The organism is Leisingera sp. NJS201 (assembly GCF_004535885.1).
Classification (GTDB): Bacteria; Pseudomonadota; Alphaproteobacteria; order Rhodobacterales; family Rhodobacteraceae; genus Leisingera.
The window spans coordinates 3,314,315-3,505,000 of sequence record NZ_CP038234.1; the positions used below are offsets into that span (position 1 = coordinate 3,314,315).

Below are 190,686 nucleotides of genomic sequence, written 5' to 3' on the forward strand. Positions count from 1 at the left end.
GCCACGATGACCTTTGCCGATCAGGCGGCCATGGATACCGCGATGCAGGCAGCAGGGCCGGCTCTGGACGACATTCCGAACTTTACGGACGTCCAGCCGCAGGTTCTGATAGGCGAAGTCCTGCGCTGATGCAGCCCGCCCGGCACCCGCCGGGCAAAAAATTCTTCAAAGAATTTTGCCAAGAAAATTCGAATTTTCTTGGCCCCGGCGGGCGTCCCGCTCCGGCTGGTCAGGCCCGTTGCTCAGCCGTGCCCGGGTCAAACCCGGCTTCCCGCATCAGATCATCCGACCGGCTTTCTACCCGCATTTCCAGCTGCGCCATAAATTCGTCGCGGCTGCTCCCCGGTTGCATCGGTTCCAGGAACTCCACCACTGCAAGGCCAGGCTTGCGGTAAATACCCTTGCGCGGCCAGAACACGCCGACATTGGTGGCGGCCGGCACGCAGGGCTGGCTCAGCCCCTCATAAAGCACTGCAGTACCTATCTTGTAAGGCTTGCGGGCACCGGGGGCCACGCGGGTGCCTTGGGAATAGATGATCAGCTGGCCCGGCTCGCGGCTTTGCGCGGCGACATCCTTGACCATCTTGGCAATGGCCGACCCGCGCCGGCCGCGGTTGACTGGCACACAGCCCAGACGCTTGGCATAAACACCGATCACCGGGGTCCACATCAATTCGCGCTTCATGATGAAGCGGGCCGAGGGTACAGCATTGAAGATGATCAGGATATCCAGGAAACTTTGATGTTTGGCGGCGACAATCACTTCCCCAGAGGGCACCTGGCCACGGACTTCGGTCTGAATGCCAACCATCCAGCGCGCGGTCCACAGGACCCAGCGCGCATAAGACTTACAGGCCGTGCGCGCACCCTTGGGGGATACTGCGGCCCAAGGAGCAAACAACAGCCCCAGCACCAGCATTGCCAGATACATCTGCAGCAGAAAGACCGCTGAACGCAGCCATTGAACCGGGTTTTTCACGACAGTGCTCCCAAACGTTTGGTGGCGGCACGGGTGGTGGCGGCAAAAGCCACCAGCGCGCCAAGTACCGGGATCACCAGCGGTACCAGCCAGCCCCAGCCCTGAAAGCCGAGACCGGTCAGGAAGCCGCCTTCATCCGAGGCTTCCGGCATCAGCCAGACGCCAATCATGCCAAGGGCCACCCCCGCTGCAGCGCCGCTTAAGGCGCGCAGAGTAAAGCGGCGTATAAAAGCCTGGGCGATATAGCTGTCCAGCGCCCCGACCAGCCGCAGAACCTCGATCACTTGCGCATTGGCGGCAAGGGCCGCATTGGCGGCAAGGGTGATCATTGCCGCCGTTGCGCTGCCGATCAGCAGGATCGACACCCAGGCCAGCCTGCGCAGCGACCTGGCGGCATCGACCAGCGGCGCGCGCCAGCGGGTATGGTCATCCAGAACCGCGCCCGGCACTTCGGCCTGCAGCCGCAGGCGCAGCCCGGCAGCGTCATATCCGGGATCCTCGCTTGTGACTTCGATCAGCTGCGGCAGCGGCAGGCTGCCAACCGGCAGGCTGGAGCCGAACCAGGGCGCCAGCAGCGCCGCCTGTTCCTCTCCCGACAGCGCGCGGGCGGTAGCCACACCCGGTGTCTGACGCAGGATTTCCAGCGCCGCCTCGGTCTGTGCCGCGCGCTGCTCTGCCGGCGCGTTGATGCGCAGGGTTGCAGCCCGCGCCAGCTCTGAGGCCCATTGGTCTGCCAGCCGCCCGGAGGCCATCGACAGCGCCAGCGCAAAGACAGCAAGAAAGGCCATCGCGGCGGAAACAAAAAGCGTCAGATGGGCGGTAAAGCCGCTTGGCGGCACCACCCGGTTGGCCTGGGTATCGCCCAGGATCAGCTTGCGCAGTTTGCCCTCGGTCATAGGTCCGCCCCCGCCAGCTGCAATTGCCGGTTGGAGATCCGCAGCACCCGGGCCTGCACCTGGTTCTTGGCCGCCCGGATCAGCGACAGATCATGGGTTGCCACCAGAATGGTCTTGCCCATCCGGTTCAGCTCAACCAGCAGTTGCAGCAGCCGCTGCGACATTTCCCAGTCCACGTTACCCGTCGGTTCATCCGCGATAATCACATCCGGCGACAGGATGACTGACCGGGCCAGCGCCGCCCGCTGCCGCTCACCGCCCGACAATTCCGGCGGCAGCGCATGGGCACGTTCGGACAGGCCGACCCAATTCAGCAGCTCGCGCAGGTTGGGTTCCTCATGCGTCAGCTCCCGCCCGGAGACCAGCAGCGGCAGGGCGATATTCTCAATCACCGGCAAATGGTCCAGGAACCGGCAATCCTGGTGCACGACCCCGACGCGGCGGCGCAGATGGGCCATCTGATCGCGGTCCAGCCCCTTTACATCCATATTGAAGGCGCGCACCCGGCCCGAGGTCGGCATCAGCGCGCCATAACACAGTTTCAAGAGCGTCGTCTTGCCTGCGCCGGACGGGCCGGTCAGGAAATGAAAAGAACCTGGCGCCAGCTGCACTGACACCGCATCCAGCAGCTCGCCGCCGCCGTAATTATAGCCCACGTTCTCCAGCTCGATCACCGCTGCCCCCGATTGCGCCGCAAAAATGGCGCTCCGGTGTTTTGCCCCAAGGGATCAGCAGTTTCAATGGGGCTCTGTTGCCGGGAAACCCCCGCCGCCGCCGCGCCGGGGCGGCAACGGCAATTGACTCTTTCACCGGACCGCCGGCCTGCATATAATCTCTTGAAAAACAACCTGCCGCCTGCTGGCCGGCAGGATGGTGCCGAGGAGAGCATGATGCGCCTGACCTGCCCGAATTGTGCAGCCCAGTACGAAGTTCCCGAGGACGTGATCCCCGACGAAGGCCGGGATGTGCAGTGTTCCAATTGCGGCCAGACCTGGTTTCAGGCGGCAGCGGGGCTGTTGCAGCACGCACCGCTGGGCAAGACGCGCCGGACACGGGCGCAAACGGCGAAGCACTTTCGCAAGCAGCAGAAGAACACCCTGAGCCGGACATGCCCAGGGACGTCCCAAGCGAATCCCCGGACCAATCCACAGGTGAAATCCCGGACGCCGCCCCTGCACCTGTTCCGGAGCCGCAGGATCCGGCGGAGCCAGCAGCCGGCGCACCGGAGACCCGCCTAGAGGATGATCCGGACGGCCAGCCGGGTGCGGATGAAACGGAGGCCGCGGACGAGGAGCCCGCGGCGGCACCAGCACCGCAACGGACCCGTGCTCTGGATCCTGCCTTGTCCGATATCCTGCGCGAGGAGGCCGAGCGCGAAGCCTCGCTGCGCGCGGCAGAGGGTCACAGCCTGGAAACGCAGCCTGATCTGGGCCTCGAAGAAGCCACAACGCCGGAAGACGAGGCCGCCCGCCGCAGCCGCCAGGCCCGCGACCGGATGGCCCGTATCCGCGGTGAAGACCCGCGCCAGCTGGCCGCAGCTGAAACCGGCTCGCGCAAGGAATTGCTGCCGGATATCGAAGAAATCAATTCAACTTTGCGCTCTGCAGGCAGTGCGGCCCCTGCACCGCAGGCCGCCTCGGAAGAACCGCCGGTGCGGCGCAAAAGCAGCTTTGCCCGCGGGTTTTCACTGTCGGTGATTGCCGCATTGATGCTGGTCATGGTCTATGACAACGCGCCGCTGATCTCGGAAAAACTGCCGCAAGCGGATCCGGCACTCAGCAGTTATGTCGGCTGGGTGGATCAGATGCGGCTGTGGCTGGATGACCAGGTCAGATCCCTGACCAGCACCCAGTAGCGCCGCCTCAGTAACACCGCCCCAGTAACACCATCCGGTCAGCATTCTTTTCCTGGCGTTTAAGACATCCGGTTGCCGCTGGCGGCCGGGTTTCAGAACCTGTCCAGCAGCCGTTGCAGGTAATTGCGCTCCCGCTCGCTGCGCTCACGCTCTCCTGCCCGGCGGCGGATGTCCTCCAGCAGGTTCCAGGCGCGGCGATAGGCGTTGCCCTCTCCCACCTTGCCGCCATCGTCCACCGATCCATTGCTGCGGCCCAGCGGGTCCAGCCGCTCACCCTCAGCCGTGGCCGAAGGCTGCCCCTGGCCATTGCGCTGGCCGTCTTCGCGCTGCGCCAGTGCTTCGCCTAGGTTGCGCATGCCTTCGCGCAGCGCTTCCATCGCCTCGGACTGCTGGTCAATCGCTTCGGCCATATCACCGCCGCGCAGCGCGTCCTCAGCGCCCTCCATCGCCCGGCCCGCCCGGTCCAGGGCTTCGCGGGCGGCGTCGCCGGCCTCACCGTCCAGATAGGGCAATCCCTCCTGCTGCCGCTGCAATTGCCGGCGCAGGGCCTGCTGGCGGTCAGCAAGCGAGCCGCCCGCGCCCGGCTGCTCGCGGCCATCAGGGCCGGAACCTTCGGGATTGCGGCTGTCGGCGCCGTCGCTGCCCCGCCCGTCCAGGCCGCTGTCACCGCCCTGCCCGCCCTGATGGCTCTGGCCGCGGCCCAGACCGCCGTCACGGCCTTCGTTACCCTGGCTCTCGCCGCTGCGGGCGCCGGGGTTGAACTGTTCCTGCAGGTCGCGGAAGGCCTGATCGGAAAGCCCCTGCTGCTCCCGCAGGGTTTCGCCAAGCCCCTCCATCGCCTGGCGGCCCTCGTCGCCCTGGCCCTGCCCCTGCTGCGCGCGGGTCATCCGCATGTTTTCCATCATTTCCTGAAACTCGCGCAGCGCCTGCTCGGCTTCGGCCATGCGGCCCTGCTCCATCAGCTCCTGGATGCGGTCCATCATCGCTTGCAGGTCATCCTGGCTGAGGGTCATCATGTCCTCGGGCATCTCGCCCGGCTCCATCACCTCGCCGTTCGCTTCTGCCTGCCGGCTCAGTTGGCGCATATAGTCCTGGGTCGCCTCGCGCAGCTCCTGCATCAATTGGGCGATCTCCTGATCGCTGGCACCATCGCGCATGGCCTGGCTCAGCCGTTCCTGCGCCCGCTGCATCCGTTCCAGCGCATCGCCCACGTCGCCCTCTTCCAGCTGGATCGCAAGATCCCACAGCGCCGCGGTTATTTCCGCCTGTTGCGGCTCGGGAATGCTGCCCTGCACGGTATAGCTTTCAAGCCGCCGCAGGATGGTGCGCAGCCGCAGGTAACCGCCATAGTCGCGGAACAGGTCTTCGGGGCGGTGCGACAGGGTGCGCAGGATCTGCGCCACCCGCGGCGCATTTGCGCGCGACCACAGCAGATCCCGGCGCTGCTCGATCACCGCAGCCGCCAGCGGATCAAAGAAACGGCGGGTGACAAGCTCGGTGCCAAAGCCCGCCGCTGCGGCCGATTGCCCGGCCTCATCAACCGCCGAAAAGGTAAAGACCACCGGCAGGTTGGCCCAAGCGTGCCGGGCGAAATCCTCGATCAGTTTTTCGGTGAATTCCTTGCGCGAGCCCGACAGCGGCAGCGGCAGATCCAGCACCAGCACCTCGCGCGGGTCGGGTTCTGCGGCCAGGCCGTGGCGCCGCTCCACCGCAGCCAGATCCAGTGCAATCCGGACCTGACCCGCGGCGACGCCATAGTCATCGCGCGCCGCAAAGGCCAGCGTTGTGTAGCCGTCGTTTTCCAGCTCCGGCTGGCCCGCAACCGCGACTTTGGGCGGATGATCCGGGATCACCTCCACCTGCCAGCTGCGTCCGCCGGAGCCATCAATTGAAACTGAGCCGCTGCGGATGACGTCGAATTCGATCGCACCGTCCAAGTCCGGCGGCTGTTCTGTGCTTTGGCCTGTGACGCTCTGCGTCAGGTTTAGCGCCCCCGCCTCGCCATAGAACCGCAGGGTGACGCGGCTGCCTTCCGGCAGTTTCAAGATGCCTCCGGCTTGATCGTTCAAATACAGAACCGGCAGGCGGGTATAGGCGGGCGGCTCTGCCCAGCCTTCCCAGGCCGGTCCGCTGAGGACGGTTGCGCTCTCCGCTCCCAGCTCCTTGATCGACACTGCTTGCCAGATCGAGCCGAACAGCAGCGCCACCGCCAGAAACAGCCCCGCAACGTATCGCAACGCGTAAGGGTCCGCTGCGGCAACGTTCAGATCCGGTGCAGGCGCCCGTGCCTGTGCCGCGGCCTCAGCCATCCGGCGCTGATGCGCGTTCCACAAGGCGATCGATGCGGCATCCTCTGCCCCGGCAGCCTGGGTGTCCAGCACCGCTGCAACCGGTCGCCCCGGCAGGGTTTCGTCCAGACGCGCCAAAGCCTCGCCCCGGGCTGGCCAGCTGAACCTCCAGGCGCCCCAGCCCGCGGCAGCTGCGGCGCTCACAACAATAACAATTGAACCGGCCCAAACCACTGTTTCCGGCAGCAGCAAATGCAAGCCCAGCATCAGCGCCGCCAGCCCCGTCATCAGCACCGAGGCCAGCGGCCAGAAGGCCCGCATCGCACGTTCGGCCACAAGTGAGGCCTGCGTCAGCAGCATAGGCCAGCGCAGGCGTTTCAGGACCGGATCGGCCTGCCGGTCATCTCGGCGGAACAAGGACATACGGGCCTCACGTTCTGATGGCCCGCGCCGGATCGCGTCAGAGCCACTCCGGAATGGTATCGCGGTTTATCATCTCTTCATAGTCCGGCCGCCGGCGAATAACCGCAAATTGATCCTCATGCACAAGCACTTCGGGGATCAGCGGGCGCGAATTGTACTCGCTCGCCATCACCGCGCCGTAAGCACCGGCACTGCGGAAAGAAACCAGATCGCCCGCCGCCAGGGGCGGCAGATCGCGCTGCTTGGCAAAGGTATCGCCGGTTTCGCAAACAGGGCCGACAATATCATAAGGCTGGCTCTCGACACCTGGCGCAGGCTCCTGCACCGGCACGATATCGTGATGCGCCTCATACATCGCCGGGCGGATCAGATCATTCATCGCAGCATCCAGGATCAGGAAATCACGGCCTTCGCCCGATTTCACATAGATCACCTTGGACACCAGCTGGCCCGCGTTGCCGGCAATCAGCCGCCCTGGCTCAATCTCGATTTCGCAGCCCAGATGGCCCAGCGTCTCCTTGACCATCTTGCCGTATTCCACCGGCAGCGGCGGCGCGGAATTGGAGCGCTCGTAAGGAATGCCCAGACCGCCGCCAAGATCCAGACGGCGGATATCGTGGCCTTCGCTGCGCAGGATCTCCGTTAGCTCCGCCACCTTTTGATAGGCAAGCCGGAACGGTTCCAGATCGGTCAGCTGCGAACCGATGTGAACGTCAATCCCGACCACGTCCAACCCCGGCAAGGCGGCGGCGCGGGCATAGACGTCCCGCGCCCGGGCAATCGGGATGCCGAATTTATTCTCGGATTTGCCGGTGGCGATTTTGGCATGGGTCTTGGCGTCCACATCCGGGTTGACCCGGATGGTGATGGGGGCAACAAGGCCCAGCTCCAGCGCCACGGCACTGATCACTTCCATTTCCGGTTCTGATTCGACGTTGAACTGGCGGATGCCGCCGGTCAGGGCCACCCGGATTTCCTCTGCCGTCTTGCCGACGCCGGAAAAAACAATCCTGTCCCCCGGAACCCCTGCGGCCTTAGCCCGCAGGTATTCGCCCTGGCTGACCACATCCATGCCCGCCCCGGCCCCGGCCAAAGTTTTAAGGATCGCCTGATTGCTGGCGGCCTTCATCGCATAGCAGACCAAGTGCTCAGTGCCCTCCAGCGCCTCGTCAAACAGGCGGAAGTGGCGCAGCAGAGTTGCGGTGGAATAGACATAGAACGGAGTGCCCACCGCCGCGGCGATCTCGGAGATGGGAACGTCTTCGGCGAAAAGCGCGCCGTCGCGGTAGAGAAAATGATCCATGGCTCCGCGTTTAGGGCAAAAGGGGCAGACGGATCAAATGATTCCGCTCCGCGCGCCCTGGCAGACACAAAGCGGCCCTCCCGCCCGCCGCAGACGCATCAAAGATGCGCCCGCGCCCGTTGGGCCTGGCGCCGCGCTGGTGCGCGGCGGGCTGCGTCATAACCTGCATGCGATTCATTCCGCACGTGCGCCGGGAATTGAGTATTTGCGGAAAGATGAAAACACCGAAAGCCAGCCTTCATCTTTCCCGAAATACTCACTGCGAAACGGCTGCGGCAAACGCAGCATTCGCGGCGTTGCGCGGCCGGCGCACCCCGTCCTCATGTGATTTCAAACGGCGGATGCCATCATGCATTCTGATCGCGGTCACCGATGGGCCTGACACCCCCGGCACATTGGAACCGGGCCCTTTGGCAAGGGCAAGCAGAGACAACGTTCAGCGTGCGGGCGGAACCTCCCGTCCCGCCTCCATGGCGGCGGCGCCATTCCTTACTGCTGAAGCTCAGCACTTTATTGCAGAACGGGTAGCAGAAAACAGCAACCGGACGGACCGAAGGGCCAAACGGCAATAAGGCTTGCGCCTAAAACGTATGAGAAACCCCGACCCGGCCATATCCGGAAACCGACACCCCGGTCGCTGCGGGTTCTTGCTTTTGCAGCGGTTTGGATGCCTGCGGTCCGGTATCGCAGGCTGCAAGCCCAATCAGGCACAGAAATACAACTGCAGATTTCATCACAAAATCCCCAAATGAAAACCGTCCCAGCGGCCGGCAGGGACGGTTCAGAGGTGGTGTGTCAAGGGCACCGCGTCAAGTGCGCGGGCCGCTAGAACCCCAGGAAAATACTGACCGGCCCCTTGTGCAGCCCGACCGCGCCGCCCACGTGGACACCACTGTCCCCGACGCCGACACCGGCGTTCAGTGTCGGCTGCACCGGTTCGCCATCGACACCGCAGGCGGCCAGAACCGCCAGACCAAGCAATGCAAAGATTATGTTGCGCATTATCTGCCTCCTTGCCGCGGGCCGCGCCTCGCGGCCTCAGCTTGCCAGCATCTCTGTCCAGCGGGCGATCTGCGCGCGCACTTGCGCCGGCGCGGTGCCGCCATAAGACATGCGCGAGTTTACCGAATTCTCAACGCCAAGCACAGAGAAGATGTCATCGGTGATCTCTGCATGGACACCCTGCATGTCTGCAAGCGAAAGGTCCGGCAGGTCGCAGCCGCGGCTTTCGGCCATCGCAACCAGCGTGCCGGTCACATGATGGGCGTCGCGGAACGGCACCTTCAGCACCCGCACCATCCAGTCGGCCAGATCGGTGGCAGTGGAGAAGCCGGAGCCGGCCGCCGCCGCCAGACTTTCGCGGTTGCCGGTCATGTCTTTTACCATGCCTTCCATCGCCGCCAGCGCCAGCATCCAGTTGTCGGCAGCATCAAAGACCTGTTCCTTATCTTCCTGCATGTCCTTGGAATAGGCCAAGGGCAGCCCCTTCATCACCATCATCAGCGCGGTATTGGCACCGAAAATGCGGCCCACCTTGGCGCGGATCAGCTCAGCAGCATCCGGGTTCTTCTTTTGCGGCATGATCGACGAGCCGGTGGAGAAGCGATCCGACAGGGTCACGAACCGGAACTGGGCCGAGGACCAGATCACCAGCTCCTCGGCAAAGCGGCTGAGATGCACTGCGCTGATCGAGGCCACAGACAGGAATTCCAGCGCAAAATCGCGGTCGCTGACCGCATCCAGCGAGTTGGCTGCCGGGCGGTCAAAGCCCAGCGCCTTTGCTGTCATGTCGCGGTCGATCGGGAAAGACGTGCCTGCCAGCGCCGCAGCCCCCAGAGGCGATTCATTCATCCGTGCGCGGGCGTCGCGCACGCGCGACAGATCACGGCCGAACATTTCCACATAGGCCATCATATGGTGGCCCCAGGTGACGGGCTGCGCAGTCTGCAGATGGGTGAAGCCCGGCATCACCCAGTCAGCGCCCGCCTCAGCCTGCGACAGAAGCGCCCGGATCAGCGCCAGCAGACCCGATTCCGCCGCATCCAGCTGGTCCCGCACCCAAAGTTTGAAATCGGTTGCCACCTGGTCATTGCGCGAGCGGCCCGTGTGCAGACGGCCTGCAGGTTCACCGATGATTTCTTTCAGGCGGGCCTCCACATTCATGTGGATGTCTTCCAGTGCGGTGGAAAACTGAAAAGTTCCGCCCTCGATCTCTGACAAAACGGTGAGCAGCCCTTCCCGAATGGCCTCAGCATCATTATCCGTAATAACGCCTGCTGCGGCCAACATTGCCGCATGGGCCCTTGAGCCTGCGATGTCCTGTGCTGCCATCCGCTTGTCGAACCCGATCGAGGCATTGATCGCCTCCATGATCGCGTCGGGACCTGCGGCAAAGCGGCCGCCCCACATCTGGTTCGAGGATTGATCTGTCATGGTGTGGAACCCCGGAGATAATATGCGTCTGTTTCGTCAGCTTTCCCTTTATATGGCCCTCGCCTTGGGTGCAAATGCCGCGGTTGCCGCGGATCAGGCGCAACTGGAGGGCTTGCGTGAAGACAGCCTCCGCCGCCTGGTCGTGCATTCCGAGCCGCGGGATGTATCCGCCGCCGCATTTGAACTGGCCAACGGTGCCGGCACAGCCAGCCTGGAGGATTACCAGGGCAAGGTGGTGCTGTTGAACTTCTGGGCCACCTGGTGCGCCCCCTGCCGCAAGGAAATGCCGCAGCTGGCCGAACTGCAGGAGGAATTCGGCGGCGAGGATTTCGAAGTGGTGACCATTGCCACCGGGCGCAACTCTCCCGCGGGCATCCAGAAATTCTTTGACGAGAACGGCATCACCAACCTGCCCCGCCACCAGGACCCGAAACAGGCACTGGCACGCGAGATGGCGGTGATCGGCCTGCCGATCACGGTGCTTCTGGACCGCGACGGCAAGGAAGTGGCGCGGCTGCTGGGTGATGCCGAGTGGAACTCGGACAGCGCCAAGGAGATCGTGAAGGCGATGATCGCGTCAGAGTAGCTTGCGATTGACAGTCAAATGAGTAGCTTGGGGCCGGACTACCGGCTCCAGGAGACTACTTTGACTAGATTCATTGCAGGCATCGCGGCGATTGCAACTGTGCTATTTACAAACACGGCTTCCCTTCAAGCAGAAGAAGTCCTGCTCGAAGGATATCGTTCCAAGGTGACGGTTCACTCTTCTTTCCGCTTAAAAGGGGATGCCAAGAAGAAATTCTCCTCCTTCAAAAAACACGCTGATTTCTATGCTGCGATGTTTGTCAACCTCGAGGAGGATCTAGTAGGCAGCATTGCAGAAACTACAAGCCTTGAGCTTGCAGTTTACTATGCAAGAAAGTCTTGCCGGTTGAAATCACAACAGCCGTCGCAGTGCAAACTCCATGCAACGATCACCCCAAAGAAGCCAGCGGCCGACGACGGCACAACCCTAAGCCAGCACGGAAACATCGCCTTCCGGAAATACCAACAAAGGCAAGTCAAAGGGAAATACGGCGCCTTTGCGATGACAGAGAACGGCGACACGGGCCATGTTTGGAACCGAGATACGGAAATCGAGGCAACCGCTGGTGCCCTGAAATTCTGTCGGCAGGGCGTCTCAAATACAGCACGGGATAACACAGCGTTCTTTGTTCAGAATGTTATTGAACAAAAACGCGACAATTGCCGTGTTATCCATATAACCCAGCCGTAGCCGCCCCCTGACCCGGCAGGATTTTGTGCTACTTCCTCCTTGAGGGACGCCCCTAAAAGGCGCCCGCCTATAGGGTGGAGAGTAAAATGAAACCTGTTGTGTTACTGATCGGCAAGCTGCCGCATGTGATTGGCAATGTGGCTGAGGAGCTGGACCATCTGCCGATCCACTGGCTGGGCGCGCATGACCAGCCCGAGGTGGTGCGCCAGCTGGAAACCGAACCGCGTATCGAATGCGTGATCATGGGCGCGGGCCTGGACGACCAGATCCGCGGCGACCTCATCGGCATCATTGCGGCGCTGCGCCCGGACGTCTGCATCCATTTGAAGGACCGGTCTTCAGGACCCGAAGGGCTGGTGCCCTTTGTTGAACAAGTGGTGCAGATGCAGGTTCTGGCAAAGCCGCAGCGCACGGCTGCCACGGTTTAATCCAGAAGCGCCGGCGCGCGGTTTACCCGCCCTTCTCTGCAGGCGGGACAGGATCCGCTTGACCCCACGCCACCTTTGACAGGGGCCTGCCCTCCCGCCAGTCTGCCCTGCGGGAGGACAAAATGCCGCTTGAACTGCTGCTGGCCCTGGTTGCGGGCGGGATATCCGCAATTGCCGTAATCCTGCATCTGTCGGGACGGTCTGAACGCGCTGTGCTGACCACGGAGACTGCGCGCAAAGCCTGGCTGCGGCATTGCCCCGGCGACAGCATCCGCGATGTGCTGCCCGCGGCAGGCGGCCATGCCGCGCTGATTGCGGCCCAAAGCGGCCCGGGCCTGGTCTGGGCTTTTGGCGCTGACACCGTGGCCCGGCATCTGCACGCTGCCGCCGTGTCCCCAAGCCCGGCCGGTTTGCGCTTTGACTTCAAAGACTTCAGCGCCCCGGCCCTGTCTTTGGCACTGACGGGCACCGAGCGCGCCCACTGGCAGGCGCTGATCGCCGCCGCCGCTCAGGAGGCCGTATGACCGGAACAATCTCTTACCCCGATGCCACCCAGCTGGCAGTGCCGTTCTTCATCGCCGCCATTCTGGCCGAACTGTTGTGGATCGCCTTGAAACGGCGCGGCGGGCGGTATGAGACGCGCGATGCGGTCACCTCGCTGATCATGGGCGCGGGCAGCGTCGCCGAAGGGCTGCTGCTGGGCTTTGCTGCCTGGGGTTTTCTGATGCTGCTGTGGCGGATCACGCCGCTGGACATGGGCACGTCCCTTTGGGCAGTGCTGGTATGTTTTGTGCTGGACGATCTGCGCTACTACTGGGTGCACCGCTTCGGCCACAGGATCCGCTGGGTCTGGGCGTCCCACGTGAATCATCACTCCAGCCAGCACTACAACCTGACAACCGCCCTGCGGCAGACCTGGACCGGGACCTTCACCTTCATGATGGTGGTAAAGGCGCCGATGGTTCTGCTGGGGTTCCATCCGGCGCTGGTGCTGTTTTGCGGCGGGTTGAACCTGATCTACCAGTTCTGGATTCATACCGAGACGATAAACCGCCTGCCGCGCTGGTTCGAAGCGGTGATGAACACCCCCAGCCACCACCGCGCCCATCACGGTCGCAATGCCCGCTATCTGGATTGCAACTATGCCGGCGTTTTCATTATCTGGGACAGGATTTTCGGCACATTTGTGCCCGAGCAGGATCACGACCGCCCCGATTTCGGCCTGGTCCACAACATCGCCACTTTCAATCCGCTGCGCGTCGCCTTTCATGAATGGGCGGGCATTTTCAAAGACATGGCCCAGCCCGGCCTCAGCTGGAAACAGCGGTTTCTCTATGCTTTTGCACCGCCGGGTTACAGCCACGATGGCAGCCGCAGCACCTCAGCAGGGATCAAGGCAGACCACCTCGCCCGCCACCCCGAAGATGCAGGCACCCCCGGCTTTGACGGCTAAGCTTACCGCGGCGGCATCAGGCAGATCATTCAAATTCGAACTTTAATTCCGCTTCAACCCTTTTGCGTGAAACTGCCGGGAGCACCATACTGTGCCACACCTTTGCCGGAACAGGGCCCCAGCAGCACATGACCAAACTCAACGCCAATGCAGAATTACCCGAAGGCTCTGAAAACCCGCTGAATGCAGCGGTGACCGGCCGCGACCGATCCACCCTGGACATGGTTGCAGATGCGGTGCGCCACAATCAGACCGTGCTGGCCTATCAGCCCGTCATGCAGGCAATGGCACCGCATGGAGTGGCGTTTTACGAGGGGTACATCCGGGTGCTGGATCCGACTGGCCGGGTGATTCCCGCCCGGGAATTCATGCATGTGGTCGAAGAAAAGGAAATCGGCCGCGAGATGGACTGCCTGGCCCTGCAGCATGGATTGCGGGCGTTGGATAAATACCCGCGGATCCGCCTGTCTGTGAACATGTCGGCCCGCTCCATCGGCTATCAGCGCTGGGTAAACGTGTTGGACCGGTTCCTGAAACGCGACGCAACACTGGGCGAGCGGCTGGTGCTGGAGATATCCGAGGCTTCGGCGATGGCGGCACCGGAACTGGTGACGGATTTCATGGGGCGGATGCAACAGCACGGGATTGCCTTTGCGCTGGACAATTTCGGCGCCAGCACCACCGCGATCGGCCATTTCCGCCAGTTCTTCTTTGATGCGGTCAAGATCGACGGCCAATTCGTGCGCGGTATTCACACCAGCCATGACAACCAGTCCGTTGTCCGCGCCCTGGTCGGCATTGCCAAGCAATTTGACATGTTCACCGTCGCGGAATCGGTGGAAAGCCAGGAGGATGCGGAATTCCTGGTCGAAAACGGCGTTGATTGCTTGCAAGGCTACCTGTTTGGCGCGCCTTCCGTCTCGCCGCCTTGGATTGAAGACATGAAGCAGCGCCGGGAGGCAAGCTGAGCACGCCCAGGGAGCTGACACCGCGGACGGTCGCGGAAACCTCCCTGATCAGCAGGTTCACATGGCCCCCATTCACGGTGCGAGGATGTTCAGGACGCAGTTGAGGGCAGAAAAGCTGCTTGCCCGGCCCAGCCCCAACCCGACCGAGGCGCCGCAAAAGCGCCCTGAGAAGGGCAAGGTTTCCGTGCGCTGCCTCTATCGTATTCACATCAGAGTCCCTGACCTGCCAGCCCTGCTATTCCAGCGCATTCAAAGACCAGGGTGCTGACGCAGTTTGCGTGTTGTTTCGCTGCTTTGCGGAAGGTTCTCCTCCGGCTGACGGGAATCCTGTGCCGCGAGGCGTTTCTGGCGGTTGACTCTGCGGCCCCCCCTGAGACACCCTGTCAATTGCTGCACATGCAGCAATAGATTATGTCGGCACCCGGAGGATACGGGAAAGATTGTTGCGCGCCCGATTTCGCATCCCGCGCGCAAAGATCCCCGGAAGACCTGAATTGATGGCAGAGGACCAGAAATCAATGACCAATGTTGTAATTGCATCCGCCGCGCGCACCGCCGTCGGCTCCTTTGGCGGCTCGTTCGCCAACACCCCTGCCCACGATCTGGGCGCAGCCGTGCTGGAAGCCGTGGTGGAGCGGGCCGGCGTGGACAAATCCGAAGTCTCGGAAACCATCCTTGGCCAGGTTCTGACCGCCGCACAGGGCCAGAACCCGGCCCGTCAGGCACATATCAACGCCGGTCTGCCGCAGGAAAGCGCCGCCTGGGGCCTTAACCAGGTGTGCGGTTCGGGCCTGCGCGCCGTGGCACTGGGCGCACAGCACATCATGCTGGGCGATGCCTCGATCGTCGCCGCCGGCGGCCAGGAGAACATGACCCTCAGCCCCCATGCAGCACATCTGCGGGCCGGCCAGAAGATGGGCGATATGAAATATATCGACACCATGATCCGCGACGGTCTGTGGGACGCTTTCAACGGCTACCACATGGGCCAGACCGCCGAGAACGTGGCCGAGCAGTGGCAGATCTCCCGCGAGATGCAGGACGAGTTTGCCGTGGCTTCGCAGAACAAAGCGGAAGCGGCGCAGAAAGCCGGCAAATTCGCCGATGAGATCGCCGCCTTCACCGTCAAGCACCGCAAGGGCGACATTGTTGTGGACCAGGACGAATACATCCGTCACGGCGCCACCATGGAAGCGATGCAGAAACTGCGTCCGGCCTTTGCCAAGGACGGGTCTGTCACCGCTGCCAATGCCTCGGGCCTGAACGACGGCGCCGCCGCCACCCTGCTGATGAGCGCCGATGAAGCCGAAAAGCGCGGCATCGAGCCGCTGGCCCGCATCGCGTCTTATGCCACGGCCGGCCTGGACCCGTCGATCATGGGCGTTGGCCCGATCTATGCCTCGCGCAAGGCGCTGGAAAAGGCCGGCTGGTCGGTTGGCGACCTGGATCTGGTCGAAGCCAACGAGGCCTTTGCCGCGCAGGCCTGTGCCGTGAACAAGGACATGGGCTGGGATCCGTCGATTGTGAACGTGAACGGCGGCGCCATTGCCATCGGCCACCCGATCGGCGCCTCGGGCTGCCGGGTGCTGAACACGCTGCTGTTCGAAATGAAACGCCGCGGTGCCAAAAAAGGCCTGGCCACCCTGTGCATCGGCGGCGGCATGGGCGTTGCCTTGTGCGTTGAACGCCCGTAACCGGCACAAAACCGCAAAAAGTGAAGGACGCCCCTGCGGCGTCCTTTTTCTTTTACAAAACAAGTATATACTGTGGGTGCGACAATTTTCTTGCGGCACCGCAGAAAAATCATCACGCAATATTGTTGCGCCCGCAAAATGAAAACTGTAGCAAGATTACCAAGAGACTAATACTGGAGGATTCTTGAATGGCACGTACTGCACTCGTCACCGGCGGCTCCCGCGGCATCGGCGCAGCAATTTCCCAAGCGCTGAAGGCGCAGGGCTGCAATGTCGCCGCCACTTATGCCGGCAATGACGAAGCCGCGGCAAAATTCACCGACGAAACCGGCATCAAGACCTATAAGTGGAATGTTGGCAACTACGAAGACAGCGCCGCCGGCATTGCCAAGGTCGAAGCGGATTTGGGTCCGATCGACATCGTGGTCGCCAATGCCGGCATCACCCGCGACGCGCCTTTCCACAAGATGACGCCGCAGCAGTGGCAGGAAGTGATCGACACCAACCTGACCGGCGTTTTCAACACCATTCATCCGGTCTGGCCCGGCATGCGCGAGCGTAAGTTCGGCCGCGTCGTCGTGATCTCCTCGATCAACGGCCAGAAGGGCCAGTTCGCCCAGGTGAACTACGCCGCGACCAAGGCGGGCGATCTGGGCATCGTAAAATCACTGGCCCAGGAAGGTGCGCGCGCAGGCATCACCGCCAACGCCATCTGCCCCGGCTATATCGCGACCGAAATGGTGATGGCGGTGCCGGAAAAGGTACGCGAGTCGATCATTGGCCAGATCCCTGCCGGCCGTCTGGGCGAGCCGGAAGAGATTGCCCGCTGCGTCGCCTTCCTGGCGTCTGACGACTCGGGCTTCATCAACGGCTCGACCATCTCCGCCAACGGCGCGCAGTTCTTCGTCTGATCTTTCACATCAGAAGAAACGGCAAGGGCCGGTCCATTTGGACCGGCCCTTTTCCTATCCCGTAAGTGCCTTTTCTCGAAACAGAGCGCGCTCAGGCCCAGCGGGAAATCTTGGGGCGGAGGGCTGGCACAGACCGTGCGCCAAACAGCCGGGTCCAGGCCAGTTTCAGCGCATTTTTCAGCACCTTACCGCGCTCGGCATGGGCACGGGCCATGGCAGACTTCACGGCGGCATCAGCAGAGTATTCCAGCATCTTCGGCCTCCTTTTCGGATCAGTATCCTTTACCTGCAGCCAATATGAAGACGTTCCGTCAAACACACAAACGAGACTTTGCACAGGTTCAGTTAAGCTGTACTTGTGTGAGATGTCTGACCGTCTGCCCCCCCTCACCGCCCTGCGCGCTTTTGATGCCGCGGCCCGTCACATGTCCTTTGCCAAGGCGGCGGAGGAGCTGAATGTGACCCCTGCGGCGCTGTCGTTTCAGATCAAATCACTGGAAGAGCATCTGGGCCAGCCCCTGTTCCGCCGCCTGAACCGCGCGGTAGAGCTGACTGAGGCGGGAAAGACACTGGCCCCCGGAGCGGCGGAAGGGTTCGAGGCGCTGACCGCTGCCTGGCGCACCGTGCGCCGCCTGCAGGACAACACCACGCTGACAGTAACCGCCGGGCCGGGGCTGACGGCAAAATGGCTGGCGCCGCGGCTGTATGAATTTGCCCGTGCACATCCCGAGATCGACCTGCGGTTTTCGGCCACGTTGCGGATGCTGGATTTTGTCCGCGATGACGTCGATGTGGCAATCCGGTTCGGCTATGGCCCGGATGAGGGTTACTATGTGCTGCGGGTACCGCCGGAATGGGTGACGCCAGTGATGTCGCCGGAGCTGGCGGAGCGCTATACCACGCCGGAAAGCCTGATGGAGGCGCCGCTGATCTTTGACGAATCCATCGATTTTCTGGACCCGCCCTGCGATTGGCCGGCCTGGTTCCGCACCCAAGGCATCGACTTCAAACCGACCCATGGCTCGCATTTCTCGCAAGCCGACCATGCAATCGACGCCGCTGTCACGGGGGCCGGCGTGGCTCTGGGCCGGCGCGGCATGGCGGTCACCGATCTGCATGCCGGCCGGCTGGTGGCGCCGTTTAAGACCGCAATTGAGACCAAGGCGCATTTCCGGTTTCTTTGCGCGCCCGGCACCGAAACGCGGCCGCCGATCGCGGCGTTCCGGGACTGGTTTGTTACCGAGATTGAAAAAACCGCCTACGTCTCGGAGGCTTTTGACATCATCCCGGTTGAGGACATCCCGCCGCCATGACCAAATCCCGTGCGACCGCCATCGGCTTCATCGCTGTTTTATTGTGGTCGCTTCTGGCGTTGCTGACCGTCGGAACCGCGCCCGTCCCGCCCTTGCTGCTGAATGCGCTGTACTTCACCATCGGCACTGGCTTAGGTTTTGCCGGGGCGGCGACCATCATTGCGAGCGGCGGCGGGTTTGAGGCGCAGTATCTTCCCACCTACGGGCTGGCGCTGTTGTGCGCGCTGACCTGGTCCGGCTATTCGGTGCTGTCGCGGCTGATGGGCGGGGCGCTGATTGCGGCCGGGGCCGGTTCGGCAAGCTGATCCCGCCAAGTAAAAAGAGGGCCGCCGCGCCGGGCAGACCCTCCGATGTGCAGTGCCGGGATGCGTTCCGGCGGAAACTCTTCAGACCAGTTCAGTCGTCAGACGCTCAATCTCTTCTTTCAGCTTGAGCTTTTGCTTTTTCATTGATGCGATTTCCAGACCGTCGGTACTGGGCGATCGCTGGGCCTGTTCCACTTCCATGCTCAGATGCTCGTGCTTCTTCTTAAGTTCGGTCAGATGCGAGCTAAGGCTCATGGCAACCCTCCTTCGTTGAGCTAGATGTGTTTGACACCAAAGAGTGGACCACAAGTTTTTACGTCTGTCACGCCGCAGCCGCAGTATTTTTGTCATGAAATTTTCGTATCGGCCATGCGCCGCGCATTTTGCCGCAGGTAAAAGCGCATTATGGCAGAAACCCGCCGGACAACAGTCCGCATAAGTTGAATGCAGATAGCTTGACCCCTATATTCGCGGCGCTGGAAAACCCCCGTTAAACCGGCCAAGGCAAGGCCGCCGCCTCGCGCAGAACAGCCCGGATTTTCGGGTGGTAGCTGTCTCCGTCCCGCTGATGCCGGGCACCCTCATGCAGAATCAGCGGCGCATGCAGCCGGAAATCCGCCCGGCCGCCCTTGCGCGCGCGCAAGATCACCAGCTCGGCCCCCCGTCCCTGGCGCGGGGCCAGCGGCAGCACCTCGACCGAGCCAAGGCCGCCGCTGCAGGCCGCCAGCATGTCCGGCAGCCGGTCAGCGCGCTGGATCATGTGCAGGTATCCTTTCGGCGCCAGACGGCGGGCGGCGGTTGTGATCCAGTCTGCCAGCGGCGTGCCCTCTCCCAGTGCGACCTGCCTGCCGGCATCGCGCGCCAGACTATGGGCACCCGGTTTGTAATAAGGCGGATTGGCAAAGACGTGATGGAACTGGCGCTGTTTCAGAACCTCCGGCAACGCTGATAAATCAGCCTCGAACACCTCGATCTCCTGACCGTTTTCCGCAGCATTGCACCGGGCCAGCTCCGCGTAAGGCGACTGCAGCTCAACCCCCGCCAGCTGCAGATCCGGCACCCGCGCTGCAAGACACAGCAAAGCCTGGCCGGCACCGCAGCCCAGTTCCAGAACCGCCTCGCCTGGCCTTGCCGGGACCGCTGCGGCCAGCAGCACAGGATCCACCCCCGCACGGTATCCCTTTACGGGCTGCCACAGCCGCACCCTGCCGCCAAGAAAGCCGTTGCAGCTCAGCGCGTCTTCCGCAAATGCGGTCATCGGCCCAGCGGGATTTCATTGTCGCGCATCACCACCAGCGCATCGTCGTAATCATCCGCGCGCACCATCAGGCGGCGCGGGAAAATCCCGATCCCGCCTTCCAGGATGCTCATATTTACGTCCATTTGAAAGCAGTCTATATCCTCACCCTCAAGAAGGGCGGAGGCAAAGGCCATGATCGTCGGATCGGTGCTGCGCAAAAGCTCTTTCATAGGATTGGATCTAAGGGCAAGGCCCCGGCCTTGTCGAGCCTTGCGAGCGGGAAAGTGATGGACGAAGTGATGACCAGGAAGCCGCATGAAATGCTGGCCGCCACGCTGAGCCAGGAACTGGACGCAGTGAATGTGCTGATCCGCAAGCGGATGGCCTCGCAACATGCGCCGCGCATCCCCGAGGTGACCGCGCATCTGGTTGAGGCCGGCGGCAAGCGCCTGCGGCCGATGCTGACACTGGCGGCAGCAAAGATGTGCGGCTATCAGGGCGATCACCATCTGAAACTGGCCGCCACGGTGGAATTCATCCACACCGCGACCCTGCTGCATGACGATGTGGTTGATGAAAGCGCCCAACGGCGCGGGCGGCCTACAGCGAACCTGCTCTGGGACAACAAAAGCTCGGTTCTGGTCGGCGACTACCTGTTTGCCCGCAGCTTCCAGCTGATGGTTGAGACCGGCTCCTTGCGGGTACTGGATATCCTGGCCAATGCTTCGGCCACCATTGCCGAGGGCGAAGTGCTGCAGATGACGGCAGCCTCGAACCTGAAAACCGGTGAGGACATCTATTTGCAGGTGGTGCGCGGCAAGACCGCTGCGCTGTTCTCGGCGGCGACGGAAGTGGGCGGCGTGATCGCCGGCGCCTCCGAGGCACAGGTGAAGGCGCTGTTTGACTATGGCGACGCGCTGGGGATTGCCTTCCAGATCGCGGATGACCTTTTGGACTATCAGGGCGACAGCAAGGCCACCGGCAAGAATGTCGGTGACGACTTCCGCGAACGCAAGCTGACACTGCCGGTGATCAAAGCGGTGGCGCAGGCGACAGACGAAGAGCGCGCGTTCTGGACCCGCACCATCGAGAAGGGCAAGCAGGAAGACGGCGACCTGGAGCAAGCGCTGGCACTGATGGCAAAGTACGGCACGCTGGAGGCCACCCGCGAAGACGCCAATGGCTGGGCGGCAAAGGCGAAGGCGGCACTTGACGTCCTGCCCGATCACGAGATCCGCAGCATGCTGCGCGATCTGGCCGGCTATGTGGTTTCGCGGCTGAACTGACCGGGTAAAGGGGGCGCTGCCCCCTCGGCCATTCCGGCCTCACCCCCGGAGGTATTTAGGACCAGAAAGAAGCAGCAGGACGGTACCGCGCCGTGCGTGAGCGCGGCGCCCGGCCCAACGGCGGACAAGCATCTTTGATGCGCCGGGCCGCAGGCGGGAGTGCCCGTGTTCCGCCGCGCGCAGTGCTTCAGGTCAAAGTGACTGCACTGCACCACCACTCGGGATGCTCCGCCCCGATTTCATAGGCTGCAAAATGCGCGGCTTTCCTTGATGGGTAGAGCGCAAAACAGGTGGCGCCGGAACCGGACATGCGGGCCAGCAGCGCGTTGCGGGAGCAGCGCAGGTCCGCGAGCACCCGTTCAATTTCCGGCGCTACACTGGTGGCCGGAGCCTCCAGGTCGTTGCGCTGTTCGCCAAGCCACGCGGCGCAGTCTTCAGCGGAGGCGAAAGCCGGAATGTCCTGCGGCATCGGCGAATTGTTACGGGAGGCAAGTTCGCAAAACACTTGCCCGGTCGGGACATGTGCGCCGGTATTAACAAGCAGCGCATGCAGCTCTGGCAGCTCCACCGGCGCGACCTGCTCGCCGATCCCCTGCATCCGGGACCCACGGGCCGCCATGCAGACCGGCACATCAGCGCCAAGCGACAGCGGCAAATCATCGGGAATACCGCAGCCCTGCCCGGAAAGTGCCCGCAGAACCGCAGCGGCGTCCGAGGAGCCGCCACCGATGCCTGCGCCATGGGGCAGATGTTTGTCGAGACCGATCCGGCCGGTCCAGCCTGCCCCCGCGGCGGCTTTCCAAACCAGGTTGCGCTCATCCGCCGGCACGCCGCCCGCAAACAGGCCGGAGACATCCAACGCCAGCTCAGGTCCTGGATCAAGCTGCAGCAGATCCCCCGAATCGGCAAAGACCACCAGCGAATCCAGCAGGTGATAGCCGTCGTCGCGGCGGCCGGTCACATGCAGGGTCAGGTTGATCTTGGCAGGTGCAAAGACCTCAGCCGCCATTGGCGACCTTCAGGGGCTCAGCGCCCTCCTCGGCCAGAACTGCGTCCAGGCCCACTTCCAGTTTGCGGCGGATGCGTTCGGGTCGGCTTCGCCATCGGTGTCTTCCGGATCGATAAAAGACAGCGCCCGCTTCCACTGGAATTCTGCTTCACGCTCCCGGCCCACGGCCCAGTAGACGTCGCCCAGGTGGTCATTGACCACCGGGTCCACCGGCATCAGCTCAACCGCGCGTTCCATATGGGCAACCGCATCGTCAAACTGGCCCATGCGATAAAGCACCCAGCCCAGGGAATCGACGATGAAGCCGGAATCAGGACGTGCCGCGACGGCGCGTTCGATCATTTCCAGCGCCTCGTCCAGCTTGCTGCTTTTTTCAACCAGCGAATAACCCAGGTAATTCAGCACCTGCGGCCGGTTCGGGTCCAGTTCCAGCGAGGCGCGGAAATCGGCCTCGGCCTGGTCCCATTGGTCCAGCCGTTCATGGCAGATACCGCGGGCATAGTAGAGGAACCAGCGGGTGCCGGAGTCTTCGGATGTATTGGCCAGCGCCTTGTCATAAGCGTCGGCAGCACCCGCGTAGTCTTCCTGCTGGCGCAGCAGATCGCCGAGGCTGACATAGACGCTGGGCTGTTCCGGGAAGTCCCGCGCCAGCTGTTCCAGAACTTCGATTGCCGCGTCCGGTTTGGCAGCGCGGCGCAGCGCCTCGGCGCGGCCCATTTCAGCGGCGTGATAGTCGGGATGGCCGCTGGGCACCTGCTTGTAGGTCGCAACCGACAGCTCGTAGCGGCCCAGCTGGTCCAGCAGCCCGGCGCTCAGCAGGATTGCGTCCACATGATCGGGGCGCAGTGAAGCCGCCATGCGGGCGTACATCAGCACGTAATCGTTGGCGGTGTCGCCATTCAGCGCCGCTCCAAGAGTATAGAACACCTCAGCCACCCCCTCCCGCGGGCTGGGGGCAATGGTGTAGGCAAGCGTTTCCCCGGCGGCGAGCTGCGCATCCATGGCTTCCAGCCCGGGATCCAGGCGGCTGCCGAAGGCTGCATTCAGCGCTTCACGGGCGTCATCGCTGCGGCCCAGCTGCGACAGGATCTGCACCCTTGCAACTGCCGCCCGGCGGCTGAGTGTGGCCAGGCGGCCATCTTCGGCGGCAAACAGCGCCTCGGCCCCGCCGTAGTCACCGGCCGAGGCCAGTGCAAGTGCCCGGTGGTAGAGCACAAAGGGCCGCAGGCTGCCATCTTCGGCCAGCCGTTCAAAGGTCTTGAGCGCGCTGGAAACGGAGCCGTTGCCGATATGCGCCCAGCCTTCCAGCAAACCGTCCACCAGCGGATGGATTGCTTCCTGTTCGGCGTCGCGGTCCAGGATTGCCTGGAAATCACCATCTGCGGCATGGCCGCCTGCAATAATGATATTGGCCACCTGGCTGCGGGCACCGGCCTGTAGCAGCCTTGCGGCGACCGGCACCGCCAGTTCAGCCTTGCCCATGGCGAGCTGCGCAAAGACCACGTTTTCCATCAGCAGCGGGTTCTGCGGATCGCGGGCCAGGGCCTGCGTGTAATACAGAGCCGCGGCAGCAAAATCGCTGTCATAGGTTGCGGCCCGTCCGGCCAGATATGAGCCGGCCAGCCCTTCCGCCTGCGCGGCAGGCACGGAAGCGGCCACCAGGGCCGCACAGGACAGGGTGCGAAGAATGGATACGGGCACGCGGGACCCCTTTACGATTTACTGCTCTTTGCTCTTCTAAGAAAGCGTAGTGCGCCGCCCGTCAACACGCAATGGGGCGGCCCGAGGGCCGCCCCATAAATTCCGGCAAAACCGCGCCGAAAAGCTGAAATTCCGATCACATGTTCGGGTAGTTCGGCCCGTCGCCGCCCTGCGGCGTGGTCCAGGTGATGTTCTGGGACGGGTCCTTGATGTCGCAGGTCTTGCAGTGGACGCAGTTCTGGAAGTTGACCACGAACTCCGGCTGGCCGTCTTTTTCCACCACCTCGTATACACCGGCGGGGCAGTAGCGCTGCGCTGGTTCGGCGAATTTCGGCAGGTTGACCTGGATCGGAGTGTCAGCATTGCCCAGCTGCAGGTGGCAGGGCTGGCTTTCCTCGTGGTTGGTCATCGCAAAAGACACGTTGGTCAGCCGGTCGAAGGACAGCACACCATCGGGTTTGGGGTAGTCGATGGGCTTGTGCTTGGAGGCTTCCTCGGTTGCTTCGGCGTCGTTCTTGCCGTGGCCCAGGGTGCCGAAGAAGGAGAAGCCCAGCAGGTTGTTGGTCCACATGTCCAGGCCGCCAAAAGCGAGCGAGGCGGTGAGACCCCATTTGGACCACATCGGCTTGACGTTGCGGACCATCTTCAGGTCCTTGCCGATGGCGCCGTCGCGCACGTCGGTCTCATAGGCGGCCAGTTCGTCGCCGGAACGTTCTGCCTTGATCGCATCAAAAGCAGCTTCGGCCGCAGCCTTGCCCGACAGCATCGCGTTATGGTTGCCCTTGATGCGCGGCACGTTGACCATGCCGGCAGAACAGCCCAGCAGCGCCACGCCGGGGGCAACCAGTTTCGGCATTGACTGCCAGCCGCCTTCGGTGATTGCGCGGGCGCCATAAGCCACGCGCTTGCCGCCCTTCAGCAGCTCGGCCACCACCGGGTGATGTTTGAAACGCTGGAATTCCATATAGGGGAACAGATGCGGGTTCTTGTAGTTCAGGTGCACCACAAAACCGACGTATACCTGATTGTTGTCCAGGTGATAGATGAACGACCCGCCGCCTGCGTTCTTGCCCAGCGGCCAGCCCATGGTGTGGGTGACGGTGCCTTCGCTATGCTTGGCCGGGTCGATCTCCCAGATCTCTTTCATGCCGACGCCGTATTTCTGCACTTCCTTGCCGGCGGCGAGATCGTATTTATTGATCACTTCCTTAGCCAGCGAGCCGCGCACGCCTTCGCAGATGAAAACATATTTGCCGTGCAGCTCCATGCCCGGCTCATAAGACGGGCCGGGAGTGCCGTCGGCGTTCTTGCCGAACTCGCCCGCAACAACGCCCTTCACTTCGCCGTTTTCGCCGTAAACCAGTTCCGAGCACGCCATGCCCGGGAAGATCTCAACGCCCATTTCCTCGGCCTGTTCCGCCATCCAGCGGCAGACGTTGCCCATCGAGACAATATAGTTGCCGTGGTTGTTCATCAGCGGCGGCATCGGGAAGTTGGGAATGCGGACATGGCCGGCTTCACCCAGCATCAGGAAGTTGTCTTCCTTCACCTCAACGTTCAGCGGCGCGCCTTTTTCCTTCCAATCAGGGATCAGCGCGTTCAGGCCGCAGGGGTCCAGCACCGCGCCCGACAGGATATGCGCGCCCACTTCCGAGCCTTTTTCCAGGACCACGACCTCAAGGTCGGCGTCCAGCTGTTTCAGGCGGATGGCCGCAGACAGACCGGCAGGGCCGGCCCCGACGATCACCACGTCGTATTCCATCGCTTCGCGTTCAATCTCGGCCATTTTGCGGCGCTCCTTGGCTTTTGTTCGCTACCGGCCCCACAATGGTGCGTGGGCGCAATATTATTTCGCGGTTGCTTAGCGTTTGGCAGACCTGCCGGTCAATCCAAACTCCGCGTCAAACACCTGTAAAACAGGCAACTGAGACAAAAAGTGCGTCCATTTTCGTCATTCAAGGATCATTTTCCGCCGCAGCTCATGTCTCGGGCCGGTCTCCCATCAGGTATCGGGGTCCCTGCCCCTTCTGTGCAGCCTTGTCTTCGGGGTTGTACAGTTTGCAATTCGGAAGCGAAAGGCAGCCGCAGCCTATGCAGCCGTCCAAATTGTCGCGCAACCGCATCAAGGTTTCGATTCGCTGGTCCAGATGGCTGCGGAAGCTGTCCGAAATCCGCGCCCAGTCTTCTTTGGTGGGGGTGCGGCTGCCCGGCAGGCTTTGCAGGAATCCGCGGATCTCCGGCAGCGAAAAGCCGAACTGCTGGGCAATCATGATAAAGCTCATCCGCCGGATGTCGGCGCGGTGGAACCGCCGCTGCCCGCCCGCATTGCGCCAGGGTTCCACCAGCCCCTGCGCCTCGTAATAGCGGATCGCGGACACGGCAAGACCTGTGCGGCCGGCCAGATAGCCAATGGAAATCCCGGCGGATGACGGCATGGCGCACTCCCTGAAAAACTGCTTGAGCTAAAGTTAGGTTTAGGAATTAGAGTGAGTCGTATCAACAGATTTGCTCAGGCGAGAAGGAGATTTCCAATGAGCGCAGTTCTTGAACATGCAAACGTCACCGTGGCCGACCCCAATGCCACTGCGAAATGGATGAAAGAGGTTTTCGGCTGGCATGTGCGCTGGGAGGGTGAGGCCAAGAATGGCGGCTACACCGTGCATACCGGCGGGGAAGACAGCTATCTTGCGCTTTACACGCCGCGCACCCCGGCGGGCAAAGCGCCGGAGAGCTATGGCATTGTCGGCGGGCTGAATCATTTGGCAGTGATCGTCGAGGATTTGGACGCGACCGAAGCTGCAGTAAAGGCTGCGGGTTTCACTCCGATCAACCACGGCGACTATGAACCGGGCCGCCGGTTTTACTTTCATGACGAGAACGGCATCGAATACGAGGCGGTGCAATATGATTGATATTCCATGGCAGGCGGGGTTTGCGAAGCGGCCCCTGCGCGGCATTTTTTCGCGCAATTCTGTGGAAAAGTCCCGCAAACCGCCCGCTTAGGCGGAATTGCGTGCCGGCAAGCCCCGCGCGCACTTGAAATCAGGTGCAGGATTGGGTCAGGTAATTGTCAACCGGACCGGAGGCCCCGCGGCTTATGCTGCGGGGCTGCGGTTTTCATACTGACAAGAAAAACCATAATAGCGACCTGGACCAATCTCATGGAAAAGATCCCGATGACCCCCACGGGTCACGCCGCGCTGGAAAGCGAACTGAAGAACCTGAAATCCGTCGAACGCCCGGCGATCATTCAGGCAATTGCCGAAGCGCGTGAGCTCGGCGATTTGTCGGAGAACGCCGAATATCATTCGGCGCGCGAGAAACAGTCCTTCATCGAGGGCCGCATCAAGGAGCTGGAAGGCATCCTGTCGCTGGCCGACGTGATCAACCCGGCCAAGCTGACTGGCGCCATCAAATTCGGCGCCAAGGTGACCGTGGTGGACGAGGACACCGACGAAGAAAAGACCTGGCAGATCGTTGGCGAACACGAGGCCAACATCGAAGCGGGTCTGTTGAACATCAAATCACCGATTGCGCGTGCCTTGATCGGCAAGGACGAAAGCGACAGTGTGGAAGTGCGCACCCCCGGCGGCATCCGCGCATATGAAATTCTCAAGATCGTCTATTCCTGATCCGCAAAGCAGCGAGTGTTCATGACAGGCTCCAGCAGCAGTCCCGGCTCCACCCCGAACCCCGGCGGCAATCGCCCGTTGCGGCGCCTTGACGGGCCTGCGGGCAACGGGCTGGGCGGTGCCGAGCTGGCGGCCATTGCCTTGGGTGCTCTGTGGCTTCTGGCGGCGGTCGGGTTCTTTGTCTTTGCACCGCCGGATTCCGGGCTTTCGCAATGGGCTGACCTGATCACCGGCGTTCTGGCACTGGTGCTGCCGCTGGCGATGCTGTGGGTTGCCGCCTCTGCCGCGCGCTCGGCCCGGGTGATGCGGGAGGAAAGCGAACAGCTGCAGGCCGCCATTGACGGCTTGCGCCAGACCTATCTGGCACAGTCGCAGCAGCATGCCGCGGTGGCTGAGCCGTCGATGGCCAAGCGGTTGGAGGAGATCGCCGAGGCGACCCGCAAGACCGAAACCGCGCTGGCCACCTTCCACACCAGCCGCCGCGATCCGGTGCGCCCGGCAATTCCTGCCGAAGCGGCCGAGCTGGCGGCGGCCGAACAAGGATCATTGGCTTTGGGCACCCAGGCCGAAGATGCCGCGCCGCCGCTGCCGGCCGAACATTTCATCCGGGCCCTGAACTTCCCGGAGACGGCGGAGGATCAGGACGGTTTCGCCGCCCTGCGCGCAGCCCTGCAGGACCGCAAGGCCGCCCAGGTGATTCAGGCAGCGCAGGATGTGCTGACCCTGCTCAGCCAAGACGGCATCTATATGGATGACCTGCGCCCTGATATGGCCCGCCCTGAGATTTGGCGCCAATTTGCCCAAGGCGCGCGCGGCCGTGCCGTGGCCCCTCTTGGCGGCGTGCGCGACCGCACCTCGCTGGCGCTGACGGCGGCGCGGATGAAACAGGACCCGATTTTCCGCGACGCCGCGCATCATTTCCTGCGCCGGTTTGATCAGATGTTCGCTGAGTTTGAGGCTGAAGCGACCGACGGCGAGATTTCCGCTCTCGGCAACACCCGAACTTCCCGCGCCTTCATGCTGCTGGGCCGGGTGGCCGGGACGTTCGACTGAGAAGGCGGCCCTTCGGGCCACTGCCTGCGGCGCGGGTATTTTTGACCAGAAAGAAGCGGCGGGGCGGTAGCGCGCCGGGCGCAGCACGGCGCCATGCCCAACGGCGGGCAAGCATCTTTGATGCGCCGGGCCGCGGGCGGGAGCGCCCTGTCTACATGGCGAAGCTGCTGTAAGGGATAAAGCGGACCGGGTCGCCAAGCTTGATCTCTGCGGCGCCGTCGCCAAGCTCCACCAGCCCCTCCGCCCAGCTGAGGCCGCTGATGCGGCCGGAGCCTTCGGATTTGAACACCTCAATGCTGCCGTTCCGCATCCGTGCCCGCAGGTATTCGCGGCGGCCCGGTTTCTTGCGCTTTTCAAAGGCCGCCGGTATTTCAAATGCCTGCGGCACCTGCCAGCCCGCGCCCGCCATCAGCCCCATCGCCGGGCGGGCAAAAATCAGGGTACAGACCAGAGCCGCCACCGGGTTGCCCGGCAGGCCGAAGACCGGCGTGCCCTGCCACATGCCCAGCGCCAGAGGGCGGCCGGGTTTCAGCGCGATGCGCCATTCCTGCATCGCGCCCGCTTCGCGCAGCAATGCCGACATATGGTCCTCGTCCCCGGCGGAAGCACCGCCCGAGGTCAGGATAACGTCAGCCTGTTTGGCGGCGCCGTCCAGATCCGCCCGCAAGGCTTCGCGGTCATCCGCAGCTTTTCCCAGATCAACCGGTACAAACCCCAGCTGGCGGATCAGCGCCAGCAGCATCGGACGATTGGCGTCAAAGATCTGCCCATTGCCTGCGGGTTCTCCTGCCTCGACCAGCTCATCGCCGGTGGAGAGCACACCGACCCGCAATGGCAGACGGACCGCGAGCTCCGCCAGACCTGTGGCCGAGACCAGAGCCAGATCGGCGGGTGAGATAACCCGGCCTGCTGGCAAGATGACGTCACCCGCGCAGACGTCTTCACCAGCCTTGCGGGTGTTTGTTCCCTGTTTCAGCGGGCCGTTGAAAGCGATCCCGGTGCCGTCGGTGTTGACGTCTTCCTCCAGGATCACCGTGTCCACGCCATCCGGCAGCGCGGCACCGGTCAGAACGCGGATGGCGCTGCCTGCGGGCACGGTGCCATCAAAGGGCACGCCTGCCGCCGCCCTTCCCTGCACCAGCGGCAGCACATGCGGGCCTTCCGACTTGCCGCCGGCAAAGCCGTAGCCATCCACCGCCGTGTTCGGCAGCGGCGGGTTGGAGCGTTTGGCCACTGCACTCTCTGCCAGCACCCGGCCAAGGGCGTCTGCCAGCGGCAGGGTTTCCACTCCGGTGACCGGCCCCAGCCTGTCCCGCAGCAGGGTCAGCGCGTCATCCACCGGGGTCCAATCCACGCCTGCAGGCAGGGCAAAGCAATCATTGCTGAGCGGCGGCGGTGTCAGCCTGCCCAGTTCATCCGCTGCCAGCGCGTTCAAGCGGTCTTCGTATCCCGTGCCCAATATCCAAGCTTCCTCTTGTGCTTCCTCAGGTACAGCAGCCAGCATTCCGGCAAGCTCACCGGCCGGCAGACGGCTGAGCGCCTGCGACAATAGCCGCATTTGCACCCGGTCGCGTATTTCGTCCCGGCCCGCAACAGCCATTGCGGCCTTAACGGCCGACTCGATCAAACCTGGCCATATTTCTGCAAAAACAGTTTGCGCTGTCTCAACCTTTTCGAAAGGCCAGACAGCGGCCCTGTGCCGGCGCCGCAACCGCTGCAGAACCGGTACCCCCATGAGGATCTGGCTGCCAACAGTCGGATTGAAAAACAGCTGGAAACAGGAGGAGGCCGCCTTGGCCGCCAGATCCGCGTTGCGCCGTTCTGCCACGTCTTTATAGACTATACCGGCTTTGCGGTAGGGAATGTCCGGCCAGGTCTTCTCATCAGGTTTGCCCCAGAACGGGCCGGGGCCGGTAAACAGCCGGTTCATACCAGAGGCTATTTCAAACCGGTTGTTGGTTCCGTCCTCAGAGTCTTCGATCCGCTCTTCCAGCCAGGCCCATAAAGCAAATGGGTCATCGGATCCGGTGATCCGGCGCGCAAATCCGCGCGGATAGCCAAAGGGAAAATCAAAAGCGGCTAGAACCCGCCGCCCCGCGGCCTGTTCCGCGTCGAGGAAGCTGCTGATCCAAACTTCTGCCTCCTGCCGGCTGCGGCAGTAGATTTGCCGTTCCGCGGTTCCGCCGCGCGCCACACCAAGCCAGATCGCATCCTTGCTTTGGCGCCGGGGCCTGCGCTTGGCAGCAGACCAATCGACGGTGAGAACAGTATCAAAACGGGTCACAGCCCCAGTTCTATCTGGATGAAATCCGCAATCGCTGCCGTATCGTTCAGATCAAAAACCGGGCGGTCCAGCGCCATCCCGGTGTTGCTGGCAACGGCCCGGATGTTCGGGTCTTCCGGGGCGATCAGTTCGGTGCCTGCTTCCTGCCGGAAAGCCTCGATCTTGGGGTGGGGTTCGCGCTTGTAGCCCTCGACCAGCACCAGATCGACGGGACGCAGGCGGTCCAGCAGCTCTGCCAGCGGCGGTTCTGCCGCATCGCGCAGCTCTTGCATGATTGCAACGCGGCCAGCCGAGGCCAGCACCACCTCCGACGCACCGGCCTGCCGGTGGCGGTGGCTATCGGTGCCGGGCTGGTCCACGTCCGTTGCATGATGGGCGTGCTTGATGGTGGAAACGGTGAGGCCGCGCTCACAGAATTCAGCCACCAGCCGCTCCATCAGCCCGGTCTTGCCGTTGTTCTTCCAGCCGGTGACGCCGTAGATCTTCATTTCAGCAACGCCTCTGCCTTGGCCAGATCTTCCGGCGTGTTGATGTTGAAGAACGGGTCGAAGGGATCGGCCTCGAACAGCGCCTCGCGGCCGCCGTGCTGGTCGGTCCACAGCACCACCTTGCGCAAACCGCCCTCAAGCGCCGCGCGCAGGTCATCGCGCAGAGCAACAGGCCAGAGGCCGAAGGCCGGGTGCCGGTTCACGCGCTTGCCGCCGCCGGATTTCAGTGCCTCGTCCCCGGTGCGCGGGGTGGTGGCCATAACCAGCGGCTGGTCCATCCCTTTTGCCGCGGCGGTCAGCCGGGTCACAAGATCCAGCGGGAAGAAAGGGGTATCGGCGGCAGCGGTGACGATGGTGTCCGCGCCCTGCTCTGCTGCCCAGTCGAGACCGGCCAGAACGCCCGCCAGCGGACCAGCAAAGCCTTCAATCGAGTCGGCTATGACCGGCAGGTCCAGATCGCTGAACCGTTCCGGGTCGCCATTGGCATTCATTGCCAGGCCCGCGACCTGCGGCGACAGCCGGTCTACAACACGGGACAGGAGGCTTTGGCCGCCGACTAGCAGCCGCCCCTTGTCGCCGCCGCCCATCCGGGTGGCAAGGCCGCCTGCGAGGATTACACCGAGGGGTTGGGTCATTCCGGCACCTCCTGAACGGAAAAGCTTCCGCCTGGCTGGAAGGCCAGGCAGCGCCCGTCCCGCCTCCCACGGGGCGGGCGCTTCGCTTCCACCCCGCCGGGCCGGGCGCTGCCTTTAGTGTTAACAAGCCAGTTTCTCATTCCGCGCTCTTCCTGCGATGCTTTTCCTCCTCAACCGGCGCGTCTTTTGGATCCATGTCGCGCAGCAGCCGCTCCTCGCCCGCTAGACAGATGAACCGCTGGCCGCGCATCCGGCCAATGAGCGTCAGGCCGACCTCGCGCGCAATCTCCACACCCCAGGCGGTGAAGCCGGAACGTGAGGCCAGCACCGGGATACCCATCATCGCGGTCTTGATTACCATCTCCGAGGTCAGCCGCCCGGTGGTGTAGAGGATCTTGTCCGCCGCCGCGGCCTGTTCGGACAGCATCCAGCCGGCGATCTTGTCCACTGCGTTGTGGCGGCCGACGTCCTCCATATAGACCAGCGGGCGGTCCTGCTGGCACAGAACAGTGCCATGGATAGCGCCGGCCTCAAGATAAAGCGAGGGCGTGCGGTTGATCTTGTGGGCCAGCGTGTAAAGCCAGGAAGTGCGGACCTCGGCCTGCGGCAGTTGCACGTCCTCCAGCCCCTCCATCATGTCGCCAAAGACGGTGCCGACTGCGCAGCCGGAGGTGCGGGTCTTTTTCTTCAGCTTTTCCTCGTGACTGGTTTCCACCGCAGTACGGACCACCACGGCTTCCAGATCCTCGTCATAATCGACGCGGGTGACTTCATCCCCATCCAGCAGCATGCGCTGATTGCGCAGAAAGCCAAGCGCCAGGTATTCCGGGTAGTCGCCGATGGTCATTGCGGTGACGATTTCCTGGGAATTCAGGAAGATGGTCAGCGGGCGCTCCTCAACCACCGAGATGTCGCTGGCTTCGCCGTTCTGGTCCACCCCGGTGACAGCGCGGGTCAGCCGCGGGTCGGCGACGCCGGGCGCGATCAGATATTCTGACGTGATATCCATACTCACCAATTGCATTCCTTCTGCCATCCCCGTAGGCCGGATGCACGCAATCTAGGACGCGCTGATGGCAATCACCACCACCAAATCGGCCTTCTGGAAGGGGTTTCGCGACAGCGCGCCATTCATCTTCATGGCATCGCCCTTTGGCTTTCTGTTCGGAGTGCTAGCCGCAGAGGCCGGGCTGATCGTGCCCGAGGCGTTTGCATTTTCATTGGCGGTCTTTGCCGGGGCGGCCCAGTTCACTGCGCTGCAGCTGATGCAGGAGAACGCGCCGCTGATTATCATCCTGATTTCGGCGCTGGCGGTGATCCTTCGGATGGCGATGTATTCGGCCTCGCTGACGCCCTACCTTGGCGGTGCGCCGATGTGGCAGCGCGCACTGGCGGCCTATTTCATGGTGGATCAGTCTTATGCGCTGTCCATCGTCAAGTTCGAGAGCGAGACGGAAATGCCGCTGCCGCAGCGCATGGCATACTTCTTTGGCACCAATGGTATCATTGCCCCGGTTTGGGTGGTTGCCACCGCGGTCGGGGCGCTGGTCGGCACCCGCATCCCGAAAGCTGGGGGGTGGATTTTGTGCTGCCGCTGGCGTTTCTGGCGATGATCGGCCCGATGCTGCGCACGCCTGCCCATGTGGCCGCCTGTTTCGTGGCGGTGGCCACCTCGCTGCCGGCTGCGGCCCTGCCCTATAACCTCGGCCTGATCGTGGCCGGGATTGCGGGCATGATCGCAGGTGCCCAGGCGGAGCTTTGGCTGGAGCGGCAAAAGGCCAAGGCGGAGGGCGCAAAATGATCAGTATTCCTGCACCAATCCTGTGGACGGTGATCATCGGGCTGGCGGCTGGCAGCTATGCCCTGCGGTTTGCCTTTATCGGGTTCATGGGCGGCAAGCCCATTCCGGAATGGCTGATGCGGCATCTGCGCTATACCGCCGTGGCGATCATCCCGGCACTGGTGGCGCCGTTGGTGGTCTGGCCGGCGCCCACGGGCGGCGATCCCAGCGTGATGCATTTTGCTGCCGCTGCCGCGACTTTTGCCGTCGGCTACCTGACAAGGAACGTGCTTTGGGGCCTGGGCACCGGGGGGCTGTGCCTGCTGCTGTTGTACCTCGCCGCTTAGCGCCCGCCCGGCGCCTGCGGCTTTATCCGGGCGGAAGTGCTATTCAGCAGTGCTCAGCGCGGCGTCGCCTTTGGCAAGGCCTGCCTGCAGATCGGCGCTGTCGGTCTCATAGTAGCGGTCCGTCACCACGCCGGGCAGCTGGCCGAACTGGGCCGACAGTTTTTCCGGGTAGAAGGTGCGGTTCAGGCTTTCGAACCCGGGGATCTGCTGCAGGATGCCGATGGTGGCCTGGGCGCAATAGGCGCCCGGCACACGGCCATTGGCCACCGCCAGCTGATAGGCTTTCTGGGCCTGCTCGGGCGTTACCTCGACCCGCTGCACCACCACATGGAAGGTGCTGCGGGCATGGGCGCCGCGATAGGCCTGCTCCACGGCGGGAGTAATGCCATACAGAACGTCATTCCGCTCTGGCACCACTGAGGCATAGAACGAACCTGCGGGGTCGAAAATCACCCGCTCGGAGGCGTTGATCATCAGCGACGCATGGCCGCCCCGCCCGGTGCGGTTGTTGATCATCGTGTAAAGGGTCAGGGTCGCCGGGCCGGGCTGGCGGTAGGCCACCCGCGCCAGCGTTTCAGCATCCGCATTGGGTTGCTGAGGCGCCGCGCAGCCCGCAAGCGCCAGCAGGACCGCGCCAAGACACAGCAGATTACGCAAGGCGCGCGCTCCTTGAACCGGAAATCAGGTGGCGAAAACCGCCAGGAACAGAGCAAAGAAGACCAGGGCAATGCAGGAGCGGGTGATAAAGGTCAGAAAGCCGTTATAGACTTTTTCCTGAACCGCGGTGTCCATGGTGCCGTGCTGATGTTCAGCCATGTGAGTTTTCCCTCGAATTCACGTGCATTTTCCCTGTGATTACTGGATTTGCTGCCCTCTGTCACCACGTCATTCGGGCGCATCTGTCAGAAAAACGAGGCGAATTCCACAACACCACCCGCATCCATGGCGTCCGGCCGGCCCCGGCACGGCGCCCGGGCGAATCGCCCAGGCCCTTCCCCTGAGCTTATTCCTGCTCCAGATCCGAAGCGAGGCGGAATCCGATTCGGTTGGCCGGGGCTTCTTCCCGCGCTTTGGGCACCGCCCGCAGCATCACATTCAGCTGGCTGACATGCTGCACCAGCTGGGTGCGCGCGCCGGGGCCTTCGCTGCCGTAAAAGGTGATGATATCGGGATCGTAATAGCCCATGCCTTCGATCCGCAGCACCCCGGCATTGCCGCCGGCAAAGCCCATCGCAACCTCGTGCTCGCTGTCCAGCTGCTGTTCGAAATTCTGGATATAAAGGATCAGCCGCTCATAGGCCCAGCGTGCCGGGCTTTTGGCGGCATCCTGCTTTTGCAGTTTTTCCGGAACCTTGCGCAGGCCCGCACAGGCCTCGGGGTCGGCATGGACTTCGTGCACGCAGGGCAGCACCGCCGCCTCTGCCGCCTCGGCGCTGGTCGAAATCTCGTCGCTCATGGTGTCTCTCCCCGAATGCGGGGTGCGTCACCCCTTGCGCTGATAAAGCCAGGCGCCGTCACCGCGTTTCCAGCGGTCCACCTGGCCGGTGTGGTACAGATGATTTACATGGGCCACCGCCTCGACCAGCGCAAGCCCGTACTCGCCTTCGCCGATTGTGCGCTTGAACAGCGGCGCAAAGCAATCGGCGGCAGTCTGCGGCACGGAAAGATGATCCATAAGCCGCTCCAGCGCGCCGTGGTGATTGCCGATCAGTTGCTGCATCCGCAGCGGCAGCCGGGTGAACGGCAGCTTGTGCCCGCCCAAGGCCAGATGATCGGGACGCGCCAGTTTCGACAGGCGCTCGCAGGCTTCCAGCCATTCGCCCAGAGGATCTGCCATCGGTTCGGTCGCGTAGACGCCGATGTTGGGGCTGATGGTTGACAGGATCTGATCGCCGGTGATCACCAGATTGTCATCGCGGCTCCAGAAAGTGGCGTGTTCAGGCGCGTGGCCGTTGCCGATATGCACGTCCCAGTCGCGCCCGCCCATGCAGATCGCATCCCCCTGTTTGATGCGGGTGAAGCCCAGCGGCATCGGGTACACGGTGTCGGCAAAATTGAAGGGCCGGTCGCTGGCGCGTTTGTCATAAAACGCCTGATCCATGCCCGCACTGCGGTAATAGGCCAGCGTTTCCTCGGGCCAGGTGTCCTGCACGTCCAGGGTCAGCATCCGGGCAAACAGCCAAGCCGTGCGGGTGGTGATCAGTTCGGCGCCGTGTTCGGACTGGAACCAGCCGGCCAGGCCAATGTGATCCGGGTGATGATGGGTGCCGACAACGCGGGTAACCGGCTTGCCCTTCAGCGGGCCGGCCATCAGGCTTTCCCAAATCGCGCGGCTTTTGCGGGTGTTGAACCCGGTGTCGATCACCGTCCAGCCATCGCCGTCATCCAGCGCGTAGATGTTGACGTGATCCAGCTTCATCGGCAGCGGCTGACGCATCCAAAGGACGCCCTCGGCCACCTCTATAGCTTCACCCTGCGCAGGCGGTTCTTCCCACGGGGTGCGCGGCGAGACGTCGGGGATATCAGTCACAGATCAACCTGCCAGTTCTTCAAGGCTGAGGGCAAAGGTGCCCGCAGCGCCGGCCTGCGCATGGGCCAGCAGGCTGGCATGTTCGGGCAGCATCCGGGTGATGTAGAACCGCGCCAGTTTTTCGCGCGGGCCGCCCTGGTCCGCCATCGCTGCCGCCAGATGGTAATGGCCGCCCAGCACCCGGGCAAAGGCCCGCAGGTAGGGAACCGAGCCGGCAAAGCGGTCCTGCATATCCTGCTGGGCGACCAGCCATTCGGTGGCCTCACGCAAGGACTCGCAAGCCTGCCAGACAGATTCCGCCATGTTCGGATGGGTGGCGCGGGCCCGTTCGGCCTGCTCTTCGATCTCGTCGATCAGGGCAAAACCCATGTCGCCGCCATCCATCATCTTGCGCGCGACCAGGTCCATCGACTGGATGCCGTTAGTGCCCTCGTAGATCGCTGTCACCCGCACGTCGCGGTAATATTGCGCGGCACCGGATTCCTCAATAAAGCCCATACCGCCATGCACCTGCACCCCGGTCTCAGACACCCGGATTCCGGTGTCGGTGCCAAACGCCTTGGCAATCGGCGTCAGGAACGCCGCGCGCGCCGCCCAGCCGCTTTCACCCGTGGCGGTCTGCATGTCGATCGACTGCGCGCAGGCCAAAAGGATCGCACGGGCGGCAAACAGGTCTGCCTTCATTTCCATCAGCATCCGGCGCACATCGGCGTGGTCGGCAATGAAACCGCTGGCGGTGCGGCCCTGCTTGCGCTCCAGCGCATAGGCCAGCGCGTGCTGATAGGCGCCCTCACCGGCGCCAACGCCCTGCCCGCCCACGCCAAGACGGGCATTGTTCATCATGGTGAACATCGCCGCCATGCCTCCATGCTCCGCGCCGACCAGCCAGCCGGTGGCGCCGTCATATTGCATCACGCAAGTGGGAGAGCCGTGCAAGCCCATCTTGTGCTCAAGGCTGACGACCTTGAGATCATTTGCCGTGCCCGGGCTGCCGTCGGCATCCGGCAGGTATTTCGGCACCAGGAACAGCGAAATGCCTTTGGTCCCCGGCGCGCCGTCCGGCAGCCGCGCCAGCACCAGATGGCAAATATTGCCGCAGAAATCATTATCGCCCCAAGAGATAAAGATCTTCTGGCCGCTGACCGCATAGGTGCCATCGCCATTCGGCACCGCCTTGGAGCTGAGCGCGCCCACGTCCGAACCGGCCTGCGGTTCGGTCAGGTTCATAGTGCCGGACCATTCGCCGGAGATCAGCTTGGGCAGGTACAATTCCTTTATCGCATCCGAGGCATGATGCTCCAGCGCCTCGATCTGGCCCTGGCTCATCAAGGGGGCCAGCTGCAGCGACAGGCAGGCGCCTGCCATCATCTCGTTCACCGCAGTGGCCACGGTCAGCGGCAGCCCCATGCCGCCGTGTTCCTCCGGCGCGCTCATGCCGATCCAGCCGCCCTCGGCGATGGCTTTGAACCCGTCACCGAAACCGGGCGAGGTCCGCAGGACGCCGTTTTCCAAAAAGGCCGGGGTCAGATCGCCGTTGCGCTGCAAAGGGGCCATCACCTCGCCGCACATTTTGCCAGCCTCGTTAAGGATGGCGCTCACTATATCTGACGTTGCCTCGGCAAATCGGTCTGTGGCCGGGATGGCATCATAGCCGACAACATGGTTCAACAGAAACTCATACTCGGAAACGGGGGCACGGAAGGTCATGGGCGTCCTCTGGCGGTCATTTAAGGGGCGTCCTGGCACGGGCAGCCTTGGCTTCCCGGCACGGGCCTATTATGGTCATTGGCTTGACCGATTACCTAATCGGACGCTCATTTCAATCAACCAAAACGCCGCGTCACCCGGAATGCCCCTGCAAAGCACAGAAATCCTTGCCGCCACGGCAACCGGTATTGCCCGGGCCGCCCAACTGCTTCGGGAGGGTAAACTTGTCTCCTTTCCCACCGAAACAGTCTATGGTCTCGGCGCCGATGCCCGGCAGGGCGAGGCTGTGGCCGCAATCTATGAGGCCAAGGGGCGGCCCTCCTTCAACCCATTGATCGCGCATGTGCATTCGGCCGAGGCGGCGCAGCGCTATGTTCAGTGGAATGAGGCGGCAGAGCAGCTGGCCCAGGCTTTCTGGCCTGGCCCGCTGACCCTGGTGCTGCCGCTGCGTGCTGGCCACGGGATTTCACCGCTGGTCACTGCCGGGCTGGAAACATTGGGAGTGCGCGTTCCGGCCCACCCTGCTGGCCAGGCCTTGCTGCAGGCATTGGACGGCCCGGTTGCCGCCCCATCCGCCAACCCGTCCGGCAAGATCAGCCCCACCACGGCGGCCCATGTGCAGGCAGGCCTGGACGGGCGCATTGCCGCGATCCTTGATGATGGCGCCTGCGAGGTCGGGCTGGAATCGACCATTGCCGGACTTGCAGGCCCCGCGCCGATGCTGCTGCGTCCCGGCGGGCTGGCAGCAGAAGAGATCGAAGCGGTGCTAGGCCGCAAACTGGCGGTACGCGATGTGCACGACCCGCTGACCGCCCCCGGCCAGTTGCTGTCGCATTACGCCCCCGGCGCGCCTGTCCGGCTGAACGCCAGCGCGCCAGACGAAGGCGGGCTTTTTCTCGGCTTCGGACCGGGGGTGTGCGACCTGAACCTTTCTGAAAGCCGGGATCTGGCTGAGGCCGCCGCCAATCTCTTTGGCCATCTGCACCGGCTGGACTCCCTTGGCAAACCCATCGCGGTGGCGCCGGTTCCGGATCACGGGTTGGGTGAAGCCATCAACGACCGTCTCCGCCGCGCCGCCGCGCCAAGGGATTGAGCCGTCCCAGCACCTGACCAACAGGGCAGAACACTCCCGCCTGTTTGAAACCCATCAAAGATGGGTGCCAAACTGTTGGTCATGGCGCCGCGCAAGCGCGGCGCGGCCCAGCCATGCACCCAAGCCGCTGATTTACTTCCGCCAAGGAAGCACAACCACCGCCACTGCAGCGTTTCCAATTGATGAAAGCCTCCGCCCTTCCGGCCTGGAAACCAGCCCCGGCAGGAAATCCGGGACGGGCCCCGCCTCAGCGGGAGGCGCGCCGTGCTTGCGCGGCGCCACGCCCAACCTTTTTCCGGTCATCTATGATGAATGGAACAAAGGGCGGGAGCACCCGGTTGAGACGGCGCAGCGCATCTTACCTGCCGCTCAGGCGTGGCCAGCGCTGGCTGACAGTGTCAGCGGATCGACGCCAAGGGTTTTCAGCGATGCTTCCCATTTGCTGTCGTCCGCCAGGCTGAAAACAAGATCCGGTCTGGCGTCGGCCGTCAGCCAGCCGTTCATGGCAATCTCGGATTCCAGCTGCCCCGGCCCCCAGCCCGCATAGCCCAGCAGCACCAGCAGTTGTTCCGGACCCTGCCCCAATGCGATGTCTTCCAGAATATCCAGCGTCGCGGTCATCGAGAACCCGCCCGGCACTTTCAGCGAGCTCACGTCCGATTCGTAATCCGGTGTGTGCAGCACAAAGCCGCGCTGGGTCTCCACCGGGCCGCCGAACCGCACCGGCAATGCCGCGGCCGCGCTGCCGTCTTCGCCCAGGTCCAGCTGCTCCAGAAGATCCCCAGCGCCACCCCTTCCGCGCGCTTGTTGACGATGAGACCCATCGCCCCTTCCTCGCCGTAGGAGCACAGGAAAACCACCGAATGCTCAAACCTTGGGTCGCCGATTCCGGGCATTGCAATCAAGAGCTTGCCAGTCAGATCCATGAAATTCCATCTTTCCTGCTGCCTGCCTCCACCATGACGTCCCCCTGCCTGTCACGCAAGAGGTGCAAAGGCCATGTCCGGTGAAGCCTCCGGCAAAATTGCCGCAAACCTGCCCTTACTCCAAGACAATGACCCGAACGTGACTTGGCAAACCCTGCCGCCAAGCGCATCTATCAAGGCATGAAACCGATGCAAAACAGACACGCTGCCGCCCTGGCGGCCTTGCTTGCCGTGACAGCGGGCGCCCCGGCCTTTGCTGGCGCCGCTGACAACGGGATTGTGCAGATTGAGGTGCTGGACGGCGGCATCACCCGCGCGGCACCTATATGGGAGCGCTGCGGATCAAGCTGCAGCCGGGTTGGAAGACCTATTGGCGCGCGCCCGGCGACGCCGGCATTCCGCCCAGTTTTTCGTGGCGCGGTGCGCGCAATGTGGGCGGGCTGTCGATCACCTGGCCCGCACCCGAGATTTTTGAAACCTCCGGCTACCGCACCATCGGCTATCACGATCAGCTGGTGCTGCCGGTGGAAATCACCCCGGAGAAGCCCGGCAAGCCGGTGCGGCTGAAAGGCCGGATGCAGCTGGGTGTCTGCAAGGATGTCTGCGTGCCGGCCGAGCTGAGCTTTGACCAGCAGCTGGACAGTGCCGCAGGCCGTAACCCGGCAATTGCCGCTGCGATGGCCAGCCGTCCCTGGTCGGCCAAAGAAGCCGGTGTGCGCCATGCCGCCTGCAGCCTGCGCCCGTCTGAATACGGGATGAAAGTCACCGCCCGCATCTCGATGCCGTCCGCCGGCGGCGAAGAGGTTGCGGTGATCGAGCCCGGCAATCCAAAACTCTACGCCGGCGAGACAACCACCCGCCGCGAGGGCGGTTTGCTGGTGGCTGAGACTGAATTCCTGCCCGCTGACGGCAAAGCCTATGCCATTGACCGCTCGCAGTTGCGGATCACGGTGCTGGGGCAGAACCACGCGGTGGACATCCAGGGCTGCAGCGCCGGATGAGCACCGCCAGCAGCCCTCAGCGTCCGGTCCTGGGCACCATTGCCGTGGTCTGCCGCCATTTCGGCGGGCGGGACCAGGTCATCCTGGTGCAGCGCGGCAAGGACCCGAATGCGGGCTGGTGGGGGTTTCCCGGCGGCCATGTCGAGATGGGAGAGACCGCCCTGCAGGCCGCCGCGCGCGAGTTGCAGGAGGAAACCGGAGTTATTGCCAAGCCGCTGGAATACCTCACCAATGTGGATGTGATTTCCCGCGATGCGGCAGGCACGGCACAGCGCCAGTATCTGCTTACCGTGGTCCTGTGCGGCTATATCAGCGGCGAGCCGGTGCCGGATGATGATGCCGAACAGGCCGAATGGATCCCGATTTCTGAAATCGAAAGCCGCGGCCTGCAATTGCTGGAACAGGTGGCGGATGTGGCCCGGCTGGCTCAGACCCGCTGGCGGGCGCTGAACCGGTAGGCAATGCCTCCGGCCAGATAGGCCAGCAGCGCCAGAACCAGCGCCCCCGCAATGCAGGCCAGCAGTCCGGCGCGCACCGGCTCCATTGCTGCCAGCGCAGTAAACGCCCGCAGCGCCGGATGCAGCGCGCCGGTGGCCATGGCCCAGCCCAGCGTCAGCACCAGCCAGCCAAGCTGTGCCAGCGCGGTGCCCAGCACCAGCCAGCGCAGCCCCCGGCGCCGCGCCGCAACGCCCGGCGCAGCGAGGTCATCGGGCGTGAAAGGTCCCGCTGCATGGCCACCAGTGCCGGCACCACCAGCAGGACCAGGAACATGCCAAAGCCAAGGCCATAGACCAATGTGATCACCGTCGGCTTCAGGAACTGAGCCTGCTGCGAGCGCTCAAACAGCAGGGGCGCCAGCCCCAGAACAGTTGTCATAGTGGTCAGCATCACCGGCCGCAGCCGGTCAGCCGCCGCGTCGATGATCGACGGCACCAGACCGCGGTCCTGCGCATATTGGTCGATGGTCGTCACCAGCACGATCGAATCATTGATAATGATCCCGGTCATTCCCAGCAGCCCCACCACGGTGAACATGCTCAGCGGCACCTCCCACATGTAGTGGCCCCAAATCGTACCAACCAGGCCAAAGGGAATGATCGCCATCACCACCAGGGGCCGGGTCCAGCTGGCAAAGATCCAGGACAGCACCAGGTAAATGCCGGTGAGGCACAGGATCAGCCCGGTGCCTGCCTCCTGCAGGAAGGTTTGCTCCTGCTCGGCGAGGCCCGACAGGGTCCATTCCACCTGCCGCTCGCTGGCGATCTTCGGCAGGATTTCCTGCTGCAACGCTTGCATCACGGCTTCAGCCCGGGCGGGGTCGTCCTCTGAGATGTCGCCCGAGACACTGATCACCCGGATACCGTTTTCCCGCCGCACGGTGGAGAACCCGGTGCGCTGGGTGACCGAGACAATATCGGCCAGCGGAACGTAGATCCCGCTTGGCGCCCGCATCAGCGTGCGCTCCAGAAAATCGGCAGTCAGCTCATTTTCAGGCAGCTCCACCCGGATCTTGGCGCTGCGCGGCCCATCCGGGTATGTCGCGGCCTCAATACCATTCAGCCGCGCCCGCAACGCCTGTCCCAGGCTGCCAATGGTGAAATTCAACGCCTGGCCTTGCGGGGTGAGGTCGAGGATCACCTCCTCTTTGTCGTAGGCCAGATTGTCCTCGACGGCTGAAACCTCAGGAAACCGCAGCAGCGCGGTTTTCAGGTCTTCCGCGGCATCCTTCAGCACTTGCACGCCGGGGCCGGAAAATTGCACGTCCAGCGCGTCGCCGCCCGGACCAGACCGCCAGCCGCGGAAAGAGACCGTCTCGACCAGCGGATGCCGCGCCACCCGTTCCTGCAGCTCGGCGACAAAGGCAAAGCTGGAGTAAGGGCGCAGGTCGGCATCGATCAATTCAATCGCGATACCACCCAGCAGATCTGTATCCTTGGCCTCAACCCCGCCAAGGCCGCGGCCCGCATTGCCGCCTACCTCGGCTATGACAAAATCCAGCGGGTTGCGGCCATAGCGGGCGGCATATTCCGCGCCCAGTGCCTCGGTGGTTCGCTGCACTTCCTGCATCATCGCCAGGGTATCACTGCGGCTGGCGCCCTCAACCATGGCGAAATTGCCGGTCACGGAGCCGCGTTCAGGCGCGTTGAAAAAGCGCCACTTCACGTCTCCGTTGATGAACAGCGCCGCCTGGCTGGCCAGAACCACCAGCGCCCCGGCCAGCACCACATAGCGGGCCTGAACCACAAGCCCCATGAACGGGCGGAACGCATTGTCGCGCAGCCAGCGGAAGCCGCGATTCACCATCCGGTTAGGCCAGTCATACCAATGCCGCGCCTGGGCATGGGTCAGGGCATGGGCCAGATGGTTGGGCAGGATCAGAAAACATTCCACCAGCGAGGCCGCCAGCACCGCGATCACGGTGAAAGGAATATCGCGGATCAGCTCGCCAAAGCGCCCGCCTACCAAGGTCAGGCCAAAGAAGGCGATGATAGTGGTCAGCGTTGCCGCAAAAACCGGCATCGCCATCCGCCGGGCCGCATTTTCGGCGGCCTGCACCGGGTTTTCCCCCAGCCGCCGCACACGGAAATCGGCGTGTTCACCCACCACGATTGCATCGTCCACCACGATCCCCAGGGTGATGATCAGACCGAACAGGCTGACCATATTGATGGTGATACCGGCAGCATACATCAGCGCCACGGCGGCAAACATCGAGGCGGGGATGCCCATGGCCACCCAGAAGGCAATGCGGGTGTTGAGGAACAGGAACAACAGGCACAGCACCAGGGCAAGCCCCATCAGGCCATTGTCGATCAGAATATCCAGACGGTCGGTGATGCGGCCCGCGCGGGTGCGGATCAGCTGCGCCGTCACGCCCTGCGGCAGGCTGGCCTGCATTTCGGCCACCACCTCCTGCACCTGGCCCTGCAAGCGGATGGCATTGCCCTGGTCCGAGCGGTCCACCCGGATCGACATTGCCGGATTGCCGTCCACAAAATACGAGCGGTTGCGGTCCACACCCTCGACCCGCACCTGTGCCACGTCGGCAATGGTCAGCACCGAGCCATCGGCATTGGTGCGCAGGACAATGGCTTCCAGCTCGTCGGGTTTGCGTTTCTCGCTGCCGGTGCGCACCCGCGCGTTGGCGCCGCTGACATCGCCTGCCGGATCTGCATCAACCTCTGCCGCTATGACCTCGGCGACTTCGCGCATGGTGATGTCATGGGTCATCAGCATGGCGGTGGGCACCTCGACGATGGTCTCGGGTGCAGCCACGCCGCGGATGGTGGTGCGGGTGACGCCGGCCTCAAACAGGCGGGTCACCAGCTCATCCGCAAACAGACCCAGCTGGCCGGCGGCCACAGGCCCGGATATCACCACATCGGTCACCCGGTCGCGCCAGGCGCCACGGCGCACTTCCGGCTCCTCCGCCTCTTCCGGCAGGGTGGTAATGCCGTCGACCGCGGCCTGCACATCGTCGGTGGCCTGCCCCATGTCCGTGCCAGGCTCAAACTCCAGCGTCAGCGTTGCCCGCCCTTCGCGCGAGCTGGAGGATGTCTCCTCCACCCCGTCCACGGCCAGCAGTGCCGGTTCCAGAATCTGCACGATGGCGCTGTCCACGTCCTCGGGACCGGCGCCTTCCCATTCGACGGTGACGGTGACGCGTTCGACAATCACATCCGGGAAGAACTGCGTCCGCATGTTGGGCATCGCTGCGGCGCCCAGCACCAGCATGATCACCAGCAGCAGGTTTGCGGCGGTGCGGTGGCGGGTGAAGTAACTGAACAGCCCACGGGCCGGCCGGGGGAGCTTGCGGACCATGACCCTCAGCCCCCCATCCGGGATTCAATCCGGGTCACCAGCCTGACGGGCACCCTGGCCTCGGCCAGTTGCTGCAGCATCTGTTCTTTCATTGCGGAAGGCATCACGCTGCTGCCCTCGACAAACGCCACAAGCCTGGCCCGGCGTTCGTCGGTCAGCTCGATTAATTGCGGAAGCGCCTGCACCCCGGCCCCCTGGCGCAGCGGGCGCACTTTAATGCCAGCCCCCAAAAGCGGCGTGCGCCCGGTCACGATCTCGCGGCCTTCCAGTCCTGAACCGCGGATCAGCACGTCATCGCCCTGACGGCGCACCAGTTCGACGGCCAATGACTCCAGCCGGTCCTCAGCCCCCAGCACAAGGACCGAGCCATCCGCGCCCAGCGCCGAGGCCGGAACACGGGCCACCGCCGCGACCTCAGGCTCGGTCACTTTTACGGTGACAAAATCGCCAGGTTCAAACCCCGGCGCAGCCTGCAGCCGGGCATAAACCAAGCGCCCGGTCTGCCCGTCACCGGCAGCCCCGCTGGCGCGGGAAATCTGCCCGGCTGCACTTAACCCTGCGCCGGCGGCATCCAGCGACACCCGCACCGGCGCGCGCAGCAGATCGCCCCCGGCATCAAGCAGCCGGGCGTATTGCGCAGTGGAAACCCGGAACGCTGCCTCCAGCAGATCCGGATCAACCAAATCCGCCAGTTTTTCATTGGCCGAAACCAGCCGCCCCTGCACCAGGTTAACCGCCTGCAAAGTCCCGTCAAAACCCGCCATGATCGTTGTATCGTCCAGCTCGCGCTGCGCTTCGTCCAACGCGATCTGCGCCCGGGCCACGCGGGTGGCAGCCTGATCCACACGCGCCTCTGCCTGGCTGACGGCCTGGCGGCGCGAGATTACCGCCTGGCGTGCCTGCACAGCCGCAAGCTCCGCCGTTTCCACCGTTGCGGCGGTGCCAACTCCGCGCTGCCGCAGATCCACTTGCCGCTGAAAGGCCCGTTCGCGCAGCTGCGCCTGGTCCTGGGTGGCCTGCAATTCGTCCTGTGCCAGGATCAGCGCCCGGCCGGCATCGCGTTCCTCGGCGCGGGCATCCATCATGTCGGCCTCGGCCCGGTCCAGCGCCGCCTGCGCATCCGCCGGATCGATTTGCACCAGCACTTCACCTGCGCGGACCGCGCCGCCGTCTTCGAAATCTTCAGAGAGGTGCACGACCCGGCCCGCCACCGCTGTGCGCAGCTCCAGTGCTCGGCGGCTTTCCACCCGGCCAAAGGCCGTCAGCTCCGGCGCCACGGTCTGCAGATCCGCCGTCACTACATTGACCGCAAACACCCGCTCACGCACTGGCGGTGTTTTTTTCTCCGCATTCAGCTGTGCGTCAATCGCACTGAAAACCAGCTGCCCGGCATAAAGCAGCAGCGCTGCCGTTAAGGCCGCCAGGAACACCCCAGTCACACTCTGACGCAAAAAGCGCATGTCTCTCCCTTCCGGTGGCGGATGCTGCCGGGACCGCCGATGCGGCCAGCCAAAGCGCAAATGCCTTGTGCCCGCTTGGAAATATACGATTTTCCGCACAGGTTTACGAGGTTACACGCCGCGCGGGGTTACTTCCGGCGCAGATGTTCCTCCAATCTGGGCATGATTTCCACGAAATTGCAGGGCCGGTGGCGGTAATCAAGCTGTTTTGACAGGATTTCATCCCAGCCGTCCTTGCAGGCGCCGGGGCTGCCGGGCAGTGCAAACAGATAGGTGCCGCCCGCAACGCCGCCGGTGGCGCGCGATTGCACCGCGCTGGTGCCGATCTTCTGCATCGAGACATGGGTGAAGACGGTGCCAAAGGCCTCGATCTCCTTTTCATAGACATCCCGGTGCGCTTCCACCGTTACATCCCGCCCGGTCAGCCCGGTGCCGCCGGTTGAAATCACCACATCCACCTCCCGGTCGGCGATCCAGGCGCGCAGCTGCGCGGCGATTTCGGCGCGCTCGTCGGGAATGATCTTGCGCCCGGCAAGGGTGTGGCCCGCGTCCCGCAACCGGTCCACCAGCACCTGGCCGGAGCGGTCATCTTCCATTTTGCGGCTGTCCGACACCGTCAGCACCGCAATACGGACCGGGATGAATTCCATGCTTTCGTCAATCCGGGACATTTCACGCCCTCTCCATAATCGCCAGCCGTACGGCCAGCCCTGCAAAAATTCCGGCCGAAACCCGGCCCAGCCAGCGCGCGAACACCGGCGATCCGGTCAACCGCTGCCCGGCCTGACCGGCAAAAACACCAATCAGCCCGTTGATAAAGAAACCACCCACGGCCAGGATCAACCCGAAGACCAGGAACTGCACCAGCACCGGGCCGGCCTCGGGTTTCACAAATTGCGGCACAAAGGCCAGCACAAACAGGATCACCTTGGGATTGGCCAGATTGACCAGCAGCGCGCTGCGAAAAGCGCCGGCCCCGCGCCGCTGCGGCAGCCCCTCCGCCGCCAGCCCCCCGTGCAAGGCGCCCCAGGCCAGATACAGCAGATAGGCCACACCCGCCCAGCGGATCAGATCAAACAGCGCAGGCATCGCGGATACCACCGCCCCCAGCCCTAGCCCCGCCAAGGACACATGCACCATGCTGCCCGCGGAAATCCCGGCACTTGCCGCCACCGCCGCCCGGCGCCCCGAGCGCAACCCCTGGCCAAGACAGAACATCATGTCCGCGCCCGGTGTCAGGTTCAGCGCCAGCGCTGCCGGGATGAAGGCGAGCAAAGTTACCGCATCAATCAAGGCTGCACCTCAAACCAGCTCACCAAAGGGCCCAGATTGGCCACCTGCGTCCTGCCTATGCTGCCGCGAAAGCCCCAGCAATCATGCACATGGCCGCAGAGCAGCAATTGCGGCTGGATCCGCTCCGCCGCTGCCCGGACCGCCATGGAGCCGACGGACAGCCCGCCCGAGGTCACGTCCCCCAGCCCCTTGGGCGGTGAATGGGAGATCAGAATATCCGCATGATCACAGGCCGCCAGCATCGCTGCCGCCTGAACTTCGCTTAGGTCGCAAGACCAGCTGCCAAAAGGTGTTTCAGGCACGCCATAGCCCAGGCCGAACAGACGCAGCCCCTCAAAATCAACGCCCTCGCCATGCAGCACGGTTGTTCCGGGAAACTCTGCTGCACGCAACTCACCAGCGCTTTCACCATTGCCGGGCACCGCCACCATCGGCGCCTTCAACCCGGCCAGCATCGCCACGGCCCGGTCCAGTCCCTGGCGCATATTACAAAAATCACCTGCACCAATCACCAGATCAGCACCCGCGCTGGCCGCCACGATTTCCACCGCGTGGCTGCTTGAAAGATGCAGATCTGAAAACGCGAGAATCTTCATGCGGCTCCTCCTCCGTCAGGACAGGGCGCCCAGCCGTGCCTTCAGCTCAAGAAGATCACCCCAGGCCTGCCGCTTCTGCTGCGGCTGGCGCAACAGATAGGCGGGGTGGAACATCGGCAGCACCGGCTTGCCCCAGGCCTGATCCCATTGCCCGCGCAGCCGGGTAATGCCGCGTTTGCCCAGCACTGCCTGGCAGCTGAGATTGCCCATCAAGACCAGAATATCCGGCTCTGCCAGCGCCACATGCCGCTCCAGAAAAGGCGCCAGCATGGCGATCTCGGCCGGCAGCGGATCGCGGTTCTGCGGCGGCCGCCAGGGCAGCACATTGGTGATATAGACGCTCTCGGCACGTGAAAGACCGATGGCCTCCAGCATCTTGTCCAGAAGCTGACCGGCGCGGCCCGTAAACGGTTTGCCCTGCAGATCCTCATCCCGGCCCGGCGCCTCGCCGATGATCATCACCCGTGCGTCGGCCTGCCCGTCCGAGAACACCAGATTACGCGCGCCGCGTTTCAGGTCGCAATGGCTGAAACCCTCAAGGGCATCGCGCAAGGCCGGCAACGAAGCCGCCCCCTTGGCGGCCTTCTGTGCCACATCAACAGGGTCCGCTTCCTTAGGCTTGGGCGGCGGCGCAGGGGCGGCGCCCGGTTTCGGCTTCGGCGCAGCCTGCTCCAGCGCATAGCGGTCCACTGGCGCATCGCAAAGCGCCTCGGTTGCGCCAAGCTCCGCCTGCCACTCCAACAGCGCCCGGGCGCTCCAGTAATCCAATGCCGATTCCATTCGCTCAAGCTACTCCGCCCGCAGCCCAAGCGGAACACCTCTCCGCGGCCATCTTGCAAATTCAAGTCTTTCATCTTTTCAGAAATACTCCGGGGAGCGCGAGGGGCCGGCCCCTCGCCTGCGCAACGCCTGCCTGCCGCCGCAACGCCTTGCCGCACGCGTGCACCCCGCCTATAAGAACCCGCAAATCAAGCGGAGCTGCCCCATATGTCCTTCGAACACCGCCACCTGCTTGGCATCGAACCGCTGACACCGCATGAGATCACCGCGATTCTTGATCTTGCCGATGAATATGTTGCCCTGAACCGCCGGCCCGAGAAGCATTCCGACGTGCTGGCGGGGCTTACTCAGATCAACATGTTCTTCGAGAATTCCACCCGTACCCAAGCGAGTTTCGAGCTGGCAGGCAAGCGGCTGGGCGCTGATGTTATGAATATGGCGATGCAGGCCTCCTCGATCAAAAAGGGCGAGACCCTGATCGACACCGCGATGACGCTGAATGCGATGCACCCGGACCTTCTGGTGGTGCGGCATCCGCATTCCGGCGCGGTGGATCTCTTGGCGCAGAAGGTGAACTGCGCGGTGCTGAATGCCGGCGACGGCAAGCATGAGCATCCAACCCAGGCGCTGCTGGACGCGCTCACTATCCGCCGCTCCAAAGGCCGGCTGCACCGGCTGAACATCGCGATCTGCGGCGACATTGCCCATTCCCGCGTGGCCCGCTCCAACCTGATCTTGCTGGGCAAAATGGAAAACCGCATCCGCCTCATTGGCCCGCCGACGCTGGTTCCCGGCCAGTTCGCCGAATTCGGCGCCGAGATCTATGACGACATGCGCGAAGGCCTTAAGGACGTTGATGTGGTGATGATGCTGCGGCTGCAGAAAGAGCGCATGGACGGCGGCTTCATCCCGTCCGAACGTGAATACTACCATCGTTACGGGCTCGACGCCGACAAGCTGTCGCAGGCCAAACCCGACGCCATCATCATGCATCCCGGCCCGATGAACCGCGGAGTTGAAATCGACGGAACGCTCGCCGACGACATCAACCGTTCAGTCATTCAGGAGCAGGTCGAGATGGGGGTCGCAGTGCGGATGGCGGCAATGGACCTGCTGGCCCGCAACCTGCGCGCCGAACGTCAGGCGAAAGCGGGCTGAACAGGTGGAGGGCGTAATCCATATCCCGGCAGGCGAACGCGGCGTGATCCGGCTGTTTGCACTCGACATGCGGCCAGAGCAGGCGGCATTCCTGAAGGAACCCGGCGCGCTGGCGCAGGTTCTGGGGATCAAGGTGCTGGATATGGATCAGGTGGAGATCTTTCCGGTCTCGGACCTGGAAGACATCGGCCTGACCGGTTACCTCAACGAAGGCTGCGGTGTGCCGCGGACGCAGGTCGAGGAAGACCGCGAGATGCTGGACGCGTTGGATGGCCATGTGCTGCTGATCCGCTCGCGCGCCTTTGACGGCGCCGAAACCCGGCTGACCCCGGCAGAGCAGATCATCCTGACGGGCACATACGGCGAGCGGCAGACCAATTGGAGCGCCCCGCCCGCAACCGCCGAAAGCGCCAAGCCCAATTCCGCCCAGAAACTTTCCCCGCGGCAGGCGCGCACCCAAGCCCGCCGTATCGGCGCTGCTTTGTTTGCTGTGGTGATGCTGCTGGCCGCACTGCTTGTCTGGGCATTGACGGTTTGATGGCTCAGACCGAATTCAAACCGGACCGCAGCGCCTATGTCCGCGCTCACGCCTGGATGGCGGCGATCGGCATGGGCGGCGCCATGGCGGTTCTGTGGTTCCTGGACAGCCCGCATATCTGGACTGGCGCTGTTGGCGGCCTGGCCGCCATCGCCCTGCGCGGCTGGTATATGGCCAGCGAGGAGCTGGCGGTGGTCTGGATCCTGACGGATACGGCCCTTACCGGCCCAGCGGAACGCAATATCATGCTATCCCAAATCGAGACCACCCGCACCATGGGCAGCTATGTGCAGGTGGTCACCAGGACCGGCGACAAACACCTGATCAAATACCAGGCCAACCCGGCTGCAACGCTTCACGCAATTGAAAGAGCCAAGGCATGACCACTCTCTTCACCAACGCCCGCCTGATTGATCCTGAGGCAGGCACCGATGCGCCTGGTGCGGTGCTGGTGCAGAACGGGCGGATCGCGGCAATTGAAAAGAATGCCGGCGATCCTGACCGGTTGCTGCGCGCGCACAACATCAGGCCGGAGGACGCGGTCCGTCAGGATTGCGGCGGCAAATGCCTGGCGCCAGGCATCGTCGACATCGGCGTCAAGGTCTGCGAGCCGGGCGAGCGGCACAAGGAAAGCTACAAATCCGCAGGACTTGCTGCGGCAGCGGGCGGCGTCACCACCATTGTCACCCGTCCTGACACGGCACCTGCCATCGACAGCCCGGAAACACTGGAATTCGTCACCCGCCGCGCCCAAGCGGATACGCCGGTGAATGTGCTGCCGATGGCGGCGCTGACCAAAGGGCGCGCAGGGCGTGAAATGACCGAGATCGGCTTCCTGATGGATGCCGGCGCGGTGGCGTTTTCCGATTGCGACCATGTGACCGGCAATACCAAGGTCTTTCAGCGTGCGCTGACCTATGCCCGCTCCTGCGGCGCCTTGGTCATTGCCCACCCGCAGGAACCAGTGCTGAGCGCCGGAGCGGCTGCAACCTCCGGCAAATTCGCCGCGCTTTATGGCCTGCCGGCCGTGTCGCCAATGGCCGAGCGGATGGGGTTGGACCGCGATATCGCGCTGCTGGAAATGACAGGTGCCAAGTATCATGCAGACCAGATCACCACAGCCCGCGCCCTGCCCGCGCTGGAACGTGCCAAGGGCAACGGGCTGGATATCACCGCGGGCACGTCAATCCACCACCTGACCCTGAATGAGCTGGACGTGGCCGGCTACCGCAGCTTTTTCAAGGTAAAGCCGCCGCTGCGGTCTGAGGACGACCGGCTGGCCGTTGTGGAAGCGGTGCGCACAGGCCTGATCGATATCATTTCCTCGATGCACACACCGCAGGACGAAGAAAGCAAACGGCTGCCGTTTGAAGAAGCCGCCGCCGGTGCTGTCGCACTGGAAACCCTGCTGCCCGCGGCGCTGCGGTTGTATCATGCCGAACTGCTGGACCTGCCCACTCTGTTCCGCGCTATGTCGCTGAACCCGGCTAAACGGCTGGGGCTGGACAGCGGCCGCCTGGCCAAGGGCGCGCCTGCGGACTTGGTGTTGTTCGATCCGGACGTGCCGTTTGTGCTGGACCGTTTCAAACTGCGCTCGAAATCGCAGAACACGCCATTTGACACCCAGCGGATGCAGGGGCGGGTTGAGGCCACATATGTCGCGGGTGAGCCCGTCTACCGGAGGGACTGATGCCTGTTCTGGAAAGCTCTGCTGCCGTTCTGATCCTGTGGGCGGTGATTGGCTACGGCCTGGGGTCGGTGCCCTTTGGCATGGTCGTCACCAAGGCGTTCGGGCTGGGCAACCTGCGTGAAATCGGCTCCGGCAATATCGGCACCACCAATGTCCTGCGCACTGGAAGCAAAGCCGCCGCGGCACTGACACTGATCCTGGATGGCGGCAAGGGCGCGGCGGCGGTGCTGCTGGCCCGCTCCCTGGCCGGCGAGGATGCGGCGCAAGCGGCTGGGCTGATGGCCTTTCTGGGCCATTGCTTCCCGGTCTGGCTGCGGTTCAAGGGCGGCAAAGGGGTTGCTACTTTCCTGGGCCTGATGCTGGCGCTGGCCTGGCCGGTTGGCATTGCCTGCTGCCTGACTTGGCTGGCAGCAGCGGCAGCCAGCCGGATATCCTCGATGGGAGCGCTGGTTTCGGCGGCCTCAGGCGCTGTTTGGGCATTGGTGCTGGGCTTTCAGCCTGTGGCGGTGCTGGCGGTGCTGCTGGCGGCAGTGGTTTTCATCCGCCACGCGGCCAATATCGCGCGATTGCGTGCAGGCACCGAACCGCGGATCGGCCAGAAGTGAGCCGTGGCTGGCCGGACGCGTTTCTGGCCGCCTTTGATACGCTGCCTTTGGGTGCCTTTTACGGTTCTGCGGATGGGCGGCACTACGCAGTAACCCGCCAGGATCTGGCCGGCGGCAAGGCTCAGAAGCTGGTAGCCTACGAACGCGGCGGCAGGGATTACATCAGCCTCAACCTGTACCGGCTGGCTTTTGGCGCGCAGCTGAAGCCCTGCGAAATGCCCAAGGAAAAAGTGATCCGCTTTGTGCTGGCGCTTCAGGTCACGGTATAAGCCGCTCCAGCGCACGGCCATTGCCCCAGGTGCCGTGCAGCTCGCCGCTGGGCATCCGCACATAGACCACCGGATGGGTCTGGCCCCAGTTCACCCAGATCACATCGCCATTGCGCGAACCGCTGCCGGAATAGGATTGCCCGGCAATCTGCCACTGCATGTCCACGGTCCCGCCATTGTCCTGAATCTGCACGGTTCCGGAATAAGCGCTGCCGTCGGGATTGCGCCCTTCGGCCCGGTAAACACCACTGACGTTTTGCGCGCTGGCCGGGGCTGCGAAAAGAGCAAAAGCCGTCAGCCCGCTCAGAACCGCGCGGCGGCTGGGTAATCCACGTGTCATTGTTGTCTCCATATTGTCTGCGGCAACTTTGCCTGCCGGCGGCGGTGCTGTCACCCGTTCTGCGCATGAATGCACAGAGGGCCAACGTCTGATGCACATTCAAATTGAGTTGTTTTGAACGTGATCGCCCGGCGTTCCACATCAGTGCCGTGACCCGCAGCATACCGCGGCACGTATTATGGAACACCAGCCGGGCGCAAATTCGCTGCAGTCCCGGCCGGCATTGAAAGGACGGGATCCATGAACAAAGTAAAAGCTCTGGTGAGCGGTGTGGCGCTTTCGGTTGCTCTGGCGACTTCTGCTATGGCTGCCGGTGTAGAACTCAACGCCTCCTCAACCGGCCTTGCGCTGCAGGGGTACGACCCGGTTGCGTATTTCACCGTTGGGGAACCGACCCCGGGCAACTGGAAAATCACCGCGCTCCACAATGACGCGATGTACCGGTTCGCCTCGGAAGAAAACAAAGCTGAATTTGAAAAGAATCCGGAAGCCTACCTGCCGGCCTACGGCGGCTACTGCGCCTTTGGCGCTGCCATGGGCTTTAAATTCGACGGCGATCCGACGCTTTGGAAAATCGTCGACGACAAGCTGTATTTGAACCTCGCCAAAGACATTCAGACCCGCTGGGAAGGCGACATCCCAGGTTTCATTGAGAAGGCCGATGTGAACTGGGAAGATATCGAAGACAAAGATCCGGCAGCATTGCAGCAGTAACCCATTATCCACTACTCACAAGCGAACAGCCGGCGGCGGGGCAACCTGCCGCCGGTATTTCTTTGACTTGACACGACTCAGGTTTTCTAATTTTCTGTCATTACAGAAATTTCAGGATACTGTGATGAAACTGACCCCCGCGATGCAGAACTTTATCCTTCACTGGGGCGAGATGGGCACCCGCTGGGGGGTGAACCGGTCGGTGGCGCAGATCCACGCGCTGCTGCATATCTCCACTGAACCAATGACCGCGGACGAGATTTGCGAGGTGCTGGGGCTGGCGCGTTCAAACGTGTCCAACGGGTTGAAGGAGCTGCAGGCGCAGGGGCTGGTCAAGGCCAGCCGCCAGCTGGGCGACCGGCGCGATCACTTCACCTCGATCCGCGACATGTTCGACCTGGTCGATGCGGTGATTGCCGCGCGGCGCGAGCGCGAGTTTGCCCCCACCCTTCGGGCGCTGGCCGGCGTGATGAAAGAGGCCGAGGCCGACAACACCCCAAAGGCGGTCAAAGACCGCATGGGCGAGACCCTGCGGGTGATGCGGATGTTTGACGACTGGTACGCGGATTTCTCCCGCCTGCCCCGGTCGGTGCATCTGGCTGTGCTGAAGCTGGGCGCCAAGGTGGCGCGTTTCCTGCCCGGTGTGAAGAAGCAGGAGTAAATGCGGGCTGGGAACGCCCCCCTGGTCAAAAAAAGATTTGCGAGGTGATTTCTCTAATGACAGGAATAACTGCAACTAACGGCGCCAAAGCTCTGTCCGCTGTGAACCCGCCTGACGCTCTGGACACCTTGTGCGCGGCATCTTTTGTTGCCGCGTCCCTCCACTATCGCACAGGCAAAGAAGGCTGCCATGCACCCGCCTGTTTCCCGTGAAGCCGCCCCGCGCACTGTCATCTGGCAGGATCTGCTGCCGGTCACCCGCCTCCAGCGCTGGGGAGAGCTGACCCTGCCGCTGCCCTGGCTGGCGCTGTCCTGGGGGCTGTATGCCTCCGCTCTTTGGCCATTGGGTGCCGGGGCCAGCTTCATGTTTTTCCTCTGTGCGCTGCGGCTTAATCATGAGGCGATCCACGGCAATCTTGGCCTGCAGCGGCGCGGAGACATTGCAGTTTTGCATATCCTCAGCGCGCTGATGTGCGGCTGCAACTGCTCGGTCGCCTGGAGCCATATGCAGCATCACCGCCACGCGATGGGCCCAAGTGATATCGAGGGGCATTGCGGGCATATGAGCGCCGGCGAAGTGCTGCGCTACGGGCCGCGCTTTCCGTTTGACCTGATCCGCGCCTGCTGGGCGCAGGGTGGCAAAAAATGGCGGCGGCGGATACTGCGGGACGGGATCTGCGTTGCGATGCTGGCCGGGCTGATCCTGTGGAGCGGCCAGCAGTTTCTGCTGCTGCATCTGGCCGCAATGGGCGCGGCCCAATGCATGACCGCGTTTTTTGCAGTGTGGATCACCCATCAAGGCACCGGAAACTCGGGCCTGGCAGCCCGTAGCCAGCGCGGGTTTCTCGCCAAGGCCGCCTATCTGATGCTTTTTCACCGTGAACACCACCTGTTCCCGAAAGTGCCCGTCAGCCGCCTGCCTGAACTGGCTGCACGGCTGGACACCCAAGTGCCCGGCTACGCCGCAAGCCGCCAGCCGGTGGTGCCCTGGCTGGACCCGTGCAGCCGTTAAAACCGGCCTGCCGACTTCACCTGATTCCGGCCGCCGTGCTTGGCTGCATAAAGCGCTTCATCCGCCTCGCGCAGCACTGCCTCCACCGTCCGGCTGCCGTCGTGATAGCCAAGCCCGATAGATACCGAGCACAGAAGGCGTTCCGCTCCAACAGACAGGGCCTGCGCACCAATGGCTTGGCGGATCTCCTCGGCCTTTTGCATTGCGGTCTTCAGAGAAACATCCGGCAAGCACGCAACAAATTCCTCGCCGCCAAAGCGGGCCGCGATTCCTCCGGGCTGAACTCCCTCTTTCAACACGCCCGCCACAAACCGGATAACCTCGTCGCCGGCCTGATGCCCATATGTGTCATTGACCAGTTTGAACCGGTCGATATCCGCCAGCAGAAAGCTGCCCTGAAAATCATTGCCCAGCCCGGCGATCAGCCGGAAGAAGTGATCGCGGCTGTACAGCGACGTCATCTGGTCATGCGCCGCCAGTTTCAGCAGCTTCTCATTCAGAATGTGGATTTCCAGCAGCCGGCACGACGCCCAATACGAGGCAACGGGTGCGATAAGCAACGGCGCCAGCGTCGAAGGCACCAAAGCAGCCCGGCTCAGCCCATCAGGCGCAGTCAGACCGGTCACTATCCAGGACACGGCCAGGGAAACAACAGTCACACAGGCAACAAAAAACCATTTCTGGCTGCTATTTCTGATTGCCAGCATGAAGTCCCCGAAACTATCCCCAAGGATCATCCTGGTGCAATTTTTTGCCGAAAGACAATATATCTAAAGTATAGGCGGCCCGCCGGGGCCGCCTGTGCAGATCAATAGGCAAACTCGCCGTAGATCCGGCTGAGGTCTTCGTCCCAGGCACCGTTGTAACGCGCCAGCAGCTCATCCGCCGGGACCTTGCCGGTGTCGAGGCTGTCCTTCAGAGCGTTCAGGAAGTGGGTCTCATCCGGCACCAGCCCGCCGGCGCCGGGCTTCTGCCGGGCTTTCAGACCGCTTTCCGAGATGGCGACTGCTTCGCGCGCCAGTTCATGCATGTCGATGCCGCCGACCTTGGCCTGCAGCCCCTGTTCTGAGGCCGCCACGCGCAGGGCATCACGGGTTTCCGCGTCCCAGCCCTTGACCAGGTCCCAAGCGGCGTCCAGCGCCGACTGGTCATAGGTGAGGCCGACCCAGAAAGCGGGCAGCGCACACAAACGCCGCCACGGGCCGCCATCGGCGCCGCGCATTTCGATGAATTTCTTTACCCGGGCCTCGGGGAAAACGGTGGTGAGGTGATCGGCCCAATCACTAAGCGTCGGTGTTTCACCGGGCAGCGCCGGCAGCTCCCCCTTCAGGAAGTCGCGGAACGACATGCCCAGCGCATTCACATATTCGCCGTTGCGGTACACAAAATACATCGGCACATCGAGCGCATATTGCACCCAGGCCTCGAACCCGAAGCCCTTATCAAACACAAACGGCAACATCCCGGTGCGGTCGGCGTCCAGATCGCGCCAGACGCGGGCGCGCCAGGATTTATGGCCGTTGGGTTTGCCGTCGAGGAACGGTGAATTGGCAAACAGCGCGGTTGCCACCGGCTGCAGCGCCAGTGCAACACGCATCTTCTGCACCATGTCAGCCTCGGATTCGAAATCGAGGTTCACCTGCACGGTGCAGGTGCGGCGCATCATGGTGGTGCCCATGGTGCCGACCTTTTGCATATAGCCGTCCATCAGCTTGTAACGGCCCTTGGGCATCAGCGGCATGTCTTCATGGCGCCACACAGGGGCGGCGCCCAGACCGATAAAGCCGACACCGATCTTGTCGGCGATATCCTTCACGTCGCGCAGGTGGGCGTTCACCTCGTCGCAGGTCTCGTGGATGGTTTCCAAAGGCGCACCGGAAAGTTCCAGCTGCCCGCCCGGCTCCAGCGAGATATTGGCGCCGTCCTTGGTCAGGCCGATGAGGTTACCGCCTTCGGTCAAGGGTGCCCAGCCGTGGCCGTCGCGCAGGCCTGTCAGCACCGCCAGGATCGAGCGTTCGCCCTCATAAGGCAGCGGCTTCAGCGTATCTTTGCAGAAGCCGAACTTCTCATGCTCGGTGCCGATGCGCCAGTCTTCCTTGGGCTTGCAGCCGTCGGCAAGATATTCGGCAAGCTGTTCGTGGCGTTCGATCGGTCCGCCGCCGGACTGGGGAATGGACATGCCTGGCACTCCGTCCTGTTAGGTCTGTCATGAAGGGTCAGTCGTGGGCGGAATCACCGCCGGTGTCAATGCAGGCGCTGATGTTCGGGCCGGCTGGAAGAGCGCTCCCAGATCACGACCTGGTGAGGGCCGCGGCGGCGCAGTTCGGTCAGCATCCGTTCGGTCTTAAGCCCCGGCAGAGCAGCAAAGACGTCAAACAGCGCCTCGTACCCTTCGGCATTCACCGGGATTGCCAGCGGCGGCTGGCCGGGTTGCTCCAGCAGCCAGTGCGGCGGTTTTGAGGATTGATCCAGCGCCAGCCGCTCCAGTTCGGAAGCCGCTACGGCACCACCGGTGAGCGGCCCGAAATAGGCGATCTGCCCTTCGTCGACCTGAACGACGCCGGGTCCACTGGTGCCGCGCCGGAAGCGCATCCGCTGCGCGCCGATAACAGCTGTCACCAGACCGGTGGCCACAAAGGCCCAGCCGGTGATCGCGGTGAAACCAGCTTCCGAGAAGGCCCATTTCAGCCCCAGCAGGAACATCAGTGCCGCAGCAAGGACCTCGCGCCATTGCCAAAGGGCGGCGCGGGCTTCGGGGCGGATGAAACTCATGTGTCTCGCCTCTAAAAAAACGTTCGGCAGGCGAAGCTGCCTGCCCTGCCCTTCTTATTTGTGGCGCCGGGACAACGGATGCAATGGCCGGCAGGCTGATTGCAGACCACTGTGTCCTTCCAGGTGTCACTGACACCAGCAGTTCAGCCGTTCGCCGGCTCGGACTCCCCACGCCGCCTTCCATGTTAACACGACCCAGTTTTGAGGGTCTAAGGGAGGACAAAGATGGTTAGCGCTTTGCCAGCCTGAACTTCTAGAAGTTACTCATCCTGGCACATCCAGAATATGGCGCTTGAATGGCCTCAAACTCCATAAGCGTACAATCCAGCAGCAGCTCCAGGCCTCCAGCAGTCTTGCGGAAAAGCTTGCCGCCTTCGCATTCGTACTGCTGCAGCAACTCAGGAATTTTCCCGCGTTTCACTTCGATAGTTCGGGCGAGTTCTTCCCGCTCATAACCGGTCAAACCAATTCCCCGCGGGCGGTATGCATGCGCCCAATTTTGGAATTGCCGGTTCAAGACCAGTCCACTTTCAAGCAAAATTTCATCGCGGTCATCGACAATATGCTTGAAAGTCACCACTCGCTTGTCGAGAAAGTATCCCCCTGTGTCGTACGCAGTCAGCTCAGGGAAAAACTCCAACGCTGTGAAATATGGAGGGCGGCTAACGGCAGAGAATAGATGCGGTGTGCCTTTTTGCATTGCGCTGTAAATGAAATATTCGCCATCAGGCGATAACGCACAATCAAATCCGTACACTCTTGTTTTGACCCACTGCCCTGGCACAATCTTGTCGCCATTTGTATCCCAGGAAATCAACCGGTGCAGGCTGCTGCTTGCCCGGTAAAGGATTACGGCTGTAGAGTTCTCCGCAGCAAAAAACAGGTGCAATTCGCGGTGCGGTTTGTCCATCACCAATCTCCCAGCACCTGCTGCCAAAGTGTCATCGCCGCAACTGCCGCCGTGTCGGCCCGCAGAATGCGGGGGCCAAGGCTGACCACATGGGACTGCGGATGATTGTGCAGCCGTTTTCGCTCAGTTTCCGAGAACCCGCCCTCAGGGCCTATCAGAATGGCCCAGGGCGCACCCTTTTGGGTCTCTGCCGCCAGTTGCAGCGCGTTGCCCACCTCGGCCTCATCGCAGAACATCAGTTGGCGCCCGGCGGGCCATTGGTCCAGCAGGCGCGAGAGCTTCTGCAGCTCAGCCACCTCCGGCACATAGGTGCCGCCGCATTGTTCCGCTGCCTCCACCGCATGGGCCTGCAGCCGGTCCCGGCGTATGCGCTCGGAATTGGTGAACTCGGTCTGCACCGGCAAGATACGGGCGGCGCCCATCTCAGCAGCCTTCTCAACAATGAAATCGGTGCGCGCCTTCTTGATCGGCGCAAACATCAGCCACAGGTCCGGCGGCATATGCAGCGGCTTGGTCTGCTGCTGGCACACAAGCGTGCCGCCGCGCTTTCCCGCCTCGGCGACCTCGGCCAGCCACTCGCCGTCCTGGCCGTTGAACAGCGCCACATGGGCGCCTGTGCCCTGCCGCATCACCCCGAACAGGTAATGCGCCTGATCACGATCCAAGGGAACCGATTGCCCTGCCCCCAAAGGGTGCTCTACATACAGTCTGATTTTTGCACTCATGGGGTCCTACATATGCAAGGCCAGAAGCCAGCGCCAGAGGGTCAGGTCGCGGATGCGGTCCGGGGAAACTGGGTCGACACCTATGCGCCGGAGTGGACGCGGCCCTATTTGCGCCTATCGCGCGCTGACCGTCCGATTGGCACCTGGCTGCTGCTGATCCCTTGCTGGTGGGGGCTGGCGCTGTCCATTCTGTCGGACCAGAGCCCGCGCTGGCAGGATCTGTGGATCGCCATCGGCTGCGCAGCGGGCGCCTGGCTGATGCGCGGCGCGGGCTGCACATGGAATGACATCACCGACCGCAATTTCGACGGCCAGGTAGAGCGCACCCGCTCGCGCCCCATCCCCTCGGGCCAGGTCACGGTCAAGGGTGCGTTGGCCTGGATGGGGCTGCAATGCCTGGCGGGCCTGTTGATCCTTTTGACCTTCAACCAGGCGGCCATTGCCATGGGCATCCTGTCACTGCTGCCTGTCGCGGTGTACCCCTTTGCCAAACGGTTCACCTGGTGGCCGCAGGTGTTTTTGGGACTGGCTTTCAACTGGGGCGCCATGCTGGCCTGGGTGGCGCATACCGGCACCCTCGGCTGGCCGCCGGTGCTGCTGTATCTGGCGGGCATCGCCTGGACGCTGTTTTATGATACCATCTATGCCCATCAGGACACCGAGGACGACGCGCTGATCGGGGTGAAATCCACCGCCCGGCTGTTCGGCACGCAATCCCCGATGTGGCTGCGCCGCTTTATCGTCGCCTTTGTCAGCCTGATGGCGCTGGCGGTGATCCTGGCAGTGCAGGACAGCGCCTCGGTGCTGGCGCTGGTGCTGGCGCTGGCGGCACCTTGGGCGATGGGCTGGCACCTGACCTGGCAACTGCGCGCCTTTGACGCGGAAAACACGCAAAGACTCTTGCAGTTGTTCCGTCTCAACCGTGATACCGGCCTGATTCCGCTGATCTTCTTTGTGCTGGCCATGTTCGTGTGATTGAACCGCAGCCGCGCGCAGGGTAAGAGCCTGTAACGCAAACTGGGAAAATGCTGCCATATGCGCCTGTCTAAGCTGTTGATCCCGGGTCTGGCCTTTGCCGCTGCTGCCGGGCTGAGTCTTGTTGCCGCCGGATTTGCCGTCACCGCGGTGGAACGGAGCACAGAAACAGGTGTGCGCCGGGCGCTGGATGATGGCGGTTACACTTGGGCTGAGGTGACTGCGGACGGTTTGCAGGTGCTGCTGGAAGGCACCGCCCCTGATGAGGCCACCCGGTTCTCGGTCAAATCACTGGCCGGCACGGTTGTCGATGCGGCGCGGATCGTTGATGGCATGGACGTGCCGCCCGCCGATGGCCTGGCACCGCCGCGGTTTTCTGCCGAAATTCTACGCAATGACAGCGGTATCTCGATTATCGGGCTGATCCCCGCAGGCTCCGGCCGCACCGCGCTGGTCAAGGAGCTTGAGACGCTGGCAGGCCCTGAGAACGTGGCAGATCTGCTGGAAACAGCGAAATACACGATCCCTGAAGGCTGGCAGGAGTCTATGCTGTTTGCGGTGGAAGCCCTGAAGCTGCTGCCGCGTGCCAAAATTTCGGTGGCGGCCGGGGATGTCTCGGTCACCGCCATTTCCGACAGCGCGGACGCCAAGGCACGGCTGGAGGAACAGCTTGGCCGCACGGCACCCCCGGGCATGCGGCTGGCACTTGATATCGCGGCACCGCGCCCGGTGATCACCCCCTTCACCCTGCGCTTTCTCTTGGGACCGGACGGCGCAGAATTCGATGCCTGCTCCGCCGAGAGCGAGGAAAGCCGCACCCGTATTCTGGCCGCAGCCCGCAAGGCCGGGCTGCAGGAGGAGGCGGATTGCGTGATTGGCATGGGCGTGCCCTCTCCCAATTGGGCCCGCGCGGCGGAACTGAGCATTGCAAGCCTGGCCGAACTTGGCGGCGGTACGGTGACCATTGCCAATGCGGATATCACCTTGGCCGCCGCAGAAGGTACCGAAAGCGCGCTGTTCGACCATGTGGCGGGCGAGCTGGAAAACGCCCTGCCCCGGGTCTTTGCGCTGCACGCGGTCCTGCCGGTGCCGGAAACCCGGGACGCCGGCGGCATCCCTGAATTCACCGCGACTCTCAGCCCTGAAGGCCAGGTGCAGCTGCGCGGCCGCCTTACCGATGCGGCGCAGCGCATGGTGGCCGACAGCTATGCCAAGGCGCGGTTCGGGTCGGACAACGTGCACACAGCAGCCCGTGTTGTCGCCGACCTGCCAGCCGATTGGCCGGTGCGGGTGCTGGCAGCGCTGGAAGCGCTCTCCTATTTGCAGCGCGGCGCAGTCACTGTAACGCCCGGCAATCTGGAGCTGCGCGGCATGAGCTACCGCAAGGACGCCCCGGCTGAGATCGCCCGTTTCCTGTCGGCCAAACTGGGCGCCGCCGACACTTACGGCCTCGACATCAGCTATGAAAAGCCGCCCGAACCCAAGGACAAGCCGCTGCCGCCGGAGCTGTGCGAAGCGCAACTCGCCAGCGCCCAAAGCGAGGCCAAGATTGCCTTTGAACCCGGCTCGGCCACCATCGCCGCGCAAAGCACTGGAACCATGGACCGGATCGCCGGCGTTCTTGGCCGCTGCGGACCGGTGCGGCTGGAAATCCAGGGCCATACCGACAGCCAGGGCCGCGAGGCGATGAACCAGAACCTGAGCCAGGCACGGGCCCAGTCGGTGCTGAACGAGCTGCGGGCGCGCCGGGTGGTCACCTCGACCTTTGCCGCCAAAGGCTATGGCGAAAGCGAGCCGATTGCCGACAACGCAACCGAAGACGGCCGCGAATCCAACCGCCGAATTGAATTCAAATTGATCCGCCCTGCGGCCGTGGAAGACGCCGCTGATACGGGCAACGGCGAAGAGGCCGCCGAAAGCGCAGAAGACGCACAGGAGACCACAGAGTAATGAACAGGACAGAGTTCATCATCACCACCGCGATCATCCTGTTCGCGGCCTTTGCCCTGGGCTGGTTCGCCAACTGGCTGGTGCACCGCTTCACCCGGGTGCGGCAAAGCGATGTGGCCGACCTCGATCGGATGAGCCAGGAGCTGCATGAGGCCGAAGAAACCCGCGACCAGGCGATCACCTATTTGCAGCAGCGCGAGGCGGAGCTGACCAACCAGCTGACCCAGACCGAGGCCGAGCTGCGGGCAACAATGGATGGCCTGCGCGAGGCCCGCCGCGAAGCCGAAGAGCTGCGCAACCAGATCCCGCATTGAGGCCGGGGCAGCCGGGCACTCCCGCGCCTGCAGCCCGCGCTGGCTGCGCCAGCACCGTCTGAACAGCCTTGGGCGTGGCGCCGTGCCGGCGCACGGCGGTTGCCTTACTGCTCACATATGGCCTGAACGGGCAAGTCTGCCCTCCAAGCCCTGTCTGATGTTATATGAAACCGGCGTATCCAGGCGAAGCCGTTCGGGATTCGCGGGGCATGCGGCCGCTGCGACCTGCCGCCATTTGCAACCGGGCTGCGCCGCGCAAGGCGCGGTGCCGGGCCCAAGAGGCGGAAATCATCTCCTGATGATTAAACACCTGGCGGGAGCCGCCCCCGTCCAGGTTCGCGGATCACCAGCGTTTCAGCGCATCCTCGTCGGCATCCTTGGCCGCCACCCAGTCCGAGCCGCCGCCGGTCAGGATTTCCCTTTTCCAGAACGGCGCGCGGGACTTCAAATAGTCCATCAGGTATTCCGCCGCCTCAAACGCATCCTTGCGGTGACGGGCGGCGGTTGCGACCATCATGATGCGCTCGCCAGGTTCAAGGCGGCCATGGCGATGGATGACCAGTGCATCCGCCAGCGACCAGCGTTTCACGGCCTCTTCCGCTATAGCCGTCAGCGCCTTTTCGGTCATGCCCGGATAATGTTCGATCTCCATTGCCTGCAACCCGCCCTGATCCGCATCGCGCACCACGCCGGTAAAGGTCACCACGGCGCCGGCGCCCTCGGCGCCGGCCGCAAAGGCGTCGCTTTCGGCACCCAGTTCAAACGGTGCGTCCTGAACCGAGATCCGCATAGCGTCAGCCCCCGGTCATCGGCGGGAAAAAGGCAACTTCGCGCACGCCAGTCAGCGGCGCATCGAAATCAGACAGCTCCTGATCCAAGGCTACGCGCAAGGCAGAGAGATCGGCAAAGGCAGCGGCATAGCGGTCTTCACGGGCGCGCAGCTCCTCAACCAGATCCGCAACGGTGGCTGCCGACGTCTCCACCCGCTCGCGCGGCAGGCCGATGCGTTCACGCACCCAGGCGAAATAGAGAATATCCATCAATGAGCCTCCTTCAGATGCGGCATCGCCTTGCGCAAGTAATCAGCGCCAGTGATCAGGGTGAGCGCTGCCGCAATCCACAGCAGCCACAAGCCCAGACGCCCCGTCCAGATCACACCGGCCTCTTTCCAGCGCAGCCCGAACAGATCTTCCAACTCGCCGGCGATGATCTGCGAGTAGATCTGATCATCCATGCCGAATGAGGACATCACCAGATAATGTTCGAAGATGCCTTGCGAAAACAGCGTAGCGATGGCGATCATCTGCGCAGTGGTCTTCCACTTTGCCAGCCTGGTCACTTTCAGCGTGCCGGCCGTGTCGCCCAGATATTCGCGCAAGCCCGAGACAAACACCTCACGGAACAGGATCACCGTGGCCGGCAGCACCAGCCAGGGGGTCCAGTGTTCAGCAGCATATCCCACCAGGATCATCAGCGCGATCACCACCATCGCCTTGTCGGCAATCGGGTCCAGCATCGCGCCTATCTTGGTTTCCTGCTTCCAGGCCCGTGCCAGGTAGCCGTCGAACCAGTCGGTCACCGCCGCCGTGACAAACAGCAGCAGCGCAAACCAGTCCGCATAGGGACGGGAGAAATACAGAAACATCACGGCCAGGCCAGGCGCTGCGACGAGCCGCATCAGGGTGAGGATATTCGGCAGGGTCCACTTCATGCCGCGCACATTATCCGGCTGTTTCGCAAGAGGAAAGCGGGCTTGATCAAAATTCGGCGATGGCCGGGCCGGGATAGGCCGCAACAGCCGGCGGCACCTGCCCTTTGACACACGCGGGCCATGCCCTGCTCACCCTATGGACGTATCCAGCAGCGCGCCCTTGGTTTCGCCGTGATGGGTGGAATGGTCAAACTTCCGGTGCACCTCGTTCAACCGGTCCCGGTCGATAAAGATATGATTGTTGATCTCCCGCATCAGGTCTTCCTTGGCCAGTTTCAGCGCCTCCGCCTCGGTATCTGCCAGCCCGGTTCCCTTCAGCTTGTTCAGCTCCTTGGCGATTTTCTCGCATTCCTTCTTGGCCTTATCCACATGCTGCGCTTCATGAACCAGACAGCACGCATAGAACCGGTACCATTCAATCAGCGCCCGCGGCGGCAGCCCGCTGACTGACCGTTTCGGGCAGCGAATAGTCGAATGCAGGACCAGCTTCAGCGCCGAGATTTTGGCCTTCACCTCGAACCAGCCCGTTTTCTTTTCGATCTTGGGCTTGCCGTCCGCGGCGTATTTGCCTTTGGCGGTCAGGCATTCCAGCTCAGTGGTGGTCAAAAACGCCACCTTTTTGTTGTCGTTCGGATCCTTCGGCCCTTTGCTTTTTATGCTCTTGGCAATGGCAGGCAGAGTTTTGCCGGACACGGAATAGGTGTCGTAGACAACGGATTTCATGGTCAGGGATACAGGCATAATTCCTCCGGGCAGTAAAAAGGCTGCCCTGCAGATTTAGCACGAAACCGGCCGGCCCCCAAATATCCGCCCTTACCCCTGCGCGTGGAAGTGGTCGTAGATCCGTTCGGCCAGAGCCTCGGATATCCCGTCCACTGCCCTGAGGTCGGCCAGATTGGCACGGCTTACCGCCTTGGCACTGCCAAAATGCGCCAGCAGCGCGCGCTTGCGGGAGGCGCCGACACCCGGCACCTCATCCAGCGGTGTCGCGCTCATCGTTTTGGCCCGTTTGGCGCGGTGGGTGCCGATTGCGAACCTGTGCGCCTCGTCCCGCATCCGCTGGACAAAATACAGCACCGGGTCGTTGCGCTGCAGGGCAAAGGCCCGTTCACCGGTGCGGTAGAATTCCTCCTTGCCGTGGTCGCGATCGACGCCTTTGGCCACCCCCACCATCGGGATGTCCTGCACGCCGTGTTCCGCCATGATCTCGGCCACCGCGGAAACCTGCCCCGCGCCGCCATCGATCAGCAGCAGATCCGGCCACAGGCCCTTGTCCCGGTCCGGGTCCTCTTTCAGCAAGCGCGAGAAACGGCGGTTCAGAACTTCCTTCATCATGCCGAAGTCATCGCCCGGCACCAGGTCATCGCCCTTGATGTTGAACTTTCGATAGGCGTTTTTCATGAAACCTTCCGGCCCCATAACGATCATGCCCCCACCGCATTGGTGCCCTGGATGTGGGAGTTGTCATAGACCTCGATCCGCTGCGGCGGGCCGTCCAGCCCGAACGCCTCGGCCAGCCCGCGCAGCAGCTTGGTCTGGGTGGCGCTTTCGGCCATGCGGCGGGCCAGGCTTTCACGGGCATTGCGCAGGGCAAAGGCCACCAGTTCGGTCTTTTCGCCGCGCTGAGGCACCAGCAGCTCGACCTTGCGCTCAGCCTTCCCACCCAACGCCGCCTCCATCAAGTCGGCGTTTTCAATCGCATCCGACAGGATCAGCTGCCGCGGCGGTTCCTTGTTGCCGTAGAACTGGCCCAGGAAGGCCTCCATAACCTCGGCCGGGCTGTTGTCGGCATCGACCCGCGGGTAGAAGTCCTGATTGCCCCAGTTCTGGTTGGCCCGGATGAAAAACACCTGCACACAGGCCTGGCCGCCATCCATATGCAGGCCGATCACATCCGCTTCGGCGACGCCGCGCGGGTTGATGCCCTGGCTGGACTGCACCTGGGTCAGCGCCTTGATCCGGTCGCGCAGCGCCGCGGCGCGCTCAAACTCCATTGCCTCGGAGGCCGCCATCATCTGTTCTGCCAGCTCCTCCTGAATCTTGGTCGAACGGCCCGACAGGAACCGTTCAGCGTCGCGCACGCTTTCGGCATACCCCGCCTCGGAAATCAGCCCGGTGCAGGGCGCCGAGCAACGCTTGATCTGATACTGCAGGCAGGGGCGCGTGCGGGCTTCGAACATCGAATCCGAGCAGTTGCGCAGCAGGAACGCCTTTTGCAACTGGTTCAAGGTCCGGTTTACTGCGCCCGCGCTGGCAAAGGGGCCGAAATAACTGCCCTTCTGCTTGCGCGCCCCGCGGTGTTTTTTGATCTGCGGAAACCCGTGATCCTTGGCGACCAGAATATTGGGGAAGCTTTTATCATCGCGCAGCAGGACGTTGTACTTGGGCTTCAGCTGCTTGATCAGGTTCTGCTCCAGCAGCAGCGCCTCGGTTTCCGTCCGCGTGGTCAGAAACATCATCGAGGTTGTAAGCGCAATCATCCGCTCGATCCGCGGGCTGTTGCCGGGGCGGCTGTAGTTCGACACCCGCGCCTTGAGGTTGCGCGCTTTGCCCACGTAAAGCACCCGGCTGTCGGCATCCAGCATCCGGTAAACCCCGGGCGATGCATCCAGTGTTCTGAGGTAATCCTGGATCACGGCATAGCCGGTTCTTGGCTTTTCGGCGGGCGAATCCACGGGGGGGCGGCGGGCTGGTCAGTCATGCGTCCAGACATATGATTCCCCGCCCCTGGCTGCAATGTTTGCCTGCCCGGATCAAGAGCAGGGAAATCCACCGAAGCTGTGGATAACTACGGAGATATCTTTGGGCTATCCCGCCTTTTCCCTTATTATTTGGTGATTTTGGGCGAATGATTAAAAATTAGGCAACTTGATAAGGCTTTGTTTTTATTAGAAACTTTCCGCAGCCCCTGTCAAGGTTTTGAAAACAAAGGCGTTTTTGTAACGCTTCCGTGACGGCAGGTGAACCGGTGCAAAACTTTCGGGGAAAGGGACATTTTGGTCCCTGTTTGCGTCACTCCAGCCCGTCGCTGTCCGGGGTTAGCCAGCCCAGATGCTGGCCGCCGTCGGTGCAGATCATCTGCCCGGTGACCGCCTTGGCCTGCAGCAAATAGGACAGGGCCGCGGTGACGTCTTCGGCATCCGCGCCCCGCTGCAGGATTGTGGCTGCGCGCTGGCGGGCAAACTGCTGCTGGCTTTGCCGCGGCCCCTGCAAGGTTGGCCCCGGTCCGATGGCATTGACCCGGATCTGCGGCGCCAGGGCCTGCGCGGCTGTCTGTGTCAGTGTCCACAGCGCAGACTTCGCCAGCGTGTAACTCATGAATTCAGGTGTCAGTTTGCGCACTCTTTGGTCGATCATGTTGACCGCCAGCCCCCAGGCACGCGGCTCGCCGCCTGCATCCCGCACCAGCGGCACCTGCTGCGCGGCCATTGCCTGCAGCAGCACGAAGGGCGCCCGCAGGTTGCTGTCCAAATGCCGGTCCCAGCTGTTCCGCGTGGCGGTGGGCAGCGTGTCATGCTCAAAAACCGAGGCATTGTTGACCAGGCAAGTGACCGGCCCGCCAAGGGCCTCAGCCGCGCGGGGCAGTAAGGCCTGCGTTTGTCCTTCGTCCAAAAGATCCGCCTGCAGCACCGCCGCATCCCGCCCCAGGGCGCGGATCTGCTGCGCTGTATCCGCAGCCTCCTGCGCCGAGGACGCAAAATGGACGGCAACGTCATACCCGCGCGCGGCCAGGTCCAGCGCCATCGCCCGGCCCAGCCGCCTGCCCGCTCCGGTCACCAATGCCCGCATCTGCGCCTCCCTGCTGCCGCTGCAGTGACAGAGTTAGAACAGCACGGCCATATAGGCCAGATAGAGCGCCGTAAGAATGACACCCCAGATGCGGGTGATGTCCTGTTTCAGGAAGACAAACGGGATCAGCAGCAGCGAGGCCGCCAGCATCACCCAAAGATCGAACCGCAGGAATTCCGGGTCCACACTGATCGGGCCGATGAAGGTGGCGATGCCAATGATGGCCAGCAGGTTGAACATGTTGGACCCGATCACATTGCCCAGCGCCACATCGGCCTGGCGGCGCATTGCTGCCATGACAGTGGTCGCCAGCTCAGGCAGCGAAGTGCCCACCGCCACCAGGCTCAGGCCGATCACGGTTTCGCTGATCCCGTAGGTGCGGGCAATGATGGTGGCATTGTCGACCAGCAGATCGGCACCCAGCGGCAGGCCGATCAGGCCCAGCAGCAGGTAGATGCAGACGCGCCAATAGGGCATGTCCGGATCCGCTTCCTCGATCTCTTCCAGGCCGGCGTCTGCGGCGCAGTTGTTGCCATTGCGCCGGTGATTGCGGGCTTCGTGAAACGCCACGCCCAGCACCCCGGACAGCGCTGCCAGCAGGATCAGGCCGGACCAGACCGTGAAAGTGCCGCAAAAGGCAAGACCGATGAACAGGACCGATGCGGCCAGCATGAAGACATAGTTTTTGCGGGTGTTGCATTCGCTGGTGTGCAAGGCCCGCATCAGCGCGGGAATGCCAAGAACCAGCAAAATGTTGGCAGTGTTGGAGCCGACCACATTGCCCATCGCAATTCCATCGGCGCCCTCATGCACCGCACTGATGGCAATCAGCAATTCCGGCGCCGAGGTGCCAAAGGCCACGATCGTCAGGCTGACAATCAGCGCAGGCACCCCAGCCGCAGGCTGAGGTTCACCGCCCCGCGCACCAGCGCATCGCCTGCCAGCAGCAGGATCACCAGGCCCAAAGCCGAATACAGCCATGGCATCATTTGCCACGATCTCCTTTTTTGCAGGCACAGGGGCCTTTGCCGATCCGGAAGCGGCCGCAGGAGGGGCAACGCCTGGAATTGATCTGTTTCTGGCCCGGGAAGCGCAACTTGCCGAACATGGCAAGCACCGCCATCACCACCAGAAAAAGTGCAACAATCTTGAACAGCACGTCAGAGGCCGAAACGCGCGTATTCCGCCCGCTCCTCGATCCCGGCCAGCGCATCCTGTGCGACCTGCATGCCCAAGCGGCTGAGCAGCGGCTTCTTGAGCCCGTAGCGGCGGAAGCGGACCTTGTCGCCGAAACGCTCCTGCATTTTGGGTTTCAGGTGGCCGATGCCGTCGATCAGCCCCAGGTCCAAGGCCCTGCGGGCCAGCCAGATCTCGCCGGTGAACAGGTTTTCCTCGCTGTGCAGCTTGGCGCCGCGGCGGTCTGTGACATGGTCGATGAAATTGGCGTGGATGTCGTTCAGGATCACCTTCAGACGCTGCACATCCTCGGGATCTTCCGGGCGGAACGGATCCAGCATGGATTTGCTCTCCCCGGCTGTATAGACCCGGCGCTCCACGCCCTGGCGGGCCAGCAGCACATGGGCGCCAAAGCCGGCGGAGATCACCCCGACCGAACCCAGCACCGAGCTGGCGTCAGCCCAGATTTCATCCGCGGCAGCGGCCAGCCAATAGCCGCCCGAGGCCGCAACATCCTCGACAAAGGCGTAGACCGGGATGTTCAGTTCTACTGCCAGGCGGCGGATGCGGGCGCCGATCAGCGAGCTTTGCACCGGCGAGCCGCCGGGCGAGTTGATTTCCAGCGCCACCGCGGCAGGTTTACCCTTGCGGAAGGCACGTTCCAGCACCGGTGCCAGGGCCGCATCGCTGAGCGAGCCGCGGCCGGGCATTCCAATGGCGCCATTCAGGCGCACCACTGCCACCAGGGGCTGTCTTTTCAGGAAAGGCAGGCGAAATCTCATGGCGCCGATGTAGAGAGCCGCCCGGGGTGAAACAAGGTGCGCGTCCCGGGGAATTGGCGTGAATTGCAAAATCCGCACAGCCGCGGGCATAAATGCAACGCTGGTTTGCAGCCGGCAAATAACCCAGGAGGCTCCCGCCCGTCAGGCCGGCTGCTTGCAGCAGCCGCCTTCCCGTTGGGCCGGGCGCCGCGCTGCCGCGCGGCGCAGCGTGCTCTACCGGTCAATGACGCAACACCCGGCACGCGCAGCGTGCCGGGCCCAACCGGGAGGGCGCCCCACGGGCACCCGCAGCGGGCGGGAGCCTCCCCCGCACCGCATCCAGCCGCCGGATCAGGCCCGGATGCGCCAGCCTGTTTTGAAGATCCACCAGATGACGCCCATACAGGCCAGGGTAAAGCCGCCGATTGCGCAGAGGCTCAGCAATACCGGCACATCCGCCTGGCCGAAGAACGCCCAGCGGAAACCCGATACCAGATAGACCACCGGGTTGAACAGGGTGATGGTCTGCCAGACCGGCGGCAGCATCGCGATTGAGTAGAAAGAGCCCCCAGGAACACCAGCGGCGTCACCACCAGCAGGGGCACCAGCTGCAACTGCTCAAAATTCCCGGCCCAGATGCCGATAATGAACCCCATCAGCGAGAAGCTGAGGCAGGTCAGCACCAAAAACGCCACCATTGCAATCGGGTGCTGGATGGAGAGATCCACAAACAACGACGCCGTGCACAGGATCACCACGCCGATAAACAGCGACTTGGTTGCCGCCGCCCCGACAAATCCCGCAACCACTTCCAGGAAATTGATCGGCGCCGACAGGATTTCGTAGATGTTGCCGATGAATTTCGGGAAATAGATCCCGAAAGACGCATTGGAGATGCTCTGGGTGATTACCGACAGCATGATCAGCCCCGGCACGATAAAGGCCCCGTAGTCGATCCCGTCAACCTCCTGGATCCGGCTGCCGATGGCGCTGCCGAAGACCACAAAGTAAAGCGATGTGGACAACACCGGCGAGATGAAACTTTGCAGAAAAGTGCGCCAGAACCGCGCCATTTCCGCTTTGTAGATGGTTGCGACCGCTGTCCAGTTCATGCTGCGTCCCCTGAACGTCGCCGGACGAAGCCCCATCCCCCGAAACAAGCCCGACAAAAATATCTTCCAGGCTGGATTCCCGTGTTTGCACATCCGCCAGCACCAGCCCGGCCTGCGCCACGTCATTCAGCAGCGTGGTGATGCCGGTCCGTTCCGCCCTTGTGTCATAGGTATAGAGCAGCGCACCGCCGCCGTTCACCAGCTGCAATTCATGCTGCGCCAGCGCTTCCGGAATGGTGTCAACCGGCGTGGTCAGCTGCACCTCCAGCTGTTTCTGCCCCATCCGGGCCATCAGCTGTTCCTTCGCCTCGACCAGCAGCAGCTCGCCACCGGTGATCACACCGACCCGGTCGGCAATCGCCTCGGCTTCCTCAATGTAATGTGTCGTCAGGATGATGGTGACGCCGCCGGCCTTCAGCTCATCCACGATCGCCCACATGTCCTTGCGCAGTTCCACATCCACGCCCGCCGTCGGCTCATCCAGGAACAGAATGCGCGGATCATGCGCCAGCGCTTTGGCAATCAGCACCCGGCGCTTCATGCCGCCGGACAGCTCCATGACCTTGGCATCCCGTTTTTCCCATAGCGACAGCTTGCGCAGAATATCCTCGATCCGCACCGGATCGGCAGGCTTGCCGAACAGGCCGCGCGAAAAACTGACCGTGTCATGCACCTTGGCAAAAGGCTCCAGGGTGATTTCCTGCGGCACCAGCCCGATCAGCGAGCGCGCAGCGCGGAATTCGGCCACATTGTCGAAACCTCCAACGCTGACGCTGCCAGATGTCGCGGTGGTGATGCCGCAAATGGTAGAAATCAGGGTCGTCTTGCCCGCACCATTGGGGCCGAGCAGAGCCAGAATCTCACCTTCTTCAATATCAAGCGAGACGCCTTTCAGCGCCTCGAACCCGCCGTCGTAAACTTTACGCAGGTCGCGGATCGACAGAATGGACGCCATGGTGCCTCCGGCATGTTCTCAAATCCCGGCCACCCTAACGGCGGCCTGCCGACACTGCCAGCCCCCGCCTTGCAGACGCGCCTGTGCGCCTGCGCAGAGCTGATAAGGGGATCAGCCGCGGCCCGTCACCTTGCTGAACCAGCCTTTCTTTTCGCCCTCTTCCTGGGTCTCTTCGCCGTCTTCAGTACCCTCTTGCGGCGCCAGATGCGCCTGCAGATTGGCAAAAAACTGATCCGCCATCTTTTTGGCAAAACCGTCGATAATGCGGCTGCCAAGCTGAGCCAGCTTGCCGCCGACCTTGGCCTCTACCTCATAAGACAACAGCGTGCCTGTGTCCGAAGGCGCCAGCGTCACAACCGCCCCGCCTTTGGCAAAGCCGGCCGCGCCGCCTTTGCCTTCACCGGAAATGGTCAGCGTTTCATTCTCTACCAGATCCGACAGGCTGACCTGGCCTTTGAAGGTGGCTTTGACCGGGCCGACTTTTTGCGTGACAGTGGCTTCGAACCCCTCTTGCGGCGTGCCGGTGACCTCTTGCGCGCCGGGCACACATGCCTTCAGCACCTCCGGCGTCAGCAGCGCCGAATAGACGGTTGCGGGATCGGCGGCGATCTCCTTCTGGTCACTCATCTGCATGGGCTTGGCCTCCCTGGCGTATGTTTCCGGTTCCTCTCAGACCTAGCCGCACCGCAGCCCCCTGCCAAGCCGGCATTGGCCCGTGCCCCTGATCTGCACCGCTCAGGTCAGATCAGTAGAGCGGTGCAACTGCCGCAGCGTCAACCTTTGCAATTTTATCTTTACGTCGAGATTTATCCGCTATATCTCGACGTAAAGATAAATCAAGGAGCATACAATGAAGATCATCATTTTCGGCGCCACCGGCGATGTGGGCAGTGCAGCCGTAAAGGCCGCAGCACAGCGCGGCCATCAGGTAACGGCCGTGTCGCGCACGCCTTCAGCCCTTGCCGCAATCAGCCCCTTGGTTACTCCGCGGCCGCTGGATCTGCTGACGGATCCGCAGGCCGCGGTCAACGCGGCAGCAGGCCATGATCTGGTCATCAGCGCCCTGCGCCCGCCTGCCGGACGTGAAGAGGACCTGATCCCGCTGACCCGCACCGCGGTGCAGGCCGCGCGCCACGCCGGCGTTCCGGCCCTGGTAACAGGCGGCGCGGCCTTGCTGAAGCTGGCGGATGGCAGCGGCCACACAGTGCTGAGCGCACCGGGTTTTCTGCCGGAGGCCTCCCGCCTGATTGCCGAAGCCTGCGCGGCGCAAGACGCCATGCTGGAGCTGGAAACCGGGGTGGAATGGACTTGCCTGCGTCCGCCCGCGCTGCTGACAGAGGGCCCGCTGACCGGCCAATACCAGCTCGGCACTGATACGATGCTGACAGACGCAGCGGGTGTGTCGCAGATCTCCTTTGCGGATTTCGGCGCCGCGCTGCTGGATCTGGCTGAAAACCCGCGCCCTGCCAGCCAAAGACTGACTGTTGCCTGGGGCGCTCCCGCCCCCGCCCTGGCGGCCGGCTGACGCCGGACCTTGGGCAGCGTTGGGCCGGGCAGCGTGCTGCGCACGCCGCGGTAGCGCAATAGCGGCAACGGCATCCGTGCTTGTCAGACAGTCAGGCCAGGTTTGAATATCTACCAGAATGGCTTGCCGCACACGGGCCCGGCGCCGCGCACCAGCGCGGCGCCGGGCCCAAGGCTTTGCCTTGCATCCAGGATGCATGGCAAAGGCGCGGGAGCCTGCCGCTTCATAGCCGGCGCATAGTCTTGCTCCTGCGGGAAGCCCCCCTAATACGGCAACCCGACGTAATTCTCTGCCAGCGCGGCCCGCGCCGCCTCTGAAGAGAACAGATAGTCCAGATCCGCCCGCTGCAACCGCAGATCGGTCTCGGTGCCTTCCGGAAAACGATGCAGCAGGTTGGTCATCCACCAGCTGAACCGCTCCGCTTTCCAGACCCGCGCCAGTGCTTTTTCGGAATAGCGGTCCAGTCCTGCACTGTCGCCCCGCAGGTAGTGGTCCAGGAAGCCATGATAGAGGTAGTAAATGTCCGAGGCCGCCGAATTCAGCCCCTTGGCACCGGTCGGCGGCACAATATGGGCGGCGTCGCCCGCCAGGAACAGATTGCCGTACCGCATCGGCTCCGCCACGAAACTGCGCAATGGCGCGATGGATTTCTCGATTGACGGGCCGGTTTCCAATTGCCCTGCCACCTGTTCCGGCAGCCGGCGCTTCAGCTCTGCCCAGAAGTCCGCATCGCTCCAATCTTCGGCCCGGTCCGTTAACGGCACCTGGATGTAGTAACGGCTCAGCACCCGGCTGCGCAGCGAGCAGAGAGCGAAGCCGCGTTCATGGCGTGCATAGATCAACTCCTGCGCAACCGGCGGCGTTTCCGACAGAACCCCTAGCCAGCCGAAGGGGTAGACCTTTTCGTATTCCTTCAGCACCTCCGCCGGAATAGATTTGCGGCTGACCCCGTGAAAGCCGTCGGCGCCAACAATGAAGTCGCAGTCTGCCCGTTGCGATGCGCCGTCCTGCTCCCAAGTCACATAGGGGCGCGCATCCGTCAGCGCATGCGGCTGCACATTCCGCACATCGTGCAAAACCTCACCACCCATCGCGTCGCGTGCCTCATACAGATCGCGGGTAACCTCGGTCTGGCCGTAAACCATTACCGTCTCGCCGCCGGTGTGTTTTGCCAGGCCGATCCGGTCCAGCCGCCCCTGATGGGCAATATGAAACCCCTCGTGGATCTCCCCTTCGCGGTCCATCCGCCCGCTGCAGCCAGCCTCGCGCATCAGATTGACAAAGCCGTGTTCCAACACCCCGGCGCGGATCCGGCCCAGCACATACGCGCGGCTGTGCTTCTCCAGAACAATTGAACTGACTCCTTGGCGATGGAGCAGCTGCGACAGCAGCAGTCCCGAAGGCCCGCCGCCAATGATGACAACCTGCGTCTTATGCGTGGACATGCGCGTTCCCCGATTTTCCGGCTTGTGCTTGCAGGGTGAATTATGCGCTGCGCCTGCATCTTTGCGAATGGACCCAACGCGCCAGTTCTTGTACATTTCATACATGCAGACGCAAACCTCCATCGACACCTACAACCTGTTTGGCGAGACCGCGGAACTCGCTGATATTCTGCATGTGGAGACCATCCGCGCGCGTTCCGAACTGCATGATTGGGAACTGAGACCGCACCGCCATGCCCGGCTGCACCAGATACTGGTGCTGACCGGCGGTGCAGGAGAGGCGGATCTTGACGGAAACAGCCACACCCTGTCCCCGCCCTGCCTGATCAATGTGCCCCGCGGCGTGGTGCATGGCTTCCGCTTTGGCAACCGCACCGGCGGCTGGGTGATCACGCTCGCTTCGGATTTGCTGGACCAGAGCCTGGCACCGGGCGAAGGGATGCGCGCGCCGTTGGATCTGCCTGCCGTCCTGCCCTTGCCCGAAGGGCTGCAAAGCCTGGCTGCGCGCCTGTTCCGGGAATACGGCAACAAGGATTTTGGCCGCGCGCAGATGCTGCGCGGACTAGCGTTGTCGGTTACCGCGCTGGCCGCCCGCGCCATCGCCGCCGCCCAGGGAGAAGATCCGCAGGCCCGGGCCAGCCCGCTGTTTGCCCGGTTCGAGGCGCTGGTAGAGCGCGACTTCCGCCTGCGGCGACCGCTGGCGGACTACGCTTGCGCGCTGGCTGTCTCTGCAACCCACCTCAACCGCATCGCCCATCAGGCCACCGGCCAGCCGGCCTCGGCCTTGGTCCGCGCCCGTGTCCTGCGCGAGGCGCGGAGGCTGCTGATCTACACCAACCTGACCGCGGCGCAGATCGCCTATGAACTGGGCTTTACCGATCCTGCCCATTTCAGCCGGATCTTTGCCAAGGGCACCGGACTGCCGCCACGGAAGTTCCGCCAGCAGCTTGCCCAAGGCAGCTGAGCCGCCGCAGACTGATCCAGCCGGGCATCACGAAAGGGACCGAAATGCTGCAAGGGATCCGTATTCTCGAGGTCGAAGGCCTGGGCCCCGGCCCCTTTGCCGCAATGACACTGGCCGACCTCGGGGCCGAGGTGATCTGCGTCAACCGCAAGGGCGGCGCCGTCACCCCCGGAATGCCGGAACGCTCCCTGCTAGACCGGGGCAAACGATCAATCGGGCTGGATCTGAAAGAGCCAGCTGATGCCGATACCTTTCTGGCTCTGGCCGCCACCGCCGACGGGTTGATCGAGGGTTTCCGCCCCGGCGTGATGGAACGGCTGGGCCTTGGCCCGGAAACCTGCCGTACGGTCAATCCCGCACTGGTCTATGGCCGCATGACCGGCTGGGGGCAGGACAGCCCGCTGGCCCATGCCGCGGGGCATGATCTGAACTACATCTCGCTGTCCGGCGCGCTTTGGTATGCCTCATGCCCCGGCGATGTGCCGCAAACACCCGCCACGCTGGTCGGCGATATCGGCGGTGGCGCGATGTATCTGGTGGCCGGGATGCTGGCAGGCATCCTCAGGGCCAAAACAACCGGCGGCGGCTGTGTGGTGGACGCTGCAATCTATGACGGCTCGGCCCATATGATGAACCTCTTGATGAGCATCCGGCAGGCCGGCAATTTCGGTGTGCAACGCGGCGCAAACCTGCTCGACGGGCCGCATTGGAGCCGCACCTATGCCTGCGCCTGCGGCGGCTATGTCTCGGTGCAATGCCTGGAGCCGAAGTTCTATGCGCTGTTTCTGGAGAAAATGGACCTGTCCGGGGACGCAGCATTTCAGCAGCAGTTCGACAAGTCCTTATGGCCCGCGCTCACAGGCCGCCTCGCCGGGATTTTCGCCAGCCAGGCGCGTGACCACTGGGCGGCGCTTTTTCAAGGCACCGACGCCTGCGTGGCACCGGTGCTGAACCCCGAAGAAGCCCTGGCGCACCCGATGAACAGCCGAGGCACATGGGCTGAAGCGCAAGGTGTGCTGCAGGCTGCTCCTGCCCCGCGGTTTTCAGATCAACCGGAATGGACCCCGCCGGAAATCCCCGCACGCGGACAGCATACGGGCGAGATCCTGGCGGAATTGGGCCTGAAATAGGCTCAGTCTTCTTTCTTGGGTTTTTCGGCTGCCGCTTTCATACGCTTCAGCAGCTCGGTCTTGTCCGACTGCTTGCCAAAGGGGTTCTTCTTGGTCCCCTTGGCATTATGTTCGGCGTGACGAGGTTTATTCTTGCCCATTTTGGGTGCTCCAGATTTACCGTAATCCACCGTTATGTCCTTATTCGCGGCGCGTGCTGCTGCGCTGATGCCCGAAACCGCCGCCCGGCACAAGGCCGGGCCGCTGCTGAACCGCTCAGCCGCCGCGGACCGTGTCGATCATCAGCTGCACATTGTCCGGGTCCGCATCCGGCGTGATGCCATGGCCCAGGTTGAAAATATGCGGGCCGTTCCTGAAGGCATCAACAATGCGGCGGGTTTCATCCACCAGGTCCTGCCCGCCGGTCACCATGTGGCGGGACGCCAGATTGCCCTGCACGCAGCCGTCTGCCTGCACATGGGCCGCAGCCCAGGCCGGATCAACGGAATTGTCCAGCGCCACACAGTCCACACCAGTTGCCTTGGCAAAGCCCACGTATTTCTCACCCGCTTCGCGCGGGAAACCGATGACGGGAATGCCCGGGTGGCGTTTCTTCAGCGCTGCGGTGATCTGGCGGCAGGGCTCCAGCGCATATTTCTGGAACGCCTCGCCCTTCAGCGAGCCGGCCCAGCTGTCAAAGATCTTGACCACTTCGGCGCCGGCCTCGATCTGCTTGGACAGATAGTCAATGGTGGCTTCGGTGATCCGCGCCAGCAGCGCCTCGAACAGGGCAGTGTTTTCCTCGCGCAGGGCGTGGGCAGGTCCCTGATCCGGCGTTCCGCGGCCCGCGATCATATAGGTCGCAACGGTCCAAGGTGCGCCTGCGAACCCTATCAGCGTTGTCTCGGACGGCAGTTCACGCGACAGAATGCGGACGGTCTCATAGATCGGGTTGAGCGTCTCGTGGATATCCGATGCCGGACCCAGTTTTGCAAAGTCGTTCTCGGTGGTGATGGTCGACAGCCGCGGGCCTTCGCCGGTCACGAACCACAAATCCGCCCCCAGCGCCTGCGGGATCAGCAGAATATCGGCAAACAGGATTGCGGCGTCAAAGCCATAGCGGCGGATCGGCTGCAGGGTCACTTCGGCGGCCAGTTCAGGATTGTAGCAAAGCGACAGGAAATCCCCGGCCTCAGCCCGCGTCGCGCGGTATTCCGGCAGATAGCGGCCCGCCTGGCGCATCATCCAGATCGGCGGCACATCCTGTTTCTCACCCGCCAATGCGCGCAGCAGCTTCTTTTGTCCACCCATGGTCATCCTCGCTATCAATCGCCCGTATAGATCGCCCTCTGAGGTCACGCCTGCGGGGCGGAATGTCAAGAGCAGGGGCGATCTGGCGCGCCATGCCCTCAAGCGCCTTGTCCTATGTCAAAGCCGCCTCCCCAGGCATGTGAGAAAGGCAAAAACCGGTTTCCTCCGGGGCGCAAACTGATTTAAGGCTTCTTCTTATGACACTGACCCTGCCCACCCCCGCTTCGCCCCTGAAAATCGGCACCCGCGGATCGCCGCTGGCGCTGGCCCAGGCCTATGAGACCCGCGCCCGCCTGGCCGCCGCCTTCGATCTGCCGCAAGAGGCGTTCGAGGTGGTGGTGATCAAGACCACCGGCGACAATCAGGCGCTGATCGCAGCGGACAAGCCGCTGAAAGAGCTGGGCGGCAAGGGGCTGTTCACCAAGGAGATCGAAGAGGATCTTCTGTCCGGTGCCATCGACATTGCGGTGCATTCGATGAAGGACATGCCGGTGCTGCAGCCGGAGGGGCTGGCGCTGGACACCTATCTGCCGCGCGAGGATGTGCGCGATGCGTTCATTTCCCCGTCTCTCAAATCGATTTCTGATCTGCCAAAGGGCGCGGTGGTCGGCACGTCATCCTTGCGCCGCCGCGCGCAGCTCTTGAACCGCCGTCCCGATCTGAACGTGGTAGAGTTCCGCGGCAACGTGCAGACCCGGCTGCGCAAACTGTCCGAGGGTGTCGCGGAATGCACCTTCCTGGCGATGGCCGGCCTCAACCGGCTGGCGATGGCGGATGTGCCTGCCACAGCGATCGAAACAAACGACATGCTGCCCGCAGTAGCACAAGGCGCCATCGGCATTGAACGGCGCGCGGATGACAGCCGCGCCGCCGAGATGCTCTCAGCAATTCATGACGGTGATACCGGCCAGCGCCTGGCCGCCGAACGCGCCTTTCTGGCGGCGCTTGACGGCTCCTGCGAGACTCCGATTGCAGGCCTTGCCGAACTCGACGGCCCCACCCTGCGCCTGCGCGGCGAAGTGCTGCGCCCGGATGGTTCCGAAGCGATCAACGATGATCAGACCTGCCCGGTGGAAGACGGTGCGGAATTGGGCCGGGAAATGGCGGCAAAGCTATTGGAGAAAGCCGGTAAGGGGTTCTTTGACTGGAAGGCCTGAAGCGAGGCTCTGCCTCGCGCTCCGGGGTATTTGAGGCCAGAAGAATATTAGGAGCCTCTCTTCATCTGGCTGAAAATATCTACCGTGTTGCTTCGGTCTCCATCTGACCGCAACGATAGCATGGGCAAAGAGCGTGCAGACCTCAAATATCGGAACGCTCTTTGCTCATGCGATTTCAACAGAGCAGCCGTCCGTCGCTTGCGCGGCGAATTCAGTCAGAGCGCCCAGCGCGGAAGTGCTGAATTCTCAATGCGCCCGCTCGCAGCGCGCCTACCCGCCGCACTGCCGAAAATCACCCGCTGCATTGCAAGTGGAAATGCAGTCATTCAGGCAAGGTGCAGCAATTCCGAAGCCCTGAATTTTCCCAACCCGGGACAATCCTGATGGGGTGGAAGGCTCCTGCTCCACCGGGCGTCGCAATGCGCCATACTGCAGGTGTCGATATCTGCTTATGAGAGGGGCCGCCCCATGCAAGTTACCACAATCGGCCTTGATCTGGCCAAGAACGTATTTCAGCTTCACGGGATTACTGTAGACGAACACGTTGCATTCAACCGGCCTTTGAGACACGCGCAGCTATTGCCGTTCTTCTCCAAGATTGAACCTTGCCTGATTGACATAGAGGCTTGCAGCGGTGCGCACCATTGGGCGAGCGCGCTGACGGCGTTGGGCCATAAAGCCCGGCTGATCCCGCCGATCTATATCAAACCATACGTCGAACGCGGCAAGTCCGACGCCATTGATACGGAGGCCATTGCGAAGCGGTAAGCCGCCGCCCTCGGGTGCCAGCTGATTGCCGCAGAACGTCAAAGCCAGGCGTGCCGGATCCTCATGCCGGTCCCAGGCATCGGTGCAATCACGGCAACATCTTTCGCTGTTGCAATTGAAGATCCTGGCACTTTCAGCAAAGAGCGGCGAAGGAGATGGAGATGGAAAAGCCCATATGTATGTACTGGCTGCTGTTCGCAAATGTTCAATTGCGCGTTCTCAGGAAGTAGCTGACAGCAGGTACCGGATATGCTGACGGCCTTGATCTCAGAAGCCGTCATTTTGATCCGCTCGTCCAGCCATATCCAATCGTGCTGAAGGCAGGCGATCAGCTTGCGCATGCGCAGGGACAGCTTTTCACTGAGGCTGCCGAGAATGGCTGGGAGCGCGTTGCACAGCGCAACCGCACACCGCCTGACAGTAATACCTTGCTCAATCAGAAAGGCACAGATTTGCTTCAGCGTTGCCGTCCGGTGCGACACGAGGCAGGCCCGAACCCGGTGTAACGCCTGCAGGCCGAGCTGATCTTGTGTCTTCCAGGAAACCGTCTTGAGGTTGGGGCGCAGGGCCGCTTCCGCAATCGCTTTGGCAACGTTGCAGTCGTTCTTTTGACCTTTTTTGAACGGCTTCACCTAGATCGCAGGAGTGATCCGAGGCTCAATTCCCAGCCCGCGCAACGAGCGGCTGACGAAATACGCACTCATGCAGGTTTCAATGCCAGCTATGCAGCGCGGCAGGTCTTGAAACGTCGCAAGCAGCGCCAGCCGCTTGATTTTCCTGCGTAAAACAAACTGGCCTTCCATATCGAAGCCAACCGGCATCAGCTCATCAAAATCGTTCTTTGCCATACAATTCCTCCAGGCTGCAAAAATTGGCCAAGCTTAACCCTTTGAGGGAAGCAGCCGGAACGAGCCCTCACCTGCCATTGGGGTCAACCCCGGCAGGTTACGGGTTGTAGCTGGCAAAGCAGAAATACACGCCCAGAATGCCCTCTATCCAGCGACCGGTTTTCGTGTAGATCGCCACAACTGGTGAGGTGGAGAACGCAACCGCATAAATCACGTGGCCGGTTGCCGGGATAATGCTTGTGCCTGCCACGGCTAAAGCGGCGGCCCGCGTCGGTGTTTGCCCGTCCAAGGCTAGAGCTTTCCCTTCTGATCGGACGCCGGCATCAAGGAGCGCCCAAGGCGCGAGGGGGTAAAGCCCCCTTGCGTCACGCTTTAGATCTGCCCCGACCACCTGAGCCAGCTTTCCGGGCTGCCGCGGAAGGTATTGAGGTCCACGTCGCCCGCCACTCCCGGCACTTCACCGGTGCCGGAATACTGCCAGAAGCTCCAGCTTTCACCCGGGTAGACCTTGCGCGGATGGCCCGCGACCGAACGCAGCCAGAACTCGGTGCCGCTGAGGCGCCCGATGCCTGTGTCCCGGTAGAAATCCACGGTCGTGTAAACCACCGGGCGCTTGCCGTAGTGACGTTCAAGAATGTTCAGGAACTTGCGCGCCTCGGCCCTGACCTTGGCGCCGTCGGGCCGTGTTCTGCAGGTGCGGGAGCGGTGGTTCCACTCCATATCCAGCACCGGCGGCAGCGCGTTTGCATCCTTTGGCACATTGCGGATGAACCAGCGCGCCTGCTCGGCCGCAGGGCGGCAGAAGTAATAATAGTGATAAGCGCCGCGTTTCAGCCCCGCGGCCCGCGCGCCGCGCCAGTTGTCGCGGAACATCGCGTCGGTGTGATCGCCGCCCTCGGTGGCCTTGATATAGGCGAATGAGACGCCTGAGCGGCGCACCCTGCGCCAGTCGATTTCTCCCTGATAGCGTGACACGTCGATGCCGTGAACCGGATAGGACCAGGGCTTGCGCCCCTCCCACGCATGCGGATCACGGTCGCCGAACCGGGGATATGTCCGCAACCCGGACAGCCGCCCGTTGGCAGGTTCGGTGCGGGTGACTTCCGGCGCATTCACCGCCCTGTCCCGCGGCCCGCCGCACCCCGCCGCCAGTGCCATTGCCAGAATCCCCAGAACCAATCTGCGCATGTGATCTGCTCCCTGCCTCGCCTCGTGAAAAACTGCTGTTTTCTTTGCCTGTTGTTTTTCACCTTAGCGCAGGGTGGCGCAATGTCGCGCCTGAAGGCGGGAAACCAGCATAAATCCGCCGCAGGAAGAAACGCGCCGCTTTGCAGGCGGCGCGTTCAGTTTGTCACAGCTGCGGCTGGCTCAGACCCATTTCGCCAGGGGCGGCAGGCTCATCAGCACCGCGTTGGCGTCATGGCCGGTTTCCAGCCCGAATTTGGTGCCGCGGTCATAGACCAGATTGTATTCAGCATAGAGGCCGCGATGGATCAGCTGGGCATCCTTGTCTGCTTCGGAATACGCCTGCACCCGGCGTTTTTCGACCAGCGGCACAAAGGCCGGCAGGAAGGCGCGGCCAATATCCCGGGTCAGGGCAAAATCCGCCGCCCAATCGCCAGAGCTCTGGTCGTCCATGAAGATGCCGCCCACCCCGCGGGCGCGCTTGCGGTGGGGGATGTAGAAATACTCATCCGCCCATTCTTTCAGCCGCGGATACTGGTCCGCTCCGTGCGGATCCAGATGCGCCTTCTGCTGCCCATGAAAATGCGCGGTATCCTCATCGTATTCAATGCAGGGGTTCAGATCCGAGCCGCCGCCGAACCACCAGGCGTGCGGGGTCCAGAACATCCGGGTGTTCATATGCACCGCCGGCACATGCGGGTTGCGCATATGCGCCACCAATGAGATGCCCGAGGCCCAGAACCGCGGATCGTCCTTCATCCCCGGAATGCCTTTACGCGCCGCCATCGCGTTTTGCGCCCGTTCGCCAAGGGTGCCGTACACCTCGGAGATATTGACCCCGACCTTCTCAAACACCCGGCCGCCGCGCATCACGCTCATCAGCCCGCCACCCGCATCTGATCCGTCATCCGACGTCCGCGTGGTCTCTGTCACCTCGAACCGGCCCGGCGCCATATCTGCAAACGGGCCTTCGCTGTGGCTGTCCTCCAGCCTCTCGAACGCCGCAACGATCTGGTTGCGCAGGTCCCGGAACCAGGCAGCAGCCTGGGCCTTTTCGGTCTTCATCTCAGCAGTCATACGGGGTCTTTCTGATCAGTGGACCGGTGCCGCCACCGGATCCAGCAGCGTGCGGCCGCCGTCCAGCGTCAGCACCTGGCCGGTCATGAAACCAGAGGCGTCAGAGGCCAGGTACTGCGCCGTCTCGGTCAGTTCAGTGGGCGAGGCAATACGGCCCAGCGGGGTATGCGCCTCGATATCCTGGCGGTAGCTGCGGTTGTCCTTGAGGGTGGTCCGCATCGACGCGCTCATCACTGAGCCAAAAGCAATCGAGTTCACCCGGATCTTGTGCGGCGCCAGCGCCACCGACAGGGAGCGGGTCGCCTGATCCAGCGCGGCAGAGGCGATCGAATAGGCCATCAGCTCAGGGTGGGTGCGGCGCGCGGCAATGGAGGACAGGTTGATGATACTGCCAAGCGGGCCGCTGCTGTCCTCGTCTTCCTCGCCCTGCCGGATCATCCGCTTGGCCACTTGCTGCGACAGGCGCACGGCGGGCAGCAGGCTTTGCATCAGCAGCTGATCCAGGGTGTCATCGGCGGGGTCCAGCGGATCAGTTGCCACCATCTGGCGCGCACCGTTGACCAGGATATCCACCCCGTCAAAGGCGTCGATAGTGGCCGACAGCAGATTGGCAATGGTCAGCCGTTCTCGCAGGTCGCCTGCGAAATAGCGGATATTGCTTTCCTCGGCCTGCTCGCCCAGTTCGGCCACCAGCTGCGCCTCATGGGTGTCGGCAAACATCACATTGGCGCCGGCATCGGCAAACTGCTTGCCGATCGCCAGGCCGATGCCGCTGGAGGCCCCAGTCACGATGGCGGTTTTACCGGAGATCGAAAAGGACATGTTAGGGCACTCCCCTGTAACAATCTGGCCTGCAAAAATCTGGCCTGTAGCACTCAGGGCCGCACGTTAGACCGGGCCTGCCGGTTTGGAAACCGGCATTGCGCCCCGCACGCGGTTACTTGCGCCGCCGTTTCGGCCGCGCCGCATGCAGGATCTTGAAACGGTTGTCACCGCCCTCCTCGCGCACCTGGGCAAAGCGTTCACCCAGCGCCACCTCATAAGGCAGATGCCGGTTGGCCACCATCCACAGGCTGCCCGAGGGCGCCAGCATCGCTGCTGCTGCCCCGATGAACGCCTGACCCAGCGACGGTTCCGCCGTGCGGCCAGTGTGAAACGGCGGGTTCATCACCACGGTGTTCACTGTGCCCGGCGCCTTCCATGTGCGTGCATCGGCCCAGTGAAACTGCGCCCGGCTGTCCGCAACATTCTGCCGCGCGCAGGCCAGCGCGTGGTAATCCGCCTCGGCCAGATGCAGTTCCTCGACACTCTCGCGTTTCAGCACCTCAGCCGACAGATACCCCCAGCCAGCCCCCAGATCAGCCACACAACGGCCCAGCTTCTGCGGCAGCGCCGCTGCCAGCATCCGGGACGCAGGGTCGATCCCATCCGCCGAGAACACGCCCGGCGCGGTGGTGAAGCCTTCAACCTGCTGCGGCTCTGCCGGCAGCCACTCGGACAAATCGGTGCCGCCGTCGATCCAGAACACCTTGCCATGCGCCTTGGAAACCGGAACCGAGGGTTCACAACGCTTGCGCAAATCCTTCAGAACCGAATCGATGCCCTCAGTCTTTGCGCCATCAATCAGCACCTGCCCCTGTGTCGCTGCCGCCGCCTGGGCGATCAGCATCCGCGCCAGCGCTTTGGCACGCGGAATAAAGACAACTGCAGCGGCCAGCGCCTCATCCGCCTCCAGTGCCGGGGTGCAGGCATAGCCCTGCGCGGCAAAGTGATCGTGGTCGGGGCGCAGCGGCTGGACGATCAGCAGCTGGTCCTTGGGCAGGGTTGACAGGTCGTGATCGCTGCGCGGATGAAACACGGCGATGCGGCCCTCTGACGGAACAGCAAAGCCGCCCGATTGGGCGGCCAATGACAGGCGAACGGACATCTAAGGGCCTCTTTATTCTTCTTTTTCCATGGTGCATTGCAGCGGGTGCTGCTGGCGGCGGGCGAAATCCATCACCTGTCCCACCTTGGTCTCAGCCACCTCATGGCTGAACACACCAACCACGGCAACGCCTTTCTTATGCACTGTCAGCATGATCTCGAACGCTTGCGCGTGGGTCATGCCAAAGAACCGCTCCAGCACCAGGACGACAAATTCCATCGGTGTGTAGTCGTCATTCAGCAGCAGCACCTTATAGCGTGGCGGGCGCTTGGTTTTCGGCCGCGTCTTGGTCAGGACGCCAGATTCGATATCGTCGTCTGAATGGTCGGTCATCATGATGTGCTGCAGCGGCATAAGCAATTTGATCCGTTGATACATGGAATTTCCTGTGACGCTTATATAGCCTCTATACTGTTTAGGAAAAGAGACTGAGACCCGCAGATTGATACGTAATTTGACAACAATCGGCTTTGATGCCGACGATACCCTTTGGCACAACGAACGGTTCTTCCGCGTCACCCAGGAAAGATTCGCCGAATTGCTGATGGATCACACCCCCGTCGACGTCGGCCCGGAGCGGTTGGAACGGCTGCTTCTGGACGCCGAAAAGCGCAATCTGGGGCGCTATGGCTACGGGGTGAAGGGGTTCACGCTCTCGATGATCGAAACCGCGATCGAGGTGACGCAGGAACAGGTGCCTGCCTCTGTGATCAAGGAACTGATCACTGCAGGGCAGATGATGCTCTCCTATCCCATCGAACTGCTGCCCCATGCGCGCAAAGCGGTTGAGGCCGTGGCCGGCCGCTACACCGTGGTGCTGATCACCAAGGGCGACCTTCTGGACCAGGAACGCAAGCTGGCGCAATCCGGCCTGGGGGAGCTGTTCGACGGGGTCGAGGTGGTCTCGGAGAAAACACCGGAGGTCTATCTGGACATCTTCGCCCGCCACGGCGACGGGGCAGCGCACGCGATGATGGTTGGGAATTCCATGCGCTCTGACGTGGTTGCAGCCATCGGCGCCGGCGCCTGGGGCACCTATGTGCCGCACGGGCTGGTCTGGGAGGTCGAACACGCCGAAGCCCCCGAGCATAACCCCCGTTATACCGAGATTGCCGATCTGAGCGGGCTGGCGGGTTTGGTAAACAGCCTTTGCTGACAGTGCCGGGGATTGGATGCTGGACGGACCTGTTCCGGCCAGCTATCCCTTTGCCGACCCAAAGCGGAGACGCCGGATAGATGCCGCATGCCGAACTGAAATTCTCCAGCGATCTGGAAATCGACGCCAATTCCATCCTGGCCGAGATCGAGTCCGTGATCCTGCAACACGACAGCGGCGCCGGGGCCTGCAAGGGCCGGGCCTATCCGGCAGCGCAGTACCATCACAGCCACATTGCCATCACTGTGGCCCTGCTGACCAAGCCGCACCGGGACGAGGCATTTTCCCGCGCCCTGCTGGCGGATCTCGAATCCCGCATCAAGGCGCAGTTGTCCCAGCCTTGCGAGTTTTCCCTTGGCCTGAGCTATTCCACTCCCTTCTACGTGACCAATTTTCACGCAGGTTAACGGCTCAGACCCGGCCTATACGGCCTGCAGGGGGATATTCGGCCACCGCGCGATCTGGAAAACACAACTTTTTTCGGTAACCTTCTGTTAGCACTTACTGCATCTAGAGGAGCCGCTGGACACCCCCACAAGATGCCGGCAGGATGGCGCGCATAGCGCTGAATGGCGTGTGTCGCCGCTGTTTATTCCTCAGTAACCCTGTGTTAGGCTTTCGGTCACAGGCAAAAACGTCAGCCGGAAAACCGGCGGCATGAGGCAAACATGGCAGTAATCACGCAGGTCAATCCGGCGTCAGGCCGGGATTCTTGTACCCGGTTCCTGAGGGCAGCCGCGGTATTTCTTATCGCAGCACTTGTGCTGGCGCTCCAGCCGCACCAGGCCGCTGCGGCGCCCTATGCGGCGATGGTGATTGATTCCCGCACCGGCGAAGTGCTGCATTCGCGCAATGCCGACACCCGCCTGCATCCCGCATCATTGACCAAGATGATGACCCTCTACATCGCGTTTGAGGCGGTGCGGAACGGCGAAATCACGCTTGAGACCAAAGTCAAAATCAGCCGCAATGCCGCTGCCGAGCCGCCCTCGAAACTGGGTCTGCGCTCCGGCCAGCGGATTGCCTTTCGCTATCTGATCCGCGCCGCAGCCGTGAAATCCGCCAATGACGCCGCCACCGCCATCGGCGAGACGCTGTCCGGCTCCGAGGCGGCCTTTGCCCGCCGCATGAACCGCACCGCCAAGGCGCTGGGGATGAGCCGCACCACCTTCAAGAACGCCCATGGCCTGACGGCCAACGGGCATATGTCGACGGCGCGCGACATGACCACGCTGGGGCGGCACCTGCTTTATGACTACCCCGAATACTACAACCTGTTCTCCCGCCGCACGACCCATGCCGGCGTGCGCGAAGTGCCCAACACCAACCGCCGCCTGCTGGCCAGCTACCGCGGCGCCGACGGGATCAAGACCGGCTATACCCGCGCCGCAGGCTCCAACCTGGTGGCCTCGGCCAAGCGCGGCAACGAGCGGATCATCGCCACGGTGTTCGGCGGCAAATCCTCCACCGCGCGCAATGCCAAAGTGGCGGAACTGCTGGATCTCGGCTTCCGCCGCGCCCCTTCGCGTGCCGCCCTGCGCAAGCCGCGCCGCCCCGCGTACCAAGGTGCAGGGGTAGTGGTAGCAGACGCCGGGGACAGCGGCAGCAGCGAAGGTGCTGCGGGCAAGACAATCCGGGTCAGCGGCCAGGTCAACACCAGCCTGCGGCCCAAGACGCGCCCGGGCCGCACCGAGTCGCCGGTGCTGGTAGCCGCACTTGAGGAAGCCCTGCAGACGCCGCCGGCCGAAGCTGCTGAGGACACTGCACAAACCGCGCCGCAAGCGGAGCAGATCGAAAATGTCCAGACCGTCAGTGCCGAAGGTGCCGTGCAGGGCGATGCCATCCGCAACAGCATTGCCGTTGCCCTCGCCGAAGCAGAGGCAGAACCCGCACCGCCAGCCCAAGCCCAAGCCGCAACAGCCACTGTCATTGCTGCGGTGCAAAAGGTGCCCTTCACCGGGCTGAGGCCCGTGGCCCGCCCGGCCAGCCTGGCCCTTGCGAACGCTTCGCCCGAACCGGAACCAGTGGTTGTGACCCGGCTTTCCACTTCCGGCGGGCGTTACTGGGGTGTCAATGTCGGTCTCTACACCAGCCGTTACCAGGCCGAGAAGGTTCTGTTGCGCACGGCCCTGTCGGAGCTGGAAACACTGGACGGCTCCTTGCGCAAGGTGGCCAAGACCCGGCGCGGGTTCGAAGCCAATTTCCTCGGCATGAGCCAGGATCAGGCGGAACTCGCCTGCCGCCGCCTGAATGCCCGCAACGTAACCTGCAAGCCGATCGGCCCATCCTGACGCGAACGGCACAGACTGCAGAACAAAAGGCGCCCCAGAGGCGCCTTTTTCATGCCGGAAACACCGAGCAAGCCAGCTTCTCCCGCCCGCCGTCAGCCTCTTCTGCGAAAAGACTTCCTGCCGTTGGGCGTGGCACCGCGCTTTGCGCGGTGCCACGCCCAACGCTGCCAAGGGGCTCTGGCGCCAGCCAGGGCACCTGCAGGGGCGGGAGGGTTTGGCTATTCACACAGGCGCAGGCCGCCCGCATCACGGCTTGGGCTTGTCGTCCCACTCATCGCTCAGGATCCGGCGTGAGTCGCCTTCCGGATCGTCATACTGGTTGCTGCGCAGTGTATAAAAGAACGCCGCCAGCCCGACCGAGCCGAGGATCAGTGAAATCGGGATCAGATAGGCAAGGACGCTCATGGCTTCAGGTCCGTTGTGGCTGGCGCCGGCTTATCGCAGCCGCAGCGCATTGAGAGAGACTGTGATGGAAGAGGTAGACATCGCCAGCGCCGCAATCAAGGGTGTTGCCAGCCCGGCAATCGCCAGGGGCACTGCAATCACGTTGTACAGCGTGGCAATACGGAAGTTCTCGCGGATCCGGCGGGTTGCCTTTTGCGCCACGCTGCAAGCCTCGGCAATCGGGGAAAGATCCTGCCCCAGCAGAACAATATCCGAAGCCACCCGCGCCGCATCCAGCGCCGATGCAGGCGAGATTGACACATGCGCCGCCGCCAGCGCCGCGGTGTCGTTCAGGCCGTCGCCAACCATCAGAACCTTTTTGCCATGCTCTGTCAGCATCTGCACACGAGCGGATTTGTCAGCCGGCAGCGCCTCGGCCACCCATTTGGCGATGCCCAGCCGCCCGGCCAGACCCTCCACCGCACCAGTGGTGTCGCCGGAGACCAGCAGCACATCCTTGCCCGCCTCTTTCAGCGCCTGAACAGCCTCCGCTGCGCCGGGACGCAGGGCATCGGTGAACAGCAAGGGTTTGGCCGCCCCTGCCCCGCTGTCGAGCCAGGCCGCGGTCTGGCTGCCCTGCGTGGCACCGACCCAGGCCGCGCGGCCCAGCCGGACGCGGGCACCGCGGAACATCCCCTCGGCACCATAGCCCGGAACCTCGGCGATCTCCTGCACGCTGGCCGGCTTGATCCCGACCTCCCGCGCCGCGCGGCTCAGAGCCACCGACAGCGGATGCGAAGACCCTTCGGCCAGCGCCAGCGCGATCTCCAGATCGGCGCGGGCATGATCGCCCAGATTGGTCACTTGCGGCGTGCCGGCTGTCAGCGTGCCGGTCTTGTCAAAGACCACGGTATCGACCTCCGCCAGCCGCTCCAGCGCAGTGGCGTGTTTGATCAGCATACCCTTCTTGAACAGCCGGCCCGAGGCAGCGGTGGTCACCGCAGGCACCGCAAGACCCAGCGCACAGGGGCAGGTGATGATCAGCACTGCCGCGGCAATATTCAGCGCCATGCGGATGTCGAAGGTCCACAGATACCAGCCCGCAAAAGCAAGCGCCGACAGGATATGAACGCCGGGCGCATAAAGCTTGGCAGCACTGTCCGCCAGCGAGGTGTAGCGGGAGCGGCCGGATTCAGCGATGGCGACCAGATCGGTCATCCGGTGCAGCGAGGTATCCTCCCCAACAGCAGTCGCCCGGATGGTCAGAGGGCCGGTCAGATTCACCTCGCCGGCTGACACCGCCAGACCGGGTTCCGCAAAGACCGGCAGCGTCTCGCCAGTCAGCAGCGAGCGGTCCAGTTCCGACCGCCCCTCGACAATCGCACCGTCCACCGGCATCCGCCCGCCGGGGCGCACCAGGATCAGATCGCCAATCGCCAGATCCGCCACCGGCACCTCGTATTCATCGCCGTCCAGCAGCCGGATCGCGCGGGGCACTTCCAGTGCTGCCAGCTCCTCAGCGGCCGAGCGCGCAACCGCACGGGTGCGGTAATCCAGATAGCGGCCTGCCAGCAGGAAGAACGTCAGTGTCAGGGCGGCATCGAAATAGGCATGTTCGCCCGACAGCGACGTCTCCCACAGCGAGGTGACCAGCGCCAGAACCAGCGCCAGCACAATCGGCACATCCATATTCAGGCGCCCGACCCGCAGCGCGCTCCAGGCATTGGCAAAAAACGGCTGTGCTGCGAAGATGATCGCGGGAAAGGTGATGGCGGCAGAGATCCAATGGAACATGTCCCGTGTCGCATCCGACGCTCCGGACCAGACCGAGACCGACAGCAGCATCACATTCATCGAGGCAAAGAAAGCCACCGCCAGCCGCATCAGCAGGTCACGTCCCGCCTTGTCGTTCCGGGTGGCAGCCAGCGCTGCCAGATCCAGCTCATGCGCCTCGTAGCCGATGCTTTGCAGTACCGGAATCAGATCCACGGCGCGCAGGCCCGGCTCGGCCTCAATCAGCGCCCGCTTAAGTGTCAGATTGACCCGTGCGGAATGAATACCGGGGTGTGCGTTCAGCTCCCGCTCCACCGCTGAAATACAGGCCTGGCAGTGAATGCCGGGCAAGGACAGCGCCAGCCGCGCCTCGGTCGGAGCTTGTTCAGCAACGTCCTGCGGGACCGCGACACAGGCCGGACAGGCCGCAAGCGAGGGGCGGATCTGGGCAGTCATGGCAATCAGCCTTTCACATGCAGGATCACGCGCTGGGTGAACTCGGTGCCATCCTTGGCCCGCGCCACCATGCGGATATTCCAGTTGCCCGGCCCCAGCTCGGCCGGCGCCACATAGGCCTGGCCGTCAAAGGTGAACTCCGGCTGCTGGTCGTCCTGCACATGGGTCGCCCGGCCCAGCGTTGCGCTCAGCTTGGCGACCTCCACCGGGGTGCCATCGGCATCGGTGATCTCCAGCTTGACCTGATCCCCTTGCGAAGACGCATAGACCGACCAGCCCAGCGCCTCCTGGGCAGAACGGCGCACATCGAATTCCTGGCTGGCAACATAGGAATTCTTCACCTCCAGCCCCGGAAAGGTCTTCACCGCGTTGACTGCCAGGGCGATGTTCACCCCGATGATCACCGCAAAGGCGCCGCAGAACAGCATCAGGGCGTGTTTGCCGGTAAATTCGCGTTCGCTTTTCGCCATGGCTCAGTCCCCCGTGCCGTTAAAGCTGGTGTCCTTGTGGGCACGTTCCCCGTTTATCAGATCCTCCACCCAGATGCGAACCGGGGTTGACCCGGCCTGCGACGGGGCGGAGCCCTTAGGTGCCACAATATAGACCCGCTGCAGCAGTGCGGTATCGACCGGCACGTTGACCGAGTGATACATCGTACCCTCCAGCTGCAGCCGCATGGCCGGATCGCCCTTGATCGACAGTTTGAACACCCGGTCCTCGCCGTGCTTGTTGCGCAGGCGCACATCATAGGTGTTGCGGATCGCGCCATCGGACAGCGTCACAAAGGTCGGGTTGCGTTCAGGTGCGACGGTCAATTCAATGTCGGAACGGATGAACAGGGCAAACAGCAGACCCGCACCGACCAGCGACCAGAGGCTGGTGTACATGATGGTGCGCGGCCGCAGGATGTGCTTCCAGATGTTCTTGGGCGGCTTGCCTGCGCGCTCCTCTGCCTCATCCGACAGCGCCATATAGTCGATCAGCCCGCGCGGCTTGCCGATCTTGGCCATCACGTCGTCGCAGGCGTCGATGCACAGGGCGCAGGTGATGCATTCCATCTGCTGGCCGTCGCGGATGTCGATCCCCATCGGGCAGACGTTGACGCAGGCCATGCAGTCAATGCAATCGCCATGCACGGTGCCCGCCTCGTCGGTTTTGCGCGGTTTGCCGCGCGGCTCGCCCCGCCACTCGCGGTAGCCGACGGTCAGCGTATCCTCATCCATCATCGCGGCCTGGATGCGCGGCCAGGGGCAGGCGTAGATGCAGATCTGCTCGCGCGCGAACCCGCCGAACAGAAAGGTGGTACCGGTCAGCACCAGCATGGTGGTATAGGCAACGGGGTGCGCATTCAGCGTCACCAGATCATAGGCCAGCGTCGGCGCATCGGCGAAATAGAACACCCAGGCACCGCCGGTGGCGAGACCGATCAGCAACCAGGACACCCATTTTGTCAGCCGCAGCCGCGCCTTGCGGAAATCCATCTTCTTCTGCCGGTGCAGGCGCAGCCGGGCGTTGCGGTCGCCCTCGATCCAGCGCTCCACCAGAATGAACAGGTCAGTCCACACCGTCTGCGGACAGGTGTAGCCGCACCAGACCCGGCCCAGCGCCGAGGTGAACAGGAACAGCCCCAGCCCCGCCATGATCAGCAATCCGGCCACAAAGTAAAACTCATGCGGCCAGATCTCGATCCAAAAGAAATAGAAGCGGCGGCCCGCCAGATCCAAAAGCACGGCCTGATCCGGCAAGCTCGGCCCGCGGTCCCAGCGGATCCACGGCGTCAGATAGTAGATCCCCAGCGTCACCGCCATGATGTACCATTTCAGGTTCCGGAACGGGCCGGACACGCGCCGCGGGAAGATCGGCTCCTGGGCGGCGTACAGGCTCGGGCTGGTTTGGAATCGCTCACGGACACTCTCCGTCTTGTGGCTGTCTCGCGCCGTTGTCACAGATGCATAATGCCAGAACATTGACGTGGATCAAAAAGCGTATCGTACAATCATGTTTTCAGGCGCCATCTCAGCGCATTGCGAAGTCAAAGCGCCACCTATGCCTGCCCGCCCGGCGCCGCCAGGGGCAAGTTGCCGCAGCGCAGCGATTGCGGCGTTGCAAAGAAGATTTCCGTCAGAATGCCCCAGTTTCACCGGTCCTCCTTCTTCTGCCGCCGCAACCAGCTGGTCAGCTTGCGCGCCTCCCGGCGCAGCACGCCGGGGCGGGTCACGATGTGATAGCCCCGGTCTGTGCCTTCGGTGAACAGTTCCAGCAACCGCCCGCTGTCCAGATCCTCGGCAACAAACTCCCGCACACTGACTGCCACCCCCTGGCCGGCCCGTACCGCCTGCATCAGCAGATTGCCGGGCAGCCGGGTGCGCGGCCCGCGCAAAGCCTCGGTGACACCGCGCGATTCCAGCCAGCGCGAGGCCTCCGAAGTGCCCAGCTCTTCGAGCCAGGGCAGATCCAGCAGATCCTCCGGGGATGCCACCTGCCGACCGTCCAGAAGACTGCCCGCCGCAATGACCACCATCGGCGATTGCAGCAGCATCCCGGTCTCCAGCCCCGGCCAGCTGCCGTCGCCGTAGCGGATGGCAATATCCACACCGCCCGGCTTCAGCTCGACAATCTCGCCCCGCGGGTCCAGCACCAGATCAATCTCCGGATGCTCGGCCTGAAACCCGGCCAGCCGCGGCATCAGCCAGTGGGCGGCAAACGTCGGCGTACAGGTCACATGCAACGGCCGGGCGGCCCCTGCGGCAGATATTTCCTGCACCGCCGCCTCAATCGCGCCAAACCCCAGATGCAGCGCACGGGCCAGATGCTCTCCGTCCGGTGTCAGCGCCAGCGCCCTGCCGCTGCGGTCCAGCAAAGCTGCGCCCAAATGCGCCTCCAGTGCGCGCAGCTGCTGGCTGATGGCAGCGTGGCTGACATTCAACGCCGCGCCTGCCCGCACCACATTCCCGGTCTCAGCAAAGGCGGTAAAAGCCCTGAGCGCCGCCAATGGCGGCATGTTCAGCCAATCCATATGTAACCCAAACTTACATAACGCAATTCCAATTAACTCGCAGGAATCGCGCATTCACGCAAGTATCAGAAACAGACGCCAGGATAGGAGGCACTGAAATGCTGATTGATATCTATGCCCGCTCGATGATGACCGCCACGCGGCAGGACTGTGTAAGGCTGCGGGACCTGCCTGCGCCCGGCCCTTGTACCGCCCTTCAGGCAAGTTCACCCGGCTGATGCGCTGGCTCGCCGCAAGGCCGCCGAAAACGCGCTGCATTCATCCCCAGAACATCTGACCTGAGACCCTGACCTTTGGGAAGAAAGAAAAAGCGCCGGTTTTCCAGGAAACGCGCGAACAGATCGGAAAACCGGCGCATGACCCCGTTCAGCCTGCACGTCGGCCTTGCGGGATATCATGCTGCCCAGGAGGGCTGTTAAGCCAAGCAGCAATCTCTTTCACCTGCGGTTCTACCCGGTTTGCCGCCGGCAAAGTTTGACACGGATCAAAAAGGCGCAAAATAATTGCCCGGCTCCGGGAAAAAACCTACGCTCGGCCTTATGAACATCGAAACGCGCGAACAGGCGGTCACCAGTGACCGCGCACCGCTGACGGCGGCCGAAGTCGGCGCCCTGGCGCATTTGTACCGGGGCGAGATCTACCGCAGCACCGTCTGGCGCACCCGGTTGGACACCACCACAAACTGGTCGGTCGTCACCCTGGGCGTGGCACTGTCGATCTCCTTTTCCTCGCCCGAAGCCTCGCCCCTGCCGCTGATCCTGGTGGGGGTGCTGATCATCTTTTTCCTGATGCTGGAGGCCCGCCGCTACCGCTATTTCAACGTCTTCCGCGCCCGTGCCCGCTGGATGGAGACGCATTTTTATACCTCGATGCTGAAGGAGGGCGACCTGCATCTGGAAGATCATTGGCAGGACGTTCTGGCCGCGGATTATCTGCGGCCCCAATACCATGTAAGTGTCATGACTGCGATCGGACGGCGGATCCGGCGCAACTACTTTTGGATCCTGCTGATCCAGTCACTGGCCTATGCGGGCAAACTGGTGGTGCATCCAACCGCTGTCCTGTCCCTGCAGCAAGCGGTGGACCGCGCTGACATCGGCCCGTTTCCCGGCGAGCTGGTGCTTGGCACCGGTGTTTTCTATGTGCTGCTGTGGGGCAGCATCGCCTGGTGGAGCACCACAGCAGACGCCGCCCGCGCCCGCAAACGCAGTTCGATGACTTCGATGGGCTAAGGGGCATCCCGCACTGAACCTCTACAGCCGCTTTGCGCTGGAGGCTACCTAAGCAAAGCCTTGTTGCGGCTGGTGGCTCAGCGGGACGGTGCGGCCGTTTACTCTATCGCTATTGGGCGGCTCGAAACATCGGAAACAGGGGTGGGGCTTGGTCGGCTTTGATCAGACCCATCTCTTGGAAGCCATAGCGCTTATACAGCGATAAATTTGCAGGGTTTGTCGATTCTAAGTAAGCAGGTCTTCCATCTTCGTCACAACGCTTGAGGCAGCATTCAAGCAACGCGGCCCCCAGCCCTTTTCCTTGGCGAATTGGATCGACCGCAATAAAAGCTAAATGCCAGCAGTCCTCATCGGGATGATAATTGTCCATCTGACCAAAGGTTTCGAACAACGCATCATGCTTTTCTGATGAGACCGTCTGTTCAAAACACGCGACAAGCTGTTCTTCGTCAGGGTGAACGCTTGGCGGAAGCCAAAGTGCGCCAGCAGTAAAATCATCGTTTCGAAACGCGCTACCCTGTTCAAATGCACGCCCTCCAAAAAAGTCCATTACTCGCGGGAAGTGGGTAAGGAAATCGGCAGGTTCAGGATACAGCCAACGCATGAATGGGTCGGCAGAAAATCCAAGAGCAAGTCCGCTTAACAAACTTTCTGCTTCACTTCGGGTTGATGATCTAAACATGAAATTACCTTTGGTCGTTCCACCTCGATTTTCAAGTTTTAGCATGCGGGCCGTAAATACGTGTTGTCAAATGCGCAATTTATTGTCCTGTTCAAGCAACGATGGATGACTGCGTCGGGCTCGCGCCAGGCTTTCGCTGCAATGAGTTTCGGCGTCTGCTTCGGGTTGGCTGCCGAGCTTCCCATCACCACAAATCTACGAAAAAGGGCCGCCCGCAGGCAGCCCTCTCATCATTCTGATCAACCGGATCCGGCTTATTCGCCGCCGCCCAGCTGGTGGACATAAGACGAGACCGCCCGGATCTGCGCCTCGGTCAGGCGGGTGTTCCAGGCCGGCATCACGCCATAACGCGAATTGGTCACGGTCTCGCTCAGGGTGGCGTAATCGCCGCCGTAAAGCCAGATCGCATCGGCCAGGTTCGGCGCGCCCTGGCTGCGGTCGCCAGTGCCGTCATCCGCGTGGCAGGAGGCACAATTGTCGGCAAAGACAACCGATCCGGCCTCAACCTTGGAGGCATCCTGCGCCTCGCCCGACAGCGACATCACATAGTTGACCACTTGGGAAATCTCTTCTTTCTCAAGCAGCTCGTCACGGCCGAATGCAGGCATCTCGGAATAGCGCGCATCATCGCTGTCTTCGTTGCGGATGCCGTGAGTGATGGTGGCGTGGACATCCTCCACCGAACCGCCCCACAGCCAGTCGTCGTCCAGCAGGTTCGGGTAACCCTTGGCCCCTGCCGCACCGGAGCCGTGGCACTGGGCGCACCAGGTCTTGAACACGGCAGAACCCGCCGACACCGCGTAGGCGTTCAGATCAGCATCTTCCGCAATGGCTGTCAGCTCGGTTGCTTCCAGCTTGGCGTTGACCGGCGCGTTGGCTTCTTCCACCGCGGTGATTTCAGCCGCCACGTCGGCGCGGGTCGACCAGCCCAGCACCCCGGCAGTGGCGCCGTTGATCAGCGGCCAGGCCGGATAGGCGATGGTGTAAAGAACGCCCCAGATGATGGTGGCATACAGGGTCCACAGCCACCAGCGCGGCATCGGGTTGTCGAATTCCTCGATCCCGTCCCACTCATGGCCGGTGGTGTTCGGATCGCCTTCGAACTTTTGCGATTTCTTGCTCATGCCCTCGCCTCCTTGGTCCCGGCGGGTTTGACTGCATCTTCACGGGGCGCCGGTGCATCATCATGCCGGAACGGGATGTCGGCGGTGTCCTTGTAAACCTTGGTGCTGCCCGGGCGGAACGCCCAGACCACGACACCGATAAAGAAGGTGAACAGGAACAGCAGCATCCAGCTGTCCGCGAATTGCCTGAGGAGTGTGTAGAATTCCATCTGTCCCTCCTTAGCGGCTCGCGTCCGGGGTGAAGGTCGAGAAATCGACCAGCGTGCCCATCATCTGCAGATAAGCGATCAGCGCATCGGCCTCGGAGACCCCCGGCTGGCCGTCGAAGTTGCGCACGTTGACCTTCTCGCCGTAACGCTCCAGCAGCCCGTCATAGTCGCTGTCGGGATCTGCCTGGGCGCGGAAGTCGGCCTGCGCGGCCTCGATCATCCCGTCCGTGTAAGGCGTGCCCAGCATCGCATTGGTCGCCATCACGTCGCCAATGTATTTGCCATCGACCCGCTTACGCTCAAGGAAGCCGTATTTCGGCATCACCGATTCCGGCACCACGGCCTGCGGGTTGCGCAGGTGGTCGACGTGCCACTCGTCCGAGTAGCGGCCGCCGACACGGGCCAGATCCGGTCCGGTCCGCTTGGAGCCCCACTGGAACGGACGGTCGTACATCGACTCCGCCGCCAGCGAATAGTGGCCGTAGCGTTCGACCTCATCGCGCATCGGGCGGATCATCTGACTGTGGCAGACATAGCAGCCTTCGCGGATGTAGATGTCCCGGCCCGCCAGTTCGAGAGGGGTGTAAGGGCGCATGCCCTCCACCTTCTCAATGGTGTTTTCCAGGTAGAACAGCGGTGCAATCTGCACCAGGCCGCCGATGGTCACAACCAGGAAGCTGCAGATCAGCAACAGGGTCGCGTTGGTCTCGAGGATCTTATGTTTGTCGAGAATGGACATAGCTGCCTGGCTCCTTATTCAGCCGGGACCGGAACCGTCAGGCTGGCTTCTTTTGCCGGGGCCTTACGGACAGTCATCCACAGGTTGTAGCACATGATAAGCGCACCAGCGAGGAACATGACCCCGCCCAGGCCGCGCACCACATACATCGGGAACTTCGCTGCCACAGTGTCGGCAAAGGAGTTCACCAGGAAGCCGTTGGCATCCACTTCGCGCCACATCAGGCCTTCCATGATACCAGTCACCCACATGGATGCGGCATAGAGAACGATACCGATGGTGGCGAGCCAGAAGTGCCAGCTGACGAGGCTCAGCGAGTACAGCCGCTCCCGCTTCCACAGCACCGGCACCAGATAATACAGCGCGCCAAAGGTGATCATGCCGTTCCAGCCCAAAGCACCGGAATGCACGTGGCCAATGGTCCAGTCGGTGTAATGCGACAGCGAGTTCACAGCGCGGATCGACATCATCGGACCTTCAAAGGTGGACATGCCGTAAAAGCCGACCGAGATCACCATCATCCGGATCACCGGATCGGTGCGCAGCTTGTCCCAAGCGCCTGACAGGGTCATCAGACCGTTGATCATGCCGCCCCACGAGGGCATCCAAAGGATGATCGACATCACCATGCCCAGGGTCGAGGCCCAGTCCGGTAGCGCGGTGTAATGCAGGTGGTGCGGACCGGCCCAGATATAAAGGAAGATCAAAGCCCAGAAGTGGATGATCGACAGCTTGTAGGAAAACACCGGACGTTCGGCCTGTTTCGGGATGAAGTAATACATCATCCCCAGGAAGCCCGCGGTCAGGAAGAAGCCCACAGCGTTGTGGCCGTACCACCACTGGATCATCGCATCCTGCACACCCGGCCAGACGATGACCGACTTGGAACCCCAGATGGACACCGGAATGGTCATGTTGTTGACCAGATGCAGCATCGCCACGGTGACGATGAAGGCCAGGTAGAACCAGTTCGCCACATAGATATGCGGCTCTTTGCGTTTGATCACGGTGCCCAGGAACACCGCCAGATAGGCGACCCAGACCACGGTCAGCCACAGGTCAACGTGCCATTCGGGTTCCGCATATTCCTTGGACTGGGTCGAGCCGAACAGATAGCCGGTCGCGGCCAGCACGATGAACAGCTGGTAGCCCCAGAACACGAACCACGCCAGGTTGCCGCCCCACAGCCGCGCCGCGGAGGTGCGCTGCACCACATAAAACGAGGTTGCGATCAGCGCGTTGCCGCCAAAGGCGAAAATCACTGCCGAGGTATGCAGCGGACGCAGGCGGCCGAAATTAGCCAGGCCTTGCGCCCACTCGAAATTCAGTGCCGGAAAGGCCAGCTGGAACGCTATGAAAGTCCCGGCCAGAAATCCGACCACGCCCCAAAAGGCGGTTGCAATTGTACCAGCGCGGATCACGCTGTCGAAATACTCATTTTCCAGACCAATAACTGCCGGTTTCGGCTCGTTGGTGTGGCGCAAAGTATAAAGAAACAGGCCGCCAGCCACGATCATCACGATGATCGCATGCACCTGGTAAGCCAGATCCCGCGCGTAATTGGACCCGATCATCGCAAACAGCGTGACCAGACCAAGCGCTATCAGCTTGATATAGTTAGACATCTTGCGTCCCTTTGCCATGCCCCCGCGAATCCTGCGGATACGGGAACGTTATTAGACCGCGCCCTTCATGCAAAAGGCGCATCCTTGATACCTTGATCTGCATCAAGACATATCCACGCAACATGTGACACATCTGCCCGTGTAACGAAATTCTCCGCATCGCGGCTATCCGGGCTGCGCCGCATCATCCGCCGAGAGGTGCCAATGTCCTACAAGTCCTTGCTTACCATTCTCACAGCTGCGGAAACAGCAGCAGCGCCCTTGGCGCAGATTACGGCCCTGGCCGAAGACTTTGGCGCTCATGCCGATGCGCTCTGCCTTGGGGTCGACCGGACCCAGACCGGCTATTATTACGCAGGCGCCAATGCGATGGTCCTGCAGGAAACCCTGTCCCGTGCCCAGGAAGAGGCCGAGCAGGTCGAGGCCCAGGCCGAAACCGCGCTGCAGCAGGCCGGCGTGCCATTTTCCACCGACAGCGGTGTGGCCCAAATCGCCGACCTCGGCCGCCATGTAGCGCGTCAGGCGCGTTTTTCCGACCTGGTTGTGCTGAGCAAACCCTATGGCCCGGGCAAGCGTGCCGAAGCCGAACCGATTGTCGAAGCCGCCCTGTTCGAAGGCCGCGCCCCGGTGCTGGTGGTGCCCGACAATGCCGCACCGATGCGCCAGCCCGAAACCGTTCTGGTGGCCTGGAACGAAAGCATTGAGGCGATGACCGCGATCCGGCGGGCAATGCCATTCCTGATAGGCGCCGATCTGGTGCGTATCGCAGTGATCGACCCGCCGCAGCACGGGCCGGAACGCTCCGACCCTGGCGGTTTGCTGGCGCAGATGCTGTCCCGGCACGGGGTGGCCTGCGAGATCGATGTGCTCAGCAAGACCCTGACCCGGGTATCCGATGTGCTGAACCGCCATGCGGCGGACACCGCCGCTGATCTGATTGTGATGGGCGCCTACGGCCATTCCCGCTTCCGCGAAGCAATCCTTGGCGGCGCCACCCGCAACATGCTGGAACAGGCCAAGGTACCGGTGCTGATGGCGCATTGACGACCCCATCAGTCAGCAATCTTGCCGAACAATAAAGGGCGCCCTGCGGGGGCGCCTTTTTTCGTCAATCGCCGCCTGCGCCCTACCCGGCCTTGCGTATGAGGCCGATCAGGAACAGCAGGATCACCGCCCCGATGGTGGCATGGATCAGCGACCAGATGAAACCACCGCCCGCGGCAAACCCCAGTGCCGGAAAGATCGTTCCCGCCAGAAAGGCGCCAACCACGCCGACGATGATATTGCCGAGAATGCCAAAGCCGCGCCCTTGCATGATCTTGCCTGACAGCCAGCCGGCCAGCGCCCCCACGATCAGCATCCCGATCAAGCTTCCAAACTGCATTTCCGCCTCCGTTTGTTGTGATTACCCCAATAGACCACACCCGCGGCACCGGGTCACCTGCAGCCATCAAGGAACCTGACGGCAAGCGCTGCAAAGCGGCGCAGCTCCCGCCCGTCGTCCGCCCTTCTTGCTGAAGGGCCTCCTCCCGTTGGGCGTGGCACCGCTTTGCGGTGCCACGCCCAAGGCTGCCAGCGGGTCCGGCACAGCCGGGCACGCGCAGGCGCGGGAGGCCCCCTCCCTGTTCTTCCGGTCTTAACCCTGGCGGACGTAGTGCATCCCTTGAAAAGCCTCGCGGAACTCTGCAATTTCCCCGCCAGCGCCACCGGGACCTCTGGCCGCAGGCCACGAGCCATCAGCTCGGCTAAGCGCCGTCGTGCTTTGGCTCCACCCCGCGGCGCACCAATTCAGAGGTCCCGATGCGCAACCCGATCATGCCGCCCGGTACCTGCGCCAGCGGCAGGCCGATGCCGCAGGCCAGGAACCCGGCCTTGCGCAGAGGCTTTGAGGCCGCGTGGCCGCTGCCAAACACTGCTGCCTCCAGCGCGAACTGTTGCGATTGTGCCGCACCTTACGCGGTGTCAAAGACCGGCGGCCCCTGCCTTGCCAGCTCCTGCGCCAGTGCCTGTGATAGATACGCCATGGCCTGGGCATAACCCGCACCGTGCTCCACCCAATCCGGCAGGCTCATCGCCAGCGCCGCTGCTGGCCAGCGGCAAGCTGGTGGCGGCATTTGACATCCGGGCCAGCCTGCCACGGGACCTGCGGCTGTGGAGCCTGCGCGCCTCAGGCCCGCTCAGCCCCGCGGTACGGGTGGCGGGCTGGCTGGTAGAGAACAAATATGGGATTGCAGGAAATGCGGCCTTAGCCCAGGAAGCCGCCGTCGCTGTCGTCGCCGGCCTCTTCCATCAGGCGGCGCATGTCGGGCACTGTGACGTGACGCTTGCCTTCCAGCTCAATAACACCGTCCCTCTTCAAAGCCGAAATCTGCCGGCTCACGGTTTCCAGTGTCAGGCCCAGGTAATCCGCCATCGCCTCGCGGGTCAGCGGCAGGTCGAACACCATGCGGCTGGTGGCGCCGCGCGGTGTCAGCGAGGCATCGCGCCGGGCAATGATCGACAAGAGGCTGGCAATCTTCTCGCGCGCTGTCTTGCGGCCCAGCACCAGCATCCATTCGCGGGCGGCGTCCAGCTCATCCAGCGTCATCTCCAGCAGCCGGTGGGCGATATGCGGGGTGCGCTCCATCAGCTCTTCAAACGGTTTCTTGCGGAAGCAGCACATCACGACGTCGGTGGTCGCCACCACATCATATGCCGCCCCTTCACGTCCGGGCCGGCCGACAAAATCGCTGGGCAGCAGCAGCCCCACCATCTGGGTGCGCCCGTCCTCCATCGTCTGGGTCAGCGAGGCAATGCCCGACACCACGGACCCGACAAAGGTCATCACATCGCCGGACCAGATGACCGGCTGGCCGGCCTCATAGGTGCGGTAGTATTTGACCGCATCCAGCTCCTCCAGCTCATCCGCGTTGCAGCGCGCGCAGACGGCGCGGTGGCGGATCGGGCAGTCGCCGCATCTGGACTGTGACAATACTGGAGCGTGCATCAGGGGATCCCGGTTGATCTGGGTCAAGGTTTGCCTGTCCGGCGTGCCTAAAACTAAAGGAATGGATCAGAAACCTCAATTGGCCGAACTCGGATTATTCGACGCCAAAGTGCCGCGCTATACAAGTTACCCGACGGCGCCGCATTTCGGAGATGCAGTGGATCCCGCCCGGTTTTCCGGCTGGGTGTCAAAGGTTGCCCCCGGCAGCAGTATTTCCATGTACGTGCATGTGCCGTTCTGCCGCAGGCTGTGCTGGTTCTGTGCCTGCCGCACCCAGGGCACCCGCTCGGACGCGCCGGTGGAGGCCTATGTTCAGGTATTGAAGGCCGAGATTGCACTGCTGCGGGAGCAGCTGCCGGAGGGCGTGACGCTGTCGCGCCTGCATTGGGGCGGCGGCACTCCGACGATCCTGAACGCTGAGCTGATCCGCGATCTGGCCAGCACCATCGCAGAGGCCATTCCACTGGCGCCCCGGGCGGAGTTCTCGGTTGAAATCGACCCGAATGAGATCGGGGACCGGCGGCTGGAGGCGCTGGCCGGGTCCGGCATGACCCATGCCACGGTCGGGGTTCAGGATTTCGACAGCACCATTCAGCAGGCGATTGGCCGCATCCAAAGCTTCGAGTCGACCCGGACGGCCATCGAACAGCTGCGCAACCATGGAATTGACGGCCTGAACGCCGATATCCTGTACGGGCTGCCGTATCAGACACCGGCAGGAATGACCGAAAGCGTGCAAAAGCTCGTTTCGCTGACCCCAGGCCGGGTGGCGGTTTACGGCTATGCCCATGTGCCCTGGATGGCCGGGCGGCAAAGCATGATCCGCTCGGACACTCTGCCAACGCCCGAAGCCCGGCTGCAGCTGTTTGAGACCGCCCGCCGGCTGTTCCTGTGGGACGGCTACCGGGAGGTCGGTATCGATCACTTTGCACGGCCCGATGACGGGCTGGCGGTGGCGCAGCGGACCGGGCGGCTGCGGCGTAGTTTCCAAGGTTATACAAATGACCCGGCGGAGGTGCTGATCGGGGTCGGCGCCTCGGCGATCTCACGGTTTCCACAGGGCTATGCGCAGAATGCACCGGGCACATCGGCCTATATCCGTGCTATCCGCGACGGGCAATTCGCCACTGCTCGCGGCCACGGGTTCCGCGGCGAAGATCTCTTGCGGGCGCGGCTGATCGAGGCGTTGATGTGCGACTTCCGGATCAGCCGGGAGGAGATCCTGTCGCGCTTTGCCGTGCCTGCCGCAAGATTGGAAAGGATGTTCGCCGAGGCCGGCGCCGCCTTCCCTGGCATGCTTTCGGTGTCCGCCCAAGGCCTTGCTATCCGCGAGGAGGCCCGTCCGCTGACCCGGATGATCGCCCGCAGCTTTGACGCCTATGATCTCAGCACGGCTGCCCACAGTACAGCGGTTTGAAATCTCTCCCGGATTGCCAGCCTCTCCCGCCCGTCGCCGCTGCGCCATATGGCCCAACGCCGCTAAGGCCCGTCTGGCATCAGCCGGGCGGGCCTGCGGGCGCGGGAGGTTTCCGCCTGTTCCGGGGTGACACAGATAGGTCAGCACCGCTGCCGCAATGTTTCGCGCGCGAAACATTTGGTCAATCGCACTGCCGCAACTTGTGGGCGTTGCGCCGGCAGCGTGCGCATAAATGCTGCAAAGCCTGCCACAATGTTAATCAGGGGCGGGTCACCCCGCCGCCGCCAGCAGCCTGCGGGTGTAGTCTGCCTGCGGGTTGGTGAAAAGCGCCTCCGCCGCGCCGGTCTCCACCACGTCGCCCTGGTTCATCACCACCACCTTGTGCGACATCGCCCGCACCACGTTCAGGTCGTGGCTGATGAACAGATAGGCGAGACCATAACGCGCCTGCAGGTCGCGCAGCAGCTCGACAATCTGCACCTGCACCGTCATGTCCAAGGCCGAGGTCGGCTCGTCCAGCACCACCAGTTTGGGGCGCAGCACCATGGCGCGGGCGATGGCAATGCGCTGGCGCTGACCGCCGGAGAACTCATGCGGGTAACGGTCCATCGCCGCCGGGTCCAGGCCGACCTCCTGCATCACCTCGGCCACCAGCTCGCGGGGTTTGCGGTGCTGGTCGACCTTGTGGATCGCCAGCCCCTCGGAGATGATCTGAGCGCAGGTCATCCGCGGGCTGAGCGAGCCGAAGGGATCCTGGAACACGATCTGCATATCCTTGCGCAAAGCACGCAGGTCGCGGGTGGACCATTTGCGCAGGTCCTGCCCCTGGAAGGTGACCGCGCCCTCGGAGGCAATCAGCCGCATGATGGCAAGTGCCAGCGTGGTTTTGCCGGATCCGGATTCGCCGACGATACCCAGGGTTTCGCCACTCCGCACTGAGAGCGACATCGGGTTCACCGCCTTCACATGGCCCACAGTGCGTTTCAACAGGCCGCGCTGGATCGGGAACCAGACTTTCAGGTCCTGCGCCGCCACCAGCTCTTTGGCGTCATCCGGCACCGGCGGAGGCGTTCCCGATGGCTCGGCTGCCAGCAGTTTCCGGGTGTAGGCGTGCTGCGGATTGGCAAAGATCTCTGCCGCCGGGCCTTCCTCGACTATTTCACCGTCCTTCATCACGCAGACACGGTCGGCGATGCGGCGCACGATGCCAAGATCATGGGTGATGAACAACAGCCCCATGCCCTCGCTTTTCTTAAGGTCCGCCAAAAGGTCCAGGATCTGCGCCTGGATAGTCACATCCAGCGCCGTTGTGGGTTCGTCCGCGATCAGGATGTCGGGCTTGTTGGCCAGCGCCATGGCAATCATCACCCGCTGCCGCTGGCCGCCCGACAGCTGATGCGGATAGGCGCTGAGCCGGCTTTCCGCGTCACGGATGCCGACCTTGTTCATCAGCTCCAGAATACGCTCCCGCGCCGCGCGTCCCGTCAGCCCTTGGTGCAGGGCGATGGATTCCTCCAGCTGGCGTTCAATGGTGTGCAGCGGGTTGAGCGAGGTCATCGGCTCCTGAAAGATGAAGCTGATGTCATTGCCGCGCACATCCATCAGGTGCTTCTCATCGGCGCCCACCATTTCGGTGCCGCCGTAGGTGACGGAGCCGCTCACCATGGCGCTGTCGCCCAGCAGCGACACAGTGGAGAGCGCCGAGACCGATTTGCCCGAGCCGCTTTCGCCCACCAGGGCAACCGTCTCGCCGCGGCCGACGGAGAAGGAGACGCCGCGCACGGCCTCTGTCACCTTGCCGTCCTGGCGGAAGGAGACGCGGAGGTTCTGGACATTCAGGAGGGGGGAGGAATTTGCGGTCATTCTTTTGCGGCTCCATTGCCCCGTTCTTCGTCCGGGACGCTTGCGGCCCGGGCTGCGCCTCCCCAGGCAGGCTTCGCCCTATTGCCGTGCTTCGACAGCATCCTCATGAAAACGTCTTCCGCGGGTCGAAGGCATCGCGCACGCCTTCAAAGATGAAGACCAGCAGCGACAGCATGATGGCAAAGGTGAAAAAGGCGGTGAAGGCCAGCCAGGGGGCCTCCAGGTTCTGCTTGGCCTGCAGGGTCAACTCCCCCAGGCTTGGCGCCGAGGACGGCAGGCCGAAGCCGAGGAAGTCCAGCCCCGCCAGCGCCGAAATAGTGCCGGTCACGATAAAGGGCAGCATGGTCAGCGTTGCCACCATTGCATTGGGCAGCATGTGGCGGAACATGATGGTCATATTGCCGACCCCCAGCGCCTTGGCGGCACGAACGTACTCAAGATTGCGGGCGCGCAGGAATTCGGCCCGTACCACGCCGACCAGCGCAGTCCAGCCGAACAGGATCATCAGGAACACCAAGAGCCAGAAACCGCGCCCCAGGATCGCAAACATGATGATGATCACATAAAGCGTCGGGGTGGAGCTCCAAATTTCAATGATGCGCTGGAACACCAGATCCAGCCAGCCGCCGAAAAAACCCTGCACCGCGCCGGCCAGGATGCCCAGCACCGTGGCAGCACCGGTCACGATCAAGGTGAACAGGATCGACAAGCGGAAGCCGTGAATCACCCGTGCCAGCACGTCGCGTTTGGTGTCATCGGTGCCCAGCAGGTTCTGGCCATTGGGCGGCAGCGGCGCGGCACCGGGACGGTCAACGGTGGTGTTGAAGCTGTAGGGGATCGGCGGCCAAAGGGTCCAGCCCTGCTGGAACCCCTCCGCGGCATAGGTGCCAGCGGCGATTTCTTCCAGGATCTGTTCGGGTTCGTCAAAGCAGTCCTCGATCCCGCCGGAGCGGATCAGGCATTCCACCTCAGGATCGCTGTAGATCGCCTCGGTCTGGAAATCGCCGCCGAAACGGGTTTCGGGGTAGAATTTGAACACCGGTGCGTAGATCCCGCCGCGGTAGCTCACCAGGATTGGTTTGTCGTTGGCGATGAACTCGGCAAAAAGCGAACATGTGAACAGCACGGTGAACAGGATCAGCGACCAGGAGGCGCGCTTATTCTTGCGGAAATTGTTCCAGCGGCGCTGGTTCAGGGGGAAAGTGCCATCAGTCAGCCCTCCCGCTTGTCAAAGTCGATGCGCGGGTCGACCAGCACATACATCAGGTCCGAGACGATGCCGACAACCAGGCTCATCAAGCCGAAGATGAACAGAGTGCCGAAAATCACCGGGTAGTCGCGCGCCACCGCGGCCTCAAACCCCAGCCGGCCAAGACCGTCGAGCGAGAAGATCGTCTCGATGATCAGCGAGCCGGAGAAAAACACGCCGATAAAAACCGAGGGAAAGCCGGCAATCACAATCAGCATCGCGTTGCGGAACACGTGACCGTACAGCACCCGGTTCTCGCTGAGGCCCTTGGCGCGGGCGGTCATCACGTATTGCTTCTTGATCTCGTCCAGAAAGGAGTTCTTGGTCAGCAGCGTCAGCGTTGCAAAGGCGCCGATAGTCGAGGCCAGCACCGGCAGCGCGATGTGCCAGGCATAATCGCCGATCTTACCGATCAGGCTCAGCTGATCCCAGTTGTCGGAGGTGAGGCCCCGGAGCGGGAAGATCTGCCAGTAGGAACCGCCGGCAAACAGCACCAGCAGCATAATTGCAAACAGGAACGACGGGATCGCATAGGCGGCGATGATGAAACCGCTGGTCCAGGTGTCAAAGCGCGAGCCGTCCCGCAGCGCCTTGCGGATGCCCATCGGGATCGAGATCATATAGGCGATCAGCGTGGACCACAGACCAAGCGAGATTGAAACCGGCATTTTCTCCAGCACCAAGTCGGTCACGTCGATCTTGCGGAAATAACTCTCGCCGAAATCAAAGCGGGCATAATTGCCAAGCATTGTCAGGAAGCGCTCCAGTGGCGGCTTATCAAGGCCGAACTGCTGCTGCAGTTCCTCGATCAGCTCAGGCGGCAGGCCCTGACGGCCGGCGTAGTTTTCATTGGCGCTGATCGCCTCGGTGCCGGTATCGCCGCCGCCGCCGGCAAAGCCTTCGAACACGTCGCCGCCGCCTTCCAGCTGGGCGATGATCTGCTCTACCGGACCGCCGGGCACAAACTGCACCAGGGCAAAGTTCACCAGCAGGATGCCGAACAGCGTCGGGATCACCAACAGCAGGCGTCTGAAGATATAGGCTGCCATGTCTCTGTCTTACCGAAGCGCGCCGGCGGATTTGAGTTCGGCCTCGCGGGACGCATCGATCCACCACAGGTCCAGCATGCCGGTGTCATAGGGCGGCAGGTTGTCCGGCTGGCGGTACATGTCCCAATAGGCGATCCAGCTGACATCCAGATACCAGGCCGGCACCATGAACCGCTTTGCCCGCAGCACCCGGTCCAGCGCGCGGGCATTGGCGCGCAGGTCTTCCTGGGTTTTAGCGTTGACGATATTGCCGATCAGCGCATCCACCGCCGGGTCTGCCAGCCCTGCCGGGTTGAACACCGAATATTCATGCGCCTCGGATCCGAAATACTGGTACAGGCCGGTCGAAGGCTCCAGCGACATCCGGTAGGCCGAGGAGATCATATCGAACTCCTTTTCCCGGCGGCGGCTGGTGTATTGCGCGTAATCGACCCGGTTCAGCACCGCATCCACGCCCATGGTGCGCAGGTTGGTGACATAGGGCTGCACGATGCGTTCAATTGTCGGGCTGTCGGCCAGAAACTCCAATTTCAGCACGTCGCCTTGCGCATTGCGGCGCAACCCGTCATCGCCGACAGCCCAGCCGGCCTCATCCAGCAGTTTCATGGCGCGGCGCAGGTTTTTGCGGTCGCCGGGGCGCGACGCCTTGGAGCTATGCGCCATCACCGGTTCCGAGGTCAGCAGCGCAGGGTCGATCTGATCGCCCAGCGCCTCCAGCACCTCTTTCTCACGGCCCTCGGGCAGGCCCTGCGCGGCCAGCGGCGAATCCTGCCAGAAAGAGGAGCGATGGCGGAACAGCCCGTATTGCAGGCTTTCGTTGGTCCACTCAAAGTTAAACGCCAGCTGCAGCGCCTCGCGGACGCGGATGTCCTGGAACTTGGGCTTCAAGAGGTTCATCACAAAGCCATTGGCAGAGGGCACATTTCCGTCGGGGATTTCACCCTTGATCACCTGGCCCTTATCCACCGCGGCAAAGTCATAAGACGTGGCCCAGCTTTTCGAGTTGTTCTCGGGGCGCAGTGTATAGACGCCCGCCTTGAACCCCTCCATCGCAGCAATTGCATCGCCGAAGTATTCAACCCGGATGCGGTCATAGTTGTGGCGGCCGATGTTCACGTTCAGCCCGACCCCCAGTAATCCGGGTTGCGGCGGTAGGTGATGCGCTGGTTCACCTCGGCGCTTTCTAGCACATAGGGGCCGGAGCCGATACCCGGATCCAGCCGCGGCTCATCCAGGCGGCGGTTTTCGGGGTCGGCCTCAAACCAGGCCTTGGAGAACACCGGCGTGCCGCCCACCTGAGTGATCATCGCCCGGCGGGGAAAATCCGGACTGAAGTGGAATTTGACGCGGTGCGGATCCAGTGCCTCGGCCTTGGGGATGCGTTTGCGCACCGCTTCGGCATAAGATTTCAGCCCCTGATCCAGCAGGATATTGTGGGAAAACACCACGTCATCAGCGGTGACTGGGCTGCCATCGGAGAATTTTGCCTCGGGGCGCAGGTTGAAGATCACCCAATCCTGGCTTTCGGGGTATTCCAGGCTTTCGGCGATCAGCCCGTAATAAGAGCCGGGCTCGTCATAGGATTCCACCAGCAGGCTTTCGAACTGATCCGAGGACAATGCCCCCGCCCGCCCGTTCCGGGTATAGGGGTTCATGCTGTCAAAAGTGCCGACGGCAGAAATCGACAATTCACCGCCCTTGGGCGCCTTAGGGTTCACATAGTCGAAACGGGCAAAGCCTTGCGGGTATTTCAACTCGCCGAATTCAGCAAAACCATGCGCCTTGATGACAGTCTCTTCCGCCTTGACCAGCGTCGCCGCAGCCAATGCCAGGAAAAGCCCCAGTATCAGTACCGGGGCCAATGCCGCCGCAGCCTGCAGCGGAGTCGCCCTTTCTTTTGCGCGCACGCGCGCCGCGGCTCGAGCGGTGTTCATCTGCCATGACCTCCTTTGCCCGGAACTTCGGCCCGGATTTCTGCTGCCAAGCTAATGGCCGGGGGCGGTAACATTCAAGTTGAGATTAAGTGATATCCCCGGCTCTCTTGGCACAAAGCAGCCGAAAACCATGCTTTTACAAGGCGGCGCTTGCCCGCAATAAAATTGCCTGCCAGCCTCGCATCACGATTGCGTTATATAACGAGGGAGTTTGCCGATGCCGACGTCAATGAAACTTGCCGCCCTTGCGGTTGCCGGGGCCGCCGCGCTTAGCGCCTGTGCCCAGCAGGAAGAGGAAGTGGTCTACAGCAGCCCGGAAGAGGCGTATTGCGTGCAGACCGGCGGCAGTTATGTGCTGCGCAGCGGCAAAGCGGGCACTATCGGCGTCTGCATTCTGCCGGACGGCCAGGAGCGCGATGCGCTGGCCTATTACCGGGAAAACAACCCGGCCTAAGGCGGCCCGGTTCATACCCGCATCAAAAAAGCCGCTGCAAATCTGCAGCGGCTTTTCAATTCGATAGCTGGGACAGCGGTCCTGATCAGCCGTCCAGGCTGTCCAGATAGGCAATAAGATTCACCCGGTCCTTTTGCTTTTTCAAACCGGAGAACGACATGGTGGTGCCCGAGGCATAGGCGGACGGCTTGGTCAGGAAGGCGTCCAGCGCCTCGGCAGTCCAGTCGCCGTCCAGGCCGGTCAGGGCGCCGGAGTAGCCAAAGCCCGGGGCCGCTGCGATATCGCGGCCGACAACGCCGTACAGATACGGGCCGGTCGAGTTGGCGCCATCTTCCAGCTTGTGGCAGGCAGAGCATTTCTTGAAAACCTTGGCGCCTTTGGCAACGTCGGCAGCGGCCATCAGCTCTTCAAAGCTGACTTCCGGCTCATCGCTGGCGGCGGCATCGGCCGAGGCGACTTCGATCACATAGGACGCCTCACCGTGGCTGTCCATGTGATACAGGCCGCTGGCGGCCCATTTGCCCAGCAGGAGAACCAGGAACGCGCCGCAGACGCCTGCGGTCGCTTTGGTAAGGGTCATTGTGTCAAACATGAATCGCGGGTCCATTTAGCTGTCTGCGTGGCTGTCTAAGGCTTCCCCTTCAAAGTGGCAAGGTATAGACAGCGCGACGAAACGCCCAATTCTTGAAGTTTTGCACGGGGAACACACCCATGAGCCGCAAAATCGCCATTCAGGGGGAGCTTGGCTCCTACAGCCACGAGGCCTGCCGCAATGCCCGGCGTGATCTGGAGGTGCTGCCGTGCCGCACCTTTGAAGACGTGATTGCAGCGGTCAAAAGCGGCGAAGCCGAACAGGCAATGCTGCCGGTGGAGAACTCCACCTATGGCCGGGTGGCCGATATTCACCGGCTGCTGCCGCACAGCGGGCTGCACATCATCGACGAGGCCTTTGTGCGGGTGCATATCAATGTGCTGGGGGTGCCGGGCGCCCGGCTGGAAGACATCCGCGAGGCGAAATCGCATCTGGTGCTGCTGCCGCAATGCGGGACTTTTCTGCGCGAGCACGGCATCACCGGCCGGATCAGCCCCGACAACGCCCGCGCGGCGCGGGATGTGGCGGAAGCCGGAGATAAGCATGTGGCGGCGCTGGCCAGCGAATTGGCGGGCGAGATCTACGGGCTGGAGGTACTGGCCCGCCATATCGAGGACAACGGCGACAACACCACCCGCTTCCTGATCATGTCGCCGGAGCCGGACTTCCGCCGCCGCGGCGCCCACAGCATGATCACCAGCTTCGTGTTCCAGGTCCGCAACATCCCCGCGGCGCTCTATAAGGCGATGGGCGGTTTTGCCACCAATGGCATCAACATGACCAAGCTGGAAAGCTATATGGTGGACGGATCCTTCACCGCGACGCAGTTTTATGCGGATATCGAAGGCCACCCGGAAGATCCGAATGTGCAGCTGGCAATGGATGAGCTGAGCTATTTCACCACCAATGTGGAAATCCTCGGCGTCTATCCCGCCAACAACGGCAGATTCTGAGGCACGGAACGGGATGGGGCGCTGCCCCTCTTGGCCTTACGGCCAATTCACCCCGGGGTATTTCAAACCAGAAAGAAGCGGCACCCCGCCGCGCGTCAGCGCGGCGCCCGGCCCAACGGCCGCTGGGCAATCTTTGATTGCGCCGGGGCGGGCGGGAGCAAACCCGTCAATTGCCGCGCGCGCCTGTTTGTCGCGGATGGGTGATAGAGGGGCGGGGAAAAGTGAGAGGCTGGACATCGACCCAAGCGGGGCTCGTTGTGGCTGCTTCCTTCCGGATCTGACCAGGTTGGCGAGGCGCCTGCCCGCGCCAACCTCTCGAATCCCGATATAAGCGCCGCCGCCGGGATTGGCAAGTGCCCCCGCCTGTCCTGCCTTCTGCGTTTTAAAGCTGCAGCGCCAATTCCAGAAAGCCGCCGCTGTTGTGCCCTCGCGGCTCAGCCAGCCCGGCAGGCAGTTCCTCCAGATACCCGATGGCTCCCGGCCCGGTAACGGCAACCGCGCTAGTGCCGGGCACCGGCGCAAGTTGCCAGGGATAAGGCGCCTCTGCCAGCGGATCAGCGGGCAACCGCCCGGCGATGTAGTCGCGGATTGCCTGGCGGATCCGCATCGGCGGCAGCGGCAGATCTTTGGCCTCGCGCAGCATGCTGAAGCTGCCGCCGCCGCTGACCCGGTAGCTGTTGGCCGCGACCGCAAAATGCTGGCCTGGCTCCACAGGCCGGCCGTTCCAGCACAGGTTCCGGATCCGCCGGGCGCCGGGGTTGATCCGCACGCCCGCTGCCGAAAACCGCGGCGGCTGGACTGGGTCAATCTGATAACTCAGCCCGAAAATCACATCGAAATTATGCCCTGCCCGCTGCGGGTCGGCCAGCAACTGCCCTGAGCTGCCCGGCGTGATCCGGCTGAACAGCCCTGCCGACATTTCCAGCCAGTCCAACAGCTGTGCACCGGTGACCTCGACCACCCGCAACTCATTGGGGAAGACCTGCAGATCAGCGATATTGCGGGCACAAAGATCCCCGGCCGCAATGTCGGTATAAAAATGCGGCCCGGAGCGGCCGCCGAATTTGCACGGTGCAACAGCCGACAGCAGCGGCAGGCTTTTTCCGCCGGCACTCTCAAGCAACGGCCGCACCGCAGCAGCCTGGGCACTGCCCACCAGTGCCAGGCCGCGATCCGGCGCGAAGAAAGTAAAATAGGAATGCATCGCAACCGAGCTGTAGCCCGCCGGCTGGCGCATACGTTGCAAAGTGCGCGCGTGGTCTTCTGCCAGCGCCTCCGTAAAACCAGGGTTCTCCGGCACCAGCGGCTGGGCAGCCCCGGTTTGCTGGTGGCGGCCCGCCGGCTGCAGGCTGGCCGAGCCGCCGGCAGGATGCCAGGCTCCGCTGCGATGCTCCAGATCCAGCCTCAGAACACCCAGATGCGAGCCATGCGCACCGGGCATCACGACGGGCTTGGCAAAGGGATGCGCGGGATTCGGCAGCGTCAGATGCGTGTGGCCGCCCACAACGGCATCAATTTCCGGCAGCGCGGCAAGCTGCTCCAGTTCATTTTCGCCGCGGCCCGCCCCGGCATTACTGTCAATTCCGGTATGCGCCAGCGCCAGCACCAGATCGCAGCCCTGGGCCCTCAGCTGCCGGGCCTGGGCCGCGGCGGTTTCAACGATGCCGCCCGCGGCGAGTTGCTGCTGCAACGCCTTGCCGCACCAGATCAGGGTCTGCGGCGGCAGCACCGAAAACAGCCCGATCCGGACCGGTGGCAAACCGGGACAGCCAGGCACCGCCCGCTCCAGCACCGCCCAGGGTACAAACGGCAGCCGAAGATCAGGCTGCCGCGCCGTCAGGCTTGAGCACAGCACCGGACATGGCACGTCTTTCAGGACGCCTGCCAGCGCCTCCAGGCCGAAATCAAAGTCATGATTGCCAAGACCAACGGCATCATATTCCAAAAACCGGAATGCGCGCGCCAGAGGATGGGGGCCTTTGGCGCCCGGCACGATGTCCCCCAGCGGCGACCCCTGGAAGCCGTCGCCGTTATCGACCAGAATGCAGGCCGCGCCCAGGCGGTCAGCCTCAGCCCGTGCGCGGTTGATCAAGGTGGCAGCGCGGGACAGGCCGATGGCCCCGTCCGGGCGGTCGGCATAATAATCATGGCTCAGCAGATTGCAGTGCAGGTCCGTAGTGGCCAGCACGTGCAGCAGCCCGGTGGTGGTCCGGGAGTGCGAGGCGCGCGCCCCGCTTGTCATGTCCGATATTCCGCTGACACCGCCTGCTGCTGCTCCTTCCCGCACCGTTTGGTGCCGTTCTTGGTTTGAGGCTATTTGAATCAGCGTTTTAACGATTTGCAAAGAACCCTTTTTATTGCATTTGATTTTTTCCTGCTGCCGAGGCTTCAAACGGGCCGGCGCGCCCTGTCCAGCAGTGAAAAGCCGCAATTCCCGCCCGGCAGGTGTGGCGGTGCAGTGACAGGCAAGCGCAGATCGCTGCCGATTGCTGGCAACGCCTGCGGCACACTGCCATGGATGGCGCTATTTTATCCATGGCACCCGAAAAAACCGCAGCCAGCCAAAGGAGAGCCGCAATGAAACACGCAGAACAAGTGACTTTCGGCGGCGGCGGGCTGGAGCGGGCGGCCCATCTGCGCTTGGATACCGCTGCGCTGGAAGCGGCCTGGAACAGCGCGGAGGCGCAGGTGCTGCTGATGTGGCGCGGCAAGCCGCTGACCCGGCGCGAAAGGGATGCGGATCTGCCCTGCGGGCTGGGCTGGACCGATCCGGCGCATCCGCTGGCCGCTGACTGCAAGGATGCCGCATTGTTTCTTGGCCTGGCACCTGGCGGCGCGCCGTGTTTTGCCTGCGATATCAGCGGCTGGCAGCCCGAAGGCCTGGATCAGGAGGCGCTCAGCGGTTTTGCCGATGCCAGCGAGCAGCAGCACCCTGATCTGCCCGCGTCCCATGCCTTTGCCGAGCTGCGCCGGGTGATGACCTGCCTCACACCGCTGGAGGCGGAACTGGCCGCCACCGCCAAGGCGCTGCTGGCCTGGCACCGCAGCCACCGGTTTTGCGCAGCTTGCGGCGCGCCCAGCGATTTGGCGCAGGCCGGCTGGCAGCGCATCTGCCCCGCCTGCAAGGCGCCGCATTTCCCGCGCACCGACCCGGTGGTGATCATGCTGATCACCCATGGCGATGCTGTGCTGATGGGCCGTTCGCCCGGCTGGCCCGAGGGGATGTATTCGCTGCTCGCAGGATTTGTCGAACCGGGTGAGACGCTGGAAGCAGCCGTGCGCCGCGAAACATTTGAAGAAACCGGCGTGCAGGTCGGGCCGGTCAGCTACCTGTCCAGCCAGCCTTGGGCCTTTCCGATGTCGCTGATGTTCGGCTGCGCGGGCGAGGCGCTGAGCACGGACATCACCATCGACCCGGCTGAGATCGAAGACGCGCTGTGGGTCAGCCGCCAGGAGATGATGACGGTCTTTGCCGGCGAACACCCGGCTCTAAAGCCGTCACGTCAGGGAGCAATTGCGCATTTTCTGCTCCGAAACTGGCTTGCGGACACGCTGGACTAAAGCGCATATTGCAAAAAACAGCGCGGCAGCACGGCGGCGCAACTGAAGCAGGCGAGCATGGAATTTCAAAGCAAAGAAGATATCGAAGCCCCGATTGCCGACGTCTTTGGCGCGATCTCCGATTTCAGCCTGCTGGAGCGCTCGGCCCTGCGGCGCGGCATCGACGTAGAGCGGACTGGCGATACCGCGCATCCTGAAAACGGCCTGGCCTGGGATATCGGCTTTCGGTTTCGCGGCAAACAGCGCGACATCCGGCTGACACTGGCGTGTTATACCCCGGTCACCGGGCTGGCGCTGACCGGCAGCGGCAGCGGCCTGGACGGCCAACTGGAGATCGAGCTGCTGGCGCTGTCGCCGCGGCGGACCCGGATGTCGGTGCAATTGAAACTGGCGCCCACCACCCTGACCGGCCGGCTGCTGGTTCAATCGCTGAAACTGGCCCGCAGCAACCTCACCCGCCGGTTCAAGCTGCGGCTGGCCGACTATGCCCGGATCACCGAAGAACGGCTGAACCGCTCCGCCTGACTCCAAGGTTTGGGGGAGCCGTGCTATTGCGGCGGCAGCAGCCGCGGCCACAGGGCGGCATTGGCGCGGGCAAAGGCGCCCAGATGGCCGATCTTCTGCACGCCCGCCTCCTGCGGCACCAGCACCGTCCGGCACTGCGGCACATCGCCAAAGACGTCCCCCAGCCGCCAAACGGCCGCAGGCGGCACAACGTCGTCATCCGCCATCGCATACAGATCCACCGGCACGCCGGCGTCTGCCCACTTGGGCCGCGGCAAGGCCGAGCCGGTTTCCGGCAGGTAGCTGCCCGGCGTGGTGCACCAGCGCCGCCACTGCCAGTACACCCCGGCAGGCAAATCGGCCCCGAACCCCACCGCGCGCCCGGGCAGATACCCCAAGGCACGGACCAATGGCGGCACATGGCCAAACCAGAAAGCCAGCGCCAGCGCGCGGTAGGGCCAGGGATGATCGTGGTGATGCACCAAGCCGCCCGCAACCACGATCATGCGGGCGACGTCCTTCAGGCCATCCTGCAGGGGCATCAGCATTGCCCCAGCGAATGGCCGATCACCCACAACGGCACGCCCGCATAGTGCCGTTGCAGTTCGGCCCGGGCAGCCGGCTGATCTTCCAGCGCCCATTGAGCCATTGTCGCATCGGAACGGCGCGGATGGCCCCGCGAGGAGTCTCCGAAATCCCGGTAGTCATAGGTCAGGCAGGCCACCTGCTGCTCTGCTGCCAGCCAGCGTGCGAAATGCCGGTAATAGCGCTGCGGCACCCCGGTTGCGCCATTCAGCACCACTGCTGCCCGCGCCTGCCCCGCCGGGTGGTACAGCCGCCCAGCCAGCAAGTGGGTGCCGGATGCAAACTGCAGTTCTTCTTCGCGGATAACCGCCGTATGTCCTGCGCTTTTGTCCAGCATGGCAACCTCCTGAGTCGATTGGCCTAGACCGATTGGTCTAATCCATCTCTGGACCAATCGGTCCAATGCTGTCAAGCTGCCGCCATGAATGACGTGACGACAGCCAAGGCGGGCGGGACCAGCCCGCCCCCGACCCGCGAGCGGCTGATCCGCGCCGCTGCCGGCCTGTTCCGCAACAAGGGCTACAGCGGCACCGGGCTGGCGGAATTGCTGGCAGAGGCGGGGGCGCCCAAGGGCTCGCTCTACCACCATTTCCCCAGTGGCAAATCCGACCTGGCCCTGGCCGCGGCGGACTGGGCGTCAGGGCAGATGCTGCTGCTGATCGAGGCGTCTTTCACCCCGGCGCCCACCTTCCGGGAGGGGGCCAAGACGGTTTGCTACAAACTGGCGAAACTGTTTGACAAGCAAGGAAAATGGAGCGGCTGCCCGGTCTCTGCCACCCTGTTCGAAGGGCCGGAGAACGAGGCGTTCCACCAGCACGCCGCGCATCTGTTCGAGGGCTGGATTACTGAAACCACCCGCCACGCCCGCCGCCTGGGCCTGCCCGAACCTGAGGCCCGCGCGGCGGCGGAGAATTTCTATATCCTGCTGCAGGGCGGCTGGCAGCTGGCACGGGTGCGGCGGGACTCGGACGTGATCCGCGGGCTGTATTTGCAGATGCAGAAAAACGATTGACGACTCAGGCGTCCTGCCGCTACCGCTTGTGGCGATGGTTCCCGAGCCACAGAATCTTGTGTCCGGGATGAAAAGGGAACACGGTACGGCCCGCGCAAGCTGGCCAAGTCCGAGACTGCCCCCGCAACTGTAAGCGGCGAGCGACCCCGATAGAGCCACTGGCCCTCAATACGAGGCCGGGAAGGATCGGGAAAGCGACGACCCGCAAGTCAGGAGACCTGCCATCGGACGTGTAACTCGAACCCGGGCGGGGTGTCCGGACAGGGTCTGATGGCTGCGGCGGCTGTGATCCGTCTTTCATCCGGTCTCTTGTCCCCCAAACCCCCGTGCCACGCGCGGAGGGCGCAGATATGATGTGGACCGACAAGACGCATTTCTATGCGGCAACAGATTGCAAGTATTTGGGGCGCCCCTGCCCCGCGGCAGAGCGGATGATCGCCAAACTGGCCGAAGCGATGACCAAGGCCAAGCCGCTGACCCAGGAGGATTTTGAGATCACCGGCACCACCGCACTGGACGGCTGCCCGCGCAACTGCCCGGCGCAGTTTGCCGCCAGCCATGACCGGATCCGGCTGTATTGCGGCGTCGGTGAAGAGGCGCCGCGCGAGGGGCTGGACCGCTTTGCCGATGCCATCCTCAGCCGCGACGGTACCGGTTTTGCCGCGTCCAAGCTGGACACCCGCCCCTGCGCGCTGATGGAGGCGCTGCCGAAAACCGCCGAAGCACGGCAGGCGGAACAGATGCTGGCGCTTTAACTGAATACCTGAAGAATGCTGCCCGGCTTATCGGCCGGGCGGTGCAGTATCTCTTTGCGGTGCGCCTCTGGCGGCGGCTCTACGGTGAACAGGCCCAGTGCAATTGGTCCTTGGTTTCCACCGCACAGGGCCGTATCGCCCGCAGCCGGGCCAGCGCCTGCGCCGGGGCTTCGCCGCATTCGATCATCAGCCTCAGCACCGCCATGCCGGACCGCCCGCAGCCGCCCCTGCAATGCACCAGCACCCGGCCGCCGCCGCCCAGTGCTTGCCGTGCAGACCGGCTGGCCGCCGCCCATTTCGCCGCCACAGCGGGCGGCGGCACCTGGAAATCCGGCACCGGCAGATGCAGCCAGCGGCAGGCCATGCTTTGAATATCAATCCCCAGCCGCGGCACATCTGCGGCTGCGTGCTCGGCCTCGGTGGTCATTGAGATGACCAGCCCCGGTTTCCACTGATAGATCTGGATCAGGTCATTACGGTAATCGCCTCCCGCACCGGGCAGCGGGCATAGCGCCAGAATACCGCCGCCTGCTGACAGCGCGTGGATGGTCAGGCCTGCCGGCGCCGCGCCGTCCGGCGCCGCAGGTTCCGGGATATCCTCAGTTCGCATACCGCCTCCTTAGCCGCTGCGTTCCTGCATTTCCCCCGCAGTCCCCTGAGCTACTCCCCAATTGTTGGACAGGTTCTGGCGTAATTTAAGCTACTCTCTGCTCCTGCTGATCGGGTTGGGTTTTGTGTTTTCTCAGCCAATAGACCACGGCCGGGGGTTTGCCGCCAAGGGCGGAATGTGGGCGTTTTCGGTTGTAGAACTCGATCCACTTTCCGACGCCGACCTTCGCCTCTGATCCGGTCTCCCAAGCATGCAAGTAGACGCATTCGTATTTCAGGCTCCGCCAAAGCCGCTCGACGAAGATGTTATCGAGGAACCGGCCTTTGCCATCCATCGAGATGCGCACACCGGATCGCCACAGCCTGTCCGTCCAGGCGAAGGACGTGAACTGGCTGCCCTGATCTGTATTCATGATCTCGGGCGGGCCGAACTTGTGGATGGCCTCGTTCAGCGCCTCGACACAGAAGTCCGCTTCCAGCGTGTTCGAGATGCGCCAGGCCAGCACCTTGCGCGTGTGCCAGTCAATGATCGCCACCAGATACAGGAACCCCTTGCGCATTGGCAGATAGGTGATGTCCGCCGCCCAGACCTGGTTCGGGCGCCCCACCCGCAGACCACGCAGCAGATAGGGGTAGGTCTTGTGCCCCTTCGCAGCCCTGCCCCCTCTCGCACATGCTTTGCATGTGCTGCCGGGCAGCGGGTGTTGGGCTTCTGGTAGATCGGCATGAGCCCCATCACCCTCATCAGCCGCCTGATCCGCTTTTCGTTCACCAAATGACCTTCATTGCGCAGATGCCAAGTCATCTGCCGCACACCGAAGAACGGCGTTTCCAGGAACTGTTCGTCGATCCGGCGCATCAGCATCAGGTTCAGAGCCGTCTCGCCTTTGGGCTGATAATAGAACGACGACCGCGAGATCGACAGCAGCTTGCACTGCTTGCTAATGGGCAGATTGGCATTGGCAGGCTCGATCATTTTCCTCCTCACTTGCCGATCCACGGTTTGAGCTTTCGTGACAAAAAATCGTTGGCAACGGCCAGCTCCCCAATCTTGGCGTGCAGCTCTTTGACCTGTTCTTCGTCAATCTCCTGGGGCTTCCTGCCGCCGCGCTTGAACACGCCGGACGCGCCCTCCAGAAGAGCCCGCTTCCAGCTGTGGATCATCGTTGGGTGAACGCCAAACTGGCTCGCCAGCTCAGCAACAGTCCGCTCGCCCTTCAGAGCCTCAAGCGCGACTTTCGCTTTGAAATCGGGCGAATGGTTCTTCCGTTTCGACATCTCTGATCTCCTCTTCGTCGAAGATCAGCAGACAGCAAATCGCAGCTTACGTCAGTGTCCGAAATTCAGGGGGTAGCTCACCCTGCCTTTGCAGCCTAGCGGTTAAGCAGGCAATCCCAAAGCTCTTTTGCGGCCCCGGACCAGCCCAACGGCGGTGGACGAACGGGCTGCGCTTCAATACCCTGCGCGCAACGCGGAGCACCCCGCATCCCGAATCCGGCACGAGACATCATGAACGATACCCCCAGCGGCACCTCCGGCGCATCCGGCCAATCCCAATACCAGGTTCTGGCCCGCAAGTACCGGCCCGAAACCTTTGCCGATCTGGTGGGGCAGGACGCCATGGTGCGGACGCTGAAAAACGCCTTTGCCGCTGACCGGATTGCTCAGGCTTTTATTATGACCGGCATCCGCGGCACCGGTAAAACCACCACTGCGCGGATCATCGCCAAAGGCATGAACTGCATCGGTGCAGACGGCCAGGGCGGCCCCACCACCGATCCGTGCGGCCAATGCGAGCATTGCACCGCGATCATGGAAGGCCGCCATGTCGACGTGATGGAGATGGACGCGGCCTCGCGTACCGGCGTGAATGACATCCGCGAGATCATCGACAGCGTGCAGTACCGCGCCGCCTCGGCCCGCTATAAGATCTACATCATCGACGAGGTCCACATGCTGTCGACCAGCGCCTTCAACGCGCTGCTGAAGACGCTGGAGGAACCGCCCGCGCATGTGAAGTTCATCTTTGCCACGACTGAGATCCGCAAAGTGCCGGTGACGGTGCTGTCGCGCTGCCAGCGGTTTGATTTGCGCCGGATCGAGCCTGAGGTGATGATTGCGCTCTTGCGGAAGATCGCCACCGCCGAGGGCGCCGAAATTGCCGAAGACGCGCTGGCGTTGATCACCCGCGCCGCCGAAGGTTCCGCCCGCGACGCTACCTCGCTGCTGGATCAGGCGATTTCCCATGGCGCCGGTGAAACCTCTGCTGATCAGGTCCGCGCCATGCTGGGTCTGGCCGACCGCGGCCGGGTGCTGGACCTGATGGACATGATCCTGCGCGGCGATGCGGCGGCCGCGCTCACTGAACTCAGCGGCCAGTATGCCGAAGGCGCCGACCCGCTGGCGGTATTGCGCGATCTGGCCGAGATCACCCATTGGGTCTCGGTGGTGAAAATCACGCCGGATGCGGCGGAAGACCCCACCGTCAGCCCGGATGAACGCGCCCGCGGCAAGGCGATGGCGGATGCGCTGGCGATGCGCGTCCTTACCCGGATGTGGCAGATGCTGCTGAAGGCGCTGGAGGAAGTCGCCGCGGCACCAAACGCAATGATGGCCGCCGAGATGGCAGTGATCCGCCTGACCCATGTGGCCGACCTGCCCAGCCCCGAAGAACTGATCCGCAAGCTGAAGGACACCCCGCCTCCGCCGCCGAATGGCCCCGGCGGCGGTGCGCCGATGCAGGGCATGGGCGCTCCGGCTTTAGGCGGCAGCGGCGGCGCTTCCGGTCATGGCGGCCAAACTGGTCCCGCAGGCGGCGCGCCGGTGGCACATGGCGGCGGCGGCACCATGGCGGCACTGGCGCCGCAGGTCAGCTCAGCACTGGCGCGCTATCCGTCCTTTGAACATGTGGTCGAGCTGATCCGCACCAATCGCGACGTGAAACTGCTGGTCGAGGTCGAGGGCGGCGTGCGTCTGGTCTCCTACCAGCCGGGACGGATCGAATTCACCCCGTCCTCGCAAGCGCCGCGCGACCTGGCGGCCCGGCTTGGCACGGCGCTGCAGAACTGGACCGGTGCGCGCTGGGTGGTGTCGATCGCGCCGGACGGCGACGCGGCCACGATTGCCGAGGTCCGCGATGCCGCCGAGAACGCCCTGCGTGAGAAAGCCGCCGCGCATCCGCTGGTGCAGGCGGTGCTGGAAAGCTTTCCCAAGGCAAAGATCAAACGCATCCGCACGGCGCAGGAGCTGGCCGCCGAAGTCGCCGCCGAGGCCCTGCCCGAGGTGGAGGATGAATGGGACCCGTTCGAGGACGGGTGACAAAAGTGACCCGGGCATCGCCTGACCTTGGGTGGCCGCGATGGCGCTTTCCTTGGGGGAAGGTCAGGCGCTGCCCGGCCTGCCAGCCGGGCGGAAGGGTGTTAAACTCCGGCACCGAGGCAATCCTCCCCTTGTTTCACGCCCTCGCGGCCCGTATCTGTGCCCCGAACCGGAATCTCAGGAGATGACAGATGCTCAAAGGCCTCGGCGGCCTTGGCGATATGGCCAAGATGATGAAATCGGCACAGGAACTGCAGGGCAAAATGGCCCAGATGCAGGAAGAGCTGCATAATGTGATGGTGACGGGCGAGGCCGGCGCCGGCCTGGTCAAGGCGACCGCGTCCGCCAAGGGCGACCTCAAAGGCCTGGACATCGATCCGTCGATCTTCAATGGCGACGACAAGGAAGTGGTCGAGGACCTGATCCTGGCCGCGATTAAGGACGCCCAGGCCAAGGCCGCGGAAAAGGCGCAGGAAGAGATGGCCAAGCTGACCGAAAGCATGGGTCTGCCAAAGGACATCAAGCTGCCGTTCTAAGCGCTGCCAGCGATGCCAATCTAAAGGCGGCCCGTCAGGAGCCGCCTTTTTCTTTGCCTTGTTCAAGCTGTTTCCAACCGGAATTTCAGAAAACGCTGCCCCTCGTACAGCACTTCTTCGGTTTGCACTGCGCCCAGCCGTGCCAGCGGCCGCAGATGGCGCCGCGTCGGCGGCAGCGGGAAAGTCACATGAGGGATGCGCGGATCGCGGCGGGCAAACGCCAGCGCTTGCCGGGCAATGGCCGGGCCCAGGCCAAAACAGCCGGGCCTTAGGACCAGCCCGAAATCCCACTCGTTCGCCTCTTTCTGAAAACCGCCCCAGCCAAGATATTGCCCCTTCTGCACAAACGCCCAATGACCCAGTCCATCCCTTTGCCAGCAGTTCTCCTTGGCGGTAACAAAGTCTCTGGCAGTTTCTTCGTCCCAGGCGCCTGTCAGCAGCGGCATATGCTCTGCCATCCGCGGATCTGACATGTGGCGGGCAATCTCCAGCGGCGCGATCCCGGTCAGCCGGGCAAAACGCACCGGGTGCTGGGTGTTGTCCTGCCGTCCCATTGCCGCCCCTTTTCTTTCCCGCGCAAGATGTGCTGCAACAGATACGCCCTGCCGCCCGCCAGCTCAATTGCCCTTACCCTTGCAGTTGCCGAAGCAAAACAAACCCTGAACATATTGCCGCCCTGCCCTTGCGCTTCACTGCTGCAATCAGCCTATATAGCACGGCACACAAAGGCCCGGGCATGATCAGAAATTCCACCAGCGACATCGAAGACCTGATTGCCCTGATGGCCAAGCTGCCAGGGCTCGGCCCGCGGTCTGCCCGCCGTGCGGTGCTGCATCTGATCCGCAAGCGGGCGCTGCTGCTGACGCCCCTGGCCGATGTGATGACCGAGGTCGCCGCCACCGCGTGCGAATGCCTCAACTGCGGCAATATCGGCACCAGCGAGATCTGCCCGCTTTGCACCGACCCGGAACGCGCCAATGGCGAGCTGTGCGTGGTCGAGGATGTGGCCGACCTTTGGGCGATGGAGCGCTCAGGCGACTTCAAGGGCCGCTACCACGTGCTGGGCGGCACCCTGTCGGCGCTGGACGCCGTGGGTCCGGAAGATTTGCGTATCCCGCGGCTCGCGGACCGGGTCGCAACCGAAGGTATCAGCGAGGTGATCCTGGCGCTGAACGCCACCATCGACGGCCAGACCACGGCGCATTACATCGCCGACCAGTTGCAGGGGCAGGTCAGGCTCACCTCGCTGGCGCAGGGCGTGCCGATCGGCGGCGAGCTGGACTATCTGGATGACGGCACGATCTCTGCAGCGCTCAGGGCGCGGAAGGAAATCTGACGGTGCGGCCGGGCGTGCAAAATTCTTCAAAGAATTTTGGCCGGAAAATTCGAATTTTCCGGAGCCACGCCCGCCTTTGGTTTCAGCAGTAGAAACTCTTTAGCCCTTGGACCGCGCGGTCCAATGCGCCGTTATCCACATCTTTGTGCAGCACCATGCGGATGGCGCCGGAACTGCCGCCACCGATTACAACGCCCTCAGATGCCAAATGCATCCGCAACGCATCATTGCGCCCGTCCCCCGGAGTGAAAAACACCATGTTGGTGGCCTGGGAAACCTCCCCCGCCCCAAACCGCGCAGCACATCCGCCAGTTCCGCCGCGCGGTCATGGTCCTGCCCCAGCCGCGCCACGTTATGCTCCAGCGCATAAAGCGCCGCCGCCGCCAGCACGCCTGCCTGCCGCATGCCGCCGCCCAGCATCTTGCGCCAGCGCCGTGCCTTGGCGGTCAGGTCTGCAGGCCCCGCCAAAACCGACCCGGCCGGCGTGCCCAGTCCTTTGGAAAGGCAGATGGACACCGTATCCATCAGCCCGGCCAGTTCCGCTTCCGAACACCCCAGTGCCACCGTCGCATTAAAGAACCGCGCGCCGTCCAGATGCACCGCCAGCCCCGCCGTCCGGCCCGCCGCCGCCGCCGCCGCCATATCCGCCAGGGGCACTGCAAGCCCGTTATGGGTGTTCTCCAGCGACAGCAGTCGGCTCTCCGCCAGATGGCTGTCATCCGCCTTGACCGCCCCGGTAATCACCTCCGGGTCCAGCGCGCCATCGTCCCGCACCGGCACCGGGCACAGCGATAGCCCGCCCAGCACCGAGGCCCCGCGGCCTCATAGGCATAGACGTGATAGCCCGCGCCCAGGATGACTTCCTCGCCGCGCTGGCAATGGGCCAAGAGACCAGCCAGGTTGCTCATCGTGCCGGAGGGCAGGAACAGCGCCGCCTCCTTGCCCAGACGCTCGGCCAGCACAGCCTCCAGCCGGTTCACCGCCGGGTCTTCACCATAGACGTCGTCGCCCAGCTCCGCCGCTTGGATCGCCCGCATCATGCCCGCATCTGGCCGCGTCAGCGTATCACTGCGCAGATCGCAAAGGGCGCCGCCGCCCCCCGCTCCTGCCAATCCTGCGTATTGGCTCATTCCGTCACCTGATCATAAGCCAGCGCCGCCACGATGTGCACCCGCCGGGTCTCGCCGCCGTTCAGCGCAGTGTGATAGCCGCGGGTATCGGTGAAATACACCGAGCCATCGGCCGGCAGATGCGTGACGTGATGATTCACGATGAACAATGAGCCGGGATTGGAGACCACCGGAATATGCAGCCGCGGCTCCGGGTCGCGGTGCCAGGAGTTGCAATTGTACAGCCCCTTGGACAGCACCCGCGTGCGCCCGATCGGAAACCGCTTGGCCAGCTCTGCGTGCACATGCTCGAAGTAGGTGCCTGCGAATTTGGGATTAAATTCGGAAAAATCCACCTCCGGCACCAGATCCTCGCGCGGCTCTTCGACATAGCGGCTGTCGGCGCGCAGCCAGTAGCGGCCCGACAGGTCATTGGCGGTCCATTCGGTCTGGCCCGGCCGCTGGGTCAGCGGCAGCGCAGCAAAGCCCTGGTCCTGCAAGCCGCCCATAAAGGCCTCGCGTTTCAGGCACTCCTCCAGCGCCTCCTGCAGCCTTTCGATGTCAAACTTCAACTCCAGCCTTTGGATACCCGGTCCGGGCACAAACTCTGCCACCGATGCAGAATCCGGCAGGGTGCCCATGGCCCTGGTGACAGCCTGCACATCGGTGTCGTTGATCTGCGGTTCAAAACTCATGTCGCGCGTTCCCATTCTTTGTGCTGATCGCAAGAGGGTGATGCTTTGAATGCGATACTGGCAGGCCAAGAGGCCGGGAAAAAGCCGGGATTTTGCAAACTATATTGCAAAAATTGCAACATATGGCAGGGTGCGGGCCATGCGCCGCAAGATCCCGCCCACCTCTGCCCTCTTGTGTTTCGAGGCTGCCGCCCGGGCCGGCAGCTTTGCCGGAGGAGCGCGGGAGATGAATCTGTCGCAAAGCGCTTTCAGCCGCCAGATCCAAAGCCTGGAGGCGTTGACCGGCCAAACCCTGTTCAAGCGTGAACGCCAGCGGGTGCAGCTCAGCGGTGCCGGACGGATGCTGCAGGAGGAGCTGGCACCGCAATTGGAAGCGCTGGAAGCCACCTTTTACCGTTTGCGCACCCGCGACAACCCCTATGGCGCGCTCAATATCGGCACCTACCCGACACTGGGCAGCCGCTGGCTGATGCCGCGCCTGGCAACGCTGGCACAGGCGCAGCCGCGGCTGACAATCAATACCATCACCTATCTGGACAATAGCCAGGTGGACCCCAGCCTGGTGGATCTGGCCATCGTGCAGGGCGATCCGCCCTGGCCGGGCTTTCGCGCGGATCTGCTGATGCCGGAGACCCTGATTGCCGTTGCAGCACCTGATCTGCTGGATGGCCCGCTGCCATCCGCCGCCGGGCTTCTGGAATTTCCGGCCCTGCAGCACAGCACCCGGCCGCTTAGCTGGCAGATTTGGTTCGAGGATCAGACCGGAAGCCTCACTCCCCGCCCCACCGGGCCGTTGTTCAGCCAGTTCGAGATGCTGATCGACGCAGTGAAATACGGCCATGGCGTTGCCATTCTTCCAGAGCTGCTGGTGCGCCGGGATCTGTCCGAGGGCACGCTGATCCAGGCCCATCCGCACCGCTGCACCCCCGCCAGCGCCTATTATCTGCTGACACCCCAGGCCAAGACGGGCACCAGCCGGATCGAGCGGGTCCGCGACTGGCTGCTGCGTGACGCCTGCAGCCCTAGCGCAGGCTGACCAGCCATTGCCCGCAATAATCCTGCAGCAAAATGCAACGTTTCTGCCGGGCGCATCCCGCCGCGCGCCAGCGAGGCGCCAGGCCCAAGGCCGCCAAGGGGCCCCGCCAGGGGCACATGCGGGCGCGGGAGCTTTCCGCCAGCGCCAAAGCCGACGCCCTTAGGTGAAAACCGCCTTATACAGCTTTTCCTTGGTAAACGGCTTGTCCAGCACCGGAACCCGGGACAGATCCGGAAACCCCGCCGCCACGGCGCTGATGGCAAAGCCGCTCATCATCACCGCCTTCAGCCCGGGCTGGATCTTGCGCAGGCCCGCCAGGGTCTCCCAGCCGCCGCGCCCCGGCATGCTCATGTCGATCACCGCGCCGTCAAACGGCCCTGCTGCCTGCAGCTGCGCCAGCGCCGCGTCATAGCCATCGGCCTGCAGCACCTCACAGCCGCGCAGCTGCAACAGCCCGGCCACTGCCCGGCGCACGGTTTCCTCGTCATCCACCACCAGGATCCGCCGGATCTCCGTACCGCGCCGCTGCGCAGGCGGCCCTGCCGCGCACGCTTCCGCCACCGGCTCAGCGGTGCAGGCAGGAAAGTAGAAGCGGAAGGCACTGCCCTCGCCTTCGCGGCTTTCAACCGCCAGGCCGCCCTGATGGCGGCTGATGATCCCCAGCGCCGCAGCCATGCCGAGGCCGCGCCCGCCGGGTTTGGTGGTAAAGAACGGGTCAAAAATCCGGGTCACAGTCTCGCGGCCCATACCGCTGCCGGTATCGCGCACCTCCAGCAGCAGGCAGGCGCCGGCCGGCATGTTCCGACCTTTCAGCAGCTTGCGCCGCTCTGCATCGCTCAGGCTGGTCTTGCGGGTGGTCACCGTGACAATGCCCGCACCGGGCCCGATGGCTTCTGCCGCATTGAAGACCAGGTTCAGCAACAGCTGGCCCACCTGAGACGGATCCATCTGCGCCGTCAGCGCCCCTTCTTCCAGGTCAAGCACCACCTGTTTACCCATCTTGCGCTCAACCGGGACCAGCGCCATGGTCTCTTGCACGATCCCGTTCAGATCGCACGGCCCCTGCTCCCGGCTGCCGCCGCCCTTGGCGTAATTCAACAGCTGCCGGACCAGCAAGGCAGAGGCCTGCAGCCCCTGCTCGACCACTTGCAAATGCCCTTGCGCCGGATGCGCGGCCTCCAGATGCGCCAGCGCCAGTTCGGCGCGGCCCTGCATCGAGGCCAGAAGGTTGTTGAAATCATGCGCGATGGTGCCCGCCAGCAATCCCAGGCTCTCGGTCTTGCGCTTGATCAGCAGCGCCTCTTCCGCCCGGGCGCGGCGCCTTTCGGCCTTGCGGCGGCGCAGCTCCAACCCGATCCGCGCAGCAAACAGCGCGATCAGATCAGTCTCCAGCTTGCGCTGTTTGATTTCCCGGTCGTGCTGCAGCGCAAAGTGGCCGATCACCCTGCCCTTCATATCGGTCAGCGGGATGCCCAGGTATGAGTGCAGGTTCTGGCTGCGGAATTGTGCCTGCTCTGGAAACGCCTCCTGCAGCCCGTCCGGCACCAGGAATTTCTCCCGCCCCTTAAATACGCGCAAGGGGTGCCGTCAAAAGGCACAACCGTGTCTTCCACCTCTTCCATCTGCTGCCCTTCAAAGCAGCAGGCCAGCACCCGGAAACACCCAGGTTTGTCGCCCAGGCATTCCGCAATGAACGCCGAGCGCACCTTGAGCGCGCCCTGCAGCTGCCCGGCCAGCTGCCGGAAGGCCTCACGCGCAGATGTGCCGCTTGGCCCTTCGGCCAGAACTGACAGCGTGGCCAGTGTCTGCAGCCCGGCGGTCTCGGCCCCTAGCCGGGGCGCGAATTGCTGCATTACAGCCGCGATATGCTGCGCCAGGGCGTCGTCGATTTCATAGCGCCACGAGGCCTGGACCAGGCCGATCGCCTCGCCATCGGCGTTTTTCAGGGCGACCCCGACATAGCTTTGGATGCCTTCCTCGATGAACATCTCGTCATCCGGATACAGCTCCTGCACCCCGCAGGGAAAGACATGCGGATCGCCGCTCAGCACCACGTCATGGCACGGCGTCACGCAAGCCTCGTATTCGAAATCCCCCAGCTGCAGCCCGTCAAACCAGCTTGCCAGCACCTTGATGCGCTCGGTCTCCATGACCTTCAGCTCACCCACGGTGACCAGATCGGCCCATAGGCCTGCGCCAGCTGATCCACAAATTCCTGGCAGAACTCCAGGCCGCTCAAACAGGCCAGTGTCTCCAGATCCAAGCGGCTGCTTTCCCCAAGCGCCGCGGCCCCTGCTGCGTCCATTGCTTGTACTCCTGCCATCCCTTTGCGGACAGGCCTGCTAGGCCGGACCGCTGGCAACACTCTGTAACGTCCCGTTCCTTACACTTTGGAAAACCGCCCCGGAACAAAAGGCCTTTCCCGCACCCTGGTCTTTGCGGGCAATCTGGAACACAACTGCCCCGCAACATCATGCTGCGCAAAACAGGGGTACATAGTCAACATATTGTAACGTAGAGAGTCAATTCTATCAGAAAAAGCCGCAAATCCTGAGTAAAGGATCTGCGGCTTTTTAATAAATTTCTTTAGCCGGCAGCGCCGGGGCGGATGGGATCAGAAGCGGGGATCTTCGTCGTCTTCCTCGTCGTCGCCGCCAGCAGGCAGGTTGAAGAAGCTGTCCGCGTCGGGGATTTCCTCTTCCTTCTTCCGGTCATCATCACTCAAACCGCCGCCCAGGGTAAAGGTCTCCAGCCCCTCGATCGCGCTTGGGATCTTCGGCTCGGCGTCCATCTCCAGCGACTGTTCGGTAGAGACCAGCTTGCGGCGCTCATCGTCGCTCATCACGCCGCCTTCGGCGGCTTTCTTGGCCGCGGCCTTCTGCACGACGGCATCCAGTTCGGACTGGCGGCACAGGCCCAGCGCCACCGGGTCGATCGGCTGCATGCTGGAGATGTTCCAATGGGTGCGCTCGCGGATCGACTGGATGGTCGGCTTGGTGGTGCCGACCAGTTTGGCGATCTGGCCATCGCTGAGTTCCGGGTGGAATTTAACCAGCCACAGGATTGAGTTCGGACGGTCCTGGCGTTTGGACAGCGGGGTATAGCGCGGGCCGCGGCGCTTTTCCTCGCCGGCGGCGGCCGGGTTGAACTTGAGCTTCAGCTTGTGCAGCGGATTGGCTTGCGCCCTGTCGATTTCATCCTGGGTCAGCTGGTTGTTGGCCATCGGGTCGAACCCTTTGACGCCTGCGGCCACTTCGCCATCAGCGATGCCCTGGATTTCCAGCTCGTGCATGCCGACGAAATCGGCGATCTGCTTGAAGCTGATCGTGGTATTGTCCACCAGCCACACGGCGGTTGCCTTGGCCATCAACGGTTTTGCCATGCGCTCATCTCCTTAAAACACATCTTCCCCGCCGCCTGGATCAAGGCTGCCCCGCTTTCGGGGTCTGGTTTCCGTTGTCGGGGAACTTCAGGCCTGTATAGTCGGCTTCATTGCATAAGGAAAGAGGCCAATGCGCAAGTTATTGCTGGGGCTGGCGGCTGTTTTGGCCGGTTTTGCCACGTTTGCCGCAGCAGAGGGCGAGCCGGCCGGGGAGTTCGACTATTACGTGCTGGCGCTCAGCTGGTCGCCGAACTGGTGCGAGCAGGAAGGCGATGCGCGCCGCGCAGAGCAATGCGCGCCGCGCCAGGATTACGGCTGGACCCTGCACGGGCTGTGGCCGCAATTCCATCGCGGCTGGCCCAGTTACTGCCGCACAGCCGAAACGCCGCCCAGCCGCCGCATGAGCCGGGAAATGGCGGATATCATGGGCAGCCCCGGCCTGGCCTGGCATCAGTGGAAGAAACACGGCACCTGTTCCGGCCTCAGCGCAAGGGCCTATTACACCCTGATGCGCGAAGCCTACCGGCACGTGGCCCGCCCCGCCGTCTTTCGCAAGCTTGACAAGCCCGTGACCCTGCCCGCCGCAGTGGTAGAGGAAGCTTTTCTCAAGGAAAACCCAAGCCTGGCGCCAGACAGCCTGACCATCACCTGCCGCAGCGGCGCCATCCAGGAAGCCCGCATCTGCCTGTCGAAAGCACTGCAGCCGGTACCCTGCGGGCGGGATGCAATCCGCGACTGCACATTGAAAAACGCCCGCCTTGCGCCGGTGCGCTAAGGCGGAGGCGGAGTCAGGGGCGCTGCCCCTCTTGGCCTGACGGCCAATTCACCCTGGGGTGTTTTCCACCAGAAAGAAGCAGAACCCGCACCTTTGTCAGACCGCGTGATCCGCACAGCTGCCCCCCTGTCCCTTTGCCGGGAGTAGCCCTGCCCCGCTGCGCGCGCGGCAATAAATGGCCTGTGATCCACACTTCCCGGGGTTTTGTGCTAGTATTATGAAACGTGCCGCGCCCGGCCCTGCCTGAACGGCACTTCCGTTATGGTCAGCGAGGAGGAAGAAGCGCATGGCAAAGACAATCGGGAACCCGCTCAGCTGGCTTCTGCAGGGGGCAGAATCCACCGGGCAGCATATCGGCCAGACGGTCGAAGAAATGGGCAGCGACGGCGTCAAGGAACTGCCCAAGGCCTGCACGCTCACCATGGACGACATCATACATTCGCTGGCCGCCGGACTGGAGGACTTTGCCGCCTGCCGCAGCGATGCCATGTTCCTGGTGCTGTTTTATCCGCTGATCGGCATCACGCTGATCGTAATGAGCCTGTCGATGAATTTGCTGCCCCTGATCGTGCCGATGATCATGGGTTTTGCGATCCTTGGCCCGGTGGCCGCGGTTGGGCTTTATGAAATGTCCTCGCGCCGTGAAGCCGGGTTTGAGCCGCGCTGGATGGATGCCTTCGGCGTCCTCCGCTCGCCTGCGTTTGGCGGCATTCTGGTGCTGGGGCTGTATCTGGCAGTGCTGTTCATTGTTTGGCTGGTGGCCGCGGACATGATCTACAGCCGCACCCTGGGGCCGGAACCGCCGGCTTCGATCCTGGGCTTTGCCGCGGAAGTGGTGACCACCCGCGAGGGCTGGATCATGGCCATTGCAGGCGGAATTACAGGCGCGGTCTTTGCCTTTGCCGCACTGGCGATGAGCCTGGTGTCTTTCCCGCTGCTGCTGGACCGCCATGTGGGCCTGCCGGTAGCTGTGGCCACCTCGATCAAGGTGCTGCGCAAGAATCCGGTTAATTGCATGACCTGGGGGGTGATCGTCGGCACCGCGCTGGTGGTGGGCGCAATTCCCTTCCTGGCCGGGCTGATCATTGTGGTGCCGGTGCTGGGGCATGCGACCTGGCATTTGTACCGGCGCGCCGTGCAGTAAGGAAATCCGCATATCAAAACGGGCCGGCAGATCTGCCGGCCTTTCTGTGTCAGGCAGCCTGAAGTTTCAGCCCACTTTCAAAACAATCTTGCCGATATGGCCGGAGCTTTCCATCCGCGTGTGTGCAGCGGCGGCCTGCTCCAGTGCAAATTCGCTGTCCATTACCGGTGCCACCTTGCCTGCTTCGATCAAGGGCCAGACAGCCTCGCGCAGGTCCCCGGCAATCTGCGCCTTGGCCAGATCGCTTTGCGGCCGCAGGGTCGAGCCGGTCAGGGTCAGCCGCTTGACCATCATCAGGGCAAAGTTCAGCTCCACCTTCGGCCCCTTCAGAAAGGCGATCTGCACCAGGCGGCCGTCTTCGGCCATTGCCTTCACATTGCGCGGAATATAGTCGCCGCCGACCATGTCGAGGACAAGATCAGCGCCGCCTTCGGCCTTCAGAACCTTGACGAAATCCTCGTCGCGGTAGTTGATTGCGCGTTCGGCGCCGAGATCCAGGCAGGCCTGGCATTTCGCATCCGACCCGGCGGTGGAAAACACCCGCGCACCAAAGGCCTTGGCCAGCTGGATCGCCGTGGTGCCGATCCCGGAAGAGCCGCCATGCACCAGGAAACGCTCGCCCGCTTTCAGCCCGCCGCGGGTAAAGACATTGGACCAGACGGTGAAAAACGTTTCCGGCAGGCAGGCCGCCTGTTTCAGATCCAGTCCGGCAGGCACCGGCAGGCAATGGGCGGCTGGAGCAGCTACATATTCCGCATAGCCGCCACCGGGCAGCAGCGCGCAGACCAGATCGCCCGCGCGGATGCCGCTGACGCCTGCCCCCACAGCCGTCACCTCGCCCGAGGCTTCCAGCCCCGGCAGGTCACTGGCACCCTTGGGCGGATCATAGGCGCCCGCGCGCTGCAGCGCATCGGGCCGGTTCACCCCGGCATAGGCCACCTTGATCACTACCTCGCCGTGGCCCGGTTGCGGCACCGGGCGCTGGCAAGGCTGCAGCACTTCCGGCCCGCCGGGTTTGGTGATCTCCACCGCGCGCATCATCTCTGTCATGGCATTTTGTCCTCCTGATCCTTGCCCCTTGCCTAGCACCCGTCCGGGTGAGCGCAAACAGCAAAGGCGCCGCAGTTGGGGCGCTTTGCGGACAGCACGATCCGGGAGAAGACTCTTGCCCGAACGGAATGCAAACCCAGCAAGGACATTGGAAGGTGCCGCGCAACTGTGCGAAAGCCCGGCGTACCGGCACACGCTGGATCAAGCGGAACGCCGGTGGCGCCAAGAAAAGCGCCACCGGTAGACTGGCAGGGCTTAGGTCAGCTTGCCGGTGCTGCAATCAAATGTGGCTTTGGTACCTGAGAGCTTCGGAGCAATTTTGAAGACACTCTTGCACGCGGCCGTCAGTGCCTTGTTCGGATCACCCTTGAAGTACTTGTTTGCAGTCCATTCTTTGCCAAGTTTGACGTGGTATCCTGTAATTTTCGTCCCCTTCGGGTGTCCCTTCTTGAAGGCCTGGTCCAGCTTCCCCTTCGCCGCCTTGAGCGGTTTGTCGTCAATCGTTATGTCTTCGGGAGGACCGCTCCGGCAGGATGTCGTCACAAAATGGTGCATCGTGCCGACTTGCTTGTTCTTGTCATAGGCCACAATGCAGATGCAGTCTCCCAGACCCGAGGTCTCAAGCGGATCCCACTTGTCGCTGTGCCCGAACCCGCCGATTTTGACATTCACTTTTCCCATTGAAATACCCCTCAACTGAAAATTCCAGTTTCATCAGCACACTGCCGGTTTCGCTCGCAATGTACTCAAGCAGCCCGTTTGACGATCAACGGCAGACTGGCTGCCCACATGCTGAGCAGCGCTCGCGCCAGCGCTGCGGCAATGCCTTCTGCATAGTGCGGCAGAGGTTTACTTAGGATTAACGGGAGAAATGCTCCGGCTGGTCATCGCCGCCCGGCCAAGGCACATTTGCCGGCGCAGGGAATCCTTTCTGCACCAGGGCAGCATGAGGCGGCACGCATTTGCGTAATGTGCTTCAGGGTGCTGAAAGCCTGCCTTTGCTTTTTACCGGGAGTGGCAGCGGTGAAAGCCCAGGCACCTCTGGCCTCCGCCCTACCTCCGCGGGTTAATCGACCCCGGCAGATCGTCCCGCCCTTTTGGCGGCTTGATCTGTTCGGCCAGCCAGTTCGGCCCCACCAGCAACGGCTTCAGCAGCGGGTTTTTCTGCAGCCCTGCCTTCAGCTTTTCAAAATCCATCACATTGCCGATCCGGCGGTCGAGGAATTCCCAGGTTGCCTGATGCTGAAGACTGTCATCGCCCAGCCAAAACAGCACTGTGGCGGAATAGATCCCGGCCAGCGATGCGCGCTTGGTATACCAGTTCAGATCATCCGAGCCGTCGCCCAGCGTCTCCCAGATCAGATCGCAGGTGCCCCAGATCGCCTTGATCCCGTCGCCGGCATATTGCGGCAGTGTCAGCAGCGTTGTGCCGCGGCGCACCGCTTCCTTGTCATCCACGGCTTCCAGCCGGAACCGTACCGCCGCCGCCACCTTGTCGCGGAACCGCAGGCCGGACAGGTCCTCGGCGTCCAGCCGCGCCAGCATCCGCGAATCGCCGCGGGCGTGATAGGCCAGTGCCAGGTCCACCCCGCCGCGCGGGCAAACCGCATGGGCCAGCACTTCAGCCACCTGCACGTCCTGGCAGGCGGCCCGGAATGTCACCTCGGACCAGCCGTCAAACGGCACATGATTCAACGCCGCATCCAGCAGCTTTTCCTTGATATCGTCCTGCGCGCGATCCTGGTCTTCGGTCATGTCACCCTCCCGCTTTCAGCGTCCTGATACCCTACTAGACAAAATAGCCGGCCTTTGCTATACGGCCACTTCCTGCAATTTCCTTGCAACTCAAACTTAGAAAGGTGGTGAAAACCACATGCAGGTTAGTGTTCGCGACAACAATGTCGATCAGGCGCTTCGTGCCCTGAAGAAAAAGCTGCAGCGTGAAGGCGTATTCCGCGAAATGAAGCTCAAGCAACATTTCGAGAAGCCGTCCGAGAAAAAAGCGCGCGAGAAAGCTGAAGCGATCCGCCGTGCCCGGAAACTGGCACGTAAGAAGCTCCAGCGCGAAGGTTTGCTCTAAGCGGCAGGCCGTCCGGCTTTGGACAGCACTGGGCCGGTCTTGCGACCAGCCGGAACTTAAGTTCAGACGACCCCCGCGGCTCTGCCTCGGGGGTTTGTCATTTCTGCGCCCCTAAAGAAATTGCCGTTTCTTAAGTGGATACACAGAAATACCGCAATTTTGCCCGAATTACATCTTTAGGGTGTATTTCGTTAATTTTCTCTGCTATACAGAGTATACGGCAGGGTAAATCTGATGCGTTTCCCTAAACACTGCCCCGCCGTCCGGGATTGGAACACCCGGTTCATTGAAACCCGGGGCAGGCCGCGTCTCCCCCCCCAAACGACTCCGGCGCCTGTCTTGGTCCCTGCAAACAAGACATTGCCTCTCCGGGTTTTCAGTATTGCCGGGCACCGACAGCTTCCCCCGACGGTGCCCGGCCCCCCTTCTTCTTCTGATTCTGCGGCACAAACCTGTCTCCTGACGGCAGCTGCCCCCCGAATCCTGCGCTGCCCGGCCCGTCGCCCCGCAGCAGGATTGCGCCGATGCCCTCCCAGCAGTTGCTCAGCGCTGCCCGCGGCCGCCGCGCGCGCAGAAATCCGCGTATCTGCCCCCATGCGACGGGCAGAGCTTCGCCGCATTTCTGCTGCTCCACCTTCCGGCCCTTTCGGCGCCTTAAATTTCCGTTAACCGAAGGGAGCACCGCCGCACAGTCGGCACACTCACGGAGCAGTTACAGATGTCACAGGCAAGCCAACTCGAGCGCCAGATGCTCGACCTGATCAACGCCGAGCGCACGTCGCGCGGGCTCAACCCGGTCCAGCTGGAGCTGCGCCTGAACGATTCGGCCGAAGACCACAGCGAATGGATGCTGCAGCAGGATGTCTTCTCCCATACCGGCTCTGGCGGTTCCAGCGCCGGCGACCGGATGAAAGATGCCGGCTTTCAGTTCTCCGGCAGCTGGACCTGGGCCGAGAACATCGCCTGGCAAAGCGAACGCGGCGCCGCCGGGCTGGCTGATGATGTCGTCAACCTGCACGAATCGCTGATGAACAGCCCCGGCCACCGCGCCAACATCCTCAACGCCAATGTCGAGGTGATCGGCATCGGCATCGAGCAGGGCAATTTCAATGGCTGGGATGCGGTGATGGTCACCCAGAACTTCGCCCGCACCAGCGCGGACCTGCAGCTGGATTCCGGATCCGGAGGCGGTAATGGCGGAGGCTCCGGCGGCAATACCGGCACCGGTGCCACCTCCGGCAACGATGCCCTGACCCTTGGCAGCGCAGGCAGTCTGGACGGTCTCGGCGGCAATGACACGCTGACCGGCAGCAGCGGCCAGGACCGTCTCGACGGCAGCGAAGGCCGGGATAAACTGCACGGCAAGGCCGGCGGCGACGAGTTGAACGGCGGCTCAGGCAATGACACGCTGCGCGGCAACAACGGCGCGGATGAACTGAACGGCGGCAGCGGCAACGACAAACTGTTCGGCGGCCGCGGCAAAGACACCCTGGACGGCGGCAGCGGCAATGACAAGCTGGTCGGCAAGGGCGGCGGCGACCTCTTCATCTTCAGCGGCGGCGATGACACCGTGAGTGATTTCAACCCGGATGCCAGCGGCGAGCGCATTGACCTGGGCGCGGCGACAGGCATCACCGGCTTCAGCGACCTGATGAACAATCACACCAGCCAGACCAATGCCGGCCTGCTGATCAGCGACAGCGATGGCGACAGCCTGCTGCTCAGCGGCATCACAGAGCAGGAGCTTCAGGCCAGCGACTTCCTGTTCTGACCCTCGCCGGGCAACCATGCAAAGGGCGTGCCTTGGCGCGCCCTTTCGCAATTTCAACGCCGGCAGCCAGGCCCCCTGCTGGCCTCAATAGATCTTGGGCACGTACAATTCATCCGGCAGCACCTGGCGCTCATAGTCGGGATTGTACTTGCGGTCTGGCAGATCCACCTTTTCGTGCTGCACCTCGTCATAGGGGATCTTGGTCAGCAAGTGTTCGATGCAATTCAGCCGTTCACGCTTTTTGTCATTGCCTTCAACAATATACCAAGGCGCCTCTGGGATGTTAGTGCGCTTGAACATCTGTTCCTTCGCCTTGGTGTACTGTTCCCAGCGGATCCGGCTTTCCAGATCCATCGGCGACAGTTTCCACTGCTTCATCGGATCGTGAATGCGCATCATGAACCGCAGCTGCTGTTCCTCGTCCGTGATCGAGAACCAGTATTTCAGCAGAATAATGCCTGAGCGCACCAGCATCCGTTCAAATTCCGGAACGTCCTGGAAAAATTGGTCGACCTGGTCGTCGCTGGCAAAGCCCATCACCCGCTCGACACCGGCCCGGTTGTACCAGGAGCGGTCGAACAGAACGATCTCGCCCCCCGCCGGCAGATGCGGCACATAGCGCTGAAAATACCATTGGCTTTGCTCGCGGCGGTTCGGTGCCGGCAGCGCCACCACCCGCGCCACCCGCGGGTCCAGCCGCTGGGTGATCCGCTTGATCACCCCGCCCTTGCCCGCCGCATCGCGGCCTTCAAACAGGATACAGACCTTGGCGCCAGAGTTCTGCACCCAGTCCTGGACCTTGATCAGCTCTGCCTGCAGCCGCAACAGGTTGCGGAAATAGATCTGCCGGTCGAGCATTTCCGGGTGCTGCTCGCGGTAGATCTTGCGGATCTCCTGGCTCAGCATCGGCTCCGAGAATTCAATCTCGATATCCTCGTCCAGCGTGTCCTGCAGTTCCGCTTCCAGCCAATCAAGGGATGCGGTTTCAAATTCGCGGGTCACGGGCAGGGTTCCTTCCTTGTCAGGTCGTGCAAACGCCGCCTTTTACGGGCGGCATGCGACTGTTTGATGTCACGCGGCCGGGGCGGCAGCAGAAAGCAGTCACCGCCGCACGGGCGGCTCGGGCGGCAAACATGCGGCCCCGGCTGCGCCTTCCCCCAAGGCAACCGGAATTTACACCGGGGTTCAAGCGCAAAAGCCCCGGACCCGGCCATCAGCATCAAAGCCGCATCAAACCGGCAGCGCCGTGGTCTTGAACACCGTGCGCAGCGCAAAACTCGACTGCATCTGCGCCACCCCCGGCAGCCGCGCCAGATGCTGGCGGTGGATGCGGGCGAAGTCCTCGGTGTTTTCCGCCACCACCTTAAGGATGTAATCCGCGGTGCCTGCCATCAGGTGGCATTCCAGCACATCCGGTATCCGCGACACCGCTTTTTCAAACGCGTCCAGCACCTCATCCGCTTGGCCGGACAGGGTGATCTCGACAAACACCGTGGTCGGCACGTTCATCTTGCGCGCGTCCAGCAGCGCAACATAATCACGGATGTATCCGTCAGCCTCCAGTCGCTGCACCCGCCGGTGGCAGGCCGAGGCCGACAGGTTCACCCGCTCCGATAAGTCGGCATTGGAGATGCGGCCCTGCTTTTGCAGCACCGAGAGAATGCGACGATCTGTTTCGTCCAGCGACATTTCGCGAAGATCCTTGCTGTTCAACACCAGTATACGCGAAGAATCTTCGAAAGGTATGTTTTTCTTCCGCCCAAAAAAGAAGCACATTTTGCCAGCGCTGCGGCAAAATGCCCGCACAGAGTTTTGAGGAGATACTCACATGAAAATCGGCTGCCCCACCGAGATTAAACCCCAGGAATTCCGTGTTGGCATGACCCCGGATGCCGCCCGCGAAGCGGTGTTCCACGGCCACGGCGTTGTGATCCAGAAAGGCGCCGGCCTGGGCGCCGGCTTCACCGACGAGGACTATGTGTCCGCCGGTGCCGTGATCCTGGACACAGCCGAGGAAATCTTTGCAACCGCCGACATGATCGTCAAGGTGAAGGAACCCCAGGCGGTTGAGCGCAAGATGCTGCGCGAAGGCCAGCTGCTGTTCACCTACCTGCACCTGGCCCCCGATCCGGAGCAGACCCACGACCTGTTGGAATCCGGTTGCACCGCGATTGCCTATGAAACCGTGACCGACGACCGCGGCGGCCTGCCGTTGCTGGCGCCGATGTCCGAAGTGGCCGGCCGTCTGGCACCGCAAGTGGGCGCCTACACCCTGCAAAAGGCCAACGGCGGCCGCGGTGTGCTGATGGGCGGCGTGCCCGGCGTGGCCCCGGCCAAGGTTGTGGTGATCGGCGGCGGCGTCGTCGGCACCCACGCGGCCAAGATCGCAGCCGGCATGGGCGCGGATGTCACCATTCTGGACCGTTCGCTGACCCGCCTGAAGTATCTGGACGACGTCTTTGGCCGCACCTTCAAGAACCAGTACTCCACCGCCGGTGCAACAGCTGAACTGGTGCGTGAAGCCGACATGGTGATCGGCGCGGTGCTGATCCCCGGTGCTGCGGCGCCAAAACTGGTATCCCGTGCCCAGCTTAGCGAAATGAAGCCGGGTGCGGTGCTGGTGGACGTCGCCATCGACCAGGGCGGCTGCTTTGAGACCTCCAAGGCGACCACCCACGCCGACCCGATCTATGAGGTCGACGGCATCATGCACTACTGCGTGGCCAACATGCCGGGCGCCGTGGCGCGCACCTCGACCCAGGCACTGGGCAACGCGACCCTGCCCTTCATGCTGAACCTGGCCAACAAAGGCTGGCGCAAGGCCTGCGAGGACGACCCGCACCTGCTGAACGGCCTGAACGTGCACGCAGGCCAGCTGACCTATTACGCGGTTGGCGAAGCTCTGGGCATGGATGTGCTGTCACCGAAACTGGCGCTGAAGCAGTAAGCGAAGCGTTTCCAGAACACCGATTTGAGGAAAGCCCCGCCGGTTTGGCGGGGCTTTTCCATTACCAAGGCGGCTTCCCCTATCATGCGGCGCTCAGTTAATGAGTGTGCGTAAACCTCGGACATGCGGCACGGTCGCGGCTTGAACCCTCCGCAACCAGTGGTGTAGGCCCTTCTCAAATCCGTCTTCAGCCAAAAACTGGCGAAACTTTTCAAAGGTTAAATCCATGCCGACTATGACCGTGACAGGTTCCCTGACGACCCAGATGACCGGGCTTATTCAAACCTTCAACGGGGCACGGCTGACCAATAAATACGACACCGGAACATTCTTGCTGATTTCCAACTACCCCGAAACCGTGAGCCTAAACGGCTATGATTTGCGGGTTCCTGGCTCAGGCAGCTATTTTATCACCGGCGACATCACCAAATTCCGCTATGCCGAGATTTCCTTGACCCCGTCTTTCCACACCATTGAAAAACTGGTGCTGGACGACGTCGATGTCAGCGCTGAAGGCCTATTTGACCTGACCAGCCGCACGGCCACTACCGCAACAGGGAAGTTCGACCTTGAAAGGTTCCAGTCCTTTGTGAACGGAAAAGACTGGACCATCAAAGGTTCGCGCGAAGACGATGACATCCGGCCCGGCGCCTTTTTCACGATGTCCGGAAGCGAGACCATCAGAGCCGGGCATGGCGCAGATACTGTCGCAGGCGGGACCGGTGCCGATTCCATTTCCGGCGGCAGCGGTAAGGATGTTCTCAAGGGACAGAATGGCAGAGATACCCTTGATGGCGGCGGCGGAAATGACGAACTTCTGGGCGGCAATGGACGTGACAAACTGCTGGGTGGTGCCGGAAATGACAAACTGCTCGGCGGCGGGGGTAACGACATCCTTGTTGGCGGCAACGGCAAGGATGTCTTGCGCGGCAACAAAGGCAACGACAGGCTCGATGGCGGCGACGGCGCCGACCTGTTTATCTTCAAGAGGGGCGACGGCCACGATACGATCCGCAACTTTGACGCAAGCGAAGACCTGATCAGGATTTACCGCGGTGCATCCAAATTCTCCGACTTGGAGATCAGCGACACCGGCAAAGGCGCCGATATCAGGTTTGCAGATGTTTCTATCACCCTTCGCAACTTCGACGCGGACGATGTGACTGCTGATTTGTTTGTTTTCTGAATCCAGGGCGAGGCGGGGGCGCTGAGCCCCGCTCCTCCTCTGTGCCGGCTGATTGTTCTCAGGCGCGCGTCCGCACCATCCTGCGGCACGCGGCCTGCCTCCCCCAAAGGTTGAGCCTTTGCCGCCCGATCTTTCCCCGCTGCACCCTATTGCCTCAGCACGCCTCTTCCACGACATTCGGGCACATTTAGGGAAACCGGTTGGGACACGGACATGGAACAGATGATTGAACAGGCGGGCGCCTATTGGCCCCTGATGGTAAATGGCGCCAAGGCGCTGGTGGTGCTGATCCTCGGCTGGATCGCCGCCGGCTGGATCAGCGGTGCAGTGCGCCGCCGTATCAACAAGACCCCGAAGATCGACCCGACATTGGGCAATTTCGCCGCCAGCGTTGTGCGCTGGGTTCTGCTGCTTGTGGTGCTGGTCGCCGTCCTTGGCATCTTCGGCATCGAGGCCACCAGCCTGGTCGCCATGCTTGGCGCCGCGACGCTGGCAATCGGGCTGGCACTGCAGGGCACGCTCAGCGATCTTGCAGCCGGTTTCATGCTGATCCTGTTCCGCCCCTACAAAATCGGCCAGTTTGTTGATATCGGCGGCACCTCCGGCACGGTGAAGGATCTGAATTTGTTCATCACTGAACTGGCCACGCCGGACAATGTGCAAATCATCGTACCAAACGGCCAGGCCTGGGGCGCGATCATCACCAATTTCTCGCATCACGACACCCGCCGCGTCGACATGGTGTTCGGCATCGACTACGGCGACAGCGCTGATGCTGCCAAGGCGATCATCCTTGAACAGGCCGCCGCCGACGCGCGGGTGATGCAAGATCCAGAACCTTGGGTGCGGGTGACCAATCTGGGGGACAGTTCCGTCGATCTGACAGCCCGTGTATGGTGTAATGCGGCGGATTACTGGGAAGTGAAATTTGCCCTGACGCAGGGTGTGAAAGAGGCTTTCGACGCCAAGGGCATTTCTATTCCTTATCCGCATTCTGTGGAAATCAAGAAGGAGAGCTGAGGCGCTCCCGCCCGTCTTCGGCCCTGACGGGCCTCATCCCGTTGGGCCTGGCGCCCCGCCTTTGGCGGGGCGTTCGTGCGCTGCAACCCGGGTGGGTGGCCGGGGGCCTAGCCTGTCCGCGCTGCCTGCGCGGCCCGTGCCGCGGCCAGCTGGGCCCGCGCGGCGCGGGCGCGGTCTTGCAATCTGTCGTCCGGCTCGGCGGGCGGCCAGCCGCACAGAACAGTATACCCATCCGCATCGGCAAAGGCCCATTGCGCGGCCAGCAGCTGATAGCTCTTGACCTCCCAGCCGGACGCATCGCGATCAAAACGCAGCCGCCAGGTGCCGCGCACCTGGACCGGCAGCCGCAGCCGCCGGATACTGTTCATCGCCTCGTGGCCATGCATCGCCGTACGCACCCCCTGCACCCGCAGCTTCTTCATTTGCGTCACCAGACCAGCCGCCTCACGCATCCGGCGCCCGGCAAAGACCACCTCGATCTCCGCATCCGGCTGAATAATCCCCTTCACCACCAGATCACCGCGGTTGTTCCGGTTAAACACCGGCACCAGCTCCAACGGGACATCCCGCACCTCTCGCTTGAACAGGCCCGCGTCCTCGATCAGCGGGGTGATTTGCAAAACAGGTCTGCGGCGGTTCGTCATGCTGTCTTCCTAAGCACCGCACCCAATCGGCGCGCGGTGCTTTACGTAAAGTCGTCGTGCGTTAAGAGGCCAATTTGGCCGTCCAGCGTTAAGGAACCGTTGAAGGGCGCGGCAAATCGCAAAATCGGCGTAAAAAATCCCAGCAAAGTTACACCGGATTCTGCAATGGAAACTGGCACCGGCGGCACACGGCCTGCACCGCGCATCACGCGGTGCCGTGCCCAACGCTGCAATGCGCTTCCTCTGGAAGCGCTTTCAGGGGCGGGAGCCTTACGCTGCCGTGCCAGGCTGCCCGGTCTTGCGCGCCATCACCAGCGACGTGCCGCCGCGGTATTGGACCTCCTGGCGAAATTCATAGCCGGTCTTCGCGGCCAGTTTTTGTGACGCCGTGTTCTCCGGGTCCAGCAGGCAAACCGTTTCCGGCCAAAGACCTGCGGTGTCCGCCCAGGCATGGGTCCGCAGCACCGCCTCTGCCGCAATCCCCTGCCCCTGAGCTTCCGGCGTCAGCACCCAGCTTGCCTCAACCGCATCCCCCAAAAGCGGGTCGCATTGGCGCGGGGTCACGAAAAACCCGGTCTCGCCCAGATACCGGCCGCTGCTGCGCCCGGTGATCACCCAGACTCCGAACCCCATCGCCTGCCAGTGGCCGTGATGGAACATCAGCTTGGCCCAGGCGCCTTCCGGCGTCACGACGGCTGGCTGAATAAAGCGCACAGTCTCAGGGTTTGCCCACAGGGCGGCCACATCAGCAAAATCCTGCACCCGGTGCGGGCGCAGGATCAGCCGGTCGGTCTCCAGCACCGGGGGTGTCATGCAGGCAGTTTGCCCGTCAGCACATAAGCGAGGATTTCAACGACCTGGCGCGGCTCTTGCGCCACTGCCAGCGCTGCTGCGTGGACCTCTTTCAACGCGTGCTGATGCTCCGGCGGGCTAAGGACAATGATCGACTTGCCAAGGGCGGCGGCATAGCCCGCATCAAAGGCCGCGTTCCACTGTTTGTATTTATCGCCAAAGCGCACAACCACCACATCGGCATCGGCAATCCCCTTGCGGGTGCGGATCGCGTTGACCATCGCACCCTTGTGGTCATGCCAGTATTTATTGTCCTCGGCACCCAGAACCGTCACGCCGCAATCATCGCTGGCACCGTGATCTGTGACTGGCGCGCTGAAACTGACCTCCAGCCCTTTTGAGCCTTCGATGATCTGCTCCCGCCAATCGGTGTGGATCTCGCCCGAGAGATAAACCTTCAATGCCACGTTTTGTCCTTTCCTGCGCCAGCCTGCGGGGCCGCGGCCAAAGCAGCCATGACCTCTGCGTCGCTGGTTTGCGTAAAATCCCTGTAGTGCACGCCGACAGCCCGGAATTCCTCCGGACACAGCAAGCAGATCACAGTATCCACCAGCGGACGCAATTCGTCCACCGCTTCCGGCGGCGCCACAGGGACGGCAAGGATAACACTGGCCGGTCCGCGTTCCTTAAGCCAGATATGTGCCGCCATGAAGGTCGCGCCGGTGGCAATGCCGTCATCCACCACAATCGCCGTGCGCCCGGCCAGCTCAACCGGCGCCCGCCCGCGCAGATACCGGGCGCGGCGGGCGGCATTCTCCTCCCGCGCCTGGCCAACCTGGGCTGCAAAATCCTCCGGCCTCAAGCCCGCAATCCGCAGCAATGCGTTATTAAAAATGGGATTGCTGCCCTCCGCCAGCGCGCCGGCCGCCAGCTCCGGATTGGACGGCATGCCGATTTTGCGCACCAAAAGCAGGTCCATCGGCGCCTGCAGGGCCTGTGCAATGGGCAGCGCAACAGGCGCCCCGCCCCGCGGCAGCGCCAGCACCACGGGGTCCTTCACCGGCAGTTCAACCAAATGCCTGGCCAGCTGAAGCCCGGCGGAAATCCGGTCCTCGAACATCAAAGCCTCCGCCTTGTAACCTAGGGCAGGCAGGCAAAAGGCAAAGGTTCAGCGCTGCCGCGCCACCAAATAGCGGCCTGGCGTGTCCGCCGGGTAGTTGCCGGTCTCAATGATGTCGAAACCGGCCCGCTGCACCGCCGCCTCCAAGGTGCGGATGTCGATGAAATCCACATAACTGGGCGCATAACCCACAAGCCGCATCAGCGGAATTGCCACCTGAAACATCCGGTACTTCCAACTGCCCCGCATCTCTCCCAGACAAGGTGTTTTGGAGATGAACAGCCCGCCGGGCGCCAGCCGCGCCGCCACACCATTCAGAACAGCCTCCAGATCCGGCAGCAGATGCAGCAGGTTATGCGCCAGAACCGCATCAAACGGGCCCTCCGGCGCCTCGCCAGCGCTGCTGCATTGAAACTCCACATTGCTGGCGCCAGCGTCCCACGCCCGCTCGCGGCCCACCTCCAGCATTGCTTCCGACAGATCTGTTGCAGTGATTTTCGACACGCTGCGTGCCAGCTCAATCGCGGTGGAACCGGTGCCGCAGCCCAGTTCAAGCACGCTGTCCTCCGGTTTCAAATATGACCGGGTCCGTTCCAGCGCATAGCGGTAAGCATCTTCGTCGCGGATCGCGGATTTGGCGTATTTCGGGGCGACCTTATTCCAAAATCGGGCGTCGGCTGTCATCGCGGATCTCCTTGGTTGCCGGAACCCTACCCATGCAGGAACCACAGATAAATTGCCGAAATTCGCAAGTTCGTTATACATATTTGCATGAACAGCCCCGACTGGAACCACATTCGCGCCTTTCTCGCCACCGCTGAAACCGGCTCGCTTTCAGCAGCGGCGCGTCGGCTCGGCCTCACCCAGCCTACGTTGTCGCGCCAGGTTGCAGCCCTTGAAGGCGAGCTGGGCGTGCTGCTGTTCGAACGCCTAGGCCGCACCCTGGCCCTGACCGAGGCGGGGCATGAGCTGCTCTCCCACAGCCGCAAGATGGGAGCGGCAGCCGATGGCTTGTGTCTGGCCGCCACCGGCCAGGCGCAATCCATCGACGGCACGGTGCGGATTACCGCCTCGGATGTGATGTCCGCCCATGTGCTGCCGCCGGTGCTGCACCAGCTGCGCCAGCGCGCGCCCCGGCTTACCATCGACGTGGTGGCCGCCAATGATATCCGCGACCTGATGCGGCGCGAAGCTGATATCGCCATCCGCCACGTCCGCCCCGAACAGCCCGAGCTGATCGCCCGTCTGGTGCAGGAAGCCACTGCCCACTTCTATGCCGCCGCCAGCTATCTGGAACGGCGCGGCCGCCCTGCATCAGCGGCAGAGCTGGCGGATCATGATTTCGTGGGTTTCGCCGATGTGGAACGCTCGATCGCGTTCATGGCGCCGCTGGGTATTCCCCTGACGCCTGACAATTTCCGTATCAAGTCCACCAGCGGGCTGGCCACGTGGGAGCTGGTGAAACAAGGGTTCGGCATCTGTCCGATGATGGACAGCGTCGCAGCCGCCGCGCCGGGGGTGGAGCGGCTTCTGCCTGGAATGGAACCGATTGTTTTCCCGGTCTGGCTCACCACTCACCGCGAGCTGCACACCAGCCGCCGGATCCGGCTGGTGTTCGACCTGCTGGCGGAGTTCTTCTCCGCGAGGTGACGCATAGAAAGGCCAGCGCCCCAACGGGAGCGCTGCCAAAAGTTTTACAGAAAACTTTTGCCAAGACTTTTCTTCAAAAGCCTTGGTCCAGCCTTAGCCCCGCAGGGTGCCGCCGGTGGCCTTGGTCACTTTGGCGATGATTTTACCGCTCACCGCCTCAATATCCTTTTCCTGCAGCGTCTTGTCGCTGGGCTGCAGCCGCACGGTAATGGCCAGCGACTTCTTGCCCTCACCCAAGGAACCGCCGATGAATTCGTCAAAAACGCGCACATCTGAAATCAGCGCCTTATCAGCCCCGGCGGCCGCATTGACCAGGGTCAGCGCCTCAACCTCAGCATCAACAACAAAGGCAAAGTCCCGCTCCACCGCTTGCAGGTCGCTGATATCCAGCGCCGGGCGGCTGGCACCGGATTTACGCGGCATCGGAATCTCATCCGGCCAGATAGTAAAGGCAACAGCCGCGCCCTTGATCCCCATCTCCTTCAGCACCTTGGGATGCAGTTCGCCAAACACGCCAAGCGTCTTCTTCGGACCCAGGCAGATGCGGCCATGACGGCCCGGATGCCACCAGGACTGCGCCCCGCGCAGGATCTGCACCTTGGCCGGCGCGCCGATGGCTGCCAGAACCGCCTCAACGTCAGCCTTGGCATCATAGAGATCAACAGCGCGCGAAGCGCCATGCACATCCTTCGGACCTGTGCGGCCCACCAGCAGGCCCGAAATCAGGTTGTGCTGCTCACCCGGCTCACCGCCGTGGAAGGCGGGACCAGCCTCAAACAAGGCCAGATCCATGTAACCGCGCGCCTGATTGCGGGCCGCAGCCTGCAGCAGGCCCGGCAGCAGCGCCGGGCGCATATGCGACATCTCGGTTGAGATCGGGTTCGCCAGCATGGTCGCATCACCGCCGCCGCCGAACAGCGCAGCCGAGGGTTTGTCGATGAAGGTGTAGCTCACCACCTCGTTATAGCCGAGGCTGGCGCAGGTGCGGCGCGCCATCTGCTGGCGGCGCTGCTGCGGTGTCATCACCGGCTTCGGGATACCGTCGCTCAGCCGCGGCAGCGGCTTGCCCTGCAGCTTGGTCAGCGAGGCAATCCGCGCCACCTCCTCGACCAGGTCGGCCTCGCCCTGAACATCCGGGCGCCAGCTGGGCACATGCGCCATGTTGCCCTCCAGGCGGAAGCCCAGACGGGTCAGGGTCTGGCGCTGATCGCTTTCCGGGATTTCCATCCCCACCAGCGACTGCACCCGGCCGGAATCCAGTTTGTAGGCGCGCGAATGATCCGGCACGTCGCCGGCGATCACCACCTCCGACGGCTCACCGCCGCAGATATCCAGGATCATCTGGGTCGCGCGGTGCAGGCCCTCGATAGTGTACTCCGGGTCCACGCCGCGCTCAAAGCGGTAGCGCGCGTCGGAGTTGATCTTGAGCGCCCGGCCCGCCATCGCGATCTGCACATGGTCCCAGAACGCGCTTTCCAGGAACACATCAACGGTTTCCTCGGTGCAGCCAGTCTCTTCGCCGCCCATGATGCCGCCGATGCTTTCGGGGCCGTTCGCATCCGAGATCACCATCTGGCCTGCGCCGAAGGTATATTCCTTTTCATCCAGCGCCTTCAACGTCTCGCCGCCTGCCGCGCGGTGCACCCGCAAATCACCAGATACTTTGGCCGCATCAAACACATGCAGCGGGCGGTTCTGGTCGAAGGTGAAGAAGTTGGTGATGTCCACCAGCGCCGAAATCGGGCGCAGGCCAATCGCTGTCAGCCGGTCCTGCAGCCATTGCGGGCTGGGACCGTTTTTCACACCCTTGATCAGGCGGCCGGCAAACAGCGGGCAGCCGTCCAGCGTGTCTTTGTCGATGGTCACTTTGATCGGGCTTGCGAAATCGCCCGGGATCGCCTCAAACGCGCGGGTTTTAAGGGTGCCAAGACCCCGCGCTGCAAGGTCGCGGGCAATGCCGTAGACGCCCAGCGCATCGGGCCGGTTCGGGGTAATCGCGATCTCGATCACCGGATCGACCTTGGCCGGATCGTTTTCCGCCAGCCAGTCCACGAACTTGTCGCCGACCGCGCCCGAGGGCAGCTCGATGATGCCGTCATGCTCTTCCGACAGCTCCAGCTCGCGCTCGGACGCCATCATGCCATAGCTTTCCACGCCGCGGATCTTGCCAACGCCGATGGTGATATCCAGCCCCGGAATATACATGCCCGGCTTGCAGACCACCACAGTGATGCCCTCGCGGGCGTTCGGCGCGCCGCAGATGATCTGCAGCTCGCCCTCGTCGGTATCCACCTTGCAGACCCGCAGCTTGTCGGCATCCGGGTGCTTTTCGGCATGTGTCACATAGCCAAGTTTAAAGTCCTTCAGCGCGTCGGCTGGATTGACGACCCCTTCAACCTCAAGACCCAGATCGGTCAGAGTCTCGGTGATCTCTTCCACCGAAGCGTCGGTGTCGAGGTGGTCTTTCAGCCAGGAAAGCGTGAATTTCATCGGTCGGGGACCCCTTGGCAGACATGCAGTTTGCCAGAGGCAATGACAAAGAATGCGCCAAGGTTCAAGGGTTCTGCGCCCCTGCCCTCAAGGATAGCTGGGAGTGAGGTTCAAAAGCTCGTCCAATTGCCGCCCGATCCAGCCATGCGGGATGAAATGGCCGCCCGGATGAATGTCCAGCACCACCCGGCCCTCCGCACAGTTCCGCCATTCGGTGCGGCTGAGTTTAAGGAAATCCACCACCTGCCAGTCGCCCGCCTCCTGCCCGGCGCCGCAGTCCAGCCTGGCGCGCCACAGCCCCATGGGCACCGCCTGCCCGCCGGGACCGTCGTCGGGAAAGGGCATCACAGTATCGCTTACCCCGTGTACATGGCGCACCTCGCGCGGAGCCTCGGGGCAGGTCTCCCCCGGTGGAAACGCCCCGGCAATTCCCAGCAAAGCGGCCACATGATTGCCGCTCTCGCAAACATACCGCCAGGCCATCGCCGAACCATAGGAATAACCCGAGATATAGATACGCCCCGTATCAACAGGATAGCGCTTGGCCACGTCCCGCAGCACTTCGTTTGTGAAACCGACATCCCCGGTCTTTGGCGACCAGAAGTCCCAGGTCTTGCGCCGCCCGTTCGGCGTCACCAGCAGCACACCGCGCCGTTTGGTTGAGGCGCCGATCCGGCCGCTGCGCTGCGCATTGACCCCGGTCCGCGCCCAGCCGTGGAAATGCAGCAGCACCGGCAGCGGCGTGACCCCGTCCCAGCCCTCCGGCTCCATCACGTGATAAGAGCGGTCCCCGAGCTGGCAAGGCGTCCCGCCATGGCAGTCAGAGGGTTTCGACGGCCCCATGGCGGCAGCGGCGGAGGCCCATAGGAGGACGGCAGAGAAGGAAAGAGCGCTTCGGATCATTTGGCTGAGCCTAGCCAAGGGGGGGCAAGTGTCACGTCACAAGTTTGTGGGTTGCCAAGCCGCGCCATCGCCTGACCGCGGGGAGGCGATCCAACACTGGTGTTTGGCAGTTTATGCCGGCCAGGTCCGTGCGAACTCCAGCTGTAGCGCGGGCGGCCCCAAATCGCCTGCCCGTGCGGGCGGGGAGGCGATGGCGCGGCGGCTTCTCGGCCTTGAGTCCGCGCTGGCGACGGCAATGCCGGGCGCAAAACTTCTCCAGAAGCCGTGCTTCTAAAAACCAGCGCCCCTCTATGACTTACAAAAATAGATCAAAAGTTCGACTGTTCAAAGCGAACAACCGGGTAGAGTTTTCTTTCAATTACCGCAAGCGCCTCAATCTGCTGGCTGCCTAAGGCGTCTTGCTCACCGTAGCTTCCAGAAACTTTTTTCTTTAGCCCGACATAAAACTGAACCAACTCTTTATCGCCATCGGTTTCGGTTCCTGAAACCAAGGTCGAAACAGCGGCCCAAACTTCTTGACGTATGCTAAACAATTTCTCCACAGCTTCGTCGACCTCACGATCGCCAACGAAAGCTCGAAACCGTACCTGCGCTTTTCGAAGCCGGGCGAAGTCCGGTTTTCGTTGATCTATCCGCTCCAAACGCTCTCGCCATTGCCAGCCTTTTCCATCTAGTCCACTAGGCGGAATAGAACTCCAAGGAGAGCGTATGAAACGCAGTGCGCTGTCTGCTTCATTTGCTGCCGAGATCACTTCCTCGGCCACATCTGACTTGCGCTTAGCTTGGGCTTCAGACCGCCACGCGCCCAGCTGTCGATAGGCAACCCAAACACCGCTTGCGACAGCAAACATCATTCCCAATTGGGATACGGACGCAATCCCTTCGAAAACGTCCGAAGAATTCACCTACTCAAACCGCCATGCAGCGCCGGCATGTCCAGGCTCTGGAAGCCGTAGTGGCGCAGCCAGCGCAGGTCGCTGTCGAAGAAGGCGCGCAGGTCGGGGATGCCGTATTTCAGCATCGCCAGACGGTCGATGCCGATGCCGAAGGCAAAGCCCTGATAGATCTCCGGGTCGATGCCGCCGGCCGCGATCACCGATGGGTGCACCATGCCGGAGCCGAGGATCTCCATCCAGTCGTCGCCTTCGCCGATCTTCAGCTGACCGTTATCCCAGGAGCAGCGGATGTCGACCTCGGCCGACGGCTCGGTGAAGGGGAAGTGCGAGGCGCGGAAGCGCAGCTCGACATCATCCACCTCAAAGAAGGATTTGACAAATTCCTCCAGCACCCACTTGAGGTTCGCCATCGAGATGTCCTTGTCCAGCGCCAGGCCTTCGACCTGGTGGAACATCGGCGTGTGGGTCTGGTCGTAGTCGGCGCGGTAGACGCCGCCCGGGCAGATGATGCGCAGCGGCGCGCCCATCTTCTCCATCGAGCGGATCTGCACGGGGCTGGTATGGGTGCGCAGCACATGCGGCGGGCGGTCGTCGCCTTCCGCACGGTGCATGTAGAACGTGTCCATCTCGGCGCGCGCCGGATGGTGGCCGGGGATGTTCAGCGCATCGAAGTTGTACCAGTCGGTATCGATCCGCGGGCCTTCGGCGACGGAAAATCCGAGTTCGGCAAAGATCGCGGTGATCTCTTCCTGCACCTGGCTGATCGGATGCAGGCTGCCCACGCGGCGGGCGCGGGTCGGCAAGGTCACGTCCAGCCATTCGGTGCGCAGACGCTCATCCAGGGCGGCATCTTCCAGGCCCGCCTTCTTGGCCGCCAGGGCCGAGTTGATCTCATCCTTCAGCGCGTTCAGCGCCGGGCCGGCCACCTGGCGCTCTTCCGGGGTCATCTTGCCCAGCTCGCGCATCTTCAGCGCCACTTCGCCCTTTTTGCCCACGGCGGCAAGGCGGATCGCTTCCAGCGCGGATTCATCCGCGGCATCGGCAATCTGACCCAGATATTTGGCTTTAAGATCGTCCATCACGGCCCCTCGAATTCTGCTTGTGCCCTGCTACCACAAGGGCCGGCGAAAGCAAGAGGGCGGGGACGGAAGCCGGGCGGATATGGCCGGACAGAAAGCCCTCCCTGCAATCACGCCCTAATTATGATAGACTCCCCGCATCTCATTCAACAGAACCGGAGGAGACAGTCATGGCGCATGTGGATTGGTATATCGAGGGCCGCAGCTTCGGGAACTGCAACTGCAACTACGGCTGTCCCTGCCAGTTCGAGGATCTGCCCACCCATGGCAATTGCACCGGGTTTGAGGTGATCCATATCGACAAAGGCCACTTCGGCGACACCGACCTTGCCGGCACCCGCGCCGCCGTTCTTTACGCATGGCCAGGTCCGATCTTCGAGGGCAAGGGCGCATTGCAGCTGATTGTCGACGACCGTGCCAGCGACGCCCAGCGCGAGGCGCTTTCCACCGTGATGCTCGGCGGCGAAACGGATGAGGAAGCCACCCACTGGTGGGTGTTCCGCGCCATGTGCGACACTGTGCATGACACGCTGGTTCAGCGGATCGACTACGAGGCTGACATCGAAAACCGCACCGCAAAAGTGGACGTCGAGGGCCTGCTGCACGCCACCGGCCGCCCGATCCAGGCCCCGCACGGCGGCGGCGAGCACCGGGTCCGCATCGACATCCCCGGCGGGATTGAATTCACCCTGGCCGAAGTGGGCAGCGGCTCCAGCAAATCCACTGCCGCCATCCCGCTGGACCTGGAGGATACATACGGCCAATGGGCCATCATCCGCCACGGCCCGCACGGGGTTGCAGCATGAATCCGGAGATCAGGCCTTCAAACAGGTAGTGAACTTCGCATGTTTCTGTTCCGTGAAAACGCCACCGGGACGCACTCCGGCAGCTTCTTCGGGTGTCATGAACTTGTACAGGTCGCCCTTAATACCAGCTTGTTTCCAGCAGGTTTCGATCTGCGCTTTGGTTATGCTGCCTGAAGCAGGTTGGGACGTTACAGTGGCAGAGCTTTGCACAGTGCTTTGACACCCCGCAGCCAGTGCCGCGAACGTCATGCATATTGCCTTGATTTTCATAAGTATCGTCCAATTTTATTAGTAGTTTCTTCACGCGCAAGCTATCGGGATCAGGTCGCTTGTCAACTTGGAAACCGGGCCGCTGCCAGCCTGGATCAGAAGCTGGATTTGACAAAAGAACATTGCACGTGCCGACCTAAAATTGACCCGAACTCCAGATATCTATGACAACAAAAGCCTACGGGTCTCAACCCTGCCCATGCCGGTCCTCCTCGACCTTCCTCTTCCAGCGCTTCCGGTTGAACGGGTACAGGAACTGCCGCCAGTAGCCGCTCGGCACCGTGTCCCCTGCCACGCCGTATTTTGATGGCCAGGCTTCCTCTGGCAAGTAATGGGTGCCGAACAGCCAGTCATAGAGTGGAAAATGCGAGGCATAGTTGATTTCGATCGCCGCCCGCTCGCTGCCGTGATGCCAGTGGTGATAGCGCGGTGTGACCAAGAACCGCTCCAGAAATCCCAGCTTCCAGCCGATATTGGCGTGGATGAAGCTGGAATAGAAATAGATGATCAGCAGATAGGCCTGGATCGCTTCCGGTTTGAAGCCCAGCGTGAACATCGGCACCGCCGTCAGCCCGCGCAGCACCGCGATTTCGATGAAATGCATCCGCGCGCCCGCCAGCCAGTCCATTTTCTTGGCCGAATGGTGAATGGCATGGAAATGCCATAACGCCGGAAATGTATGGAATGCCCGGTGCACCCAGTACTGCACAAAGTCCGTTGCCGCCATCACGATCAGCACCTGCACCGCAAACGGCAGATTGGTGATATGGGCGCGGATGCCCTCCAGATCGGCGTTTGCATTGACATAGTTCGCCGGCGCCAGTGTCAGGAAAGTCAGCACCTGCACCAGCATTGAGCTGACCAGATAATAGAACATGTCCTCGCGCCATTCGGTGCGGAAAACCGTCTGCTCGCGCCGCGCTGCAAAGAAACGTTCCAGCGGCACAAACAGAAAGCCGACCAGCAGAACGTTGACGATGAAGTAATCAAGCCCGAAGTACAGGCTCTGCGGAGTGCCGCCTGCGTGCTGCGGCTGCGCCGTCGCCATCAAAGAGGCCACAACTGACAAGCCCAGGGCCGCCCAGCCCAGCGCCTTCTGGCGGCTCAGGATCAGGCTCAGCAGCGACAGCGCGTAACCCGCCAGCAGCACAAAGCGCAGAAAGGCGGTGACATAGCCGCTGGAATGGATAAAGCCGAGCTGCGGATACGAGAACGTCTCGGGGTACCAGCGCAGCAGCACCAGCAGCAGCCCGGTGAGCGCCGCCAGCAGCGCCATGGCTCCCGACAGCCAGCCGCTGCCCAAGGGCCGCGCCTCGCGCGGGGTTTCCAACTGCGCAATCACATCGCGGATGAACTTCATGGCTGCCTCACTCACCTCAATTCCGGCGCAACCTGCCACAATGCCGCCCGCAGTGCGATTATGGAATTCAATAGGGAAGACCGCTGCCTGCTTAAACCAGCCGGCGCATCATCGCCTGCAGCGCGTAGCGGCTGGCATAGCCAAGATCGCGGGCGACCCGTTCCATCTCCTCGCCCCGCGCCTGCGCCCGCAATGCGATCTGGCAACGCAGCCGCTCCCGCCATTGCCCGAAGCTGCGGCCGGTCTGCCGTTGAAATGCCCGGGTGAACGAGCGGCGGCTCATCCCTGCCAGCGCCGCCCAATGGTCAATTGTCCGGACACTGCCCGGATCCGCCATCAGCGCATCGCAAACCCGGCGCAACCGCCCGTCAGGCGGGTACGGCAAGGCCAGCGGCGTGTCTGGCGCAGCCTCAAGCTCGATCAGGATCAGCTGGCTCAGATGATGCGCCCGGGGCGGCAACGGCCAGGGATTACCCATCGCGCAAAGCGCCTCGATCAGGCCCGCCAGCAGCGGCGGGATGGTCACCGCACGGCAGGCGGCCATTGCCCCGGCACCGTTTTCCGCCGGATCAATATACAAGGATTGCGACTGCACCTCTCCCACCATCCGGATCTCATGCAGCATGGCCGCGGGCACGATCAAACCAGAACCCGCAGGCACCGCCCAGCTGGTGCCGTCGGCCTCAGCCATCATCAGCCCGGCCACTGCATAAACCAGCTGGTGGCGCGGATGATCATGCAAGGCGGAGACATAGCCGTCTTTGTAGCCGCGCGCATAAGACGCCACCCCATGCGGCAGCAACTGCACAGCATCAGACGAAGACCACCCCCGCCGGCGGATATCCGCATTTTGGCCCATTTGAGCCGAAACTGACCCCATTGGCGCAAAAGGGCAAGATATCCTGCAGCCAAAAGGAGGCCAGAGCATGCAGAAAATCACCGGCATAGAAACACTTGAACACATTTACGGCACCCCGGTACCGCGGTCGCTGATCAAAGTCGCCACCCGTCTTACACCGCTGTACCAGCGCTGGATCGAGGCCTCCTGGTTCCTGGTGCTGTCCACCATCGGCCCTGAGGGCACCGACGCCAGCCCGCGCGGCGATGATGGCCCGGTGGTGCATATCGCGGACGCCTGCACCCTGTGGCTGCCGGACTGGCGCGGCAACAACCGGCTCGACTCGCTGCGCAACATCGTGCGCGACAGCCGTGTCAGCCTGATGTTCATGGTTCCGGGCGAAAACAATGTGGTTCGGGTGAACGGAACCGCATACCTGACCGCCGACGAAACCGCCCGCACCACCTTTGAACGCAAGGGACGGCGCCCGGCCACGGTGGCCGTCATCACCATAGACGAGCTGTATTTTCAATGCGCCAAGGCGGTTATGCGGTCCCGCCTGTGGGATCAGGACCGTGAACGCCCGGAACTACCCACCGCGGGCCAGTTCCTGAAGGAGCAGGAGGCCGGGTTCGAAGCCGAAACCTATGACGCTGGTTATGAGGAATATGCGAAAGGCAGGCTGTGGTAAGGGGCCGCTCCGAAACCAAGGACAAAGCCGCTTCGCCGAAATGGCGTTTGTGGCTGGAGTAAAAAACCATCCTGGGAGGCTACACATTTTGCGATCTTCCTGACCTGTCTGACGATTGGGGCTTTCTCAGTCAATTGACAGGAGGTTCCCATAACAGAGGAGAAGATGACCCCGCTGCGTGCGCGGATGAAGGAAGACAAGCGCATACGGTGAATGGGCGATAAGGCGCAGAAGCCGCATATCCGGGCGGCCAAGGATTCTGCGAAGTTTCTACAGCGATCACCGGGCTCTGCCACGCCCGAGGATTTGCGTGTCTACCAGTTGCACATGACAGATATCTACCGTGTTGTTTCAGTCAAAACATCACACCATGCAAGCCCGGGCAAAAAGCGTTCCGATGGATGAGGTCCACACGCTTTTTGCCCGGGCGAATTCATCAGAGCCGCCGTTCATTCGCAGCGCAGCGGATTCAACCAACGAGCCCAAAATCGACCGGTTGCTGATCCATGCCGGCCAAAGCAAGGGGGCAAAGATTGCAAGGCCATGCTGTCACCGGGATTGCTAGATCTGCTGCGCGGCTATTGGCGGGAGGCGCGACCGCAGGTCTGCGGCGTTCTGTTCCGTGCCTCGGCCGAACCGGTCATGACCCCCGCCGCAGACCCCAAGCGCCCCGGCGCCCGCGCCGGCGTGACCAGCGGGCTCCACACTTGGGGATCAGCGCTAACGCATTATTCCCGCATCCGCATGATCAGCCCCGGTAGGGGCCTGCCGCCGGACAGCACCCGGCAGGTGGCCTGCAAACCGGGTTTCCGACTGCATCTGCGCGTCCTGTCCAGACTGTTCAGGCGCCTTTTCCTCGAAGGGCTGATGGAGTTGCACCGCACTGGCCAGTTGGCCTTCTTCGGCGGCATCAGCGGGCGGGCAGACGCAAAGGTGTTCGCCGCTTGGCTCGCGCCGTTCCGAAAGACCAGATGGGCCGCTCACGCCAAACCGCCCTTCGCGCACCCCGGCCGTGCTGCGGTGGCCCGATGCGCATCATCGCTACCTTCCGGCGCGGTCAAAAACCGATGCCGCGCGCACCACTGAGGGAGCAGGCCGCACCCACCAGACCATTGCGCCTGCGCAAGCCCCGCCTCCAGCCATTTGCGCGCTTCCCATAGACTGATCCCAGGCCCGCGCTGCTTTCACCTTGGGAAGGTTTTCCAACGCAGGCCAAGGTCGCACCGAACCCCGCCCCAATTCCACGGCCTGCATCGAAAAACCTTCAGGAAAGCCGATAATGCTGCATGCCAAAGCGAAGATCCGCTATAGTGATCAGCACTTCTGCTGATCGGAGAGAGGAGCATGTTTTGCGACGCTACGAGTTGACGGAACGATTCCGCGCCCTTCACGTCCCGGGCAAGCCGGTAGTGATGCCAAACCCTTGGGATATCGGATCAGCAAAGGTAATGGCGCATCTGGGTGCGCAGGCGCTGGCGACGACCTCTTCAGGGTATGGCTTCACGCTGGGTCTGGCTGATGGCGGCCAGATCACGCGTGAAATTGCCCTGCAGCACGCTGCCAGTATCTGCGCATCGGTCGACGTGCCGGTAAACGGCGATTTCGAAAACGGATACGGAGACGATCCCGAAACTGTCGCAGAGACTGTAAGGCTGGCAGCAGAAGCCGGGCTGTCGGGGGTTTCGGTGGAGGACACAGCTGTTCCGGGGACAAGTTCCTATCCGTTTGATCTGGCGCTGGCCCGAGTAGAGGCGGCGGCCGCTGCAGCCAAGGCGGCGGGGATCGTGCTGACTGCCCGCGCTGATGGCTGGCTTATGAATAACTACGAACAAGCAGAGGCGCTGCGCCGTTGCAAGGCATTCGCCCAAGCAGGTGCAGATGTGATATACGCCCCGCTGGTCGATGCCGGAACCACCCGCGCGCTTGCCGCGACAGGCACAGCTGTCAATCTGCTGGCTGCGGGTGCGATGCGTGATCTCACAACAGATGAAATCGGCGCCCTAGGCGCTGCCCGGATTTCCATCGGCGGGGGACTGGCCCGTGTCACCCAGCAGGTGATCCTGGATGGCACCCGTGCAATGCTGGAACGGGGCGACTTCACGATCCTGAAAGGGGCCGCAAGCACGGCAGAAGTTGAGGCGATACTGGCAACAAAGTAAGCCGCAAACCTGCCCAGCCAGCCTTTGCGCTCAGGATCCTTTCCAGCACAACCGGACAGGCGTTGGCTGGCGGTCATCCGGGCGCTTGAACCCTTGATCCGGTAACCGCCTCCGCGCAAGACAGTCAATTGCGGCCGCTGGACGCAGTGCGGAACAGTGAACCTCAAACACGAAAAAAGGCCGCTCCTACCGGAGCGGCCTTTCCTGAATTCGGAACTCTCCGGCGCCTTAGGCTGCCAGCGCGTCCTGTGCCTGGCGCACGATGGCACCAAAGGCTTCGGGCTCGTGCACGGCCAGGTCGGCCAGAACCTTACGGTCCACTTCGATGCCGGCCAGGGTCAGGCCGTTGATGAAGCGGGAATAGGTCAGCGCTTCGTCGTGCGAACGGACAGCAGCGTTGATCCGCTGGATCCACAGCGCGCGGAAGTTGCGCTTGCGGTTCTTGCGGTCGCGGGTTGCATACTGGTTCGCCTTGTCGACGGCCTGACGGGCGACTTTGAAGGTATTCTTGCGGCGGCCGTAATAACCTTTGGCTGCCTTGATGACCTTCTTGTGACGGGCGTGAGTGACGGTACCACCTTTAACGCGGGACATATCTCAATCTCCTCTTAGCGGTCGTAGGGCATGAAGCCCTTGACGATCTTAGCGTCGGGTGCCGACAGGGTTGTGGTGCCGCGGGCATCGCGGATGAACTTGCGGGTCCGTTTGATCATGCCGTGGCGCTTGCCGGCCTGACCTGCCATGACCTTGCCGGTCGCAGTCACCTTAAAGCGCTTTTTGGCGCTCGACTTTGTCTTCATCTTGGGCATTTCCGTCTCCTTCAATGCGGGTTCGCTAGACGCGCGACTCGGCATGCCTAAGAAAGGCCGGCCACGCGGAACAGAGCTGCCCAATACGCAATGCCTGCCCGATGGGCAAGCCGATTCTCTACAGAAGGCGCCCCAGAACCCGGAAAAACGCATCCGGGATCTCGTCAATGCGGTAGCCGCCGGGTTTCATCATCACCGCATAGGCGATCAGACCGATGGCAATCAGAATGGTCGCCACGGATGTCCGCGGCGGCCGCCGTTCGCTGAAGGCCGACAGAATCGACGGCACCGAAAACCCGGCAATCACCAAACCCGCTATCAGCGGCAAATCGGTCCCCATAAACCACGTCCCCCATCACGGCCTGACACAAGGAAATGGTAGGCGAGGGCCGGTGTTTTCAAATTTCGCTGCCGGCCTGCAGACAAGCAGCTCCGCGTTATTCCGGATCGGTGCTGTAAATCAATCGCTCATCACAGGGGGCAATGCGCAGGATATTGGTGGTGCCCGGCACGTTGAAAGGCACGCCGGCGGTGACCACGATCTGGTCGGTGTCCCCGGCATAGCCGCCGGAGCGCGCCGCCCGCGCCGCACTGACAACCGCGCCTTTGAAGCGGTCCAGTTCCGGCGTCATCACGCATTTGCAGCCCCAGCTGAGGCACAGCCGCCGGGCGGTGGCGCTGACCGGGGTCATGGCGATGATCGGCACACCGGGGCGCTCGCGGGCGGTCAGCAGTGCTGTGGTGCCCGACTGGGTAAAGCAGCAGATCGCCTTGATCTCGGTCTTTTCGGCAATCTCGCGCGCTGCCGCCACAATGCCATCAGCCACAGTGGTGCCCTTGGCCGAACGCGAGGCGGCGATGATCTGGGTATAGGTGGGGTCTGCCTCGACCTCGACCGCGACCTTGTCCATGGTCTGCACCGCCTCGATCGGATACTGGCCTGCCGCGCTCTCGGCGCTCAGCATGATCGCGTCGGTGCCCTCGTAGATCGCCGTGGCGACATCCGAGACTTCGGCCCGGGTCGGCATCGGGCTTTCGATCATGCTTTCCAGCATCTGGGTCGCCACGATCACCGGCTTGGCCGCCGCGCGGCATTTGCGCACCAGCCGTTTCTGGATCGGCGGCACCGCCGCCACCGGCAGCTCGACGCCCAGATCGCCCCGCGCCACCATGATCCCGTCCGAGGCATCCAGGATAGCCTCGAAATCCTCCACCGCCTGCGGCTTTTCGATCTTCGACAGCACCGCGGCGCGGCCATCGGCCAGCCCGCGGGCCTCGAACACGTCCTTGGCCCGCTGCACAAACGACAGCGCCAGCCAATCCACACCCAGGGCGCAGACAAATTCCAGATCCGCGCGGTCCTTCTCCGACAGCGCCGCCAGCGGCAGCACCACGTCGGGCACGTTCACCCCCTTGCGGTTCGATATGGTGCCGCCGATTTCCACTGTGCAATTGGCAAAATCCGCTCCGCAGTCATCAACTGCCAGACGGATCTTGCCGTCATTGACCAAGAGATGCGCACCGGGTTCCAGCGCCTGAAAAATCTCCGGATGCGGCAGGCACACGCGGGTTGCGTCGCCCTCGGCCTCATCCAGATCAAGACGGAAGCTGGCGCCCTCCACCAGATCCTCGGCGCCATTGGCAAAGACACCCACCCGCAGTTTCGGCCCTTGCAGATCGGCCAGGATCGCAATCGGGCTGTCCAGATCCTGCTCCACCTGGCGGATGATCCTGTGCTTTTCGGCAATCTCCGGATGGCTGCCGTGCGACATGTTCAGCCGGAACACATCGGCGCCGGCCTCGTGCAGGGCGCGGATGGTTTCATAGGTCTCCGAAGCCGGCCCCAGGGTGGCGACAATCTTCACATTGCGCGAACGTTTCATAGGGGTCTTCTCCTTCGGACCTGACTTATGTTACCGCAAACAGCGTTCAGGGTGCTTATCCCCCAATTCCCATTCTGCCGCAACTCCCGTAAACAGCTTGCGGCAAAACATATCAGGCTCATGACATACACACCCTATTTTGTTCACGGCGCAGACCGTCCCGCCCGCTGGCTGATCACCTGCGACCACGCAACCAACCATGTGCCGGATTTTGCCGGCGGCGGCGATCTGGGCCTGCCGCGTGCGGATATGGAACGCCACATCGCCTATGACGTCGGCGCCTATGAGGTGGCTAAACTGCTGGGCGGGATGCTGGACGCGCCGGTGGCGGCGTCGAACTTCTCGCGGCTGGTGATCGACCCCAACCGCGGCGAGGATGACCCGACCCTTCTGATGAAGCTTTACGACGGCACCATAATTCCAGCCAACCGCCACGCGGGCACGGCAGAACTGAAGGAGCGGCTGGAAGGCTGCTACCGCCCTTATCACCGCGCCCTGGCCCGGCTGGCCGAACGCCCCGGCACCGTGATCGTCTCGGTCCACAGCTTCACCCGCCAGCTGCGCGGGCGCGAACCGCGCCCCTGGGAGATCGGCATCCTGTTTCCCGAAGGCGAGCGGTTTTCGCCCTTTGTGATCGAGGAATTAAAGGCCGAGGACGGCCTGTGTGTCGGCATCAACGAGCCCTACACCGGCCACCTGCCCGGCGACGCGATTGAGACCCACGCCACGCATGCAGGCCGCCCCAATACGCTGATCGAGCTCAGAAACGACCTGATTGCCGAACACGATGGACAGTGCAAATGGGCGGAACGCCTGGCAAGTGTTCTGCCTAAAGCCCTCGAAAACTCAGGTCTCTGATCTGCGGCACGCTACCGCATGATCTTGCAGCGGTGCCCGGCGCCCCCCACATCAGGGCTGGAAACGCGGCACAGCAACGGGAAAGGAGCCATCATGGCCCAGGAAACCCTCTCCGCCTTCTTCGGCTGGCTGACCATCTTGCACATCGGCCTGTTCACCCTGTCTGCCATCCTCTTGATGCTGCTGCAGGACTGGGTGGCGCGCCTGCACGCCCGGATGTTCGGACTGGCGCCGGCCGATGTCAGCCTCACCGTTTACCGCTGGCTTGGCACCTACAAGATTGTGATCCTGGCCACCGCGCTGGGGCCGTGGCTGGCGCTGCAGCTGGCCTGATCCCGGCCGCCCGCGCCCATTGCCCGCCCCGGTCCCGGCTGCTAGGCCTGAGGCGACGCAAGACAACTCCGGAGCCACCGCCATGGACAAGCAAACCGAAATCGAAATCCAGGCCGCCGCCTTCCGCCGCCTGCAAAAGCACCTGATGGAAGACCGCACCGATGTACAGAACATCGATCTGATGAACATGGCCGGCTTTTGCCGCAACTGCCTGGCGCGCTGGTATCAGGAAGCCGCCAATGAGCGCGGCATCGACATGGACAAAAACGCTGCGCGCGAGGCCTATTACGGCATGACCATGGCCGAGTGGAAAGCCAGCCACCAGACCGAGGCCAGCGCCGAAAAGCAGGCGGAATTCGAGGTCGCGTTCAAGGAAAACGTGACAGACCGGCAATAGGCTGGCCAGCAGGCATTTTCAGGCGACCGCGGGCGGGGGTGCGGTTTCTGCGGCCAAAGAAAGGCTGTGAATATCACTGCCCCGCCCAAAACCGTTGCCACGCCCGTACTTTCCGCCAGGATCAAATTCGCCAGTGTGAACCCCGCTGCGCCCCGCCAGAAGATGATGCCCCAGGCCGCCGCGGTGACGGATCAGGTGAAAATCCCAACCAACCTGAAGATCGCGGCAGAGACCGCAATCAGGACTATTCCCGCCATATGCTGAGAGCCAATGAATGATATCAAGGCCCGGCCCTCCGGTTCCGGGACCTGCCTGCCACTGCGCTGCTGACAGCTGCGCAGTGGCTTTTCACGCTGGCACGCCGCATAAACACAACGGTGCCGTTTCATCCCGGCAGCCAATCCCGCCCGCAAGGCGGGAAAAGTCTTGCGCGGCTTTCACCATGGGTGAATACACTCGGCACAGAGCACTATTGGAAGACTGAGAATGAAGACTTTGATACCAGCGTTGGCCCTTGCAGGCGCTCTTTTGTCCCCTGCGGCCCTGCTCGCCAGCACGCTGGAGCCGGCAGGTATCGTTCAGCAAGGAATTGTAATGCATGGCGGAGGCTGCCGGAAAAGCTCTCCTCCGGGCCAGTGCTGCCATATGGAAACGGCAACCGGCACAGTCCATTGCCATTGAAAACCAAAGAGGCCGCCGGTCAGCGGCGGCCTTGTCATTTCTGTTGCGGGGCCGTGCCGGGACTAGTCATTTGAGTGATCCGGCACCGCAGGGCGCTGCAGGCAGGACAGGGCGGTGATGCTTAGCCGCGGAACCGGCCAAGCAACCGCGCGGCAAGCGAACTTGTGACTGAAGGCTCAGACGCCCGCGCTTTGCCCGTGAACCAGCCGCGCTTGGCAGCCGACTGCGCAATCTCCGGGTCAATGGCCTCTTCTGCGGTCAGCACCCTGCGCACGGCTGCCAGGATCTCGGCCTCGCTGCCCTCGGCTGACGGGCATTCCACAACGGCTGCGAACTCCGGCTGAAAGGTCTGATCCATTGGGCAACTCCCTAACGTGAAACTCTGGCATCCCCCGCTTATGCGGGCAGCGCTTTCTATGTCCCCACCCTATCCTAATTCGTCCGGAACTGGCCCATTTTGTGTAAAATTAGTTAAAATCCCGCCGCAGTCAGCCCCGGGTAACGACATTCACCCGGGGCGCGTGTGATTGTTGCTCCCCGGGCATCAATGACAGCCAATCCTCACCCCGCTAAACCCATGTGAAGGCGTCGTCATCCGCAAAAAATGCAGAAAGGCCGCCCCATTGGGACGGCCCTCATCAATCCGGGCATCTGCAATCCAGGCTGCGTGTCTCAGACTGCTTTCTTACGGCTTTCTTCCAAATAGATCTCGCGCAGGCGTTTGGCGATCGGTCCGGGAGTGCCGTCACCCAGCGCCGCACCGTCGATCTCTACCACCGGCATCACAAAGGCGCTGGCAGAGGTGGTGAAGGCTTCATCCGCCTCTTTCGCCTCATCAATGGTGAACAGGCGCTCCTCGATCTCCATCTGCGCTTCTTGCGCCAGGCGCAACACCGCAGCGCGGGTGATGCCGTGCAGGATGTCATTGGACAGCGGCCGGGTCACGATCTTGCCGTTCTTCACATAATAGGCGTTGTTGGAGGTGCCCTCGGTCACATAGCCGTCCTCAATCAGCCAGGCATCGTCGCAGCCCGCCTTCTTGGCCATCATCTTGCCCATCGACGGATACAGCAGCTGCACGGTCTTGATGTCGCGGCGGCCCCAGCGGATGTCCTCGATCGAAATGATCTTGGCGCCTTTCTGCGCGGCCGGGCTGTCGGCCAGGCCTGGCTTGTTCTGGGTGAACAGCACCAGCGACGGCGGGGTATCGGCGGAGGGGAACACAAAGTCACGGTCGCCGTCGGAGCCACGGGAAACCTGCAGGTACACCAGGCCTTCCTCAATGCCGTTCAGCTCCACCAGCTTGCGGTGGATTTCCAGCAGCTCGTCCTTGGTACAGGGCGAGGCCATGTCCAGCTCTTTCAGCGAGCGATCCAGGCGCACGGCGTGGCCGTCAAAATCGATCAGCTTGCCGTCCAGAACCGAGGTCACCTCATAAACCGCATCGGCAAACAGAAAGCCGCGGTCAAAAATCGAAACCTTGGCTTCCCCTTCAGGCAGGTATTCGCCATTCACAAAAACGGTACGGGTCATGGTATTCTCCTTAGCCCCAGAGTGCAGCCACAGGCGGGTGCACGCCTTCGGCATCAAATGTCAAAGGTTCCTCGCGGTCTTCGGCCAGCAAGAGCGGCCCGTCAAGATCCGTAACCGCCGCACCCTGCGCCACAAGCGTCGCCGGCGCCATCGCCAATGAGGATCCGACCATGCAGCCGACCATCACCTGATACCCTTCGGCCAGCGCCTGATCACGCAGCTTCAGCGCCTCGGTCAAGCCGCCGGTCTTGTCCAGCTTGATGTTGACCACATCGTATTTGCCCTTGAGCTTCGGCAGGCTCTCGCGGTCATGGCAGCTCTCATCGGCGCAAACAGGCACCGGGCGCTCCATGCCAATGAGGGCCGCGTCCTCACCTGCAGGCAGCGGCTGCTCCACCAGCTCCACGCCCAGCCGCACCAGATGCGGCGCCAGTTCGGCGTAGACTTCGGCTGACCAACCCTCATTAGCATCGATGATGATCTTGGCATCCGGCGCTCCGGCGCGCACCGCTTCCAGGCGCGGCATGTCGTCGGGGGTGCCCAGCTTGATCTTCAACAGCGGGCGGAAAGCATTTTCGGCGGCCTGTTTTTGCATCTTCTCCGGCGTGTCAAGCGACAGCGTGTAAGCAGTGATCTCCGGCCCAGGGGCTTCCAGCCCGGCCAGTTCCCAGACACGTTTGCCGGCCTGCTTCGCCTCCAGATCCCACAACGCGCAATCCACCGCGTTGCGGGCAGCACCAGCGGGCAGCAGCGATTGCAGCTCTGCGCGGGTGAAATCAGCAGGCAGCCCCTCTATCTCACCCGTCACGCTGTCCAGCGTCTCGTTGTAACGGGCATAAGGCACACATTCGCCCCAGCCGGTGACGCCGTCCCTCTCCACCCGCACGGTCAGCACTTTGGCTTCGGTGCGCGAACCGCGCGAGATGGTGAAAACCTGCGCCAGCTTAAAGACGTCCGGTGTAACAGTGATGTTCATGAAACTGCCCCTTCCTGCGGCGCCCCGCGCGTGGCGGCGAACCTTAGCCGGAGGCCTGGAAAACCCGGCTCCGGCGTATTCATCTTTTCAAAAATACTCCCGCCGGAGGCACCTGCCCTGTCGGCAAGCACCTCCGGCGGGGCTGTTAGATCAGACCGCGGCCAGCGCGTCCACCAGTCGGCCTGCACCGTGGCGGTACGGGTCGACGGCGGGCAGGCCCATCCGCTCTTCAACTTCGGCCAGATACTTGACCGCTTCATCCTCGGACAGGTGCTGGGTGTTCACCGAGATACCGACAACCTTGCAGGCCGGGTTGGCGCGCTGTGCCAGCGGCAGGGCCACGGCTTTCAGCTCTTCCAGGCTCGGCACGTCATAATCCGGCAGGCCGCGCATATGGGTGCGGGTCGGCTCGTGGCACAGGATCAGCGCATCCGGCTGGCCGCCATGCACCAGCGCCATGGTGACGCCTGAGTAGGAGACGTGGAACAGCGAGCCCTGGCCTTCGATCAGGTCCCAGTGGTCGTCGTCATTGTCCGGGGTCAGGTATTCGATCGAGCCCGCCATGAAGTCGGCAATGACCGCGTCCAGCGGCACACCGTGACCGGTGATCAGGATGCCGGTCTGGCCGGTGGCGCGGAAGGTCGACTTCATGCCGCGTTCCTGCATGTCCGCGTCCATTGCCAGGGCGGTGTACATCTTGCCGACCGAACAATCGGTGCCGACTGCCAGGCAGCGCTTGCCCTTGCGCTTGACACCATTGGCAATCGGGTAACCGACAGTGGGAACACGCACGTCGTGCAGGGTGCCGCCATGGGTCTGGGCGGCCGCCACCAGGTCGCCCTCGTCGCGCAGCAGGTTGTGCAGGCCCGAGGCGATATCATAGCCCATTTCCAGCGCCGCGATCAGCACTTCTTTCCATGCGGGCGAGATCACGCCGCCTCGGTTGGCCACGCCGATAACCAGCGTCTTGGCACCGGCTGCCTTGGCTTCTGCCAGGGACATCTCAGTCAGGCCCAGATCGGCGCCGCAGCCCGGCAGGCGGATCTGGCCGACAGCGTGATCCGGACGCCAGTCGCGGATACCGATGGCAACCTTGGCGGCCAGCATGTCAGGCGCGTCGCCCAGGAACAGCAGATAAGGGGTCTCGATCATCGCGCTCATCCTTCGAGTTAAATTGGTCGCGCTAAAATCGGGCTAATTTCGCGCAAAGTCCTCTCGAAATCACGCGGGAACGCCCTACTTGCACGATTTTCTTCGCGAAACCTACTGAATGTCAGAAGATTCTTCGCAAGCAGCACTGCTTACAGACGTTTCCTCCTCTTCCGCCCATGATTCCGCCTGCAGCACCCCCGGCTGCGCCACGCCGATCACACCCATGGCCTGGAATTCGCCGGTGTCCTCGGGCGCCCCGGAGGTCGCGCGCCGCGCAATGGCGATCAGCGCCACGGTCACGCCAACCGCGATCAGCAGGTATTGCAGCCCCCGCCCGTCCGCGGCACTGATCATGTTCGGCCCGATCAGAATGCCGAAAAACTGCCCCAGCTGCAGCAGGAACGCCATGGTGCCGCTGGCCGGCACCACCTGCCCCGGCTGCAGCTGGTCGTTGGCGTGGGCCGCCAGGATCGAATAGATCGGCAGCGTGGTTGCAGCGATGACCGAAAACCCGACCACTATGCGCGACGGCGCCGTGTCCACCGCCATCCACAACGCAACCAGTGCCGAGATCCCCGACAGCGCAATCACCACATAACGCCGGTCAGTGCGGTCCGACAGCCAGCCGACCGGGTATTGCACCAGCGCCGAGGCGATCAGCGCAATCACCAGCGCGCCCGAGGCCTGCGCCTCGCTGAAACCGTTTTGCAGTGCATAAAGCGGCAGGCTGATGTACCAGGCCACCACTCCCGCCCCCATGATGACGATGCCCAGAACCGTCATCGGCGACACTTTGTACAGCCGCGTGACCGGCATCCGGTCCGGCGCCGAGTAATCCGGCGCCCGGATGTTGGACAGCAAAAGCGGCACAATAGCCACCGACAACAGGATCGAAGTGACACCGAACAACAGGTTGCCGCTGGGATCCGGCAGGCCGACCATCGCGGTGCCCAGCGCCGGCCCCGCCGTCTGGATGATGAAATAGACCGACAGCACCTGCGCCCGGATCCGGTTTTCCGACTTGGCGTTGAGCCAGCTTTCGGTGATCACGTAAAGGCCCGGAAAACAAAAGCCCGCCAGCAGCCGCATCGCCGCCCAGCTGACCGGGTCCGAGGTCAGCAGATGGGCAATCGCCGCCACCGAAACCATCGACGCAAGCGCCGAGAACACCCGGATATGGCCGACCTTCTCGATCAGCCTCGGGGTCAGCATTGTTCCCGCCAGCGCCCCCAGCGGATAACAGGCCTGCATGACGGAAATTTCAAGATCCGTGAACCCCAGCGTCGAGCCGCGGATCGTCAGCAGCGTGACCAGCAGCCCGTTGCCGACCATCAGCAGCAGCATGCCCAGAAACAGGGCCCAGTTGTCGATCAATGCGCGTTTCATGAAACTCCATTTCCGCACGGATCTGCGCCCGTGTCTTTTCTTGCGCAATGCAGCATGCCGGCGGCAGTTTCGCGCGGGTTTGCGACGCAAAAGGCGCAAACGGAATTGCCGCAACGCGGCGTTTCGTGCCGCAAGTGCAAAATCCGCTTGCAAGAAGGCGCGCAACTTAATAACCAGAACAGCGAAAATTCTGCAATTTCCTTACCCAGGGGGTTTCCGCATGTCCTTCCGCATCCAGCCCGCCGCTCCGGCGCGTCCCAACCGCTGCCAGCTGTTCGGCCCCGGCTCCAAAGTCAAACTGTTCGAGAAGATGGCCGCTTCGGCGGCGGATGTGATCAACCTCGATCTTGAGGATTCGGTGGCCCCCTCCGACAAGGATCAGGCCCGCGCCAATGTGATCGAGGCGATCAATGGCGTCGACTGGGGCAGCAAGTATCTGTCGGTGCGGATCAACGGGCTCGACACTCCCTATTGGTACCGCGATGTGGTGGACATTCTGGAACAGGCCGGTGACCGGCTGGATCAGATCATGATCCCCAAGGTCGGCTGCGCCGAGGATGTATACGCGGTGGACGCGCTGGTCACCGCGGTTGAGCGCGCCAAAGGCCGCGCCAAGCCGGTGTCCTTTGAAGTGATCATCGAGTCGGCGGCAGGTATTGCCCATGCCGAGGACATCGCCAAATCCTCGCCCCGGCTGCAGGCGATGTCGCTGGGCGCTGCGGACTTCGCCGCCTCGATGGGAATGCAGACCACCGGCATCGGCGGGACGCAGGAAAACTACTACATGATCCGCGACGGCGAAAAGCACTGGTCCGACCCCTGGCACTGGGCACAGGCGGCAATTGTCGCGGCCTGCCGCACCCATGGCATCCTGCCGGTTGACGGGCCGTTCGGCGATTTCTCGGACGAAGACGGCTATATCGCCCAGGCGAAACGGTCCGCGACCCTGGGCATGGTTGGCAAATGGGCGATCCATCCCAGTCAGATCGCGCTGGCCAATCAGGTCTTCACCCCCTCGGATGAGGCTGTGGCGGAAGCCCGCGAGATCCTGGCAGCAATGGAAGAGGCCAAGGCGTCGGGTGCCGGCGCGACTGTTTATAAGGGCCGCCTTGTCGATATCGCCTCGATCAAGCAGGCTGAAGTGATTGTGGCCCAGGCCGAACTGATTGCGAACAGCTGACGCCGGTTCGCATTGACAAAGTGCAAAGGCGTCCCGATGGGGCGCCTTTTCCGTATGGAGAGCTTGATGACAAAATTGACTTTGCTGCATACGGCAGAGGTGCATGCTAGGACGTTCCGGGCTTTGGCACCCGAAACGGATCTGAACCAGCAAGTGCGCAGCGATTGGCTGGCGCGGGCGCGGGATGGCATTGGCGCGGACCTGAAAGCAGAGATTGCTGCGGCAATCAGCGCGGCTGACGGCCCGGTGCTGTGCACCTGCACCACCCTTGGTCCGGTAACAGAGGAGGCAGGCGCCATCCGCGTCGACTGGCCGATGATGCAGGAAGCGGCGCGGATCGGCGGGCCGGTGCTGATGGCCTATTGCCTGGACAGCACCGCGGCCCCATCAGAGGCGCTGCTGCGGCGGGCCTTTGGCGGGTGTGATCCGCAACTGGCCCCGATGTTTCTAGGGCAGCACTGGCCGTTGTTTGAAACGGGCGCCGGTGCGGATTTTTCTGCTGCCATAGCAGAAAGCATCGCAATGGCGCTTAAGGATGGCGCCTTTGGCTGCGTTGTGCTGGCGCAGGCCTCGATGGCCGGGGCGGCAGCAGTGCTGCGGGCGCAGACCCAGGTGCCGGTGCTGGCCTCGCCGGAGATTGCCATGCGGGTTTTGCTGGCACACCGCTGAACCAGTTGACCCCGGCCACGAGTTTTGCCCGGCAAGGCCCTCTGCCCCGCCGGTTGTTCATCTGTTCTGGATCATGTTCCCTGTGCCGTTACCCAGTGCCGTATCAGCGTGGCGGTTAAGGATTGGCGGCGCCGCCAATAAGGCGGAGGCGGGCGGGCGTATCCGCCCGCATGCTAAACGTTGTCTTTGCGGCAGACGTTTCGCAGTGAGTATTTAGGAGAAAGATGAAGAAGCTCTTTGTTCACCTTTTTACAAATACTCAAAATCCAAAGCCGGCAAGGGATCACGCCCGCAAGTCTTTGGGCGAACCCATTACTACATAGGTGGTGATTGCTGTGACATAAGGAGACGTGCCCAGGATATCAGTATGGAATTTCTTGTAGCTGGGCAGATCGGCGCATTCGACGCGCAGGAGGTATTCAATGGTGCCGGTGATGTTGTGGCATTCAACCACCTCGGGCGCGGCCTGCATGGCAAGTTCAAAAGCTTCCTGCGCGTCCTTGGTGTGCTCGCCCAGGCCGACGCCGATATAGGTGGCAAAGCCTATCCCCAGCTTTTGCCGGTCCAGCACGGCACGGTAACCGGTTATGATGCCGGCGCGCTCCAGCTCCTGCACCCGGCGCAGGCAGGCCGAGGGCGAAAGGCCCGCACGCTCGGCCAGTTCCAGATTGCTGATCCGGCCGTCCCGGGTGAGTTCCTGCAATATTCGTTGGTTTATCTTATCATTCTTCGCCATTGATTGTGAAATTACGCAGCAAACGCTGCAAAACGCAATTTCATTTGGCAATCACTGCGCAATCTTCTTGCCCATGACCTATGAACTCCTCTTTGCGCTGGCCGGTTTTGTCTTTGGCACGGTCTTCACGCCCGGCCCGAACAACCTGATGCTGATGGCCTCGGGGGCCAATTTCGGCTTTCACCGGACGATTCCGCATTTGCTGGGAGTGGCGGTCGGCTTTCCGCTGATGATCCTGCCGGTCGGGCTGGGGGTGATGCATCTGTTTGATGCCTTCCCGGTGCTGACCCCGGTGATGACGGTGCTGTCGGTGGCCTATATGCTGTGGCTGGCCTGGAAGATCGCCAATGCCGCGCCGCCGCGGGAGGGGGCAGCCGAGGGCAGGCCTTTGAGTTTTGTGCAGGCCTGCGCCTTTCAATGGGTCAACCCCAAGGCCTGGGCGATGGCGCTGGGGGCAATCACGCTTTATGCCGCCAGCCGCGACCTGAGTGCCATTCTGTGGGTCTCCGGCACCTACCTGCTGATCGGCTGTTTTTCGGCATCGACCTGGACCATGCTGGGCCAGCAGCTGCGGCGGCTGCTGACCCGGCCCGCGCAGCTGCGGGCGTTCAACTGGACCATGGCCGCGCTGCTGCTGGCGTCATTGGCAGCGATCCTGCTGCAGGCGTAGGGCTACTTCAACGGCAGGCAGATTTCGGTCAGCAGATCCTCGGGCGCGGTGTCGCGCGGATTGTTGAGGTAGATCTCATAGCAGGGCTGATCGGCCGGCTCCTCGCCGGACTGCGGCAGCCAATTGCCGAACAGGCTGTGATAGGCGGCATGGAGGCCAGAATACGGCCCCCTATACGTCAGCACCGCGGTTTTACCGCCGGGGAGGCTGACCTCCTCCATCCCATCGGGCAGCGTGCCGCCGGTAAGCTCTGCCCCGGCAAAGCTGCGCAGATCCGCTTCGGGCACCGCGTCCGGGCTGTCGAAATAGACCCCGGTGATCGCGCCCAGCTGCGGCCACAATCCGCGGCTTTCGCAGATCGCGCCGAAGGCCTCGAAGCTTTTGCCTATTTCCATGTAGGCGCCCTTGTGCGGCAGGCCGGCCAGGCGGCGGGCGGGGTCGGTGCGGGTGATCACGTCATACATCGGGTAACTTCCTGTTCTGAGGGTTGGGTTCGGCAGCCGGAATTGACCCGCCCGGCGGAAGGCCGCCGGGCTGCTGCCGTAAGAATCAGAGAACGCGCGGGAGAAGCTGTTCTGATTGGGGTAGCCGGCGCGGGCCGCAACCTGCGCAATGGGCATGTCCCCCTGCACCAGCCAGCCCGCGGCGCGGTGCAGCCGGATGCGGCGCACCGCATGGGCGCAGGTTTCACCCGTCAGGGCGCGGAATACCCGGTGCCAGTGAAACCGCGACATCGCCGCCACATCGGCCAGCCTGTCCAGCGACAGATCGCCATCGGTGTTGCCGTGGATATAGGCCAGAACCCGCAGGATCCGGTCTTCGTAACTGGCGGCCATTCGCGGTGCCTCCCTTGCGCTCTTTAGCTCTTCCCTCATGCCATGGCAGCAGATCACAAATCTTGCTGAGTTGCATCTTGGCGCTGCTAAGGCCATATAACGGCAAACCCGCTGAGCAGAGGCGACATGACCCAGTATCTGGAATTCGAAAAACCGCTGGCCGAAATCGAAGGCAAGGCGGAGGAACTGCGGGCGCTGGCGCGCGCGAATGAGGAAATGGACGTGGCGGATGAGGCCGCGGCGTTGGACGCCAAGGCGGCTCAGCTGCTGAAAGACCTCTACAAGGAGCTTACGCCCTGGCGCAAATGCCAGGTGGCACGGCACCCCGACCGCCCCCATTGCCAGGATTACATCAAGGCGCTGTTCACCGAATACACGCCGCTGGCCGGCGACCGGAATTTTGCCGACGATCTGGCTGTGATGGGCGGTCTTGCCCGGTTCAACGATCAGCCGGTGGTGGTGATCGGCCATGAGAAAGGCAGCGACACCAAATCGCGGATTGAGCGCAACTTCGGCATGGCCCGCCCTGAGGGCTACCGCAAGGCGATCCGGCTGATGGAGATGGCCGGCCGCTTCAAGCTGCCGGTGATCACTTTGGTCGACACTGCCGGCGCCTATCCCGGCAAGGGCGCCGAGGAGCGCGGCCAGTCGGAAGCAATTGCGCGTTCGACCGAGATGTGCCTCAAGATCGGCGTGCCGCTGATCTCAGTCATTATTGGTGAGGGCGGCTCCGGCGGTGCGGTGGCTTTTGCCTCGGCCAACCGTGTGGCGATGCTGGAACATTCGGTTTACTCGGTGATCAGCCCTGAAGGCTGCGCCTCGATCCTGTGGAAGGATGCCGAGAAGATGCGCGAAGCGGCGGAAGCGCTGCGCCTGACAGCACAGGACCTGCAGAAGCTGGGCGTCAATGACCGGATCATCCCGGAACCGCTGGGCGGCGCGCATCGTGATGCCAAGGCGGCAATGGCCTCGGTCAGCGGCGCGATCCAGGATATGCTGGACGAGCTGAAGGGCAAGACCGCAGACGAACTGATCAAAGACCGGCGCCAGAAATTCCTGGACATCGGCTCCAAAGGGCTGGCGGCCTAAGGCAGCTTACCCGCGCGGATCCGGGTGATAACGCCGTCCCGGTCTGCCTGCACTTTGTCACTGAAGCCGGTCATCGCGTGGCCGGCTTTGTTGTATCTGGCGCTCCACAGGGCGATATCTGCCAGTACCGGCGCCAGATCCCGGCCCTTTGGCGTGAGTGTGTAAATGTAGCTGCGGCCGTTCTGCGGATCCTTGCTTTTGCTCAGGATCCCCGCCTCTTCAAGCTGCTTCATCCGCTGCGCCAGGATGTTGGTCGAGATCCCCTCCCCGCCGTTCAACAGCTCGCCATAGGTGCGCGCGCCCTTCACCGCCATGTCGCGGATCACCAGAAGGCTCCAGCGGTCGCCAAAGATATCAAGGGCATAGGCCACCGGGCAGCCGGACCCGTATTTGCTGTGCTTATCAGTCATGAACTCTTGGTAGTTTTTATACTTGCAAAACGCAAGCCATCATGCGAACCCTTATTCACTTGCAAAATGCAAGCAAATAAACCGGAGCCAACATGACCCACGACCAAAACAACGCGGCCTTCCGCGATCGATCCCGGCTGTCCCGCCGCCAGCTGATTGCAGCCTCAGCCGGGGCGATGCTGCTGCCTTCTCTTGCCAAAACACAGGAAACTGCCATGACCCCAAAAGCCTTTGTCTACACCGAAGTCGCCATCTCAGTGCCGTTCGACCAGGTGCCGCTGCAGGAGATCAACGCCTCGATCCGGAAACAGCCAGGTTTTTTGAACAAGACCTGGCTGTCCGGCCATGGCAATAATTCCATTGGCGGTTTTTATGCCTTTGACAGCATTGAAAACGCCCGCAGCTTTGTGACTGGCTATTTCCCGGGCGAGCCGCGCAGCTTTGGCGTCGCCCACAACACGCGGGTGTTTGACGCCGAAGCCACCGCCACGGCCAGCCGCGACATGGGTGCGGCGCATTACAACAGCGGGACTGCGGCTCCAGGGGCGTTTGTGTACACCGAACTGCAACTGTCGGTGCCGTTTGAAGAAGCCCCCTGGCAAGCGCGCAACGCGGCGTTGAAAATGCTGCCGGGATTGCAGAACAAGGTTTGGCTGAGCGGGCTGCAGACCCGGACACTGGGTGGGTTCGACGCCTTTGACACGCTGGACAACGCTTTGGATTTTGCGCTGAACCTGTTCCCGGAAACTGCGGCGGAACTGGGCTGCGCCTTTTACACACGGGTCTTTGATGCCTCGGTCACCGAGGCGGCCAGCCGGGCAATGAACTCACCCTACTATACCGGCAGCGGGGCCTGATCAGGCGCACCGGATCTTAAGGGCGCAGGTGGCGGAACCCCTCCCGCGCCCGCGCACCGCCGGCTGACGCCGCCGCCGCTGGCGGCCTTGGGCCCGGCCCGGTGCCAGGGCACCGGGCCGGGCCCAATTGCGAGGGTCTGCCTGACAGGCAGGCCTGCGCAGGCGGGAGCCGCTGGCCGGGAGCCATTTGCGCAGGTCAGCGCTGTTCACATCCGCAGATCGCTCACCGGCAAATGACTGGACGATTTCAGCTCCCTCAAGGACAGGCTGGACTTGATCCCCGACACCCCCGGCAACCGGCGCAGCACGGTTTCAACGAAGCGGCTGTAATCATCCAGATCGCACGCCACCACCTGCAGCAGAAAATCCGCGTCCCCGGTGGTATTATGGCAGGCCAGCACATTCGGGCTGGCTTCGATGGCGCGCTGGAAGTCTGCTGTCGTGGCCGCGTCATGTTCAGTGCAGCTAAGCTGGACAAAGGCCATCACTCCGAACCCTAGCGCGCGGCGGTTCAGGACCGCCTGATACCCCTCGATCACGCCGGACTCGCTCAGCCGTTTCAGCCGCCGCCAGCAGGGCGTTTCACTGAGCGACAGCCGTTCCGCCAGCTTAGCATTGGACAGCCTGCCATCGCGCTGAAGACAGTCCAGGATACGGGCATCCACCTTATCAATTTGCTCCACAGCGAAAGACTCCTGCTCAATAGTGGCATTTCTGGAAAGACTACGCCGGATTTCTCCAGAATTGCAGAGGCATCAGAAATACTCTCCCCGGCAGCTGCCTGCTAATAAGCCTTATCTCTTGCAACCGTCAAAGGAACCTGCCCCGATGAAAGCTGTGCTCTATGAACGCTTTGGTGAAACACCGGAAGTGGTTTCGCTGCCGGATCCAGCTCCGGCGCCCCACGGCGTGGTGATCAAGGTTGAGGCAACCGGTGTGTGCCGCAGCGACTGGCACGGCTGGATGGGGCATGATGCGGATATCACCCTGCCGCATGTGCCGGGCCACGAGCTGGCAGGTACGGTTGCCGCGGTTGGCAAGGATGTCAGCAAATGGCGGCGCGGCGACCGGGTCACAGTGCCGTTCGTTGGCGGCTGCGGCAGCTGCCCGGAGTGCCATGCCGGCCACCAGCAGGTCTGCCACAGCCAGTTCCAGCCCGGCTTTACCCATTGGGGATCTTTTGCCGAATATGTGTCCATCCATCATGCGGATTTGAACCTGGTAGCGTTGCCGGAAACCATGGGGTTTGCCACTGCCGCCAGCCTTGGCTGCCGCTTTGCCACATCCTTCCGCGCAGTGGCGGATCAAGGCCGGGTTTCCGGCGGGCAATGGGTGGCGGTGCATGGCTGCGGCGGCGTTGGGCTGTCGGCGGTGATGATCGCCACCGCCCTTGGCGCCAATGTGATCGCTGTAGACATATCCGAGGAGAAGCTAGCGCTGGCCCGCAGCCTGGGCGCGGTTGCCGGGGTCGATGCCAGCACCGTCGCGGATGCGGCAGAAGCGGTGCGGGAGATCTCCCGCGGCGGGGCGCATGTGTCGCTGGACGCGCTGGGGCACCCGGACACCTGCTTCAATTCGGTCAATTGCCTGCGCAAGCGCGGCAAGCATGTACAAGTGGGGCTGATGCTGGCGGATCACAGCACGCCGCAGGTTCCGATGGCGCGGGTGATCGCGGATGAACTGGAGATCCTTGGCAGCCACGGCATGCAGGCCCATCGCTACGGTGCAATGCTGGACATGGTGCAATCCGGCAAGCTAGCGCCCGGCCGGCTGATCGGCCAGGAAATCAGCTTGGAGCAATCGGTGGCTTCACTGATGGAAATGGACCGGTTCCAATCCGTAGGCGCCACCGTAATCACCCGGTTCTGAGGGGCTGGACGAGGTTTGCTCAACCTCAATGCACACTGGACATTCGGAACTTGGCAACTTCGGTTCACGCAGACCCTCCCGCGCCCGCGCGGCACCGGCTTTGCCAGTGCCGCTGGCGGCCTTGGGCGTGGCCCGGCGCCACGGCGCCGGGCCACGCCCAACTGTGAGGCAATTTCCGAATTGACCCGAACAGGCGGGAGTGCCTCCGCCCTCGTACCTGGCAGCAGGATCGGGAGACAGACCTACCCGGCCAGGAGCCGCAGACCCTGGGTCACGTCAGAGCGCACTGCCAAACGCAAACCCGGTTCATCCCCGGCCTTCAGCGCCGCGATGATCAGGCGGTGGTTTTGCGGCGGGTCGGTGCGGCGCAACCGGCCGTAAAGCGCCCGCATGGTGGGGCCCAGCTGCAGCCAGACGGTCTCGGCCATCGCCAGCATGGCCGGTGCCTGGGCGCGCAGATACAGGGTGCGGTGGAACTCCAGATTGGTGCGGATATAGCCGACCGCGTCGCGTTTGGTGACCATCTCGGCAACCGTTCCGTTGATCATCTGCAGCCGGTCGATCAGGGCCATATGCGCGCGCGGCAAGGCACGGCTGGACAGCTCCACCTCCAGCAGCGCGCGCAGGGCCGCCAGCTCCTCAATCCGTTCATTTGTCAGTTCCGGCGTGGATACCCGCCCCGAAGAGGACAGGAACAGCGCGCCCTCGGCGGCCAGCCGCCGCACAGCCTCGCGCGCAGGCGTCATCGAGACGCCGAATTCGCGGCCGATGCCGCGCAGCGTCAGCGCAGCGCCGGGGGTGATTTCACCATGCATGATACGGGTGCGCAAAGCGCGGTAGACGCGGTCGTGGGCAGGGGCGGCAGCGTCCTGGGGGGAGCGGGCAGTCAGGTTCATCCCCTCAAGTGATCACAAATTGCGCCGCGGTCAAGCGGACAGATCCGCGCGTGTGATCACGGCCCCCAAGTCCGGGGCAGCACGTCAGGGGCGGCCAGGCAACCCTGCCAGGCTGAATCCGGTGCGCAGCCGTTGCAGCGCACTGCCGCCCCCGGCCCTGGCACCATAGGGAAAGGCGCTCGCTGCCTGATCCAGTGTCAGCCCTGCGGCCTGCAGCTGCGCGCAGGCGCTGCCAACCTCTTCAAAGCGGCCAAGCGAGGCCAATCCCGCGCAGCGCACCGCCTGGGCCAGCTGCGCCTGGGGTTCCAGCGCCAGCGCCGCACTGGCAGTGTCAACGGCAGCCTCCTCTTGCCCGGCATCAAACAGCATCGACGCGCGCAGGCTGTGATAAAGCGCAGACGGCACCGGGTTGAGCCGCAAAGCAGTGGCATAGGCGGCCTCGGCGGCGGCACCCTGCCCCTCCACCTGCAGCAGCCAGGCCCGCAGCAGATGGCCATCTGCATCGTTCGGAAAAGAGCGCTCCAACGCCTGCGCATGGGTCAAGGCGGTATCCGGCGCGCCGCTGAACTGCGCCGCAAGGGCGCGGATGCGCAAGGTTCCGGGTGTTTCAGGCAGCCCGTCGAGCAGCTGTGCCGCTTTGGCCGCGCGCTGCGGCAGGCCGGCCAGCGGGCCCGTCAGCAAGTCCAGGTCAAGCTCTGCCTGCAGCACTCTAGCCTTTGCCAGCCCGGGGGCCAGCTGCAAAGCCTGTTTGACGGCCAGTCTGGCCTCTTGCTGCTGCCCAGCCGCCAGGTGACTGCGCGCCATCAGCATATGCATCAGCGCCTGATCCGGCCCTGTCGCCGCCGCGGCCGCATGCACCGGCTGGCTGAAGGCGTTGAGAATATCTGCCGCCACTGCAGATGCCAGGCCGGACAGGTTGGATTGCGGGCGGGGCGGCAGAGCTGCCTGCCCGGACGGGCTGCGGATATCCAGCCGGATCCCCTGTAACGGAGCGGCAGGCAAATGGCCGCTGACCAGGAACTCTGTTCCCAGCAGTTTCGCCGCCTGGTCCGGCGGCAGTCCGGCCGCCGCCCGGCTGCTGGCCGGGGCCACCACTGCCAGGCCGGGAACCGCGGCAAGCGCGCGGATCACCTCGCCGGTGAGCGCCTGCGCCAGTTCAGGAGATGCCGAGGCCGCCGTGAAGGGCATCACGGCAACCAGCGGCCGCGTCTGCTCTGCCCCGCTGGCCGTCTGCGCCGCCCCTTGCAGACCCGGCATGCCCCCGGCCCACCAGCCGCCGCCGGCCGCAGCCAGGACCGTAAATGCAGCCAGCGCCAGCCACATAGGCCGCCCGGCCCGCCAGCGCGGTGGCGAAGCTGCCTGGTCCGCTTTATTTGGTGTGGCCACCGGGTGCAGACTGGGCAGCGAGGTCAGCTCATCGCCGAGCACATAGACCTGCACAGGCTCGGGAATATTCTTGACCTCATGCAGGCCCAGGTCCTCGAACGCATAAGGAATACGGCCCCGCACCTGGCCATATGCTTCAGCCGACAGGGCCACCCCGCCAAGCGGTGCCAAAGCCTCCAGCCGGGCAGCGATATTGACATCGTCGCCATAGATATCGCCCTGGGCAATCAGCACTTCACCCAGAGTGATACCGATCCGAAGCTGCAGATGCCGGTTGCGGGCAGCGGCGGCCTGGATCCCGGCTGCCGCCTCTACCGCCGAGATCACGCTGGGAAAAATTGCCAGCACCCCGTCGCCCATCAGCTTGATGATCCGGCCCTCATGGCTGCGGATCGCCGGAGCAATCAGGCTTTGCTGCTGCGCCAGAACCTGGTTCAGCGTTCCAGCCTCATCTTCGGCCATCAAGCGGCTGAAACCGGAGACATCCAGCACAAAAATGGCGGCAAGGCGTCGTTGCGGTTTGTCTGACACGGGCAAGCCTCAAGAACCGGGGAAACTGGAAACAGGTACCTGCCAAGAGGTTAGCCCGCGCATCCGCAGGGTCAAAGCTTTGCCGCTATTCGCCGAACCGGTAACGGTGCAGGCCGGCGCCGTTTTCGCGCAGCCAGCCGCGCGGCGGCTCGTATTGGCCATAGAGGCGTTCCACCACCGCCCAGAAGGCAGACGAATGGTTCATCTCCTGCAGATGCGCCACCTCGTGGGCGGCGACATAACGCAGCACTGCGGGCGGCGCCAGGATCAGCCGCCAGGAATACATCAGCCCGCCATCGGCGGTGCAGGACCCCCAGCGCGACCGAGTATCGCGCAAGGTCAGGCGGCTGTAGCCCTTGCCCAGCCGGGCGGCATAGAAATCCGACGCCTCGGCCAGCCGGTTGCGAGCCAGCTCTTTCAGGTAACGCTGCAAGACCCGCCCCGGACTGTCCCCCGGCACCGCAATACGGCCCGCGTCCAGCTGGATGCGCCGTCCTGGCGCGCGCTCAACCACCCGGTTCTGGCCATCAACCGGCAACACCGTGCCAAACCCTGCTTCCACTACCTCGGGATGCTTTTCCAGATGCGACCGGATCCAATCCGCCTTCTCCTCGGCAAAGGCCAGTGCGGCCCGTTCCGGCAGGCTTTTGGGCAGCGTCAGTGTCACCCGCCCGTCCAGCGAGGATATCCGCAGGCTGATCCGCCGCGCCCGTGCCGACCGCCGCAGCGTCAGCGGCACCGGCGGGTTTCCGGGCAGGTGGTGTTCGGCCATAGGCGCCCCTTTCCAGGCTTTGGCTTTGACAGTCCCCCCTCATATGGCAAGGCACCTGAATCGTCGATACGACTCACCAGTAAATCAAGGGGATCCACATGCCCAAGGAAGAATGGGGTGTAAAGCGCATCTGCCCCACCACTGGCAAGCGCTTTTATGACCTGAACAAGAACCCGATCGTCAGCCCCTACACGGGCGAGGCCGTCGCGCTGGACACCGGCAAAACCCGGATGATCGAGGCAGATGCCGAGGATGCGGCAACCCTGAAGGCCAAAGAGAACCTCGAAGGCGATAGCCCGGTTCTGGAAGATGATGACGACGTCGATGTTGATCTGGGCGATGATGTCCTGGACGATGACGATGACGAGGACAACGTTCCGCTGGACGAGATTGCCGACATGTCGACCCCCGAGGACGATTCCTAAGGCATTTCCAGCTGCCCGGGGAAGCGCCTCGCCTTTCCCGGGCAGCCCTCCGGCAGTGCCGGAAAAAAGTTTGGAACCCGGCGCATTTTACGCTTGCAGCCTGCGCCGCCGTCCCTTAAACGACGCTCACACCGCAAGACGGACCGCACCGGAGACGGAACGGACACTGGAAAGCGGACAGGTTTGGGGCCTTAGCTCAGCTGGGAGAGCGCCTGCATGGCATGCAGGAGGTCAGGAGTTCGATCCTCCTAGGCTCCACCAAATCTTCACTGTAAATTGTCAGATAGTTTTGCCTTTTTGGCCAGCAGTATTGCCTCTGGCTGCGCAAAACGTGTCACCTTCAGAGTGAGCTCAATCGGCTCACTGAAGTCCAAGCTTTGCGCACGAAGGGCGGAAAGCAGTCATTTTGGACCTGTCGCGGTTTGATGCCGCTCCTTTGCTAGCATTTACTGCAACAAAGGAGACTGACTATGGGACTGAAACGGACGGACGAATTCCGCCAAGATGCGGTGCGTATTGCGCTGACCAGTGGGCTGACGCGCAAGCAGGTGGCTGATGATCTGGGCGTTGGCATGTCGACGCTGAACAAATGGATCACCGCACATCGCGACACGAACGTGGTTTCACAAGAGGATTTAGACCTCGCCAAAGAAAATGAGCGGCTTCGACGTGAGAACCGGCTTCTCAAGGAGGAGAGGGAAATCCTAAAAAAGGCCACCCAGTTCTTCGCGGGCCTAAAGCAATGAGATTTAGGTTTATCGAAGAACAAAGCGGCCACTTCCCAGCCAAGCGGTTATGCGATGTTGTCGGCGTCAGCACGCGCGGCCTACGAGCGTTCCGCAACCGCCCGGCCAGCCGCAGGCAGCGATCAGATCTGGTCACGTTGGCACACATCAAAGAACAATCCCGTCTCAGCTTGGGCAGCAATGGCAGGCCGCGAATGACCGAAGAGCTGAAGGAGATCGGCCTAGACGTCGGTCATCGCCGAGTGGGCCGCTTGATGCGCCAGAACGGCATATCCGTCGTCAGAACCCGCAAACACAAGGTGACGACCGATAGCGATCACAAGTTCAATATCGCACCGAACCTGCTGGATCGAGACTTCAACGCTGATGCGCCCAACCAGAAGTGGGCCGGTGACATTAGCTATGTCTGGACCTGCGAAGGTTGGTTGTATCTGGCCGTGATCCTCGATCTGCATTCACGGCGTGTGATCGGCTGGGCCGTGAGCAACCGGATGAAACGCGACTTGGCGATCCGAGCGTAAGCATCCGGCGTAGACCGTGGACGTGGGCAGTTCTCAGGTAGTGCCCTTGGAGGGTTTGGGGTTGCGGGGCCGCGGAGTCCATTTCTTTGCAAGCTGGCTAAACCGCTCGACGATCCTGTCGGTCCGAGCATCGTTGGGATCGAAGGCGCCACCCGACCAGCGGATCATGTCCTCGTGTTGCTCGTGGCCGGGATCGGCGAGGGCTTCGAGGAACTCTTCGTAGCCCCAGGCGCCGCCGACGTCCTCGGGCGGACAGGCGCCGGTGGCCTTGAGAAGCCGCGGGTAGAGCACGCCGGGGGTGGCATCGTTGACCCGCTCGACCCGGATGCTGCGGTCCCAGTCGTCGCCGAAGTCATAGATATACTGGACCGTCCTGACGCCGGTCCCCTCGAGCACCTTCTCCAGCGTCGTTTTCTTTGCGGGCAACGGGCCATCATAGAACCCATCCGGATCTGGTATGCCCCAACCAGCATCGCCGGCACGGAACTCATAGAGATGGGTATCGGTCCAGCCCATAGCTGCCTGCATAACCTCATGCAGCCGGTCGAGCCTGATCTTCAGCGGCACCTCGATATGGCGCATAGGCAGAGGATCAACGTCGTTCAGGATGATCCGCAGGCGGGCGATCGGGGTCATGCAGCTATCCTTTTCTCGGTCGGGGACCAGTTCCACGGCAATAGATCCGGCACACGGGATGCCGTCGTGCCGGGCAGCCGGGCAAGGACATCGGCCAGCCAGGTTTGGGGATCGGCATCGTTCATCCTGGCAGTGACGATCAGGGAATACATGAACGCGGCGCGGTCGCCGCCGCGCTCTGACCCGGCGACGAGCCAAGACTTCCGGCCGAGAGCAACGCCCCGCAGGGCCCGTTCGGCCGCATTGTTCGTCAGGCAAATACGGCCATCATCAAGGAAGCGGCTGAAGGCCGCCCATCGGTCCTTGGTGAACATGTAGCTGATCGCCTTGGCGACCGGGTTATGCTTCGACATCCTGTCGCGCTCCGTGCTCATCCAGTCGTGCAATGCCTTGACCAGAGGGCGGGACAGCCGTTGCCGGATGGCGTGCCGCTCTTCGGCGAGCAGGCCATTGATGCCGCGCTCAATGTCGAAGATCGCGTCGATCCGGGCCACCGCCTCCAGCGCCACGGGCGAGATGTCATGGGCAGGCTTGCCCCTGCGGATTATTCCTTTGATGTCGGCGAGCTCGAAGAATTTACGCCGGGCATGGCTCCAGCACAGCGCGCTGCTGACTGGCGCCGGATCGCGTCCGGCGCGGTAGAGGTCGTTGTAGCCGCCATAGGCATCGGCTTGCAGGATGCCCTGCCACCCGGCGAGGTGCCGGTTCGGGTTGGCCATTCCGCGGTCACGGGAGAAGTGGAACAGAGCGGCAGGTGGAGCGCCGCCGCCAAAGGCGCGGTCATCCCTGACATAGGTCCAGAGCCGGGCAGTTTTTGCCCCGCCCTTTGCCAGCAGCGGCACCGTTGTGTCATCGCCGTGCAAGCGTTTTGCCTCAAGGACATGGGTCCGGATCAGCGCATGAAGGGGCTCAAGTGCAACGGTGCAGGCCCCAACCTGATCGGCAATCGTCGAAAGGCTGAGATCGACACCTTCCTTTGCGTAGCGCTCGGCCTGACGGTTCAAAGGCTGATGCTGCCCGCACTTCTCGAACAGGATCATCGCCAGCAGGTTCGGACCGGCCCAGCCACGGGGGGTGGGGTGGAAGGGCGCCGGCGGCTGGCTGATCTTCTCGCAAGCCCGGCAAGTGAACTTCTCGCGGACCATCTGGATCACTTTCCATTGCCGAGGGATCACCTCCAGCGTCTCGGTAATGTCCTCCCCCATCTTCACGATGCGACCTGAGCCGCAGCAGGAACAGGCCGTGGGGGCCTCGACCACCACACGTTCACGCGGCAGATGGTTCGGAAAGGGCTTGCGTGCCGGGCGGCGGCGTTCGAAGCCGGCCACGGCCGCCGTCTTCGTCAGCCTCATTGCCGCGATCTCATCCTCGGCGGCCGCAGCTTCGAGCTCCTCGAGCTGCATCTCCATCTGGTCGATCAAGTGGGCACGCCGTTCCGAGCTGTGGCCATATTGTTCGCGCCGGAGTTTGGCGATCTCAAGCCGGAGATGCTTGATCATCGCCTCGGAGGTTGAGACCACCGCCCGGACCTGCGCAAGTTCAGTCTCGGCAGCTTCGGCACGTGCTTCCGATGCCGCAAGTGCGGCGCGCAATCTGGCAATCTCGGAAGCGGCATCTGACATGGCCGAGACCTACCACATGCACACCGCAAAACCTATGAAAAAAGGGCTGCTGATTCCAATTTATCCCGCCTTTGCAGGGCGTTGTGTCCAGCGCGGATTACGCCAGTCGATCCCCTCCAGCAGGTATCCGAGCTGGGCGGCGGAGATCTGTACTGCTTCACCGGTCCCGCTGGCAGGCCAGATGAACTTCCCCGCTTCCAGCCGTTTTGTGTAGAGCGACATGCCGACGCCATCGTGCCAAAGCAGTTTGACCAGGTCGCCCTTGCGCCCTCGGAAGCAGAAGATCTCACCCGCATGCGGGTCACGTCCAAGACCCTGCTGAACAGTTAGAGCCAGGGTGTTCATGCCGCGCCGCATGTCGGTCACTCCGCCCGCGATCCAAACGCGCACCCCCGCCGGGAAGGCGATCATCGCCCCTCCAGCACCGGAAGAAGCCGGGACAGCATCTTGGGGTCCACTGTGGAGGGGGCAAGGAGCCGGCGCCCGTTCCTCAGCACGATCTCGAGCTGTACATCGTCGACTCCAGACTGTGCGACTTGTGTTGGCGCGGGCGTCCCAGGCGAAAGCGTCAACGGGATAAATGCCGGTGAGGTCTCGTCGCCAAGTTCCCCGTCCCTGTATTGCCGCCGCCATATCGTCAAAAGAGAGCGCTATACACCATGCCGCCGCGCTGTCGCTGCCACCTGGCGATGCCCCACGAAGCTCTCCTCCACGATCCGGATTTTGTCGGCATCGCTCCAGTGCCGCCGTCGCGGCGCATCTGCGGAAGAAAGGATTTCAATCTCAGGTCTGAACTTATCGTCGGTCATAAGGTCGGACTTACCACCAGAGCCGTGATCTCGTCAGACAGCCTCCGCCGGAAGCATATATCCGAGCGTTGAACATGGCCATAGTTTTCCGGGAGCCGCCCAAAGGTTGCATTCATCATACGGATCGCGGGTCGCAATATTGTTCACACGACTATCAGAAGCTTCTGCGCCAGCATGGCTTCAAGGTGTCGATGAGCGGCAAGGGCAATTGCTACGACAATGCTGCCGTCGAAACGTTCTTCAAAACCATCAAGGCTGAGTTGATCTGGCGGCATCCCTGGGAAACGCGACGAAAAGCGGAGATGGCCATCTTTGAATACATCAACGGCTTTTATAATCCGCGCCGCCGACACTCAGCACTCGGTTGGAAAAGCCCCGTCGCGTTCGAACGAAAAGTGGCTTAAACGAGCACTTGGGGCGGCACGAAAACGCGACAGGTCCAAGAGCTTCTTCAAGTCGCTGAAGGCCGAATTAATCTGGCGCCGGACCTGGCAGACCCGCAGAGAGGTCGAACTGGCCGTCTTCGAATACATCAACGGCTTCTACAACCCACGCCGACGGCATTCGGCCATCGGCTGGAAATCACCCGTGGCTTTCGAAAAGATCGCCGCCTAACATGAGCTACACACCGGAACGAAAACGGTGCAGGTCCAGTCGGCGTCGGAAAGTGGATCGAGTTCTACAACCGAAAACGCCCACATTCCGCCCTTGGCGGCAAACCCCCGGCCGTGGTCTATTGGCTGAGAAAACACAAAACCCAACCCGATCAGCAGGAGCAGAGAGTAGCTTAAATTACGCCAGAACCTGTCCAACAATTGGGGAGTAGCTCACACGAAGAAGGCCCCGGATGGTAGATCCGAAGCCTTTGATATGTCAGGTTAATTAGTGTTGGTTGCGGGAGCAGGATTTGAACCTGCGACCTTCAGGTTATGAGCCTGACGAGCTACCTGGCTGCTCCATCCCGCGTCAGGTTTTTTTGAGACCGTATTGAGAGATTATTGGATTTTACTAGGTTTGGCGGTGACCTACTCTCCCAGGGCTTGAGCCCAAGTACCATCGGCGCGACAGTGCTTAACTTCCGGGTTCGGGAAGGGACCGGGTGTTTCACTTGTGCTGTAGCCACCAAACCAAGAAAAATCCAATTCCGACGGCCTTGCGAAGCAAGGCTGGCGAGCGGCAGGCAGCGTATTTGCTTCAGCAAATGCGCGAGATGCCGCCCGGTTGCTGTGTCACCGCCGGGTGGCGGCAGGCACGGGCAACTTGCGTCGGTTACAATCAACGTTGTCCAAGTCTTGCACTTGGGATGTGTTTGCTTGTTTGGTTTTGAGTAACACTGTCTGTTACTGGATCAAATCAAGCCTATCGGGCGATTAGTACCGGTCAACTGAATGCATTGCTGCACTTACATCTCCGGCCTATCGGCGTGGTGGTCTTCCACGGCCCTCAGGGATACCTTGTTTTGAGGGGGCTTCCCGCTTAGATGCCTTCAGCGGTTATCCTGTCCGAACATAGCTACCCTGCACTGCTGCTGGCGCAACAACAGGTCCACCAGTGGTTCGTTCACCCCGGTCCTCTCGTACTAGGGGCAACTCCTCTCAAGTATCCTACACCCACGGCAGATAGGGACCGAACTGTCTCACGACGTTCTAAACCCAGCTCACGTACCTCTTTAAACGGCGAACAGCCGTACCCTTGGGACCTGCTCCAGCCCCAGGATGAGATGAGCCGACATCGAGGTGCCAAACACTGCCGTCGATATGGACTCTTGGGCAGTATCAGCCTGTTATCCCCGGCGTACCTTTTATCCGTTGAGCGATGGCCCTTCCACTCGGGACCACCGGATCACTATGGCCGACTTTCGTCTCTGCTCGACTTGTCAGTCTCGCAGTCAGGCTGGCTTCTGCCATTGCACTCAACGAGCGATTTCCGACCGCTCTGAGCCAACCTTCGCGCGCCTCCGTTACTCTTTAGGAGGCGACCGCCCCAGTCAAACTACCCGCCACGCAGGGTCCCGGATCCGGATAACGGACCGCGGTTAGATATCAAGAGTGCGAAGGGTGGTATCTCAAGGGAGGCTCCACCGCGACTTGCGTCACGGTTTCGATGCCTACCACCTATCCTGCACATCACAATCCTGATACCAGTGCGAAGCTGTAGTAAAGGTGCACGGGGTCTTTCCGTCTAACCGCGGGAAGCCTGCATCTTGACAGGCAATTCAATTTCGCTGAGTCGATGTTGGAGACAGCGGGGAAGTCGTTACGCCATTCGTGCAGGTCGGAACTTACCCGACAAGGAATTTCGCTACCTTAGGACCGTTATAGTTACGGCCGCCGTTTACCTGGGCTTCAATTCGGAGCTCTCACCCCTCCTTTTAACCTTCAGGCACCGGGCAGGCGTCAGACCCTATACGTCGTCTTGCGACTTCGCAGAGCCCTGTGTTTTTAATAAACAGTCGCCACCCCCTGGTTTGTGCCCCCGGATTCCACTTGCGTAGGACCCGGGCCTCCTTCTCGCGAACTTACGGAGGTATTTTGCCGAGTTCCTTCAACATCGTTCTCTCAAGCGCCTTGGTATTCTCTACCTGTCCACCTGTGTCGGTTTAGGGTACGGTCTGATGGAGGGCTATTTCCAGGGACTGATCAGCAGCCCATTCAATCCGATAAGGATGAACTACCTTCACAATCCGTCACATCCTCCTGGCCCACGAATATTAACGTGGTTCCCATCGCCTACGCCTTTCGGCCTCGGCTTAGGGGCCGGCTTACCCTGCTCAGATTAGCTTTAAGCAGGAACCCTTGGACTTTCGGCGAGAGTGTCTCTCACACTCTTTGTCGCTACTCATGTCATCATTCTCACTAGTGATCTCTCCACGGGATCGCTCACGCGCCCGCTTCATCGAAAGCTCCTTGCGTCCAATTCTTCCCGCAGGAAGATAAGGACGCATGGAACTATGTCACACTACGCTCTGCTACCATGCACTATGTGCATCCTCGGCTTCGGCTCATGGCTTGAGCCCCGTTACATCTTCGCCGCAAGACATCTTGATTAGACCAGTGAGCTGTTACGCTATCTTTAAAGGATGGCTGCTTCTAAGCCAACCTCCTGGTTGTTTTGGACGTCTCACCTGCTTTCCCACTTAGCCATGAATTGGGGGCCTTAGCCGGAGGTCAGGGTTGTTTCCCTCTCCACGACGGACGTTAGCATCCGCCGTGTGTCTGCCATCTAGTACTCCCGGGTATTCGGAGTTTGGTTAGGATCAGTAAGCCTGTGGGGCCCCATTACCCATCCAGTGCTCTACCCCCCGGGGTATTCGGATGACGCTCTACCTAAATAGATTTCGCAGAGAACCAGCTATCTCCGAGTTTGATTGGCCTTTCACCCCTAGGCACAGCTCATCCCGATCCTTTTCAACGGATGTGGGTTCGGTCCTCCAGTGCGTGTTACCGCACCTTCAACCTGGCCATGCCTAGATCACTCGGTTTCGGGTCTGATCCCACAAACTCATTCGCCCTATTAAGACTCGCTTTCGCTGCGCCTACACCTAACGGTTTAAGCTTGCTTGTGAGACCAAGTCGATGACCCATTATACAAAAGGTACGCTGTCAGCCCTCAAGGGGCCTCCAACTGATTGTAGGCGTTCGGTTTCAGGTACTGTTTCACTCCCCTCGCCGGGGTGCTTTTCACCTTTCCCTCACGGTACTGGTTCGCTATCGGTCAGTAAGGAGTACTTAGCCTTCGGAGGTGGTCCTCCGATCTTCAGACAGAATTTCACGTGTTCCGCCCTACTTAATACGTCCCTCAGAGCTTAGAATACGGGGCTGTCACCCGCTATGGCCATGCTTCCCAACATGTTCTTCTCACTCATCAGGCTCGGCTGGTCCGCGTTCGCTCGCCGCTACTAACGGAGTCTCTATTGATGTCCTTTCCTCCGGGTACTTAGATGTTTCAGTTCCCCGGGTTTGCTCTTATAAACCTATGTATTCAGTCTATAAGTACCTGGTTAAGCCCATTATAAGCAGCCATCCGGAATGAACCGGCGGCTATTATAACAAACTTTCAGGTGGGTTCCCCCATTCAGAGATCTT

The 190,686-nt window shown here is 62.7% G+C and carries 188 protein-coding genes, 2 tRNA genes, 2 rRNA genes, 1 other RNA gene, 21 pseudogenes and 1 riboswitch (2 of these 215 only partly in view); of the genes and pseudogenes, 83 read left to right on the forward strand and 131 right to left on the reverse strand.

Translation table 11 applies throughout. The features are described from left to right. Positions 1 to 129, forward strand: the 3' portion of a protein-coding gene (locus tag ETW23_RS16150) for an EthD family reductase (protein WP_134830615.1). Its footprint begins 180 nt before the window's first position; only the last 129 of its 309 coding nucleotides appear in the window; its start codon lies off the left edge, out of view; the stop codon is at positions 127 to 129. Between the two features lie 100 nt (positions 130 to 229). Here the strand turns inward: ETW23_RS16150 and ETW23_RS16155 are convergent, their stop codons facing one another. Genes ETW23_RS16155 through ETW23_RS16165 form a run of 3 tightly spaced genes read right to left on the reverse strand, consistent with a single transcriptional unit; the run spans position 230 to position 2,549 of the window. Continuing rightward, complete coding sequence (locus tag ETW23_RS16155) at positions 230 to 979, reverse strand: 1-acyl-sn-glycerol-3-phosphate acyltransferase (RefSeq protein WP_134830616.1); 750 nt, start codon at positions 977 to 979, stop codon at positions 230 to 232. Further along, positions 976 to 1,875 (reverse strand): ABC transporter permease, encoded by a 900-nt coding sequence (locus ETW23_RS16160; protein WP_129369863.1) that lies wholly within the window; start codon positions 1,873 to 1,875, stop codon positions 976 to 978. The genes ETW23_RS16155 and ETW23_RS16160 overlap by 4 nt, the downstream gene beginning before the upstream one ends. Then, positions 1,872 to 2,549, reverse strand: a complete 678-nt coding sequence (locus ETW23_RS16165; protein ID WP_129372837.1) for a cell division ATP-binding protein FtsE — start codon at positions 2,547 to 2,549, stop codon at positions 1,872 to 1,874. The genes ETW23_RS16160 and ETW23_RS16165 overlap by 4 nt, the downstream gene beginning before the upstream one ends. 216 nt (positions 2,550 to 2,765) lie before the next feature. Between ETW23_RS16165 and ETW23_RS16170 the strand changes: the two are divergent. Beyond that, positions 2,766 to 3,730 (forward strand): annotated as a pseudogene (locus ETW23_RS16170) (zinc-ribbon domain-containing protein). A gap of 92 nt (positions 3,731 to 3,822) precedes the next feature. Here ETW23_RS16170 and ETW23_RS16175 read toward each other — a convergent pair. The 4 genes from ETW23_RS16175 to argH all read right to left on the reverse strand — a co-directional run bounded on the left by ETW23_RS16175 (position 3,823) and on the right by argH (position 10,177). Further along, a complete protein-coding gene (locus tag ETW23_RS16175; protein ID WP_134830617.1) occupies positions 3,823 to 6,441 on the reverse strand; it encodes a TIGR02302 family protein in 2,619 nt (872 codons plus the stop codon). A gap of 37 nt (positions 6,442 to 6,478) precedes the next feature. After that, on the reverse strand, positions 6,479 to 7,744 hold the full coding sequence (gene lysA / locus ETW23_RS16180) for a diaminopimelate decarboxylase (RefSeq protein WP_134830618.1): 1,266 nt from the start codon (positions 7,742 to 7,744) through the stop codon (positions 6,479 to 6,481). A gap of 825 nt (positions 7,745 to 8,569) precedes the next feature. After that, positions 8,570 to 8,746: a hypothetical protein gene (locus ETW23_RS25215; RefSeq protein WP_167738134.1), complete on the reverse strand. Its 177-nt coding sequence runs from the start codon at positions 8,744 to 8,746 to the stop codon at positions 8,570 to 8,572. Positions 8,747 to 8,782: 36 nt separating this feature from the next. Next, on the reverse strand, positions 8,783 to 10,177 hold the full coding sequence (argH, locus tag ETW23_RS16185; RefSeq protein ID WP_134830619.1) for an argininosuccinate lyase: 1,395 nt from the start codon (positions 10,175 to 10,177) through the stop codon (positions 8,783 to 8,785). Between the two features lie 22 nt (positions 10,178 to 10,199). On the opposite strand from argH, the gene ETW23_RS16190 reads away from it, so the two are divergent. The 8 genes from ETW23_RS16190 to phbB all read left to right on the forward strand — a co-directional run bounded on the left by ETW23_RS16190 (position 10,200) and on the right by phbB (position 16,907). Then, positions 10,200 to 10,763, forward strand: a complete 564-nt coding sequence (locus ETW23_RS16190; RefSeq protein ID WP_205879910.1) for a TlpA disulfide reductase family protein — start codon at positions 10,200 to 10,202, stop codon at positions 10,761 to 10,763. Positions 10,764 to 10,823: 60 nt separating this feature from the next. Next, positions 10,824 to 11,453: a hypothetical protein gene (locus tag ETW23_RS16195; protein WP_129369858.1), complete on the forward strand. Its 630-nt coding sequence runs from the start codon at positions 10,824 to 10,826 to the stop codon at positions 11,451 to 11,453. A gap of 86 nt (positions 11,454 to 11,539) precedes the next feature. Continuing rightward, positions 11,540 to 11,881, forward strand: coding sequence for a hypothetical protein (locus ETW23_RS16200; RefSeq protein WP_129369857.1), 342 nt, complete (start codon positions 11,540 to 11,542; stop codon positions 11,879 to 11,881). A gap of 122 nt (positions 11,882 to 12,003) precedes the next feature. Continuing rightward, positions 12,004 to 12,405, forward strand: a complete 402-nt coding sequence (locus ETW23_RS16205; protein ID WP_134830621.1) for a hypothetical protein — start codon at positions 12,004 to 12,006, stop codon at positions 12,403 to 12,405. After that, positions 12,402 to 13,334 (forward strand): sterol desaturase family protein, encoded by a 933-nt coding sequence (locus ETW23_RS16210; protein WP_134830622.1) that lies wholly within the window; start codon positions 12,402 to 12,404, stop codon positions 13,332 to 13,334. The genes ETW23_RS16205 and ETW23_RS16210 overlap by 4 nt, the downstream gene beginning before the upstream one ends. Positions 13,335 to 13,462: 128 nt before the next feature. Next, entirely contained in the window at positions 13,463 to 14,302 is an 840-nt protein-coding gene (locus tag ETW23_RS16215) for an EAL domain-containing protein (protein WP_129369854.1), read from the forward strand. A gap of 518 nt (positions 14,303 to 14,820) precedes the next feature. Continuing rightward, positions 14,821 to 15,996 carry an acetyl-CoA C-acetyltransferase gene (locus ETW23_RS16220; protein WP_129369853.1) on the forward strand — a complete coding sequence of 392 codons (1,176 nt, stop codon included), beginning with the start codon at positions 14,821 to 14,823 and terminating at the stop codon, positions 15,994 to 15,996. 188 nt (positions 15,997 to 16,184) lie between these two features. Beyond that, entirely contained in the window at positions 16,185 to 16,907 is a 723-nt protein-coding gene (phbB, locus tag ETW23_RS16225; protein ID WP_134830623.1) for an acetoacetyl-CoA reductase, read from the forward strand. 91 nt (positions 16,908 to 16,998) lie between these two features. Here the strand turns inward: phbB and ETW23_RS25220 are convergent, their stop codons facing one another. Continuing rightward, positions 16,999 to 17,160, reverse strand: coding sequence for a hypothetical protein (locus ETW23_RS25220; RefSeq protein ID WP_167738135.1), 162 nt, complete (start codon positions 17,158 to 17,160; stop codon positions 16,999 to 17,001). Positions 17,161 to 17,272: 112 nt separating this feature from the next. Here ETW23_RS25220 and ETW23_RS16230 point away from each other — a divergent pair, with 112 nt between their 5' ends. Further along, positions 17,273 to 18,220 (forward strand): transcriptional regulator GcvA, encoded by a 948-nt coding sequence (locus ETW23_RS16230; protein ID WP_129369851.1) that lies wholly within the window; start codon positions 17,273 to 17,275, stop codon positions 18,218 to 18,220. Beyond that, a pseudogene (locus ETW23_RS16235) lies at positions 18,217 to 18,492 on the forward strand (EamA family transporter); the annotation flags it as partial. The gene ETW23_RS16230 and the pseudogene ETW23_RS16235, both read left to right, overlap by 4 nt. Before the next feature lie 114 nt (positions 18,493 to 18,606). Here the strand turns inward: ETW23_RS16235 and ETW23_RS16240 are convergent. The 3 genes from ETW23_RS16240 to ETW23_RS16250 form a co-directional block, all read right to left on the reverse strand. Beyond that, a complete protein-coding gene (locus ETW23_RS16240; RefSeq protein WP_024088941.1) occupies positions 18,607 to 18,780 on the reverse strand; it encodes a YdcH family protein in 174 nt (57 codons plus the stop codon). A 235-nt stretch (positions 18,781 to 19,015) separates the two neighbouring features. Further along, positions 19,016 to 19,783, reverse strand: a complete 768-nt coding sequence (locus ETW23_RS16245) for a tRNA1(Val) (adenine(37)-N6)-methyltransferase (protein ID WP_134830624.1) — start codon at positions 19,781 to 19,783, stop codon at positions 19,016 to 19,018. Further along, on the reverse strand, positions 19,780 to 19,995 hold the full coding sequence (locus ETW23_RS16250) for a DUF2007 domain-containing protein (protein WP_134830625.1): 216 nt from the start codon (positions 19,993 to 19,995) through the stop codon (positions 19,780 to 19,782). Before ETW23_RS16250 ends, ETW23_RS16245 begins: the two co-directional genes overlap by 4 nt. Positions 19,996 to 20,052: 57 nt before the next feature. On the opposite strand from ETW23_RS16250, the gene ETW23_RS16255 reads away from it, so the two are divergent. After that, the gene (locus ETW23_RS16255; protein ID WP_134830626.1) at positions 20,053 to 21,051 is read left to right on the forward strand and encodes a polyprenyl synthetase family protein; all 999 of its coding nucleotides are present in this window, start codon (positions 20,053 to 20,055) and stop codon (positions 21,049 to 21,051) included. A 187-nt stretch (positions 21,052 to 21,238) separates the two neighbouring features. Here ETW23_RS16255 and ETW23_RS16260 read toward each other — a convergent pair whose 3' ends face one another. The 4 genes and pseudogenes from ETW23_RS16260 to soxR all read right to left on the reverse strand — a co-directional run bounded on the left by ETW23_RS16260 (position 21,239) and on the right by soxR (position 26,196). Next, the gene (locus tag ETW23_RS16260; protein WP_134830627.1) at positions 21,239 to 22,060 is read right to left on the reverse strand and encodes a 4-(cytidine 5'-diphospho)-2-C-methyl-D-erythritol kinase; all 822 of its coding nucleotides are present in this window, start codon (positions 22,058 to 22,060) and stop codon (positions 21,239 to 21,241) included. After that, positions 22,050 to 23,761, reverse strand: a pseudogene (locus ETW23_RS16265) (tetratricopeptide repeat protein). The gene ETW23_RS16260 and the pseudogene ETW23_RS16265 overlap by 11 nt, the downstream one beginning before the upstream one ends. 136 nt (positions 23,762 to 23,897) lie before the next feature. After that, complete coding sequence (locus tag ETW23_RS16270) at positions 23,898 to 25,547, reverse strand: electron transfer flavoprotein-ubiquinone oxidoreductase (RefSeq protein ID WP_134830628.1); 1,650 nt, start codon at positions 25,545 to 25,547, stop codon at positions 23,898 to 23,900. A 193-nt stretch (positions 25,548 to 25,740) separates the two neighbouring features. Further along, positions 25,741 to 26,196, reverse strand: coding sequence for a redox-sensitive transcriptional activator SoxR (gene soxR, locus ETW23_RS16275; RefSeq protein WP_129369844.1), 456 nt, complete (start codon positions 26,194 to 26,196; stop codon positions 25,741 to 25,743). A gap of 96 nt (positions 26,197 to 26,292) precedes the next feature. On the opposite strand from soxR, the gene ETW23_RS16280 reads away from it, so the two are divergent. The 3 genes from ETW23_RS16280 to ETW23_RS16290 all read left to right on the forward strand — a co-directional run bounded on the left by ETW23_RS16280 (position 26,293) and on the right by ETW23_RS16290 (position 28,446). After that, positions 26,293 to 26,673, forward strand: a complete 381-nt coding sequence (locus ETW23_RS16280; RefSeq protein WP_134830629.1) for a VOC family protein — start codon at positions 26,293 to 26,295, stop codon at positions 26,671 to 26,673. 249 nt (positions 26,674 to 26,922) lie between these two features. Further along, positions 26,923 to 27,393 (forward strand): transcription elongation factor GreA, encoded by a 471-nt coding sequence (gene greA / locus ETW23_RS16285; protein WP_134830630.1) that lies wholly within the window; start codon positions 26,923 to 26,925, stop codon positions 27,391 to 27,393. A 21-nt stretch (positions 27,394 to 27,414) separates the two neighbouring features. Next, the gene (locus tag ETW23_RS16290) at positions 27,415 to 28,446 is read left to right on the forward strand and encodes a hypothetical protein (protein WP_134830631.1); all 1,032 of its coding nucleotides are present in this window, start codon (positions 27,415 to 27,417) and stop codon (positions 28,444 to 28,446) included. Positions 28,447 to 28,597: 151 nt separating this feature from the next. On the opposite strand, the gene glp is transcribed toward ETW23_RS16290, so the two are convergent. The 4 genes from glp to ETW23_RS16310 form a co-directional block, all read right to left on the reverse strand. After that, on the reverse strand, positions 28,598 to 30,730 hold the full coding sequence (gene glp / locus ETW23_RS16295) for a gephyrin-like molybdotransferase Glp (RefSeq protein ID WP_134830632.1): 2,133 nt from the start codon (positions 30,728 to 30,730) through the stop codon (positions 28,598 to 28,600). After that, on the reverse strand, positions 30,727 to 31,218 hold the full coding sequence (gene mobB, locus ETW23_RS16300; protein ID WP_134830633.1) for a molybdopterin-guanine dinucleotide biosynthesis protein B: 492 nt from the start codon (positions 31,216 to 31,218) through the stop codon (positions 30,727 to 30,729). The genes glp and mobB overlap by 4 nt, the downstream gene beginning before the upstream one ends. Then, the gene (gene mobA / locus ETW23_RS16305) at positions 31,215 to 31,853 is read right to left on the reverse strand and encodes a molybdenum cofactor guanylyltransferase MobA (protein WP_134830634.1); all 639 of its coding nucleotides are present in this window, start codon (positions 31,851 to 31,853) and stop codon (positions 31,215 to 31,217) included. Before mobA ends, mobB begins: the two co-directional genes overlap by 4 nt. A 136-nt stretch (positions 31,854 to 31,989) precedes the next feature. Continuing rightward, a complete protein-coding gene (locus ETW23_RS16310) occupies positions 31,990 to 32,862 on the reverse strand; it encodes a formate dehydrogenase accessory sulfurtransferase FdhD (RefSeq protein ID WP_247676704.1) in 873 nt (290 codons plus the stop codon). Positions 32,863 to 32,926: 64 nt separating this feature from the next. Between ETW23_RS16310 and ETW23_RS16315 the strand changes: the two are divergent. Further along, a pseudogene (locus ETW23_RS16315) lies at positions 32,927 to 33,654 on the forward strand (AzlC family ABC transporter permease). Next, positions 33,651 to 33,980 (forward strand): AzlD domain-containing protein, encoded by a 330-nt coding sequence (locus tag ETW23_RS16320; RefSeq protein WP_134830636.1) that lies wholly within the window; start codon positions 33,651 to 33,653, stop codon positions 33,978 to 33,980. Before ETW23_RS16315 ends, ETW23_RS16320 begins: the two are co-directional and overlap by 4 nt. Before the next feature lie 39 nt (positions 33,981 to 34,019). Here ETW23_RS16320 and ETW23_RS16325 read toward each other — a convergent pair. The 5 genes and pseudogenes from ETW23_RS16325 to ETW23_RS16345 form a co-directional block, all read right to left on the reverse strand. Beyond that, positions 34,020 to 34,662 (reverse strand): annotated as a pseudogene (locus tag ETW23_RS16325) (hypothetical protein). Further along, positions 34,662 to 34,796, reverse strand: coding sequence for an aa3-type cytochrome c oxidase subunit IV (locus ETW23_RS16330; RefSeq protein WP_129369833.1), 135 nt, complete (start codon positions 34,794 to 34,796; stop codon positions 34,662 to 34,664). Before ETW23_RS16330 ends, ETW23_RS16325 begins: the two are co-directional and overlap by 1 nt. Before the next feature lie 187 nt (positions 34,797 to 34,983). Then, on the reverse strand, positions 34,984 to 35,436 hold the full coding sequence (locus ETW23_RS16335) for a DUF6173 family protein (RefSeq protein WP_134830638.1): 453 nt from the start codon (positions 35,434 to 35,436) through the stop codon (positions 34,984 to 34,986). Positions 35,437 to 35,463: 27 nt separating this feature from the next. Beyond that, positions 35,464 to 36,510 (reverse strand): MBL fold metallo-hydrolase, encoded by a 1,047-nt coding sequence (locus tag ETW23_RS16340; RefSeq protein ID WP_134830639.1) that lies wholly within the window; start codon positions 36,508 to 36,510, stop codon positions 35,464 to 35,466. Between the two features lie 3 nt (positions 36,511 to 36,513). Then, complete coding sequence (locus ETW23_RS16345; protein WP_134830640.1) at positions 36,514 to 38,217, reverse strand: acyl-CoA dehydrogenase; 1,704 nt, start codon at positions 38,215 to 38,217, stop codon at positions 36,514 to 36,516. 142 nt (positions 38,218 to 38,359) lie between these two features. Between ETW23_RS16345 and ETW23_RS16350 the strand changes: the two genes are divergently transcribed. Then, the gene (locus ETW23_RS16350) at positions 38,360 to 39,310 is read left to right on the forward strand and encodes an L-threonylcarbamoyladenylate synthase (protein ID WP_134830641.1); all 951 of its coding nucleotides are present in this window, start codon (positions 38,360 to 38,362) and stop codon (positions 39,308 to 39,310) included. A 369-nt stretch (positions 39,311 to 39,679) separates the two neighbouring features. Here the strand turns inward: ETW23_RS16350 and ETW23_RS16355 are convergent. Continuing rightward, a pseudogene (locus tag ETW23_RS16355) lies at positions 39,680 to 40,236 on the reverse strand (YqgE/AlgH family protein). A gap of 189 nt (positions 40,237 to 40,425) precedes the next feature. Here ETW23_RS16355 and ETW23_RS16360 point away from each other — a divergent pair. Continuing rightward, positions 40,426 to 41,237 (forward strand): annotated as a pseudogene (locus ETW23_RS16360) (protein-disulfide reductase DsbD domain-containing protein). After that, the gene (locus ETW23_RS16365; protein ID WP_134830642.1) at positions 41,234 to 41,695 is read left to right on the forward strand and encodes an NUDIX hydrolase; all 462 of its coding nucleotides are present in this window, start codon (positions 41,234 to 41,236) and stop codon (positions 41,693 to 41,695) included. Before ETW23_RS16360 ends, ETW23_RS16365 begins: the two are co-directional and overlap by 4 nt. Here the strand turns inward: ETW23_RS16365 and ETW23_RS16370 are convergent. The 6 genes and pseudogenes from ETW23_RS16370 to ETW23_RS16395 all read right to left on the reverse strand — a co-directional run bounded on the left by ETW23_RS16370 (position 41,665) and on the right by ETW23_RS16395 (position 49,188). Next, positions 41,665 to 45,059, reverse strand: a pseudogene (locus ETW23_RS16370) (efflux RND transporter permease subunit). The gene ETW23_RS16365 and the pseudogene ETW23_RS16370 sit on opposite strands and share 31 nt — an antisense overlap. 5 nt (positions 45,060 to 45,064) lie before the next feature. After that, positions 45,065 to 46,519 carry an efflux RND transporter periplasmic adaptor subunit gene (locus tag ETW23_RS16375; protein ID WP_134830643.1) on the reverse strand — a complete coding sequence of 485 codons (1,455 nt, stop codon included), beginning with the start codon at positions 46,517 to 46,519 and terminating at the stop codon, positions 45,065 to 45,067. A gap of 128 nt (positions 46,520 to 46,647) precedes the next feature. Continuing rightward, entirely contained in the window at positions 46,648 to 47,190 is a 543-nt protein-coding gene (gene moaB / locus ETW23_RS16380) for a molybdenum cofactor biosynthesis protein B (RefSeq protein ID WP_129369824.1), read from the reverse strand. A 1-nt stretch (position 47,191) separates the two neighbouring features. After that, the gene (locus ETW23_RS16385; RefSeq protein ID WP_134830644.1) at positions 47,192 to 47,812 is read right to left on the reverse strand and encodes a LysE family translocator; all 621 of its coding nucleotides are present in this window, start codon (positions 47,810 to 47,812) and stop codon (positions 47,192 to 47,194) included. Further along, complete coding sequence (locus tag ETW23_RS16390; RefSeq protein WP_134830645.1) at positions 47,809 to 48,408, reverse strand: metallophosphoesterase family protein; 600 nt, start codon at positions 48,406 to 48,408, stop codon at positions 47,809 to 47,811. The genes ETW23_RS16385 and ETW23_RS16390 overlap by 4 nt, the downstream gene beginning before the upstream one ends. A gap of 15 nt (positions 48,409 to 48,423) precedes the next feature. Next, complete coding sequence (locus ETW23_RS16395) at positions 48,424 to 49,188, reverse strand: uracil-DNA glycosylase family protein (RefSeq protein WP_134830646.1); 765 nt, start codon at positions 49,186 to 49,188, stop codon at positions 48,424 to 48,426. Positions 49,189 to 49,395: 207 nt separating this feature from the next. On the opposite strand from ETW23_RS16395, the gene ETW23_RS16400 reads away from it, so the two are divergent. From ETW23_RS16400 to ETW23_RS16425, 6 genes are read left to right on the forward strand one after another with little or no spacing between them, the layout of a single operon-like run. Then, entirely contained in the window at positions 49,396 to 50,346 is a 951-nt protein-coding gene (locus ETW23_RS16400) for an aspartate carbamoyltransferase catalytic subunit (RefSeq protein WP_129369820.1), read from the forward strand. 4 nt (positions 50,347 to 50,350) lie between these two features. After that, positions 50,351 to 50,884: a hypothetical protein gene (locus ETW23_RS16405; RefSeq protein ID WP_134830647.1), complete on the forward strand. Its 534-nt coding sequence runs from the start codon at positions 50,351 to 50,353 to the stop codon at positions 50,882 to 50,884. Beyond that, on the forward strand, positions 50,884 to 51,267 hold the full coding sequence (locus ETW23_RS16410; protein ID WP_134830648.1) for a hypothetical protein: 384 nt from the start codon (positions 50,884 to 50,886) through the stop codon (positions 51,265 to 51,267). Before ETW23_RS16405 ends, ETW23_RS16410 begins: the two co-directional genes overlap by 1 nt. Continuing rightward, entirely contained in the window at positions 51,264 to 52,574 is a 1,311-nt protein-coding gene (gene pyrC, locus ETW23_RS16415; RefSeq protein ID WP_134830649.1) for a dihydroorotase, read from the forward strand. Before ETW23_RS16410 ends, pyrC begins: the two co-directional genes overlap by 4 nt. Continuing rightward, complete coding sequence (plsY, locus tag ETW23_RS16420; protein ID WP_134830650.1) at positions 52,574 to 53,179, forward strand: glycerol-3-phosphate 1-O-acyltransferase PlsY; 606 nt, start codon at positions 52,574 to 52,576, stop codon at positions 53,177 to 53,179. The genes pyrC and plsY overlap by 1 nt, the downstream gene beginning before the upstream one ends. Next, entirely contained in the window at positions 53,176 to 53,448 is a 273-nt protein-coding gene (locus tag ETW23_RS16425) for a hypothetical protein (protein WP_134830651.1), read from the forward strand. Before plsY ends, ETW23_RS16425 begins: the two co-directional genes overlap by 4 nt. Here ETW23_RS16425 and ETW23_RS16430 read toward each other — a convergent pair. After that, the gene (locus tag ETW23_RS16430) at positions 53,438 to 53,788 is read right to left on the reverse strand and encodes a hypothetical protein (RefSeq protein ID WP_134830652.1); all 351 of its coding nucleotides are present in this window, start codon (positions 53,786 to 53,788) and stop codon (positions 53,438 to 53,440) included. The genes ETW23_RS16425 and ETW23_RS16430 overlap by 11 nt on opposite strands. A 240-nt stretch (positions 53,789 to 54,028) precedes the next feature. Between ETW23_RS16430 and ETW23_RS16435 the strand changes: the two genes are divergently transcribed. The 3 genes from ETW23_RS16435 (at position 54,029) to ETW23_RS16445 (ending at position 56,174) form a co-directional block, all read left to right on the forward strand. Next, positions 54,029 to 54,502, forward strand: a complete 474-nt coding sequence (locus ETW23_RS16435; RefSeq protein ID WP_129369814.1) for a YHS domain-containing (seleno)protein — start codon at positions 54,029 to 54,031, stop codon at positions 54,500 to 54,502. A 124-nt stretch (positions 54,503 to 54,626) separates the two neighbouring features. Next, positions 54,627 to 55,163: a GbsR/MarR family transcriptional regulator gene (locus ETW23_RS16440; RefSeq protein ID WP_134830653.1), complete on the forward strand. Its 537-nt coding sequence runs from the start codon at positions 54,627 to 54,629 to the stop codon at positions 55,161 to 55,163. Positions 55,164 to 55,352: 189 nt separating this feature from the next. Further along, positions 55,353 to 56,174 carry a fatty acid desaturase gene (locus ETW23_RS16445; protein ID WP_134830654.1) on the forward strand — a complete coding sequence of 274 codons (822 nt, stop codon included), beginning with the start codon at positions 55,353 to 55,355 and terminating at the stop codon, positions 56,172 to 56,174. Here the strand turns inward: ETW23_RS16445 and ETW23_RS16450 are convergent. The 5 genes from ETW23_RS16450 to ETW23_RS16470 form a co-directional block, all read right to left on the reverse strand. After that, positions 56,171 to 56,881: a GGDEF domain-containing protein gene (locus ETW23_RS16450; protein ID WP_167738136.1), complete on the reverse strand. Its 711-nt coding sequence runs from the start codon at positions 56,879 to 56,881 to the stop codon at positions 56,171 to 56,173. The genes ETW23_RS16445 and ETW23_RS16450 overlap by 4 nt on opposite strands. 101 nt (positions 56,882 to 56,982) lie before the next feature. Further along, positions 56,983 to 58,353 (reverse strand): glutamate--cysteine ligase, encoded by a 1,371-nt coding sequence (locus tag ETW23_RS16455; protein WP_134830656.1) that lies wholly within the window; start codon positions 58,351 to 58,353, stop codon positions 56,983 to 56,985. Between the two features lie 65 nt (positions 58,354 to 58,418). Continuing rightward, on the reverse strand, positions 58,419 to 58,946 hold the full coding sequence (locus tag ETW23_RS16460; protein ID WP_134830657.1) for a hypothetical protein: 528 nt from the start codon (positions 58,944 to 58,946) through the stop codon (positions 58,419 to 58,421). 253 nt (positions 58,947 to 59,199) lie between these two features. Next, complete coding sequence (locus ETW23_RS16465) at positions 59,200 to 59,856, reverse strand: hypothetical protein (RefSeq protein ID WP_134830658.1); 657 nt, start codon at positions 59,854 to 59,856, stop codon at positions 59,200 to 59,202. Continuing rightward, a complete protein-coding gene (locus tag ETW23_RS16470) occupies positions 59,856 to 60,581 on the reverse strand; it encodes a 16S rRNA (uracil(1498)-N(3))-methyltransferase (protein ID WP_134830659.1) in 726 nt (241 codons plus the stop codon). The genes ETW23_RS16465 and ETW23_RS16470 overlap by 1 nt, the downstream gene beginning before the upstream one ends. Before the next feature lie 12 nt (positions 60,582 to 60,593). On the opposite strand from ETW23_RS16470, the gene ubiA reads away from it, so the two are divergent. The 3 genes from ubiA to ETW23_RS16485 are packed head-to-tail and all read left to right on the forward strand — an operon-like array spanning position 60,594 to position 63,820. Then, entirely contained in the window at positions 60,594 to 61,556 is a 963-nt protein-coding gene (ubiA, locus tag ETW23_RS16475) for a 4-hydroxybenzoate octaprenyltransferase (RefSeq protein ID WP_134830660.1), read from the forward strand. A 60-nt stretch (positions 61,557 to 61,616) separates the two neighbouring features. Beyond that, positions 61,617 to 63,506, forward strand: coding sequence for an OmpA family protein (locus tag ETW23_RS16480; RefSeq protein WP_134830661.1), 1,890 nt, complete (start codon positions 61,617 to 61,619; stop codon positions 63,504 to 63,506). Then, positions 63,506 to 63,820 carry a hypothetical protein gene (locus ETW23_RS16485; protein ID WP_129369806.1) on the forward strand — a complete coding sequence of 105 codons (315 nt, stop codon included), beginning with the start codon at positions 63,506 to 63,508 and terminating at the stop codon, positions 63,818 to 63,820. The genes ETW23_RS16480 and ETW23_RS16485 overlap by 1 nt, the downstream gene beginning before the upstream one ends. Before the next feature lie 343 nt (positions 63,821 to 64,163). Here the strand turns inward: ETW23_RS16485 and ETW23_RS16490 are convergent, their stop codons facing one another. The 11 genes and pseudogenes from ETW23_RS16490 to ETW23_RS16540 form a co-directional block, all read right to left on the reverse strand. Next, positions 64,164 to 64,610, reverse strand: a complete 447-nt coding sequence (locus ETW23_RS16490) for a molybdenum cofactor biosynthesis protein MoaE (protein ID WP_134830662.1) — start codon at positions 64,608 to 64,610, stop codon at positions 64,164 to 64,166. A gap of 4 nt (positions 64,611 to 64,614) precedes the next feature. Then, positions 64,615 to 64,860, reverse strand: coding sequence for a molybdopterin converting factor subunit 1 (moaD, locus tag ETW23_RS16495; protein ID WP_129369804.1), 246 nt, complete (start codon positions 64,858 to 64,860; stop codon positions 64,615 to 64,617). Then, a complete protein-coding gene (gene pgsA, locus ETW23_RS16500) occupies positions 64,860 to 65,531 on the reverse strand; it encodes a CDP-diacylglycerol--glycerol-3-phosphate 3-phosphatidyltransferase (RefSeq protein WP_134830663.1) in 672 nt (223 codons plus the stop codon). Before pgsA ends, moaD begins: the two co-directional genes overlap by 1 nt. Positions 65,532 to 65,660: 129 nt before the next feature. Further along, on the reverse strand, positions 65,661 to 66,272 hold the full coding sequence (locus ETW23_RS16505; protein ID WP_134830664.1) for a DUF922 domain-containing protein: 612 nt from the start codon (positions 66,270 to 66,272) through the stop codon (positions 65,661 to 65,663). 72 nt (positions 66,273 to 66,344) lie between these two features. Then, a pseudogene (gene uvrC / locus ETW23_RS16510) lies at positions 66,345 to 68,206 on the reverse strand (excinuclease ABC subunit UvrC). A 337-nt stretch (positions 68,207 to 68,543) separates the two neighbouring features. Next, on the reverse strand, positions 68,544 to 69,320 hold the full coding sequence (locus ETW23_RS16515) for an SDR family oxidoreductase (RefSeq protein WP_129369800.1): 777 nt from the start codon (positions 69,318 to 69,320) through the stop codon (positions 68,544 to 68,546). Between the two features lie 33 nt (positions 69,321 to 69,353). Then, a pseudogene (locus ETW23_RS16520) lies at positions 69,354 to 70,309 on the reverse strand (calcium/sodium antiporter). A 171-nt stretch (positions 70,310 to 70,480) separates the two neighbouring features. Continuing rightward, the gene (locus ETW23_RS16525; RefSeq protein ID WP_134830665.1) at positions 70,481 to 71,278 is read right to left on the reverse strand and encodes a S49 family peptidase; all 798 of its coding nucleotides are present in this window, start codon (positions 71,276 to 71,278) and stop codon (positions 70,481 to 70,483) included. Positions 71,279 to 71,608: 330 nt separating this feature from the next. Beyond that, positions 71,609 to 72,369 (reverse strand): annotated as a pseudogene (locus ETW23_RS16530) (ABC transporter permease). Positions 72,370 to 72,397: 28 nt separating this feature from the next. Beyond that, a pseudogene (locus tag ETW23_RS16535) lies at positions 72,398 to 73,324 on the reverse strand (ABC transporter ATP-binding protein); the annotation flags it as partial. Positions 73,325 to 73,435: 111 nt separating this feature from the next. After that, the gene (locus tag ETW23_RS16540; RefSeq protein WP_129369795.1) at positions 73,436 to 73,957 is read right to left on the reverse strand and encodes a CoxG family protein; all 522 of its coding nucleotides are present in this window, start codon (positions 73,955 to 73,957) and stop codon (positions 73,436 to 73,438) included. Between the two features lie 217 nt (positions 73,958 to 74,174). Between ETW23_RS16540 and ETW23_RS16545 the strand changes: the two genes are divergently transcribed. Beyond that, positions 74,175 to 74,849 (forward strand): NAD(P)-dependent oxidoreductase, encoded by a 675-nt coding sequence (locus ETW23_RS16545; protein WP_134830666.1) that lies wholly within the window; start codon positions 74,175 to 74,177, stop codon positions 74,847 to 74,849. Between the two features lie 263 nt (positions 74,850 to 75,112). Here the strand turns inward: ETW23_RS16545 and pobA are convergent, their stop codons facing one another. Then, positions 75,113 to 76,294 (reverse strand): 4-hydroxybenzoate 3-monooxygenase, encoded by a 1,182-nt coding sequence (gene pobA / locus ETW23_RS16550; protein ID WP_134830667.1) that lies wholly within the window; start codon positions 76,292 to 76,294, stop codon positions 75,113 to 75,115. Positions 76,295 to 76,397: 103 nt separating this feature from the next. On the opposite strand from pobA, the gene ETW23_RS16555 reads away from it, so the two are divergent. Both ETW23_RS16555 and ETW23_RS16560 read left to right on the forward strand, forming a co-directional pair. Next, positions 76,398 to 77,258 carry a helix-turn-helix domain-containing protein gene (locus ETW23_RS16555; protein ID WP_247676991.1) on the forward strand — a complete coding sequence of 287 codons (861 nt, stop codon included), beginning with the start codon at positions 76,398 to 76,400 and terminating at the stop codon, positions 77,256 to 77,258. Between the two features lie 44 nt (positions 77,259 to 77,302). Continuing rightward, positions 77,303 to 78,388 (forward strand): CaiB/BaiF CoA-transferase family protein, encoded by a 1,086-nt coding sequence (locus ETW23_RS16560; RefSeq protein WP_134830669.1) that lies wholly within the window; start codon positions 77,303 to 77,305, stop codon positions 78,386 to 78,388. A gap of 2 nt (positions 78,389 to 78,390) precedes the next feature. Here ETW23_RS16560 and ETW23_RS25225 read toward each other — a convergent pair whose 3' ends face one another. Both ETW23_RS25225 and hemE read right to left on the reverse strand, forming a co-directional pair. Further along, the gene (locus tag ETW23_RS25225) at positions 78,391 to 78,558 is read right to left on the reverse strand and encodes a hypothetical protein (protein WP_167738137.1); all 168 of its coding nucleotides are present in this window, start codon (positions 78,556 to 78,558) and stop codon (positions 78,391 to 78,393) included. A gap of 85 nt (positions 78,559 to 78,643) precedes the next feature. Then, positions 78,644 to 79,678, reverse strand: a complete 1,035-nt coding sequence (hemE, locus tag ETW23_RS16565) for a uroporphyrinogen decarboxylase (RefSeq protein WP_134831344.1) — start codon at positions 79,676 to 79,678, stop codon at positions 78,644 to 78,646. Between the two features lie 197 nt (positions 79,679 to 79,875). Between hemE and hemC the strand changes: the two genes are divergently transcribed. Beyond that, positions 79,876 to 80,835 (forward strand): hydroxymethylbilane synthase, encoded by a 960-nt coding sequence (gene hemC, locus ETW23_RS16570; protein WP_134830670.1) that lies wholly within the window; start codon positions 79,876 to 79,878, stop codon positions 80,833 to 80,835. A gap of 468 nt (positions 80,836 to 81,303) precedes the next feature. Then, a pseudogene (locus ETW23_RS16575) lies at positions 81,304 to 81,729 on the forward strand (hypothetical protein); the annotation flags it as partial. Positions 81,730 to 81,848: 119 nt separating this feature from the next. On the opposite strand, the pseudogene ETW23_RS26135 reads toward ETW23_RS16575, so the two are convergent. The 7 genes and pseudogenes from ETW23_RS26135 to clpS all read right to left on the reverse strand — a co-directional run. Further along, a pseudogene (locus tag ETW23_RS26135) lies at positions 81,849 to 82,451 on the reverse strand (transposase); the annotation flags it as partial. Between the two features lie 97 nt (positions 82,452 to 82,548). Continuing rightward, positions 82,549 to 82,701 carry a hypothetical protein gene (locus tag ETW23_RS16590; protein ID WP_167738138.1) on the reverse strand — a complete coding sequence of 51 codons (153 nt, stop codon included), beginning with the start codon at positions 82,699 to 82,701 and terminating at the stop codon, positions 82,549 to 82,551. Positions 82,702 to 82,823: 122 nt separating this feature from the next. Further along, positions 82,824 to 83,639, reverse strand: a complete 816-nt coding sequence (locus ETW23_RS16595) for a GH25 family lysozyme (protein ID WP_134830673.1) — start codon at positions 83,637 to 83,639, stop codon at positions 82,824 to 82,826. Between the two features lie 180 nt (positions 83,640 to 83,819). Further along, positions 83,820 to 84,713 carry an oxygen-dependent coproporphyrinogen oxidase gene (gene hemF / locus ETW23_RS16600; protein ID WP_134830674.1) on the reverse strand — a complete coding sequence of 298 codons (894 nt, stop codon included), beginning with the start codon at positions 84,711 to 84,713 and terminating at the stop codon, positions 83,820 to 83,822. 15 nt (positions 84,714 to 84,728) lie between these two features. Further along, positions 84,729 to 85,535, reverse strand: coding sequence for an SDR family NAD(P)-dependent oxidoreductase (locus ETW23_RS16605; protein ID WP_129369774.1), 807 nt, complete (start codon positions 85,533 to 85,535; stop codon positions 84,729 to 84,731). A 115-nt stretch (positions 85,536 to 85,650) separates the two neighbouring features. Continuing rightward, positions 85,651 to 86,640, reverse strand: a complete 990-nt coding sequence (locus ETW23_RS16610) for a class I SAM-dependent methyltransferase (RefSeq protein ID WP_134830675.1) — start codon at positions 86,638 to 86,640, stop codon at positions 85,651 to 85,653. Between the two features lie 12 nt (positions 86,641 to 86,652). Continuing rightward, positions 86,653 to 87,018: an ATP-dependent Clp protease adapter ClpS gene (clpS, locus tag ETW23_RS16615; protein WP_247676992.1), complete on the reverse strand. Its 366-nt coding sequence runs from the start codon at positions 87,016 to 87,018 to the stop codon at positions 86,653 to 86,655. Between the two features lie 64 nt (positions 87,019 to 87,082). On the opposite strand from clpS, the gene ETW23_RS16620 reads away from it, so the two are divergent. From ETW23_RS16620 to ETW23_RS16630, 3 genes are all read left to right on the forward strand, one after another. Further along, positions 87,083 to 87,796, forward strand: a complete 714-nt coding sequence (locus ETW23_RS16620; RefSeq protein ID WP_134830676.1) for an HAD family hydrolase — start codon at positions 87,083 to 87,085, stop codon at positions 87,794 to 87,796. 80 nt (positions 87,797 to 87,876) lie between these two features. Next, complete coding sequence (locus ETW23_RS16625) at positions 87,877 to 88,203, forward strand: hypothetical protein (RefSeq protein ID WP_134830677.1); 327 nt, start codon at positions 87,877 to 87,879, stop codon at positions 88,201 to 88,203. 261 nt (positions 88,204 to 88,464) lie between these two features. Continuing rightward, entirely contained in the window at positions 88,465 to 90,087 is a 1,623-nt protein-coding gene (locus ETW23_RS16630) for a D-alanyl-D-alanine carboxypeptidase family protein (RefSeq protein ID WP_134830678.1), read from the forward strand. 246 nt (positions 90,088 to 90,333) lie between these two features. Here the strand turns inward: ETW23_RS16630 and ccoS are convergent, their stop codons facing one another. The 5 genes from ccoS to ETW23_RS16655 form a co-directional block, all read right to left on the reverse strand. Next, positions 90,334 to 90,492, reverse strand: a complete 159-nt coding sequence (gene ccoS / locus ETW23_RS16635; RefSeq protein ID WP_027257996.1) for a cbb3-type cytochrome oxidase assembly protein CcoS — start codon at positions 90,490 to 90,492, stop codon at positions 90,334 to 90,336. 30 nt (positions 90,493 to 90,522) lie between these two features. Beyond that, on the reverse strand, positions 90,523 to 92,700 hold the full coding sequence (locus ETW23_RS16640) for a heavy metal translocating P-type ATPase (protein ID WP_134830679.1): 2,178 nt from the start codon (positions 92,698 to 92,700) through the stop codon (positions 90,523 to 90,525). A gap of 5 nt (positions 92,701 to 92,705) precedes the next feature. After that, the gene (locus tag ETW23_RS16645) at positions 92,706 to 93,170 is read right to left on the reverse strand and encodes a FixH family protein (RefSeq protein WP_129369768.1); all 465 of its coding nucleotides are present in this window, start codon (positions 93,168 to 93,170) and stop codon (positions 92,706 to 92,708) included. Positions 93,171 to 93,173: 3 nt separating this feature from the next. Beyond that, entirely contained in the window at positions 93,174 to 94,508 is a 1,335-nt protein-coding gene (gene ccoG / locus ETW23_RS16650; RefSeq protein ID WP_239032627.1) for a cytochrome c oxidase accessory protein CcoG, read from the reverse strand. A 329-nt stretch (positions 94,509 to 94,837) separates the two neighbouring features. After that, a complete protein-coding gene (locus tag ETW23_RS16655; protein WP_134830681.1) occupies positions 94,838 to 95,716 on the reverse strand; it encodes a LysR family transcriptional regulator in 879 nt (292 codons plus the stop codon). A 539-nt stretch (positions 95,717 to 96,255) separates the two neighbouring features. Between ETW23_RS16655 and ETW23_RS16660 the strand changes: the two genes are divergently transcribed. After that, on the forward strand, positions 96,256 to 96,948 hold the full coding sequence (locus ETW23_RS16660) for a DUF2270 domain-containing protein (protein WP_129369764.1): 693 nt from the start codon (positions 96,256 to 96,258) through the stop codon (positions 96,946 to 96,948). Positions 96,949 to 97,057: 109 nt separating this feature from the next. Here ETW23_RS16660 and ETW23_RS16665 read toward each other — a convergent pair whose 3' ends face one another. The 5 genes from ETW23_RS16665 to ccoN form a co-directional block, all read right to left on the reverse strand. After that, on the reverse strand, positions 97,058 to 97,675 hold the full coding sequence (locus ETW23_RS16665) for an N-acetyltransferase (protein ID WP_134830682.1): 618 nt from the start codon (positions 97,673 to 97,675) through the stop codon (positions 97,058 to 97,060). Positions 97,676 to 97,884: 209 nt separating this feature from the next. Then, positions 97,885 to 98,754 carry a cytochrome-c oxidase, cbb3-type subunit III gene (ccoP, locus tag ETW23_RS16670; protein WP_134830683.1) on the reverse strand — a complete coding sequence of 290 codons (870 nt, stop codon included), beginning with the start codon at positions 98,752 to 98,754 and terminating at the stop codon, positions 97,885 to 97,887. Next, positions 98,751 to 98,963: a cbb3-type cytochrome c oxidase subunit 3 gene (locus ETW23_RS16675; protein ID WP_129369761.1), complete on the reverse strand. Its 213-nt coding sequence runs from the start codon at positions 98,961 to 98,963 to the stop codon at positions 98,751 to 98,753. Before ETW23_RS16675 ends, ccoP begins: the two co-directional genes overlap by 4 nt. 10 nt (positions 98,964 to 98,973) lie before the next feature. Beyond that, positions 98,974 to 99,702: a cytochrome-c oxidase, cbb3-type subunit II gene (gene ccoO, locus ETW23_RS16680; RefSeq protein ID WP_129369760.1), complete on the reverse strand. Its 729-nt coding sequence runs from the start codon at positions 99,700 to 99,702 to the stop codon at positions 98,974 to 98,976. Positions 99,703 to 99,716: 14 nt separating this feature from the next. Further along, a complete protein-coding gene (ccoN, locus tag ETW23_RS16685) occupies positions 99,717 to 101,327 on the reverse strand; it encodes a cytochrome-c oxidase, cbb3-type subunit I (RefSeq protein ID WP_129369759.1) in 1,611 nt (536 codons plus the stop codon). Between the two features lie 204 nt (positions 101,328 to 101,531). Here ccoN and ETW23_RS16690 point away from each other — a divergent pair, with 204 nt between their 5' ends. Beyond that, positions 101,532 to 102,371 (forward strand): universal stress protein, encoded by an 840-nt coding sequence (locus ETW23_RS16690; protein WP_129369758.1) that lies wholly within the window; start codon positions 101,532 to 101,534, stop codon positions 102,369 to 102,371. 82 nt (positions 102,372 to 102,453) lie between these two features. Here the strand turns inward: ETW23_RS16690 and ETW23_RS16695 are convergent, their stop codons facing one another. The 4 genes from ETW23_RS16695 to fnrL all read right to left on the reverse strand — a co-directional run bounded on the left by ETW23_RS16695 (position 102,454) and on the right by fnrL (position 104,313). Further along, positions 102,454 to 102,711, reverse strand: a complete 258-nt coding sequence (locus tag ETW23_RS16695) for a GlsB/YeaQ/YmgE family stress response membrane protein (RefSeq protein WP_129369757.1) — start codon at positions 102,709 to 102,711, stop codon at positions 102,454 to 102,456. 361 nt (positions 102,712 to 103,072) lie between these two features. After that, positions 103,073 to 103,240 (reverse strand): hypothetical protein, encoded by a 168-nt coding sequence (locus tag ETW23_RS25430; RefSeq protein WP_205879912.1) that lies wholly within the window; start codon positions 103,238 to 103,240, stop codon positions 103,073 to 103,075. 39 nt (positions 103,241 to 103,279) lie between these two features. Beyond that, entirely contained in the window at positions 103,280 to 103,441 is a 162-nt protein-coding gene (locus ETW23_RS25435; RefSeq protein ID WP_205879913.1) for a hypothetical protein, read from the reverse strand. Positions 103,442 to 103,572: 131 nt separating this feature from the next. Then, positions 103,573 to 104,313 carry a transcriptional regulator FnrL gene (gene fnrL / locus ETW23_RS16710; RefSeq protein WP_129369755.1) on the reverse strand — a complete coding sequence of 247 codons (741 nt, stop codon included), beginning with the start codon at positions 104,311 to 104,313 and terminating at the stop codon, positions 103,573 to 103,575. 61 nt (positions 104,314 to 104,374) lie between these two features. On the opposite strand from fnrL, the gene hemN reads away from it, so the two are divergent. Next, positions 104,375 to 105,730 (forward strand): oxygen-independent coproporphyrinogen III oxidase, encoded by a 1,356-nt coding sequence (hemN, locus tag ETW23_RS16715; RefSeq protein WP_134830684.1) that lies wholly within the window; start codon positions 104,375 to 104,377, stop codon positions 105,728 to 105,730. A 270-nt stretch (positions 105,731 to 106,000) separates the two neighbouring features. Here the strand turns inward: hemN and ETW23_RS16720 are convergent, their stop codons facing one another. The 4 genes and pseudogenes from ETW23_RS16720 to ETW23_RS26825 form a co-directional block, all read right to left on the reverse strand. After that, on the reverse strand, positions 106,001 to 107,593 hold the full coding sequence (locus ETW23_RS16720; protein ID WP_134830685.1) for an ABC transporter ATP-binding protein: 1,593 nt from the start codon (positions 107,591 to 107,593) through the stop codon (positions 106,001 to 106,003). Positions 107,594 to 107,696: 103 nt separating this feature from the next. Beyond that, on the reverse strand, positions 107,697 to 108,809 hold the full coding sequence (locus ETW23_RS16725) for an ABC transporter permease (RefSeq protein WP_134830686.1): 1,113 nt from the start codon (positions 108,807 to 108,809) through the stop codon (positions 107,697 to 107,699). After that, positions 108,806 to 109,891: a microcin C ABC transporter permease YejB gene (locus ETW23_RS16730; protein ID WP_129369751.1), complete on the reverse strand. Its 1,086-nt coding sequence runs from the start codon at positions 109,889 to 109,891 to the stop codon at positions 108,806 to 108,808. Before ETW23_RS16730 ends, ETW23_RS16725 begins: the two co-directional genes overlap by 4 nt. A gap of 9 nt (positions 109,892 to 109,900) precedes the next feature. Continuing rightward, positions 109,901 to 111,825 (reverse strand): annotated as a pseudogene (locus ETW23_RS26825) (extracellular solute-binding protein). Between the two features lie 217 nt (positions 111,826 to 112,042). Between ETW23_RS26825 and ETW23_RS16740 the strand changes: the two are divergent. After that, positions 112,043 to 112,279 (forward strand): DUF333 domain-containing protein, encoded by a 237-nt coding sequence (locus ETW23_RS16740; protein ID WP_129369749.1) that lies wholly within the window; start codon positions 112,043 to 112,045, stop codon positions 112,277 to 112,279. A gap of 85 nt (positions 112,280 to 112,364) precedes the next feature. On the opposite strand, the gene ETW23_RS16745 is transcribed toward ETW23_RS16740, so the two are convergent. Further along, positions 112,365 to 112,871, reverse strand: coding sequence for a cytochrome c family protein (locus tag ETW23_RS16745; protein WP_134830687.1), 507 nt, complete (start codon positions 112,869 to 112,871; stop codon positions 112,365 to 112,367). Positions 112,872 to 112,990: 119 nt separating this feature from the next. On the opposite strand from ETW23_RS16745, the gene ETW23_RS16750 reads away from it, so the two are divergent. Further along, positions 112,991 to 113,824 carry a prephenate dehydratase gene (locus ETW23_RS16750; protein WP_129369747.1) on the forward strand — a complete coding sequence of 278 codons (834 nt, stop codon included), beginning with the start codon at positions 112,991 to 112,993 and terminating at the stop codon, positions 113,822 to 113,824. 219 nt (positions 113,825 to 114,043) lie between these two features. Here the strand turns inward: ETW23_RS16750 and ffs are convergent. After that, positions 114,044 to 114,142, reverse strand: an RNA gene (gene ffs / locus ETW23_RS16755) — signal recognition particle sRNA small type. Positions 114,143 to 114,206: 64 nt separating this feature from the next. Beyond that, the gene (locus ETW23_RS16760; RefSeq protein ID WP_167738139.1) at positions 114,207 to 116,066 is read right to left on the reverse strand and encodes a 5'-nucleotidase C-terminal domain-containing protein; all 1,860 of its coding nucleotides are present in this window, start codon (positions 116,064 to 116,066) and stop codon (positions 114,207 to 114,209) included. Positions 116,067 to 116,141: 75 nt separating this feature from the next. Between ETW23_RS16760 and ETW23_RS16765 the strand changes: the two genes are divergently transcribed. Genes ETW23_RS16765 through ETW23_RS16775 form a run of 3 tightly spaced genes read left to right on the forward strand, consistent with a single transcriptional unit; the run spans position 116,142 to position 117,910 of the window. Next, positions 116,142 to 116,405: a hypothetical protein gene (locus ETW23_RS16765; protein WP_134830688.1), complete on the forward strand. Its 264-nt coding sequence runs from the start codon at positions 116,142 to 116,144 to the stop codon at positions 116,403 to 116,405. Next, positions 116,402 to 117,385, forward strand: coding sequence for an NAD(+) diphosphatase (gene nudC / locus ETW23_RS16770; RefSeq protein WP_134830689.1), 984 nt, complete (start codon positions 116,402 to 116,404; stop codon positions 117,383 to 117,385). Before ETW23_RS16765 ends, nudC begins: the two co-directional genes overlap by 4 nt. 57 nt (positions 117,386 to 117,442) lie before the next feature. After that, the gene (locus ETW23_RS16775; RefSeq protein WP_134830690.1) at positions 117,443 to 117,910 is read left to right on the forward strand and encodes an SRPBCC family protein; all 468 of its coding nucleotides are present in this window, start codon (positions 117,443 to 117,445) and stop codon (positions 117,908 to 117,910) included. A gap of 23 nt (positions 117,911 to 117,933) precedes the next feature. Here ETW23_RS16775 and ETW23_RS26830 read toward each other — a convergent pair whose 3' ends face one another. Continuing rightward, complete coding sequence (locus tag ETW23_RS26830) at positions 117,934 to 118,431, reverse strand: hypothetical protein (RefSeq protein WP_368075853.1); 498 nt, start codon at positions 118,429 to 118,431, stop codon at positions 117,934 to 117,936. Beyond that, entirely contained in the window at positions 118,431 to 118,811 is a 381-nt protein-coding gene (locus tag ETW23_RS26835; protein WP_368075854.1) for a hypothetical protein, read from the reverse strand. Before ETW23_RS26835 ends, ETW23_RS26830 begins: the two co-directional genes overlap by 1 nt. Before the next feature lie 84 nt (positions 118,812 to 118,895). Between ETW23_RS26835 and ETW23_RS16785 the strand changes: the two genes are divergently transcribed. Both ETW23_RS16785 and ETW23_RS16790 read left to right on the forward strand, forming a co-directional pair. Further along, positions 118,896 to 119,486: a TetR/AcrR family transcriptional regulator gene (locus tag ETW23_RS16785; RefSeq protein ID WP_134830691.1), complete on the forward strand. Its 591-nt coding sequence runs from the start codon at positions 118,896 to 118,898 to the stop codon at positions 119,484 to 119,486. 18 nt (positions 119,487 to 119,504) lie between these two features. After that, positions 119,505 to 119,727: riboswitch (cobalamin riboswitch) on the forward strand. Positions 119,728 to 119,836: 109 nt separating this feature from the next. Beyond that, complete coding sequence (locus ETW23_RS16790; protein ID WP_134830692.1) at positions 119,837 to 120,241, forward strand: hypothetical protein; 405 nt, start codon at positions 119,837 to 119,839, stop codon at positions 120,239 to 120,241. A gap of 79 nt (positions 120,242 to 120,320) precedes the next feature. Here the strand turns inward: ETW23_RS16790 and ETW23_RS16795 are convergent, their stop codons facing one another. Beyond that, entirely contained in the window at positions 120,321 to 120,851 is a 531-nt protein-coding gene (locus ETW23_RS16795; protein ID WP_134830693.1) for a protein-tyrosine phosphatase family protein, read from the reverse strand. 85 nt (positions 120,852 to 120,936) lie between these two features. Beyond that, positions 120,937 to 122,128, reverse strand: a pseudogene (locus tag ETW23_RS16800) (IS3 family transposase). 231 nt (positions 122,129 to 122,359) lie between these two features. Here ETW23_RS16800 and ETW23_RS16805 point away from each other — a divergent pair. Both ETW23_RS16805 and ETW23_RS16810 read left to right on the forward strand, forming a co-directional pair. Beyond that, the gene (locus ETW23_RS16805) at positions 122,360 to 124,168 is read left to right on the forward strand and encodes a DNA polymerase III subunit gamma/tau (protein WP_134830694.1); all 1,809 of its coding nucleotides are present in this window, start codon (positions 122,360 to 122,362) and stop codon (positions 124,166 to 124,168) included. 191 nt (positions 124,169 to 124,359) lie between these two features. Continuing rightward, on the forward strand, positions 124,360 to 124,704 hold the full coding sequence (locus ETW23_RS16810; protein ID WP_024088825.1) for a YbaB/EbfC family nucleoid-associated protein: 345 nt from the start codon (positions 124,360 to 124,362) through the stop codon (positions 124,702 to 124,704). Positions 124,705 to 124,766: 62 nt separating this feature from the next. On the opposite strand, the gene ETW23_RS16815 is transcribed toward ETW23_RS16810, so the two are convergent. Then, positions 124,767 to 125,258, reverse strand: coding sequence for a GNAT family N-acetyltransferase (locus ETW23_RS16815; RefSeq protein ID WP_134830695.1), 492 nt, complete (start codon positions 125,256 to 125,258; stop codon positions 124,767 to 124,769). Positions 125,259 to 125,440: 182 nt separating this feature from the next. On the opposite strand from ETW23_RS16815, the gene recR reads away from it, so the two are divergent. Next, the gene (gene recR, locus ETW23_RS16820; RefSeq protein ID WP_134830696.1) at positions 125,441 to 126,040 is read left to right on the forward strand and encodes a recombination mediator RecR; all 600 of its coding nucleotides are present in this window, start codon (positions 125,441 to 125,443) and stop codon (positions 126,038 to 126,040) included. 186 nt (positions 126,041 to 126,226) lie between these two features. On the opposite strand, the pseudogene ltaE reads toward recR, so the two are convergent. Beyond that, positions 126,227 to 127,170, reverse strand: a pseudogene (gene ltaE, locus ETW23_RS16825) (low-specificity L-threonine aldolase). Next, positions 127,167 to 127,844, reverse strand: a complete 678-nt coding sequence (locus tag ETW23_RS16830; RefSeq protein ID WP_134830697.1) for a hypothetical protein — start codon at positions 127,842 to 127,844, stop codon at positions 127,167 to 127,169. The pseudogene ltaE and the gene ETW23_RS16830 overlap by 4 nt, the downstream one beginning before the upstream one ends. A gap of 139 nt (positions 127,845 to 127,983) precedes the next feature. On the opposite strand from ETW23_RS16830, the gene ETW23_RS16835 reads away from it, so the two are divergent. Beyond that, positions 127,984 to 128,880 (forward strand): LysR substrate-binding domain-containing protein, encoded by an 897-nt coding sequence (locus ETW23_RS16835; RefSeq protein WP_134830698.1) that lies wholly within the window; start codon positions 127,984 to 127,986, stop codon positions 128,878 to 128,880. A gap of 159 nt (positions 128,881 to 129,039) precedes the next feature. Here ETW23_RS16835 and ETW23_RS16840 read toward each other — a convergent pair whose 3' ends face one another. The 4 genes from ETW23_RS16840 to ETW23_RS16850 form a co-directional block, all read right to left on the reverse strand. Continuing rightward, positions 129,040 to 130,425, reverse strand: a complete 1,386-nt coding sequence (locus tag ETW23_RS16840) for an ATP-binding protein (protein ID WP_134830699.1) — start codon at positions 130,423 to 130,425, stop codon at positions 129,040 to 129,042. Further along, positions 130,341 to 131,048, reverse strand: a complete 708-nt coding sequence (locus ETW23_RS16845; RefSeq protein WP_167738140.1) for a hypothetical protein — start codon at positions 131,046 to 131,048, stop codon at positions 130,341 to 130,343. The genes ETW23_RS16840 and ETW23_RS16845 overlap by 85 nt, the downstream gene beginning before the upstream one ends. Then, complete coding sequence (locus tag ETW23_RS25230) at positions 131,036 to 131,185, reverse strand: hypothetical protein (protein ID WP_167738141.1); 150 nt, start codon at positions 131,183 to 131,185, stop codon at positions 131,036 to 131,038. Before ETW23_RS25230 ends, ETW23_RS16845 begins: the two co-directional genes overlap by 13 nt. Positions 131,186 to 131,494: 309 nt before the next feature. Then, positions 131,495 to 132,262 carry a DUF1013 domain-containing protein gene (locus tag ETW23_RS16850; RefSeq protein ID WP_129369732.1) on the reverse strand — a complete coding sequence of 256 codons (768 nt, stop codon included), beginning with the start codon at positions 132,260 to 132,262 and terminating at the stop codon, positions 131,495 to 131,497. A gap of 130 nt (positions 132,263 to 132,392) precedes the next feature. On the opposite strand from ETW23_RS16850, the gene ETW23_RS16855 reads away from it, so the two are divergent. Next, the gene (locus ETW23_RS16855) at positions 132,393 to 133,037 is read left to right on the forward strand and encodes a ribonuclease T2 (RefSeq protein WP_134830701.1); all 645 of its coding nucleotides are present in this window, start codon (positions 132,393 to 132,395) and stop codon (positions 133,035 to 133,037) included. Positions 133,038 to 133,323: 286 nt separating this feature from the next. Further along, positions 133,324 to 134,181 (forward strand): DUF2189 domain-containing protein, encoded by an 858-nt coding sequence (locus ETW23_RS16860; protein WP_134830702.1) that lies wholly within the window; start codon positions 133,324 to 133,326, stop codon positions 134,179 to 134,181. A 66-nt stretch (positions 134,182 to 134,247) separates the two neighbouring features. Here ETW23_RS16860 and ETW23_RS16865 read toward each other — a convergent pair whose 3' ends face one another. From ETW23_RS16865 to ETW23_RS16875, 3 genes are all read right to left on the reverse strand, one after another. After that, the gene (locus ETW23_RS16865; protein ID WP_134830703.1) at positions 134,248 to 135,231 is read right to left on the reverse strand and encodes an NAD(P)H-quinone oxidoreductase; all 984 of its coding nucleotides are present in this window, start codon (positions 135,229 to 135,231) and stop codon (positions 134,248 to 134,250) included. A 255-nt stretch (positions 135,232 to 135,486) separates the two neighbouring features. Continuing rightward, positions 135,487 to 135,912 (reverse strand): hypothetical protein, encoded by a 426-nt coding sequence (locus ETW23_RS16870; RefSeq protein WP_129369728.1) that lies wholly within the window; start codon positions 135,910 to 135,912, stop codon positions 135,487 to 135,489. Between the two features lie 372 nt (positions 135,913 to 136,284). Continuing rightward, positions 136,285 to 136,986, reverse strand: a complete 702-nt coding sequence (locus tag ETW23_RS16875; protein WP_134830704.1) for a COQ9 family protein — start codon at positions 136,984 to 136,986, stop codon at positions 136,285 to 136,287. Positions 136,987 to 137,104: 118 nt separating this feature from the next. Here ETW23_RS16875 and rpsU point away from each other — a divergent pair, with 118 nt between their 5' ends. Both rpsU and ETW23_RS16885 read left to right on the forward strand, forming a co-directional pair. Continuing rightward, a complete protein-coding gene (rpsU, locus tag ETW23_RS16880) occupies positions 137,105 to 137,311 on the forward strand; it encodes a 30S ribosomal protein S21 (RefSeq protein WP_024088814.1) in 207 nt (68 codons plus the stop codon). A 718-nt stretch (positions 137,312 to 138,029) separates the two neighbouring features. Continuing rightward, entirely contained in the window at positions 138,030 to 139,082 is a 1,053-nt protein-coding gene (locus ETW23_RS16885) for a CAP domain-containing protein (RefSeq protein ID WP_134830705.1), read from the forward strand. Between the two features lie 84 nt (positions 139,083 to 139,166). On the opposite strand, the gene ppk2 is transcribed toward ETW23_RS16885, so the two are convergent. After that, positions 139,167 to 140,084: a polyphosphate kinase 2 gene (gene ppk2, locus ETW23_RS16890; protein WP_134830706.1), complete on the reverse strand. Its 918-nt coding sequence runs from the start codon at positions 140,082 to 140,084 to the stop codon at positions 139,167 to 139,169. A gap of 228 nt (positions 140,085 to 140,312) precedes the next feature. Continuing rightward, complete coding sequence (locus ETW23_RS16895; RefSeq protein ID WP_027257950.1) at positions 140,313 to 140,771, reverse strand: Lrp/AsnC family transcriptional regulator; 459 nt, start codon at positions 140,769 to 140,771, stop codon at positions 140,313 to 140,315. A 139-nt stretch (positions 140,772 to 140,910) separates the two neighbouring features. Here ETW23_RS16895 and ald point away from each other — a divergent pair, with 139 nt between their 5' ends. The 3 genes from ald (at position 140,911) to ETW23_RS16910 (ending at position 144,235) form a co-directional block, all read left to right on the forward strand. Beyond that, entirely contained in the window at positions 140,911 to 142,029 is a 1,119-nt protein-coding gene (ald, locus tag ETW23_RS16900) for an alanine dehydrogenase (protein WP_134830707.1), read from the forward strand. A 226-nt stretch (positions 142,030 to 142,255) separates the two neighbouring features. Then, complete coding sequence (locus ETW23_RS16905) at positions 142,256 to 143,215, forward strand: calcium-binding protein (protein ID WP_134830708.1); 960 nt, start codon at positions 142,256 to 142,258, stop codon at positions 143,213 to 143,215. 213 nt (positions 143,216 to 143,428) lie between these two features. Continuing rightward, positions 143,429 to 144,235 (forward strand): mechanosensitive ion channel family protein, encoded by an 807-nt coding sequence (locus ETW23_RS16910; RefSeq protein ID WP_134830709.1) that lies wholly within the window; start codon positions 143,429 to 143,431, stop codon positions 144,233 to 144,235. A gap of 107 nt (positions 144,236 to 144,342) precedes the next feature. On the opposite strand, the gene ETW23_RS16915 is transcribed toward ETW23_RS16910, so the two are convergent. The 6 genes from ETW23_RS16915 to ETW23_RS16940 are packed head-to-tail and all read right to left on the reverse strand — an operon-like array spanning position 144,343 to position 147,475. Further along, positions 144,343 to 144,879, reverse strand: a complete 537-nt coding sequence (locus tag ETW23_RS16915) for a hypothetical protein (protein ID WP_134830710.1) — start codon at positions 144,877 to 144,879, stop codon at positions 144,343 to 144,345. A 41-nt stretch (positions 144,880 to 144,920) separates the two neighbouring features. Next, entirely contained in the window at positions 144,921 to 145,112 is a 192-nt protein-coding gene (locus tag ETW23_RS16920) for a hypothetical protein (protein ID WP_134830711.1), read from the reverse strand. Positions 145,113 to 145,149: 37 nt separating this feature from the next. Continuing rightward, positions 145,150 to 145,692, reverse strand: coding sequence for a GNAT family N-acetyltransferase (locus ETW23_RS16925; protein ID WP_134830712.1), 543 nt, complete (start codon positions 145,690 to 145,692; stop codon positions 145,150 to 145,152). Beyond that, positions 145,689 to 146,138: a YtoQ family protein gene (locus tag ETW23_RS16930; RefSeq protein WP_134830713.1), complete on the reverse strand. Its 450-nt coding sequence runs from the start codon at positions 146,136 to 146,138 to the stop codon at positions 145,689 to 145,691. The genes ETW23_RS16925 and ETW23_RS16930 overlap by 4 nt, the downstream gene beginning before the upstream one ends. Then, the gene (locus ETW23_RS16935) at positions 146,129 to 146,791 is read right to left on the reverse strand and encodes a phosphoribosyltransferase (RefSeq protein ID WP_134830714.1); all 663 of its coding nucleotides are present in this window, start codon (positions 146,789 to 146,791) and stop codon (positions 146,129 to 146,131) included. The genes ETW23_RS16930 and ETW23_RS16935 overlap by 10 nt, the downstream gene beginning before the upstream one ends. A 48-nt stretch (positions 146,792 to 146,839) precedes the next feature. Continuing rightward, complete coding sequence (locus tag ETW23_RS16940) at positions 146,840 to 147,475, reverse strand: class I SAM-dependent methyltransferase (protein ID WP_134830715.1); 636 nt, start codon at positions 147,473 to 147,475, stop codon at positions 146,840 to 146,842. An 87-nt stretch (positions 147,476 to 147,562) separates the two neighbouring features. On the opposite strand from ETW23_RS16940, the gene ETW23_RS16945 reads away from it, so the two are divergent. Then, positions 147,563 to 148,441 (forward strand): LysR family transcriptional regulator, encoded by an 879-nt coding sequence (locus ETW23_RS16945; protein WP_134830716.1) that lies wholly within the window; start codon positions 147,563 to 147,565, stop codon positions 148,439 to 148,441. A gap of 93 nt (positions 148,442 to 148,534) precedes the next feature. Here ETW23_RS16945 and pheT read toward each other — a convergent pair whose 3' ends face one another. From pheT to pheS, 4 genes are all read right to left on the reverse strand, one after another. Continuing rightward, positions 148,535 to 150,931: a phenylalanine--tRNA ligase subunit beta gene (gene pheT / locus ETW23_RS16950; RefSeq protein WP_134830717.1), complete on the reverse strand. Its 2,397-nt coding sequence runs from the start codon at positions 150,929 to 150,931 to the stop codon at positions 148,535 to 148,537. An 87-nt stretch (positions 150,932 to 151,018) separates the two neighbouring features. Beyond that, complete coding sequence (locus ETW23_RS16955) at positions 151,019 to 151,834, reverse strand: PHB depolymerase family esterase (protein WP_134830718.1); 816 nt, start codon at positions 151,832 to 151,834, stop codon at positions 151,019 to 151,021. A gap of 308 nt (positions 151,835 to 152,142) precedes the next feature. Then, on the reverse strand, positions 152,143 to 152,739 hold the full coding sequence (locus ETW23_RS16960; RefSeq protein ID WP_134830719.1) for a hypothetical protein: 597 nt from the start codon (positions 152,737 to 152,739) through the stop codon (positions 152,143 to 152,145). Beyond that, positions 152,736 to 153,809: a phenylalanine--tRNA ligase subunit alpha gene (gene pheS / locus ETW23_RS16965; protein ID WP_129369713.1), complete on the reverse strand. Its 1,074-nt coding sequence runs from the start codon at positions 153,807 to 153,809 to the stop codon at positions 152,736 to 152,738. The genes ETW23_RS16960 and pheS overlap by 4 nt, the downstream gene beginning before the upstream one ends. A 170-nt stretch (positions 153,810 to 153,979) precedes the next feature. Between pheS and ETW23_RS16970 the strand changes: the two genes are divergently transcribed. Further along, a complete protein-coding gene (locus tag ETW23_RS16970) occupies positions 153,980 to 154,615 on the forward strand; it encodes a DUF1326 domain-containing protein (RefSeq protein WP_129369712.1) in 636 nt (211 codons plus the stop codon). 9 nt (positions 154,616 to 154,624) lie between these two features. On the opposite strand, the gene ETW23_RS16975 is transcribed toward ETW23_RS16970, so the two are convergent. From ETW23_RS16975 to ETW23_RS16985, 3 genes are all read right to left on the reverse strand, one after another. Further along, the gene (locus ETW23_RS16975) at positions 154,625 to 154,885 is read right to left on the reverse strand and encodes a 50S ribosomal protein L20 (protein WP_134830720.1); all 261 of its coding nucleotides are present in this window, start codon (positions 154,883 to 154,885) and stop codon (positions 154,625 to 154,627) included. A 187-nt stretch (positions 154,886 to 155,072) separates the two neighbouring features. Beyond that, positions 155,073 to 156,245, reverse strand: a complete 1,173-nt coding sequence (locus ETW23_RS16980; RefSeq protein WP_134830721.1) for a sterol desaturase family protein — start codon at positions 156,243 to 156,245, stop codon at positions 155,073 to 155,075. Positions 156,246 to 156,336: 91 nt separating this feature from the next. Continuing rightward, positions 156,337 to 157,053, reverse strand: a complete 717-nt coding sequence (locus ETW23_RS16985) for a helix-turn-helix domain-containing protein (protein ID WP_254695056.1) — start codon at positions 157,051 to 157,053, stop codon at positions 156,337 to 156,339. 118 nt (positions 157,054 to 157,171) lie between these two features. Here ETW23_RS16985 and ETW23_RS16990 point away from each other — a divergent pair, with 118 nt between their 5' ends. The 4 genes and pseudogenes from ETW23_RS16990 to ETW23_RS17005 all read left to right on the forward strand — a co-directional run bounded on the left by ETW23_RS16990 (position 157,172) and on the right by ETW23_RS17005 (position 159,933). After that, a complete protein-coding gene (locus ETW23_RS16990; RefSeq protein ID WP_134830723.1) occupies positions 157,172 to 157,774 on the forward strand; it encodes a pyridoxamine 5'-phosphate oxidase family protein in 603 nt (200 codons plus the stop codon). Positions 157,775 to 157,924: 150 nt separating this feature from the next. Further along, positions 157,925 to 158,110 (forward strand): annotated as a pseudogene (locus ETW23_RS26150) (integrase); the annotation flags it as partial. A 207-nt stretch (positions 158,111 to 158,317) separates the two neighbouring features. Next, positions 158,318 to 158,860, forward strand: a complete 543-nt coding sequence (locus ETW23_RS17000) for a transposase (protein WP_134830724.1) — start codon at positions 158,318 to 158,320, stop codon at positions 158,858 to 158,860. A gap of 326 nt (positions 158,861 to 159,186) precedes the next feature. Continuing rightward, complete coding sequence (locus ETW23_RS17005) at positions 159,187 to 159,933, forward strand: isocitrate lyase/phosphoenolpyruvate mutase family protein (protein WP_254695057.1); 747 nt, start codon at positions 159,187 to 159,189, stop codon at positions 159,931 to 159,933. Positions 159,934 to 160,161: 228 nt separating this feature from the next. Here the strand turns inward: ETW23_RS17005 and rplT are convergent, their stop codons facing one another. The 4 genes from rplT to pyk form a co-directional block, all read right to left on the reverse strand. Continuing rightward, the gene (rplT, locus tag ETW23_RS17010; protein ID WP_024088794.1) at positions 160,162 to 160,527 is read right to left on the reverse strand and encodes a 50S ribosomal protein L20; all 366 of its coding nucleotides are present in this window, start codon (positions 160,525 to 160,527) and stop codon (positions 160,162 to 160,164) included. A gap of 14 nt (positions 160,528 to 160,541) precedes the next feature. After that, positions 160,542 to 160,742, reverse strand: a complete 201-nt coding sequence (rpmI, locus tag ETW23_RS17015; RefSeq protein ID WP_027263382.1) for a 50S ribosomal protein L35 — start codon at positions 160,740 to 160,742, stop codon at positions 160,542 to 160,544. 118 nt (positions 160,743 to 160,860) lie between these two features. Then, entirely contained in the window at positions 160,861 to 161,082 is a 222-nt protein-coding gene (locus ETW23_RS17020; RefSeq protein WP_129369705.1) for a hypothetical protein, read from the reverse strand. A 97-nt stretch (positions 161,083 to 161,179) separates the two neighbouring features. Next, entirely contained in the window at positions 161,180 to 162,625 is a 1,446-nt protein-coding gene (gene pyk / locus ETW23_RS17025; protein WP_134830726.1) for a pyruvate kinase, read from the reverse strand. 120 nt (positions 162,626 to 162,745) lie between these two features. Between pyk and ETW23_RS17030 the strand changes: the two genes are divergently transcribed. The 3 genes from ETW23_RS17030 to ETW23_RS17040 all read left to right on the forward strand — a co-directional run bounded on the left by ETW23_RS17030 (position 162,746) and on the right by ETW23_RS17040 (position 164,213). Then, a complete protein-coding gene (locus tag ETW23_RS17030; RefSeq protein ID WP_134830727.1) occupies positions 162,746 to 163,483 on the forward strand; it encodes an N-formylglutamate amidohydrolase in 738 nt (245 codons plus the stop codon). A gap of 93 nt (positions 163,484 to 163,576) precedes the next feature. Beyond that, positions 163,577 to 163,816: a DUF6868 family protein gene (locus tag ETW23_RS17035; protein WP_129369702.1), complete on the forward strand. Its 240-nt coding sequence runs from the start codon at positions 163,577 to 163,579 to the stop codon at positions 163,814 to 163,816. A gap of 82 nt (positions 163,817 to 163,898) precedes the next feature. Beyond that, positions 163,899 to 164,213: a DUF1244 domain-containing protein gene (locus ETW23_RS17040; protein WP_134830728.1), complete on the forward strand. Its 315-nt coding sequence runs from the start codon at positions 163,899 to 163,901 to the stop codon at positions 164,211 to 164,213. An 802-nt stretch (positions 164,214 to 165,015) separates the two neighbouring features. On the opposite strand, the gene ETW23_RS17050 is transcribed toward ETW23_RS17040, so the two are convergent. The 5 genes from ETW23_RS17050 to ETW23_RS17070 all read right to left on the reverse strand — a co-directional run bounded on the left by ETW23_RS17050 (position 165,016) and on the right by ETW23_RS17070 (position 169,941). Then, positions 165,016 to 165,252: a hypothetical protein gene (locus ETW23_RS17050; protein ID WP_129369699.1), complete on the reverse strand. Its 237-nt coding sequence runs from the start codon at positions 165,250 to 165,252 to the stop codon at positions 165,016 to 165,018. 314 nt (positions 165,253 to 165,566) lie between these two features. Continuing rightward, on the reverse strand, positions 165,567 to 166,427 hold the full coding sequence (locus tag ETW23_RS17055; RefSeq protein ID WP_129369698.1) for a D-amino-acid transaminase: 861 nt from the start codon (positions 166,425 to 166,427) through the stop codon (positions 165,567 to 165,569). Between the two features lie 10 nt (positions 166,428 to 166,437). Beyond that, positions 166,438 to 167,403, reverse strand: coding sequence for an N-acetyl-D-Glu racemase DgcA (gene dgcA, locus ETW23_RS17060; RefSeq protein ID WP_134830730.1), 966 nt, complete (start codon positions 167,401 to 167,403; stop codon positions 166,438 to 166,440). Between the two features lie 150 nt (positions 167,404 to 167,553). Next, entirely contained in the window at positions 167,554 to 168,555 is a 1,002-nt protein-coding gene (gene dgcN / locus ETW23_RS17065; RefSeq protein ID WP_134830731.1) for an N-acetyltransferase DgcN, read from the reverse strand. Between the two features lie 111 nt (positions 168,556 to 168,666). Further along, positions 168,667 to 169,941, reverse strand: a complete 1,275-nt coding sequence (locus ETW23_RS17070; RefSeq protein ID WP_134830732.1) for an MFS transporter — start codon at positions 169,939 to 169,941, stop codon at positions 168,667 to 168,669. A 220-nt stretch (positions 169,942 to 170,161) separates the two neighbouring features. Between ETW23_RS17070 and ETW23_RS17075 the strand changes: the two genes are divergently transcribed. Both ETW23_RS17075 and ETW23_RS17080 read left to right on the forward strand, forming a co-directional pair. Continuing rightward, positions 170,162 to 171,121, forward strand: coding sequence for an L-malyl-CoA/beta-methylmalyl-CoA lyase (locus ETW23_RS17075; protein ID WP_134830733.1), 960 nt, complete (start codon positions 170,162 to 170,164; stop codon positions 171,119 to 171,121). 66 nt (positions 171,122 to 171,187) lie between these two features. After that, the gene (locus ETW23_RS17080; RefSeq protein WP_134830734.1) at positions 171,188 to 171,790 is read left to right on the forward strand and encodes a hypothetical protein; all 603 of its coding nucleotides are present in this window, start codon (positions 171,188 to 171,190) and stop codon (positions 171,788 to 171,790) included. Between the two features lie 283 nt (positions 171,791 to 172,073). On the opposite strand, the gene ETW23_RS17085 is transcribed toward ETW23_RS17080, so the two are convergent. Next, entirely contained in the window at positions 172,074 to 172,526 is a 453-nt protein-coding gene (locus tag ETW23_RS17085; RefSeq protein ID WP_134830735.1) for an Lrp/AsnC family transcriptional regulator, read from the reverse strand. A gap of 73 nt (positions 172,527 to 172,599) precedes the next feature. Between ETW23_RS17085 and ETW23_RS17090 the strand changes: the two genes are divergently transcribed. Beyond that, complete coding sequence (locus ETW23_RS17090) at positions 172,600 to 173,196, forward strand: LysE family translocator (RefSeq protein WP_129369691.1); 597 nt, start codon at positions 172,600 to 172,602, stop codon at positions 173,194 to 173,196. A 2-nt stretch (positions 173,197 to 173,198) separates the two neighbouring features. Here ETW23_RS17090 and ETW23_RS17095 read toward each other — a convergent pair whose 3' ends face one another. Then, on the reverse strand, positions 173,199 to 174,032 hold the full coding sequence (locus tag ETW23_RS17095) for a GyrI-like domain-containing protein (RefSeq protein WP_134830736.1): 834 nt from the start codon (positions 174,030 to 174,032) through the stop codon (positions 173,199 to 173,201). Between the two features lie 126 nt (positions 174,033 to 174,158). Here ETW23_RS17095 and ETW23_RS17100 point away from each other — a divergent pair, with 126 nt between their 5' ends. Continuing rightward, positions 174,159 to 175,121, forward strand: a complete 963-nt coding sequence (locus ETW23_RS17100; protein ID WP_129369689.1) for an acetyl-CoA carboxylase carboxyltransferase subunit alpha — start codon at positions 174,159 to 174,161, stop codon at positions 175,119 to 175,121. Here ETW23_RS17100 and ETW23_RS17105 read toward each other — a convergent pair. Further along, positions 175,118 to 175,531 carry a helix-turn-helix domain-containing protein gene (locus tag ETW23_RS17105; RefSeq protein ID WP_129369688.1) on the reverse strand — a complete coding sequence of 138 codons (414 nt, stop codon included), beginning with the start codon at positions 175,529 to 175,531 and terminating at the stop codon, positions 175,118 to 175,120. The two genes, ETW23_RS17100 and ETW23_RS17105, sit on opposite strands and share 4 nt — an antisense overlap. Positions 175,532 to 175,623: 92 nt before the next feature. Here ETW23_RS17105 and ETW23_RS17110 point away from each other — a divergent pair, with 92 nt between their 5' ends. Then, entirely contained in the window at positions 175,624 to 176,388 is a 765-nt protein-coding gene (locus ETW23_RS17110; protein WP_134830737.1) for a YdhR family protein, read from the forward strand. A 206-nt stretch (positions 176,389 to 176,594) separates the two neighbouring features. Here the strand turns inward: ETW23_RS17110 and ETW23_RS17115 are convergent, their stop codons facing one another. Further along, positions 176,595 to 177,071, reverse strand: coding sequence for an Lrp/AsnC family transcriptional regulator (locus tag ETW23_RS17115; RefSeq protein WP_129369686.1), 477 nt, complete (start codon positions 177,069 to 177,071; stop codon positions 176,595 to 176,597). Between the two features lie 145 nt (positions 177,072 to 177,216). Here ETW23_RS17115 and ETW23_RS17120 point away from each other — a divergent pair, with 145 nt between their 5' ends. Beyond that, positions 177,217 to 178,257, forward strand: a complete 1,041-nt coding sequence (locus ETW23_RS17120) for a zinc-dependent alcohol dehydrogenase family protein (RefSeq protein WP_134830738.1) — start codon at positions 177,217 to 177,219, stop codon at positions 178,255 to 178,257. 242 nt (positions 178,258 to 178,499) lie between these two features. On the opposite strand, the gene ETW23_RS17125 is transcribed toward ETW23_RS17120, so the two are convergent. The 3 genes from ETW23_RS17125 to ETW23_RS17135 form a co-directional block, all read right to left on the reverse strand. Further along, positions 178,500 to 179,153, reverse strand: coding sequence for a GntR family transcriptional regulator (locus ETW23_RS17125; RefSeq protein ID WP_129369684.1), 654 nt, complete (start codon positions 179,151 to 179,153; stop codon positions 178,500 to 178,502). A gap of 84 nt (positions 179,154 to 179,237) precedes the next feature. Then, positions 179,238 to 181,070 (reverse strand): adenylate/guanylate cyclase domain-containing protein, encoded by a 1,833-nt coding sequence (locus ETW23_RS17130; protein WP_134830739.1) that lies wholly within the window; start codon positions 181,068 to 181,070, stop codon positions 179,238 to 179,240. Between the two features lie 85 nt (positions 181,071 to 181,155). Beyond that, on the reverse strand, positions 181,156 to 181,842 hold the full coding sequence (locus ETW23_RS17135; protein WP_134830740.1) for a M48 family metallopeptidase: 687 nt from the start codon (positions 181,840 to 181,842) through the stop codon (positions 181,156 to 181,158). Positions 181,843 to 181,940: 98 nt separating this feature from the next. On the opposite strand from ETW23_RS17135, the gene ETW23_RS17140 reads away from it, so the two are divergent. The 3 genes and pseudogenes from ETW23_RS17140 to ETW23_RS17150 all read left to right on the forward strand — a co-directional run. Continuing rightward, entirely contained in the window at positions 181,941 to 182,267 is a 327-nt protein-coding gene (locus tag ETW23_RS17140) for a TIGR02300 family protein (protein ID WP_129369681.1), read from the forward strand. A gap of 185 nt (positions 182,268 to 182,452) precedes the next feature. After that, a tRNA-Ala gene (locus ETW23_RS17145) sits at positions 182,453 to 182,528 on the forward strand. A gap of 209 nt (positions 182,529 to 182,737) precedes the next feature. Next, positions 182,738 to 183,531 (forward strand): annotated as a pseudogene (locus ETW23_RS17150) (IS3 family transposase); the annotation flags it as partial. A gap of 36 nt (positions 183,532 to 183,567) precedes the next feature. Here ETW23_RS17150 and ETW23_RS17155 read toward each other — a convergent pair. From ETW23_RS17155 to ETW23_RS26840, 4 genes are all read right to left on the reverse strand, one after another. Next, positions 183,568 to 184,170 (reverse strand): plasmid pRiA4b ORF-3 family protein, encoded by a 603-nt coding sequence (locus ETW23_RS17155; RefSeq protein ID WP_134830741.1) that lies wholly within the window; start codon positions 184,168 to 184,170, stop codon positions 183,568 to 183,570. Further along, positions 184,167 to 185,792 (reverse strand): IS66 family transposase, encoded by a 1,626-nt coding sequence (locus ETW23_RS17160; RefSeq protein WP_134830742.1) that lies wholly within the window; start codon positions 185,790 to 185,792, stop codon positions 184,167 to 184,169. The genes ETW23_RS17155 and ETW23_RS17160 overlap by 4 nt, the downstream gene beginning before the upstream one ends. Positions 185,793 to 185,852: 60 nt before the next feature. Continuing rightward, complete coding sequence (tnpB, locus tag ETW23_RS17165; RefSeq protein ID WP_134830743.1) at positions 185,853 to 186,203, reverse strand: IS66 family insertion sequence element accessory protein TnpB; 351 nt, start codon at positions 186,201 to 186,203, stop codon at positions 185,853 to 185,855. Between the two features lie 239 nt (positions 186,204 to 186,442). Then, a complete protein-coding gene (locus ETW23_RS26840; RefSeq protein ID WP_247676998.1) occupies positions 186,443 to 186,601 on the reverse strand; it encodes a transposase in 159 nt (52 codons plus the stop codon). Positions 186,602 to 186,660: 59 nt separating this feature from the next. Here ETW23_RS26840 and ETW23_RS17175 point away from each other — a divergent pair. From ETW23_RS17175 to ETW23_RS26845, 3 genes and pseudogenes are all read left to right on the forward strand, one after another. Further along, positions 186,661 to 187,005 (forward strand): annotated as a pseudogene (locus tag ETW23_RS17175) (DDE-type integrase/transposase/recombinase); the annotation flags it as partial. A gap of 37 nt (positions 187,006 to 187,042) precedes the next feature. Next, positions 187,043 to 187,216 (forward strand): annotated as a pseudogene (locus ETW23_RS17180) (IS3 family transposase); the annotation flags it as partial. A gap of 56 nt (positions 187,217 to 187,272) precedes the next feature. Then, complete coding sequence (locus tag ETW23_RS26845) at positions 187,273 to 187,392, forward strand: hypothetical protein (RefSeq protein WP_134831346.1); 120 nt, start codon at positions 187,273 to 187,275, stop codon at positions 187,390 to 187,392. A 98-nt stretch (positions 187,393 to 187,490) separates the two neighbouring features. On the opposite strand, the gene ETW23_RS17190 is transcribed toward ETW23_RS26845, so the two are convergent. From ETW23_RS17190 to ETW23_RS17200, 3 genes are all read right to left on the reverse strand, one after another. Further along, a tRNA-Met gene (locus tag ETW23_RS17190) sits at positions 187,491 to 187,567 on the reverse strand. A 46-nt stretch (positions 187,568 to 187,613) separates the two neighbouring features. After that, positions 187,614 to 187,728: ribosomal RNA gene (gene rrf, locus ETW23_RS17195) — 5S ribosomal RNA — on the reverse strand. A 222-nt stretch (positions 187,729 to 187,950) separates the two neighbouring features. After that, positions 187,951 to 190,686, reverse strand: a 23S ribosomal RNA gene (locus tag ETW23_RS17200) (it continues 107 nt past the right edge of the window).

Excerpts from the sequence above, each read along its gene's own strand:
- ETW23_RS16175 (WP_134830617.1), bottom strand. The coding sequence starts at position 6,441 with ATGTCCTTGTTCCGCCGAGATGACCGGCAGGCCGATCCGGTCCTGAAA.
- ETW23_RS25230 (WP_167738141.1), bottom strand. The coding sequence starts at position 131,185 with ATGGACGCAGCAGGGGCCGCGGCGCTTGGGGAAAGCAGCCGCTTGGAT.
- ETW23_RS16480 (WP_134830661.1), top strand. The coding sequence starts at position 61,617 with ATGCGCCTGTCTAAGCTGTTGATCCCGGGTCTGGCCTTTGCCGCTGCT.
- ETW23_RS17090 (WP_129369691.1), top strand. The coding sequence starts at position 172,600 with ATGACCTATGAACTCCTCTTTGCGCTGGCCGGTTTTGTCTTTGGCACG.
- fnrL (WP_129369755.1), bottom strand. The coding sequence starts at position 104,313 with ATGCACGCTCCAGTATTGTCACAGTCCAGATGCGGCGACTGCCCGATC.
- ETW23_RS16655 (WP_134830681.1), bottom strand. The coding sequence starts at position 95,716 with ATGGATTGGCTGAACATGCCGCCATTGGCGGCGCTCAGGGCTTTTACC.
- moaD (WP_129369804.1), bottom strand. The coding sequence starts at position 64,860 with ATGGATATTCTCTATTTCGCCTGGGTGCGTGAACGCATCGGCCTGCCG.
- ETW23_RS16545 (WP_134830666.1), top strand. The coding sequence starts at position 74,175 with ATGAAGATCATCATTTTCGGCGCCACCGGCGATGTGGGCAGTGCAGCC.
- ETW23_RS16445 (WP_134830654.1), top strand. The coding sequence starts at position 55,353 with ATGCACCCGCCTGTTTCCCGTGAAGCCGCCCCGCGCACTGTCATCTGG.
- ETW23_RS17035 (WP_129369702.1), top strand. The coding sequence starts at position 163,577 with ATGGCCCAGGAAACCCTCTCCGCCTTCTTCGGCTGGCTGACCATCTTG.
- ETW23_RS17080 (WP_134830734.1), top strand. The coding sequence starts at position 171,188 with ATGACAAAATTGACTTTGCTGCATACGGCAGAGGTGCATGCTAGGACG.
- ETW23_RS16695 (WP_129369757.1), bottom strand. The coding sequence starts at position 102,711 with ATGCAGTTTGGAAGCTTGATCGGGATGCTGATCGTGGGGGCGCTGGCC.
- ETW23_RS16525 (WP_134830665.1), bottom strand. The coding sequence starts at position 71,278 with ATGAGATTTCGCCTGCCTTTCCTGAAAAGACAGCCCCTGGTGGCAGTG.
- ETW23_RS16160 (WP_129369863.1), bottom strand. The coding sequence starts at position 1,875 with ATGACCGAGGGCAAACTGCGCAAGCTGATCCTGGGCGATACCCAGGCC.
- ETW23_RS16610 (WP_134830675.1), bottom strand. The coding sequence starts at position 86,640 with ATGTCCGTTCGCCTGTCATTGGCCGCCCAATCGGGCGGCTTTGCTGTT.
- ETW23_RS16830 (WP_134830697.1), bottom strand. The coding sequence starts at position 127,844 with ATGAGTTTTGAACCGCAGATCAACGACACCGATGTGCAGGCTGTCACC.
- ETW23_RS16595 (WP_134830673.1), bottom strand. The coding sequence starts at position 83,639 with ATGCGCAGATTGGTTCTGGGGATTCTGGCAATGGCACTGGCGGCGGGG.
- ETW23_RS16915 (WP_134830710.1), bottom strand. The coding sequence starts at position 144,879 with ATGACGAACCGCCGCAGACCTGTTTTGCAAATCACCCCGCTGATCGAG.
- ETW23_RS16865 (WP_134830703.1), bottom strand. The coding sequence starts at position 135,231 with ATGACAGAGATGATGCGCGCGGTGGAGATCACCAAACCCGGCGGGCCG.
- ETW23_RS16980 (WP_134830721.1), bottom strand. The coding sequence starts at position 156,245 with ATGAAGTTCATCCGCGATGTGATTGCGCAGTTGGAAACCCCGCGCGAG.
- ETW23_RS16625 (WP_134830677.1), top strand. The coding sequence starts at position 87,877 with ATGCCGCATGCCGAACTGAAATTCTCCAGCGATCTGGAAATCGACGCC.
- ETW23_RS16925 (WP_134830712.1), bottom strand. The coding sequence starts at position 145,692 with ATGACACCCCCGGTGCTGGAGACCGACCGGCTGATCCTGCGCCCGCAC.
- ETW23_RS16450 (WP_167738136.1), bottom strand. The coding sequence starts at position 56,881 with ATGCTGGCAATCAGAAATAGCAGCCAGAAATGGTTTTTTGTTGCCTGT.
- clpS (WP_247676992.1), bottom strand. The coding sequence starts at position 87,018 with ATGTATCAACGGATCAAATTGCTTATGCCGCTGCAGCACATCATGATG.
- ETW23_RS16440 (WP_134830653.1), top strand. The coding sequence starts at position 54,627 with ATGAAACTGACCCCCGCGATGCAGAACTTTATCCTTCACTGGGGCGAG.
- ETW23_RS16870 (WP_129369728.1), bottom strand. The coding sequence starts at position 135,912 with ATGGGAAAAGTGAATGTCAAAATCGGCGGGTTCGGGCACAGCGACAAG.
- ccoS (WP_027257996.1), bottom strand. The coding sequence starts at position 90,492 with ATGAGCGTCCTTGCCTATCTGATCCCGATTTCACTGATCCTCGGCTCG.
- ETW23_RS16345 (WP_134830640.1), bottom strand. The coding sequence starts at position 38,217 with ATGACCTTCCGTGCCCCCGTTTCCGAGTATGAGTTTCTGTTGAACCAT.
- ETW23_RS17125 (WP_129369684.1), bottom strand. The coding sequence starts at position 179,153 with ATGAACCTGACTGCCCGCTCCCCCCAGGACGCTGCCGCCCCTGCCCAC.
- ETW23_RS17160 (WP_134830742.1), bottom strand. The coding sequence starts at position 185,792 with ATGTCAGATGCCGCTTCCGAGATTGCCAGATTGCGCGCCGCACTTGCG.
- ETW23_RS16505 (WP_134830664.1), bottom strand. The coding sequence starts at position 66,272 with ATGCCTGTATCCCTGACCATGAAATCCGTTGTCTACGACACCTATTCC.
- ETW23_RS17075 (WP_134830733.1), top strand. The coding sequence starts at position 170,162 with ATGTCCTTCCGCATCCAGCCCGCCGCTCCGGCGCGTCCCAACCGCTGC.
- ETW23_RS16470 (WP_134830659.1), bottom strand. The coding sequence starts at position 60,581 with ATGAGTGCAAAAATCAGACTGTATGTAGAGCACCCTTTGGGGGCAGGG.
- ETW23_RS16645 (WP_129369768.1), bottom strand. The coding sequence starts at position 93,170 with ATGGCGAAAAGCGAACGCGAATTTACCGGCAAACACGCCCTGATGCTG.
- ETW23_RS16215 (WP_129369854.1), top strand. The coding sequence starts at position 13,463 with ATGACCAAACTCAACGCCAATGCAGAATTACCCGAAGGCTCTGAAAAC.
- ETW23_RS17140 (WP_129369681.1), top strand. The coding sequence starts at position 181,941 with ATGCCCAAGGAAGAATGGGGTGTAAAGCGCATCTGCCCCACCACTGGC.
- ETW23_RS17095 (WP_134830736.1), bottom strand. The coding sequence starts at position 174,032 with ATGGCCGCCAGTTACGAAGACCGGATCCTGCGGGTTCTGGCCTATATC.
- ubiA (WP_134830660.1), top strand. The coding sequence starts at position 60,594 with ATGCAAGGCCAGAAGCCAGCGCCAGAGGGTCAGGTCGCGGATGCGGTC.
- ETW23_RS16885 (WP_134830705.1), top strand. The coding sequence starts at position 138,030 with ATGTCACAGGCAAGCCAACTCGAGCGCCAGATGCTCGACCTGATCAAC.
- ETW23_RS16720 (WP_134830685.1), bottom strand. The coding sequence starts at position 107,593 with ATGACCGCAAATTCCTCCCCCCTCCTGAATGTCCAGAACCTCCGCGTC.
- ETW23_RS17020 (WP_129369705.1), bottom strand. The coding sequence starts at position 161,082 with ATGGGGACCGATTTGCCGCTGATAGCGGGTTTGGTGATTGCCGGGTTT.
- ETW23_RS17155 (WP_134830741.1), bottom strand. The coding sequence starts at position 184,170 with ATGACCCCGATCGCCCGCCTGCGGATCATCCTGAACGACGTTGATCCT.
- ETW23_RS16790 (WP_134830692.1), top strand. The coding sequence starts at position 119,837 with ATGATGTGGACCGACAAGACGCATTTCTATGCGGCAACAGATTGCAAG.
- ETW23_RS16280 (WP_134830629.1), top strand. The coding sequence starts at position 26,293 with ATGAGCGCAGTTCTTGAACATGCAAACGTCACCGTGGCCGACCCCAAT.
- ETW23_RS16970 (WP_129369712.1), top strand. The coding sequence starts at position 153,980 with ATGGCGCATGTGGATTGGTATATCGAGGGCCGCAGCTTCGGGAACTGC.
- plsY (WP_134830650.1), top strand. The coding sequence starts at position 52,574 with ATGCCTGTTCTGGAAAGCTCTGCTGCCGTTCTGATCCTGTGGGCGGTG.
- ETW23_RS16390 (WP_134830645.1), bottom strand. The coding sequence starts at position 48,408 with ATGAAGATTCTCGCGTTTTCAGATCTGCATCTTTCAAGCAGCCACGCG.
- moaB (WP_129369824.1), bottom strand. The coding sequence starts at position 47,190 with ATGTCCCGGATTGACGAAAGCATGGAATTCATCCCGGTCCGTATTGCG.
- ETW23_RS17070 (WP_134830732.1), bottom strand. The coding sequence starts at position 169,941 with ATGAAACGCGCATTGATCGACAACTGGGCCCTGTTTCTGGGCATGCTG.
- phbB (WP_134830623.1), top strand. The coding sequence starts at position 16,185 with ATGGCACGTACTGCACTCGTCACCGGCGGCTCCCGCGGCATCGGCGCA.
- ETW23_RS16230 (WP_129369851.1), top strand. The coding sequence starts at position 17,273 with ATGTCTGACCGTCTGCCCCCCCTCACCGCCCTGCGCGCTTTTGATGCC.
- ETW23_RS16455 (WP_134830656.1), bottom strand. The coding sequence starts at position 58,353 with ATGTCCATTCCCCAGTCCGGCGGCGGACCGATCGAACGCCACGAACAG.
- ETW23_RS16555 (WP_247676991.1), top strand. The coding sequence starts at position 76,398 with ATGCAGACGCAAACCTCCATCGACACCTACAACCTGTTTGGCGAGACC.
- ETW23_RS16895 (WP_027257950.1), bottom strand. The coding sequence starts at position 140,771 with ATGTCGCTGGACGAAACAGATCGTCGCATTCTCTCGGTGCTGCAAAAG.
- ccoN (WP_129369759.1), bottom strand. The coding sequence starts at position 101,327 with ATGTCTAACTATATCAAGCTGATAGCGCTTGGTCTGGTCACGCTGTTT.
- ETW23_RS16935 (WP_134830714.1), bottom strand. The coding sequence starts at position 146,791 with ATGTTCGAGGACCGGATTTCCGCCGGGCTTCAGCTGGCCAGGCATTTG.
- ETW23_RS16850 (WP_129369732.1), bottom strand. The coding sequence starts at position 132,262 with ATGGCAAAACCGTTGATGGCCAAGGCAACCGCCGTGTGGCTGGTGGAC.
- ETW23_RS17000 (WP_134830724.1), top strand. The coding sequence starts at position 158,318 with ATGCTGTCACCGGGATTGCTAGATCTGCTGCGCGGCTATTGGCGGGAG.
- ETW23_RS17050 (WP_129369699.1), bottom strand. The coding sequence starts at position 165,252 with ATGGATCAGACCTTTCAGCCGGAGTTCGCAGCCGTTGTGGAATGCCCG.
- hemN (WP_134830684.1), top strand. The coding sequence starts at position 104,375 with ATGGATCAGAAACCTCAATTGGCCGAACTCGGATTATTCGACGCCAAA.
- ETW23_RS16200 (WP_129369857.1), top strand. The coding sequence starts at position 11,540 with ATGAAACCTGTTGTGTTACTGATCGGCAAGCTGCCGCATGTGATTGGC.
- rplT (WP_024088794.1), bottom strand. The coding sequence starts at position 160,527 with ATGTCCCGCGTTAAAGGTGGTACCGTCACTCACGCCCGTCACAAGAAG.
- ETW23_RS26840 (WP_247676998.1), bottom strand. The coding sequence starts at position 186,601 with ATGACCGACGATAAGTTCAGACCTGAGATTGAAATCCTTTCTTCCGCA.
- soxR (WP_129369844.1), bottom strand. The coding sequence starts at position 26,196 with ATGCCGTCATCCGCCGGGATTTCCATTGGCTATCTGGCCGGCCGCACA.
- ETW23_RS16330 (WP_129369833.1), bottom strand. The coding sequence starts at position 34,796 with ATGGCTGAACATCAGCACGGCACCATGGACACCGCGGTTCAGGAAAAA.
- ETW23_RS16430 (WP_134830652.1), bottom strand. The coding sequence starts at position 53,788 with ATGACACGTGGATTACCCAGCCGCCGCGCGGTTCTGAGCGGGCTGACG.
- ETW23_RS25435 (WP_205879913.1), bottom strand. The coding sequence starts at position 103,441 with ATGCCGCCACCAGCTTGCCGCTGGCCAGCAGCGGCGCTGGCGATGAGC.
- ETW23_RS25220 (WP_167738135.1), bottom strand. The coding sequence starts at position 17,160 with ATGCTGGAATACTCTGCTGATGCCGCCGTGAAGTCTGCCATGGCCCGT.
- mobB (WP_134830633.1), bottom strand. The coding sequence starts at position 31,218 with ATGAAGATCTACGGCGTCACCGGCTGGAAGAACAACGGCAAGACCGGG.
- ETW23_RS16760 (WP_167738139.1), bottom strand. The coding sequence starts at position 116,066 with ATGACAAGCGGGGCGCGCGCCTCGCACTCCCGGACCACCACCGGGCTG.
- dgcA (WP_134830730.1), bottom strand. The coding sequence starts at position 167,403 with ATGAACATCACTGTTACACCGGACGTCTTTAAGCTGGCGCAGGTTTTC.
- ETW23_RS16485 (WP_129369806.1), top strand. The coding sequence starts at position 63,506 with ATGAACAGGACAGAGTTCATCATCACCACCGCGATCATCCTGTTCGCG.
- ETW23_RS16775 (WP_134830690.1), top strand. The coding sequence starts at position 117,443 with ATGGAATTTCAAAGCAAAGAAGATATCGAAGCCCCGATTGCCGACGTC.
- recR (WP_134830696.1), top strand. The coding sequence starts at position 125,441 with ATGATCAGAAATTCCACCAGCGACATCGAAGACCTGATTGCCCTGATG.
- ETW23_RS16660 (WP_129369764.1), top strand. The coding sequence starts at position 96,256 with ATGAACATCGAAACGCGCGAACAGGCGGTCACCAGTGACCGCGCACCG.
- ETW23_RS16255 (WP_134830626.1), top strand. The coding sequence starts at position 20,053 with ATGGACGAAGTGATGACCAGGAAGCCGCATGAAATGCTGGCCGCCACG.
- hemE (WP_134831344.1), bottom strand. The coding sequence starts at position 79,678 with ATGGGTGGACAAAAGAAGCTGCTGCGCGCATTGGCGGGTGAGAAACAG.
- argH (WP_134830619.1), bottom strand. The coding sequence starts at position 10,177 with ATGACAGATCAATCCTCGAACCAGATGTGGGGCGGCCGCTTTGCCGCA.
- ETW23_RS16205 (WP_134830621.1), top strand. The coding sequence starts at position 12,004 with ATGCCGCTTGAACTGCTGCTGGCCCTGGTTGCGGGCGGGATATCCGCA.
- ETW23_RS16410 (WP_134830648.1), top strand. The coding sequence starts at position 50,884 with ATGGCTCAGACCGAATTCAAACCGGACCGCAGCGCCTATGTCCGCGCT.
- lysA (WP_134830618.1), bottom strand. The coding sequence starts at position 7,744 with ATGGATCATTTTCTCTACCGCGACGGCGCGCTTTTCGCCGAAGACGTT.
- ETW23_RS16795 (WP_134830693.1), bottom strand. The coding sequence starts at position 120,851 with ATGCGAACTGAGGATATCCCGGAACCTGCGGCGCCGGACGGCGCGGCG.
- dgcN (WP_134830731.1), bottom strand. The coding sequence starts at position 168,555 with ATGATCGAGACCCCTTATCTGCTGTTCCTGGGCGACGCGCCTGACATG.
- ETW23_RS16240 (WP_024088941.1), bottom strand. The coding sequence starts at position 18,780 with ATGAGCCTTAGCTCGCATCTGACCGAACTTAAGAAGAAGCACGAGCAT.
- ETW23_RS25215 (WP_167738134.1), bottom strand. The coding sequence starts at position 8,746 with ATGCGCAACATAATCTTTGCATTGCTTGGTCTGGCGGTTCTGGCCGCC.
- ETW23_RS16875 (WP_134830704.1), bottom strand. The coding sequence starts at position 136,986 with ATGACCGAAGACCAGGATCGCGCGCAGGACGATATCAAGGAAAAGCTG.
- ETW23_RS16350 (WP_134830641.1), top strand. The coding sequence starts at position 38,360 with ATGCCCCTGCAAAGCACAGAAATCCTTGCCGCCACGGCAACCGGTATT.
- ETW23_RS16910 (WP_134830709.1), top strand. The coding sequence starts at position 143,429 with ATGGAACAGATGATTGAACAGGCGGGCGCCTATTGGCCCCTGATGGTA.
- tnpB (WP_134830743.1), bottom strand. The coding sequence starts at position 186,203 with ATGATCGCCTTCCCGGCGGGGGTGCGCGTTTGGATCGCGGGCGGAGTG.
- ETW23_RS16940 (WP_134830715.1), bottom strand. The coding sequence starts at position 147,475 with ATGACAGCCGACGCCCGATTTTGGAATAAGGTCGCCCCGAAATACGCC.
- ETW23_RS26830 (WP_368075853.1), bottom strand. The coding sequence starts at position 118,431 with ATGCCCCTGCAGGATGGCCTGAAGGACGTCGCCCGCATGATCGTGGTT.
- ald (WP_134830707.1), top strand. The coding sequence starts at position 140,911 with ATGAAAATCGGCTGCCCCACCGAGATTAAACCCCAGGAATTCCGTGTT.
- ETW23_RS16750 (WP_129369747.1), top strand. The coding sequence starts at position 112,991 with ATGAGCCGCAAAATCGCCATTCAGGGGGAGCTTGGCTCCTACAGCCAC.
- ETW23_RS17055 (WP_129369698.1), bottom strand. The coding sequence starts at position 166,427 with ATGACCCGTACCGTTTTTGTGAATGGCGAATACCTGCCTGAAGGGGAA.
- ETW23_RS16815 (WP_134830695.1), bottom strand. The coding sequence starts at position 125,258 with ATGGGACGGCAGGACAACACCCAGCACCCGGTGCGTTTTGCCCGGCTG.
- ETW23_RS16490 (WP_134830662.1), bottom strand. The coding sequence starts at position 64,610 with ATGCGGATCTCGGTTCAGGACGCACCGTTTGAACTGGGTGCCGAAAGC.
- ETW23_RS16785 (WP_134830691.1), top strand. The coding sequence starts at position 118,896 with ATGAATGACGTGACGACAGCCAAGGCGGGCGGGACCAGCCCGCCCCCG.
- greA (WP_134830630.1), top strand. The coding sequence starts at position 26,923 with ATGGAAAAGATCCCGATGACCCCCACGGGTCACGCCGCGCTGGAAAGC.
- rpmI (WP_027263382.1), bottom strand. The coding sequence starts at position 160,742 with ATGCCCAAGATGAAGACAAAGTCGAGCGCCAAAAAGCGCTTTAAGGTG.
- ETW23_RS16605 (WP_129369774.1), bottom strand. The coding sequence starts at position 85,535 with ATGTCCTTTTCGATCTCCGGTAAAACCGCCATCGTGACTGGGGCCTCC.
- mobA (WP_134830634.1), bottom strand. The coding sequence starts at position 31,853 with ATGACCCAACCCCTCGGTGTAATCCTCGCAGGCGGCCTTGCCACCCGG.
- ETW23_RS16375 (WP_134830643.1), bottom strand. The coding sequence starts at position 46,519 with ATGCGCTTTTTGCGTCAGAGTGTGACTGGGGTGTTCCTGGCGGCCTTA.
- ETW23_RS16365 (WP_134830642.1), top strand. The coding sequence starts at position 41,234 with ATGAGCACCGCCAGCAGCCCTCAGCGTCCGGTCCTGGGCACCATTGCC.
- ETW23_RS16335 (WP_134830638.1), bottom strand. The coding sequence starts at position 35,436 with ATGAGCGACGAGATTTCGACCAGCGCCGAGGCGGCAGAGGCGGCGGTG.
- ccoG (WP_239032627.1), bottom strand. The coding sequence starts at position 94,508 with ATGGCGGTGACGCTGGGGATCTACTATCTGACGCCGTGGATCCGCTGG.
- ETW23_RS16855 (WP_134830701.1), top strand. The coding sequence starts at position 132,393 with ATGCGCAAGTTATTGCTGGGGCTGGCGGCTGTTTTGGCCGGTTTTGCC.
- ETW23_RS17110 (WP_134830737.1), top strand. The coding sequence starts at position 175,624 with ATGACCCACGACCAAAACAACGCGGCCTTCCGCGATCGATCCCGGCTG.
- ETW23_RS16540 (WP_129369795.1), bottom strand. The coding sequence starts at position 73,957 with ATGCAGATGAGTGACCAGAAGGAGATCGCCGCCGATCCCGCAACCGTC.
- ETW23_RS16435 (WP_129369814.1), top strand. The coding sequence starts at position 54,029 with ATGAACAAAGTAAAAGCTCTGGTGAGCGGTGTGGCGCTTTCGGTTGCT.
- ETW23_RS17005 (WP_254695057.1), top strand. The coding sequence starts at position 159,187 with ATGCCAAACCCTTGGGATATCGGATCAGCAAAGGTAATGGCGCATCTG.
- ETW23_RS16955 (WP_134830718.1), bottom strand. The coding sequence starts at position 151,834 with ATGATCCGAAGCGCTCTTTCCTTCTCTGCCGTCCTCCTATGGGCCTCC.
- ETW23_RS16745 (WP_134830687.1), bottom strand. The coding sequence starts at position 112,871 with ATGTTTGACACAATGACCCTTACCAAAGCGACCGCAGGCGTCTGCGGC.
- ETW23_RS16675 (WP_129369761.1), bottom strand. The coding sequence starts at position 98,963 with ATGGAATTCTACACACTCCTCAGGCAATTCGCGGACAGCTGGATGCTG.
- ETW23_RS16860 (WP_134830702.1), top strand. The coding sequence starts at position 133,324 with ATGGCAAAGACAATCGGGAACCCGCTCAGCTGGCTTCTGCAGGGGGCA.
- ETW23_RS16630 (WP_134830678.1), top strand. The coding sequence starts at position 88,465 with ATGGCAGTAATCACGCAGGTCAATCCGGCGTCAGGCCGGGATTCTTGT.
- pgsA (WP_134830663.1), bottom strand. The coding sequence starts at position 65,531 with ATGAAGTGGACCCTGCCGAATATCCTCACCCTGATGCGGCTCGTCGCA.
- pheT (WP_134830717.1), bottom strand. The coding sequence starts at position 150,931 with ATGAAATTCACGCTTTCCTGGCTGAAAGACCACCTCGACACCGACGCT.
- pyk (WP_134830726.1), bottom strand. The coding sequence starts at position 162,625 with ATGAAACGTTCGCGCAATGTGAAGATTGTCGCCACCCTGGGGCCGGCT.
- ETW23_RS16990 (WP_134830723.1), top strand. The coding sequence starts at position 157,172 with ATGCAGAAAATCACCGGCATAGAAACACTTGAACACATTTACGGCACC.
- ETW23_RS17030 (WP_134830727.1), top strand. The coding sequence starts at position 162,746 with ATGACATACACACCCTATTTTGTTCACGGCGCAGACCGTCCCGCCCGC.
- ETW23_RS26835 (WP_368075854.1), bottom strand. The coding sequence starts at position 118,811 with ATGCTGGACAAAAGCGCAGGACATACGGCGGTTATCCGCGAAGAAGAA.
- ETW23_RS16515 (WP_129369800.1), bottom strand. The coding sequence starts at position 69,320 with ATGCGGGCATTGGTGACCGGAGCGGGCAGGCGGCTGGGCCGGGCGATG.
- nudC (WP_134830689.1), top strand. The coding sequence starts at position 116,402 with ATGAAACACGCAGAACAAGTGACTTTCGGCGGCGGCGGGCTGGAGCGG.
- ETW23_RS16740 (WP_129369749.1), top strand. The coding sequence starts at position 112,043 with ATGCCGACGTCAATGAAACTTGCCGCCCTTGCGGTTGCCGGGGCCGCC.
- ETW23_RS16270 (WP_134830628.1), bottom strand. The coding sequence starts at position 25,547 with ATGGCCGAGATTGAACGCGAAGCGATGGAATACGACGTGGTGATCGTC.
- ETW23_RS17040 (WP_134830728.1), top strand. The coding sequence starts at position 163,899 with ATGGACAAGCAAACCGAAATCGAAATCCAGGCCGCCGCCTTCCGCCGC.
- ETW23_RS16210 (WP_134830622.1), top strand. The coding sequence starts at position 12,402 with ATGACCGGAACAATCTCTTACCCCGATGCCACCCAGCTGGCAGTGCCG.
- ETW23_RS16400 (WP_129369820.1), top strand. The coding sequence starts at position 49,396 with ATGTCCTTCGAACACCGCCACCTGCTTGGCATCGAACCGCTGACACCG.
- ETW23_RS16460 (WP_134830657.1), bottom strand. The coding sequence starts at position 58,946 with ATGAGTTTCATCCGCCCCGAAGCCCGCGCCGCCCTTTGGCAATGGCGC.
- ETW23_RS17100 (WP_129369689.1), top strand. The coding sequence starts at position 174,159 with ATGACCCAGTATCTGGAATTCGAAAAACCGCTGGCCGAAATCGAAGGC.
- ETW23_RS17135 (WP_134830740.1), bottom strand. The coding sequence starts at position 181,842 with ATGGCCGAACACCACCTGCCCGGAAACCCGCCGGTGCCGCTGACGCTG.
- ETW23_RS16640 (WP_134830679.1), bottom strand. The coding sequence starts at position 92,700 with ATGACTGCCCAGATCCGCCCCTCGCTTGCGGCCTGTCCGGCCTGTGTC.
- ETW23_RS16250 (WP_134830625.1), bottom strand. The coding sequence starts at position 19,995 with ATGAAAGAGCTTTTGCGCAGCACCGATCCGACGATCATGGCCTTTGCC.
- hemF (WP_134830674.1), bottom strand. The coding sequence starts at position 84,713 with ATGACTGCTGAGATGAAGACCGAAAAGGCCCAGGCTGCTGCCTGGTTC.
- pobA (WP_134830667.1), bottom strand. The coding sequence starts at position 76,294 with ATGTCCACGCATAAGACGCAGGTTGTCATCATTGGCGGCGGGCCTTCG.
- hemC (WP_134830670.1), top strand. The coding sequence starts at position 79,876 with ATGACACTGACCCTGCCCACCCCCGCTTCGCCCCTGAAAATCGGCACC.
- ETW23_RS16805 (WP_134830694.1), top strand. The coding sequence starts at position 122,360 with ATGAACGATACCCCCAGCGGCACCTCCGGCGCATCCGGCCAATCCCAA.
- pheS (WP_129369713.1), bottom strand. The coding sequence starts at position 153,809 with ATGGACGATCTTAAAGCCAAATATCTGGGTCAGATTGCCGATGCCGCG.
- ETW23_RS16310 (WP_247676704.1), bottom strand. The coding sequence starts at position 32,862 with ATGGATATCACGTCAGAATATCTGATCGCGCCCGGCGTCGCCGACCCG.
- ETW23_RS17120 (WP_134830738.1), top strand. The coding sequence starts at position 177,217 with ATGAAAGCTGTGCTCTATGAACGCTTTGGTGAAACACCGGAAGTGGTT.
- ETW23_RS17105 (WP_129369688.1), bottom strand. The coding sequence starts at position 175,531 with ATGACTGATAAGCACAGCAAATACGGGTCCGGCTGCCCGGTGGCCTAT.
- ETW23_RS16730 (WP_129369751.1), bottom strand. The coding sequence starts at position 109,891 with ATGGCAGCCTATATCTTCAGACGCCTGCTGTTGGTGATCCCGACGCTG.
- rpsU (WP_024088814.1), top strand. The coding sequence starts at position 137,105 with ATGCAGGTTAGTGTTCGCGACAACAATGTCGATCAGGCGCTTCGTGCC.
- ETW23_RS16245 (WP_134830624.1), bottom strand. The coding sequence starts at position 19,783 with ATGACCGCATTTGCGGAAGACGCGCTGAGCTGCAACGGCTTTCTTGGC.
- ETW23_RS16945 (WP_134830716.1), top strand. The coding sequence starts at position 147,563 with ATGAACAGCCCCGACTGGAACCACATTCGCGCCTTTCTCGCCACCGCT.
- ETW23_RS16560 (WP_134830669.1), top strand. The coding sequence starts at position 77,303 with ATGCTGCAAGGGATCCGTATTCTCGAGGTCGAAGGCCTGGGCCCCGGC.
- ETW23_RS16290 (WP_134830631.1), top strand. The coding sequence starts at position 27,415 with ATGACAGGCTCCAGCAGCAGTCCCGGCTCCACCCCGAACCCCGGCGGC.
- ETW23_RS17085 (WP_134830735.1), bottom strand. The coding sequence starts at position 172,526 with ATGGCGAAGAATGATAAGATAAACCAACGAATATTGCAGGAACTCACC.
- ccoO (WP_129369760.1), bottom strand. The coding sequence starts at position 99,702 with ATGTCCATTCTCGACAAACATAAGATCCTCGAGACCAACGCGACCCTG.
- ETW23_RS16395 (WP_134830646.1), bottom strand. The coding sequence starts at position 49,188 with ATGGAATCGGCATTGGATTACTGGAGCGCCCGGGCGCTGTTGGAGTGG.
- ETW23_RS16835 (WP_134830698.1), top strand. The coding sequence starts at position 127,984 with ATGCGCCGCAAGATCCCGCCCACCTCTGCCCTCTTGTGTTTCGAGGCT.
- ETW23_RS16665 (WP_134830682.1), bottom strand. The coding sequence starts at position 97,675 with ATGCTAAAACTTGAAAATCGAGGTGGAACGACCAAAGGTAATTTCATG.
- ETW23_RS16220 (WP_129369853.1), top strand. The coding sequence starts at position 14,821 with ATGACCAATGTTGTAATTGCATCCGCCGCGCGCACCGCCGTCGGCTCC.
- ETW23_RS16690 (WP_129369758.1), top strand. The coding sequence starts at position 101,532 with ATGTCCTACAAGTCCTTGCTTACCATTCTCACAGCTGCGGAAACAGCA.
- ccoP (WP_134830683.1), bottom strand. The coding sequence starts at position 98,754 with ATGAGCAAGAAATCGCAAAAGTTCGAAGGCGATCCGAACACCACCGGC.
- pyrC (WP_134830649.1), top strand. The coding sequence starts at position 51,264 with ATGACCACTCTCTTCACCAACGCCCGCCTGATTGATCCTGAGGCAGGC.
- ETW23_RS16260 (WP_134830627.1), bottom strand. The coding sequence starts at position 22,060 with ATGGCGGCTGAGGTCTTTGCACCTGCCAAGATCAACCTGACCCTGCAT.
- ETW23_RS16905 (WP_134830708.1), top strand. The coding sequence starts at position 142,256 with ATGCCGACTATGACCGTGACAGGTTCCCTGACGACCCAGATGACCGGG.
- ETW23_RS16190 (WP_205879910.1), top strand. The coding sequence starts at position 10,200 with ATGCGTCTGTTTCGTCAGCTTTCCCTTTATATGGCCCTCGCCTTGGGT.
- ETW23_RS16975 (WP_134830720.1), bottom strand. The coding sequence starts at position 154,885 with ATGAAAATCAAGGCAATATGCATGACGTTCGCGGCACTGGCTGCGGGG.
- ETW23_RS16810 (WP_024088825.1), top strand. The coding sequence starts at position 124,360 with ATGCTCAAAGGCCTCGGCGGCCTTGGCGATATGGCCAAGATGATGAAA.
- ETW23_RS16465 (WP_134830658.1), bottom strand. The coding sequence starts at position 59,856 with ATGGACAAACCGCACCGCGAATTGCACCTGTTTTTTGCTGCGGAGAAC.
- ETW23_RS16320 (WP_134830636.1), top strand. The coding sequence starts at position 33,651 with ATGATCAGTATTCCTGCACCAATCCTGTGGACGGTGATCATCGGGCTG.